Origin of the sequence: Campylobacter canis, assembly GCF_045504005.1 — a bacterium.
Taxonomy (GTDB): domain Bacteria; phylum Campylobacterota; class Campylobacteria; order Campylobacterales; family Campylobacteraceae; genus Campylobacter_A; species Campylobacter_A canis.
Window position 1 is genome coordinate 1 of sequence record NZ_JBJJXH010000005.1, and the last position, 186,829, is coordinate 186,829.

The 186,829-nt window shown below is 35.0% G+C and carries 197 protein-coding genes, 3 tRNA genes and 1 pseudogene; 90 read left to right on the top strand and 111 right to left on the bottom strand.

Annotation, left to right across the window (positions count from 1 at the left end):
* Positions 1-56 precede the first annotated feature (56 nt).
* The 4 genes from ACHJH3_RS05955 (at position 57) to ACHJH3_RS05970 (ending at position 2,961) form a co-directional block, all read left to right on the top strand.
* Positions 57-605, top strand: coding sequence for a hypothetical protein (locus tag ACHJH3_RS05955; protein ID WP_407063997.1), 549 nt, complete (start codon positions 57-59; stop codon positions 603-605).
* Between the two features lie 280 nt (positions 606-885).
* On the top strand, positions 886-1,110 hold the full coding sequence (locus ACHJH3_RS05960; protein ID WP_407063998.1) for a hypothetical protein: 225 nt from the start codon (positions 886-888) through the stop codon (positions 1,108-1,110).
* A gap of 169 nt (positions 1,111-1,279) precedes the next feature.
* Entirely contained in the window at positions 1,280-2,047 is a 768-nt protein-coding gene (locus ACHJH3_RS05965) for a hypothetical protein (protein WP_407063999.1), read from the top strand.
* A 176-nt stretch (positions 2,048-2,223) separates the two neighbouring features.
* Positions 2,224-2,961, top strand: coding sequence for a thioredoxin fold domain-containing protein (locus ACHJH3_RS05970; protein WP_407064000.1), 738 nt, complete (start codon positions 2,224-2,226; stop codon positions 2,959-2,961).
* A 315-nt stretch (positions 2,962-3,276) separates the two neighbouring features.
* Here ACHJH3_RS05970 and ACHJH3_RS05975 read toward each other — a convergent pair whose 3' ends face one another.
* Positions 3,277-3,678 carry a hypothetical protein gene (locus tag ACHJH3_RS05975; RefSeq protein ID WP_407064001.1) on the bottom strand — a complete coding sequence of 134 codons (402 nt, stop codon included), beginning with the start codon at positions 3,676-3,678 and terminating at the stop codon, positions 3,277-3,279.
* Here ACHJH3_RS05975 and ACHJH3_RS05980 point away from each other — a divergent pair.
* From ACHJH3_RS05980 to ACHJH3_RS06230, 51 genes are all read left to right on the top strand, one after another.
* Positions 3,677-4,123, top strand: coding sequence for a hypothetical protein (locus ACHJH3_RS05980; protein ID WP_407064002.1), 447 nt, complete (start codon positions 3,677-3,679; stop codon positions 4,121-4,123). The two genes, ACHJH3_RS05975 and ACHJH3_RS05980, sit on opposite strands and share 2 nt — an antisense overlap.
* A gap of 271 nt (positions 4,124-4,394) precedes the next feature.
* Complete coding sequence (locus ACHJH3_RS05985) at positions 4,395-4,592, top strand: hypothetical protein (protein ID WP_407064003.1); 198 nt, start codon at positions 4,395-4,397, stop codon at positions 4,590-4,592.
* A 151-nt stretch (positions 4,593-4,743) separates the two neighbouring features.
* Positions 4,744-7,566: a TraG/VirB4 family ATPase gene (locus ACHJH3_RS05990; protein ID WP_407064004.1), complete on the top strand. Its 2,823-nt coding sequence runs from the start codon at positions 4,744-4,746 to the stop codon at positions 7,564-7,566.
* A gap of 1 nt (position 7,567) precedes the next feature.
* On the top strand, positions 7,568-10,465 hold the full coding sequence (locus ACHJH3_RS05995) for an FtsK/SpoIIIE domain-containing protein (RefSeq protein ID WP_407064005.1): 2,898 nt from the start codon (positions 7,568-7,570) through the stop codon (positions 10,463-10,465).
* On the top strand, positions 10,449-11,870 hold the full coding sequence (locus tag ACHJH3_RS06000) for a hypothetical protein (protein WP_407064006.1): 1,422 nt from the start codon (positions 10,449-10,451) through the stop codon (positions 11,868-11,870). The genes ACHJH3_RS05995 and ACHJH3_RS06000 overlap by 17 nt, the downstream gene beginning before the upstream one ends.
* On the top strand, positions 11,863-12,135 hold the full coding sequence (locus tag ACHJH3_RS06005) for a hypothetical protein (protein ID WP_407064007.1): 273 nt from the start codon (positions 11,863-11,865) through the stop codon (positions 12,133-12,135). Before ACHJH3_RS06000 ends, ACHJH3_RS06005 begins: the two co-directional genes overlap by 8 nt.
* Before the next feature lie 2 nt (positions 12,136-12,137).
* Positions 12,138-12,509 (top strand): type IV conjugative transfer system protein TraL, encoded by a 372-nt coding sequence (locus tag ACHJH3_RS06010; RefSeq protein WP_407064008.1) that lies wholly within the window; start codon positions 12,138-12,140, stop codon positions 12,507-12,509.
* 10 nt (positions 12,510-12,519) lie between these two features.
* Positions 12,520-13,161, top strand: coding sequence for a TraE/TraK family type IV conjugative transfer system protein (locus tag ACHJH3_RS06015; RefSeq protein ID WP_407064009.1), 642 nt, complete (start codon positions 12,520-12,522; stop codon positions 13,159-13,161).
* 12 nt (positions 13,162-13,173) lie between these two features.
* Complete coding sequence (locus ACHJH3_RS06020) at positions 13,174-13,905, top strand: TraK domain-containing protein (RefSeq protein WP_407064010.1); 732 nt, start codon at positions 13,174-13,176, stop codon at positions 13,903-13,905.
* 11 nt (positions 13,906-13,916) lie between these two features.
* Positions 13,917-15,590 carry a TraB/VirB10 family protein gene (locus tag ACHJH3_RS06025; protein WP_407064011.1) on the top strand — a complete coding sequence of 558 codons (1,674 nt, stop codon included), beginning with the start codon at positions 13,917-13,919 and terminating at the stop codon, positions 15,588-15,590.
* Complete coding sequence (locus ACHJH3_RS06030; protein WP_407064012.1) at positions 15,590-16,486, top strand: TraV family lipoprotein; 897 nt, start codon at positions 15,590-15,592, stop codon at positions 16,484-16,486. Before ACHJH3_RS06025 ends, ACHJH3_RS06030 begins: the two co-directional genes overlap by 1 nt.
* Positions 16,487-17,134 carry a hypothetical protein gene (locus tag ACHJH3_RS06035; protein ID WP_407064013.1) on the top strand — a complete coding sequence of 216 codons (648 nt, stop codon included), beginning with the start codon at positions 16,487-16,489 and terminating at the stop codon, positions 17,132-17,134. It begins immediately after the preceding gene.
* On the top strand, positions 17,134-17,868 hold the full coding sequence (locus ACHJH3_RS06040) for a hypothetical protein (RefSeq protein ID WP_407064014.1): 735 nt from the start codon (positions 17,134-17,136) through the stop codon (positions 17,866-17,868). Before ACHJH3_RS06035 ends, ACHJH3_RS06040 begins: the two co-directional genes overlap by 1 nt.
* A gap of 237 nt (positions 17,869-18,105) precedes the next feature.
* The gene (locus ACHJH3_RS06045) at positions 18,106-19,266 is read left to right on the top strand and encodes a hypothetical protein (protein ID WP_407064015.1); all 1,161 of its coding nucleotides are present in this window, start codon (positions 18,106-18,108) and stop codon (positions 19,264-19,266) included.
* Between the two features lie 176 nt (positions 19,267-19,442).
* Positions 19,443-19,685, top strand: a complete 243-nt coding sequence (locus ACHJH3_RS06050; protein ID WP_407064016.1) for a hypothetical protein — start codon at positions 19,443-19,445, stop codon at positions 19,683-19,685.
* Between the two features lie 12 nt (positions 19,686-19,697).
* The gene (locus ACHJH3_RS06055; RefSeq protein ID WP_407064017.1) at positions 19,698-20,642 is read left to right on the top strand and encodes a hypothetical protein; all 945 of its coding nucleotides are present in this window, start codon (positions 19,698-19,700) and stop codon (positions 20,640-20,642) included.
* An 11-nt stretch (positions 20,643-20,653) separates the two neighbouring features.
* Complete coding sequence (locus tag ACHJH3_RS06060; protein WP_407064018.1) at positions 20,654-21,256, top strand: hypothetical protein; 603 nt, start codon at positions 20,654-20,656, stop codon at positions 21,254-21,256.
* A complete protein-coding gene (locus tag ACHJH3_RS06065) occupies positions 21,253-22,395 on the top strand; it encodes a hypothetical protein (protein ID WP_407064019.1) in 1,143 nt (380 codons plus the stop codon). The genes ACHJH3_RS06060 and ACHJH3_RS06065 overlap by 4 nt, the downstream gene beginning before the upstream one ends.
* The gene (locus tag ACHJH3_RS06070) at positions 22,388-24,541 is read left to right on the top strand and encodes a conjugal transfer protein TraH (RefSeq protein ID WP_407064020.1); all 2,154 of its coding nucleotides are present in this window, start codon (positions 22,388-22,390) and stop codon (positions 24,539-24,541) included. The genes ACHJH3_RS06065 and ACHJH3_RS06070 overlap by 8 nt, the downstream gene beginning before the upstream one ends.
* 20 nt (positions 24,542-24,561) lie before the next feature.
* Positions 24,562-25,248 (top strand): tetratricopeptide repeat protein, encoded by a 687-nt coding sequence (locus ACHJH3_RS06075; RefSeq protein ID WP_407064021.1) that lies wholly within the window; start codon positions 24,562-24,564, stop codon positions 25,246-25,248.
* Between the two features lie 10 nt (positions 25,249-25,258).
* Positions 25,259-28,381, top strand: coding sequence for a conjugal transfer protein TraG N-terminal domain-containing protein (locus ACHJH3_RS06080; RefSeq protein WP_407064022.1), 3,123 nt, complete (start codon positions 25,259-25,261; stop codon positions 28,379-28,381).
* A 15-nt stretch (positions 28,382-28,396) separates the two neighbouring features.
* Positions 28,397-33,295, top strand: a complete 4,899-nt coding sequence (locus tag ACHJH3_RS06085; RefSeq protein WP_407064023.1) for a conjugal transfer protein TraG N-terminal domain-containing protein — start codon at positions 28,397-28,399, stop codon at positions 33,293-33,295.
* Positions 33,296-33,357: 62 nt separating this feature from the next.
* Positions 33,358-33,711: a hypothetical protein gene (locus ACHJH3_RS06090; protein ID WP_407064024.1), complete on the top strand. Its 354-nt coding sequence runs from the start codon at positions 33,358-33,360 to the stop codon at positions 33,709-33,711.
* Positions 33,712-33,720: 9 nt separating this feature from the next.
* Positions 33,721-34,059 (top strand): hypothetical protein, encoded by a 339-nt coding sequence (locus ACHJH3_RS06095; protein WP_407064025.1) that lies wholly within the window; start codon positions 33,721-33,723, stop codon positions 34,057-34,059.
* Between the two features lie 20 nt (positions 34,060-34,079).
* Entirely contained in the window at positions 34,080-34,886 is an 807-nt protein-coding gene (locus ACHJH3_RS06100; protein ID WP_407064026.1) for a hypothetical protein, read from the top strand.
* 974 nt (positions 34,887-35,860) lie between these two features.
* Entirely contained in the window at positions 35,861-38,131 is a 2,271-nt protein-coding gene (locus ACHJH3_RS06105) for a hypothetical protein (RefSeq protein WP_407064027.1), read from the top strand.
* Between the two features lie 31 nt (positions 38,132-38,162).
* Complete coding sequence (locus ACHJH3_RS06110; RefSeq protein ID WP_407064028.1) at positions 38,163-41,999, top strand: C-type lectin-like domain-containing protein; 3,837 nt, start codon at positions 38,163-38,165, stop codon at positions 41,997-41,999.
* A complete protein-coding gene (locus ACHJH3_RS06115; protein ID WP_407064029.1) occupies positions 41,989-44,034 on the top strand; it encodes a hypothetical protein in 2,046 nt (681 codons plus the stop codon). The genes ACHJH3_RS06110 and ACHJH3_RS06115 overlap by 11 nt, the downstream gene beginning before the upstream one ends.
* A 137-nt stretch (positions 44,035-44,171) precedes the next feature.
* On the top strand, positions 44,172-44,606 hold the full coding sequence (locus ACHJH3_RS06120; RefSeq protein WP_407064030.1) for a hypothetical protein: 435 nt from the start codon (positions 44,172-44,174) through the stop codon (positions 44,604-44,606).
* On the top strand, positions 44,603-45,112 hold the full coding sequence (locus tag ACHJH3_RS06125; protein WP_407064031.1) for a J domain-containing protein: 510 nt from the start codon (positions 44,603-44,605) through the stop codon (positions 45,110-45,112). The genes ACHJH3_RS06120 and ACHJH3_RS06125 overlap by 4 nt, the downstream gene beginning before the upstream one ends.
* A complete protein-coding gene (locus ACHJH3_RS06130; RefSeq protein ID WP_407064032.1) occupies positions 45,113-45,811 on the top strand; it encodes a hypothetical protein in 699 nt (232 codons plus the stop codon).
* A gap of 22 nt (positions 45,812-45,833) precedes the next feature.
* The gene (locus ACHJH3_RS06135) at positions 45,834-46,523 is read left to right on the top strand and encodes a hypothetical protein (RefSeq protein ID WP_407064033.1); all 690 of its coding nucleotides are present in this window, start codon (positions 45,834-45,836) and stop codon (positions 46,521-46,523) included.
* 131 nt (positions 46,524-46,654) lie between these two features.
* The gene (locus ACHJH3_RS06140; protein WP_407064034.1) at positions 46,655-47,557 is read left to right on the top strand and encodes a hypothetical protein; all 903 of its coding nucleotides are present in this window, start codon (positions 46,655-46,657) and stop codon (positions 47,555-47,557) included.
* 10 nt (positions 47,558-47,567) lie between these two features.
* Positions 47,568-47,942, top strand: coding sequence for a hypothetical protein (locus ACHJH3_RS06145; protein ID WP_407064035.1), 375 nt, complete (start codon positions 47,568-47,570; stop codon positions 47,940-47,942).
* Positions 47,939-48,427 (top strand): hypothetical protein, encoded by a 489-nt coding sequence (locus ACHJH3_RS06150; RefSeq protein ID WP_407064036.1) that lies wholly within the window; start codon positions 47,939-47,941, stop codon positions 48,425-48,427. Before ACHJH3_RS06145 ends, ACHJH3_RS06150 begins: the two co-directional genes overlap by 4 nt.
* A gap of 153 nt (positions 48,428-48,580) precedes the next feature.
* The gene (locus tag ACHJH3_RS06155) at positions 48,581-49,255 is read left to right on the top strand and encodes a hypothetical protein (RefSeq protein WP_407064037.1); all 675 of its coding nucleotides are present in this window, start codon (positions 48,581-48,583) and stop codon (positions 49,253-49,255) included.
* Entirely contained in the window at positions 49,242-49,925 is a 684-nt protein-coding gene (locus ACHJH3_RS06160; RefSeq protein WP_407064038.1) for a hypothetical protein, read from the top strand. Before ACHJH3_RS06155 ends, ACHJH3_RS06160 begins: the two co-directional genes overlap by 14 nt.
* A complete protein-coding gene (locus ACHJH3_RS06165) occupies positions 49,922-51,265 on the top strand; it encodes a TraU family protein (RefSeq protein WP_407064039.1) in 1,344 nt (447 codons plus the stop codon). The genes ACHJH3_RS06160 and ACHJH3_RS06165 overlap by 4 nt, the downstream gene beginning before the upstream one ends.
* A 9-nt stretch (positions 51,266-51,274) precedes the next feature.
* Positions 51,275-52,036 (top strand): TrbC family F-type conjugative pilus assembly protein, encoded by a 762-nt coding sequence (locus tag ACHJH3_RS06170; protein WP_407064040.1) that lies wholly within the window; start codon positions 51,275-51,277, stop codon positions 52,034-52,036.
* Positions 52,036-55,524, top strand: a complete 3,489-nt coding sequence (locus ACHJH3_RS06175; RefSeq protein ID WP_407064041.1) for a hypothetical protein — start codon at positions 52,036-52,038, stop codon at positions 55,522-55,524. The genes ACHJH3_RS06170 and ACHJH3_RS06175 overlap by 1 nt, the downstream gene beginning before the upstream one ends.
* 17 nt (positions 55,525-55,541) lie before the next feature.
* A complete protein-coding gene (locus ACHJH3_RS06180) occupies positions 55,542-56,015 on the top strand; it encodes a hypothetical protein (RefSeq protein ID WP_407064042.1) in 474 nt (157 codons plus the stop codon).
* Positions 56,012-56,431, top strand: coding sequence for a hypothetical protein (locus ACHJH3_RS06185; protein WP_407064043.1), 420 nt, complete (start codon positions 56,012-56,014; stop codon positions 56,429-56,431). Before ACHJH3_RS06180 ends, ACHJH3_RS06185 begins: the two co-directional genes overlap by 4 nt.
* A 13-nt stretch (positions 56,432-56,444) precedes the next feature.
* Positions 56,445-56,735 carry a hypothetical protein gene (locus tag ACHJH3_RS06190; protein WP_407064044.1) on the top strand — a complete coding sequence of 97 codons (291 nt, stop codon included), beginning with the start codon at positions 56,445-56,447 and terminating at the stop codon, positions 56,733-56,735.
* A gap of 158 nt (positions 56,736-56,893) precedes the next feature.
* Complete coding sequence (locus tag ACHJH3_RS06195) at positions 56,894-57,223, top strand: HU family DNA-binding protein (protein WP_407064045.1); 330 nt, start codon at positions 56,894-56,896, stop codon at positions 57,221-57,223.
* 103 nt (positions 57,224-57,326) lie between these two features.
* Entirely contained in the window at positions 57,327-57,989 is a 663-nt protein-coding gene (gene ssb, locus ACHJH3_RS06200; protein ID WP_407064046.1) for a single-stranded DNA-binding protein, read from the top strand.
* 111 nt (positions 57,990-58,100) lie between these two features.
* A complete protein-coding gene (locus tag ACHJH3_RS06205; protein WP_407064047.1) occupies positions 58,101-58,739 on the top strand; it encodes a hypothetical protein in 639 nt (212 codons plus the stop codon).
* A 103-nt stretch (positions 58,740-58,842) separates the two neighbouring features.
* Positions 58,843-60,687 (top strand): class I SAM-dependent DNA methyltransferase, encoded by a 1,845-nt coding sequence (locus tag ACHJH3_RS06210; protein WP_407064048.1) that lies wholly within the window; start codon positions 58,843-58,845, stop codon positions 60,685-60,687.
* Positions 60,688-60,857: 170 nt separating this feature from the next.
* A complete protein-coding gene (locus ACHJH3_RS06215) occupies positions 60,858-61,136 on the top strand; it encodes a hypothetical protein (RefSeq protein ID WP_407064049.1) in 279 nt (92 codons plus the stop codon).
* A 203-nt stretch (positions 61,137-61,339) separates the two neighbouring features.
* Positions 61,340-61,690: a hypothetical protein gene (locus ACHJH3_RS06220; protein WP_407064050.1), complete on the top strand. Its 351-nt coding sequence runs from the start codon at positions 61,340-61,342 to the stop codon at positions 61,688-61,690.
* Entirely contained in the window at positions 61,687-62,259 is a 573-nt protein-coding gene (locus tag ACHJH3_RS06225) for a lytic transglycosylase domain-containing protein (RefSeq protein WP_407064051.1), read from the top strand. The genes ACHJH3_RS06220 and ACHJH3_RS06225 overlap by 4 nt, the downstream gene beginning before the upstream one ends.
* Position 62,260: 1 nt before the next feature.
* Positions 62,261-62,773: a hypothetical protein gene (locus tag ACHJH3_RS06230; RefSeq protein ID WP_407064052.1), complete on the top strand. Its 513-nt coding sequence runs from the start codon at positions 62,261-62,263 to the stop codon at positions 62,771-62,773.
* Between the two features lie 32 nt (positions 62,774-62,805).
* Here the strand turns inward: ACHJH3_RS06230 and ACHJH3_RS06235 are convergent, their stop codons facing one another.
* Entirely contained in the window at positions 62,806-64,455 is a 1,650-nt protein-coding gene (locus ACHJH3_RS06235) for a helix-turn-helix domain-containing protein (RefSeq protein WP_407064053.1), read from the bottom strand.
* A 191-nt stretch (positions 64,456-64,646) separates the two neighbouring features.
* Between ACHJH3_RS06235 and ACHJH3_RS06240 the strand changes: the two genes are divergently transcribed.
* From ACHJH3_RS06240 to ACHJH3_RS06290, 11 genes are all read left to right on the top strand, one after another.
* The gene (locus ACHJH3_RS06240) at positions 64,647-65,540 is read left to right on the top strand and encodes a hypothetical protein (protein WP_407064054.1); all 894 of its coding nucleotides are present in this window, start codon (positions 64,647-64,649) and stop codon (positions 65,538-65,540) included.
* Positions 65,541-65,543: 3 nt separating this feature from the next.
* The gene (locus tag ACHJH3_RS06245) at positions 65,544-66,083 is read left to right on the top strand and encodes a crossover junction endodeoxyribonuclease RuvC (protein WP_407064055.1); all 540 of its coding nucleotides are present in this window, start codon (positions 65,544-65,546) and stop codon (positions 66,081-66,083) included.
* Positions 66,084-66,605, top strand: coding sequence for a hypothetical protein (locus ACHJH3_RS06250; RefSeq protein WP_407064056.1), 522 nt, complete (start codon positions 66,084-66,086; stop codon positions 66,603-66,605).
* A gap of 1 nt (position 66,606) precedes the next feature.
* Positions 66,607-67,221 carry a hypothetical protein gene (locus tag ACHJH3_RS06255; RefSeq protein WP_407064057.1) on the top strand — a complete coding sequence of 205 codons (615 nt, stop codon included), beginning with the start codon at positions 66,607-66,609 and terminating at the stop codon, positions 67,219-67,221.
* A 109-nt stretch (positions 67,222-67,330) separates the two neighbouring features.
* Positions 67,331-68,524 (top strand): hypothetical protein, encoded by a 1,194-nt coding sequence (locus ACHJH3_RS06260; RefSeq protein ID WP_407064058.1) that lies wholly within the window; start codon positions 67,331-67,333, stop codon positions 68,522-68,524.
* Between the two features lie 14 nt (positions 68,525-68,538).
* A complete protein-coding gene (gene recJ, locus ACHJH3_RS06265; RefSeq protein ID WP_407064059.1) occupies positions 68,539-70,152 on the top strand; it encodes a single-stranded-DNA-specific exonuclease RecJ in 1,614 nt (537 codons plus the stop codon).
* A gap of 68 nt (positions 70,153-70,220) precedes the next feature.
* The gene (locus ACHJH3_RS06270) at positions 70,221-71,666 is read left to right on the top strand and encodes a DnaB-like helicase C-terminal domain-containing protein (protein WP_407064060.1); all 1,446 of its coding nucleotides are present in this window, start codon (positions 70,221-70,223) and stop codon (positions 71,664-71,666) included.
* Between the two features lie 64 nt (positions 71,667-71,730).
* On the top strand, positions 71,731-72,243 hold the full coding sequence (locus tag ACHJH3_RS06275) for a hypothetical protein (RefSeq protein WP_407064061.1): 513 nt from the start codon (positions 71,731-71,733) through the stop codon (positions 72,241-72,243).
* 10 nt (positions 72,244-72,253) lie between these two features.
* Positions 72,254-73,165 carry a hypothetical protein gene (locus ACHJH3_RS06280; RefSeq protein ID WP_407064062.1) on the top strand — a complete coding sequence of 304 codons (912 nt, stop codon included), beginning with the start codon at positions 72,254-72,256 and terminating at the stop codon, positions 73,163-73,165.
* A gap of 1 nt (position 73,166) precedes the next feature.
* Positions 73,167-74,192 carry a ParM/StbA family protein gene (locus tag ACHJH3_RS06285; RefSeq protein WP_407064063.1) on the top strand — a complete coding sequence of 342 codons (1,026 nt, stop codon included), beginning with the start codon at positions 73,167-73,169 and terminating at the stop codon, positions 74,190-74,192.
* Between the two features lie 76 nt (positions 74,193-74,268).
* A complete protein-coding gene (locus tag ACHJH3_RS06290) occupies positions 74,269-76,833 on the top strand; it encodes a type IA DNA topoisomerase (protein WP_407064064.1) in 2,565 nt (854 codons plus the stop codon).
* A 40-nt stretch (positions 76,834-76,873) separates the two neighbouring features.
* Here the strand turns inward: ACHJH3_RS06290 and ACHJH3_RS06295 are convergent, their stop codons facing one another.
* The 4 genes from ACHJH3_RS06295 to ACHJH3_RS06310 form a co-directional block, all read right to left on the bottom strand.
* Entirely contained in the window at positions 76,874-77,206 is a 333-nt protein-coding gene (locus ACHJH3_RS06295) for a hypothetical protein (RefSeq protein ID WP_407064065.1), read from the bottom strand.
* Positions 77,190-78,368, bottom strand: a complete 1,179-nt coding sequence (locus tag ACHJH3_RS06300) for a hypothetical protein (protein ID WP_407064066.1) — start codon at positions 78,366-78,368, stop codon at positions 77,190-77,192. The genes ACHJH3_RS06295 and ACHJH3_RS06300 overlap by 17 nt, the downstream gene beginning before the upstream one ends.
* Positions 78,369-78,449: 81 nt before the next feature.
* Positions 78,450-78,887, bottom strand: coding sequence for a hypothetical protein (locus tag ACHJH3_RS06305; RefSeq protein WP_407064067.1), 438 nt, complete (start codon positions 78,885-78,887; stop codon positions 78,450-78,452).
* 32 nt (positions 78,888-78,919) lie between these two features.
* Positions 78,920-79,396, bottom strand: coding sequence for a hypothetical protein (locus tag ACHJH3_RS06310; protein ID WP_407064068.1), 477 nt, complete (start codon positions 79,394-79,396; stop codon positions 78,920-78,922).
* Between the two features lie 154 nt (positions 79,397-79,550).
* On the opposite strand from ACHJH3_RS06310, the gene ACHJH3_RS06315 reads away from it, so the two are divergent.
* On the top strand, positions 79,551-80,255 hold the full coding sequence (locus ACHJH3_RS06315) for a hypothetical protein (protein WP_407064069.1): 705 nt from the start codon (positions 79,551-79,553) through the stop codon (positions 80,253-80,255).
* 56 nt (positions 80,256-80,311) lie between these two features.
* Here the strand turns inward: ACHJH3_RS06315 and ACHJH3_RS06320 are convergent, their stop codons facing one another.
* From ACHJH3_RS06320 to ACHJH3_RS06330, 3 genes are all read right to left on the bottom strand, one after another.
* Complete coding sequence (locus tag ACHJH3_RS06320; RefSeq protein WP_407064070.1) at positions 80,312-80,827, bottom strand: hypothetical protein; 516 nt, start codon at positions 80,825-80,827, stop codon at positions 80,312-80,314.
* Between the two features lie 321 nt (positions 80,828-81,148).
* Positions 81,149-81,373, bottom strand: a complete 225-nt coding sequence (locus ACHJH3_RS06325) for a hypothetical protein (protein ID WP_407064071.1) — start codon at positions 81,371-81,373, stop codon at positions 81,149-81,151.
* Between the two features lie 36 nt (positions 81,374-81,409).
* The gene (locus ACHJH3_RS06330; protein WP_407064072.1) at positions 81,410-81,667 is read right to left on the bottom strand and encodes a hypothetical protein; all 258 of its coding nucleotides are present in this window, start codon (positions 81,665-81,667) and stop codon (positions 81,410-81,412) included.
* 276 nt (positions 81,668-81,943) lie between these two features.
* Between ACHJH3_RS06330 and ACHJH3_RS06335 the strand changes: the two genes are divergently transcribed.
* Both ACHJH3_RS06335 and ACHJH3_RS06340 read left to right on the top strand, forming a co-directional pair.
* Positions 81,944-82,927, top strand: coding sequence for a tyrosine-type recombinase/integrase (locus ACHJH3_RS06335; protein ID WP_407064073.1), 984 nt, complete (start codon positions 81,944-81,946; stop codon positions 82,925-82,927).
* Positions 82,928-83,268: 341 nt separating this feature from the next.
* Entirely contained in the window at positions 83,269-83,904 is a 636-nt protein-coding gene (locus ACHJH3_RS06340; RefSeq protein ID WP_407064074.1) for a hypothetical protein, read from the top strand.
* Between the two features lie 26 nt (positions 83,905-83,930).
* Here the strand turns inward: ACHJH3_RS06340 and ACHJH3_RS06345 are convergent, their stop codons facing one another.
* Positions 83,931-84,317, bottom strand: coding sequence for a hypothetical protein (locus tag ACHJH3_RS06345; RefSeq protein ID WP_407064075.1), 387 nt, complete (start codon positions 84,315-84,317; stop codon positions 83,931-83,933).
* A 107-nt stretch (positions 84,318-84,424) separates the two neighbouring features.
* On the bottom strand, positions 84,425-84,811 hold the full coding sequence (locus ACHJH3_RS06350) for a hypothetical protein (RefSeq protein WP_407064076.1): 387 nt from the start codon (positions 84,809-84,811) through the stop codon (positions 84,425-84,427).
* A gap of 135 nt (positions 84,812-84,946) precedes the next feature.
* On the opposite strand from ACHJH3_RS06350, the gene ACHJH3_RS06355 reads away from it, so the two are divergent.
* On the top strand, positions 84,947-86,350 hold the full coding sequence (locus ACHJH3_RS06355) for a UvrD-helicase domain-containing protein (protein ID WP_407064077.1): 1,404 nt from the start codon (positions 84,947-84,949) through the stop codon (positions 86,348-86,350).
* 74 nt (positions 86,351-86,424) lie between these two features.
* On the opposite strand, the gene ACHJH3_RS06360 is transcribed toward ACHJH3_RS06355, so the two are convergent.
* From ACHJH3_RS06360 to ACHJH3_RS06375, 4 genes are all read right to left on the bottom strand, one after another.
* Positions 86,425-86,733 (bottom strand): hypothetical protein, encoded by a 309-nt coding sequence (locus ACHJH3_RS06360; RefSeq protein WP_407064078.1) that lies wholly within the window; start codon positions 86,731-86,733, stop codon positions 86,425-86,427.
* Between the two features lie 41 nt (positions 86,734-86,774).
* Entirely contained in the window at positions 86,775-88,103 is a 1,329-nt protein-coding gene (locus ACHJH3_RS06365) for a PcfJ domain-containing protein (protein WP_407064079.1), read from the bottom strand.
* A 160-nt stretch (positions 88,104-88,263) separates the two neighbouring features.
* Positions 88,264-91,539 (bottom strand): DNA polymerase III subunit alpha, encoded by a 3,276-nt coding sequence (gene dnaE, locus ACHJH3_RS06370; RefSeq protein ID WP_407064080.1) that lies wholly within the window; start codon positions 91,537-91,539, stop codon positions 88,264-88,266.
* Between the two features lie 81 nt (positions 91,540-91,620).
* Positions 91,621-92,916 (bottom strand): hypothetical protein, encoded by a 1,296-nt coding sequence (locus ACHJH3_RS06375; RefSeq protein WP_407064081.1) that lies wholly within the window; start codon positions 92,914-92,916, stop codon positions 91,621-91,623.
* A gap of 117 nt (positions 92,917-93,033) precedes the next feature.
* Here ACHJH3_RS06375 and ACHJH3_RS06380 point away from each other — a divergent pair, with 117 nt between their 5' ends.
* Positions 93,034-93,651: a metal-dependent hydrolase gene (locus ACHJH3_RS06380; protein ID WP_407064082.1), complete on the top strand. Its 618-nt coding sequence runs from the start codon at positions 93,034-93,036 to the stop codon at positions 93,649-93,651.
* 3 nt (positions 93,652-93,654) lie between these two features.
* Here ACHJH3_RS06380 and ACHJH3_RS06385 read toward each other — a convergent pair whose 3' ends face one another.
* Complete coding sequence (locus ACHJH3_RS06385) at positions 93,655-95,469, bottom strand: hypothetical protein (protein WP_407064083.1); 1,815 nt, start codon at positions 95,467-95,469, stop codon at positions 93,655-93,657.
* 104 nt (positions 95,470-95,573) lie between these two features.
* On the opposite strand from ACHJH3_RS06385, the gene ACHJH3_RS06390 reads away from it, so the two are divergent.
* Together ACHJH3_RS06390 and ACHJH3_RS06395 are read left to right on the top strand one after the other, a co-directional pair.
* Positions 95,574-95,939: a hypothetical protein gene (locus ACHJH3_RS06390; protein ID WP_407064084.1), complete on the top strand. Its 366-nt coding sequence runs from the start codon at positions 95,574-95,576 to the stop codon at positions 95,937-95,939.
* A gap of 9 nt (positions 95,940-95,948) precedes the next feature.
* A complete protein-coding gene (locus ACHJH3_RS06395; protein WP_407064085.1) occupies positions 95,949-96,767 on the top strand; it encodes a hypothetical protein in 819 nt (272 codons plus the stop codon).
* Between the two features lie 19 nt (positions 96,768-96,786).
* Here the strand turns inward: ACHJH3_RS06395 and ACHJH3_RS06400 are convergent, their stop codons facing one another.
* The 5 genes from ACHJH3_RS06400 to ACHJH3_RS06420 all read right to left on the bottom strand — a co-directional run bounded on the left by ACHJH3_RS06400 (position 96,787) and on the right by ACHJH3_RS06420 (position 102,369).
* Positions 96,787-97,962, bottom strand: coding sequence for a conserved phage C-terminal domain-containing protein (locus tag ACHJH3_RS06400; protein WP_407064086.1), 1,176 nt, complete (start codon positions 97,960-97,962; stop codon positions 96,787-96,789).
* Positions 97,963-97,964: 2 nt separating this feature from the next.
* A complete protein-coding gene (locus ACHJH3_RS06405) occupies positions 97,965-98,561 on the bottom strand; it encodes a hypothetical protein (protein ID WP_407064087.1) in 597 nt (198 codons plus the stop codon).
* An 8-nt stretch (positions 98,562-98,569) separates the two neighbouring features.
* On the bottom strand, positions 98,570-99,322 hold the full coding sequence (locus ACHJH3_RS06410) for a helix-turn-helix domain-containing protein (protein ID WP_407064088.1): 753 nt from the start codon (positions 99,320-99,322) through the stop codon (positions 98,570-98,572).
* Positions 99,323-99,435: 113 nt separating this feature from the next.
* Positions 99,436-101,448, bottom strand: a complete 2,013-nt coding sequence (locus ACHJH3_RS06415) for a DEAD/DEAH box helicase (protein ID WP_407064089.1) — start codon at positions 101,446-101,448, stop codon at positions 99,436-99,438.
* A gap of 75 nt (positions 101,449-101,523) precedes the next feature.
* The gene (locus tag ACHJH3_RS06420; protein ID WP_407064090.1) at positions 101,524-102,369 is read right to left on the bottom strand and encodes a hypothetical protein; all 846 of its coding nucleotides are present in this window, start codon (positions 102,367-102,369) and stop codon (positions 101,524-101,526) included.
* Between the two features lie 165 nt (positions 102,370-102,534).
* On the opposite strand from ACHJH3_RS06420, the gene ACHJH3_RS06425 reads away from it, so the two are divergent.
* A complete protein-coding gene (locus ACHJH3_RS06425; RefSeq protein WP_407064091.1) occupies positions 102,535-103,437 on the top strand; it encodes a hypothetical protein in 903 nt (300 codons plus the stop codon).
* 12 nt (positions 103,438-103,449) lie between these two features.
* Positions 103,450-104,112, top strand: a complete 663-nt coding sequence (gene lepB, locus ACHJH3_RS06430) for a signal peptidase I (protein ID WP_407064092.1) — start codon at positions 103,450-103,452, stop codon at positions 104,110-104,112.
* Positions 104,113-104,320: 208 nt separating this feature from the next.
* Here the strand turns inward: lepB and ACHJH3_RS06435 are convergent, their stop codons facing one another.
* Complete coding sequence (locus tag ACHJH3_RS06435; RefSeq protein WP_407064093.1) at positions 104,321-106,645, bottom strand: helicase-related protein; 2,325 nt, start codon at positions 106,643-106,645, stop codon at positions 104,321-104,323.
* Between the two features lie 184 nt (positions 106,646-106,829).
* On the opposite strand from ACHJH3_RS06435, the gene ACHJH3_RS06440 reads away from it, so the two are divergent.
* Together ACHJH3_RS06440 and ACHJH3_RS06445 are read left to right on the top strand one after the other, a co-directional pair.
* Positions 106,830-108,695: a hypothetical protein gene (locus tag ACHJH3_RS06440; RefSeq protein ID WP_407064094.1), complete on the top strand. Its 1,866-nt coding sequence runs from the start codon at positions 106,830-106,832 to the stop codon at positions 108,693-108,695.
* A 32-nt stretch (positions 108,696-108,727) separates the two neighbouring features.
* Positions 108,728-110,299 (top strand): hypothetical protein, encoded by a 1,572-nt coding sequence (locus tag ACHJH3_RS06445; protein WP_407064095.1) that lies wholly within the window; start codon positions 108,728-108,730, stop codon positions 110,297-110,299.
* Between the two features lie 250 nt (positions 110,300-110,549).
* Here ACHJH3_RS06445 and ACHJH3_RS06450 read toward each other — a convergent pair whose 3' ends face one another.
* From ACHJH3_RS06450 to ACHJH3_RS06470, 5 genes are all read right to left on the bottom strand, one after another.
* Positions 110,550-111,752 (bottom strand): 5'-3' exonuclease, encoded by a 1,203-nt coding sequence (locus tag ACHJH3_RS06450; protein WP_407064096.1) that lies wholly within the window; start codon positions 111,750-111,752, stop codon positions 110,550-110,552.
* 284 nt (positions 111,753-112,036) lie between these two features.
* Positions 112,037-113,326 carry a hypothetical protein gene (locus ACHJH3_RS06455; RefSeq protein WP_407064097.1) on the bottom strand — a complete coding sequence of 430 codons (1,290 nt, stop codon included), beginning with the start codon at positions 113,324-113,326 and terminating at the stop codon, positions 112,037-112,039.
* Positions 113,327-113,329: 3 nt separating this feature from the next.
* Positions 113,330-114,031 (bottom strand): hypothetical protein, encoded by a 702-nt coding sequence (locus ACHJH3_RS06460; protein WP_407064098.1) that lies wholly within the window; start codon positions 114,029-114,031, stop codon positions 113,330-113,332.
* 3 nt (positions 114,032-114,034) lie between these two features.
* Entirely contained in the window at positions 114,035-114,841 is an 807-nt protein-coding gene (locus ACHJH3_RS06465; protein WP_407064099.1) for a hypothetical protein, read from the bottom strand.
* Positions 114,842-114,914: 73 nt separating this feature from the next.
* Positions 114,915-115,151, bottom strand: coding sequence for a hypothetical protein (locus tag ACHJH3_RS06470; protein WP_407064100.1), 237 nt, complete (start codon positions 115,149-115,151; stop codon positions 114,915-114,917).
* 162 nt (positions 115,152-115,313) lie between these two features.
* Between ACHJH3_RS06470 and ACHJH3_RS06475 the strand changes: the two genes are divergently transcribed.
* From ACHJH3_RS06475 to ACHJH3_RS06495, 5 genes are all read left to right on the top strand, one after another.
* Positions 115,314-115,721, top strand: coding sequence for a hypothetical protein (locus ACHJH3_RS06475; protein WP_407064101.1), 408 nt, complete (start codon positions 115,314-115,316; stop codon positions 115,719-115,721).
* Positions 115,718-116,275: an HAD family hydrolase gene (locus tag ACHJH3_RS06480; RefSeq protein WP_407064102.1), complete on the top strand. Its 558-nt coding sequence runs from the start codon at positions 115,718-115,720 to the stop codon at positions 116,273-116,275. Before ACHJH3_RS06475 ends, ACHJH3_RS06480 begins: the two co-directional genes overlap by 4 nt.
* A gap of 51 nt (positions 116,276-116,326) precedes the next feature.
* Positions 116,327-116,458 carry a hypothetical protein gene (locus ACHJH3_RS06485; RefSeq protein ID WP_407064103.1) on the top strand — a complete coding sequence of 44 codons (132 nt, stop codon included), beginning with the start codon at positions 116,327-116,329 and terminating at the stop codon, positions 116,456-116,458.
* Between the two features lie 144 nt (positions 116,459-116,602).
* A complete protein-coding gene (locus tag ACHJH3_RS06490) occupies positions 116,603-118,651 on the top strand; it encodes a hypothetical protein (protein WP_407064104.1) in 2,049 nt (682 codons plus the stop codon).
* Positions 118,581-119,921, top strand: a complete 1,341-nt coding sequence (locus ACHJH3_RS06495; RefSeq protein WP_407064105.1) for a M28 family peptidase — start codon at positions 118,581-118,583, stop codon at positions 119,919-119,921. Before ACHJH3_RS06490 ends, ACHJH3_RS06495 begins: the two co-directional genes overlap by 71 nt.
* A gap of 217 nt (positions 119,922-120,138) precedes the next feature.
* Here ACHJH3_RS06495 and ACHJH3_RS06500 read toward each other — a convergent pair whose 3' ends face one another.
* Genes ACHJH3_RS06500 through ACHJH3_RS06515 form a run of 4 tightly spaced genes read right to left on the bottom strand, consistent with a single transcriptional unit; the run spans position 120,139 to position 121,933 of the window.
* Positions 120,139-120,702 (bottom strand): hypothetical protein, encoded by a 564-nt coding sequence (locus ACHJH3_RS06500; protein ID WP_407064106.1) that lies wholly within the window; start codon positions 120,700-120,702, stop codon positions 120,139-120,141.
* On the bottom strand, positions 120,692-121,252 hold the full coding sequence (locus ACHJH3_RS06505) for a rhomboid family intramembrane serine protease (protein WP_407064107.1): 561 nt from the start codon (positions 121,250-121,252) through the stop codon (positions 120,692-120,694). The genes ACHJH3_RS06500 and ACHJH3_RS06505 overlap by 11 nt, the downstream gene beginning before the upstream one ends.
* Complete coding sequence (locus ACHJH3_RS06510; RefSeq protein ID WP_407064108.1) at positions 121,252-121,635, bottom strand: hypothetical protein; 384 nt, start codon at positions 121,633-121,635, stop codon at positions 121,252-121,254. The genes ACHJH3_RS06505 and ACHJH3_RS06510 overlap by 1 nt, the downstream gene beginning before the upstream one ends.
* Positions 121,604-121,933 carry a hypothetical protein gene (locus ACHJH3_RS06515; RefSeq protein ID WP_407064109.1) on the bottom strand — a complete coding sequence of 110 codons (330 nt, stop codon included), beginning with the start codon at positions 121,931-121,933 and terminating at the stop codon, positions 121,604-121,606. The genes ACHJH3_RS06510 and ACHJH3_RS06515 overlap by 32 nt, the downstream gene beginning before the upstream one ends.
* Positions 121,934-122,098: 165 nt before the next feature.
* Between ACHJH3_RS06515 and ACHJH3_RS06520 the strand changes: the two genes are divergently transcribed.
* Genes ACHJH3_RS06520 through ACHJH3_RS06540 form a run of 5 tightly spaced genes read left to right on the top strand, consistent with a single transcriptional unit; the run spans position 122,099 to position 124,929 of the window.
* Positions 122,099-122,683, top strand: coding sequence for a hypothetical protein (locus tag ACHJH3_RS06520; protein WP_407064110.1), 585 nt, complete (start codon positions 122,099-122,101; stop codon positions 122,681-122,683).
* The gene (locus tag ACHJH3_RS06525) at positions 122,661-123,110 is read left to right on the top strand and encodes a Panacea domain-containing protein (RefSeq protein ID WP_407064111.1); all 450 of its coding nucleotides are present in this window, start codon (positions 122,661-122,663) and stop codon (positions 123,108-123,110) included. The genes ACHJH3_RS06520 and ACHJH3_RS06525 overlap by 23 nt, the downstream gene beginning before the upstream one ends.
* Positions 123,111-123,138: 28 nt before the next feature.
* The gene (locus ACHJH3_RS06530) at positions 123,139-123,483 is read left to right on the top strand and encodes a hypothetical protein (RefSeq protein ID WP_407064112.1); all 345 of its coding nucleotides are present in this window, start codon (positions 123,139-123,141) and stop codon (positions 123,481-123,483) included.
* Positions 123,484-123,495: 12 nt separating this feature from the next.
* Positions 123,496-123,960, top strand: a complete 465-nt coding sequence (locus ACHJH3_RS06535; RefSeq protein WP_407064113.1) for a hypothetical protein — start codon at positions 123,496-123,498, stop codon at positions 123,958-123,960.
* Positions 123,961-124,929 (top strand): acyltransferase family protein, encoded by a 969-nt coding sequence (locus tag ACHJH3_RS06540; RefSeq protein WP_407064114.1) that lies wholly within the window; start codon positions 123,961-123,963, stop codon positions 124,927-124,929.
* 47 nt (positions 124,930-124,976) lie between these two features.
* On the opposite strand, the gene ACHJH3_RS06545 is transcribed toward ACHJH3_RS06540, so the two are convergent.
* The 12 genes from ACHJH3_RS06545 to ACHJH3_RS06600 form a co-directional block, all read right to left on the bottom strand.
* Positions 124,977-127,928, bottom strand: coding sequence for a DEAD/DEAH box helicase (locus ACHJH3_RS06545; RefSeq protein WP_407064115.1), 2,952 nt, complete (start codon positions 127,926-127,928; stop codon positions 124,977-124,979).
* A 734-nt stretch (positions 127,929-128,662) separates the two neighbouring features.
* Positions 128,663-130,792 (bottom strand): ATP-dependent helicase, encoded by a 2,130-nt coding sequence (locus tag ACHJH3_RS06550; protein WP_407064116.1) that lies wholly within the window; start codon positions 130,790-130,792, stop codon positions 128,663-128,665.
* Between the two features lie 375 nt (positions 130,793-131,167).
* Entirely contained in the window at positions 131,168-132,850 is a 1,683-nt protein-coding gene (locus tag ACHJH3_RS06555; protein ID WP_407064117.1) for an ATP-dependent DNA helicase, read from the bottom strand.
* A gap of 2 nt (positions 132,851-132,852) precedes the next feature.
* The gene (locus ACHJH3_RS06560) at positions 132,853-133,359 is read right to left on the bottom strand and encodes a hypothetical protein (protein ID WP_407064118.1); all 507 of its coding nucleotides are present in this window, start codon (positions 133,357-133,359) and stop codon (positions 132,853-132,855) included.
* Positions 133,356-133,829: a hypothetical protein gene (locus ACHJH3_RS06565; RefSeq protein WP_407064119.1), complete on the bottom strand. Its 474-nt coding sequence runs from the start codon at positions 133,827-133,829 to the stop codon at positions 133,356-133,358. The genes ACHJH3_RS06560 and ACHJH3_RS06565 overlap by 4 nt, the downstream gene beginning before the upstream one ends.
* 229 nt (positions 133,830-134,058) lie before the next feature.
* Positions 134,059-134,661, bottom strand: a complete 603-nt coding sequence (locus ACHJH3_RS06570; protein ID WP_407064120.1) for a hypothetical protein — start codon at positions 134,659-134,661, stop codon at positions 134,059-134,061.
* Between the two features lie 101 nt (positions 134,662-134,762).
* The gene (locus tag ACHJH3_RS06575; protein ID WP_407064121.1) at positions 134,763-135,275 is read right to left on the bottom strand and encodes a hypothetical protein; all 513 of its coding nucleotides are present in this window, start codon (positions 135,273-135,275) and stop codon (positions 134,763-134,765) included.
* Between the two features lie 97 nt (positions 135,276-135,372).
* Positions 135,373-135,975, bottom strand: coding sequence for a hypothetical protein (locus ACHJH3_RS06580; protein WP_407064122.1), 603 nt, complete (start codon positions 135,973-135,975; stop codon positions 135,373-135,375).
* A 180-nt stretch (positions 135,976-136,155) separates the two neighbouring features.
* A complete protein-coding gene (locus ACHJH3_RS06585; protein WP_407064123.1) occupies positions 136,156-136,566 on the bottom strand; it encodes a hypothetical protein in 411 nt (136 codons plus the stop codon).
* Positions 136,567-136,605: 39 nt separating this feature from the next.
* A complete protein-coding gene (locus ACHJH3_RS06590) occupies positions 136,606-137,025 on the bottom strand; it encodes a hypothetical protein (RefSeq protein ID WP_407064124.1) in 420 nt (139 codons plus the stop codon).
* 19 nt (positions 137,026-137,044) lie between these two features.
* Entirely contained in the window at positions 137,045-137,563 is a 519-nt protein-coding gene (locus tag ACHJH3_RS06595; RefSeq protein WP_407064125.1) for a hypothetical protein, read from the bottom strand.
* A gap of 64 nt (positions 137,564-137,627) precedes the next feature.
* Positions 137,628-137,954: a DUF6908 domain-containing protein gene (locus ACHJH3_RS06600; protein ID WP_407064126.1), complete on the bottom strand. Its 327-nt coding sequence runs from the start codon at positions 137,952-137,954 to the stop codon at positions 137,628-137,630.
* A gap of 256 nt (positions 137,955-138,210) precedes the next feature.
* Here ACHJH3_RS06600 and ACHJH3_RS06605 point away from each other — a divergent pair, with 256 nt between their 5' ends.
* Complete coding sequence (locus ACHJH3_RS06605; RefSeq protein ID WP_407064127.1) at positions 138,211-138,846, top strand: hypothetical protein; 636 nt, start codon at positions 138,211-138,213, stop codon at positions 138,844-138,846.
* Between the two features lie 32 nt (positions 138,847-138,878).
* On the top strand, positions 138,879-139,322 hold the full coding sequence (locus ACHJH3_RS06610; RefSeq protein WP_407064128.1) for a hypothetical protein: 444 nt from the start codon (positions 138,879-138,881) through the stop codon (positions 139,320-139,322).
* 3 nt (positions 139,323-139,325) lie between these two features.
* Here the strand turns inward: ACHJH3_RS06610 and ACHJH3_RS06615 are convergent, their stop codons facing one another.
* The 67 genes and pseudogenes from ACHJH3_RS06615 to ACHJH3_RS06945 all read right to left on the bottom strand — a co-directional run bounded on the left by ACHJH3_RS06615 (position 139,326) and on the right by ACHJH3_RS06945 (position 182,965).
* Entirely contained in the window at positions 139,326-139,835 is a 510-nt protein-coding gene (locus ACHJH3_RS06615; RefSeq protein WP_407064129.1) for a hypothetical protein, read from the bottom strand.
* Positions 139,836-139,960: 125 nt separating this feature from the next.
* Positions 139,961-140,113 (bottom strand): hypothetical protein, encoded by a 153-nt coding sequence (locus ACHJH3_RS06620; protein ID WP_407064130.1) that lies wholly within the window; start codon positions 140,111-140,113, stop codon positions 139,961-139,963.
* 113 nt (positions 140,114-140,226) lie between these two features.
* Positions 140,227-140,385 (bottom strand): annotated as a pseudogene (locus ACHJH3_RS06625) (RNA-guided endonuclease InsQ/TnpB family protein); the annotation flags it as partial.
* A 137-nt stretch (positions 140,386-140,522) separates the two neighbouring features.
* A complete protein-coding gene (locus ACHJH3_RS06630) occupies positions 140,523-140,993 on the bottom strand; it encodes a hypothetical protein (RefSeq protein ID WP_407064131.1) in 471 nt (156 codons plus the stop codon).
* 29 nt (positions 140,994-141,022) lie between these two features.
* Positions 141,023-141,304, bottom strand: a complete 282-nt coding sequence (locus ACHJH3_RS06635; RefSeq protein ID WP_407064132.1) for a hypothetical protein — start codon at positions 141,302-141,304, stop codon at positions 141,023-141,025.
* Between the two features lie 124 nt (positions 141,305-141,428).
* The gene (locus tag ACHJH3_RS06640) at positions 141,429-141,707 is read right to left on the bottom strand and encodes a hypothetical protein (protein WP_407064133.1); all 279 of its coding nucleotides are present in this window, start codon (positions 141,705-141,707) and stop codon (positions 141,429-141,431) included.
* Between the two features lie 9 nt (positions 141,708-141,716).
* The gene (locus tag ACHJH3_RS06645) at positions 141,717-142,244 is read right to left on the bottom strand and encodes a hypothetical protein (RefSeq protein WP_407064134.1); all 528 of its coding nucleotides are present in this window, start codon (positions 142,242-142,244) and stop codon (positions 141,717-141,719) included.
* Between the two features lie 82 nt (positions 142,245-142,326).
* The gene (locus ACHJH3_RS06650; RefSeq protein ID WP_407064135.1) at positions 142,327-142,599 is read right to left on the bottom strand and encodes a hypothetical protein; all 273 of its coding nucleotides are present in this window, start codon (positions 142,597-142,599) and stop codon (positions 142,327-142,329) included.
* Positions 142,600-142,614: 15 nt separating this feature from the next.
* Positions 142,615-143,196: a DUF262 domain-containing protein gene (locus tag ACHJH3_RS06655; protein WP_407064136.1), complete on the bottom strand. Its 582-nt coding sequence runs from the start codon at positions 143,194-143,196 to the stop codon at positions 142,615-142,617.
* A gap of 9 nt (positions 143,197-143,205) precedes the next feature.
* A complete protein-coding gene (locus tag ACHJH3_RS06660) occupies positions 143,206-143,760 on the bottom strand; it encodes a DUF262 domain-containing protein (protein ID WP_407064137.1) in 555 nt (184 codons plus the stop codon).
* A gap of 9 nt (positions 143,761-143,769) precedes the next feature.
* Positions 143,770-144,309 carry a DUF262 domain-containing protein gene (locus ACHJH3_RS06665; RefSeq protein WP_407064138.1) on the bottom strand — a complete coding sequence of 180 codons (540 nt, stop codon included), beginning with the start codon at positions 144,307-144,309 and terminating at the stop codon, positions 143,770-143,772.
* Positions 144,310-144,383: 74 nt separating this feature from the next.
* Positions 144,384-145,094: a hypothetical protein gene (locus ACHJH3_RS06670; RefSeq protein ID WP_407064139.1), complete on the bottom strand. Its 711-nt coding sequence runs from the start codon at positions 145,092-145,094 to the stop codon at positions 144,384-144,386.
* A gap of 22 nt (positions 145,095-145,116) precedes the next feature.
* Complete coding sequence (locus ACHJH3_RS06675; protein WP_407064140.1) at positions 145,117-145,512, bottom strand: hypothetical protein; 396 nt, start codon at positions 145,510-145,512, stop codon at positions 145,117-145,119.
* A 14-nt stretch (positions 145,513-145,526) separates the two neighbouring features.
* Positions 145,527-145,916, bottom strand: coding sequence for a hypothetical protein (locus ACHJH3_RS06680; protein WP_407064141.1), 390 nt, complete (start codon positions 145,914-145,916; stop codon positions 145,527-145,529).
* An 11-nt stretch (positions 145,917-145,927) separates the two neighbouring features.
* Complete coding sequence (locus ACHJH3_RS06685) at positions 145,928-146,188, bottom strand: hypothetical protein (protein WP_407064142.1); 261 nt, start codon at positions 146,186-146,188, stop codon at positions 145,928-145,930.
* 24 nt (positions 146,189-146,212) lie between these two features.
* Positions 146,213-146,698, bottom strand: coding sequence for a hypothetical protein (locus ACHJH3_RS06690; RefSeq protein ID WP_407064143.1), 486 nt, complete (start codon positions 146,696-146,698; stop codon positions 146,213-146,215).
* 135 nt (positions 146,699-146,833) lie between these two features.
* Entirely contained in the window at positions 146,834-147,427 is a 594-nt protein-coding gene (locus ACHJH3_RS06695) for a DUF1281 family ferredoxin-like fold protein (protein WP_407064144.1), read from the bottom strand.
* Between the two features lie 206 nt (positions 147,428-147,633).
* Positions 147,634-147,990, bottom strand: a complete 357-nt coding sequence (locus ACHJH3_RS06700) for a hypothetical protein (RefSeq protein ID WP_407064145.1) — start codon at positions 147,988-147,990, stop codon at positions 147,634-147,636.
* Positions 147,991-148,028: 38 nt separating this feature from the next.
* Complete coding sequence (locus ACHJH3_RS06705) at positions 148,029-148,487, bottom strand: hypothetical protein (RefSeq protein WP_407064146.1); 459 nt, start codon at positions 148,485-148,487, stop codon at positions 148,029-148,031.
* A 57-nt stretch (positions 148,488-148,544) separates the two neighbouring features.
* A complete protein-coding gene (locus tag ACHJH3_RS06710; RefSeq protein ID WP_407064147.1) occupies positions 148,545-149,195 on the bottom strand; it encodes a hypothetical protein in 651 nt (216 codons plus the stop codon).
* Positions 149,196-149,275: 80 nt separating this feature from the next.
* A complete protein-coding gene (locus ACHJH3_RS06715; protein ID WP_407064148.1) occupies positions 149,276-149,899 on the bottom strand; it encodes a hypothetical protein in 624 nt (207 codons plus the stop codon).
* Positions 149,892-150,299, bottom strand: a complete 408-nt coding sequence (locus ACHJH3_RS06720; protein WP_407064149.1) for a YopX family protein — start codon at positions 150,297-150,299, stop codon at positions 149,892-149,894. Before ACHJH3_RS06720 ends, ACHJH3_RS06715 begins: the two co-directional genes overlap by 8 nt.
* 12 nt (positions 150,300-150,311) lie before the next feature.
* A complete protein-coding gene (locus ACHJH3_RS06725) occupies positions 150,312-150,794 on the bottom strand; it encodes a hypothetical protein (RefSeq protein WP_407064150.1) in 483 nt (160 codons plus the stop codon).
* Entirely contained in the window at positions 150,778-151,227 is a 450-nt protein-coding gene (locus tag ACHJH3_RS06730) for a hypothetical protein (RefSeq protein WP_407064151.1), read from the bottom strand. The genes ACHJH3_RS06725 and ACHJH3_RS06730 overlap by 17 nt, the downstream gene beginning before the upstream one ends.
* Before the next feature lie 9 nt (positions 151,228-151,236).
* A complete protein-coding gene (locus ACHJH3_RS06735) occupies positions 151,237-151,836 on the bottom strand; it encodes a hypothetical protein (RefSeq protein WP_407064152.1) in 600 nt (199 codons plus the stop codon).
* Between the two features lie 12 nt (positions 151,837-151,848).
* Complete coding sequence (locus ACHJH3_RS06740) at positions 151,849-152,232, bottom strand: hypothetical protein (protein WP_407064153.1); 384 nt, start codon at positions 152,230-152,232, stop codon at positions 151,849-151,851.
* Positions 152,233-152,268: 36 nt separating this feature from the next.
* Complete coding sequence (locus tag ACHJH3_RS06745; protein WP_407064154.1) at positions 152,269-152,580, bottom strand: hypothetical protein; 312 nt, start codon at positions 152,578-152,580, stop codon at positions 152,269-152,271.
* Between the two features lie 186 nt (positions 152,581-152,766).
* Positions 152,767-152,837, bottom strand: a tRNA-Trp gene (locus ACHJH3_RS06750).
* Positions 152,838-152,848: 11 nt separating this feature from the next.
* Positions 152,849-153,376: a hypothetical protein gene (locus ACHJH3_RS06755; RefSeq protein WP_407064155.1), complete on the bottom strand. Its 528-nt coding sequence runs from the start codon at positions 153,374-153,376 to the stop codon at positions 152,849-152,851.
* 177 nt (positions 153,377-153,553) lie between these two features.
* The gene (locus ACHJH3_RS06760) at positions 153,554-154,228 is read right to left on the bottom strand and encodes a sce7726 family protein (RefSeq protein ID WP_407064156.1); all 675 of its coding nucleotides are present in this window, start codon (positions 154,226-154,228) and stop codon (positions 153,554-153,556) included.
* 4 nt (positions 154,229-154,232) lie between these two features.
* Entirely contained in the window at positions 154,233-154,838 is a 606-nt protein-coding gene (locus ACHJH3_RS06765; protein ID WP_407064157.1) for a hypothetical protein, read from the bottom strand.
* Between the two features lie 65 nt (positions 154,839-154,903).
* Positions 154,904-155,374, bottom strand: a complete 471-nt coding sequence (locus ACHJH3_RS06770) for a hypothetical protein (RefSeq protein WP_407064158.1) — start codon at positions 155,372-155,374, stop codon at positions 154,904-154,906.
* Positions 155,375-155,499: 125 nt separating this feature from the next.
* Positions 155,500-155,583: transfer RNA gene (locus ACHJH3_RS06775), tRNA-Tyr, on the bottom strand.
* A 5-nt stretch (positions 155,584-155,588) separates the two neighbouring features.
* Positions 155,589-155,662 (bottom strand) — tRNA-Gln (locus ACHJH3_RS06780).
* 13 nt (positions 155,663-155,675) lie between these two features.
* Positions 155,676-156,131: a hypothetical protein gene (locus ACHJH3_RS06785; protein WP_407064159.1), complete on the bottom strand. Its 456-nt coding sequence runs from the start codon at positions 156,129-156,131 to the stop codon at positions 155,676-155,678.
* A 13-nt stretch (positions 156,132-156,144) separates the two neighbouring features.
* Entirely contained in the window at positions 156,145-156,912 is a 768-nt protein-coding gene (locus tag ACHJH3_RS06790) for a hypothetical protein (RefSeq protein WP_407064160.1), read from the bottom strand.
* A 70-nt stretch (positions 156,913-156,982) separates the two neighbouring features.
* Positions 156,983-157,306 carry a hypothetical protein gene (locus ACHJH3_RS06795; protein WP_407064161.1) on the bottom strand — a complete coding sequence of 108 codons (324 nt, stop codon included), beginning with the start codon at positions 157,304-157,306 and terminating at the stop codon, positions 156,983-156,985.
* Between the two features lie 294 nt (positions 157,307-157,600).
* On the bottom strand, positions 157,601-158,110 hold the full coding sequence (locus ACHJH3_RS06800) for a hypothetical protein (RefSeq protein ID WP_407064162.1): 510 nt from the start codon (positions 158,108-158,110) through the stop codon (positions 157,601-157,603).
* A gap of 148 nt (positions 158,111-158,258) precedes the next feature.
* The gene (locus ACHJH3_RS06805) at positions 158,259-158,705 is read right to left on the bottom strand and encodes a hypothetical protein (protein ID WP_407064163.1); all 447 of its coding nucleotides are present in this window, start codon (positions 158,703-158,705) and stop codon (positions 158,259-158,261) included.
* A 360-nt stretch (positions 158,706-159,065) separates the two neighbouring features.
* On the bottom strand, positions 159,066-160,187 hold the full coding sequence (locus ACHJH3_RS06810) for a tRNA nucleotidyltransferase/poly(A) polymerase family protein (RefSeq protein WP_407064164.1): 1,122 nt from the start codon (positions 160,185-160,187) through the stop codon (positions 159,066-159,068).
* On the bottom strand, positions 160,168-160,956 hold the full coding sequence (locus ACHJH3_RS06815) for a hypothetical protein (RefSeq protein WP_407064165.1): 789 nt from the start codon (positions 160,954-160,956) through the stop codon (positions 160,168-160,170). Before ACHJH3_RS06815 ends, ACHJH3_RS06810 begins: the two co-directional genes overlap by 20 nt.
* 24 nt (positions 160,957-160,980) lie before the next feature.
* Positions 160,981-162,501, bottom strand: coding sequence for an RNA ligase (locus ACHJH3_RS06820; RefSeq protein WP_407064166.1), 1,521 nt, complete (start codon positions 162,499-162,501; stop codon positions 160,981-160,983).
* A 119-nt stretch (positions 162,502-162,620) separates the two neighbouring features.
* Positions 162,621-162,926, bottom strand: coding sequence for a hypothetical protein (locus tag ACHJH3_RS06825; protein ID WP_407064167.1), 306 nt, complete (start codon positions 162,924-162,926; stop codon positions 162,621-162,623).
* An 83-nt stretch (positions 162,927-163,009) separates the two neighbouring features.
* Positions 163,010-163,261, bottom strand: a complete 252-nt coding sequence (locus ACHJH3_RS06830; RefSeq protein ID WP_407064168.1) for a hypothetical protein — start codon at positions 163,259-163,261, stop codon at positions 163,010-163,012.
* Positions 163,262-163,292: 31 nt separating this feature from the next.
* Positions 163,293-163,847, bottom strand: coding sequence for a hypothetical protein (locus tag ACHJH3_RS06835; RefSeq protein WP_407064169.1), 555 nt, complete (start codon positions 163,845-163,847; stop codon positions 163,293-163,295).
* Positions 163,848-163,921: 74 nt separating this feature from the next.
* Positions 163,922-164,125: a hypothetical protein gene (locus tag ACHJH3_RS06840; protein ID WP_407064170.1), complete on the bottom strand. Its 204-nt coding sequence runs from the start codon at positions 164,123-164,125 to the stop codon at positions 163,922-163,924.
* A 174-nt stretch (positions 164,126-164,299) separates the two neighbouring features.
* Positions 164,300-166,039, bottom strand: a complete 1,740-nt coding sequence (locus tag ACHJH3_RS06845; RefSeq protein WP_407064171.1) for a flotillin family protein — start codon at positions 166,037-166,039, stop codon at positions 164,300-164,302.
* Between the two features lie 18 nt (positions 166,040-166,057).
* A complete protein-coding gene (locus ACHJH3_RS06850; protein ID WP_407064172.1) occupies positions 166,058-166,678 on the bottom strand; it encodes a hypothetical protein in 621 nt (206 codons plus the stop codon).
* 17 nt (positions 166,679-166,695) lie between these two features.
* Positions 166,696-167,835 carry a toxic anion resistance protein gene (locus ACHJH3_RS06855; protein ID WP_407064173.1) on the bottom strand — a complete coding sequence of 380 codons (1,140 nt, stop codon included), beginning with the start codon at positions 167,833-167,835 and terminating at the stop codon, positions 166,696-166,698.
* A 2-nt stretch (positions 167,836-167,837) separates the two neighbouring features.
* Entirely contained in the window at positions 167,838-168,320 is a 483-nt protein-coding gene (locus tag ACHJH3_RS06860) for a hypothetical protein (protein ID WP_407064174.1), read from the bottom strand.
* A gap of 11 nt (positions 168,321-168,331) precedes the next feature.
* A complete protein-coding gene (locus ACHJH3_RS06865; RefSeq protein ID WP_407064175.1) occupies positions 168,332-168,469 on the bottom strand; it encodes a hypothetical protein in 138 nt (45 codons plus the stop codon).
* A 2-nt stretch (positions 168,470-168,471) separates the two neighbouring features.
* On the bottom strand, positions 168,472-168,975 hold the full coding sequence (locus ACHJH3_RS06870; protein WP_407064176.1) for a hypothetical protein: 504 nt from the start codon (positions 168,973-168,975) through the stop codon (positions 168,472-168,474).
* 9 nt (positions 168,976-168,984) lie between these two features.
* A complete protein-coding gene (locus ACHJH3_RS06875) occupies positions 168,985-170,424 on the bottom strand; it encodes an ATP-dependent DNA ligase (protein ID WP_407064177.1) in 1,440 nt (479 codons plus the stop codon).
* Positions 170,390-171,172 carry a deoxycytidylate deaminase gene (locus ACHJH3_RS06880; protein ID WP_407064178.1) on the bottom strand — a complete coding sequence of 261 codons (783 nt, stop codon included), beginning with the start codon at positions 171,170-171,172 and terminating at the stop codon, positions 170,390-170,392. Before ACHJH3_RS06880 ends, ACHJH3_RS06875 begins: the two co-directional genes overlap by 35 nt.
* A 132-nt stretch (positions 171,173-171,304) precedes the next feature.
* The gene (locus tag ACHJH3_RS06885; protein WP_407064179.1) at positions 171,305-171,925 is read right to left on the bottom strand and encodes a hypothetical protein; all 621 of its coding nucleotides are present in this window, start codon (positions 171,923-171,925) and stop codon (positions 171,305-171,307) included.
* Between the two features lie 133 nt (positions 171,926-172,058).
* Entirely contained in the window at positions 172,059-172,535 is a 477-nt protein-coding gene (locus ACHJH3_RS06890; RefSeq protein ID WP_407064180.1) for a hypothetical protein, read from the bottom strand.
* A gap of 10 nt (positions 172,536-172,545) precedes the next feature.
* On the bottom strand, positions 172,546-172,938 hold the full coding sequence (locus tag ACHJH3_RS06895) for a hypothetical protein (protein ID WP_407064181.1): 393 nt from the start codon (positions 172,936-172,938) through the stop codon (positions 172,546-172,548).
* Between the two features lie 9 nt (positions 172,939-172,947).
* On the bottom strand, positions 172,948-173,370 hold the full coding sequence (locus ACHJH3_RS06900) for a hypothetical protein (protein ID WP_407064182.1): 423 nt from the start codon (positions 173,368-173,370) through the stop codon (positions 172,948-172,950).
* A gap of 21 nt (positions 173,371-173,391) precedes the next feature.
* Complete coding sequence (locus ACHJH3_RS06905) at positions 173,392-174,576, bottom strand: hypothetical protein (protein WP_407064183.1); 1,185 nt, start codon at positions 174,574-174,576, stop codon at positions 173,392-173,394.
* A 93-nt stretch (positions 174,577-174,669) separates the two neighbouring features.
* Entirely contained in the window at positions 174,670-175,065 is a 396-nt protein-coding gene (locus ACHJH3_RS06910) for a hypothetical protein (protein WP_407064184.1), read from the bottom strand.
* A 27-nt stretch (positions 175,066-175,092) separates the two neighbouring features.
* Positions 175,093-175,767 carry a hypothetical protein gene (locus tag ACHJH3_RS06915; RefSeq protein WP_407064185.1) on the bottom strand — a complete coding sequence of 225 codons (675 nt, stop codon included), beginning with the start codon at positions 175,765-175,767 and terminating at the stop codon, positions 175,093-175,095.
* Between the two features lie 157 nt (positions 175,768-175,924).
* On the bottom strand, positions 175,925-176,389 hold the full coding sequence (locus ACHJH3_RS06920) for a hypothetical protein (RefSeq protein WP_407064186.1): 465 nt from the start codon (positions 176,387-176,389) through the stop codon (positions 175,925-175,927).
* 8 nt (positions 176,390-176,397) lie between these two features.
* Positions 176,398-178,014, bottom strand: coding sequence for a class I SAM-dependent methyltransferase (locus tag ACHJH3_RS06925; protein ID WP_407064187.1), 1,617 nt, complete (start codon positions 178,012-178,014; stop codon positions 176,398-176,400).
* Between the two features lie 29 nt (positions 178,015-178,043).
* On the bottom strand, positions 178,044-178,448 hold the full coding sequence (locus tag ACHJH3_RS06930) for a hypothetical protein (RefSeq protein ID WP_407064188.1): 405 nt from the start codon (positions 178,446-178,448) through the stop codon (positions 178,044-178,046).
* A 1,387-nt stretch (positions 178,449-179,835) separates the two neighbouring features.
* Positions 179,836-180,843, bottom strand: coding sequence for an RAMP superfamily CRISPR-associated protein (locus ACHJH3_RS06935; RefSeq protein WP_407064189.1), 1,008 nt, complete (start codon positions 180,841-180,843; stop codon positions 179,836-179,838).
* Complete coding sequence (locus ACHJH3_RS06940; RefSeq protein ID WP_407064190.1) at positions 180,837-181,526, bottom strand: hypothetical protein; 690 nt, start codon at positions 181,524-181,526, stop codon at positions 180,837-180,839. Before ACHJH3_RS06940 ends, ACHJH3_RS06935 begins: the two co-directional genes overlap by 7 nt.
* On the bottom strand, positions 181,526-182,965 hold the full coding sequence (locus ACHJH3_RS06945; protein WP_407064191.1) for a hypothetical protein: 1,440 nt from the start codon (positions 182,963-182,965) through the stop codon (positions 181,526-181,528). The genes ACHJH3_RS06940 and ACHJH3_RS06945 overlap by 1 nt, the downstream gene beginning before the upstream one ends.
* Before the next feature lie 227 nt (positions 182,966-183,192).
* On the opposite strand from ACHJH3_RS06945, the gene ACHJH3_RS06950 reads away from it, so the two are divergent.
* Complete coding sequence (locus tag ACHJH3_RS06950; protein WP_407064192.1) at positions 183,193-185,025, top strand: helicase C-terminal domain-containing protein; 1,833 nt, start codon at positions 183,193-183,195, stop codon at positions 185,023-185,025.
* A 15-nt stretch (positions 185,026-185,040) separates the two neighbouring features.
* Here the strand turns inward: ACHJH3_RS06950 and ACHJH3_RS06955 are convergent, their stop codons facing one another.
* Positions 185,041-186,348: a replication initiation protein gene (locus ACHJH3_RS06955; protein ID WP_407064193.1), complete on the bottom strand. Its 1,308-nt coding sequence runs from the start codon at positions 186,346-186,348 to the stop codon at positions 185,041-185,043.
* Positions 186,349-186,829 lie beyond the last annotated feature (481 nt).

The following is a 186,829-nucleotide window of genomic DNA, read 5'->3' on the forward strand; positions in this document are numbered from 1 at the left end:
CTATACATATTTTTTTGCTATAACATGTTTAATTTAATTTTTCTAAGGAGATAAAAATGAACTTCACAGTTAAAGCAATACACGAGCAAGATGGCTACGAATATTCTTGGAATTTGTCGTTTGACGAATTCCGTGTAATTTCAGAGGCTTTAAACAACTCAAACGAGGACCAAGCGGTTCTTGTTTTGGTCCATACTTGTTATGGACCAAAGTTCGTTAGGGTTGTGGGCGTTACAGCCTCAGACTCTGGCGAATTTGAGAGAGGCTTGCTCTCTCCTCTTTGGTTGACTGTTGTCAACCAAGAAGAGATTGGGGAGTATATCCCTGATTTCTTCCCTTCTGATGACTATCAGGATCAGGAGGAAGAGGATTTACGACACCCTATTGTGGTCGACGAGACCACGTACGAAACCCCTTGTCAATGGGGAATTGGCAACATCTTGTGGTTTATAAAATCACAAGTTGCTCGACAGTACCTATCGAGCACCCTCTATTACGAGGGAGAGATGGGCGAGGGGGTCCACATGATAACCATTCGCGATAGCGAGGGGTATCAAGTGGCTGTATGGGATTCATACATGCACACTTTAAAAGTTACATGCTAATCCCTTTTTGTCGCTTCGCGACACAGCCCTTTTTAGGGCTCTCTTTTTTAATAAACAACTTTTAATCACACAAAAATCCTCAACTATCAATATTTTTTTGCTATAACCCCTTTTAATGAACCATATCTTACATGGTTAAATTTTTTTAAAGGAGATTAAAATGAAAAAACTACTTTTCATTGCCAACCATGCCATACCGGCTGAGTTGGCAAAGGAGTTTAATGTTGTCGTACTTAACGACCAACACAAAAGCCTCTGGGGTAATATCCCGATGAGTGACGTGCGAAAGCACATTGCTCCTATCGTGGAGCTAGCCCAAGGCTTTGAAGTTGTTGTCGTTGTGGGCGAGCCTCGCGCTTGCTACCACTTAGCGACAGCTATAGGTGCCGAAAGGTGCTTTTCTACCTATTCTACAAGGGATAGCGTAGACGAGCCACAACCCGACGGCTCCGTACTAAAGAAAGCGATTTTTCGCTTTCAGGGACTCGTTCCGTACGCGGAATGAGTCACATCAGCCCTTTTTAGGGCTTCTCTTTTATACACTCACTTGAAATTTATCCAAACGCAGCAAAAAAACAACCAACCTCTTCTTACGACTCTTAAATTTTGTTTGCTATAACTCCAACTAAATACCTATAGCTTTTATAGGCATTAATTTTTTAAAGGAGTTACAAATGCAAGAACTAGCGAATCTAAACAAGCTAGAGCTTAAAGTTGGCAATGAAAAAATTGCCTTTATTGATCTACTACCGGAAGGAGTAGACGGCTTTAAGGTATTAGAGCAAGGAGCTAAAGAAGCCATATATGATATATATCTTGTCAAAGATCGTATCTATAAGGTTTATGAAACGGTATCAAACCTGGTATCTTGCCAAGGTTTTGATCTTTTCATGCAAAGTATAAATAAATATTTTGCCGGCTCAAAAAGGGATGATATAGCGTTTGTAAATGCACTTTATCACGCCTTTGAAGTTGCTCTACAAAGAGCTCGCCCAAGCCTTCGTATAAACGTGCAATACTTTGTAAAAGAGCACTATACGAAAAAAGGCTTTTTAAATCTTTCACAAACCTTTGTGAAGGTAGGCGGAGCCAAGCTGGTTAGCGCATACGATCTCGTAAATGAGCGTTTTTTATACGCTATCGAGAGAAAATGCGAAGGCTCAAATGTCGCTTTTTTAAGAGACGTAGAAGAGCAAGCGCTCAACGATCCTAGACTTCAACCAAATCAGGTTAGCTGGGATCATATCACATATCTGTCTGAATATCTGTCCGTAAATTATCCGGACGGCAAATCAGACGAGGTGTTTGATGTTGAGTGCAAGAAGCCTTATGGCGAAAATTCCTTAATCTATAAGAGTAAGGGACCAAGCAAGATCGTAATTCACGCCAACGTAACGTCTGACGGCGCGGCTACAATTACGAACATAGGCAGAGCCAGCTAAAATGATAGGTCTAAGATTTTTCTTAGACCCTTCAACCTTTTAGGTTGCTAACTACAAATTTATATGTTTTACTTACCTTATCTTTTATCATAAAAATATCTATTTAAAGTATATTTAAGCATAAATACTATATAATAAAAATCTACAAACAAATCTTAACATAATAAGGAGAGTTGATGAAAAAAATCGTTGCCATGCTTTTAATGGGTTTTATAGCCGTTTCCGGCATCTACGCCGATGAGGCAAAAAGGGAGCTGACACCTGAGCAGTTAAAAGAGATAAAAATGAGGTTTCCAACAGTGTTTACCGAAGGACAAGTAACTATAGACAAAGGAATTGATCACGGTAAATTCAAGCAATTTTGGGTAATCGTAAGAACCCCGCAAGGCAATCAAAAATTTGAAAGTTTTGTTTTTAACGACATTCCCGACATCTTAGTGGCAGGAGCTGCTTACGATGTTAAGGGAGAGAAAATAGCACTACCTCTTGATGCAAAAACTATAAATGACGCAGTTATGGTAAAGATGGGAACAGGAGAGAAGCAGGTATATTTAGTAACCGACCCTGAATGTCCATATTGCCAACGTCTAGAATCAAATATAACCCCTGATGTACTTAAAAAATACACTATCAATGTAATACCTATGCCACTGTCTTTCCACCCGAAAGCAAAGCCTATGTTGTATTGGGTATTAGATGCACCTAAAGAAGAGCAGGCAAAACGTTTATCAAAAGTATTGACTGGTGACACCGAATTTGAAAAATTCAAGCCATCAGCAGAGCTAAAGGCAAAAGCCGACGCGATTATCGAAAAAGGCTTTAGAGCAGCAGAAGAGCTGAACGCACAAGGAACACCATCACTATTTGATGATAAGTTTCAGCCTTTGGACCCGTCTGTACTATTGTCCAACTAAGTATCAGATACGGGTAGCCCCGGTTAAGGTAGTTTTATTATAACTACCTTTCTTTAGCTTTTTATTCATTTTATAAAACACCAAAATTCAAAACACGGATTTTTTGCTATAACTCCTTATATTTTTTAATTTTTTTAAGGAGATTAAATGGAGAATGAAATCATTAATATCACTCAGGCTAGTGCCTTATGTGGTATTTTGTTTTCAGAGGTCCTGTTTTTGTTAGCTCAGTTTTTAAGAAACAAAAGTTAACGGATATGGGACAGCGGTGCTTTGAATTTGGTTTTGTAAGAGATCAGATAAGAAGCTAATACATCATACTAGAAAGAAAGGAGATAGTATGTATGTAGACTTTTTGGCAGACACGATACACACGTTTGCCAACAATTTGACTGCACTCATTATGGCTACCATTTTGAGTGCAATAGTGGCTGTGACCACCCTTCTTGCTACAGGCAAGAATTTGCTTAGTACTTTTTTTGCTAAGCAAACGGTGGTCTTTGGTTTGCTGGTATCACTGAAGCAACAAAACATTGCAGGCTTAGTGCTTTGCATATTGTTGCTGATTTGGTTATCGGCAAATATGGTAATGGAGTCAAAGGCTTCTAAGCAGCCATCAGATCTATTTTTTACCGCGCAAGTGGTATTAATGGGTTTGGCTGCGGTTTTTGGCAAAATTACCTTAGCCACGGCTTCGTGGGCTGTAAACAAGGACATGATAGCCACTGTTGTAGCAATGTTCTTTGCGATGCATTGCTTCGCACATAGCTCACGTCTGTTTGGCGGGATATTAACCATAGCCACTTTAGTTGGCTATGGTTTTTTAGGGGTCTTATACGGCAATCTTGCTATGATTCCGACTCTCGCCATGTTTATGGTTTTCGTTCTCTATCCTGAAAAGGCTTTCTTGTCTGAAACGGTAAAGAGAGCGGCGAACCATACAAAGTTCACGCTTGCAGTGGACAAAGAGCTTGCAGCTCTAAATTTCGCTAATCTTTCTAGCGAAAATAAAAACAACTCAGGGGCTACCAAAAATAGCTCAAGAGTTAAAAAAGCTGCGCAGCACACAATTGCAAGTGTGGCAACTATAGCAGTCGCTCAAGCACCTCAAGTGCAACCTGAGCAGCTGCTAAGTGAACCGGCTATAGACTACGAGTCATAGTCGGCTCAGTCTCCCTTTTATAGGGAGATCTTTTTTATTCTAATGTCCTACAGCTCAATATATCAAAACAATATATAAATCTATCATATTGATACATAATCAGTTTTATATAAGCATAAATATATTATAATTCTATAAAAGCAGAAGTGGAGGTCTGATTTTTGCATAATACTTATGTGGTTACAAACCGGCAACATATTATTACCCAAATTTTATCCAAAACAATAATTTTAATCAATAACTATTTTAAAACTATGCAGCAGGATAAATAATGAGAACTATCAAAGAATTAAGCAAACTCACCGGCATACCATATCAAACTTTATTAAACTGGAATTCATATCCAATCTCTGATTACAGATATAAATTATTAACCCTTTTAAGAAAACTTGATAGGTCGATATTAATCAGCGAATACGGAGATCCTACTAAGGATACAAAAGGAGTAAAGAATGAACCCGAATGGTAATATTCAAAGCAATGTTTTAGAGCTTTTTTGCAGCTTATCAAACAGTCAAAAATCTAGGAAATACCGATGTTTTCAGGTACTAGAAAAAAAATAAGATATAATCATCACAATCACAAAAAATGTATTTTTTTACATATAAAGGATTCTTGATATGGCAATAAAAAAAGAGGAATTCCAAGCACTTTTAGAGCGTGAGGGGGTTGACGATTTTATATGGGCTAGATCCTATAAAGACATCGAAGGCACTAATATAGGCTTATACGAAATGGCAAATGATCGCTGGGGATGTGTTTTTAAAATATTCCCTCCAATATATGCAGGAGTTGAAATAGAACGCAGGCTCGGAGCTTTTTTTAACTCGGCAGAACTCCCGGATAAAAGCTCAATACAGTTTTTCGCTTTTGCATCACGCAATCTTACCGGATATAGACATGCATATCGTGAAAGCCACAAAGCTTTTTCAGAAATACCTAACTATCAACTAGACAACAAAGACTTACTTTCAGAGCTTAAGATCAATAAAGAGGGCTGGCTTAAAAAACACTCTAATGCAAATATTATCGGAAAAGGAAACGATCTTAGACTTCGTAATTTTGTAAATCTGGTTTGTATAACGGTACCTCGCAAAAAAAGAGAAGGAATTTTTTTTAGTGAGTCGGAACTTGTTTCTATGTTTTCAAAAATAGAGCAGGGACTTAACGATTTTAGACCGCTTAGGTTTACAGGAAGGGAGTGGGTTGCCGTTCTAAGAGAAATACTAATTCCGGATCAGCCTATGTGGTATCCTCCCGAAGATAACTATAATACGCTAAACACTCAAGTTGTCGATTCAAACTCTATCTTACACATTGAAGAAGATGTGGGTACGATAGGCATTGGACACATGTTAAACAAAAATGAAGAAAAGCAAAAGAGATACTCTCAGTTAAAAAGCTCTTTACAAGAAGACGATGACACCGAAGATGAGATAGATAAGCTAAGAGACCAAAGCGTTCTAGCCAAAATGTCAAGATTTTTCTCTGATATTTTTAGCAAAAAAGATGATGCCGGAATTATTACGGAGCGTAAAACAAAGTGGCATGCCAAAGTATTTACTACAAAGATGTTTCCTCAAACTATGAGTATATATGGGGTAAACGACAAATTTTATGATTTTTGGGGCAATGAGATATCCCCTAGAATACCTTGCCCGTTTTTTCTATCTATGTGCGTTTACTATGAAAATAGAGAGAAAATAAAAAAAGAAGTTGATGAAAAAGTAAAATGGAATTTATGGCAAACTCAGTCACTTGGCTCGGCGGCAAGATTTTTTCCTGCCATTGTAGAAAGAGCAAAAGAATCAGAGCTCGTTAATCAACTTTTGCACCAAGGTGAGTCACCTATTTATGCCTCATGGTGCTGCGTTCTTATGGATGATGATCCTATGAAAGTCAATGAGTATGGCGAAATACTTAAAAAGAAATTTTTAGAAGACAACTGGGTTCTTCAAGAAGAAACTTTAATTCAGCACTGGCTTTTACTATACCATTTGCCGCTAAACTTTGAGCCATACGTCTTAAAACACTTAGCTAAACGTATGAATACTATGTTTTCAGCTAATTTAGCTTCCATAACCCCGTTTATTACAGGAGAAAAAGGCTTTGGCGCTCCCGTATTAACCTATGTGGATAGGGGAGGGCAGGTATCCGGCGCAGATATATACGCCACATCCACAAACTATAACTTTATTGTAGTGGGAGCTTCTGGTTCAGGTAAAAGTTTTGCCATGGCTGACTTCTTTACAAACTACCTAATGGCTGGAGCCAAAATTCGCGTAATTGACGTCGGACGATCATACGCATCTTTATGCCAGCTTTTGGGAGGGCAATATATAGAATTTACGGAAGACTCTAATTTGTGCCTCAACTTTTTTACAAACATTCAAACAAAAAAAGAAGATCCCACCAAAATTCATGAGGATGAGCTTCAAACCCTAGTTCCTCTTGTTGCTCTTATGGCAATGCAATCAGTTTCACCAAAAGATGCAGAGGGCAATATGGACGCTTCTGTTTTAGTTGGTTATATTTCAGAAGCAATCACGTCTGCCTTTTCTAAAAAACATCGTAGCGCAGGCATGAGAGAGGTTTGCCAATCTTTGGAAGATCAGCTAAAAAGAAAACAGCTTGAGACAAACGAAACAGATTCTCTGCTATCCCAACTAATTACCGCCCTATATCCTTTTGGCAATGAGGATGGAGAGTATTTTAAATATTTCAACGGCACAAACAACCTGAAATTTAATTCGGAATTTGTTGTGCTTGAGCTAGAAGAATTAGACAAGAAAGAACAGCTCAAATTAGTTGTTTTAGCTGCTATATCACACATAATTCAAACGGAATTTTTTATGAGTGACAGAAGTCAAAAGAAGATACTTGCTGTTGATGAGGCGTGGTCTATTATGGATAATAAAGTTGTAGTTCGTTTCCTTGAAACAGCTGCAAGACGAACAAGAAAATACAATGGAGCAAGCGGCATTATAACCCAAGGCATATCCGACTTTGAAAAAAATCCGGCTACAAGGGCGATATTTGACACCTCCGAGTGGAAATTCTTTTTTCAACAAAACCAAGAGTCAATTGTTGCGGCGGCTAAACGAGGCAGCTTAAACTTTGACCAAGCCAGCATAGACCTTATGAAAACAATTAAGGCTCAGCGCCCTTACTATTCAGAGGTATTTGTTAAAAACTCGGCATCCTCGTTTATAGGGCGGGTTATCGTAGATAGGCTTAATTATTGGATATATACAAATAATCCTAGCGATAGGGGAGATATAGAGGCTGTAATGAAAAAATACGGCGTTTTAGAGGTTGACGCTCGTGTGATTATAGGATATTCATACCTGAAAAACACAAGTATCGAAGAGGAGTATAAAGAGCGCAGAGATGCTGGAATATTAAGAATTCAAGTGAAAAACAGAGAATCGGGGATGATATAATATGAATACCCAAGCCCAAAACACCAAAAAAGAATACATCAAAAAAGAGCTTTATGTTAATGCAACCGACACATTGCGTCAAGATCTTCGTAACGATATGTATTCAATTTCTCAAGAAATTGACGCCGATAACATTGAGACCATTCAAGATTTAAATAACGATGGGCTTGGTATAGCATTTTCAGCAATTAGCCCATTAAATTTCCAAACCTATATGGCAGACAGAAAACTTCTATCAAAAGATAATTATAAATTTCCAGCCATTCTACAAGGCGGAGCTCTAAAAAGCTGGAAGAATGTTCCATCTCAGCTTCTTAGCGAAAATTTCTTTTCAAGAAGACCTTTGCTAATCCCTTTTAGTGAACAACATATAGGTTTTTTTAGTAATATAAAACACAAAGACCTTATATATAATACATTGGAGCTGCTAGGCTTAAAAGCTATAACAGCACTACCCGATGCTTTAGCTCAATGTATAATTATTGATAAGAACGGATCGGGTAACAACTTTCCTCATATCTTAACTTTTGATAAGAAAATTACAAATAAGGTAATGACCGAAGAAGCTGAAATTGAAAGAATACTTTTTGAGCTAAAACAATCCATTACCTCTATTGCTCAATCAATCACTCAAAAACAATATACATCAATAGAGCAATACAACAACAATACCGATGAAATTCCTCAACCGTACAAATTTCTTTTTATAGCCGATTTTCCTCACGGTTTTACAAAAAGAGCTATGGATAACCTAAACGCCATCTTGTCAAATGGAGCTCAATCGGGAATTTACGTCTTTATGACAATATCTTTAAGAAGTAGAGATGGCTTATCTCAAAGTATCGGCGGAAATTTAAGGCTTGAAGACATAGCAAAAAATATGACGATTTTTGAAGTTGAAGAAAACTCTATGCATGATTACACAAAGCAAGGACTTTTAAATAAAAACGTCATGCTTGCACACACTCCGCTAAGAGACTCCAAGGGTATAAAAGCTTTATATAACAATACATATAAAATTGATTTTGAAAAATTCAATGCCGACCTAGTCCAAGACATAATCTCCGATTTAAACAAAAGAATTGAGGGCATTAATATTAAACCAATAATTAATATCCTAAAAACTCTACCTCAAAACAAAGAGGATTATTGGACTCGTAGCGCCTCAAAAGGATTATGCACACCGTTTGCCAAAGCCGGCATTGAAAACATATATTTATCACTTGGCGTAAATAACTATGGAGAAGATGAAGCGACATATCACGGACTAATAGTTGGCGCCACAGGTTCTGGTAAAACGGTTGCTCTACACGATATTATATTGCAAACTGCCATTCATTATAGCCCTGAAGAAGTTGAATTTTGGCTTCTTGACTACAAAGAAGGAACCGAGTTTGCAGCATACAAAGATTTTCCTTACGTAAAAATTTTATCTATGGAAAGCGAGATAGAGTTCGGACATCAAGTCCTTAAAAAAGCGATAGATGAGATAGAGCGTCGTGGCGACCTGTTTAAACAAATGCAAGTTAACAACCTACAGGGGTATAATGAAAAAATAAATATACTCAACAAAGAATCCTCTAGCAAACTTAAAATACTACCTCGTATTGTTATTGTTATAGACGAGTTTCAAAATTTGTTCCCAAATTTACCTCGCATAACAAGCATAACAAACGAAAGAATGGATGACGCTTTAAGGCGAGGACGATCTTTTGGCGTAAATATAATTCTTGCAACCCAAACTTTGCTTGGCATTAACATGGATCAATCTCTTATGTCAAATTTACAGCTAAGAATAGCACTTAAAATGGCTGATAAGGACATTCCAAAAGTTTTTTCTGAAAACAACTTAGCTCCAAGAACATTAAGAGATCCCGGTCAAGGTATTTATAATAGGAGCGGTGGCGTAGAAGGTGAAAATGTTTTCTTTCAGGCGTATTATGCCGATATGAAGGCAATAAGCACTATACAAGAAAATATTTTAAGTTTAATGCAAGAGAGGTACTCTCCGGAAGAATATCAAGATTTTTTCAAAAATAGATTTATATACAATGGAGACACCCCTGCCAACATATCAAACAATTCTACGATAAAACAACCCCTTAACACATTTTCTCCATATATTGGAGAGAGCTCCGGCTTACAACTTGATCATTTAAAGCTTCAATTTAAATCAGAGTATGCGGATAACCTCTTAATGGTTGGAAACAATATACTTCACGCATCATCTATTTTCGGATATATCTTAGATCAGTTAGCTAACTGCAAAAAAGAATCTTCTATATACTTTGGCGCTTATTATAGTACGCTTCAAAACACTTTTGAAGCAAGAATACAGGATAAGATCAAAAATCAAAAAACAGCTCATCCGAACACGCAACTAGCTTTTTTAACAAATGTTAACACCGAAGGTTATATACAAGAATTATCAGACGAACTTGACAGAAGAAAGGAAGCTCTATCTGTAGCAACAGATCAAAAAGATGAAAAAAGAAAACATAAAAGCATATTTTTTATGCTCTTTTTTGCAGATGGTATGAATATATTAAGAGCCGGTTATAGTGCAGATGAAACTCAAAAATTAAAGAAAAAACAACTCTTTAAAATAATTGAACTTGGTCCTGAGCTTGGCATCCATACCTGCCTTTTTATTTCAGATTACAGAAAGGTTGTAGATTTTGATCTAAACTCCAAGCTCGGAGATTTTAAGAAAAAAATAGTTTTAAAAGGTGGAACCGGTAATACAAAAATTTTTGGAGACGACTCGACTTATCAAGAGTCATCATCTAAGAATGTGGCTATGTATTCATCAGGCGGTTCTGATGCTGATACTCAAAAATTTAAACCATACATAGACGCTACTTTAAAAAAGGTGATTGAACATGCTGAAAACAGATGAGCTAAATAATTTTTTTGACACTTTTCTTGCTCGAAGTAATGAGTTTGAAGCCGCAAGAATTTCTAGGTTAAACGACTTCCATAAAACCGAAAGCGAAGACCTTAAAATATACCTTGATTCTTTGGGGGATCTTGAAAAGCAACAAAAAAAGGTTAATTTTTCTGAGTTTGGCGGACTTCAAAACGCAATGATTAACGATTTGTTAAAATTTAACCCTAAAAACGTTTTATACGAAGCCAAGAGAATCTATGAGTACACTGAAAAGCTAGTTTTTAAGGAAAAAGAGTTTTCAAATGTTTCTAATGAGCTGCAAAATTTGGCTAATATGTGGTCTAAATTTTTAGATCGCAATCCGTCATTCAAAAACACAAATTTTGATATGTTCTACAAAGAGCAATATAATATGGTTTCAAATAAAATGATGAAAATTGGAGCAGATGATCTCGCTTCTATTACAGCCGATATTTCAAACACATATTTTCAGCTGGAAAAACTTATCGTCCAAATAGAAAAAATTACTGAATATATTGATCGCTACATCTACATAGGCGAAGAAAACGAAAAGTTACAAAACCAATTAAAAGATTTAATGTATCAATCCGACAACTATGACGTTAAAGAGTTTTTTGAGGTGGCGGCTAACACTCTAAATAAAATTGACAAAATCGTTATGGAATCTTATAAGGCAAGAGTTCCCGTGCCTGTAGTTAAAATATACAACAAACACAATCCAAAAGTATACAAATATACCCTTAGATTTGGAGACAAGGTAGTGTATTATGAAAACTTTTTTGAAGACTCCAAAAAATCTGAAAGCGACTGGCGCACCGCTATATTACCTGACAGTAAAAAAGAAAAACAACACGATGAAGATAAACAGGTTATGAAAAAACAAGAAATGGAAGAATTTGTATATTTAGATAACTTTCCTTTAGACGGTATTTTTAGCGGTAGAGATGTAGTTGAAAATTTGGATATTTCAATGGAGTATCAAATCGAAGTTGATGAGTTTTCATCCAAGGCTATCACCTCGTTTGTAATCATCATGATGATATTTGCCCTATCAACTTTAATCTCTATGTTTATTGGCAAAACAGCGATTTTTATCAACCTATTTTTTATTGGTATAATACTACTTGGATTTAGGTTGTTCTTAAATAACCTAAAAACTTATGGTGAAAATAAAAGAAATATGCCTGCATATTTTCTTTTTTCAAAAGTAGACTTCTGGCTATTTAAAGAGGGCGACGACTTTTATATAGGAGAAGCATTGTGGGGGGCTATACAAGACTTTGACAATACTATTCTCAATAAAAAATTTCATGCCTCGTTAAAGAAAAATGCCAAGTATGTACTTGTAAACAAAAAGAATAACATGATGCAAAGTGGAGGTAGTCATGGCTGATGGTAATATAGCAATATCTCAAGATGCCGTTTTATTGGTTTTAAAAAAATTACGCTTGCTAATTGAAGAAAGCGGAGATTTGCAATCTCAAGTAAAACGCGCAATCTCCGACGCCGAGGCAATGGGCTGGAAAGATTTTTCATATTTAAAATTTCAAGAGCACTCAGAAGACCTGCTGCGTAAATATAATGAAACAATCAGAGAAATGGAAGATACCCTTGTTAGGGATTTAGTAAATTTAAATAATTCAATTGAAGGATTTTAGTTATGTCTGGACAAGGACCGATTAATTTTTTTCCAAGATATTTGGATAGACCGAGGCTTATAGGTATTTTTGAAATTGATGAGTTTTTTTTGGCTTTTATTATTATGACTGCTATTGTTACCATTTCTTTGGCTTTTCCTCAATTCGGATCTCTTTCCGTTATGATTACCGCTGTAGTGTCCGGTTTGGGAGTGGCAACGCTTTATTCAAAAGCAAAGAGAAATCGCCCGGATGGCTATGCAGCTCAAAAGCTATATCGTAAAGGAATTATATCTCCTGCCGATCAACAAAAGACTGGAGCAGTTTTTTTTCCGCATATAAAAAATATGGGTAAGGTAATTCCATACGGTTTTACCTCCACCTTATATTCTTAAGGAGTTTTACATGTCGTATTTTGAAAAAGAGGGGTCACTTAAATTTATCATTAAGTGGCTAATAGGCGTTATCGCCGTCTTGTTTATCGTATTGATTTTAGTTATAAAATCATTAATTGATGTAGCAAGCAATAAGGTGGTTCATATACAAGTGCCACAATTTATGGAGTCTGGGCAATATGTGATAGGTGCAACCTCCGCAAGTCCGGAAGTCTTTAAAATGTGGGCTAAAGTTTGGGTGCAAAGTATAGGCACTTTTTCTTACACCAATGTGGATAAGCAATTCAACGATATTATGCCGTTTTTAGATGCCCAAACAGCATACAAAAACAAAGCCGATATTATGAAATTTTTAGAGTTTGTAAAAACAAACTTTATTACTCAAAGATTTAATGTTGAAAATATTAAAGTCGATCAAGTTGCGGGAGGATATTTTAAAGTTACTGCATTCGGCACAATTAACAGACAAGTAGGCAAAGCGGAAGACCAGTTAAACGGAATGAGATACTCGTATACGTTTTTGTGCTACGTTAGAAACGGACATATTTACATCCAAAGTATTAGCTCCGCCTTCTTTGGATTAAACGACTCTAATGCAAGAAAACAACTAAAAATGAATCAATTTGTCCACTTTGATGAAGTGTTACAATAAGAGGAGGTAAAAGTGAGGTTTTTAAAACAAATAAGCTTAATAGCTTTTTCTGTTATATTTATGGCGCTACCATCAAGCGCCAAAACAATTAGCTTGGACAATGGAAAGCTAGTAGAGGTAAATCTAAAAAACAATACGATGAACCTACTTACATTCCCTTTTGTTATCCAGTCGGCTCAAATGTCAAGCGAAACACCGGAGGCTTTTCAAGTTAGCTCGAAGAACATGTCTCTTATAATCTTAGCGACGGCTGAAAATGAAGAAGAAACTGCGGACATTTTAGTTTTTTCTCTATCAGGCGAGCCTTTCTTACTAAAAGTTAAGGCTACCGGAGACACACAAAGTTTTACTTTTGTTTCAAATAAAGTGCTTAATGAAAGCGCACCCGTTGCAGCTAAGAAATTTGAGACCGGTAAGGTGGAGAGAGATATTACAAATATTATGAAAAAAGCTGTACTCGGAGAGGCTATTCCGGGATATACAAGGGTAAATGTAAATAAGCAATTTACTACGCCCGACCTGTTAATGCAAAAAGAGTTTTACTATGACGGCGGCAAATATAGGGTTGAAACATGGCTTGTAAGAAATACTACGGAGTATATGCTAACGTTGGATTTTGCCAATTTTTATACAGACGGAATTTTAGCTATGGCATTTGAATACAACACTATTAAACCGGGTCAAGTAACTAAGATGTGGCTGATTATTAACAAATCCAGCATCGCAGCCAAATTGGGCAAATAAAGAGGTGCTTCATGGCTAAGAAAATAAACCAAGATTTTGATACTATGGACGTTAAGGCAAAAAAGAAAAAAACTTTTTTGATAGTCGGCATTATAATAATCTTAATTTCAATCATAGTTATATCTTTGGTAAGTACTATTTTAAGTACCGATTCAAGTGCACTATATGAAAAGAAGAGACAGCATCAACAAACAGATAATTTCAAGGTAATACAGAACCCTGAATTTAAGGAGACGTGGGCTATCTCAATTGATAATCGCATAGAGGAGCAGCAAAGGCTTATTCAAAGTTTAATTCAGGAGCAATCAAGTAAGCAAGATCGCTTTATAAGCGGGCTCAAAGAAGTTTTGGAAAGCAACCAAAGACAAAACGAATCTAACATCAAAAACATGGGCGAAGCAACAAATGCTAAAATAGCGGCTTTAAAGCAAGAGCTTTTTAATCAACTAAAAATTCAAGATGAAAAAATTAAACAAATCGAAGTTGTTGCAAGGCAAAGCACTCCTGCCTACAAAGGCTCAAACACGGATTTGGTTATAGGTTCAAATTTTGCCCCTAAAAAACAAGGAGATGGACTTGGCGGCGGGGTAATCATTGTAGTTCCGTTTAAATCCAGCGGAACAGATGAGCAAAAGCAACTTATTATAGATCAAAACGGCACTGTTATTTCCAATACGACAGGCATGGCTCCGGAGGCATTTATCGCTTCGGAGTCCAATATTACAGATGAAAATGTTGAATTGCCTTTACTTGATCCCGAGTTACCCAAAAGAAAAAACATTCAAGTAGTTAGTGTGGACAACTCTTTCAATGAAGCTCTTATTCAAGCTCAGCAAGATATAGATAACGAAGTGGCTGAGGCAAGCACTAAAGAAGATTTGCAGAAAAACAACTATCACCTAAGCACCGGCTTAACTCAAGCATATATGCTTACCGGAGCTTATGCCCCCGCTTTTCAAGAAGGGGAAAGCGATCCGTTACCTGTTTTGTTTGAAGCAGAAGGCAATATTATACAACCAAATGATCATCTTGGTTCGGCAGATAAATGTTTCTTGATAGGTAGTGCAAAAGGCAATATGAATTCTCAGACGGCAGAAATCAAGCTTGTTAAGTTGAGTTGCTTGTTCCAAGAAGGCACCTATCGTATAGAAGCTGATATTAAAGGTTGGGCGATTGGCGAAAACGGAATGCCCGGAGTTCCAGGAGAGCTTTTGCATAAAAACGGGGCTTGGTTGGCTAGAACATTCGTAGCCGGCTTTCTTGAAACATTCTCTCAGGCTCTTGCAAATCAAAACACGACAACCATTAACTTCGGAACCAATACCGGTCAAACTGTATCAGAAAACGCAAAAAGTGCGGCTGCCGGAGGTCTTGCAACAGTATTTGGAAAGCTTGGAGAATATTATTTAAAAATGGCTGAACAAATATTCCCTGTTATAGAGGTTCGTGGTGGACGCACGATAGATCTACTATTGCTCGGAGGTGAAAATTTTGCCGTTGTTGAAAATCAATTAACTGATGTTGATGCCATAGATACATATTTGGGTTCAAAGGCTTATGAGGATAAGACAAAAGCTAATGACACTACAATAGGGAACTCAAAAAATGCATTTACAAGATCGGTTACTCAATCAAGAGATGAATCTCAACAAAAAGGTCTTAAGCTTATGGAGGTAAAAAAATAATGAAAAAAGCTTTAATTTTAGCAGGTGTTAGCGCCCTGCTACTAACCGGTTGCAGCCTAAGCAATCCGTTTGGTATCGGACACGACAAATCGGTTTCTGAAACCGCAAAAACTAAGACTTTCGGTGTTTCAGGCTCGCCAAGAAACATTCATAAATATCGCGACTCTTTACGCAAGGTTCAAGATGACTATATGAGGTCGGATATAGATTATGAGCTTTATTTTGCTATCAATGATGACGGCGAAATTTTAGTAAAGCATGATAGGGAAGACGAATTTGAAAACTATGAGCTTTCAGAGTGGAAGGACCGCATAGATAAAGCTTTAAAGAAAAAAGAGATGCAAACCGAAAAAATAAGGGCAAAGCGCGAAGAGCGAGCACGCAAAGAAGCTGAAGAAGCCGGTAAGACTTTAGGCACAAAATCAGCAAGCTTCCAAAGTAGGTATAACGATCTTGCAGTTACTAAAGAAAACGATCTTTCAATTGTCTATAAAGAGCAAGCTCCTATGGTTAGCTCACGCACAAAGGTGGGCAACATTATTCGGGACAATGGACGCATACAACAAGTCTTTGTTGCAAACTATGTAAACAATGAAGGTGATTTAGTTGCAAGCCACGATCTTTATGTGGTAGTAAAAGAGCCTGAATGGGTTGTGGGAGAAAACACTCCAAAAAACACTTCAAATATAGGCGAAATACCAACCCCTATATCAAAATCTATGATAGAACAGCAAAACTATACATCTAAGAAAGAGGAGGCGATAGTAAACTCTTACATCAATGATGATCCTGCTGCGGTTACTAACGCAATTAATATGGAGAGCGAAGAAGAGCTAAGGGATAAAGCCGTTATCCAAGAATTTTTAAGTAAATCAAAAAAGAATAAAGGAAAATAAGTGAAAAAGATAATCTATTTTATGGCTGTAGCGTTTGCTTTGCTACTGCCATCATCAACACTTGCCGTTGATAATTCGGACTTAACTAAAGCGGTCGTAAAGCTAATTAAACAATACAACGAACTTGAAATGCAAGTTTTTTCGTCTGAAAAAAGCAGGGAAGCCTCCTTTGAAGGAGTACGCAAGAGCTTGCATGATACCAACAAAAAGCTTGAGTATTTGCTTAATAAGCTTGAAGCCTTAGAATCTCAAAACACAAATACAAATAAGTTGATTGAAGATCTTAAACAAAAGGGCTATCAACCATACGAACAAGCAGCCTCTACTAATATGCATAACATAAAAACGGAGGTGATTAAACAGGACAAAAAAGAGCTAGATAAAACCAGAGACAACATCCAAAAGCAAACAAAACCTAAAAAACCTATTAAGAAAGACGGTGGTATAGTACACAAAAAACAAAACCCAACCAAAACAGAGCAGGTTATCAAATCTTGTGAGGAAGAGTTGGCTGAGGCAAAAGGCGAAATTGCAAAACTAAGATCTCAATGCATAGAAAAAGAGATGAAGCAATTAAAAAAATCTACAAACATTAAAGACGCCAGCCATGATCAGATAATACAAAATTTCCTTAAGGACAAAAACTAATGAAACCTATTATTAGGCTTATATTATCCGTTTCGTTTATAGGCTTAATACTATCAGGATGTGGGACGGCAAATACCGCCCCACGCCCCGAGCTCATCTCTCAGCAAAAAGCCATGCTTGAAGACATAGCTTATTACCACAAAGAAGGCTTAAAAAACGCCTCCGCTATAAACCTATTTTCATCGGAATATACGGGAGTTGATTTTGGTATTCCATGGTATTTTGGAGCTAAAATCAACATGGAGAAAAAGGATTATGACTTTTTAGTAAATCAAGAAATCCCTGTTTTAATAAGTGGGTATGGCATTAGAGATCGTATCAACATCGATTTTCAAGGGTATAAAAACAATTCTAAGGTTATGGGGCTTGGTTTTGTTGATATTAGAGAGCTTTATGTATTTATATTCGATAGAGTTACAAATAGCAGCTCTGATGAGATGCACCGCATACTATCTGCCATGCAAGATCACGGACTATTGAATGTAAGTGAAGTCGTTGATTCTGATGCACTTAATAGCTATACAGACGGCTATCTTAATAAAATTTTTGCAAGATATATTGAGCTTGATAGCTCAAATACCCATCATTTGGAAATTTGGTATGCAGGCACGCCTTCATTAAAAACTAATACCACAAGAGCAGAGTACATACCTTACGCTTTTACGTCTATGATTGTTGAAAAGTTACTAAGCAACTCTGAAAGTAAACTCGTTGATTTGCGATATATATTCTAAAAACAGGCGTTCTTATCCATCTCTTTTTAAAATTTACGCACTACATTTGCTAATCACTATTTTTAGCTATAACCCTAACATCAAACTATTTATATTTTATAAGTAGTAAATTTTTTAAAGGAGTTTAAAATGGCAAGGAAAAACGACAGCAACCCGTTGCTAGACGAGTTTTTCTCCGCACTCATACCAGCCAAAACAGTGTATGAGTTTTGGGAAGCTCACCAAGCAGAGTTGCAGGTGTGTTTTCCGGCGGATTGTAGAAATACCCTAAAAATGCAACTGCGTGCAGAAGATCATACGGCTTCGGCTGCGCCTTGCATTGCAACACAAGGATGTTGCAGGGGGTATTTAGTTAAAGACTTTGGTACAGGAGAAAACGTTAACCCATATCAAAGACTTATAAGCCTAGGACATAGTAAGAAAAATGCTATGGAAAAAATCTTAAGCTGGTTGGGTGAGCAAACAGATACCGATAGACAAAAGTATCAGTTTGAAGCCCAAAAAATGCAAAAGGACGTATGGATTCCAAAACCGTATCGTTCTGAAGTTGTTAGACACTTTGTAAGTAATCGCGTCACGTACGAAGACAGATTTAACAAAGTTTTTGACGGCTTTTTAAGGGCTTGCAGTAAAGAGGAAAGATTAAATTTCCTTAACTCAAATGCTCTTTTAATAGGGTTTGCCATCCCGGATCAATACAACGACATGGATCGTGTCGTTTTATTTGAACAAGATGCCAATCAAGTACCATGGGGACACTATAAGTACAACCGTGAAGCTGAGAACATCTTACCGGGCGCATCAAAAGGCAAACTTAGAAGTAAGGCAAAAAGAGTCTTGCTTGGCTCACATCTTATTCGACTTTTCGGTAAAGATGTGATATATGCCGAAGGGCATACGGATTTTGTCAATAATATCGCAAAAAACCTAGCCTGCGTAACATCAGGCTCTGCTAACACGCCTATTCCGGAAGAGGGATTAAAGGCTTTGGCAGGCAAGCGATTGCATGACTTTCCGGATGCTGATGATGCTGGCATAAAAGGCGCGCTTTCACGTCATTTGCAAATTGCTATGTGGAATAAAAATGTTCCTCAGGAGCAAAGAATCGAGCATATTATGTATGCTTGGGGCACATCCATTAAAACCCGCAAAGGTTCTATCATGGATAAGACTGCAATAGAGGCGTTTCAGCGCAAGGAGTTAGGTAAAATTTGTGTCAATCTTTTTGGTAAGACATTTAAGATACCTAACAATAGCCCCTATCTAATTAGAAATTGGAAAGGCGGCGATAAAAACAGCTTAAGAAAATGGGGTTACGATTTTGTCGATTTTCATATTGAAAATCAAGGAAAACCTCGTTACCACGAGTTTTTAAGCCAGTTTAAATTTGAATTATAATTTGTGGGGAGCTTTTCCCCACACGTTCTTTTTAGGAACATTTTTAAATAAAAAATTATACAAAGTTGTTTTATAGCAAATCTCGAGTAGAGCGCTACAAAGTAGATGTGAACTAAAATCTATGATATACTATGTTTTGTTATTTTTTATTTGCTTTTTAAGACATGGAGGTATACATGAACAAGACATCTTTAAAACTATTGCTAAAAAATAAGGGCTTTTGGATTAGTACTATTTTTTATTTTTACCTAATCTTTGGCTTCGTTATTGCAGCAACAATAGGCAACTATTTTCAACTTGATATAACCGCAACAGCCACTATTTTTCTAATTACCTTTATTCCAATTTTAGTTTTAAAGTTATCTTATGAATCCAAACGCTCAAAAATCAAAAATCAGGAATTTTATAATAAAAAATAAGAGGGCATAGATATGGCTGATATTTTTGACGATATAGACAGACAGCAGGATAAAACTCAAAAGATTAAGTCCAACGAAATTACGGGAGATAGGTATTTTTTCCACTCTCTTCCTAAAGAATTTCAGGATATGGGCAACGTTTATTATATTCAAGAAAAAGCCGCTCAAGGCACGATAGATAAAAACGCTATATCAAAGGCAAATTTTAACGCTTATATGTGGCTATCCATAGGAGACGGAACGGCTTATGGCATATATATAACAATAGCAGCTATTTTTGCCGTAATCAAATGGAAGCTTTCAGAGGGATGGCTTGGGTTTTTCCTTAGTGCCATAATTTACATTCCTTTACTGGTCTTTATAGGCTACCATTTAATATATTACGCAATAATAAGATCTCAAGTTATAGGTCCGGTAACAAAAGCAATAGCTAACTTTACATCATACACCTTTTATATTACTTTTCTTGGCGTTTTTTTGTCGCTCATGATAGTTTTCGTCTTTTGCGTATCGTTTATGGAAGATTTTGTCTTGCTTCTTTTTAAGATAATTACGCAGCTTTCAGGCAGTGTTTTGAGCGACGGCTGGCAAGCCACGTTAACAAACGGACTAATCTGGTTTCACAACAAGCTTGTTGAAATTTTTATAAATTCAAACAACGGACTTTGGGGAAATATATATTTTATAACCTTTATTACCGTAGTAGGTACTCTGGGTTTTTTGTATGCATTTGAAAGATCTCATTATAAGCCAAACAAAGAGGACATACAAGAGCAGTATGAGTTTACCGGGCTATCCCAAGGCTATCCTATTGAATTAGCTCAAAAACTAATGAAAAGATGGCGTGAAGATAAAGAGGCTCAAATGCTAACTAGCTACTTCCAAAGCGATAGTATTAATACAGCCAGAGTTCAGGAGCAAAAGCTCAGCCAAAACAATATAGTACAAGTAAAATAGCGGACTTTTATATGCAAGAAGAAAATACTGAACAAACATCGCCAAACCAATCAAAAAAAGAGGGGATAACAACAAACCAAATTATTAAATACGCTATTATTGAAAGTTATCCTTCAATAATAAAAGATCCAATCCCTATTAAAGCCTTTATTTTATTGATCTTATATATTTGTTATATTATTAAATACATGTTTATGTTTTGTAAAAAGCGTGGGGTAAGTACTATAAAAAATCTGTTTCGTAAACAGCCCGATTATGAAATAATTAACGGAAGTACTGATTTAACAACATTCTACCTCCAAATAATGACTCAACTAGATGAGTTAAATAACCACAAGCAAGATGTAAAAACAACTCATATAAAAACACTTTATGGTTTAGAAGCGAAAAAGCAACTTCGAGTATTACTTCATGGCGGTTTAATTGAATTGAAAGATGTTGTAAATTTAGGACATTTTGTTTTGCGAAAAGAGATAATTGAGTTTAAAAGTCCGATTACTCTAACTTCAAATGTTTTTGTAACTAAGGAATTTAATGTGCCCTCAATGCAAGTTTGGAGTCTAAGGCAAAAATACGCTATAATTAAACCTGATATTGAGGAGAGTACTAAATGAGAAAATTTATACTTACTATCCTTATGTCATCATTATTAATCTCTCAAGAAGCTCCATCTAGCGACGTTTCGAGCCTTTTTGAGTATGATGCAGCCAATGGCTGGTGGTGGTATAAAGAGACAGTAAAAACAACAGACAATCAGGATCAAGAAATCAAAGTTAAGCTTGACTCAAAAGAGTATCTAATGCTTAAAAAAGATCTTGCCTTAATTGAGGTTTTAAAGAGAAACAACCGCGAATTAAAGGAGATAAAGACAAGGCTTAACTATGCTTTTCCGGATGTGGCACCGGAATATTCAACAAACTCTAAAGGCGAGAAGTGTTTAACAAACTCTTCTGCTGATTGTTTTGTAATGCCTGTGCAAGCGGAAGCTCAGCAAATTCCTGTTTTAAAAAAATGGTTAAGAGAACCAAGTCCGACAAATTCCAAAGAATATTTAAAGTGGCAAGCTAAGTATTTTAACCAATTGGACAATGTATCACAAGGACTAAGGTTTTCTTTCTTGAATGAGGGGGCAGAAGCTTATCCTACCGACGCAGCCATGGTTTACGGAGATTCACTATCCGATCCTACAGCCGAAGATATGCTTGAATACAGAAAAATAATAGCTCTTGACGGACTTAAGGAAAAAATCGGCATTATTATATTTCTTGGGGGAAATACTCATTTAGAACAAGCCATTAACGCTTATTATAACTTAGGTCAATTAAGTAAAGATGCTTGGAAAAATATCAATGTAACTGTCGTTGTGCCAAACGAAGGAGCAAAAAAGTCAATAGAGTCTTTCGCATCTAATATTGGCGACAGCTGGGTTAAAAATTTTTGGAAAAAAACTCCCATTGAAGTTCGCCCAGAGATGTTTGAGCGTATGAATGTGATGGTAACTCCGTCTATAGTCGGAGTTTATAAAGTAAACAAAAAAGAGAAGATTTACCAAACAATTCTAACCGGCGAAACAAGCGAAGCTAGAATTGCAAATGCAATGATTAGCTTTTTAAAATATAACAATATTGTAGACCCGGCTGATTTTGCAGCTGCATTTAACAGCGCCCAGATACAAAAAAATATGGGTGTTAAGAAAATCGATACAAATAACTCGATGATATATCAAGATACAAAAAGGTTGACTAATGAGTAAGATCAAGAAAATTATTGCTACCATTGTCTCTGTAGCTCTTTTTGGACAATCTACACTATTTGCCGCATCTGTAGGCTCACCAACCTCTTTCTTTACAGATGTTTTTGGGGATACTATGTATAGCAACGTAACAGCCGGCGGTTTTTTTAAATCAACAAATCCGGACGGTTCCGTAAATGAGTATATGACATACATTCCCGGCGGTGTCTTTTTTAGATTTGGAGCTGCCTTTGACGAACCAGAACCGATATTCTCCATCTCTCAGCCTACAAGCCGAATGGGGTGTGGAGGTCTTAGCGTAAAAGGTATGTTTATAAATATTCTCGGGCTAGATCGTCTTGCTATGATGCTTAAAAATGCCGGTGCTTCACTTGCATGGGGTGTCGCAGTTGGACTTTTCTACTCTCTTCCTGGGGTCGGTAAGGCTTTTGAATTTTTAAACACTTGGGCAAAAAACATTCAAAATTTACTAGCTAATGCTTGCCAATCCGGCTATAACATAGGACGAAGCATAGGAAACACAATAGGATTAGACTCTTCTCAAACTTTGACTGGGTATATTCATAATAAATTTGTAGATAATGGATTTTTTCAAAATAATCAAGATACAGAGAATTTTCTTGATAAATACAGCAACAGCATTAAGAATTCTGCATGGGGCAAGTGGCTTGATAACTTTGACTCTAACATGGTATTCCAAGGCTTTGGGGATTATACTAGCGCAAAGTCTCCTGAGCAGATAGCCGAAAACTGGAGTAGATTAGTAAGCCAACTCTACGTTCAAAGATCAATTGGTACCGACTTCTTATTCACTCTTTTTGACTTTCAAAACTCTACAATGTCCGATAAAAGAGCCAAGTTTTTTGCCAACCTGATGGGATCTCCTGATTTGGCTTCCGTCCCATTGTACCAAGTTAAAAAATTTGCTATTACAGCCTCAAGATCTGGAAAACAACCGGAAGGTGATGGTGTTTTAGTGTTTTCCGTAGATGATCTTATTAAAAACCTTGTGAAAACCAAAAATACAACCGCTACATCTATGACTTTAGAAAGTCGTATAGCACAAGTTGCGTTTGCAACCGCTCTTGCAAAATATATAGGTGTAGATGTTGTGGCTTCTGACTTATCATCCATAGATAATATCATGAGACATGCCATAAAAGCTGTCAATGCAAATGGCGGAAATTTACCTGAAGCCCCTGATACTGTGCCCGGCTCAACAGGAAGCACTCCAACCCCTGCAAGTGGTGGAAAATCGCAACAAGCAATCAATTTAACCAAAGACGCAACAGGTAAGAGCATTCATAAAGTTGATGTTCCGGGTAACGAAGAGGCTTCATTTATCCAAAACTTCCTTAGAGTTATGCTTACGGGAGACGGAAGAGGTGGTGCCGGTACCGATCCAACACCTTCTGAAGCTATGTCAAAAGATGCAAAAACAAATCTTCTAAACATTCCGGCTCTTGGATTTGGTGCTATTGCAATTCCAGCTCAAGGAACCTCTGAAAATAACAATGGAGATAAGGTATTTATAGTATTCTCTTTGGATAGAGCGTCAATGTCCGGCATTTCATATATAGATCCTAACAGCCCTATTATCAAAGAAGGGCTTTTAGCAAGATCTAAAAAAGTTTTAGACCGAATTGTAACTGGTTATACAGATCCTGCTGTAGGAGCCGGTGGACAAGTTGATATTGAAAAAACCGAAGATATGATATGGGTTTACAATGAAGTTTATAGACACCTTCTTGTTATACAACAATCAACGGAAACTGATCGTCAAGACATTATGAATAAAATTGCTTCATACAATGCTTATGCCGTACTTGATTCTATTATAAAAAGCGTGTTTAATATTCAATCATTTAGCAAGCCGATTATGCCGGTAGCTCAACTCGTAAAAGGCAAATTTATCGTAAGCGGCAACGATACGGGAATCATTCCTCCTAACGAGACTTTGTATAACGACGCTATACAAAAGAATATGACAAAAAACGTTGCATTACAAAAAGAGTATAACGAGTGGTTAAAAGCTAATAGCAATGGCTTGCACCAAAAAGAAAATATAAATAACGAAATCGAAAGACTGCATAAAATTAATAGCAAGCGAACTATTCAAGCAGCTCCTGAAAACCCAGCGAATTAAAATTATGTGGAGGGCGGGTAATGAAAAAAATATGCACAATCCTATCTATAGTAGGGCTTTTAATAAGCCCCTCTATAGCTAATCATGATATAGCCGGTTTAAAGCAGCTAAATCAAGCTCAAATACAAGAATTTCAAGGCGAAGCCGAGCCTTTAGTTTATAAAAAACTTATCGAAGCCATTAAAATGTCTAATCACCCTCAACAACTTGCAGTCTTAGGCGCTTTATACGCTTTTGGGGCTCAAGAGCCAGATTCCGTTGGCGACACAATCCCGCAAAACATTCCATTGGCTGAAAAATATCTACTTCAATCAAGAGAACTTGGCAATAAAGAGGCAAACATAATACTTGGAAGCTTGTTTTATTTTCATATAGGCGATATGAAAAAAGCCGAGCTTTATCTAAATGAAGCATACAAAAACGGCGACTTAGAAGCCGGAGTTATTCTAGCCGATCTTTTTGACACTATAGGCAAAGACAAAGAGGGCTTAGATCTTCTTTTGAAATTAGCGGAGCGCCGTCTAGCCTCAGCCGAAATGGCTTTAGCTTTTATATTTAAAGACGGACTTATCGACAACAACGGAACTACATTAGTAGAAAAAAATAAAAAAACAGCAGAATTTTTCCTTACGAGGGCTTGCACCAATCCAAAGCAAACTGAAAAAATTATGGATTTTTGCAACAATCCTGAGTTAGTTAGAAAATAAAGGTGGTCTTATGAGATATATATATTTATTGGTTGGATTGCTACCGGCTTTACTATTAGGAGCGGACGATAAGGTATATACCTTTTATGTAGATTCTCCTACAATGGTTGAGGCATACTACAATATATTTAATTCTATGGCTAGTATGTTTCAAGCCGGCACATATATGGAAATACTCAAGCTTACGGTTTTGGTAGGTGGCTTTGTCACTTTTGCACTTGCAGTTTTAAAAACTTATCAAGGTGGAGCCGGAACCGCTCCTCTTGGCGAATTTGCAAAATATCTACTAATTATGACAGCCCTTTTAACGTTATTATTCGCCAACCCTGTAAATATGTATATCAAAACAAAAAAATTGCCGGAATTTTGTGCTCCCGGAAGTTCTGCCACCGCTCACTATAGCATAGCGGATAGTGGAATATATAAAAACGCTTCTGCCGATACCGTGGCAACCATGGTAGGCAACATTCCTGAAGCTTTAGCGTGGGTTTTTGCAACTATAAACGAAGTTGGTAGAGGAACAACCAATATGGCAACGTCTGTATTCGGAAACGTAGATAAAAGCGGAATAGCAACGGGAAGGGACGGAGAGTATGCTTCATACCTTTCGGTTATTACATCCCTTCTTTCAACAAGAATACCTGACCTGCTAGCCGATAATAGATTTATGGGAACTGCCGGAGGTACTTCAACCGGAGTAGCCGGTAAAAATACAAATACTCTGTTGAACGGGCTTGATTCTATACAAAGAGATTGTATTATGTATCAAGCCTCTAAATCTATTGCAGGAAACGTTGTAATAGATGCGTTTTCGACAACGGGTGATATGTATGCAACCTTAGATGATTTTATTACAAAAGGTGAGCTTGCCGTTTACAAAAACCCTATGCCGACAGATTTAAAACCCGGTCCCGGCGGAACATTGCCTGCAAGATCGGACAAAAAGGTTATGATGCCTGCCGGATATATGTTTAACGGAGGCATAGCGCCTAAAGATGCTCTTGTTAGCGTTAATGGAGAGGTCTTAACTTGCGGAAAGCTATGGACCAACGTTAAAGATGGACTGGACACTTTAAAAGCAAGCGGTGCAATTGAATGTCAAGTTAGCTTACGCGGTAAATTGGACATCAACTCAATGATGGTCCTTACCGGTGATAATGACTTAAAAACACACACTACAAATGTTACAGCCTATGCAAGAAATATAGGCATTAATGCGGGACTTATGAATAGATTTTTAGAATCCAAAAATAAAATAGTTCCGGGCGAGATGAGTTATGCTGCCGGCAAAAGTATAGGCGACTTTGTAACATCATCTCTTGGCAATGGTTATTATATGGCAAAAATGCTACCATACATGCAAATGGGCATGAGAGCTATCTTTTATGCGTTCTTCCCTTTTGTGTTTATTGTTGTTTTACTTCCCGGCGGAGTTAAAAATTTAGGACAATATCTAAAAACACTTATTTGGATAGAGCTATGGTCTCCTACGGCAGCTATCTTAAATATGTTTTTGTCTTTACAATCTCAACAAGCAATGAGCAATTTATACAACGTTCAGGGATTAAATCCGGCTAATAGTTTACAAGTCTTTTCAGAGGCTACTCAAATGGCTTCCGTTGCAGGCTACTTATATGCTATGGTTCCGGCTCTTACATGGCTTATTTTAACCGGCTCCGGCTATATGCTTGGCAATATTACAGGCGCAGTTGCGGCTAGAATGGCTCAAAATATGGACTCTCGTGCTATAAATCAAGACATGAGAAGTCTTACCGCATTAGGAGCTGTTAATGCCGAAAGACGCGCTAAAGGGCAAGAGCTAATAAACTTGGCTGAGCTAGATAAAATGCAGGCTGAAAGAATGGCTGCAATGGAAACGGGTCAATTAAGTGCTTATACACACTTAGGGCATGCAGCAACGATAGCCGGAACTAGAGGTAGGGAGATATTCTCTACAGCTGAAGGTGTGGGACAAAATGAAGCTTCACGAAATCAGGCAAATATAGATGCCGCTAAAACCATGGCTTTAACTACAGCGGGAGTAAACAGAGAAAAAGCAATTCAAGCCGGCTTGATGAATCAAGATGGAACATTTAATATGGCTGGTATAGATAAATTTGCACGTACTAAGGGAGTTGAAGAGCTCGTTAAATATCTTGGCGAACAAAACGTACAGAAATTATATTCTCCTCAACAAAGAGCAGAGCTAGAGGGAATGAAGCTAGCTAAAACAATGGGCGAAACGCTGGGTAGTAAAGAAAGGCTAGTGCAAGAGCTTCGCGCAATTGGCGGTCACGAGGGGTTGATCAGCCGTATTCAAGCTGGAGACAACAGAGCTTTTGCCCGAGGACTTATAGCAGCTGCACCACATGGAGCGTACGCCTCAATGTGGAATAAGCTATCAGATGATCAAAAAGTATCTATTTTGGAGGCTGGCGGAATTAGCTACAGCGATTGGGCTAAATATGGAGTTTCAACTAGCTTTGCAGAGATGAAAGGAGCTGAAAGATCAGTTGAAGCATTCAGCTTAAGCGGAACGGGGCGTGGTCTTGTAGGATGGGGCACTATGCAAGCTAGACAAGAAAATTTGATTTCAGACGGAGATATTAGAAGGGCATTAAATATTCAAAACCCAAATATAACTTCACAACAACTAACAGAAAGCTTAAGGGCTAAAGTTGATGAGATTAACAGAATAAACGACAACGATACAGCTTCTAGAAGCATGCAAGCCTTAGTAAGAGATTTGAGTGGGGCAAACAACGTCGGAGTTAAAAATATTAATGATTATGCCTCTAAGAATGTAGAAAACTACCTCAAATCGACTCAGGGAGCATCTACTTTAGATGCATACCAACACATGACAGATCATGGCATTAGCGTTCATGATGCTTTAACGGCACAAGACTTCTTAAGACCTGTTCAAAGTTACGCTGAAATGCAAAACTTTAGAGCGTTAACAGGAGATGATTTGAGGGATGTTGTGTCCGTACTTAGATTGCAACATGGTGGACAACTCGGCAATGCCGCTATTAACATTTCTAGAGGAGCAAAAGACTTCCTAATGGGAATTGCCGGTTATATAAAAGATCCTAAGTTCACAAATGCCATAAGCAAATTCACAACAAAATAGTTGAGGATAAATAGTATGTATGAATTTATAGTAGAAAATCAAACAATGGTGCAATCTTATGAACACATATTCAACACTATTGCATCATTATTTGGCTCTGCTACATACCTTGAAATCATCAAAATAGCTTTTTTATTAGGCGGATTCTATGCCTTTGTTTTGATGATCTTAAGCTATTTAAACATCAACATAGATGCCTCTCCTTTTAAAAGAGGCTCTATTTTTGTGGGCTATATTTTTATTGCATTCGCTCTACTAACCGTCACCTTTTCCGTTGATAAGGTTTCTATAATCACAAAAACAAGCTCTTTACCTACATATTGTGCGAAGACAGCCCCAACCACAACCCATTCTAAAGTAGACAATGTTCCTTGGTTGTGGGCTTATATCTTTACAACAATAAATGAGGGCGGACATAGCCTTACAAAAATGGCTACTGCCGTATTTGGCAGCATAGACGGGAAACAGAGGGGAAATTACGTAGATTATATTCAATCAGCCGCTGGGATTTTAACTTTAGACTTCAAATATCTTGGCGAAAAAACAAGTAGTGTATCTTCTGTAATGAATTCCATAAAAAACGATTGTATTTTAACCCCCGGCTCAAAAACCGCTAGTGATACAAACTCTATTATATATGCAGTTCAAAATACAGGCGATATCAGGCGCACTCTCAATGATTATTTTAGTGATGAAGCAGCTTTAACTATGTATCCAAACCCGACATCAAACAAGGCAGTTGATTTGGGTAGTGCAGTTGTAGATGGAATTAAGCCTAAAAATTTTTTAATGTCTATTAATGGAGAGATTAAAACTTGTGGTGCGGTTTGGGCAGATACTAACTCTGTTTTAAATCAATTAATGACATCAAACTCATTAGAATGTAGCAATGGTTTAAAAGAGATATTAACTCCAAATAATCTAGCTTTTTTTACAGGTGATAAGACAGCTACAATATCAACTCCCCAAATGCATAATATATTGATTAATGCTGCCCTTTTGAACACTGTTTTAGAAAAAAAATACAATATCCCATCAGAAATATCTTTTGCTACCGGTAAATCCATCGCACAACAAACAAATCAGTTTGTTGGCACCGGCTTTTATATGGCAAAAATGATTCCTATACTACAAATGGGATTAAGAGCTATTTTTTATGCTTTCATTCCTTTTACGTTTTTGGTTATTATCATGCCTTACGGCACTCGCGTCTTAGCTCAATATCTAAAAAGTATTATTTGGGTTGAACTTTGGTCTCCAATGGCTGCAATTTTAAATATGTTTATTTTGGAAGGCTCAATAGGTAAATTTTATGAAGCATATCACATGAATGGCATTAACGCATCTAATGCACTTCATGTGTATAATGATGCCTTTGCCGTAGCTGGAGTAGCCGGCTATCTTTACCTATCTATTCCTGCTTTAACATGGCTAGTATTACGTGGCTCCGCTATGATGATCGGCAATATTCTACAAGGATTAGCAAGTAGGGCTCAGTCAAATTTCGATACGCAAACAATTAATCAGGATTTGCAGGCGATGATGGCTTCTCGCATGATTAATAGCGAGAGAAGAGCTAGAGGTCAAGAGTTAATTAATATGGCAGAAGCTGACAAACTCCAAGCTCAACGTATGGCGGCAGTAGAAACCGGTGAATTTTCAGCGTATCAACATATTGGATTTTCTGATATATCGGCTGGTGCCAGAGGTTCAGAAATTATGCAATCTGCAAAAGGAATTGGGCAAAATGAGGCAGCCAAATCTTCACAAAACATTTATGCTGCAACAACACAAAGTTTTGCGCAAGCTAGATTGAATACAGAAGCCGCCTTGGCTTTGGGCTTAATGAATCAAGACGGTTCTTTAAATAAAGAAAACATTGACCGATTCGCACTAACAAAGGGTATAGAAGAGTTAACCAGCTATTTAGGACAACAAAATGTACAAAATTTATACAACCAAGAAGAGAGAGCAAATTTGGTTGAAATGCAATTAGCTCAAACAATGGGTAGTGTATATGGCAACAAAGAAAAGATAATACAGGAACTTCGCGCAATTGGCAGCTCATCAGATTTGATTAATTCAATTAATGCTGGCAATATTCGATCTTATGCAGAAGGTATTGTTAAAACTAGCCCTCATGGCGCTCATGCACAAATGTATGAGAAATTGGCTGGCGATGTTAAAACTCATCTTTTTGAAAGCAACTCAATATCACCTGAAGACAAAGCTAAACTGTCGATAGGCGACACATTTTCTGAGTGGGAGGGATTAAAGATATTCTATGACACTGTTAAGCAAAATAAAGCATTGCACGACGATGTTTTAGCTTACATGGACCAAAATCTCCCTATACAACTTAGGGGAGAAGACCCTATAATTAGAGGTATGTATGCTAAACAGTTTCTAACTCAATATATAGACACACTAGGCAAAGTGTCCCGTGCAGAGGCTTTTGCAATGATGGAAAAATATTTCGGAAGTGCACACGATGTATTATCTCAAAGCCAACTTATGGGTATGTTAAGTAGTCAAGCAAAAATTGATGTTATAGGATATGACAATGCACTAGCTTATTTTCGTATTATGCACGCTTATGACACACTTTTTAATTTAGCTGCACCTATAATCCTTTCTGCTAGCGCGACAAGAGGATTGGCTAGCAGAATTGCAAAAAAAACTTTAACCCCAGATGACTTAAAAACTATACAAAGAATAGAAAAATTAACAGGATTAAAAGGCAACGATTTAACCAAATTTATAGAAAAAACAGAAAATAAAATAGCTTTAATGGAAGCAAAAGGAGATAAATTATTATCAGATATTGATACCTACAAAGACACAACTAAAAACATCACCTCTAAAATAAAATCTCATTTAGGAGATGAAACAAGAATTAGTATCGCTCTTAGTGAAGAAATTACAGATATTTCAAAGAAGCTAGATGATGTAAACAATAAAATATTGACTACTAAAGATGTTTCACGATTAAAGATTTTACAAGCAGAGAAAGATTTACTAACAAATCAGCTTAGTGAAATACGGCTCTATCAACAAGTGACTACTGAGGAACTTAACAGAATTAGACCGACAGGCATTAGGGATATTATCTTAAAACAAAGTGCATTAGGAAGCATGAATTCCGCAGACAATGCCGCAAACCTGCTATTTAAAAAAAGTGAAGTTCAACACCTTCTTAACGAACTACGACAATCTGATGACTTCATAAAAAAAGTAGGAAGGGTTAATTTAAGTGGAAAAACGATGGCTGCTGCCACTACAGCGTTGGTTGTAGGTTATATATATCACGCAGATAAAGTTGAAGAAGTATCAAAAAAGCTGGGTGATGCCTGGGATGGTATGGTAAGTATATCAAAACAATGGCGCGACAACAATGCTTTTGCGATACTGGCAAGAAATTCGACTAAAAATTTAACAACAAACGATAGTTTAGAGAATGCAGCTAATTTTTATGGATTAAAAAATACTCGAATAGAAGAATTGGATGAGTGGGATACTACAGTAAACCTTTCAACAAATCAAAGCAATCTAAGTCCTGAAGAAGAAAAAAGCTTAAAAAGGGCTCAAGAATATCTAGACGTTGCAGGTGAAAATAGCTTTTTTGGGAGCTTTGGCAAAATATTTGGATATTATACTAAACCTGTTGCGGAATTTGGGTTAGATGTATTTACACTTGGAGGGGCAACTATATTATCTTCTGCGCATGATTTTGCTACACAAAGTTATGCTCACGGTAGCGGAGCTTCTAATTTCAAGCGCAATTTTATGGATGTTATGGGAGACAACATCAATAATCAAGATATGGTGCTATTGTCTCACATAGAAGGCGCTGTGTCTATGATGGCGTATCATGATGATGTATATAGTATGGAGAAATCCATGGCTGATTTTAAAAGAGTCTACGAAGAGGGTTATTTAAATTTAACAGCCAAGCAAAGAAAGTACATTGATGAACACGCTCCTATTACAATGCAAGCAGTTCATTCAATGTATAACAATCCAGAAGAATTGCGTATTTTTATATCAAGCGTTCATGAGGAGAACATTGGTATTACAGGAAGGTTTAACAAGGAAAATCTTGAAATATTAAGGAGCCCATCGCCTAGCGCATTAAATGCAAGAATTAATGAACATGGTTTGGGAGATCTTGCTATGTCTTTATTTTTAACTGGAATGGTTGTTGATAAAAAATCTATAGGCGCTTTATCAAGTCAAACACTCTACAGTAAAAGTGCTACACACGATAGATTAGAACAAGAGAATATATTTGAAAAACAAGCCAATATTGCAGGAGATAGCTTAAATCCAGACTTAAGGGACCTTATTAACGCTCCTAGTGAAAGACGAACTCAGATTATAATTGATGCTGCAATACAATCCCCTTGGGAATTTCAATCTATCCAAGACCTAAACACCTTTACTTTTGCAATATCTGCTTTAATGGCTAATAACGAATTAACCATAACACAACAAGCTATGATTGAAGCCAAATTTAGACAACTAATTAATGACATGAATGGCGATCCAAACTTTAAGCTTAGTTATATTTCTCAGTTAAATGTCAACAATTTAAGCGAAGCGATTAAAGAAATTAATACAGTAAACCAAAACGCCCTAAGGGAACAAACTAAAATTTCAGAAGAAAAAATTAAATCCGGATATTTAGATCGTCTATTGTCAGATAAAGAGTCTGATATATCAGCATCATTCTTTGTCAAAGATATAGAAGAGGCGCCTATTATTTTGACCAATGAATTTAATCCAGTTAATAGATATAGGATATTTAATGAGAGAAAGGGGATAGGAGTTGCCCGTAGCCAAGCCGAAATAGAAGCAGAGTTTGACGGAGACAGGGCAATAGCCGATTTGAAGGCAGGAAATAGATTAGATTAAAAAATATTTAAGCTTTAATATTATATAATTATAATGTTAAAAATTTTAGAAAGGAAGTAGGCTTGGGTTTTTATACAGATGTTTTAAACTACTGCATTCAATGGCTAATGTTAAATACTTCATTAGGCTTTGGCAGCTCTATTTTTATAGTGTGGTTTATTCAGCTCTTTTTTATTTTAACACTTTTTTTGCCTGCAATATCCAACTTTTCTAGGATTTGGTCATCAGCCTGTGGAGCCTTTGTTTACACCTTTTCGTGTGGAGCTGATTTAGTTGGTTCTGAGATCTATTATAATAGAGTATGGATACCTCTTTTTTATGCTCTATTTGCAGCTGCCGCAACATTATCATTCCCCAAAGCAAGGCACATTAAAAAAGAGAGGTTTACAACCACCTTCATAGAAGAAATTAAATAGGAGGTAAATATGTATACAGAAATAATATCACAAGTAGCTTTGTTAGCCAATAATTATTTAGGAATTACACAAAATTGGACATTGTTTGTTATAGGTTTTATACAAGCATACATAATTTTAGCTATATTTAACAACTGTGGCACTCCTTATCGTATTTTTATATCTTTTTTGGCTGGTTTTGTTTTTATTTTTTGTATAACAGATCCTATAACAGACAAAATTGGCTTTAGAACACTTACATACCTTTACTTTGTATTTGTTGTGTGGTCTGCTATGTTAAGTAAAGATGACGATGACAGAGAGTATTTAAATTATGTCTCTTGGCAAATGTCAACTAAGCGCTCATAATTTTACAAGGCAGCCATTTTATGTACTTAGCCTTCATCCTCTGCCTCATAGCCATATTAGCATACTCTGCTAAAGAGGAGTATGCTCTTATTTATAAATTTGGATACAACACAAATTACCTTCCTGTTAAAGCAACAAACGCAGATCTTATAGACGCAAGTGTTCACACAATTTTCAACGCAAAATGGGGCGAATTTATAGCATTTTTATATCCTATTAGCTTCCTTGCCGTTATAATCTCTATGTGGCAATATACACATGAATACAACATTTCAACGTTTTGGTCGAGCTTGTTTTTATTAATATGCGGCTTTATTATATTTTGCCACATCATAGTTCCTTATCAATTTTCTTATTTACGCTTCTATGAACAAGCCTTAAAAAGAGATATTAATTTAGCAAAATGGATAGATGTTGCGACAAATAAACTTTTTAGAGAAGATACTGTTAAGCAACCATATAGCCACACTAAACCAGAAATCAAAAAAATATACGAGCTTGAAGAGATTAATCAATATAACAATTTAATTCAGCAGATGCCTTTGCAAGACATATCTCTTAATCCATTAGATCAAGAAACTTTTATAAAAATTCTTCCACATCTCAATGGACATAATCTATTTTTTTTCAATCAAGACAACCAGCTTACCGAAATTTACTACGAAGACAAAGAGGTTGAAATTTCAAGAATTGTATTCGGGGTTTCGTCTTTGGGTATGTCTATGATGAAAAAACAAACAATTAATCAACTTGTTTATTCAAGATACGGCGATATAGCAATGTTTTTCTTGATACATGAGCTGATTAGAGTGTTTACGATAGCATAATCAATTTTATAAAACTACCAATCAAAACAGTACTTAACTATATTTTTTTAAAATTTAACGCCAATAAAAATTTTGGTATAATAATTAAGCTTGTTTTATTTAAGCAGCTTAATGCATTATAGCTTGTATTAAGCCGAAATATATACACATAAGAGGGGTACTACATGCGTATTATATGGGCTATTGTAATGTGTGCTGTCTTGGGGTTTGCGACGCCATCAAGATACCTTGACAATACAATTTTAGACTATGGAACAAACACTCCGGTTGAATCAACCACAAGATTTGCAAAAGACATTGTTTTGATTAATGCACAACTACAAGCTCTTGCCGATCATACTGCTTATGAACAGAGAAACCTTGAACCTCATAAATGCGGAATTGATGATGATGGTGGGGAAGCTTGTCCTGTAAATAAACGCACGTGTTCGGAAACAACATGGAAAACCAAAGGAATTGAAAGTGAAAGAGAGGGAACTCTTGAGGCTTCCGCATACCATCCTGCTTTTGGAGGCAATGGTCAATATTGTAATGACCACTGGATGTCTGCGGCTTTTGGTTATGAGCCGTCGACTAGAACAGTTACGGTTATTATGATAGGAGCCAATCCAAGAAACTGGATTGGTGTTAACTGTTCTCATACGGGACCGTCTGGCATACCTTGTCTTAAATATGACGTTAAACACGGAAATAAACATAGTTACTATACCTGCTTAGAATACCCAAAAAAAATACCAATTCCAATGGCTGGAATCTACTCCACTTCATTTAAAGTACCAGATGAAATTGATGAAAACAAACCAATTCCTCTAACTATTAAATCATGGGGGGGAGGTTGTTCTCCGCGAAACAAAAAAATACAACTCCAATTAAATAAGTTACCACAAGACCTTACTTCAATATCCACCATTGGTCAAGTTATATATTTTAGAGAAGGCGGCAGGCGTACCGTTCCATATCTTCGTGCATCAGAAATGAAGTCTCATAATTATGGCGGTTGGTATTTTTACGACATATCATTTTGTGGAGCAAATGGCTCACAATTTCCTTATGTCAAATTTATCTTCTCTGAAATGGAAGCTCAATGCCCTGATGGCTATAGAAAAGTGCCCGGAGAAAAAAATAGATGTGTTAAAGACTACACCTACACTGAATACTCATGCCCGGCTCAAACCAAAAACCCAATTGATATTATAGAGGAAAAGGTTTATACATGGGGCAAAAATCAGTGGGTCGGTCCTAGAGTAAAAGACAACGATTGCAAGGGCAACAATATAGACCCGGTCACAAAAAAATGCCCTCCCGTTAACGTGCCTCTAGATAACTGCTCTCGCAAATTTTGGGAGTGTCCCGGAGTTGATGATGTAAGTTGCTATAAAAATCCAAACGGATCTCCTATTGCAAAAACAACTCCGGATAAGGGTATATCAGGAAGTTTTGAAACAATACGCGGATCGGCAAAAACATATTACAAAAAAGCTCTCCATAAACCTACTTGTCCTGACGGATATACACTCAATGGAGAAATTTGTGAAAAACCAGCACAAAAAGTCTCTTGCCCTACAGGATACCAAGAAGAAGCTCTACCTGAAGGAAAATTTTGTGTTGAGTATGTCGATGAATCGGCTGCTTGCAGAGATGGAAATCCTGGTATAACAGATGCGGACAATCCTAACAACTACGACATTCCTGAAAACAAAAAAATGTGTATAGCTGCTAGACTAGGGGAATGTGATATGGGTGCGGGGCTAAACAATGAAGGAACAAAATGCCTACAACATCCTAACTGCCCAACGGGGGCTTTCTTAAACGGAGAAGGGAAATGTGAAATCAACTATTCATACTCAGATTATACTTGCCCTGCCGGCTATGGCGAATCAACGGCTAATGCCGTTAACAATGATTGCGAGGGCATGTGCGGTTATGACGAATGTCAATGCAATAGTCCGACCCCTCCGCTTGATAGCTGCCGCAGAAATGTGAGTTTTGGTGGATATGAAACATACGAAAAAGAACCGTTGCAATATCATAAAATAACAGGCTCACCTCTTAATGCAGAAAGCTGGGGCACAAAAGAAGATGTATTTTGTGGTGGCGAAGACGGTAAAGGCATGGCTGGTTGCAAAGGCAACGTCGGCATGATCTCAGGTAAGGATGAATACTTATGTTTCACCACAAATAGAGGCACTGAGCACTGCTTTAAAGTAGCCGGTTGTCGTTTTGATGGCGTACTTGGCAAAATAGGAGACGAAATACAGTCTTTTTATGTAGAAAAAGACCAAAAAACAATCAAGGCAAGATCGGGTTCGGTAAGTAATCCCGAACATAGCCAAGTAAGCGGCTCCGTAACGAGCACTTGCCGCATGAATGCTCACATGGGATGGAAAGACAGAGCCGAAGGCTTTACAGCTATTCGTATAGCGCCCACAGACGATAGGCGTTTAGAGTTTTGGGATCATTATATGGACGGCTTTATAGGTTTTATAGACTTTATAGGAGAGCTTAGCGATAAGCAAAACGCCGATGGTTGGCAATATGAAGATGTAACACCTAATGCTATGGCGAATCAAGGCTTTACGGCTATTGATTACGCCCCAAATATAGGCAAAACAATCTATGTTAATCATAACGGCACATGCGGCAACGCTAGCACAATTTTAGCAGGACTTTCTCCAAGACAGATCTCTTACGACTCTGTAAAAGATAAACCTGAATATAGAAGGCTGGGCGCAGCTCCTAACACTTGTATATTTGAAGTATCAGGCGATCATAGTTATACAAGACTTAAGCATGCTGCCAAGATAACTAAAAACTCAAATTCATTTACGTATATGTGCTCGCCTTATAAATGCAGCAATGGACAATGCACCTTAGCAAAATGCCCTATAGTTGAGTTAGATATAGCAGGCAAGGGTAAAACTAAGGTTGAATTTCAGGGCTCTATAATTCCTGAAAGCTTCAAGTCACAAGCAGATGAATTTAATGAAATTCGTAAAAAACAAAACAAAAAATTAGCTGATTTTTGTAAAGCACAAACTTGCGACGCCAATAGACCATATATTGATGTTTGTGGTTATACATACCAACCTAATTTTAAAGACGGTCCTTTCACTAGAATAGGTGGGCAAAATTATAAATATGTTTGCAATAAGGGCATATTAGCTCCTGATGGAGTACATTGTGAAGTTAAAATGTGTCCTGAAGGAACAAAAGAAGATAATAATGGATTTTGTATAAAAAAATAAAAACCAAGATTGTGGAGATCGGGGGTATTACATGATTTTAAAGCGTATAACGTCTTTGATTGTAGGCGTAGCTCTTATATCACAACAAGTTTTTGCGGCAGCCGGAACTGATGTGATAAAAGAGCATAAAAGAACAAAAGACACCATTACAGATATAACAAAAAGCTCTAAACCATCAGATTTAGCGACTGTTGGCGTAAGTGATTTTTTTCAAAGAGAGGCTGTTAATCTTATATCCAATATGGATATTTCTAAGCATATTGGTAAAAAAATTTTTGTTGGATATGGACTTGCTGATGTAAATGAAAAAAATTGTAAGTTTATCGAACAGCCCGGCGTTACTCGTGCGGATTATGATGCAGTTCTTAGCATTTCTTCTAAACATAACGGACATATATATGCCTTAACAAAGGATAAAATGAGCTATCAGGGATGCAAAACTCTAGCCAAAAAACTAGGAGGAAACCCTGTTATTGTTAGCTCAGACTCCGAAAGCGGATTTGTTGCATCTACTTTTACAAACAAAAAGATTAACGGTAATACTTTAGGTAATGCTTGGACCGGTATATATAGAGAGAGTTGCCAAGATAAAGATTTTTATAAATCTACCGACGACAGAAAACAAGATTACTTTAACTGGGGCAAAAAAAATAAGCCGATGTGTCAAAACGGACAAAAGCATATTATGATTGATAGCTTCGGAAATTTTGTTGCAGCTACGGGCAATGAAACAGCCGCCTGCCTCATTGAATTTGACTCAGATGACTACTATAAGCCTGTTAAAATCTGCGCTTCTTGGTGGAAAATTATTAGAGATTATGACGGCATAAAACAAACCCTTTATGATGTTAATATGCTAAATCGTATAAATCAAGCCGACGTTCCCATATCCCTTGCTATTTGTACACATTACGATCAAGCGGAAGCTCAAAAACACAATGCAAACAAATCTTCAAGAAGAGCTCAATGCACCGAATATTACAGCAGAACAATAGCCGAAGAGTGCTATGAAAACCCTAGACAACCGATATGCTTTGTAAGCGAGTGTAATGGATATATTAAAAATGCATGCCGTCCCGTTAAAAGCGACACCGTTGGCAAGGAGTATGTAAAAGGTGAAATTTTAATTGATGGTAAAATTAGGGAACAAGGCACTAAAGTAGATATTGTAACGAAGGAATTTGATTGCCCTCCATCTCCTATTGCAAATACATTTTGTACCGAAAGTGCACAAGTTATCGTGTATCCAAAAGAATGCCCCGGCTCTCAATGCGATGCTTTAAAACAGTGCGTTTATGAATCAGGCTCTGATAACACAAAATGGGAGCAATGCTTTAAGCAATTTAAATGCATTAAAATTTATGGTGGAAGAGATATTCCTCCGCGTATAAGTCCAACGGGCGAAGTGCAAAAGCTATTTGGTAAATGCCCTGACGGACAAGTACTTGAATTTGATGTTAACATCCAAGAAAAAGTAGATCGCAAATGTCTAAAATATGAAGTTATAACAAAAAAAGAAAAGGGCGTAGAAAAGTGCTCTGAAGAAAGAGGTTATACGGATCATGTTGTAAATTTAGCCATTACCGACAAAGACATATATCAAGACAATCCAAAATGCATTAGGCTTGATGAAGTTGCCGAATCACAAATCAAACAAACTATGGCTGTAAGAATTACTCCTATGGGGTTTTTCCAAAGCAAAGTAACTCAAGAAAATCTTGACGGCACAACTCAGGTTATCGGCTCGGATATAGGATCTTATTCATACGTCGTTAAAGCAGCCTTACAATCAAAGCCCTTGGAAATAGCAGTTAAGCCTAAATATCCCGCAGAAAAAGAGCAAAAGAAGCGTTTTAATGATGGAGTATGCGGACCTATGAATTCTCTTATAGGTTCCCTATCCGGTTTATTTTTAGATTTGCCAAACGATCAAGAGAGCTCTCTGCCCGGCAATGCAAGAATACAAGGACAAAGACTTTTGTTTGATCTTCCTGAGACCGTTCCAGATCCTCCTAAGTGGGTGCTTGATAATGAAGAGGAACTAAAGAAATTTAGAGAAAGATGGGGACGCTTGCCATGCGAAGGAAGCGGAGCCGATATTTTAAGCCAAAATCAACTGGGTAACAGCGTAAGCGGCTCTTCTTGCGACTCAAGATATAGAACGTGGACTTTTTACATTAATCTACCATCTTTTGTAAGAGATGCTAGCGTGTTTGACGGAGGCAGTTTAAGATTTACAAATACACTAGCCACTGATAAAAAATCTTGTGCTGATTACGGTATTTGCCTTGGTGGTGGATATAGTTTTAGCGGTGGAAAATGCATCAACTGGAATGGTGATGCAGACGCTCAAAATGACGCATTGGAAGAATTTTATCCGTCGGAAGATACCATCACTAATACATCTACCGGAATCCCGGACATAACGGCAAGAGATGTTATACCTCGCCCTATGACCCCCGTAAGCATACCTACGCTTCTTCAAAACGGCTTGCAAAGTGCCATTTTTATAGAAGAGTATATACGTGGTGGTTGGGGCTGGTATTCAAACTATAACACATATCCAGCCAAGATAAACCTTACCGAGATCAAACACGGAGCCGGCACGTTAAAGCAAGTTTCCGGTAATGAAAAAAAGATGACGAAGATTACCGACTTACTAAACTATAAGGTTGATATACATCACTGGTGGAAGAGAGCTAAGAAGCCGTCTACGGCAGTAGTTATAGCCAGTGGTGCCGTAGCTACCGCTTCATACTATATAGGCTCTGCGTGGACATTTGCAGCGGTAAATATCTTGGGTTATCTCATTCTGGTTTTATTTACAAAGCCTAGAAAATTTGACTCTCAAGAGACTTGGTATAGGCTCTGGAAGGGCATACCTCATAAATTCTACGATCCGGGCAAGTATGAAACAAGATATGATCATGAAAAACCGGGAGAGCCCGAATTTGTTGATAAATGGTACGGGCACTTACATCTTATGATGCCTGATAGAAAACCGGGTGACGCAAAGAAATTTGTTAAAAACGTTCACACCGCTTTGAAGTATCTAATGCTTGAGAATGTAGGTATACCAAGACAAGAAGTTCCGGATCATCCTTGGGAGCTGGGCAATTGGGGCAGTAACTACCCAAAATGTAAACGCTGGAAGCCGTTTTGCACAAAAACAAACGACGGATGGGCTGGATATCATACTCCAAACTCTCACATCCCTAATGAGTTAACAGGCTTTGAAGAGGGTGATGACAATATTAGAGTTGGACAAAAGGTCATGGTCAGGGTGCCTCTTGAAGACGTAACCGGCTATGGAGCCATAAATAAAATCAGAAAAGAGATGTCAAACCTCTATATCGGCGGAGTTAATACCTTAATGGTTGTGGTCCCTTACAAAGGAAACTATACTGTTGTAGCAAGAGATAGACTGAATAGGGATTTGGCAGTATTTAAAGTTCACAAAGACATGTTTGTTACAAAGAAAAACACGCTATTTCCGTCCGCTCAAGTTCTTTTTGGCAATACAATGGACATTCGATATGGAGTAGACACTCCTTGTCGCTCAGATAGAGCCGTAGAGTGGGGTGGTGGTGTTACCGGAACATTCTGGGAAACCCAAAGAACGGCTGAAAATCTTGATTGCTCTCATGCAAACGATAAAAACGTCTTTAAAAATTCTATGATGTGGATAGAGGTTATTCCTGATAATATGGATAGAGGTTTCTTACATAAATTAGAGCTTCCTATGCCGTTTGCCAATAGAGTTTGGCTGGTTTCTTTGGATATGGACGAAGAAAGAAGATATAGATGCTTTAAAGATTTTACGGGATGTGAAGAGGAACAATACGTAGAGGTGACAGATGGTAGGTAATAGCACAAAGATGAAAAAGCAGCTTTTTAATTCTGTTTTATCGGTAGCGATATTTTTAGGCTTTATGACTCCGTCTTTTTCTTGGGCAGCTGCAAGTGCAAATGACAATAGCCCATTTATGACAAGTGTCACATCTGCGGTAACAGAGCTTGGGCGCTCTGTAGATATTCCATCTGTAGGCAGCACTTTAGGAAATAATAAAAAAGTTTGTAGCAAGCCTGAGGTTAGCGAATTTTTCCCCATAGGAGATAGCTCAGGAAAATCTGTTTTAACTCGCAAGGACTATGTAAGGGAATGTGAGACCACAAAAACAGAACAAGGTAAATGCATTCAATGGGAAGAGCGCAGAACAAAGCATGACCTTACTATAGAAGACTACAATACTTACGAAACGGCTAACTTTGGAGATAGTATAGGCTCTTTGCTGGCTGCTTTGGGTGGTTATGATCAGATAGGTCATATTTGGAGTGGCTGGCATGGATATTGCGAACACGGCACAAAAGCCGATTTTAATTGGGCAAAGGACCCAATGTTTTGGGGTATGTTCGCCCTCAGCTTTTTAATGGATGCTACAGCGCAAGGAACCGTTGAGCAGGTTCAAACAGGAACCACGACAATTACTACGGAAGTTATTACAGAAAGTGGAACGAAAGTTATTACAGAAACAGTCCCTACGTATACGCCTCAAGTAATAGGACGAGGCTTTATGGCTGATACCGCCATGGGTCAAGGCATGAATAACGCCTTTAATTCTATGGGAGGTGCAGCAGGTAGGCTTACTAGCGAGTGGGTTAGTAAAGAGGTCGCAAATGGTTTGGGTAGATGTTTAGTCGGTGCTGCCGCAGGCATGCTAAGTAACACATACGACTATTTGCATGATGATAAAAATTCAGGTGGACTTGGTTGTGATCCTGTTGATGAAGTTTGTCATGATGACGGAACCATAGGAGCATCTCATGCTAATTCCGAAGATGTTATGACAATGGATAGCACCCAATTTTATGAGGTTATAGAGAAATTTAAAAAAGGAAATAAGGATGTTAATCCTTATGATTATATAGAAAAGCTCAAAGAAGAGAACGGAATTGTAACATTTAGATTTAGATCTAGCCACGAAATTCCGGGTATGGCTGAAGCAGCCAAAGAGAGTGCCGAAAAACAAAAAGAGATGATGGAGCAAATGAAAAATATGCAATTTGCTCTTAGTAGTGCAATGACGCTAGCTAAAGGTGCTAGTTGTATAGCAAGTGCAACCGGAACCGTTCCAAGCTACAATACCGGCTCACCGGGATCATCTTCGGGTGGAGGGCAAAAAGGAACTCAATATACTCGTATGGGTTTTGGAGCTATGCTCTCAATTCTTAATACGATGGGATATCTTGGACCTTACGGAGCTATCATAGCGGCAGTTTTAAAGCTTGCGATGCAAATTGCCACTTCTTATCAAAAAATAGATGCCTGCAATAACAAAGAAGATGCTCAGCAGCAAGGAGTAAGACAATTTAAAACATATAAATCATTACAATTTAACCTATGTCATCATATAAAGCAAGAATGTGCGCAAAAAGACTTCTTTTTAAGTATGTTTGGTAAAAAATGCTCTTTGACGGGAGAATATTATTGCTGCTACGATCAAATCCTTACTAAAGTTTTAGTGGTTCAGTTAAAAGCTCAACTGGGCAGAGGATATGGGCACTGCACCGGCATTACATTAAGAGATTTAAATTTTGTATCTCTTAGACAATGCAGTGCTTCTGAAAAAAACAGCGGGTTTGATGGAGCTAGCGAAAGTAACGTACAAAAAGATATGAAGGGTTCTTATCAGTTCAAAAATAAGTGTGTTAATTTAGAGGAATTTATGTATTACTTACAAAGCACTATAGGTCAAGACTTGTCAATGGACGATTTCTCTAATTTCTGGAACGAGCTTTCTAAGCAAGCTTTGGAAAGTGGTGTTAAAGATCCTACTTTGTACAACTCAGAGGCTCCTGTTTCACCACCGGCTCCATCTCCTGCTCCAGGCACAAATCCTTGATATTTTTAATTTAGGGCGATTTTTAATAAATCGCTCTTTAAGTGCTCAATGGGCTGAAAAATCGATTGTTTTAGATTATTTTAAGCATAAATATTATATAATTTTCATAATAAAATTTGTATAAAAGGGGGTATAAAATGCGTATATTTAATTGTATTTGTATAGCCTTGATATCCCTTGTGTTCTTAGCAGGCTGTATATCGCCTCAAATAAATATAAACAACGTAAACAACCAAGAATATGTATTCAGCATACCTACCGTTGTAATTAGAGCAACGCCTGATTTGTGGAATTATCGATACAATCCGGATCTAACTAACTTTATGACAAAAACTTCTAATGATGATATATTAGTCGGCTTTCTTATGTTGACTCCGGGAACAAACAGAGTGGTTGGAAAAATTGTTGCTGTTTTAGACAAAGAAAGCAACCAAACATTTCGTGGCTCATGGGATTTAATGGGTTGTGATCGCACGAGAGAATTTGTAGTCGACATTAGACAACACGCACCCCTTTTTAGACTTGAGTGTGGCGTTTTGCCAAAGCACTGGATACGAGAGGCAAATCAATGAGTTTAGCCAGACAAATCGGTTTATTTTTTCTAATCAACCTAATAATCTTATTTATGTTTCAAGCCTATTTTTTCATAGGGCTTGGAATATTACTTGTATGCACCATATTTTTTACAATTTATGCCCTTGTTAATATACGTAAACCGGAAGAGGGTATTTTAAGCTTTTTCAAAAAGTTCGGGAACACCATAGATAATGCCTATGATAAAATGTATGAATCAGGGTTTGAAAAATATAAACAAAAACACCAAGATATACCAAACAAAGAAGAACTTTTATCAATCAAATTTCCCAATCAAAAATATGTTAAAGCTATGAGAATTTTACAAATTCAAGACAGAACGCTTGATAGCTTGGATTTAGAATTTTTAAAAACATCTTTTAAAAACAGAGCCAAGCAACTTCATCCGGATATGAACCCGCATTTGGACACGACAGATGACATGCAAGAGCTTAATGATTCCTATAAGATATTAAAAGAATATCTAATCCAAAGGAGCTTATAAATGCAGAAATTTTTACTATTTCTTACTTTTATAGTCGTTTCTTTGGTTAGCGTGTTTGGTTGGCTTAACATTAGTTTAGATAGTATGGGCGAATATGCGCAAATCGACGAAAGCAAGACTTTAATGCAAAAAATTTTGGTACCTAAGGGTATGGAAGCTGAATATAACAAAACTATCGAGCTTGTGCATAACAATCCCGACAGCCCAACTAAAATATCATCCGCCAATCCCGCTTCACCCACTAAAACAAATAGGTCTAGTACGACAGATCAAGTTAATGCTTTTTTAAAAAACGAACCTACAAAGCAACAAGCTGAACAGCAAACTCAAAAATTAATTAAACAACAACCTGAGAAAGCCCCGCAAATTCAAAATAATGATAGTGGCATAGGAGAGTCTATACAAGTCACAAAAATCAATAAATCTAAACACTATATAATGCTTCAAGTTGCCGGCTATATGGTTCAAAACAACAATTTAATTGCAGATATTAAGCTTTATAACACCAAAGAACAAAACGTTCATGAAAGGATTGAAATTCAGTGCAATAGTTTAAATGAGGCGAACGAGCCTACGGATACTTTTTTGTGGAGCGGAACGGTTAAGCTTCCTTCTAAAAAAGTAGTTATATTAAAGTCTGCCGACTTTGGATATGTAAATACCCAATCTATGGCTAAATTAGAATGTCAAATACATTAAATTTATTTCAAAAGGAGTTTTTATGAAGAAGCATTTGTTACTACTTACAACATCTTTGGCGCTTGCAACTTCAGTTTTTGCAGGTAATATCGGAAATCTATCCGAGATTAATCCGACAGCTTACGGCAAATATGTACCAACCTTTGGCGTTAAATACATCGGTCAAAACGAGCTTGGCGAAAAAACCTATGCAATGACTTTTACGAATAAGTACTCATTAAACAGATCTGCCGACAACGATTTTTATTTAAAATGGAATATAGATCTTGGCTATCTTAACAAAACTAAAGCGGGCTATGCAGGTATAGGCGTTGGTCTTGGAGACAGTTTTAGAGTAACTGAAAATTCTTTTGTTGCAATCGATGCCGGCTACCAATACAATACAACGGCAACTGGCGACAAAAACAAACCTCTTTATATGAAGCAGTGGCACACCTATGGCGCCGAACTCACTTATGGTTATAATATCGGCGATTTTGCAAGCATAGGTATTCACGGTCATTACAACTTTAATAAATACACTTTAAAACAATCAAATACCAAGCTAGACAGCAAAACTTATGGCGGCGGCATTCCTCTTTCTATAGCAATAGGCACAAGAATGAACATCAATATCTATGGCGGCTATCAAACAGAGGATTTTGACGACTCGGCTACAAAGAGCAAAAAGCAAGCGGTTGGCGCAATTAGCTTCTCTAGAAGATTTAACTAAATCTAGAAAGTTTAATCAAAATTACTATGCGCATAAAAAGTGAATTGCTTTTCGGCTTAGGCGGGACTTTAATTATCTGCTTGTTTTTGTTTATTCTTACATCTGTTTTTATAGAAAAGAGAAACGAAAAAATGCAGAGTTTTTTAACTCCCTTGTATGCCGACTTAACGAAAACACTGCCTAATTATCGTTCTGACACAAATTTAATTTGTAAAACATACAGAGAAGGTTTGTTTCAGGCAAAAAGTGTATGCGATGTAAAAAACGTTAGTCTTAGTGACGGAGTTAGCAATAAACTTGTTAAAAGCCAATATATTGCCTTAGAATTCTCATCAAATGTATTCAATAGGCATGATAAAAATATTGGTAGAGTTGACGCAAAAATCAAAGTTCATGGTTTGAGTTTAGATGGTTTTAAACATCTATTTGAAGCGGCAGATGCCACATCCATAAAGATACTTGAAAAAAGCGTCTTTCCTTATCTTTCCAACAATAATGCGGAATTGCATATTCAAACACTCGGCAATCCGGTAAATCCTGATGTTGTGCTCGGATTGCAAATTCGCAACGAATTATTGGATATTGATTTTAATATGGATACCACCCTTGAAGGTATAGGCAAAATGCCCGATTTAATCGTTAGGCGCGCGTCGTTATGTTCTCGCGTTCACGACAGAGAAAAATTGTATGATACAATACATGCAATTTACAGCACTTATGGCAACAGCATAAGTGTTGCGAATAAGGTTTTCTTTGATATAGATAGCGAACAATATATCACAAGAGACAAATTTGCCCAAACTTTCATAGATGCTATGAAGCGGGTAACAGCCCAAGAAGATGATGACGCTGCTTTGATGTTATCATTCTTGGAGTCAAAAGAGGCGACCGGCTTATGTGTAAATTTTGATTTAAAAAATCCTAATGATCCATATAAAGCCAGTATGTTTACATCAATAGAGAATTCCCCTGAGCAGTGGAATCCTGTTGTTGATCGTTTTTTTAAAATGAGTAGTACTTTAATTTTCAAATAAGGAGAAAAAGATGGCTGGAGATACTCCAAAAAAAACCATTTTTAACGATTATTCGGTATCTATGGACTTTAATTCACATCCTCGCAAGGCAGAATTTGATAAAAAATACAAAGAGCTTTTACAAGTAGCTTCTGAAATAGATCCCGATGGAAGAATGTCTTTATCTTTTGTTTCAAACAAAGAACTTTATATGGGCGTCAATAGAATGATTAGCAATGCTATCTTTATTAAGCACAGATATACTCAAAAAGCAATGATGAGTAACGTAGATCTTACAACAGAGTTTTCCTCTCTTGTAGAGCTAATACAAAACTTCAATAATAAAGTTGATCGTCGTCGCAAACTAGACCGAACGGTTAGAGAAAAAATGAAAGGCAAAAAATGAAAAATATAAATACGCGTGTAGGAACTCTCACAATAGCCAATTTTGAAGATATATGTTCAAATGCGGAGGTTGTTTTATTTAATGAAAATATGATTGAAATACCAGGTATAGTAACCTTTTACAAAGAAAATTCAATAAATTCCCTAACAAAGCTCATGTCTATAACAGATAAGCTAATAGAGATTAATGAAGCTGATTTTCAAACCATGACTAAAGCTATAGAAGCAAGTATGAATGAGCCCAATATGCTTGTTGCTAATATTAGAGTTAAACCAGAGAAAAAAGGAGTCTTTAATCTCGCTAAAATCAAAGAGGATTTTATCTTTGGTGAGCAAACAAACAGCTCTCTTGTTGTCAACAACTACCTTTTTACAAACTCTACGGTTGAATATCACGGCGAATCAATGTTTAGTCCTAAATGGGTCTTTTTCTTATCTTTTGATGAGATGTCAAAAGTTCGCGACGCTATTTTTAACAACCTTTAAAAATTCGCATTAAAGCCCACTGTTTTTAGTGGGCTTTTCTGTAATCTAAATATATATTACTAAATTTCAATTAACTTCGACATACAGCCTTTGTTTGCTTATAATATTTTTTTTATGGTAAAATATATCTACTTGAAATAATGGAGGTATTTCATGATTAAACAAATGGTTTTTTGTGCTATAACAGCCCTTTGTTTATATGCCGAATCCAACTCTTTCGCAAGAATGGAAGAGGTGAAATATACACTTAAGGACTTAGAGGAGCATAAATTTATATCCCTTTATATGAAAGATACGGGGGACTCTCAAGAAAACTTTGTTAAATACAAAAAAGAACTAATTTCTAACGAAAATTATCAAAAATACTTAAACAAGCTATATCGAGAGTTTAATGTTAAGGGAAGTAGGTATACATCAAATTGGCAAGAAGCCTTAACTGAACTAAAAAAAGTTGTAGAACAAACCAAAAACCCTTTAGCGGCTTATGAGGGCTTAGAAATAATGCGCCTTACAGACCCCAGCTTTAATTCAAGATATAAAGGCGACGAAAGTTTTGTTGTAAACTTTGTTAAAGCATATATTCCCGTTTTTTCAAAAGTTCTAAAAGACAAGAAATTTTGCAAAGGATTTTATGACAGCATAGGATATATTTTTTATTACTATCCGGGAGATGAGCGATACACTGCCTTAGCACAAAACAGCGAAGCACTTAAAATTTGCGAAGATCAATTCAACAAAAAAAATATAGATAACTATCGGTGGACTGAATTTAAAGAGCTATATTACAAAGCCGAATATAGTATAGGACTGCACAATGCAAAACGTTAAACTTCTTATTGTTATAGCTATATTCGCTTCTTTTTCTTTCGGAGCTTCAATAGAAGAGCTTACTAGCCCAAAACCTTTTATGGATTTGGGTATTCAAGGAAAAACATACGACATACAAGAAGAGGACTTTATTAAGATCTTAGATAAAGATCTTCAAGAGTATGAAAAATCGATAACAAAGGGCGATATAGCTAAAATCGTAGAAGAACAAGTTGCTTCGGCGGCTAATAAAACAACAAGCCTGCCTTTGTGCCAAGAAGATAAGGCTCTAGAAGCTCAGCCTGATTATGCGGTAGTTCCTACAGACATACGAAATCCTCTTGGAAGACTTGTTTATAAAAAGGGCGACAAGATATTATCTACCATGCCTGATAATATAAAAATGGATATTTGTTATATTAATTTTATAAATTATGTAGCAGGCATAAATCAGCTCGAAAGTATGTCTCAATTTAATCAAAAATGTCTATTTTTAGTAGCTAATACCGATGTTAGACCTTTAAGAGAAAAATACCCTAGCTTCGATATTTATCCTACCTCCGAATTTCAGGAGCAACGCTTTGACATTAAGTGTTATCCTAGCGTTTTGAGATTGCAGGGGTCTACCAAACAAATCAATGAATTTTCCTACGAAACATTTAAAGCCAATACAAGGAGGCTTGAATTATGAATTTACGATTTAAACGTTTTATATCAAGTTTATTGACAATTATACTGCTTGCACCATCATCCATATTAGCTAGCAGTAATGCTGAAAAATCAACTAAAACAATCACAAAAATAGATGGAATAGGTGATTTTAAAACAGGTATTTCTGAATCTGAAAACACTAAACTTAAGCCACCTTTTTTAAATTTATTTAGCACAACTCAGTGGGACTTATTTTTGAAAGAGTTTGAGATAACTCTAAATTTTAATATGTGTTGCAAAAACAATAACCCTCTTACTTGTGCTTTTGGAGTGCAAGCTCACATGATAGAGCCTATAGGATACATGGAAACATCAATGAAACCTCTATATTTTCCTTTTGCGGACCTAGATATGGGAGGCAACCCTATAAAAGGCAATTCACCATTCGCTCATAGCGATGGAAAGTCTCCTCGTGGCGTAGCTTATGACGCCCACTTTGTATATGTGCCTATTATGGGGCTTATATTCAAAAAAAGAATGGAATTCTTTTGTTTTCATGAGGGAAATATGGTATTTCCTTATATGTCTGAATTTGATCCAAGCTGGAAAATAGACGCTTACTACGCAAAACTTATTCCACACATGATATTTTTATTTACTCCTCAAGGACTTATCAGCTCGGCTTTGGATTGTATGTCAACAGAAGTTGTCAATGCCATGACAATGTACACTAACGGCAAATTTGGTAGCGATACCAAAGGCATCACAAATATGCCCCTGTCAATCACATCTATAAGAGATCAAGCGATAAATGAAAAGTCTCACGGAATGAAACTTATTGGCAAATATACAAACGATGTGAGAAGCAGGCTAAATCTTGTTAGAGATACAATGTATCATATAGACGGCTGCTATGGTTTTTCAACCGTTGGCGGTTATGTAGACGGAATTGATCCTATAGTAGATGCCTCCGCTCTATTTCATGGAATTATGGGGCTATTACATGGAGCATCCGCCCTCTCTCCTATTCCATTCTTGTATAAAACAGTTAATTTTCATGTTAATTCAGCTGCATTTCCTAACGAAAATTCTTCAAGAAATGCAGATGCTGCCGTATCAACAAAAAACAAGCTCAGTGGCGCTATGGAGCCGCTTGATACAATGTGTCGATGGAAAGAATATCCCCTTCCAATTCCATCTCAATATCTATTGCAACTAGCCTATCCGACAGTATCTAGCGGCAAAGAGGTGGGGGCTTCCGGCATGACCGTCTCTACGGCTCATAACGTGCCTGGAGCAAAAGGTGTTGTATATACGGTTTGGGTTAGACGTGATTACTATGCATTTGCCTATTTTTGTGGCAAAGATCAGCAATATTAAGGATAGAGTATGAAAAAAACTATTTTGCTCCTTTCAACCTTAACGCTCTTAGTGCACGCAAATTCTTTTAATACTCAAGAATTTATGGATTTGAATAAGCCGGCGGATGTCTCTGAATTTAAATATTTGCAACCCACCAATAAAGATAAAAAAGCCACTCAAGATTTATTAAACGATATGATAAATAGTGCTGGCAATGGCGACAAATTTTTAAATAAAGGCGAAATACAAAATCTTAAAAAAGAGGTTGAAGATTTAAGCCAAATTGCTATCGCTCCAAAAGATTTTTTAATTATGTTTATATCGGCATCTGTTCCAAAAAACTATATTGCAAACGTTATTAGAGATGTAACTATTTTACAGGAGAACGGAGTTCCATTATTGACAAAACAGTATGTCATGGGACCTCCTGCAAATTTCAAGCAATATATGATGGATTGGGAAAAGTTTTTAAAGGGACAGCATGGCAGATTATCAAACTATGTAATCCCAAATTTTGGTCTAAAAATAGACCCAAAGCTATTTCATGCATACTATATAACAAAAGTTCCCGCTCTAGCGTACGCAAAATGTGCCGGAGATCTGCCTGATGTAGCAACATGTCAAATAAGTCATGTCATTCATGGTGATGTATCTCTTACCACTTTTTTTGAGCATATAGTAAGAGAGGACAAGGTTTCTGATACAAAATATTTTCAAGAGTATATAAAAATACTCAATGCCAATCAGATTTATGATTCAAAAATGTTTGAGAAAACAAAGGATAACTGATGTCGCCAAAAAAGTTTATTTTTATCTCTATGGCACTATTAGCTAATATAGCTCTTGCATCGTCCAACAAAGATGCAACCGAGACAAAAGTTATAGAGGCACCGAAAGAAAAAGAGAAAATTGATAATCGTCCCGTGCCGGAAGCCTACGGAACAAAATTTATGGATGATAGACTTCTTTACGAATCTACTAAAGGTACCTTAGATCAAAAAAGGTTTGGAGTTGGCATAGATACTACCGAAAACGACTCCGATTCAGAGCGTCTAAGAAAAGCGCAAGAAGAGCACCTAAAAAAGCAAATTGCCGAAGATGAAGCAAAAAATCCTCCACCAAAAGAGCACAAAGATGGGTTCCAAGTCGATAAAACGCGTATTATTGGCGATGACAGAGTAATGGGTAAAGAAAAGTACGATACAGGTCTTACTATTAAAAGCAAAATAGGCGAAAGCGCCGGAGAGCTTCATATAGACAATTCCGGAAATGCATATATTTTAAAAGACAAAGGTAAGGCTGTTGACGCGAATAATAGCAAACTACATAGAACACAAGAAGAATATGATATTTTTGAGGAAAAACGCAAAAAACTAAACGAGCTTAACGAAAAAGCAAGAAAAACCGAAAACGAAGATGAACGTAAAAGCATAGAGCGAGAGGCTAAAAAACTACGAGATAGCATGATGAATAGCGGCGACACAAGCATTCAAAGTTTAAGTGACTTTGCGTTTAAGGGAACGGACCCTTTTTCTCAAGGGCAGGGTACCGTAGATCATTTTAGAATGCAAAATCAAAAATTGATACATGGAGAACATGAGGGCTGGGTAAGATTTAATGACATGGAAATGGATAAAAACGCCAGCAAGCTTTACAATGAACTATATGGCATAAAACCTTTTACATCCGATGCAGGGCAAATAACAAAGGTTCATAATTACGGAGTTTTAACTCAAGCTTACGATATGTTGCCGACTTTGCAAAAACAGCTTACGGATCGTATGCAAATGCCTATTATTAAATGCCAAATTTCAAGAGAGCTTCTGCCCGCTTTTTTCTGCCCTATTGACGGCAAGGGAGGGGCTAGATTTCCCGGCAAAATGCCTACAGAATTTAAGGATGCTGCAAATTTAACCACTTCATATACTGACGCTCACGGCAACAAAGTAGAAATCCCTGTTAATGAAGAGTTAGCCTCTTTAAATAGTGCAGCCATTGCAAAGAAAACAAACCTTCAAAGAGCCCAAGAAGCTTGCAACTCATATTGCTTTAACGATCCCAAAGACCATAGTTGCGTTTCAGAGAAAAAAATAAGTAAGAAAAAGATTAATATTCCAAACGGCTCAATAATAAAAGTTTTTCCTGATTATTCAGCTGATAATACATCTTTGTTTATGGATTTAGATGATTCAATTCCTATAAAACATCTCAGCTTTGATCTTAAAATAAATCGCACTCTAATCAAAAAGGACGGAATGGATGAAACTGCCTTAACAAATTTGTGGCGAACATTTTTAAAAGAAGCTTTTTTCAAAATGAGATACTCTATCCTAGAGATACCTGAAGATGAGCCAAACGGTAGATTGCATCCAATAACAATTGTGGATAGAGCTGTTTTACATCTAACCGATGATACGATAAAAATTACTATTCCTATTGATAAAAATATCAAAAAACTTCAAATTAAAATGTGGAAACCTTATATCCACAATAGCCCTCTTTTTCAACACGAATATGAGAAATTTTTTACTCAACTTAAAGATGAATGGGGTGGCACAATAACCATTGAAAACATGGAGGCTGAGTATGTATCCGACTCTTGGTATTATTGCTCCTTTAAACAACTGGTCGGCAGTCCGCTAGAGTGCGCCGGAGGTAATTATAAAAAGATTAAATATGGCTCCGGAGGAGGTAACTTTTTATACTTATGCTTGGCTTCAAGGTATAAAATTGGTCCGGAAGTTTCAACCGGAGCTTTTTATGATGAAGATAGCTGCAAAAGATCTTGTGTTTACCATGAAAAGTGTCTTCCTACATACGATCACTATAAAGGAAATTATGGCGATGAGGCATCCATTTTTAAAGCGGAAGTGGACTGCGTAGATGATCCTACAAACACTAAATGCACTAAGAAGAAATGCGAAGAGCTTTTTAAAGACTATGAAAAAACCCCTATTAATGAGATGATAGTGCATAATGACAATACTATGCAATATACAGTTAAATTAAGGCAGGTAACGGGCAAGCCGGTTAGACCTAAGATAGATATACAAGCTGAATTAGGAAATACCGCCACTAATAAAGAGCAACGCGAGGAGATGCTAAATAGGGAACAAAAGGATGCGGCTTATCAATATATGATTCAAAATTTAACTCTAAATAGGGTTAAGCAGGCTATTGGAGAAGAGTCTCCTATGAAATTGGCTTCAAAATTTGAAGATACCAATGATCAAATTCCTATCAGAACGGTTGAAGTTGAGCTTAAACCAAAATCGTTTGACTATAACTCTGGAGTATACAACATATATCTTGTCGCAAGAATGGATCAAAAATACAGCCCAAAATACGGATCGTATTATTATAGAACAGCTAAAGGTATAACGGTCCATACAAACCCCCGCGGTAATACAATGTATTTAGATCATACATATTTGATTAGAAAGCCGGGAGATACACCAAGCTGGCAAGTGTTTAGAAAAGACGAATTTGCACAAGTTCTCACTCTTGTAGAGAGAACTGTAGTTAATCCCAACGGCTCTGTATCACAAAGAACTGATTTTGAGTGGGTTGCATCACATCAAACTACGGATGACAGAAATTATTTTGGTGAATATAGACTTGGTATAGGAGCTCCCGACTTTAAAATAGGTAGTTTTATTAAAATGTCGCCTAGCAACAAAGCAACTCCGTTTGCCGTTCAATCCTTTAATCCGTCTAATCACTATTTTAGCTACATAGCTACAAAAAATGAATATGCAGATATGTTTTCTACTCCGGGCGCAGGGATTTGGGGACAACTACCTCGAGACAATGAAAGCAAATTAGAAAAAGTCCTAGCTCCGGGCAAGGTTCCTGAAAATGCACGAGATAAAGGTATTATATCTAATATTTGGATGTTTTTAATATACAGCAAAAATACCCTTACTTATGATGAAATCATGAAAATGATAGAAGGCGATCACTATGCAAATCCCGGACTCAAAAAAGATCCGGTTGTAGACAATAAGTGGGTTGTTTATTCTAACAATAGAAAGGTGCGTCCAAATCATGTTGATCATGATGGAGAGTTGCTTAACGGTAAAAACCCTTATATTATGGGCAAGCCGGCAAATACATCCGTTAATGTAGAATGGGAGCCTTCAATATCTGAACAGGGCAAGAAAATGTTTAGATTTTTGTTTATCTATGACGATGAGTTTTCTGATCTTGGAAAGCTAGGCGGAGTTTCCAAGGAGTCGGGAGGCGGAACTGTGTATAGTCCACAAAAATTCAATTAAATTTATTTGGAGTGGACGTGTTTAAAGAATTTCTTTTCAATCTTCTAAATTTAGTCAAAGAAATAAGCATAATGTTTGGTATTGGTGCTTTTTTTGGCAGTTGTGTAGCTTTGGGTATAGCATATTACTATCATAAAGATAGTAAGAATAAGAAATGGTGGACAAAGCAACCTGACTTCATCGAAAAGAGCAACCAAATCAAAGAGGTTTATGCTAAAGAGCAATTAAAATTTGACGACAACGGAATTGCTATTTCTGATAATAAGGAAGAAATCTTGTCGAAAGAATTTATAGTTGATACGGAAGCGGAAAATAAACCTGGTTATCACATCCCAAATCAAAGCATTGGTGGATATTGGAAGCGTGGTATAATAGAACTCTTACAAGACATAGAGCCTAAACGTGGAAAATCACTTACAGGCTCACAACAACTAAGTAATGCTATTAGAAGACAACTTAGAACAAAACTAATAACAAGGTGGCAAAGTTGATTTTAAAAAAACATTCATATCTTAATAGACGCAATATGTACAATGGAGAAATTTTTGATGAGCGTTCTACCAAAGTTCTTGATGAAATAGCCAGGGAAAAACAAAAGCTTGAAGGTAAATACAACAGAAAACTACACATTAGTTCCGTATTCCTTATAATAAAAAGAGGGACAGAAGAAATTTTAACAATTAATTCTACATCCGAGGCAAACGTTAAGCGCAAACTGCTCCCATATATCTATTATAGGCTTCCAAAACCAAATAATAATTCTACCGAGATGCTTATTCAAGGAGAGATACATTTTAAAAATTGCGATATTTTTTTAAAGAGAGAACCTGTTGAAGACATAGTGGACAAATCAGGAGTTCAGCTATATAGAGAGAGCTGGGTAAGATACCGCGAAGACGATCAGTAGTAGGGGCAAAGGAATGTTTTTCAAAAATCTTTTAAAAGTAGTATTAACGGCAGCATTAATGTTTTGTTTTTTGTATGCAGACGGTGGCAGCACTACAAGAAAGAAGCTCTCTGTAGTCGATGTAAATGGTAATTGGGGCAACAAAACACAAAATCAAAAAGAGACTCCTCTTCCGAAACCAAAAGAGCCTATTAGTGCAAACACAACGATCAGCGGTAAGAAAATAGATGCCAAGGTAATGGTTAAAGACCCCTATATTACACCTGAGATGTTAAGCCAATTTAGAGGTTCAATAAAACAATAATATACTATATAATTACAATATAAAAGATTTTGTTTTTATCAAAATAATTTCTTTTATAATATCCGTATTTATCCGCTATTTTAAGCTAATCCTAAGCGTATATATTCTATAATTTCTTTATGGTAATTAAGTATCAAATAAAACCATAGGAGGAACACATGAACAAACAAAAATTGGTTAACGAGTTGGTCAAAAAGACTCAAAGCAAGGGCGTAAAACTAACAAAAACGCAAGCTTTAGCGGCATGGGATGGAGCAATAGAAGTTCTTAAAGACTCTTTCATCAATGGCGAATCTGTTAAATTTATAGGATTTGGCACATTTAAAGTTTCTAAAAGACCTGAGCGTGTGGCAAAAATGGTAAATAGCGACAAAATGATTACAATTCCGGCTCATAACGCGGTAAGTTTCGCATCTAGCAAAGTCCTTAAAAAAGAGATGAATGAGACATCTGCGGCAGACAAAAAGAGCTCCAAAGCTAAGAAATAGGTAGAAGTTTTAGAGCCTTTAGTTATGCTCTATTTTTTGCTATAACACATTTTAATTCATTGTTTTATAGCAGTGAAATTCAATTTTTTTAAGGAGGCATTACATGTATAACAAGTTAACAATAGTGGGGCACTTAACAAGAGATATAGAGTTAAGATATACCACATCCGGCGCTGCTATAGGCAGTTCAGCGATAGCGACCACTCGCCACTTCACCGTAAATGGCGAAAAGCGTGAAGAGACATGCTTTATCGATGTTACGTTTTTTGGAAAACAGGCTGAAATAGCAAACCAATACCTTCACAAAGGTAGCAAAGTTTTGCTAGAGGGACGTTTAAAGTTTGACCAATGGACAGACAATAACGGACAAAATAGAAGCAAGCATAGCTTGATCGTAGAGGTCATGCGTATGCTTGACAACAAGTCTGAAAATGGCGGCGGCAATGCTGGTGGCTACCAACAAAATGGTAACTATCAGCAAGGTGGACAGCAACAGCGTGCCCAACAACAAAATGGAGGGCAACAACGCCAAACCGCTCAGCAAAATAATGGCGGTCAAAGAGCCCAACAAAATGGTGCTCAGCAACGCCAAACTGCTCAGCAAAACGGTGGGCAAAGAGCCCAACAAAATGGTGCCCAACAGCAAGCCGCTGCACGCCAACAACAAACGCATCAGCAGCAACAATATCAGCCGGAGGATTTTCAATACGAAGATGACGCGGCTTATGCTGATGGCGATTATGGGGATGAAACAATACCATTTTAATGGTGTTTTGAAGAGCAACTCGGTTGCTCCTCATCCCTATCAAACCTTTTAGGTTTTTATATTTTTATATAAAACAAATCACTACGTTAAAATATCACAAAAGGCTAAAATATGCTAATTGACCCGATATCAAACATTAAACTAAATATATACCGGTATTATGTTGTTGGGATTCAAGTCCTTTGGGTAAAAGCATATCATCTTAAGGTTTTAGAGATAGATCATGCGAATAATTTAATAAAAGCGAAAAGTAGCATTGATGATAATATTATCATCGAAAAAGATGCTTGTCGCTCTTTAGTTCCAAATGAGAGGTTTTATTCATTTAGAAAAGATGTAGATGATACCTATGCTATATTCCCTTATGATGTTATTGATGAAGAGAAACATCCAATTTTATTTGATGATTTCTGTACTAGATTCCCAAGGGCAGGAGCATATTTAAAAAAGCACAAAAAAACAATTCAAGAGAACATCAAAGATAAAAAATACAAAAGGAATGATTCTCAAAGATGGCACCTATATACAAGAATAGCTAACAAGCAACAAAATGGATATTTTAAATTAAATAAACAATATTTAGAACCAGTGCTTTTTCCTGCATATATTTTTGAAAAGGATAAAAAAACGGTAGAAGAGTTAGCTAGCATTGGAATGGAACTAGAAAAGAAGCAAAATGAATATATCTATGCACTACCTCACAAACAGAGGAGAATAAAAAACAGCTTGCTGATTTGTGGGAAATGCTAGATAGTATAACTGCACGAGCATATAAACTTACTAAGATACAAGAACAATATTTTAAAGATATTGGCAGAAATATAGATAGAAATGAAATTTTGGATAGTATCACATGAACAAGCAAATAAAAGAGTATTTAAAAAACTATTCGGATGATTTAAATATAGTCAATAAATTAATCGTATCAGCTTATTTGGAATTTAACAATTTAAAAATAATACATAATAAACATTTATTATCACTTTTAAGTGGAGATGATAAAAAAGAGATCGAAAGTTTTTTAAAGTTAGTTCATAGCCACTCTGGTGTATTTAACTTTGAAGATGTGATAAATCTATTTGAAATAACAATACCATCAAAAGATATAGTAGTAAATGGTGCTATATATACTCCTAATTATATTAGAGAGTACATAAATAAGAGTTCTGTAGCTAAATTAAATATTACCGATAAAACAAAAATTGCAGATATTGCATGTGGATCAGGGGCATTCTTATATACTGTATCAAAACACATAAAAGATACAACAGAATACAGTTTGTTTGATATATATAAAAATAATATTTTTGGTTTAGATATAGCAGAATATGCAATTGAAAGAACAAAAATCTTACTCACACTTTTTGCAATAACGATTGGAGAAGACAAAGATGAGTTTAATTTCAACCTATACAAAGGAAACACTTTAAATTTTGATTGGCATAAAATACAAAAAGATTTTATAGGTTTTGATGCAATCGTAGGAAATCCACCTTATGTTAGAACAAAAAACTTAGATGCAGGTAGTAAAAAACTTCTTTCAAAATGGAGTGTTACTGCATCTGGTAATACAGATTTATATATTCCTTTTTTTGAGATAGGTATAAAACATTTAAAAGATGACGGTTATTTGGGATACATAACTGTTAATACTTTTAAAAGAAGTGTAAATGCAAGGGAGCTGCGAAAGTTTTTTAACATGGAATCTCTTGATTTAAAAATATTAGATTTTGGAAGTCATCAAATTTTTGACAATAAAATGACCTATACTTGTCTAGTTCTAATTCATAAGTCTTACTCAAATCAACTTAGTTATTGCAAGGTGTCTTCTGATGATATTAAACTTGCTAAGGAGATTAATTTTACAAAAATACAATATAGCCTTTTAGATCATAAAAAAGGCTGGATGCTCGCAGACGATGAGCATATTCTTAAAAATATTCATATAATTGAGAATATAGGCATTCCATTGGGCGACAGAACCGTTATTAAAAATGGACTAGCAACACTACAAAACAGCTTATTTATATTTAAACCAAACAGAGAAGATGAAAACTATTTTTATATGAAATATAATAGCAAAAGCTATAAAATTGAAAAACAGATATGTAGAAATGTTATCAAACCAAACAAGCTAAAAACATCTCAAGAAATTAAAGATTTAACTGAGAAAATTATTTTCCCTTATCAAGTTGAGGATAAGATCGCAACAGTGATGGATGAGAATTATTTTAAAAACAATTACCCATTTGCTTATAAATATTTATTAGAGTATAAATCTTTACTTCTACAAAGAGATAAAAATAAATATAAGAAATATAAATGGTTTGAATTTGGAAGAAGTCAATCCATAAACGATTATGGGGAAAAACTACTCTTTCCATATATGTCCAATAAACCATATTTTGTATATACCAATGATAAAGATTTACTGTTCTATGCAGGATATGCAATTTATGGTAAATCTACAAGAGAGTTAGTTTTAATCGAAAAGATTTTAAAATCAAAAGTATTTTGGTATTACATTCAACATACAAGCAAGCCATACTCTTCAAACTATTTTGCACTTGCAAAAAATTATGTAAAAGATTTTGGTATTTGTGATTTGACAGAGGAAGAAAAATACTTTCTATTAAAAACAAGCTCAAAAGCAAAAATAGATGAGTTTTTAATATCCAAATATGGGGTATCAATATAAATGAATAAAGAACCGTCAAAACTCAAACTATCATATAATGAAAAACGGAATAATCTATTCCTATGCACACAAAAAGCCTGTCGATTACTCCACATAATCATATTTTTTTGCTATAACAACTCTATTAATTGATTGTTTTTACAATCAAAAATTTTTTAAAGGAGCATAAAATGGCGAAGTTCAAAAATGACACTTCTTGCAAAAAAGACAGTGTTATCATTTCTGTCGAAGGCATAGACAGATCAGTTAAGGTTGTTGCAAGAGCAGCTAAACATGCATTAATTGGAGTAGGTGACACTCTGTATCTGGTTAATGCCGCTCACTGCAAAATTGCAGAGGGCTTAAGCTCTATTAGCAAAAAAGTTGATGAGCTAATGGCTGCGGGGATCGAAATGGGTAAAATCAAAAAAACCCTCTCCAAGCCTAAAAAGCTAGGAGGTCGATCCTAACAACAAAAATAAGCGTAAAGAAATTGTTAAATACATTAAAATCTTTACGCTTCTTACCTTTTAGGTATTCAAAATTTAGCTTTTAAAACAATGAATAAGCTTGTATTTTTTTGCTATATTCTAAGCATTAAATTTATATAATTATTTTGTAATATTAAATAGCTTTTGGTATAATATCGCAATAGAGTTGTGGAGGTTCTATTTTGAAAAAAATAATTTTATTTTTTATAGCTGCTTTAACTTTATATGCACATGGCGTTACAAACGCTAAAAAGCATGACGGCTACATAAATGCGCCATTTCTACAGATAAAAGAGGATTTTGTAGTAAACGTTCAAGACATCTCTCTTAAGAACAAAGATAAGCTTTCCGATTGTATCTTAGCAGACAAAAATAAGTTATATTTAGTTTGTAGCTCAAAATCCTTAAAAACGTATTATATAGAGCTTGTCGAGGCAGTATATCAAGATAATGCGGTTTTGATACAAAAACCATATATTACGGCAATTGAATTTTCTATAAATTTTAACCCTTATAAAAAGGGGACTAAATGAAATTTGTAAAAATATTTGCTTGTTTAGCACTTTTCTTACAGCTTGGATTTGGGGCTGAATTTAAAATAGACAATCTACCGAAAAATTACTACAAGTATGACAAAGAATTCAAAAAGGCTTCAAAAGAGTACAACATTCCACTTGTCTTATTAAAATCAATAGCTTTAACTGAAAATTCAAAAATGACACCTCAGACTACAGGCTACAACACCAACAAAACAACCGACTATGGCTTAATGCAAATCAACAGCATTTGGTTAAAAGCGTTTAATCTTTCTGAAGATGACATAGTTGATCCTCAAACAAATATCAATATTGCAGCCAAAATTTTGCGGGACATAATAAATAAGCACGGCTACTCATGGGATTCTGTCGGAAGGTACCACTCTGCAACCAAAGATAAGAAGGCAAAGTGGACCAAAAAAGTTAAAAAGTCTATGAGTGCCATCTTAAAAATGGACAAGACGATAGGAGCTCCTCAGTTGGCTAAAGATGCTTTGGCGGTTGCAGCAGATACTGCGCGTCGCAAAGTTGTTATGATAGATATACAAGAATACAAGGCAAACTAAGATGTCAACGCAACCACAACAAAATATCACCGTTTTAACTCATAGAAGTAGAATAAAACGTCTTTTTGACGAAGTTGCTTCAGATAATGAATTTGTTTTTGGCAATGTGAAGTGTCTTTCTAACGAGCAACTATTTTTTAAGCAAATAGACAAGCACGCTATGGATATTTTACTTATGCGAGTAAGCCGCATGCCAAACACTCTCATATTAAACGGCAAGGGCATGCGTAAAATACTTCAAAGCATAGATCGCAAAAAACCTGAAATTTTATGCATTGATTCTTTTAAAAAAGAAGCCTCGGGGATGTTTACAGCACCATTCTTAATAGATGATAATTTGATTGAGTGTCTTCATGGGCAACAAAAATTTTACTTAGACACTTCTATATTTAATTCGTTTTTTCTATATCAGCCAACAGTAAATTCCAGCTGTATGTTAATTATTCAAGAAGATTTGAATGTGTGTTTATTAAAAAGAACACATTTTTGCGCTGTCTGTGGAATTAGAATTTAGTTGTCTTGATCAACAACTAAATTCATTTTAAATTAGCAAGCAGCCAATATTTGCTCTTTTTCGTCCGTACTCCAGTATTTATCATGGTTATTTAAAAAGTCGCAATACTCTTTTTTAGTATATAGCTCACCCTCGTTTTTGCTAGGCAACCATTTGCGCTTAATGGCTATCAATGTAACAAATTTTTTAGGTCTATTAGTTAATATACACATCTCTTTTTGAGTATACTCATCTTTTTTGTTTAAAAGCTTTACTATATTATCAATTGCTTTTTGCCTTTCCTCAAAGAATGCGTCTATATCCTTACGCATAATAACCTTTTTATTCCCACGTTTTGTAAGCTTAATAACTCCATCTTTAATCATGTTTCGCAAATAGTTGGTTGATATGCCAAATGTGTTTGCAAAATCATAGTGGGAATAAAACGGCTTTTTGTCATCTATATATTTTTCTTGGTCCAGTCTGATATAAGGAGTAAATCCTTTATAATCTCCCTCAAGCTCGACCGAGTATGCGTTACAAACCGGATCGTACAAGGCTCCTTTAATCTCTTGGTTCATTACCATTGTTTTAGCCTTGTTATAATTCATGTTATTATTTCTCGCCCATTGCGTTAACTCTATACGCTCAGGTCCGGAATTAAATGTTTTATCTATGCAATCCGGGTTTATCTTTTTGTTGTACAAGATTACAAAAATGTTCCTTGTTACATTATCTTGTCCGGCATTATCCAGCTTTCCTGCATAAAAATCATTTAACAAAGAAAAGTATGTTTTTCTTGAGTGTTTGTCTGCAAAATCCTTAAGGCTAACTCTAGGAAGCTCCACAATCTCTTCCGGAGTCATTATTTTACCGTCTTGACGTGCTTCTCCGCCATATTTTTCTTCTATCTCGTCTATATCTATATTACTTACAAAAATATCATGACTAAACACTCCGGAGTCAAAGAAAACGTCATATAAAGAGGCTGATGTTATATACCTCTCTTTTTTAAAGACCTCTACCTTTAAAACACCTTCGTCAATCATTCTGTTAACGGTAAGCTCTCTCTTGTTAAGCAGCCTACAAGCCTCGTCTATAGATATAAGCTTTTTTCTTGCACAAGCAAGTCGCACATCTCTAACGGAGTTTTTCTTTTTGTTAATGTATCTAATAAGCTCGTCTTTGGTTACATATAAGAAGCTTGATCCGGTTCCGTATTTAATAACGCTAATTTCTTTTTTTGGATTTATTATATATCTTAATTGACTCTCGTTTAACCCTAGAATTTTTGCTACTTCTTTAAGTTGAATATCTTGGGGCTCTGCTATTGTACTTTTTATTTGATACATGTCATCAGATATCAAAACAGTGATTTTTCCGCTTACTTTATCTTTAAATGTATTTTTTATCTTTCCTTTTAAATAATATCCTGCGTACATGGCGGAATAATCCAACCCAAGTTCTGCTGCATATTTGGCTAAAGTTATTCTGTTTGGATTTTTTAACATATCAATTTCTGCCTGCAATTCAGGAGAGATAGTTGTATCCCCATCTTTATCTGGAACTAAAATTGATACCGCTTTAGTAACACTATCAACTATTACTCCCGGAATTTCATTATTATCCAATAAGCGTACCAACACTTCTCTGCTTACAATATTGTGCATTTTCATGTATTGTGCTGTGGATATTCTAACCATTTTCCTATCCTTGTTATATATGATTTGTATTTATGGCATATTTCTTACAATCTAATTATTACATATTTTTGCTTAAAAAACAAATTTTGCTTTTTATAGACATTCGCTCTGTCTTTGTTGAAACATTATACCTAAGAAAAAATACGATATAATTATAAAATTAAAAAAATAAAAATAAAAAGGAAAGTAATATGCTGCATAAAATCATACTATTATCTTTAATAAGCACATTTGCTTTATCTAACCAAGATTTTAACCCATTTGACTCAAATCAATCCGATGTTATTGAAATAGAAGCTACCGAAGCAGTTAAGGATCAGTCTGCAACCATTGAGTCTTACAAAGCCCAACAAAGAAAAAATGAAGATGAAATTTTACAAGTCATCAAAAACAGCAAAACCAAAAGCTTTGAGGAAATATTACCCGAAGGAATCTTAGAGGGTTATAAAAAGGAGCCTGAGACATCTTCTTTAAAAAAACCTCCGATACAAGTTTCTAAGCCGGAACTTGAAGCCCCTCAAAATACACAAATAGACCCTGTCCCTCAAAATCATCAAGATTCATTACACTCCAGCCCTAAATCTCAAGAATTACCAGCTCCTATTTTACATAAGGTAGATGGAATTAAATATTATAAAGACCTTGAACCATACTCTATATTCAATCATGATCAAGCAGAATTCTCTAAAATCGTTGCAGAGCTTAAACTTCCCGACATAACTCTACAAAACCTCAAAAACAGATATGACTCCATAAACGCCGTAGTTTTAAACGCTATAGCTTATGATTATGCGGAAAAAAATGCACCGGTGGCAGAGGGCTTCTATAGGGAATTTAGTAAATTTAAAATGAGTTATGTTCATCAAAAATTAAGATACGCCGATTTTATGATTAGAACGGGTCGTCCTCAAGCAGCTTTGGATCTACTATCTGAAACGCCGTGTTACGCGCATATAAAATATTCAAAAATATGCTATTACTATGTAGGATTGTCTCAATACCTATTAACGGGTAACAATAGAAATTCGGCTTTAAATAGTGCAAGAAGCCACATTAAAAAAGCTCAAGAAATTTGGGGGCAATAATCTATGAAAACAACGGCATATAATCGAAATTATGATGCTAGAATTTTTATGGGAATAGATCAGTCTTTAACTCATACAGGTGTTTGTATTATATCCCACACTCCCACTTCAACGGATATTTTATATGCCAAGGGTATTAAGGTAAGCAGCGACGAGAGTGTGGAAAGACGTATATATGGTATTGTTTCTGTTATTAAAAACACAATCTTAGAATTTGGAGTAGATTTTGTTGGACTTGAGGGGCTAGCCTATAATATGTCCGGCACAAACAACGCCAGAATATTGGGAGGTCTGTTTTTCTGCATTTTAAATGCTCTAATATCGCTTAATGTACCTTATGATATATATGCACCAAAAAGTATCAAAAAATTTGCTACCGGGAACGGAGGAGCTAAAAAGAACGAGGTTGTAGACGCCCTAGATACCGAGGATGCAAAAACACTTTCAGATATAAGCCGAATAAAGATAAGCTCTCAAAAATTTCAAGATATTGCAGATAGTTTTTGGGTATGTAAACAGCTAATTGCCACAAAAGGAGTATAAGTGCATAAAATGATATTAAGTTTGGCTTTTTTGGGCTTTTTTTCAGCATTAAACGCCCAAGAGCAGTACATTGCCGAAACAAATGCAACAAAAGTAAAGATGTATAATGAGCTTGAAGCCGAAGTGGAAAAGATGAAGGATGAAGCTAAACGTTTTAGATCTTCATGCATTGCAGATCCGGCAAACGATTTTAATGTCTGTGAAAGTAGGTATGAGCAGCTTATGCTAGATATCCACGACTACCATTCACACGAATTTGATTATATAAGATATATGGGAGAGGCTGATAATTCGCCAAAATACAAACAAGCAACCCCTCAAGAGAGGGAACTTGAAGATCTTTTAGGGGCTTGTTTAACAAAAAATTCTACTAAAGACAAAGAGTGTATCCAATTTTTTAATAATGCAGATCCTGTCAAATTCAAAGAGTTTATCGAGAGTATTCCTGAATATAAAATTGACTACGACTCAATTCCGGATGAACCTCTTGCGCCAAATCAACATAGAAAACAAGGATTTTGACATGAAAACAAATTTAATCCTTTCTAGTTTGCTAATTGCAGGCAACCTAATGGCTTTTGAGGCTTGTGGCAACCATTTTGATATTGATCAACAAATAGACGTTTCTGTGCTTGAAAACTGGTCTGATAAAAGCAGATATGGAGTCGATACTATTCAATATACAAAAGAGCTAAATGGACATAAATGCACTATTTTTTTAGATAACGACAAGAAAATTAAACGCATATACAAAACCTTAACAACTCCTAATGCGGCGATATTTCCGCAAACAATTGATGGAGGGTTGGATTTTCAAAAGGGCTATATTGAAGGCTTTAGCGCTGATGTTGATAGCAAAAAGAAGAATAAGCCTTATGTGTTTACGTCCTACCTCTCTTTTTTTGATATGTTAAACAAAGGCTCTAACGGGATTTTAAGAAATCAGGCTGAATACGCCACTCCAGATAATAGTCAAATAGCATATCTTTCAACGAAATGTGAGACACATGGAGAATGTTTGTTGAGTGTTAATTTGGTATCCGGCTCTTACTTTAACCAAAATGACTTAAACAGCAAACTGTTTCGTAGTAAGATGTTAAGGGAGCTTGATCTTATAGACCTTTCAAAATACGAATAATCCAAACTTTTTGCTATGTTTTTTAATTTAATAGCAAGCTCTTTTTTAGAAATATTTAAGCATTAATATCATATAATATTTTTGTAGAAATATATTGAAAGGAGCTCCTATGACAAGATACACAAAACTCGGCAATATAAAAATTGCTAAACGCGTTAATGGACAGGTTGTTTTTGACAAATACTTTACTTTAACCCAGACATATAAAGATGGAGAAAATTTCGTTCCGTTTGAAGGTGCCGAGGAAAAATACCTATCTCTTAAGGTTAGACTTCCGTTTGTTACCGATTTATCGCAGTCTTTTATAACTTCTGCGATCAGATTTATAACAATAAACGGCATAAAATATCTTGCTAAAGAGATTGATGGAGAAGTTTATGCCTTCTTGTTGGAAAATAACGAACAGACCTATCCTAGCATCATAAACTTAGGTTCTGTAGAAAAATACGGATTTTTACAACTCACTCAAAGACCTCTTTTAAATCTTTTTGTTATGAATAATGATGAAAGCGATTTTGTAGGCGGTAAAATGGGGATTTTTATGTTTAAAACAAACTCCATTAACAGTTTTATTGAAATATCAAACACCCTGGAGGCTATTAAAGGGGTTAATCCTGAAGTTTTACGCTTTATGTCTTTTACTTTAGAGATGGGAACAAAAAATTCAGCAGTTGCCGAAAACGGTGAAGTATCTTACGCTAGACTTCTTCCTCCATCCTTGCAGGATGTGGCAAGAGCTCAAAGGTATCACGATCAAAACGAGGCTGTACGCGTATATTTGGCAAATATGGAAAAAAATATACTAGAAAGTATGAAAGAGGGGATTAGTAAGGCTATATCCGCTCAACAAGCATCTCAAATGTTTGGTTCAAAACTAGAGATTTTAATTGATGAAGATGACGAATTTTCTATCGATGCCGGTGTTGGTGTTACAGAACGTGCTAAAGAGGCAAAAAGACAGATAAAAGAGATGGCTGAACGCGAACCAAACAAAGTAACGGCAAAAGATGTTATTGCAAAAAACAAATCCGAAGAGCCACAATTTAAGCCTGCTAATCATGCGCCTAAAAATGGTACCAATATTTCAGAAGCGGACGCTTTTGCCAAAGAATTAAACAAGGAATTCCCGGCAATACCTATGAATATGATAGCTAATTTATGGCACAATTTTGGTCCTGCAAAAACAACAGATATGGTAAAAAGATCTAATAACAAACTTCCTGAGTTAGTTAAAATTATCTCCCAAAGCCCTGTTGTAAGAACAAAAGAAGATTTTGAGTTGAGCCATAAAGCGGTTTCGTAAAATAAAGGGATAATATGTCTTCATCTAATAGTTTAATTGATAGATTAAGAGAAAAACTAGAAAAACAAACGGAGAGCAGGGGGCTTTTTGCTTTGAAGGACATTCCACACCCTTTTAGCTTTAAGAACAACCAAAAAGCGGCTAAGCGTATAATAGAAAATATTTGTGCCGGCAAAAAAATGTTAATTATTGGTGATTATGATGCCGACGGTATTATGGCAACAACAATATTGATGGAGTTTTTTGAAGAGCTCGGGTTTGGTCCTATGGTAGACTATCGCATACCATCTAGATTAAAAGACGGCTATGGCTTAAATAAGAATTTAATAGATTATGCACTAGATAATGGCTTTGATTTTTGCCTTACCGTTGACAATGGAATAGCCGCAACTCAGGCAATCGATTATGCAAATGAAAAAGGAATCGAGGTTATCATAACAGACCATCACACCCCTCCGGCTGTTTTACCCAATACAGGCATTATAGTAAATCCAAGATGCGATGAAAACTTAGAATTTCAGCATATCTCCGGAGCAACCGTTGCTTGGTATTTGGCTTATGCTATACAACTAGAACTTGGCACTAACATAAAAATGGCTGAGTATCTGGATTACGTTGCAATAACAATTGTTTCGGATGTAATGCCGCTTGTTAATATTAATGTACCTATGTTAAATTATGGTATTGAGTTAATTAAAAAACAAAAAAGACCCCTTTACAAGTTACTTTGGAATAATTTTACTCTACCTGTTTTGGATAGTATTGCAATAGCGTTTTCTTTAGTCCCTATGATCAACGCCGTAGGTAGAATAGATGATGCAAATAAGGCTGTAGCTCTGTTTTTAGAAAAAGATAACGCAAAGATATACAAACAATTTTTGTGGCTTAAGGCGACAAATGAAACTCGTAAAGAGATGTCCAGGAAGTATCTAAAAGAGGCTTTGGATAGTTTAGGTGAAATAGATTTGTCCAAAAAGGCGATAGTTGTTAAAAGTAACCAGTTTCACGAAGGTTTAGTCGGTATTATAGCCGGCAAGCTAGCAGAAAGATATCATAAACCGGCTTACGTTTTAACATACTCTACTGAAAAGAGGCTATATAAAGGATCTGGAAGAAGTAGCGGAAGCATACACCTGTATGATTTAACCAATCGGGCTAACTCTGTTTTAGCCGGCTTTGGCGGGCACTCCGGAGCGGTTGGCTTGGCTGTGACAAAAGAAAATTTTGACGAATTTGAAAGAATTGTTCAAGAGGCGGCTTCTAAATTTCAAGATCACGAATTTTTGGACAACAATAAAGAGCCTATAGAGATTGAGTTGCATGAAATCAACGAAGACGTAATGAATTTAATAGATAAATTCATGCCTTATGGTGCCTGCAATCCTCAGCCTATTTTTTCAACCAAGGCAAATGTTCAAGTTGCGCAAGAACTTAAGGGCGGCTTACACTATAAATGTGCCGTTAACGACGCTCAAAGAAGTTTTACCGGCTTATTTTTCAATGTAGAGTCCGAAAAGTTTTTAGCTGATATAAATTGCGATAAAGTAGACATTCGCTTTACGCTAAGTAAAAACTATAATTTACAGCTAAACACTTTCAGTACAGAACTTTTATGTGAGATAATATAACTCTCACATTTAAGCTATATTAAGATAAAATATATTATAATATTTTCTTACAAATAAAGTGAGGTATTATGTCATTTATAGAAAAAAATAGTATTGATTATGAAAAGTTAATTTGTTCACTACTTTACAACGACGAATTAAACTTCAATACTTACAACATAACTTCTGATATGTTTAAAAATGAGATATATCGCAATTATATTTTATACCTGGAAGAGCATAGAAACAAAGCAAGGACTCGTGATATTAACGCTCAATATGCCAAAAGAATAAAAAATCCTAATATTTTTACTTCTAGCCTTGATCTTTCTAAAATACTTGATTTGATGACCGTACAAGATGTTGTAGAAAATTTCTTTAAAATAGGTCTGTGCAACGCATTTAGTAAAAAAATTAACGAGCTTGATAGCTCTTTAGCTTCTCAAGACTGCTCTTATGCCCTAAATCAAACTCTAGACTCAATGAAAGAAATGGTCTCTTCTTTACGAACCAATGATGACGTAGGCTTTCCGGACAATCCTTTTGACGATTTTTTGACCTCATACTACGATATCATTGAATCAAGAGAGCGATTTTATGCAGATGACATACCAATAATAGGGATTAAATCGGGTTTTGCCGAGTTAGACTCTATGATACATGGATTTAGACCTGGACAATTTGTTGTAATAGGCGGACGTCCCGGTATGGGTAAAACATCTTTTGCTTTGGATATAGCGGTCGATGCGATTATGAATGATAAAGCAGTCTTGATATTCTCACTTGAGATGCCAAAAAAGGATCTTGTTGCTAGATTGTTACCCAAGATACACTCATCGCTCACATTAAACAACACTCTTTTGGGTGAGAATCACGAAACTCACTCAATGACTGTTAAACACGCAGTTGAAAAATTAAGAGATAAGTCTTGTTACATTGTTGATTTTGCAGACAAAATTCCTTTAACGGCAAGCAACATGCTAAAAACCGCCGAAAAATTTATTCGCACTTACGGGCAACTTGATCTTGTTATTGTAGACTATATTCAAATTATGCCAAGTGAGCTAAGAACATCCGACGAAAACACTAAAATTACGGACAACTCTGCAAAGCTTATGATGGCGTCAAAGCAAACAAACTCAACATGGATAATACTATCTCAACTAAATAGAGAGCTTGAAAAGAGAGTTAATAAAAAACCGACTACCGCCGACCTTAGGGGTTCAGGCTCATTGGAGCAGGACGGAGACATCATTCTTTTTCCATATAGAGAAGCAGAATATATCAAACAAGAGATTGAAGTTCAAATGAAAAAAAATCCAAAGTCGGAAATTTTAGCGGACACATATCACGCTCTCATGACTAACGAGGTAGAAAGAGCTGAAATTATAGTAGCAAAAAATCGCAACGGAGCGGTTGGATCAGCTCCCGTTATGTGGTATAAAAAAATGGCTTCTTATAGACCGTTTGAGCATACTGAAATAAACGATTTTAAACCTGAATACGGCAACGGAAGTGACTATGAATTCGAGTAATTCACGACCGACTAAAAAAATAAGATATAATCATAAAAATAAACACAAATTGGAGGTACTTAATATGAACAAAATTCTTATAGCCTTAAGCGTGGCTGCTTTATTTGCGTTTGGATCTCCCGGAATATCCTTTCAAAGTAACGGAGCCCTTACACAAAATCAACAAAAACAAAGCGCCGTTAAAGATGAAAGCTTTGCACAAATCGGTTGGCATAGTTATCAAGATATGGTAGCTCAAATAAACGCTCAAAAATATACCAAACCGGTTCTTTTAGTGGTAGCTCAAACAACCTGCCAACATTGCGTAAAATCTATAAAAGATATGCAGTCCGATAAGAAATTTATAGATTTTATCAACGCAAACTACCATCCCGTTCTTGTGTATCAAGATAAGGAGCAAATTGACTACGCTTTTGCCACAAATTTCGTCCCGGCTTTCTTTGTGCTGGACCCGGCAACAGGAAGGTCGCTTACTCCTCAGCCTGTAAAAGGGGCTGTTTTGGTATCAGAACTACATGATTACCTAGAAAGGCTTAAAGAAGCTTACGATTTTTATATACAGCAAATAAAAAAGTAGGATGACGGCTATGAAAAAACTAATAACATCTCTTGCACTATCATGCGTTGTGGCAAGCGGTATTTATGCTGTAGATGTGGACGCTAAACAAGATCAAGATATTGCAATGTTAAAGGCTGCCGTTGCAAAGCTTGTTACTAAATTCGGCGAGCTTGATGGCAAAGTAGATATTTTAATTATTAAAAACGGCGAAATTGAATCTGCATTGCAACAATACAAGATGCAAAGACCTACAAAACACAATTATTATGAGAAAAAACAAGAAGACGTAAAACAAAAACTTGAAGTTCAAATTCAGCCGGTTGAGACTAGGCAAGAGCCTCAGGTTGAATATGTTTCAACAGTAACAGATAATCAAGCTTTGCATAAAGACGAGGTTGTGGCTACAACAGGAGAGAGACTTGTGATAAATCCAAAAACCGGTCGCCTTGCTATAGCTCTTACCGAGAGTCAAGTAAAGGCTTTGGTGGACAATGAAATATCTCTTGAACAACTTAAGGAAGATAAAGCCTCCAATGTATCTCATAAAGAAGAAAAGTTCGACATAAAAGCCGCAATTGTTACAGATGGACTTGTTTTAACAACTCCAAACAACAATTATCCTGAGCAAAAATATGACGCAAGGCGCATCTATGAGATTAAAGGCACCAAATACAAGGAAAAAGATGTTTTTGCCTCTTATATCAGCCTGTTAAAGCCAAAGGAATTTAAGATACTATCAAGACCCTATATACAGGTATATGATAGACCTATAGAGCCAATTTACGGCTCTAATTACTTAGGTAAGTTAGTAAGAAATACTGTTGTGATCATAGACAAAGTTACTAAACCTGGCTGGTTGCACGCTCAAGGATATGGCTGGATTAGAGGACACGAGATTACAAATATGAGCGTTAATGATATATTAAAGGAGGCTAAATAATATGGGAAAAATTATTTTTGCACAAGATACTGGCTATGGAACCGATAAATATGCCTATCGTAATGCACAAGGAAAAATTAAGCTGGGAAAGGTAAATTCTGCTATCGCAGAAGCTCCCGATGAGTCGCTTGACACTCCTTTGTTTGAAAAGAAAAGATATTATTTGGGCGATATTGCACTACTATCAGAATCTAAAAATATTTTAAACGTTATCGACTATAAAGATCATGAGAAATTTGCTCCTCTTTCTTTATGGCATGCGCTTCAAGTAAGCAATGTAGACGATAAAGATGTTGGCATGTATAGCCTTGGACTCTCTTTGGCACAAAAACAGCACGCCAAAGAATTCATGAAAAGAATGGCAAGCTTTAATGTTGATAAAGTGAATTATAAACTTCAAAATCGTATGATGCTTTTCCCTCAAGCTGTGGGCGCAAAATACGCAATAGATGAACTTCACTATAAAGACGCTCCAGATGACGATAAAAACTACGCCATTGTAGATATTGGACAATTAACGGTAGATCTTGTTACTGTCTTTAAGGGCAAGACACGCGAAGAAAACGCCAGCGGTATGGCACATCTTGGCATTGTTAAAATTACTCAAGATTTAGAAGAGTACATCGCTTCTAATCAGGATATGGATAATGCTGTAATATCTATGAAAGAAGCACAAGAAATACTGCTAAGCAACAAATTTATAAGATATGGCGAAACCTTTGATTTGACTGGGATTATAGACAAATTTAAAAAAGAGTATACAAAATATCTGCTTACAAATTTAGCTGATCGCCATAAAAATATATTCCAAAAAATCGCAAAAATATATCTTATCGGCGGCGGCGTTTACTATCTTGACAAAGATGAAATGGCTAATTTTAAAGGTTTTCCGGTTAAGTCTCTTAAAATTCCTGAAGAGTGCGAATACTACAATGCAATGGGTAACTTATTGGGTGCAGAAAAGGCTATCATGGAAGGCAAATTCCCCAATATCGACTTTTCAGAGTTTAACCAGCCAAGCAACTAACAACTACAAAAAATCGGATGGCAAGACCTCCGATTTTCCTATCTTTTACAAACTTAATTTTTCTATGGAGTAAAAAATGTCTAAATATGATACGGTTTTTTTGTGTGAGAAAGATTCCCAAGTCCAAGTTCTTTCTACGGTTTTAAAAGCCAAATACACTAAAAAATGGTCCCCAGCCTATAACGATCAAACAAAAACCGCTATAGTGCCATTAAAAGGACATCTACTTAAAAATTTAGATCCTCAAGAGTATGATCCTATGCTCGGCAAATTTGGCGAACACTCTATTTATGTCTTTCCAGATCAACAAAGATTAAAGCCTGCACCAAATACCGTTGAGTTGCTTAATACTGCAATTAGACATCTACAATCGGCAAATAAAATCATTATCGCAACCGACTGTGATAATGAGGGCGCAGCTATTGCAATGAATGTAATCCGAAAAGCTAGATGTGAGAATAAAATAGAGCGCATGATTTCTCTAGCTTCTACTCACGAGACAGAGGTAAAAAAAGCCATTAATGAACCAAATGATATAGATTATATAAAAATGGCTGACGCCGCAAATGCACGATCTTTTATAGATTGGGCTGAAGGCATGAGCTTTTCAAGAGCGCTTACTTATTATCTGGGAGCCGGTGAGACCAAATTTAACTTCGGAGGAGTAAAAACTCCTATTATATATATTGTTGTACAAAGAGACTTGGCTTTTGAAAACCATCAGGCTTCATATTACTATACCGCCTCAGGGCAGATGAGAAGAGGGAATGATCTTATAGATGTTGTCCTTAAAAGAAAATATATAAACGACAAAGACCAGGAAGTTTGGACTGAAGAGTTTGAGACAGAGGAGCAAATTTTAAAAGCTTTGGGCATACTGGCAAACAGCAAACTAAGAATAGAGAAGGTGACTAGAAAACAATCCAAAAACTCACCACCAAAGCTATATAATCTTTCAGAGCTTCAAATAGATATGTTCAACAAACACAATATAGACATCACAAATACTATGGCTATAGCCCAAAAACTTTATGATTATCCGGTATCAATCCAAACATATCCAAGAACCGATACTCCATATCTAAAGGAGGCTGAGTATGCAGATGTTAAGCCTATCTTAATCAAGCTAGCAAAGCATCAGGTTGTTGATCCAAATATAGTAAGAAATATACTTCAGAGCACTATACCTAAGCGAAAAACTACCTTTAAAGATGAAGAAGTTGTTGCTCATGGAGCGATTGTGCCTACTCTAAGCGGAGATTTAAGTGAGTGGCTGGGACAGCTTAGCGACGCAGAAAAGATGTGTTTTACATTAGTTTCCAAGCGATATACAGCAAATTTTATGCAAGACTATGAGTATATTCAGGTTAACGGCAATACAACTGATATTGATGGCTTTGCTCTGTTTTTTTCTGAGCAGGTTCCTGTTAGTGCAGGCTGGAAAGAGATATACAGCCCTGATGCTGTAGAAAGAATTAGAGATTATTCTCCTATGATTCCGGATAACTTAAAAGCCGGAGATGAAGTGTCTTTAGAGACTATGGAACACAAAAGAGTTAAAACAAAACCAAAGCCACGTTTTACAGAGGCAACCCTGCTTGCAGCAACTTCCAAGGTGGCAAATTTATTTCCGGATAGTGAAGAGATTAAAACATATTTGGGAGAGCATGGAATAGGTACCGAATCAACACGTTCGATTATCATACATCAACTTTTTGATGAGGAGTTTAACAAAGGCGAGCCTTGGCTTGTATATAACGGAAAGCAGGTTATATCAACCCCTAAGGCAAGAAATTTTATTGCCATGCTTCCTGAAGATCTTGTCTCTCCTATAAAAAGAGCCTTTTTCTCTAAAGAACTTAAAGATGTCGAAAAAGGAGTTAAGAGTTACGACGGGGTTGTAGATATGTATCGCACCTCTGTTCAAGATACTATTGAGCTAATTAAAAGAACGGGACAACAAAGAGGTATTTCTCCGGGAGGGCGAAAATTTGCTTCGCAAGAGCCATCTGAAGCTCTTGGAGCCTGCCCTCAATGCCAAAGCGGAACGATACACGACAGAGGCAAAATATATATGTGCTCAAATGCAAAAATTATAAACGATGGCGGAGTTTTTACAAACGAAGGCTGTAACTATCGAATATTTAAAGGCATTCTTCAAAGATTTGGCAAAAAAGAAGTTACTCAAAGAGAGGTAAAAGAGCTGCTTAAAAAGGGCTCGGTGGAAGTTACTTTAAAAAACAGCAAAGGCTCTTATAAGGCAAAACTCATTCCAAATATGGAATATGGAGTAGGGGTCGATTTTAGTAATGCCTCCTCTACGCCTAAAAACTACAAAAATATAGGTGTTTGTCCTCTTTGCGGCGGTCAGGTATTGATAAAAGAAAAAGTTTATGAATGCGAAAACAAAAAGGTTACTCAAGAGGACGGGCAATGGGTTAATAAGGGAAGTTGCTCATACTGCATTTTTAAAAGCTCTTTGCAGAAATTTGGCAAACCTAGCCTCTCTGATAGTGAAGTAAGAAATTTGTTAAAAAATGGAAGCGTTAAAGTTGATTTGGTATCAAATAAAACTAGAAAAGCTTTTTCCGCAACTTTATACACCGATGATCAATACGGAGTAAGAATATCGTTTGATTAAAATTTACTTCCTATAAGGAAGTTCTAGGTTGAGTTTTGTCTCAACCTAGAAAAAATTTAATTCCGGTAGGCTGATAAGTATCTATCAAGTTTTTAAGCCAGTTTAGCTTCACCTGATTAATATCTTTATCGTTTAAAATCTCAGCCACTCCAAATTTCTCTTTTATAGCAGCCTCGATTACCTCCCTGTGCTTACTGTAGATATAGCGAAAATGGATAAGTTCATCCAAATTTCCTGTATATCTTATATACAGAGTGCTTTCTACAATAGCGATGGGTGACAGTTTATCTAAAACCTCAATCCCCATCTTTTTAAGATAAGTGTCCAGCTCTTGCCAGACACCTATCAACTCCTCTTTAAGAAGCATCTTCATGGAACTCCTCCTCTTCCTCTTCTTGTGCAGCACTAATGCTAATTGTCTGCCTCAAAGAGTGCTTTAACCTATATCCTAAAGCCTCAACCTGATCGTTTAACTCCTCGGAATCAAACTTTATATCAAGGCTGTTGATGTAAGTATCTAGGAGGTTTCTTTCGGCAAGTGCCTTTATAACGTCGCCTTTTTTATTTTTACGACTTTGCAACTGCCAAAATCCACTCACTTTTAAACCAACGTTTAAGTTAGCTCCCGGGATAAGCATTTTATATCCGGGTTTAAGCTCATCTTCTTCGTTGGCTTCTCTTGAGAGCACCTCATGCCCCGCAGCTTTAAGCAGATTTGTTTTTTCTGCAACCAACTGCTGTGCCCACTCTAAAACCCGCAACTCGTCTTGCAAGTTTTGAGGGTTAAAAGCTCTCGCTTCACACTGATCTATAAAAGGGCAGTGTAAGCAATGAGAACCCGGGGTGAAAGCTGGCTTGTTTTTATCGTTGATTACGTACAAATAGTTTGTAAATTCATTGATAAAACACTCTTCCAATACTTTTAAATACCTCTTTGAGTATCTAGCTTCATAGCACTTACTCATTCTAAGGTTAAATCTTTTGAAGATTACCGGCAACCCCGTCTCTCTGTATGCTAAAAAAGCATACAAAAGAGCCTCCGTGTCGTCTTTGTCGTTAAAGGCGGCAGAGGTTTTTAGTTCAATCACTACTGCGTGTTGAGCTTCGACCAAATCTCCATCCTCATCTTCAAAGGTGATATCCTTATATCCAAAAATATCGAACCTGCCTGTTATGGCAAAGTCTTCCGCTACTTCCGGCAAAGGAATTGTAACAGCCTTTTCTATCTCATAGAAAGGCAACTCCTCATCGGTTTCCTCATCTGTTACAACAAGATCGGAAACCAAATCTCTTACTTTTAACAAGCCTTTCATTGTTTCCATGACGCTTGCTACAAGTGTTGGGCTATATTTTGTTGTAATAGCCCCTATAGGCGCGTTTGTTAAATACGCCTCAGCTAATTCATGGGCAAGTGTGCCCACTTTCGCTTCGTTTCCCAAAACACTGCGTTTTGCAGAACGAAAGTCATTTTGGAGTAAATACCCCCATAGCCTACACTTTTCGTAAGGCATATATTTGCTCTTAGAAAGAACCATTTTAATCTCCTTTAAAAAATTTACTACTCATAAAAATATGAATAGCTTAATATTAGGGTTATAGCAAAAAATCTCCTTTAATTATTTTCTCCTGCACTCTTTTTGTTTTATAAGATATTTATCTCTTTGCTGTCTTGAAAAACATATATCTTCATCCATTAGAGATATTAAGACATCGTAAGCATGGCATATATTAGAGCTAACTCCCGCAAATAAAAAATAAGCAGCCTTTTTACAATCAGGATCAACTCCAAGACCTCTAGCAAAAATATCGCCTAAATAACCGACCCCCTGAAAATCGCCCTTTACAAACATAAGCAAAAAAGAGTCTCCAGCTAGTTCAAATTTTTTGTCGTTATACGCTTTGATTGAGTCTTCAAGGCTTAAAGCTTGTGTTTGCGGATTTATTGTTTTGCCGAATTTTTGAGCGTCTCTTATGAAATCCGATGCGGTAGCAGGTAGCCACAAAGAGGCTGTTACAAGGGCTATAAATAGTATCTTTTTATTTAATTTATTCATCTTTACCTCCACACAAAACAAATTTTATGTTTTTATAGATCTATCTTTTTTTCTTTTTCCTTTTTTAGAACCGAAAAGAGATCTACAAGCTTAACGGTCTTTGCTTTGCTTGTTTTTTCAACAAATTCTCCATCGCTTTGTATCTTTTTTAACTTAGATTCTGTTTTTTCTTTAATCATGTTTATCGTATTATTTACGTCAAATGTAACTAAAAACCAATCTTTTGTTTTTTGGAATGCTTTACTATTAACAATCTTTGGTGATCTTAGGACATACCAGGATATAATATATAAAACAAAAGTAAGAACTAGAACCTTAAATGTGCTAGTTAATATCCACAATCCAAATTTAACAAGCCATAGCTCTCCTGATGTAAGTCCAATCAAAAAACAAAACAGAACCAGAAGCGAAAAAGATGCCGCTATAATCTTAATAAGCAAATTAGTTAATTTGTTTTCCAACAACACATTAAACGTATAAGCCATTGTTTGAAATGGATTAGTAAACATGTAAAAACCTCCTCAAAATTTATATATTAATTATATCATAGCTCCTAAAACACATCCGATAATAAGCCCAATAGTATCGATATTTTTATTTTATTTTAAGAATTAGAATAATATAATGATTATGTTATATAAAAATTACAAATAGGAGGTAAATATGACCATATTTACAAAAAATGGACTTAAGGTTATTCTGGCTGCAATCAGCCTTATGAGTTTAACAAATTCTGCTTTAGCATCGGACAGCTCTAGCGACAAATGGCGCGACTTTTTTATAGGAGCCTCGGTAGAGAAATATAGCACCAGCTCAAAAGTTTTGGACTCTATGAGAGTAGATCAGTTGATGCCAAACGGAACTCCGATTCATTTAGAGTTGGGTTGGTATGTTGTTCCAAGCTATCAAAGAATGGGTGCAAAAGTGTGGTTTGACCTATATTCTGATTCTAAACGCAATAGCGAAAAGGGCGTTGGGTTACATGGAGTGGGTGAGTGGAGGATTATGCAAAGTCTACCAATTAATTTTTACTTTGGTGGTGGAGCGTATTTTGCAAGACAATCAAATAACGGAAAGACATTTGTAGTTGACAATCCAAAAAGTGCATCAGGCTTTATACTTGGTGGTGGCAGTGGTGGCAAAGGAAATGTCACTATGAATAAAAACAGCACCATCATTGGACTTGATGTTATGACCGGTTTTAGTGTTAATTTCACTGAGTCTTTCTTTGGTGATCTTGGCTATGTCGGAAAATATAGAAGAGCGAATTTTGGCTATACCATTAATGGACTACCAAACACTCAAACAAACATCAGTGAAGATACTTTCGATCACTCCGTAAGACTTGGTCTGGGCTTTAGATTTTAAGTAAAATCCTAAAAGGATTAATTTTGAAGACAGTTTTTAGGCTGTCTTCAAAAATTTTAAATATGTAGATAGTTTAGGGCTTTGGCAAGCTCTAGCATAGAGATTTCGTTTATTTCAATTTTGTTGAATAAACTCAAAGCACTATGCGATTTATCCCTCCATTCCACATCAAGCTCGTCTACTATATCACCGCGGTCTTCAAGAATAAGATTTGGGATAAACGATTTTAACCTCTCTTTTTTATCCTCAAAATCCTCCTTATCATCCCATTCGATACTAAAGCCATCACAGAACATCAGAAGAGTTGCTGACTTGCCCGTTGCTGCGTTGAAAAATACCATTGTATCAACATATAGCTCAGCGGTTTCAACCCACTCATCTACATACAATACGTTGGTTATTTTTGTTGGTTTTCCACCGCACCTATCCTCAACCTTTTTTTGCAAATCTGGTGAAGTGATTTTGTAAAAAGCATCCACTCTGATTTGCTCTTCAATTAGTTGCTTTGCTTTTTTTGCAAGCCCTAAAGCGTCGCTTGACAAAACCTCTAATTTCTTAATATTTTCGCACATATTATGCTCCTTTAAAAAATTTTTAACCATGTAAAACATAGTTAATTAAAAGTGGTTATAGCAAAAAATAAAGGGTCTACTGATGACGGATTTCAAATCGCTCAGCTCCATATCCATCTGTAAAGCAATAAGGCACATTAGCTTTTTATCAAATTTGTTTTTGCAACTTTTAGTGAATTTTTATAATTTTTTAGCAAGATATTTTGAATTTTTATCATCTTTTTGCAGGTTTTATTGAATTATTCGCAACTTTTATTGAATTTTAGTATGATAGGACGCACGCTATATGCATATAAAATAGTCTTTACTTATGATAGCCGATCATTCATTTTTAAGCTCTTCTTCCACCTTTTTGTGTTGTTCTATTATTTTCTTATGGCTCAAATAACCCGTAATAAATATATACATCAAACCAATCAAGGCTATTGTTAAAAAAATTACATTTTCCTTGCTATTTATATTCATAACAATAGCCAAAACAAATAAAATCGGAGTTGTAACGATAGATATCTTTAAAAGCTTCATATCTTTTAACATTTGTTCCATATTGTTGCTCCTTTTTAATGTTTTTATATGTAGTAATCAAAATTCCTCCATCAGCTTGGCATTTATCTCCTTTAGGGAGTTTTTGATTATGGTATTTATCTCATCTGACTTATCAACCCTATTTGCTAGATCAAGTATAATATTATATAGAGTTATATTTTCTTTTGAAAACCTAGAGCAATCTAAACCCATGTTGACATATTGTTCTATTGCTTCTCCAAGCTCTTTTGGACTTTTAAACGCTCCAAGCTTATCTAACAAGCTATCAGATATTTCTATTTTCTTTAATGCCATTTTTTATCCTTTTATTGTAGTTTAAAAACAATTTTAATATAAAACCATATTTAATACATCATTATATTTAATTTTTTAAAAATAATCAATCATTTATAGGCATTATTTGATATAAGAATTTATTTTTATGGTATTTTCAATAATTATGATACAATACTTAAAAATATTTACATAATAATTTATTAAAATAGGGCGTTTATTTTTTTCTGCCCTTGTATTTCATTGAAAATAAAGATTTACATAATAGATTGTTATGTAAATAAAAAAGGAAATTTAATGCAAAGCAATAAAAAAATGGATTTTGCAGACGAAATGTCTATGTATAGAGATAACTTTATATCATACAATAATATAGCGGATAAATCTATTAATACAATTAACACATACAAAAACTGTCTTGATAGCTTTGTAGAGTTTTGCTATGAAAATAATGATGAATTAAGTTTTAAAACCTTACAGCAAAAAGATATAACTAACTATTTTATCTACTTAGATAATCTTTATAAGAAAAAACAACATAATACTACGCAAAACAAGAAAAAATCAATATCAACCTCTACTAAGGCTCATTATATAACCATATTAAAGATTTTCTTTAAATATATCACAAATAATAACCATAACTTCATAGATTTAGAGAAAATACTAAGTACTTATAAAATTACAAAGAAAAAGCAACATAAGTTTGAAAATTTTATGACAAGAGAAGAAAGAGATAAAATTTTGCTATTTTTGGCTCAAGCTCTCAATAAAAACAAAAATTTCAAGAACATGAGAAATAGCTTGTTAATAAAGCTTATGTTGCAAAGTGGTCTTAGAATAAGTGAGGCACTTAGCTTAAAATTTAGCGATTTTTCCAAAAGTGATGATGGTGAGTTTTACGATATTACCATACTAGCCAAAGGAGGGGAGTATCAAACAGCCTTTATAGCGTCTGATCTTATCGACCGGGAACTGCACTTTTTATTCTCATCAAAAATAGGGGACTATATATTTACAAATGGAGTTAACGACACTCCTATAACTAGGCAAAATGCTTATGAATTGCTGGCAAGAATTTATAGAAAATGCGGAATAGTCGGTAAGCGAGGTTGCCATATTTTACGACACTCATTTGCTATGAATTTTGTTGAAAAGAACACAAATTTAGGCATAATTCAAAAGGCACTTAGACATAAAAAAATACAAACTACAATGATATATGCAGACCCTACAAGTGAGATGGTGAAGAAAGAGATGAAGAGGATAGCCTCAGTATAGTTAAGCTTTATTAAGAATAAATATTATATAATTGTTTTTATGTTAATTGTTTTGGTAATTATACGTTTTTTGTCCTAGCTTTTTTAAAAGGAAATTTATTAAGCCATAGGGTATAACATAAGAAATTAATTGAAAAGCAAAATTTTCAATACTAAAACATACAAACCCATTTTTTAGGGCTTTAAGATATAGGCAGAAATTTAGCGATATATTTTGTATAATTACATAAAATATTTAAAGGTCAAGCAGGGTCAAGAAGCTATAAATTTGATAAAAATTTAGACAAAAATAAAATATTGCCACCAAAAGAATGTTTGGTGGAAGTAAAAAGGTTAAATAGCATGAATTTTTTTGGAGTCGTTTTAGTTTTAGTTGTTTTTGGAATGTTTGTTGAAATATTCATATTAAAAAAGAATCATAAAGAGATTTGGAGCTACCTAAAAGGAGTTTTTAGCACATCAAAATTATCAAGATGGCTTTCAATAGGAGCTATCCTGCTCTCATTAATCTCTGTTGCCCTATCTTACGACTACTATATGATTGCTAGGGGCTGGATACCGGTGGTTTTGTATCCATTGGTAGGAATATCGCTGTTAGGCTATGGAGCGTTTCTTTTTGTATCACCTATAAAAAAATCCGACTACATAACATACGAAGAAGAGCAAGAAATTCAAGCTAAGAAGCAAAAGATAGCTACATACACGGTTGTGTTAAGTTTACTTACTTTTTCCATGGCTATATTTTATATAAAATATAGCATTAATATTGTTTGGCATACCAATCCTAAAGATGAAAATAATGACTATGCTTACTTATTTTACCGAGGAAAAAGCTATTTTTCCATTAAGCATCCGGTTATTATTGTGACAGATAAAAATTTTAAAATTTTTAGAATTGAGTTTCAAGATGATAAGAGTAGGTATCTTAAATGCGGTTACGGAAAGTGCGAAGAAATAAAAAAGGATCCGGCTAATTAAAAACTAGCCGCCCTATTCTTTTGAATCTATTTGTTTATCTTGCACTTTTGTACTTTAGTTATAATATCGTCGTCTATAAGCTCATATACGCCCGTTCCTTGCCTCATTTTTGAAATAACACTTTTTTCTTCCTCATTTAAATTTATAGCTTCATAATTGATTTTATGCAGCAAATTAAAACCTATATCGCTTTCACCAACCTGAGAGATTGTTGCAATACATTTTATAGGAGTCCACATTTTTCCCCTCGCTTTGTCTGTCAAATTTTTGTCATAAATAAAAGCGACATCTCCCACCTTCATATTATGTTTAGGTATTTGTCTCCAGTTATCAAAGATACTGTTTTTAATAAGACGGTCTATAGCTCTACTATCCCCGGTCTTAACAATAAAGAAATTTTTATGTGAATTCATCTGTTTATAGCTCCTTTGTTTGACTAACATTAGAATATGTGTAAGTTAAATTATATCGCATTAAATAGACAAAAAGTCTTTTTTTAATATAGCCCGACGAGATTAATTTATAAAACAAGACCTGGTTTAAAGGTAAGCTCCCCATTAAAAAGAGCCTCTTTGTCAATGCAGTTAATTAAATTTTGTAGCTTTGGATCCTGAGCCTTAGCGTTTATCAAGGTGTAGCTCTTTGCTACATTTATAAACTCCTCTTTGCTGAGTCCGTAATATTGTATTTTATTTATTTCGGCTTGTATATTAGCCGGAGTTGGACGACAGGTGGCATTACTCCAATTCGCAATCAATGACATCATAGCTTTTTTAAATATTGAGTCATTAGTGTTTTTGAGTATATCATAATACACGCAAGCCTCATTTGTCATAATCATTGCATTTTTAGACAAAATAGAGTTAAGCCTGTTCATATACTCATCAAATACTTCTACAGCAAGCATACAAACCCTTTTTTAGTTGATAAATAATTATAAAATATCATAGCTTAAATAAATATTAATCATATTATTTTATTTAAGTATATTTAAGCTAAAGTATAATATAATTATTTTATGTATAAAAATTAGGAGGTTTGCTTGATACTAACACCGGAACAGTTATGTATAGTATATTCTGATGCTGATACAATTTTCGTAGAAGCGCTAGCCGGAACCGGCAAGACAACTACGCTAAAAGAATATGCAAAAGCTCGCCCATGTGAGAAAATTCTGTATCTGGTTTTTAATAAATCTGTGAGGGCTGAATCAAAGGCTAAATTTCCTAAAAATGTTGAAGTGCATACGATTAACAGCTTTGTTTATGCAAAAATGATGAAGCTTAATACAAATCCTATTATGAATGAACTCAGTACAAGCTTTGTGATGAGATTTTTTAGATTTCAGCAGCATGAGTATGCTAGAGCTGTAAAGATCATAGAGTGTTGCAATGCTTTTGTAAATTCATCTGTTCCGTTTGAGTTATTCTTTGATTCTGACAACACCTTTATATTAGACGCTAAGAAGCTTGTATCTCAAATGTATAATGACACCGAATTTCCGATTACACATGGAATTCTTTTGAAGCGATTTGTAGATGAATTTAACTTCGCATCTTTGGATTATGACTCAGTATTGGTAGATGAAGCTCAAGATCTGAATGGGGCTATGTTTCATATTATAAATAAAATACCGGGCAAGAAAGTTTATGTTGGTGATGACCGTCAAGCAATTTACGGCTTTAGAAACACCATCAACATCTTTAGGCAAGATATAAAAGCTGAACGTTTTAAACTTACAAATAGCTATAGATTTGGACCTGTAATCGCTAATTTTGTAAACACAATGAGTGGAATTATGTACCACAAACCTCTTGGTATCAAAGGCGTTAACGAAGATGAGATTGGTGAAATTGTTTTAGATGAGCAAGAGAACATGGAAGGGCTTTATTCAGCTTATATAACAAGAACTAATGCCCATTTGTTCGATAAAGCTTTTGAGCTAATGAAAGAAGGTAAAAAGGTATCGATACCGTTTGATTGGGATTTAATAAAAGAGCTACTTCTTGATGTCTTTTATCTCTACTTCAATGTGAGAGAAAGGATTGTGACATCAACTATTAGAGCTTATCCTAGTTTTGATTATATGAAAAAGATTTCTAAGGCTGGAGGGGATATTGAACTTGCTTTTTTAATTAAAGTTGTAGAAAAATATGAGCTGGAGTTGCCCGAGAATATTATTTCACTACACAATCATTTAACCTCCCCAAAACTAGCCGATATAATACTTTTAACTGCTCACAAAGCTAAAGGGCTTGAATTTTTTAATGTGGAAATTGCCAACGACTTTGCACTCATTAAGCATGCCGAAGCAGAAGAAAAAAACCTACTTTATGTTGCTATGACAAGAGTGATTGAGAAGCTAAAACCAAATGCAGATTTGAGGAATACTTTTTTAAATTTAAGCTTGATGTCTCCCGCCGGATCTCGAGTTGTAGCCATATAAGAGCATAACATATTCCTGCCATGCCCTTTATTATTTTTTATTCAATTTTTGCATAATTATTTTTGACATTTTATTTATATTATTGGATCTTTGTTTTTATAAAGAGTTATATATAAATCATCATTTATTATCTCTTCCTTAGTTAATCCTTTAAAGGGATAATAATAAATAATTTTTCCATTATCATGCAGAGCACGCAGATATTTCTTATATGTTTTATCAATTTTAGCATTATGTCTCATGATAGATTTTTCAATAAGATATTTTGCTTTCTTTTTAGCTAATTGCTGCTCTGTTAGAGGCGTACAATCAAAAGCAGACTCATATAGCTCATCGTTATCTTTGTTTACTCTATCTATTTCTTCTTGTGGCAACCATAACATCTTTTTGTCCTTTCAAAAATCTATTTGCAATATATTATGAATTATCGAATTTGTTTTACCGTTTTATTGTTAGCCAAAATTGCACTATTCACATATTCTATTACTTCATTTGGTGCCGGACTATTTGATATACCGCTTATTTGAGACAAATAAAATTTATTCCTTTGCAGTTTAACTTCAATTGTATACCTTCTATTATTTTTTCTTAAAGAGCAAATAAAAGACTCTTTAGCATTTACTTGATTAATGTATGTGGCAACGCAGTTGCGATTAGCCACCCCTTCTTCAACTATTTCCTGCTTTGTTGTTAGCATTTTTATATCATCTGGGAACTTTAATCTTAAGAACGGGTTGTCAGCATTTATTTTTACATCAGGTAAATATTTTTCTTCAATATTTAGTACCAATCTATCGTGTTCCGCCTCTATTCTTTTTAAAGATCTTATTTTTAAATTCACCTCCTCTTTTTGCTCTAAAGCCATATCAACATAATCTCTAATTACACTTTTGTAATTTTCTTTATTTGAAGCAATTTTGGAGCATAAATATTTATATAAAACATCTTTTGCTAAGGATATTCCTTTACTGTCCGTTATTTTTTCAAGATCAGCTTTTGAGATAAAATTTATAATATCTTCAAGATATGGCTTTGGAATATATTTTTTAATTTTCAAAATAATGTAGGTAGCAAATAAGCTATGTTTATTAACAGAATTTAAAAATACTTCTTTTGGATATTTTGTGACAAAAAATTCTTTTTTGTTTACAAAATTTTCAAGCAAGCTAAATTTAAATGGTGATTTTATAATTGTCGGATTATTTAATAGATCTAATTGTATATCTTTTAGATGTAAATTTGATCTTACTAAATAGGCAAAGTAAATATTAAAAAATTCATGAATAATAGGAGAGTTTTTGCAAATTCTTGAAACATCGCTTAGGCTTGCCTCATAAAAGTTAAATTTGCCGTTATAATTCCTGCCTATAAATATCTCATATTTACTTTTTATATAAATTTTAAAACTTGGAATATGTTGTCGAAAAAATATAAAATTACTATCTCTGTTTTTAAAAACAACATCAGATGACGATATAATCATCTGACCTTCTTGTGTAAGATCAATGGTTAATGCTTCACAATAAAAAGGATTAATTTCTTTTACAAATTTGCTTAAAGTCATAAAATTTGTATCAAAAAATTTCAAAATTTCATTGTCAATATTTAAAAAATGAACAATCTTGTCGTTTTGGTATAATGCGTAAAATTTTTTCAGCATCTCGCTAAGAATGGATTTTAATTTTGGTAAAGCTTGATTAAAATTTTTATCAAAATTATCTTTAAACTCTAAATGTTGATTAAAAAATGACATTTGTTATTATCTTTTCCTTATTCTTATCTATAAAAATATTTTGATTAATGAATTTGCTTGATAAATTTTAAATCCTATAAGGATCATCTCGCTTATTTTGACAATCTAATTAGCTTTGTCAAAAATATTTCAGCATAAAAGCGAAGTAGGCTATAAAAGCCTACTTCGTTAAAATTGCAACCAAACTACCGTCATTATCATAAACCTCAATACGATCCGCATTAAAATTTATATTAGACTGACCTATAATAACTTTAGTTGCCACTTTTTTGACCTCAAATTTATTAGCATCAAACAAAGACACCTTAAATAAGTTTGTATACCCCTTATCGTTTGTTTTTGTTTCAAAAGCACAAATTTCACCGCTAGATACTCCGTTTGCAGCTCCATTAAAATCACTAAGTTTTTTAATTTCGCCATTTGGAAGCAGCATACTAACTTCAAAAAAAGTTTTGCCTGTTCTTGTCTTCCTTTCTTCTGTTCCAAGTAAAGCTGCTATGATAGTGCCTTCTGGAATTTTGATACGAGAAAGCTCTTTTAAGGTTTCATTTGCGAAAACTTGACTTAATACAAAACCTGTTCTTTGAATCTCCTTGTCGAGTAAAACATCTTTTGAAAACTCTTCGCCGTTCATAACCACGTTGCCGTGCGTAGCAATATTGAGTAAGGATGTTGTATTCTCCAATAGATCCTTCCTTGTGTGCCCTAGCTTGTCAAATACGCCAGTTTCCACAAGAGCCTCAAAAACGGTTTTGTTTAGTTTTTCACCAATTTGTTCCTTTGATTCAAGCTCTTTTAGGGCATATTCAAGTCTCATAGCCTCTTGCGCTTTCTCTTCACGCTTAACTTGCAAATCTATTATTTTTTCTGATAAGCTGTTAAGTGTTTTAGCAACCGCATCGGTGATTCTTTTTTGTTGATTAGTCCTTATTTTTTCCTCTGTTTGACCAATCTGATTATCAAATGAAACGATTTTTTTCTGAGCTGCGCTAAGCTGCCTTTGCAAAGTCGCCTCTTCTTTTTTGCCATCAAATTGAGTAACAGATAGTATTTCAAAAATACTCTTGCTTTCGACAAATGCCGATAAATCAAGGTCTTTGGAGCCTATACCCTTAATAGCTTGTAACCCAAAACTTATCACTCTTGGAGATACTACATCAAACAGGCTCTTTGAAGTAAGGTCCGGCTTATTTATCGTAAGCCCCATTCGTCTTGCTTCACCAATATAACCCGCCAGCGCGTCGTTATTTGATAGCTCCGAATTAAATAGTGCAGCAAAAAAGAAATCAGGATAGTAATACTTTAAATATGCAGTATAGTACGTAATAACCGCATACGCAGCCGAGTGAGACTTATTAAATCCATATCCTGCAAATTTCTCAATTAAAGCAAAAAGGTTTGCGGCATCTTCCGCCCTATACCCCTTTTGAACCGCTCCATCAACAAATTTTTGGGCGTATGCATCCATCTCCTCTTTTTTCTTTTTACCCATAGCTCTACGAACCAAGTCCGCTTCACCAAGGCTAAAGCCTGCGATAACCTGAACGATTTGAATAACCTGCTCTTGATATACTATTACACCATAGGTTGGCTCAAGTATCGGCTTCAGTGCCGGCGATAACTCATCGTTAAAGTATATGATCTCTTCCGTTCCTTTTTTACGCTTGACAAAAGATTCCAGAAGTCCTGCGTCCATCGGTCCCGGGCGATACAGCGCTATCATAGCCGTTAGGTCTTCAAAGCTATTAGGCTGTAAATTTGAAGCGAGGGATTGCATGCCTGGACTTTCTATCTGGAACATTCCCAGTGTTTGTCCGCTAGAAATATACTTGTATATATTTCTATCTTTCAAATCCAAGTTAAACAGGTTTATTGAAACTCCAAGCTTTTCTCTTATCGCTTTTACGGCATTGTCACACACCGTAAGCGTTTTAAGCCCAAGGAAGTCAAATTTAACCAAATCTACATACTCCAAAAACTCTCCATCGTAGCCGACGACGCGAGCGTCTTTAATATCGTACAGCGGTGCCTTTGTTGGAATAGGATCGTTTGATATAACCAAACCGCAAGCATGGACTCCGTTGTGACGCTTAAGCCCTTCTATACTTTTTGCGGTTTCCCACACTAGCTTAGCCTCATGATCCGTTTCAAAAAGAGCGTCAAACTCATTTTTTGACAATTCATAAGCTTCATCTAGTTTTATACCGGGAGTTTCAGGAATCATAGCAGATAGCTTTACTCCTAGAAAATCAGGCAAATTCAAAACCCTAGTACTATCTTTTACCGCCACTTTAGCAGCTAAAGTACCAAAGGTTATCACCTGCCCTACGTTATCTGCGCCGTATTGCTTTGTAACATATTCAATAACTTCATCTCTTCGAGATTGACAGAAGTCTATGTCTATATCTGGAAAGCTAACACGATTTGGATTTAAAAATCTCTCAAAAAGCAGATTATAAGGAATTGGATCAAGGTTTGTTATATGAAGGCAATAAACAGCCAAAGAGCCTGCTGCTGAACCCCTGCCGGGTCCTACTGGTATTTCATTTCTTTTTGCAAAGTTAATAAAATCCCAAACGATTAAAAAGTAACCGGCAAATTTCATATTTTTGATTACTTCAAGCTCAAAATTTAGTCTATCTTCATATACTTGATTTCCTTCAAAACCACGCTCTTTTAAACCTATCCTACAAAGCTGCTCAAGCAACACGTTATCATCCGTATTATAGGCAAAAGCTTCCGGCAAATTATGTTTTTGCGCTAATTTGGCGGACACTTCTTTGGTAAATTTAAAATTTGGCGGAACAGGGTTGCCAAATGTGTAATCATCTACACATTTGTTCAAAATCTCATTCCAGACAGGATGAGACAGCTCTTTTGGCACAACAGCCTTAACTCTACCGCCCCTAACCTCTTCGGCTAAAGTGGTCTTGTCTTCAATAGCCTTAAGACACGCTATAGAGTAGTAGTCTTTAGGGCTACGCGCATTAACAATCGGGGCGTCGATCACCTCGGTTGCTTCCTGGATAATGCTGTTTTTAATCATACCCAGCGGAGTACAATCATCCAGCAAAGATCCATACTTTGATTTAATGGTTACATCGGTATTGAAAACATCCAAACATACAGACGTAATAGATGGGTTACTAAACACATCTTCATTAAATCCCCCACTCTCACAAGCACACAAAAACTGATAGCCGTCATGATTGTGTGCAATAAATAGATATAGCACATTATCTACAACAGCTTGCACGCCAAGAACCGGCTTAATGTTGTTGCTTTTGGCTTGCTTGTAAAAGCTGGCGGCATTAGACATTGTTTTGTTGGCTAAGATAATAGTATCATAGTCCTGTAGATTTGCTAATGCTTTTTTTCCGCTAAATACGGAAGGATCGGCAATGGTATTATCCATCGCTAACAACATTGCTCCCATTTTAATCTCCTTTAAAAAATTTAATTCATTTCTTGTAAGAATGAATATGCATTATTGTTATAGCAAAAAATCGGGCTTATCTTAATTCTTCCACATATATCCCATAGCGTTTTTAACATACTTGATATTTGATTCAAGTAATTTTGCCACGTCATTATATTTACTATAATGCTTTGCATTAAGATACTTGGCTAACTCAAGAGCCTCTAAGGATTCTTTTTCTTTTTCGGCATCTATATAAATACCTGAAAGAGATATATAATGATCAAGGAGCTCTACAGCCTCATTACCTCTTAAAGTTTTGATGATGTCTACAGCTGATAAAGCATCTGCGATTGCTCCATTAAAATCTTTTTTGTATTTTTTTGCTATGGATAACTCTCTTAAGACCTGAGCTACTTTTAAATTTTCGTTTCCAAGAACTCTTTTATAGTGCTCCAATGCACGTGACAAGCTATCTAAAGCTTCCGTGTGCTTAAATAGACCTATGTATGCAATACCTGCCATATAGTCTATATCAGCAAAAATAAGGTTATCCGGATGATTAATTTTTATTACAACATCAAGTTCTTTTTTCGCTTTTTCAAGCAATACGATAACATCCTCCATTCTACCTCTATTCATATAAGCTTGAGCTCTATAATAAGGCAGGCTAGCATATTCAAATGAAGCAAGACCAGGATTTATACGAAAGATGTCTGCCGCAATATCAAAGTACCTTAAAACATCCATTCTAAAATCGGTACGAAGTCCCAATGAGTTATTAAGCCCATAAGCTACGGCTAGCTTACCTTGGATAGCCTGGTATTTAAATATATTTTCCGAAACATTGTAGTTTCTGCGAGCATAATCTGTAGCTAATTTTCTAAATTCTGGTCTCTCTTCCCACATGTCCCACAAAGACTTGATTATAATTGGAGCAGCAAGTAAAAAATCAGCCGGACTTTGTTCTCTTAATGCTCCAGCTACCGTATAAGCTTTTTCTGATATTTCAGCTGCTTTTTTTAAATCTCCGTAAGCTCTTAAAACCTCTGCGTAATAAAGTAAACTCATAAGATATTGGGTTTGGCTTGGTATATCGACTTCAGTTGAAAAATTAACATTTATTTCAGAATAAGAACTTTCTTTTACAAATTCTTCCGCAACTCTTAGAGCGTCTTTCATTTGCCCATTTAAAATAAGCTCATTCATGCCGTCATATCTTTTTAAAACATGATCGGCAACATTAAATTTGGCAATAGGCTTTGGCTTATCTATCTCCCTCTGTTGTAAATTATAAGACTGTCCAAATGTAATAGATGGGGCTTCAGTATCACTAAAACCCCCAAAACCAAAACTAAGGACTACAGACATAAAAAGTAACAGTTGTTTTTTCAAGCAATACCTCCCGACAATATATTTTTAATTATTATAACAAAGATTGTATGAAAGTTTTTTTAAGATTAAATATAATATAATTGTTTTATTATAAAAGACGTATAAAGGAGTGATACGATGTTAAAGAATTCTCATCAGATGATTGGTTTGTGTGCTACACCATTAACCCTCACTGCAATTCCTTATACCGGATTTGAATTAATTGACCACCTTATTTCAAAGCACAACGCCTTTTTTTACTCTATTTTTAGTTCATCCAATCAAGACAACAATTTGTTGGCACTAGCTATATACGTAATCTCGGTTTTTTTCGGAAGCACCCTTCCTGATTGCGATATTGGTTTTAGGAGGTATTATCCGCCTGAACAACAAAACAACATGAAGCTTTATCATAGGCAATGGACGCACAGTGTTTTGCTTTGGACTATATTGTGGATATTGGGAATTTTTGTTTTACCTGGAAGAGGAGAAGCATCATATTTTTATCTAATTTTTATGGGCATAGTTACGGGCGGTATTTCACATATAGTGGCTGATGCCTTTACGGGAACCATTCCTTGGGGCTTCTTTGGATCGTATGAAAAAAAATACAGCAGAATTGGTACTACAAATTTTTTATCAGAATCAACTGATCAATGGTTTAAAAAAGAACTTCCTGTTGTTTCTGATACTTGGCTATTTTTGTACATTCCGGTAATGATAACACTTTCCGTATTAGCTATTATTTCTAGGTAATATCTAAATCATTTTTCTTGCTAAAGCTGCTTGGATTAGCCCCAAATCTTGTTTAATATTACGTTCATCAATAGAGTTTCCAACCTGAGAAAATAGTAAATTAAGTCTTTTTTTAAGTTCGGTTAACTCTTGTAAAGACATTGTGTTAAGGTCAATATCAAGCCTTTTATAAAAAGAAATTTCTACATGGGGGTTTGGTATCTCTAAGGCGGGCGGAATCGGAAGAGTCTCCTCAACTTCTTCCACATGAGAAATAAAATCCGTAAAATACTTGCCTTGCAGCTTTCTTTTATTGTCTATAAAATCTTTGTATTCTACATCCTTACTACTATTTGTTTTAGCGTATTCTTTTGGGCTGCTTATAAAAGCCCCGACAGCAGAAACATTACCCTCTTCTTTTTGCTTCAATCCTACAATCTCCATAGGAATTTTTTCCTCGTTTGTTTCATTGTGCCGACTTGCCTGTTGAGCCTGCTGATTGCCCGACTTTAATATGCTTGCTAACTCTTTTTCCTCCTGCTCTTTTTTACGTTTATTTAGTTCTTTTTGCAGAGCCTGAACAACCTTTCCTTCGTTTTGTGGGGTTACATGAGGGTTCTTAGCAAATCTATTCATGGGGTTTAGGGCAAATTCAACAGCTTTTTTAACTTGCATATCATCATGAGCCTCGGCAACCTTTCTCATTGCGCTTTGCTGATTTGCGCCCAAAGCTTGAGGCATTTGTATTGTTTGGTTTTGTTGAGCTCTTTTTTCCGCTAATTTTTGTTGTATTGTAGCTGCAAGCATCATTCCTCCGGTATCGGCTACAATATTCTGAGTCATATTTCCTGCCGAATTGCTTTTAATTAAAGTGGTGTCCGTATTTTGATTAAAAGCTTCATGATAATTTACATTCAAATCTTGGTTTCCATAAAAACCGATATTTTTACTTTCTTCATAACCGGGTAGCAAGAATTCATTTTTTAACGTTGTTTCAGATTTAATGGACAAATTTTTGTTTTTATTGGTATAAGAGTCACTCTCTTTATTCAAAAAGGTTTCTTGAGAATCAATTGCTCTTCCATGAATTTGCTCCATCATCTTAGCTAGACCGCCCTCAATATTGCCTTCTTTCATAGTTTTTTCAGCATCTGCTTTTTGAAATGCACTAACCGGAGCTCCTCCTAGTGCATTTGGTTGTCCCGGCAAACTTGCTCCTTGCAATCCTGGAGCCCCTAAATTTGCACCAAAATTCGGGTTTCCCATGCCGGTCATCGTATTTGTAGCCTGAAAAGACCTAGCAGTGCTGCCCATAAAGCTTCCTCCAGCCATCAAGCCACCATCTGCTATAAGTTCCTGTAATGCTTGCAGGCTCGCTGGGTCAAGATTTTGTATATTAAATTGATTTACGCCTAATTCTTGTAGTTTTGCAGCTATCTGTGGATCATTAAACATTTGAGACATGTCAAAGCTAAAACTACCGCCGGATCTAATACTCATTAGGTCTGTGCTGGCTCCAAACGAAGTTCTTGATCCTAGTGTATCAAATGTATTTGTGCTACCTGAGTTTACCGTGTTAAAAGTGCTGACACTGCCTCCCCATGTTGAATTTGATTTTACCGAAGATGTGCCAAAGGTGCTATCAACCCCGCCAAAAGGACTATAATTAAAGTTTTTTTTATTTCCACTTACAAGATCAAGCATAGATGTCGTGCTTGCCATGCCACCTCCATAGCTCTCCAGCAATCCACCTCCGCCTACGGAAGATTGATTTGTATACTGATCTACTAAAGAACCGGAGCTTCCGCTTGCACCACTATACTTATCCAATAAACTCATAGCTCAATCCTTTTTCTGATTTTTATATTATACCAAACTTACATTGCGTCCTATAAGTTGTGATATAATTACGTAAATATTAAGAATTAAATATGGAGGGTTTGATGCTTAGAAAAATTCAAAAAAAGAAATCCTTTTTAGCTATTTTTTGGATAGTGGTTGTAATAGCGACTTCAACTACGGCTTATGCTAACGGAGTAGCTGATAGATGGGCTCAAAAATTAGATACGGGCGTTTCTGAAAGCGGGACTTCTTTCTCTGCTTTGAGACAAGATCTAGAAGGTAAAATAGGTGGAAATCTTGGGCTGCTTATGGGCTTATTGGGATTTGTAGGGACCTTTATCGCCTATATATTTACACATAAGGGCTCAGTTCTTTTTACAGGCGGATTATTGTCTCTAATTGCTGGTGGCTTGACAGGGATAATATCTTATTTCTTTAATGTCGGAACCTCTGGATTTTCAGGGTAGCTTACACCCATGCTAAAAAATATTTTTTTCTGTATGGCTTTGACCACATTCTTGCTATCAACGGAATTTACAATCAAGTATTGGAAAATTCCACACCTTAATGTTAGTAATTTTAATCAACTAAAAAGAGACGAGGATATTTTCCGCAAATGGAGCTATGAAAGCTACGCTCCCATTCGATATATTGATGATATTGATGATCAAGCAGGAGTTAATCATTTTTCTTTTGGACATGCTATAAAATGCGATAGCAATAAAGTTTTGGAATTAAAACAAATACAAATGGGATGCTTAGTTTTAGATAGTAATGGAAGGGATTTTTCTTTAAAGCGATTACATTATCATCTAAACGAGCCCTTTGATGTTATTTATGCAAACAATCCTCCGGTAGTCTATGCATTTGAAAACCAATTTGCTTTAGTTTTTGTGGATTTTACCGATACTTATTATATAAATGACGTAAAGGGAGATATGAAAATCCAATATCGAACCTTATCTAAACTTATCACGGCTGTTGCCGCCGACGCCAAAATAGATGCAAATAAAGTTTTTGTGATAGGTAACTTTGGTACAACCTCTCAAAGACTAAAAGAAATTTTAAATAACACTGACATTAGTGTTTACAATGCTTCTGATGTAGATTTTATTGCAGATAAAAAAGGGTTTGTATCTCAAAATGTTGTAGCTAAATCCGAAAATCAATATATAAAAAAAGTAATTTCAAGAACTGATATCGCAACTCCCGACGTAATGAATAAAAATGAACTTCCATACTACCCGATTGAATTGAAATTGGATATTCCAAACATTAAGCTTTTTTATTGGTAAATTAAAATAGGAGCTTACTTTAAGCTCCTATTTTTTGACTCTCATATTCACCGTAAGTATATATTTTTGAAGACTCTTGTGCTTCATAATCATCACCAATATTATCTAACTCAAAAAATACACTATTGATGTCTTTCATGTTTTTTAAAACCCTATCAATAAACACAAAGTCATCAGTTGGGTTGTCGTTTATCTTTAGCCATTCTGAGCTATCAGGCAGATTATCTTGACTTATTTCAATCTCTATAGTCTCGTTTTGCCTTATAAGTGTTTTATTGATATTTTCTTGCTTGTCTTTAAGAACGGAGGCAACAGAAATTTTATTGGCTTCTCTTTCTTGAGGATCTCCCTTCAATCGAAGATTTGCTTGGCGCCTTACTACATCTAGCCTTTTCATAAAATCCTTATCTATAACTTTATCTAGCGTTATATTTGCCAAATAATTTACGTTTTTACTCCACGACTGAACAGCATTTTTAACAACCAAACAAATGTCATCCACCAAAATACCTGCATTTAACCAATGCGCTATAGTCTTTTGCGTCTCAAAATTCGTGTACAATACAGGATTGCTCTTGGACAAATCCACCTTACAACCTAAAACAAATTGATTGTATACATCGGTGTAGCAATGTACAACTTTGGAAATTTCACTTTTAAATTTGTTGACCTTTTGAAATTGCTCTTTTGCCATCTCTACCCTTGATGGAAATTTTCCATTATAAAGAGTTTCGATTCTAAGATACATGGCAAAATCCGGTTTGCAAGACCACATTGTAAAAAAATGTAAATTAACCATAAGACATTCCTCTACCGTAAAACCCGACATTAAATGCTTACTAATCAATCTACTTCTGTCCTTAGTTGCTTCAATCTTAGTATTTTTTAATTGAGCAAGATGGCTTATAACCACTTCAACTTCTTTACTATAATCCACAACAGAGCCAACCTTTACTTTAGCTAGCTTATCGTATAAAGCAAGATCTTTTTTTTGCATTAACTCCTTTTCATTATAGACCTTAAAATAACCATCTATCTCTTCGGGATTAAGGTTTAATAATTCTTGCATTGTCTTTACCAAGGTTGCGTTGCCTGTATTTATCGCAAGTGCAAAAAGAAGTAGATTATTATCTGCTATATGATTTTTTAGTTGATACTCAATAAGAGCCTTAACCGAATTTCCATCAACTTTCATGCTCACTCCTTTTTATTTTTTTCGATAAAAGCATGTACTCGCTTTGCCATTTTGTCATTTTTTATGTTCAAATTGTATAGTTCAAGCGTATATAAATCATCATTTCTAACCCCCAAAGAAGCGACATAGTCACTCAAGCATGCAAGCTCATCTGTAAAAATAACTATCCCTTTGCAATAAGTGCTTGTGGTTATTATATTTGTCTTATCAAACAAGCCCTCTTTTAAAAATATACTTTGAACCATAATTCCCTCAAAGGAATTTTTTAATTTATCGTAAGCTCTATCGTAAGCTCTTAACATCATTTTAATCCCAATTTCTTTATCATCATAATAATAGTTATACAGCCCTTTTAATATCGATTCAAAATACCTAAGATAGTCATCTTCGGTTCCAAGGATCTGAAATACTTTTCGTTTGTCTCCACCGGCTCGATGCGTGGTAAAATATTGAGCATATCTGGTATATAAATTTACATCTACAAGCTTTTCTTTATAAACAATTTCACCGGGAGAGTAATCTTTTTCATCAACATTATTTGCCACCAATGAAGCTTTAAAAAGAAAAAGTACAATTAAAATTTTAAACATCAATTTCATGAAATCTCCTATAATTGTAATTGGTATCCCGATCTTTTTGTATCTTTGTTTTTAACGGAAATTAAGCTTGGCTTGCCTAAAACAGACTTGAATAAAGATTTGATGTACGCAATAGCTTTGCGCAATAAAGCTTCCTCAAAATATTCGGGTTCTTGAGTTATTGAATTTAGTATTTGCTCTAAAGACAGGGTTTCTCCATAATGACGAAGACAATAAGATAAAACTCTAAATTCTATATCTTCAGCAATCTGCAAAGTAAACTCCATTCCTGATGATGTTTGTATTTTTAATATATGTTTTTCAACATCTATAGAAAAATTATGAAACCTAAGATCGTGATTGAAGAAAAATTCCATTTTGCTTCCAAGAAAAGAGCAAACATCACTCTCGTTCATAATATCAATGTTAAAAGATACGTCCAAAAGTCCCGCATACTTTTCATCGCAAATTTCTTTAAATTTTCTAAACTCCCAATCATCGCAATAATCGTTTACAATAAAATAAATCTTTACATAATTTTCGTAAAGAGAGTTGATGGTCTTCAAAATCTCCAAATATTGCTTCCAATATTTGGATTCAAACTGAATTGCCACAAAATCGTAACGCCTTAATTCAAGATGGGTTAAAGTTCCATCAATATCTTTATTTGAAGTCATATCGGTCAATATACAAGAAGCGTATTTCCCACATATATTAAAAAATGTTTTTTCCTTAAAATCTTTCTGTGCATTTTCGTCCACACCAATAATTAACACCCTCACTCTGTCCTCCTTGCCATGCGCACCCCCACAATGCGAATTTTTACAATTTTTTTACAAAATTTCTACATAAATTATAATAAAGATATGATATAATAATAAACTTTAAAAAATCTTTAATAAGCCCTTATTTTACGCCTCAAATACTTTTCAATAATTTTAATTTGGGGCATCCATTCTATAAAATTAGCATCGCTTCCTGATTGTTGAAAACCCATTAAATCCCCAGACCCTCTTAATTCTATATCTTTTAATGAAAGTTCAAAACCATTCTCCGTATTTACAAGGCTCCAAAGCCTTGCTTCAGATATTTCACTTAATCCATTCTGGGCATCTGGAGAGAGATAACAATACCCTTGCAAAGATCCTCTACCAACACGTCCTCTTATTTGATGCATCTGAGCCACGCCAAATCGCTCTGCTCCCTCAATAAAAACATGAGAAAGTGTTTTACTGGAAAAACCTGAATCAACCATTGTTGTAGCTATTAAAATATCTATTTTATTATTCATAAATTGCTCGACAATGCGTTCAACATCGGACGCTTTCATTTTGCCGTTTATGGTAGCAATATTAAATTCCGGAAAATAGTATGCATATTTTTTTAAAGCCTTATCTGCACTCATCATCTCGTCACTTACTATTGAAGGAACTATGACTAAAGTCTGCTCCCCTCTGCTCATTCGAGCTTTTATAGCTTGAATTTCACTTGAGGACATATCTTGAAGTTTTTGTATTTTTGTTACACGAGGTTTTTGCATATCCGGTTTTTGTTGTATTTTTTTTACGGCAAAATCACTAAACATAGTAGAGGCTAAAGTTCTTGGAATTGGAGTTGCCGTCATAAACACAAGATGAGAGCTATATTTATTATATAAAACCTCTTTGTCTTTAACGCCAAATTTTTGCTCTTCATCAATCACGGCAAGTTCAAGATTGGTAAAATTTAGCTTATTAACAGAGGTTGTACCGTAAACAATTGCCGGCTTTCCCGCCTGAAGAATTGCGTTTATTTTAGCTCTTTCTTTTTGGCTTGTTTTTGAATGCACCAAAAAAACGTTTAAATCAGGATACAGCTGCCTTGCTTCTTCGTAATGCTGTTTTGCCAAGATAGATGCGGGAGCAAGAATGGCAACTTGTTTTCCACGCTGAAAAAAAACATAAGCCAAAATAAGCGCAACCATCGTTTTTCCACTGCCGACATCTCCAAAAATAAGGGTTTTTGAGCCATTTTTTCTCTCAAACTCTTTCATTGTATACCATATAGCCTTTTTTTGATCATCGGTTAAAGAAAATGGCAAATGTGCAAGTACAGATTTAATTTGTTCCACATCTTCATTTGTAGAAATAAAATCACCATAATTTTCTTGTAAATTTTTAAACTTAAAACCCTCTTTTATAATCTTATATATTTTTTCAGCAATCAACCGCCTTCTGTATTTTGGATTATTTAAAAAGTCCTCTAGGCTGGTACCCTGCATAGGCTTTAAGCCGTGAACGTAAGATATAGAATCAAGCAAAGATTCGAGTCCCAACTCTTGCTCTAAATCGGTCGGCAACCACTCTGATTTATCTATAAAATCCCACATTTGAGCTACTTTTTTAAAGGCTAGCTGCACTTGAGATGCCCTAAGTCGATCTTTAAGAACATATAGCGGCTCAGGCACAACAAACATTCTTTTTCCGCTAATACTTTTTTCTTCCAAAGAGCTAAGCTTTGGATTGTTAATAAAAAAGAATTTAGCTCCATCTTTAAAATCATAAGACTTAATTTTTCCGGTAACTTGAATGAGTGTATTTTTTTTGGCACTCTGCTGCAACCCGAATATCATTTCTTTGATTTTAAATGGAGAGCAGGTCCACATCAGCCAGAACATCTGATTGTCTTTGTATAGTCTTGCTTTGATGTTAGCTAGTTTATTATTGAAAGACGTTTTAGTCTCAAATTTATCAATATAACCGGCTGTGGTAATTAGTGTGTTTTCAGGATAATTTTGAATTTGAGATATGTCACAAAAAGCCTCAGGGATGCTATAGCCCTTTGGAAGCAACTCATATATCATCTCATGAATATCACTTAACTCATAAGCATTTAAAATATTGTCAATATGAGTATCCAAGGTTTGCAAATAGCACCTCCTTTTAAACTTTTTATATAAAAATATTATATAATATTTAAGCTTAAAAATCGGTTAAATATACGATTATTGTGGCATTACGATGTAATTCGTCATTTCCTCACCAAACTCCTGAGCCATAGCCTTGTTTTCTTCTACATTAAATTTTGTTGTATACAAGAAGCCCTCGCTAATCTCTCCTCTCATAAAAGCTTCTCTTATTCTTATGTTAACGGCTTTATCATAATTTAAGACGTTCCATAGCTTGTTGTACGGAATTTTGGTTTCTTCAGGGATACTATGAAGCTCTATTTTTTGGCGATAAGCCATATACACATACATATCATGATCTAAGAGGTAAAATATGTAAACAGATGGCTCTTTTTGCTCATACCATAGGATATTTTTGCCAAGCTGAGGATCATCTTCCAACTCTACACATACGTGAGCTGTTCCGCAAAAAACAGCATTTGGCAAAACACCGTTTTTTTGAAGTTCCAACATTTCATCCGAGGTTTCCTCCAAATACTTCCCATTAAAGGAGCGGATGTTCTGCTTTTTAAAAAATAGATTATAAATATTGCCCTTGTTAAGTACCAAAACATCTTCATCTTCTTTGTTTACTATGCTATGATAATCCGTGTCATTAGTTGGAATGCAATAAACTTGATATACTTTATTGCACACCAAAACATAATCCCCTATAAGATGGGCATCCCTTGACATGCCGCTTTGTTGAATTATGTAAAGCAAATTATCATGGTTAATATGGATGAGCTGCTCGTACCCCTTAATCTTTAAAGCCACCCTGGTTTTTAATCCTACAACCTCAATGTCGGCACCACTTATTATATCGGGCTTAATATGTATTTTTTTTGATTTAACCTCTCTTAGTCTTATATATGACAACTCTTCTTTTGGTATAAAACCCATGATTGCAGCGCTCCTAGTATAGTATTTTTATAATGCAAAAATTATAACACATTTTTGTATAGCCATCCAAAATAATACAGGTAAGTTTTATTTAAGATTAAATATAATATAATTAAATTGAAATAAAATATTTGTTTTTGTATATTATTTTAAAGGAGTGTTGTAATGGATGTTTATGAAAAAGGCACTATATACAATGCAAAATTTAATTGGAGCAAAACTTTTTATGCAGGAATAAATACTAATAAAAATATTAAAAAAGAGCCTCAAAATACCAAAGTAATATACATAGATAAATTTAACTACTCAATCGATATTGAGGTATTTAAGGGGTCTAACTTATATTCATACAAAGGCGAGAAAATTCAAGCCATTAAGTACAGCATAAATGACAATCCCACTTACTTATTTTTTCACTCCGGAAGTGATGTTTTTGTAAAAGCACATGACATTTCAAGTCTTGGATTGGGATGTATTTATAATAATGTAAAAGTTAGCTTTGATGACATGAATAACCACACCCTACAGAGACTGGTACAAGTTTTAAAAAATCCAGATACAGAAAAAGACGGAGGCTATTTTGGCTTTTATTTTAATAGTGAAGCTCAAGCCCAAGAATTTAATTCTCTACTCATGAGAACTATTGCTCTATACAAAAGAATTCGTGGTCAAGGTGCTTTTGATTTAATTAAGGGCGAATCTATTGAAGATGAGTACTTAGCTGAAAATATTACAAAAAATCTTAAAGGAATTAGATATAAAAATAGTATAATTTTAAAAGACAGGAAAGTTACAATCTCTCCTGCCGATGATTTTTGCATCATAACACCTGATTTGGTAGGAGATTTTCATTTGGGAGGTATTAATGACGGAATTATATTTTATTCTCCTAGTTTAGCATTAAGCGTAACCGTGTCCTTACAAAACGCCTCTTTGTTGTTGCGTAATGGATTTATGGAATCCGGCAAGCTACTTGGTAGGTATGTTATTTTAACTTATGAAGAGAAATTTGCTTTGGTTCCAACAAATTCAATAACTTTTAAAAACATTATATGTGATGATAAATAAAGGAATTTAACAATGTCAAATATATTAAAAAAAATAGATAAAATTATTGCTTTTTGTTTTGGAACATGGACTAGAACCATAATATTTATGGCGGTTTTTCTTTCTTTGTTTAAATTTTATACAATTCCAACAGCTTCAATGGATCCAACTATTAAACCCGGCTCTTTCACCGTAGGATTTGTCACATACGGCATCGCTACGCCTCAAATACCTTTTACAAACAAATCTATCAATAACTGGGATAGACTTATTCCGGGTTTAACACCAAAAAGAGGGGATGTGGTATTTTTTAGAGATCCTGTAAGCAACTCCACAACGTACGTAAAAAGGGTTTTTGCTGTAGAAGGCGATATTGTTCGCGTAGATATGGAGGGGATTAGCCTTAAAAAAGCTGGAGAAGAAAACTTTGTATTGCACCCGTATAAAAACATCTATTCCGGCATTCATTATGATCCAAACAAGCAATGTGATATTCTTAAGAAAATTTATGAGTGGCAACATAGCAACTCTAAATTTCTACATCAAACAAACCAAAATGGATGCAGCCTGAGTTATGAATATATAATCCCCGAACAATCTTTTTTTATGGTAGGAGACAACAGAGATAACTCTTTTGATAGTAGATTTTGGGGGGCTGTGAAAATTAAGGATATTTTGTCTCAAAAAATATTTTAATTTGAGTCTATTTTAAAGAGGCTATAAAGCGAGCAAAAAGATTATAGGTGCTGTATTCATCTCTATCTTGGCGTTGGTTTTATTTGCACCGGTAGCGCGGTATTTCGGACTATTTCATTTATATTTTAGGCTTTAGCAATTAGAGTCGAAGTGTAAATTATTTTTTTCCTATAAGGAAAAGCTTGTGGATATTCCACAAGCTTATTAATTAAGCAAATAAGCTCAATTGGGTTCCATACAGTCCTTGAACTACATTGTTTACCCTTTTGTGCCTATTTTTACAAGGCTTGGTTTTATCGGTTAAAGCGTTTAGCACTTCATCCGGAAACAAAGTTCCATTCGTTGGCGCATCAGCAACAGCCGACAAATCAACCTCAATCTCCTCTATTACACATAAAGGAGTTAAATTTTTGCTCTCGTCATCGTTATCGTCAGGCTCTATTATTGCTCCATCCTCTTGAGGTTTTGCTTGAATAGAGTCTACGAAAGCCGAATAAGTTTCTTCAAAAGGAGTCATTTTATACTTGCGTATTCCTTGATCCCCTTGAATGCGAGCAATAACGCCTTCTGTTTGCTGTATCGCAGCCGTTTGACCTCTTTGATAGTCATATAGATCTGCGATTGAATCGGATAGTATTCGCTGCCCACTACTTACTGTAGTTGAAACAACTTTTAAGCCGGTTCTATTGAGTTGATCAAGCTGCTCTCCTCGATATGCCAAGTAAAATACTCGAACTTCTTTGTCTTGTCCTACCGGTCTCCAAGGACGGCATTTTGCCTGCTGGACAACTCTTATCTGATCGCTAAGCTCATAGAATATTACCGTATGAAACATGGTTAAGTTAAAGCCCGTCTCAACTCTTCTTTGAGAAACGATCATTACATCCCCCTCAAAATCCTTCATTCTATCAAGAATATCGGAGGATTTTATATTTGAGTTAATAATGTCGGCTTTTATCCCGGCATTATTAAGCACACTGGCTAGCCTCTCTTGAACCTCGTTTGTTTCTGTATAGTTTGTATACAGCAAGGTTCTTCTGCCCTCTGCAATCTCGTTATTTACTAACTCAATAAGCTTACGCTCTTTATTGCTAATAAAATCTGGATCATCAGAAAGCCTTGTTTCGCACACCTCAGTAAGCTCTACCGCAAAACCAGCCAAGTCTTTACCTATTCCTGTAACCTTGTGAGAATAGAGCTTAGTTGGATTGTTAAGAGCATAGTTCTTAAACGCCAAATGGCTGAACCTTGAAACATGCTTTTCACCCATTTTTTTCTCAAGACGTCTTATCTGTTCTATATGGAAATTTACTCTTTCCACCAAATCAGACTCAACATCTACGATATATCTTCTCTCTTTTAAAGGAGGCATTTTAAGATCTAAATCTTCTACCGTAATAGTTGCTCCGAGATTTAAACAAAACGGAACAATGCGGTAATTTACTTTTGGCTCCTCGCAAGATCTTACATGGCGTCTAGCACGTCCGTTCCATCCTCCGTTATACACGATTCTTTCGCTGTATCTGGTTGTCCCAAAAAAGCTAACAAAATCCTGCACTCGGTCGTGACTAAAACCCATCTCCTTCATCTCTTTGAAAAAGACCGGGTATAGTATATGAAACATGCTGCTAGCATATCCATTAGACAAAGTTCCCGTCATTAAGATAACCCTTTTGCTACTCCTAACAAAAGCTCTATAGTTGCATGATTGCAGACTATTTGGATCTTGCATGGAGTGTGCCTCATCCATCAAGAAAAGATCAAAAGAGTCCTTTTTTATCTTTTCAAGCTGTTTAATTTTAGCGGCAAAAGAAACCTTACCGCTCACAACCTTATAAAGCTTTGCTTTACAAGATGGACAAAAACCTTCATGAGTGTTATCAGGAGGTAAAATAGCTCCACACTCAGGGCATTTTTTGCCGACCACCTTGTCCCATTTATAACTATTCTTGCCTGTATCTTTAGACATAACAAAAAGAGTTATTTTACCTTGAGTTCTCCTCATCGTATAGGCTTGCTCTAAGGTTATTTCACCTCTTGTAACACGAGGTTTTGTTTTGATTGTATAGATTTCTAAACAATCACCGTTACCGATAAAATCTCTAGCCTCATCTCTCATTTGAGCGATAAGTCCGTCTTTATCAGTCATCATCAAGAGTTTAAAACCCTTGTTGATCATGCCGGTTAAATGAGCATACAAATATGCCAAAACAAATGACATACCGGTTTTTCCGGTTCCCATTTGTCCATTTAACAAAGCGCCCTTGCGGTTTAATCCGCCCAATCTTTCCGGCAAAATTGCCGCAAGCAAAGGCAAGGTTCCTTTGCTTAATTGCTTTGCAAATAGATGCTTTTTTACATCCATTTCACCTAGCAATTTTAAGACCTTATTATTAAGGTCGACGCTAACCGCCTCAGAATCGTCCTGAGCGATTATATTGCCAGATGTTGTCGCATCTGGAACTTGCTCAAGCAGCGTAGCTATAACGCTATCATTGTTGAGCAACTCAGCAAAACTGCCATATTTTGCCATTTTGTTCTCCTTTAAAAAATTTCATAATGCTAAAAAATAGAGCACTATAATTAATAAAGTTATAGCCAAAAAATATAACACTCAGAAAGTCTTAAAAATATCGTGTTTGGATTTTTTGCTATAACAATAAATACTTTTCATTATCTTTTGATAGTGAAACAAGAATTTTTTAAAGGAGAACAAAATGGGAGCAATCAAAAGCTTCAATAGGGGCTTGCTTATCTCAGCAAGCGTAAATGGTATTAGGGCAAACATAATAGCCTCTGATGCTATGTTTTTAAAACAAGCAAATAGTGATAAGCTATTGCTTGTAGGATTTTGCGCAATGCTTCACGAAAACGACGTAAGTCTAGTAAAGTCTTTGTGCAATGGTGGCGGTGCGCTCGTCTGCTTTACAGCAAGAACAGATGATCAAGATGCTGGATTTCAAGGCAAAGAAGGTATCCGAACAGGAGTTAGCTTTAATGCTGAGATTATATCAAACCAGCTCTCGCTAATACCTGCATATACTCAACATAGTGAGAAGTTCTTTAAAGCTTCACACTACTGGTTTGTAGACAAAAATATTTTTGAATCTATGATTAGTGTAACTGATATAGAGGAAGAAAATATGTTTACTATGAACTATGTTGAAAGGAACCAAGGTATTGACCATCTGAGTGATGAGATGAAAACCAAGCTCAGAGAGGACATAAAGAAAATCATCTTACGGGATTCACCATATCCTATGAAAGATGAGTGGATAGGTCACTTTGTTGATCTAGTAGCCATTCCACAATTTCTAAAACCCATCATAAGAGGGGTAGATAGCAATCAGCTATTTTGGTATTTTAATTTACCGATTAGAGATGGCTTACCATATATTGGTATAGCTCATGGAATGGCAGAGTTTCAAAAAATATTTAAACGTATTCCGCAGATAAAAACAATCTGCGCGATGATAAATCCTAAAAAGTTTAACCCAAAAACTTGGACAAATTTTTTAGCGGAAATCTCGCATACAAAGGATAGTTTTTTGGAACTGGATCTAGAGTCTCAACTCAACTTTGTATATACATACGAAGCTTTTGGAGAGAGATATAAAGAGATACAAAAGCTATGCTTGCCGTACTTTAGATTTACTTCGATAAACACAAAGGGTGTGGCTGTAGCACTAGCAAATGGGAACTTTAACCTTGACTTAATTGTAAAGGGAATAAGGGAGCTCATTAAGTATCTTAAAGAAAAAGAAAATGAGGATGACTCTTTCTTAGAGTCTGTAAAAACCGCTGCGGTATTAAGAGCCTTTCTGTCATCGTGCGATCAGTTCGCAGATAGATTGGGTGAGCTAGTAAATAAGCCTTCTGAACTGGCAAATGCTATTGAGGAGATTTTTTACACTTGCAAACCTGGCGCAGAAGAGCTTAGAGCAGCAGCGATAAGAAGGCTGATTACCCAGGCAGAGTTTGATGATTATCAAGAACTTTACTTAGCGGCAGCCCCTAGGTTTATGAAAGCGGGAAGGCAATTACCAGCCTTTCATGAAACATTAAAGTCAAACCCAAAATACGCATTTGAATTTATCGATGCGGGGGTTCCGGACTCTTATTTTGTCGGTTTAGATACCGACTGCTGCCAGCATCTTCATAGTGCAGGCAAGTCTTGCGTCGAGTTCATGGCACATCACCCTGAAATTTCAGGGATATTCCGCGTTATAAAAAACGGTAAAACGGTTGCCCAATCGTTTGTTTGGTTTCATGAGCAAGCCGGAGTGGTATGTTGTGATAACATAGAGATACTTGGTGGTGAGATGCGAGATGAAATTTGGAAGGCATATTGCGAATACGCTCGCATATTATATCGATACGCCCCTATGTTTGGTTATAACAAAGTAACGGTTGGATTGGGGTGTAATGATTTAAGAGGGCTTAGTAATTTGCCACATGAAAAAAAACCGGCGTTATTAGCACAAGTACCAGGAGGTGAGTCCACTTATTCGGACGCTAGATCTCAGGTAATTTTGGCTGATTTTTCAAAAACGCCTGGAAGATTTTTTGGAGAGGATGATTAATTCATCCTCATAATTTTTTCAAGGAGAATAAAATGGCAAAAAAATTATTTATCTCAAGCGAAATAGCGCATGGGATTTTAGAAGAGAGTTGTAGAGATCCAAAGGAAGGCTATAGGGGAAAAAGAGGACATGATAATTTTCTATCAGACTACCTCTTTAATTATGCCATTCCTAAATGGGGCAAGGAAGGCGATATTGAAGGCATGGTGCTACCGTTGTCCGGAAAAGTTGCCTCCAGATACAACTCTTCAATTAAATTGATGGAGGATGGGTATCCTCATTTGGCTAGAATGCAAAAAATGCATGTTATGCCAAATGCAAGGAATATTGCTTTTGGAACTTATGTTAGAGAAGGAGAAAATGGCAGCAGGAATGTAACGCTGTTTACTTCCGGAAATAATGTAAAAAGAGATATTCATCAGTCAAGTATAGTAGACAAAACCTACTATCTACAGCCTGGAGACTATGTAATTATCAATCCCATTAAGGAATTTGATGAATTTATGAAGCTCCCATCAATCTATCGAAGATATTGCGATGACAAAGAGGCGGTGGCGAAACTTGATGATGAGATAATGGTTCTGGAGCAACAAATAATGTCTCCGGATTTAAGTAAGGTAGATAAAGAAATTCTACAACTTACTATCAAAAAGAAAAAAGAGGTGAGAAAAGACATAGGTAATTTTTCCTACTCTTATTTCACAAAGCTCAAATTTAATTATGGAATTTGGCTACTTGAGAATGCAAAACTTATTGGTTGGTTTACAGACAGCAACAAGGTTTATGCCAACCATGGAGAGAGTTTTTTCTTTATAGCTAAAATCCTTAAGCACTCTGAGAAAAGCAGTAGTGCGGACGGTTTTGTAAAAAACTGGATTGAGCCTATGAGCCTCTTTAGATACGATCCTTTTAATAATGGGTTTTTAGATGCTTACATACAAAAGGTTGAAAATCTATTAGATGAAAATCTAAGGGGGACAAACACTGATGATTGTGGGCAATTTTTAGAGATAGCAAAGGAAATGAACTCTTTTGTGAATTCTCTTATTGAAAAAAAGGATATTAGCGTAAACCAAAACGGAACGATTAAATATCCAAAAAGGGTGCATTTACATGAACTCATACATATTGCACTTAAAAAATACACAATTCTTGCGTCAAAATGGGAGTATCAAATAAGAACTCCTCATATAGATGCAGGGTCTAGTTTGCAAAACAGCTCAGTGACCTCTGCTTTTTGCTATTCGCAAGAAGAGTGTACTACCTTTCCAAATTTACTAGATTTGGACGAGGAAAATCGCTTTCATGCCGCTAAGCCGCTTGCTAAGGTTGATGCACATAAGCTATCAGCCATCATTGCTAGTGGAATGGTAAGAGCAAAAGAAGGTGCAGATAAGCAGGATGTATCTGCTAAAGACAACATCTTGCTAGAAGACGGTTCTCTACTCAGAATAAAAATGACTAAAAAGGAGGAGAGAATTGCCGAAAATGTTAGGGATCACCTTGGAAACAGAGTGACCCTATTTGATAGAATCGTAGGATATTCGCCCGTTTGTGCGATATATGATCCTTCGATCAAATTTGCCAACTCATTTGAGGTGTAAGCAAATTCTTAATTTGAGGGCTTTACGCCCTCTCTTTTCCTTATAGGAATAACTTATTTTAAATAAACCTCTACAAGCTTAAAGACAAAAAAACTAGACGCAAACAACTATTTTTTATTTATTTTGCAATAATTATAAGAATTTATTTAATGTATTTAAGAATATTAAAACAATATTGTTTTTAATATGTTTTCCAAAATGGAAAGAATATTGGCTAACTATTTAAAAATAGCTAACCAATATTAAAATTTTAAAAGACAATTCCGTATTCTTTTAGCTTTTCTGTCGCTCTGTGCGCAACTAAACGCTTATTAAACACAAAACTATCCAAGCTAGCCTCAGACATCAGATGTCGCCTTAAATAGACCAAATCCCTTGCCTCAGCTAAATTTTGAGCGTTTTCCTCAAACATAGCCCTAGTTTTTGCGTCTAGCTTTCGGATATTATTCAAAATACCCTCTAGTGAACGATGCTTGTTTAGCAAGACCTGAGCTCTTTTTGGTCCGATACCCTTTACTCCGGGTATATTATCGCTACTATCTCCACACATTGTCTGAAAATCAAGGAATTGAGATGGCTTGATACCATATTTTTCCTTTACGTATTCAGGTGACATAGGGGTTTTATCCATGCGAATTTGTTTATATCCGGGATAAGAATATAACTGCAAAAGATCTTTATCATTACTCATTACCGTAATGGGAACTTGTACATGAAATTTATCTGTTGCAGACGCTATAACATCATCAGCCTCATAACCCAAAATCCTTCTTGGAGGCAACCCGATATATTCCAAAAACTTATTGCACATAATAATTTGTTGCCAAAAAGCCTTGGGTGTTGGTGGGCGCTTTCCTTTATAAAAAGGGTATGTTTCTTTACGCAATGAATGTGCTGATTCACTAGCAAAGATTATATGAGTAAATGGCTGAGTAAGTAGCCACTTTATAAAGCCTCCCGTTCTTTTTAAAAGATCGATTGGCTCTCCATCTTTATTGAAATACGTAGCCTTGTCTGAATAATATTTGTAGAAAAAGCTATGTGTATCCAATAAAAACAGCGAAGATCCCGCTAGTTGTTTTGACTCGGGGATCACCTCCGTTACAAAATCATAAAACTTCTGGTTATTGGTTAAGATTTTGTAACCCCTACTATCTCTGTGCAATTCAAGAATTGTCTCATGCAACGAATTGCGCTTAAAATTAATTGATTTACTAATTGCAATGGGTTTGCCCACCTCTGTGCTGACATGCGCAAGATTAAGTATGCCCGTAGCAGTTAGTAATCGATCAAAGCCTCCTAAGAGACTTGGCACTTTTGCGTTGCCATCTTTTTTGGAATAAAGATTTTTAACTTCTTTTTCCACGCATAAAGCAAAAGGTTGTGGAATTAAAACCCCTCGCTCTTCTCCAGCCTCTTCAGGCTGCTCGTCCATATAATAAATATAGACCATTTTTGCTCCTTTCGTGCCATTAAAAGACACACAAAAAATTGATACACTTAAATAAAAAAGTGTAGTTATAGTGGGTTATAGCAAAAATATAAACATATAAGAGATTTTACCGCCCTACTTCAAAGGAGGAGGTAAGTAAAGCGGTTTTTAGGGAATGTCTTTTCTTGTTTTTGTGGGGGCAAACAAGAGCTGTGTCAATCAAAAGAAATATACCAAAACATATTGATTGACACTTAAAATTATATCATATTTTTAAATAAATCCATGTTATTCAATATTACTATCTATTCTTCCGCATAATTCTTTTGAAAATCCGGAATAGCCATAAAATGTAGATTATGTTGCTTGAGAATATATCTACTATAGCCGCCCATTTTGTTTTTAATATGAGTAACTCCGTAATGAATAAGTTGCAAAAGCTCTCTCTCGGATAATATTTTTGGCTTCCCTGCCGGTTTTATTTTTCTAGAAATCTTAAAATGACATTTAACATTTTCACAAAAGAAATTTAAAGGAGTTGTTTTTAATTCAGAAGTTCCACATAATGGGCAAACAAAAAGTGGAACATCGGCTTGAATTTTTGGAAAAAAAGAGTTAAATTGATACGTTCCTGATGCGTATAAATCTTTCCAAACCGATATATCATAAAAAGGACTATATACATTCATTTCTTCTGGAGTGATGGGGCTAAAAACATCAAAACCCGCTCCGTTACTTTTAATAAATGAATTTGTTTCCATATACCTAAGGGTTTTTAATACATCCACAAGCGGAAAAAATAAGTTTAAATATTTAATTATTATGCTCACTCCAGCTTTATGCTTTTTGAGTTTTTTTCCATCATCAATCCCCTTATATAAATCCGAATCTTTATATTTTTCATACAACTTGTATAAGCTGTTACTTGTATTTAGAAATTTGAAATTCCCGCAAAACGGATCTGTTATATTAAGCTTTCTTGATTGGTAAGTTAAAGAGTCGATTGCTTTATAAAAAAATCCTTTTTCATGCATTAAAACTCTAATTATTCCCAAAATAGAAATTTCATCATCCCCGCACACTTCTTCATAATTATCATCTAAGCCTAGCAAATAAGATGTTTTGTGGTAAGTATTGTAATTAACTATTAAAAGCATAGACACAAATTGCTCTATTCTAATAAAATTATAAAACGCCAAGGAATTAAATTCTTTTTTTGTTAAAACGCCTCTTTGTAGATATTGATCAAAATTTAAAGTTACGTATTCTTTATTGATCTTTAATGACTTTCTTTTTTTGAAGTCATGCCATGCAACAAATTTTACTTTCTTTGAAAATTCCTTTTTAATAAAAAGCAGGTCATATATCAGTTTATAATTTGATGGTGAAACAAAAGCTACAATTTCATCATTCATACGAAAAGACTTAATTATCGCATTATTTTTAATTTTACGCCTTAAAATTCTATCGCTAAGTAGTGGATTTTCCTTGTTTGGAACCTCCTCATACCTCCAGTCATACAGTTGATATGCCAAAAAACTATCAATTTTAAGCTGATTTTTTATTTCAGGATTATCTGTAATATATGCAATCATTTTTTACTCAAGTTTATTTATTTTGTAGTATATTTCCTGTAGATATGGCATAAGCTCATCTTGATGGGTTGTATCCCCATTATCTAAAAAATCAAGCAGTTTTTGTAAAATACATTTAGGAATTTGCTTTTCCAATCCTGACGATCTTATAATATCAATACCTGATAAAACATCGGCATCCTCATCACAATAACAAAAGTCATTCAAATCATAAGTATCTAAAACAACGGTTTGTGTTTTTAAAAAGTCAAAAATTAATGATTTAAATACAACTTCAATGGCATGCTTTAATAGTGTTCTATATTTTGAACTTGATTGCCATAAAAACCTCTTATTGTTTTTGTAGACATCCATTCCTAATGAATAAAAAATCGCTTTTTCTGCCAATTCGACAAGTTGAGGCTGAATTGTATTAATATAGTCATTACCGTGCACAGCTACCAATCTATTATACATAGCTGTAGAAATTTTATCTTGAGAGGTTTTTGTGTCATAGGAGTTATATATCATAAAATTAAAACTACCTAACACATATTCTGCGCAATGATATATTCCCTGCCAAAGTTCCTCGCTTTTTGCCTTATCAAATCTCTCTTTATTTTTTATATACAACTCAAAAAGAGGTTGGTAGCTACTAATTAGCTGTTGATATTTGCTACCTTCTTTAAAAACATAAGATGGTATATAGTTATAACCATTGGACATTTGTTACTTTGTTGCCATGCTTTGGCATAGTAATGACTGCAAATCACCTGAATAGTTGGGTGCAACAATACCGTGCAACTTCAATGTATCAATTTTCTCATCTTCTGTCAAGTGAGAGCTTCTCATAGCCCTTTGAAAAAGCAGAGCCATCCCCTGATCTCTTAACAAAGCCATTGTTTTTACATCCATTCCCACCATATCAGCTATAGAATTATTTTCCTCGCCTACTGCTGTTGCATATAAAACTATCTGTTGCATTCTTGGCAAACCGGCTAAAGCTATTCTAAAAGCTATAAATTGTCTATGTCTAAAGTCTTGGGTTATGACAAGCTTTTCGACATCTTCGTTATCGTCAACAACATCAACTCTTAAAACGCCATCATCGTCTTTGAAAGAATGAACCGATAGCCCTTGCTGCTCTTGCCAGTCTTTATGAGCTCCTTTAGCACTATAAAAACCACCGATTTCGCGATTGTAAACCTTAATAGCATACTTTAGCTTGTTGTATAGATATGTTGTAATACTTGCCTTGTTGTCAAGATCTATATCTCGCAATAATTGAGCTATAGCTTCTCCGCAAATAGAATCCCATTCGCTTCTAGGCGGAACTTGCATATTAATCTCTTGCGCCACTTTTTTAATCAAGCTTTTTGCGTGATTTTTTAATGTGTTATAAGCCTCAATTACTTCGGATTGAGTAATATTGTGCTTATCGGCATGTACAGGCGCCAGCATCTTCAAAAAGAAATCTGCGTCTTCAATTTTTAGCTTGCCATTTTCGGCAAAATAGGGTAGTTTTTTGTCCTCCATCAGAAAATCCTATTTTTGTATTATAATCCTTGCAAGCATTATATCATAAAAATTTTCTTCTATAAAAAAGCAACTAGGGTATAAATTTTGATATTTGTTCTATAAGTTGTTTAGCCTGTAAATTTAATTTTTGTTGCATTTGGATATCAGCTGCAATATAGTAATATAAACATCCAATGATAGCGGCTACAGCGATTAATGCCCGCATAGCCTTAACAAACAAAGAAAGTAGCACGAAGATAATTGTAAATGAAATTAATAACGCCGGAAAATACCCAAAAGCCTCAAGAAATATAGATATATTATTCATGTATAAACCTCCTTTTGTTGAAATATTATATCGTATTATTTTCGTAGCTATTAACTACAAATTTTCAATGTTTAGATACAAACTTATTAACCGCACATTTTTTTGCTATAACTACAAAATAGTCTCATTTTTAATGAGCCAATTTAACCAAGGAGTGGAGATATGGTTACAGAAAATAGCGGTACAACTAAGCGAGGTTGTGCTGGATATGCAACTTATGTTGCAGAAGAGCTAGAGGCGGAAGAAAGCGCTGTTGATGTCGGAGTTATAGCTTCCCATTTTTTAATGGATGAGCTTGGCTATAATGAAGCCGATATGATGAGCGCCAACCCAACCCTGTTCACAACAAACAAAAAGTGGGGTTCAGATGTAAAATCCTTCATTTTGGAGTGTGTGGACAGAATATGGAGCGTTAGGTATTATAAGGACTCTCCATATAAGTTGCTCTTTCAAGAGCTAAAAAATCAGCCAATTTGGGATCTCCTTGAGCCCTATGGCATATTTAGCGTTGAAAGCAACTTAATAGAGCTGCCTCACAACGCCAAAAGAATAAGCAGGAGGGTAGCATGATACATCGAGACGGTGAATTATTTACCTTCCTGTCACCGGCGTTTCTTAAAAAAATTCTAATTCTTTGGGATTTAGATGGCACGCTGGTAGATTCTCGTCATAGAACAAAGTTAGACGAGAACGGGGTTTTTGATTTAGATTATTGGCTAAAACATTGCACAGCCGAATTTATAAATCAAGACCAACTACTTCCGCTAGCAGCTGTATTTTACAGCTTTGCCAATGCAGGTTTTACACAAATCCTGCTTACGGCTAGAGTGCTAGGGGAAGCCGATCATGAGTATCTTAACAAGCACAATATGAAGTTTGACATGATACTTCATCGTGAAAACTCATTAGAGCTTGACGAGATGCTAAAATCTCAGCAGATACAAAACTATCTAGTTGAGAACGACCTCATTCCGTTTCTTGCTTTTGATGATAAGCAAGAAAATCTTGAAGTCTTTGATCGGTTAGGCTTTCGTACGATGCATGCTTCGTACGTAAACGAAAAGCTACGAATAGGATGCTTTTCAGAGCTTAAGGATTTATTGCCAAAGCAATTTGTGAAATAAATTCTAAGCTAGGGTGCTTTTAAAGGCACCCTCTTTTTAAAAGGAGCTTATATGGCGAATATTAGGAGAAACGGTGATGTGCTTATGGCTTTTAAGCGCGAAATAACCATGAAAACCAAAATAGTTAAGTCAAAAAAACTTTACAATCGTAAGGTTTTAAAAAGACTTAAACCCGTCTTTTAAGACACCTACCTTTTAGGTAGCAACCTTATTTTTATCAAAAACAACCTACTCTACAAAACATCTTCTATCATAATTTTTAGCTATAACCTATAAACCAAACTTCATGCTTTCGCATGTTGGAATAATTTTTTAAAGGAGAGCAAAATGGTTGAAGATGTAATTCATCAACAACAAGTTGAGGCGAAAATCGCCCCTCAAACCCAAAAATATTGGGTCAAAAAACTAAAAAAACATCCAAAATTGGATGTTATTTTAGAAAAAACCGGAACAAAAAGTCCGGAAGAAGTTGTACAAGAGCTGTACAGCTTGTTGTTGGACTGCTCATTTATGACGCGCAGTCTCAATAATAGCGTTGGTATGTTTTTAGTGACTAGCGCTAATAACAATGTGCTTGGCGGCAATGTTCACCTTGAGACAGACATAGAGGACAACTCTATGGGTCTTGGAGTAAAATTGATGCGAGAGTATTTGGCAATTAGAGGCTTTAAAAACCTTTATGCCATATTCTGGGCATTAAATGACGCCGCAGCTCAGATAAATGTCATGGACAACGGTATCACAACCTATTTGGATGATGATGGTGCTGTTTTATGGAATGACATTTGGAAGGAGCTTAATTTCAATAAAGAGATGGATGACGACAAGGCACTTTTTTATGCTTTGAAGAAATCTTATAATCACCTGTGGAATCACTCAGACGATTATCGCCCTAAGTGGGATCTTGAGCTATCAGAAGAGATGGCTACTTTATTGAGAGACAATCCTTTTTTATTTAGGCTTGCCTATATGAAAAAGTTTAGCTCCAACAATAATGTTGAAAAGATAACGGTATCCCTCAGAGATGTGTTATCTATTCTTGAAGAACATAAAAATCGATGGAAAAAATATCATGGTTTTATACCTCAGTCAATTCCAATGATTTTATGTAACCCAAAGCAATTTAGCAAAGATATTTTGCAATGGGTACAAGAAGAGTATGGGATCAAGCAAATTCATAGACTAGCTCCTCAAGCTCAACTAAGAATAGCGTCTTTTGTAGATTGGCTGGGTAATTGTATTCTTGAAGTGAATAAAGACTCGTTAAGGTTCGGAAATTTAGTTGGATATATTCCTTCCGTAACATGCGCCGAGGATTTAATCAAAAGAACAAAAACCATAGTAAAACACAAAGTTGGCGTTAACCTTCCTTCAATACACGCTTTATTCAATTTTGCAAAAAATCAATCTCTAAATAAAGAGGCTGTGGATAGAGCTCAAGAGCTTTGCGAAAATATCAAGGATGAAAATATAAGACAAAAAGTCTTTATGGCAGTCTACAATAGCACAATCAGTCAATTTAATCAAACTCATCAATTTATTGAGTTTTTACAAGAATTGGATGTAGAAGCTATGGAAAGGTATTATGCCGGTAATCAGCAAAGCACTATGGCTGCTGCCGAGCTAATGTTTAAAGCTTGGAACGAGCGGGATATTGACGATCAAGAAATCGCTCCTTTTAGCGATACTTTTCAAGCTAAAAAAGGTGAGTATCAATATGAGATAATAGATACTCGTATTGACAAAACGGGCTTATTAGCCGGTATTTATACCGACTGCTGCCAAGCACCGCTTTCAGCCGGATCAAGATGTGTAAATGTGGGTTATAGTAATCCATTTTTTACATTTTTTATTATTAGGCGTAAAGGAAGTGTAATAGCACAATCTATGGTTTGGATGAGTGAGAGCGGTGAAATGATCTGCTTTGATTCAGCTGAAGTTCTTGGAAAATCTGAACGTAAAGATTTAGATATTATTGCAAAAATTTATAAAGCTACTGCTGATAGATTGATGCAAACTAAGGGCGTTAGATGTGTTAGTATGGGAGCGAACGGTGGATCTTCTCAGCTTGTTAATCATTGTGATGACATTATTAAGAAAAAGTCGATTGGAGTCAATTGTAACATTGTAGATAAGGAAACCGGATTTCTTCGTTATAGTAACTCGGCTATAACCGAAGGAAGGGTTTATAGCGACGCTACATCTCGCTTGTACATTTTAGCTAGTGAAGAAGATTTTATTAACAAGCTTAAATCAGACTGCGAAAAAAGCTTAGCAAATTCTTCTGATTGTGAATATGATGAAGATGACGATGATAGTTACGATGATGAAGATGATTACGATGATGAAGATGATAGCCAAGATGGCAACTATTAAAAAGAGGAGTAAAACAATGAAGAAGGAAAAAATTTTGGAGTTGTTTACAACTCTTTGCAAAGGTTATAAGGATGAGGACCCAAATAGCCCCAAGCTTTTGGCAATTCAAGACTGGATGAAAGAAAGAGGAATGACATATAACTACATACCTGATGTAGGACTGTTTTCCAATATCGACATCCACAATCCTCCAAAAATTATTATTATGGCTCATATAGATTTAATCCCTTTGTTTTCAAAAGGGTTTGAAAACAATAGAATGCCGGTTATTACAGATACGCATGTAATCGGCGGACTTGACAACACTATATGCAACGCCGTTGCGCTACTTGTTTTTGAGGAACTCATAAAAAGAAGCGTAACAAATGTTGGGCTATTTTTATCTGAGGGGGAGGAAGTTGGTTGCGACGGAGCTCGCAACTTTTTAAGATATACCAGAAAATTCCTACAAAACACATTCTTTGTAAATTTGGATGTGACAAATGAGGGATATGGTCTTTCTGGGTCGTTTGAGTATGATGAGCCAAATCCTGCAATTTGTAGGCAACTGGTCAATCAATTCAAAGATACTATGTTTTATACCCAAGAAAGGGTTTGTGATGATACGGACATGGTAAATGCAGCCGAACTTAATGGATTTAGCTATTGTTTGCCAACTAAGGATAATATCCATAGTTATAAAAACAAAGCTAAGCTAAAAAGTTTGGAACCTTATGCAGAAGGTTTACTCTGGCTTGCTCAACACTTAGACACTCAATGCATTCAAATGCCAATTGAGTTTTTGGATGCAAAAGAGATTAACTTTGCTCAAAAGAAGAAATTTAGAGATAAAACAACTTTAGATTTGTTTGATGAGCTTATTGAAGAGCAAGCAAGGTGGAGGGAGAGACAAAAACGGCTTGAAGAGTTAAAAAACGAATCAAGTTATTCAAAGTCAAAAACAAAGAAAAAACCTCCTTATATTATAGCTTCGGTTGATCCCGAAGACTACTCCTACATTGATAAGCACGGAAACTGCGTGTATGTAGGAGATCTTTGGAAGCCTGTCTATGACCCTGAGCTGAATATGGTTTTTTATCCTACCGGAAAGGTTGACGAAGTAGATCCAGAGTCGCACCTTAGGGATAAAAACGGATTTTTTGTCTTCAGCTGGGATGATGGCGGATTTTCTGAAGACGACGAGGATGAATACAATGACGACGAGGATGAAGACTATGGCTATTTGGCTGATAAATCAGATAGACTGGTCGATGAAACTTGGCGTTATTAAACAAAAGAAGTTGGTGATTCATTTCACCAATTTCTTTTTACCTTTTAGGTAAAAATCTATTTAAAATCTTACCCTAAATTCAAATACTTATTTTTTTTGCTATAACATATTTATTCAGCAACCTCAGTTGCTCAACTCTTCTAAGGATTTCAAATGTCTAATTTGTATTATAATCCTCTTCTTTACTCTTCTCGCTCCTTTTAGGAGCCTCCTCTTTTTAATTAACTAGCAAATCTTTTAAATTGATTAATCCAACATTCTCTTCTGTCAATAATTTATCAGACGAGTAGTCTTTGTATTCTTTAAAGACAAAAGCCGGCACAAAACGATCCCCAAAATTATCTTCTGTTATAAAATTATCCAAAAGCCCTTGAGTGGTAACTATTAAAGAGATAGCTTCCTGGGTGTTGTACGTGAAGCTACAAAAATTATATAAGATTTTTAAAGTTGAATCGTCTGTTTGGATAGTAAAACCCATAACAGGAAAATCAAAAAAGCCATCCGCATCTATATCTTCTAAAAATCCTCTACAATTCCTGCTGTTAATTAAGCTAGCATTGTTATTTGCTATATCTCTTAGAACCCTTGTGGTTCCTTCAACCCTAGAAATCCCCCTCATTAGCTCTTTATTTCTCTCTTTTTCATTTATATTTGTATTATTTGACGAAAGTGCATGTTCCGTATAAACGTCACTGCCCTGAGGACTATTAAAAAACAAAAAACCTAATCCAAATACAAAGCCAAATGCCACAACAATTAAAGTAAGTATTCTAATATTCATACAAGTGTCTCCCCTTAAATTTAAAAACAACCAGCGCTACAATCCCGCACACAATTCCAACTATTGCGCCTCCTAGATGAGCATACCAAGCAATAGGCATATCAAACACAAATACCATAATATGAAACACTGTTGAGTCCCAAACAAACCTTTTAAAGCTCCTGCTTACAACAGAGCTAAAGGCAAAGACGCCAAAAATAGCACCGGAAGCCCCGACAACGTTAGTAAGTCCGTCTACATTGATAATATATAGAACAGATGCAAAACTGCTTGCTATTAAAGATAAAAAGTATACTGTCGTATACAAAAAAGATCCTATGGTTTTCTCTGCTCTCCATCCAATCAAAAATAAAAATAGCATATTCATTGCTATATGCGAAAGATTAGCATGTATAAAACCCGAAGAGATCCACGTTATAGGCTTATCTGCAAATGTCATATAATTAATGCCCCAGCCAATGAGCCACTGATTAAGCGCATCTCCTGATAGTTGCATATTAAACATAACGAAAATTGTAATATTTATGATTATTAGCAGTATATTAGACATTATTTCTTTCCTGGGGTAAATGAGTTTAGGATATCATCTATTTGATTTGCTTGGTTGGGCTTGTTGTCCGCCCCCTGCCCTAAAACGTCTTTACCGATTTTTTGTATATCTTGCACCGTAATTCCATCAAGTGAAACGGCACTGTCTTTTAGTATACCCTCTTGCAAGTCTTTTATCTTTTCTTGCATACTATAGTTTGTATCAGGCATTGTTAAATTTATATCATTTAGATTTTTAGGAAGCATTTTTAACAAATCCTCCTGTGTTATTCCCGGAGCTGCATAAACACTTACCGCAAATATTATACTAGCTATGCAACCAAGCGCAAGATCTGGAGTAATATTTTGCTCCTTATTCTTTATTTTTGTTTCTAAATTTGACACAAAGCTCCTTTTTCTTGTTAAGTTCCAATCTCACTTTATAAAATGTATTATTTTTGGATAAAAGCTCTACTGTGGTATAGCCGCTACTTAAAATATCTCTCATCTCATCTACACTTATTTTTGGGTGTCCTAGTCCATAAATTTGATTTCTAAAAACTTTAAACGAGCAACCCATATTAACCCATTTGCCATTCTCTTGCTTAAATTTAGCTGCTTCGCATATAAAAATTTTATCTTTTTCCAAGACAGAACAACCACATTTTGGACAAGCGCCAACTATATTAAATGCATTATTCATGTAAAGACTCCACTTTTAAAACAATACTATTAGAATATTGTCTCTATACTGATTTTGCTAGTATATCACAACTTTGTTTAAAGTAACTTTAAGAAATAATACAATATAATTATATTGTTGAAAAAAATATTTTTTCAACCAACTCAGGAATTGAGGAGGAATGCAGTGAAAACAAAGGGGCTTATTTTTATAAGCATAGCTACCGCTGTCATCCTAATAGGCTGTGGAGGTAATGATACCAAATCAAAACCAACGAATGTTGTTGAACAAACAAAAGTACCTATAGATGTCACGGAAGTTAAGCCAATGCCCTCAGAGGCAGAACAAAAACAGATGCAGCTAATGCATGAGATGGCACAATCTCAAGATGAGGCTTTAGAATCTCTGCGAAATGTTAAGGCTAAAGAGATAGATTTTAGTGAGATCTTTGGGGAGTTAAACACAACAACTAGCGACACCAACTCTACAATGCCACAAGATGGCAATACAACTCACATTAAAACTTCTAAGAACTTTGACATTTTTGCCGAGCTCAAAGCTGGAGATGACGTTTACAATACAAAAGGTGTAAAGGTTGATCCGCTTACCGGAGCGCCTTTAGAAGATGTTAATTTAACGGAGACCTCTGTTCAGGTGATGGAGTTTGATCAAGACGGAAAACCAATTATCAGAAGTATAGAGGAATCTAGACAAATTTTAAACACTTTAAAACAAAAGGATGGTGAAAATGAAAGCAACAGATCTCAGTAATTATGTAATTAATTACTACATTTTAAAAGACAAGCCGTTACTCCATACAGATATGCACAAAATCTTGTATGAAATCAATGGAGCTTATCTACAAAAAACTGGACACTTTTTGTTAGATGAGAACTTTGAAGCATGGTCCTTTGGTCCTTGCATACATGAATTGTATAAGGCGCGAGAATCTTCTCCGATTTTAATGGAGCAGCAAAAGGATGAGCCGCTAATGGGACATGTTGATAGATCCGGCAATGTTTTGGGCAACGAGGAGGTTGATTTTATTGCCCAAAAAACAGCTGAATGCTTATCCAAAATAGAAGATCATGCCGGTATACTTTCTAATGAAGAAGGTTGGATTGAGACCCTAGAAAACAAAGGCGTTCGCGGGACAATCGAAGATGATCTTATTAAAAGAGATTATATAGGAGTTTAAATATATGTTGTTACAAGAGGTTTTAAATATGTTGGCAATTGGCTTAGTAGGAATGGCTTTGAATTTAGTTGTACCTATACTAAAGCATTTTGAAATGGGATTTTATATCAACCCAAATATTAATGATGATGAGTTCCTAGCTCGCGAAAAAGAGCTATCAGCTCTAACAAAGATGGTATATGAAAAGCATGGAAGTAAGACAACCTGGATATTAATGCTAATTCCATATTCATCTATTTTAGACTGGCTGCTAAGCATGTACTTTTTAAGAAAGTATTTGGCAAAAAACCCTCAAAAAGATATGATTGATTACATGATGGAGATGCGTCATCAGATGCTCGAAAACCCATGCAATAGATATGTAGTCTCTTAATAAGGGTTTAAAATGTACTTTGACAAAAAACGCCCTATGACGGCTATATCAAAGCTATTGATGTTAATATTGCTTTCCACCTGCTCTTTTGCAGGAAATCAGGCGACTAAAGAGGTTGATAGCGTAGATAAAATTTTGGATGCAATCATTGCAGAAGAAAACACAAGGATTGCTCCTCCACAACTTCCCATAAAGATTAATCATGAAACCAAAGAGATTATTTTTACTTTTGTAGACCATAATCATAAAAATATCTCAAGGGAAGAAGAGTACGCTAAATGGAAAGCAATAGATCTTAGGCAGGCAAATGTAATGTGCCAGGATGGCAAAGCGGTTTTAATGTTTGTTGCAGGCTATTATTTTGTATTTAATTATCAAGAACCAAACAACCAATCCACGCTACACACTCAAACTATAACCCCAAAAACATGTGGAATTGATCCTGATAGCATTAAGCTGCTTAAAAAGGCTAAGTAAATGTTCGGGTACCTGCGTTTTATTTTAGCTGTGTTCGTTCTGTGCTCTCATAGTAAAATCACCTTCTTTTATGTACATCAAGGTTGGGTAGCAGTTTTTGCTTTCTATATTTTAGCTGGTATAGTAAGTACAAAGCTGTTTTATCAAGTACACCAAAACAATATAAAGATTTATTTAAAAGATAGGTTTCTTAGAATATATCCTATGGCTATTTTTTGGCTAGTGATAGCTTTTGTCTCTATTGCTGCCCTAACTCCAAACGAACTATCTCTGTCGCCATTAAAATTTATATATGCGATAACTCTTATTCCCCTTTCATATTTTTCATATATCAACGTTCAAACTCTACCAAATGAAATACCGGGCTTAGATTTTGTACTGCCTCCGTTTTTTTCAGTAGGTCTAGAGGTGCAAATATACATGCTGCTAGCGATATTGTTTACTGTAAACAAATTTTGGCTCATTAGGACAGTAGCTATTATAAGCTTTATACAGTATGCAATAGTGATTTTCTTTCCTATTTTTAAAGAAACCCAAGATGCAGTAAATTTTTCGTATACAATGTTCTTTTCGGTTTTTTGGGTATTTTATATAGGAATTTTGATTTACTATAAAAAAAATAAAGAAGTTTTGTTGTGGTGGGTTATCCTAACTTCTCTCCTAGCTTTGCAATTTGCGACCAAGCATGGGCTTGGATCTTCCCCTCACACTTTAATCGGAGTTGTTATTTTTATCCCTATTATAGCGGCTATGGCAAATGTTGATGTCAAGTTAAAATTTAACAATTTCTTTGGTTCCATGAGCTATATCGTATACTGTAACCATTATCTGGTTGTATTTTTATCTGAAAAGCTATATAAAACAATTCTACCATGGTATTTAACTCTTGCAATATCTATGATTATAGGACTTGTATCATACTGGCTAATTGAGCTTCCGCTGAATAAAAAAAGAGGGTTAAAAAAATAAATAAGTCCTACAAGGACTAAGATGTAAAGAAAGGAAAGATCCTTTCTTTAATACATCTTTTTTTGATTCTGGGCAAAAAACCCGGAATTTTTTATTTCTTGAGCCATCATTCCAACGAAGTTTTTATTTCCTCCCTTAGAAGTTAGCTTGGCATAATCGCCAACAACAATGAAACTCTCTTGAGCTCTTGAAATCGCAACATTGACCAGCGAAGGGTCGCTATTGATAAAATCAAGTGAATCATTCTCTCTTGAGCACACCGTTGAAAAAAGAATAACCTTAAACTCCACTCCTTGGAACTTATGAACTGTTCCAATTTTGGCGCAGTTTGTTTTATGTCCCAGTTTAGAACCAAACCTACTAATTAAAGCAGCTTCCTGTTCTTGATAAGGAGTAATTATCCCCACATCAGTAGCCAAATTGTAGCCTACAGCCTCTAGTCTATTAAGAAGTTTGTCAATCATATTAATTTCATTTTGATTAACCTTCCTATATGACTTCGTGTCTGAATTAACCACATCAAACATCATTAGCCGATGTTTTGTCTTGGCTGCCGCAACCTTAGAGCACACATTAATACCCTTGTATCCAGCTATTTTGATAAACAATTCAGCTATCTCGCGGGCACATCTTCTGTGCTCATCCAAAACAATAGATTTGCCTGTATTTTCATATCCACCCTTTATTGCTCCGGCTGCTCTATTGAAAGCCGAAACAGTTGATGGGGAATATTTATTCCAAACATCACTATCGTATGCCGAGCTTAATGTCTCGACAAAAATTTCATCAACGCCGACAACCGGTGCCAATTGCTTTGGATCACCAACTACAATAGCACGCTTAGCACGTCTAAATGCAGGAAGTATATCCATAGAAGTAATCATCCCCGCCTCATCCGCAATCACCGTTCTAAAAACAGTAATTTTATTTGGGTAAAAGCCCGGAAATAAATTGCTTGCGCTAGCAAGTGTTGATGTAAAAACAGGATATGCCATAGATATGTATCTTAACACCTCTGCATATCCGGAAGGATCACGCCCATACTGCTCTATCAAATAATCATATCCGCCGTTAGAGCCTAGATAACCTAAAGCCTTAATAACCTCATGCTTATTTTGTAAGATGCGTTGCTCCATGTGTCTCAACGCCGCAATATAGAGTTCGTAATTCTCTTTGTTTAATTTGGTTCTAAAAAATACGCTCCAGCTATCGCAAGAAATTATATTGGTAAAATTCTCTGGATTGCTACTAAAATCTGCTATATATTTATTAACAACAGATAATTGCAACTCCTTTTCCATGAATTCCAATGCAGCCTCGTATTCAAAAGACAGCTCTTTAATCCTTATTAAAATCTCAAAGACGCCTTTGAAGGCTACCACATCGGCAATATGAAAATCCAACTCAGCCAAAATTTTTGTAGAACCCTTGAATACTTTAGACATGAAGCCTAATGACTTAAGTCTCATATCTATAACCTCAAGTTGTTCTAACATTCCATTATCAAGCCTATCTTTCATCCCCTCAAACTCAACTTCTACCCCGGTGATGATAGCAAACTTTCTAAGCAGGCTCTGCATTTCATTATGCACTTTTCTTGCATTTGCAAAACCTCCCGCAAAAGAGCTAAGTTCACTCTGTCGCACTAATAGTTCATCATAATTTTTTATGCCTATTAGCTGTTTTGAGTTTGATTTTATCTCCAAAAAAAGAGCTTTTTGAGCGTCAATTAAACCGACTAAATCCCTCATCTCTTTTTTAGCTGTCTCATACCTAACCTGATTAAAAGGCTGATTTTCAAGGTAGTTGATATACTCATCTACACTTTTTGATGAAGCTTCTTTATTGTTGTTGTTTCCTCCAACAAAATAAAAGCCCCTTTGAAAACCATGAGCTAGCTTCTCATAGATATTGCCTATGGCTTTATTTGAAGTAGATGTAACCAACATCATGTTGTTATAATCTCCTTCGCCTCTTAGAACTCTTAATTCTCTCTTCGTAACTTCTTGAGCTATTATCGAAAGAATCAGTTGAGTCTTGCCCGTACCGGGAGCTCCATCAACTGCAATCAGAGCTTTTTCTTTAGCGTTTTCAGCTAAAACAGTAGCCTGTCCTGCACCCAAAGGATAGTACTTTGTCAAAGAACCGTAATAGGTCGTATCATCCAAAGTAGCCCCACTTCCATTTTCCGCATCGTTCAATAAATAGGCGTCCACAAGCGGATTGTCCTCATTGATCATCGCAGAAAACTCTCTTTTTGCTTTATAGTTGTCTTTTTTGGAAAAAAACATAAAAGCAGAAGAGTTTTCCTGATTTATCTGCGGATAAATCAGCTCGTCGTCTCCGGCTCTTTGCTTACTCCTGAATAAAGAGTAAAGGCTTTCAACGAAATCTTTTAAGTTCGATCTTGCATCAGGGGCAACAAGTGCACTCAAATGCTCTGCCACGAACTCATCTTTTACCTCTCCATTTTCCTCATAGGTAAAATCGAAGAAGTGTCTGATTACATCCTGATTGACTACAACATCCGTTGTATTGCAATCAACCTGCACAATGTAATCACCTTCATTTTGATACATGGCTTGCTTATTAACCGGTAGCATTACTAGCGGAAAATATACCCACGCATCCCTCGACTCAAAAAACACTTTAAAATACGCCAAAGCGATATAGAGCTTATTTGAGTCCTCTAATACCCCCTTGTCGTTTTTAGTGTTTACGACTGGGGACACTCTAGATCTGATATAATCTATCATTCTAGCTCCGATCCTAATCGACAAATCTGTGATCTGCCTTTTGATTAGCTCTTCGCCATTCTGAAAAGATTTTATCTGATCTGTTATTGTCACATCAGAGGCTTTAATCTGAAGCATAGCCAATCTATCATTAGCTCTTTCAGAGTTCCCTTGAATGTGACAAACTGAAGCCATCGCTTGCATTCCTGCAAAACGAATAAACATCTCAAGGATGTCTTTTCTTCCCTCAGTCTTTTTTGCCATCTTTTCTCCTTTAAAAAATTTATCTACTTAAAGCAAGTAGAATCATTTATGAGTTATAGCAAAAAATATGGATTGAATTAAAAATCAAAAAAAATGACAAAAACTAAAATTTTTGAATACCTAAAATAGAGCTCAATTTGAGCTCAAATCAGGCTCAATTTAGACCATAAAAAATACATGGATATTTTTTGTATTATATAGACATTCAAAAAATGACACATAACACTATAAAAAATATATACGTAATTTAGCAAAAAATAAAAAAAATCAAAAAATTCCTAAGTTAAATAAAAGTATTTTAAAAATAAAGCCAAAAACTTATCTAACCGCCACACTTAAAAACAAAAAACTGCCGCCTTACCCCCTTTTTGTATTGCACACAATAACCAAACTATTAACGGGATTTATTTAAAGTAATTTATTTTTGAAATAAAGAAACCTAAACTTGGATGTTTTTTTTGATAAAAAAGTTGTAAGGTTCCAACCTTATACGGCTAAACCTTACAGATATTGTGTAACTTGAGAAATATTTTTGAGATGTAGAACGAGAGTGTCTAACCTCAGTGTCGGCTACCGAGTTTAAATCGATAGAAAGGAGCGTCCGTCTTATGACAAAACAAACGTTGGATTTTAGAACTCGATATCTGAGATTAAACACTCAAGATACACGCTGAAATCATAACAAAAAAGAGAAAAAAATTCAACCCATTATTAAAACAAAACTAAAAAGCCAATTACCAGCTCTTATTTTTCCATAGCTCGCCAACTCTACTATTAGTCAAAGAGTCAACGGGTTTTATAACCCTCGCTTCTACTCCTATTTCCTTTAAAAATGGTGACGGACCTCTATTCTCAGATCCATAATATGATTTGGCATTTGTGATATATAGCTTCTCTTTTGCTCTAGTTAAAGCGACATAGGCTAACCTACGCTCCTCCTCTAAATCTTTGCCTGTAATAGCTTTTGAGCTAGGAAATAACCCGTTAGAAAAACCAAAAACATAAACTATATCCCACTCCAACCCTTTGGCTCTATGAGCTGTCATTAAATGTACTTGATTTTTAAGCTCATCCTTATCTTCTTTTTGATTATCCAAGGCAATGGCTTCTAAAAAAGCTCCCAAGGACCTATATTTTTCAAGCATAACGTAAATTGAGCTTGCCACTCTAAGATTGGATTCTATTGCTTTAATTTTTTCAAGGTTATCAGCTTTTTTTGCATCATCCAATGCAATCTCATAGAGTGTGCCGATATAATTTTCTTTAACAAACTTTTCTCGGAATATTTCAAAATCTTCCAAATCCTCTTGTGGCATATCAATCCACCCCTCTACATCTCTTATAAATCTATCAACGGCTTCTTTCTTTGTAAATCGGGTAAGACTATGATGTTTTTTGCTTTTTAAAAAATCATACAAACTGCTTTTTTGATGAAGTCCCGCTTCAACCTCTGCAAGCCTATTTGCAGTAAACAAATTAAGTCCAACTAGCAAAGTTGCAAGCAAAATATCATCACTAGGGTTATAAATATATTTCAAGTAAGATAAAATCAACTTAGCCGCTTCTCTATCTAACAACTCCTTTGCATTATAAAGCTTATATGGAATACCAAGCGGTAGTAATTCTTCCTCCAGCTTACGAGATATAATATTATTGCGATATAAAATAGCAATATTGTTCGGACTCACTCCGCTTTCTATTTGTTTTTTTAGATGTCTAGCAACAAAGGTGGCTTCATCGTTAGAATAATCAAAGCTATATGCCTTTACAACTCCTGCCTGCTGTTTATTTGGCTTTAAAATTTCCTTATCGTGGTGTTTATTCTTTTGGTGTGCCAATAGTAAATTACTACGATCAACTATTTCAGCGTTTGAGCGATAGTTGATGTCCAAATTGATAATTTTAGTTTCCTCAAACTCATTGTGAAAATTTAGTATCAAATTTACCTCTGCACCACGGAAGCTATAAATAGACTGAGCGTCATCACCCACTACGCAAATATTATTATGACTTGGATTTATCAGCTGCCTAACCAAAGCAAATTGAACGTTATCAGTGTCTTGAAATTCATCAACCATGATATACTTGTAGCTCTTATGGCATATATCTCTTAAAATCTTATGTTTACTCAGTGCCATAAACGGCAACATAATCAAATCATCAAAGTCAACTGTATTGTTTTTTCTTAATGTTTGTTTGTAGGTATAATATAAATCGCCAAATGACTCCAGCACTTTTTCATCTACAGCTCTAGGATAAAACTTATCAATATTCTCAGGGTTTTGACTGAAAAGTTTGGCTACGTCCTCACAACTCTGCTCTAAAGTTTCATATCTCACAAAATTAGTGTGGCAAATTGTAAAGAAAGGCATTAAATTTCTTGGTGTCAAATACTTTTTTAAATCAGCGTCCTTTAGTTCCCAAATCAAAGGAATTAACCTCTTAAGGATAGTGTCTTGGTAATTATCGTCTGCAATACCAAACTCATTCGTTAGCCCAAACTCAGCCAATAAATAACCCGGCATTTTTCTCAGAAATGTATTGCCCCAAGAATGAAACGTACTAAAAATAGCAGGCTCACCGACATCTAAAGACTCACGAGCAAGCAATGCTTTACCACGCTCTTTCATCTCGCCCGCCGCCTTATTAGTAAACGTCATAACCAAAATCTCTCTTGGTCTTGCCTGCTTCATAGCCACCAACAAAGCAGTTCTAGCTATGATCGTCTTAGTCTTTCCCGATCCTGCACCCGCCAACAAAAGCAATGGTCCGTCAAAGGTAGTTGCGGCTTGGCGCTGGTTATCATTAAGCTCGCCAATAAAAGCATACCTTAAAGCGCAAGACCTAACATCTACCACGCTCATTTGCAAAACCCCCTTTTTGAAACAATCTCACACAGTCTCGTAATCAAAGACCGCCTTTCAGGTTAGAGAATAAGCCCAACTCTCTCTCCTTTAACAAAATTATTATACAATATTTATGCTTAAAATATGTTTAAAATAATGGATATACCGAAGTTTATTTAAATAAAAAAAGTTAAAAAACAATATATTCTGTATAAACACACTTTAAAGTAAAACCTTGTATGATTAAGCTCGCAAAAGTTAGGAAGATAGTTGATAGCTTTTATCCTACATCTATCAAAACCTATCCGGCGCAAAACTTTTTTGTAACTTCTCACTCTAGGTAAAATCATCTAAAGCGATTGATAGGCAAGACACAAAACCTAGAGTGAGCTTTCACAAATCAATAAGCAATCCCCCATCCTTTGCTTTCTTGCCCTTTTTATCACTTTTCGTATCGTCTTTTTTAACATAACCCCACTCTTCCCCGTCTATATGTTTTGAATTAGCATAAAAAGCGTCTATTTTCTCATTCTTTACAATATGTTTCTCAGGGTTAAAATTTTCAACCTTAACTTTTGCAGGAGAGCTAAAACGAGATAGCGCCACATAAAACTGCTCGGGAGTAAATATACCTGCGCAATCAACCCTGCCCTCACTCAATGTCATACCTTGAGACTTATGAATTGTAATTGCATAACCAAGTTTAAACGGATAGGCTGAAACGGCAAGAACCGGTGACATCTTAAGTTTTCTGCTGTCCTGATCTATAACCGTTTGGTGTTTCTCAAATACAATCCTAGGAACTGTATAAACATCTCCATCGGGCTTAGACAAGGATTTAATAACAACACTTTTACTCTCCATATCAACTCTTAGTATAACTCCAAGCTCTCCGTTATAAAATCCAATGTCGGTATTGTTTGCAATAAATAAAACCTTAGCCCCGATTTTAAATTTAAAAGGCTGTATTTTAGAGTCGTCTATAAAAGCTTGCACTTGTTTATCTGTAACATAAGTCGATCTAGAAACTATTTGAGGCTCGGTAAAATAAGTATTACCCTCTATTCTCTCAAGCATGCTCCTATTAAACTCATCCACCTGCCTATTTAAAGAAAACAGGGTTGTGGTATCGTCGGAAACCTCATTAAACTCCATAGCATAAATGTAATCCAAAATCCTTTGTTCTGACACACCCTTTCTTACATCTTGCTGTATTTTGGCAAATTCAAGGTCGGCTGTCCTTTTAATCTTGGTAAGTTGAATCATTGTAATTCCATACCAATGCCTACTCTCAAAACAAAATTTAGCGCTTCCGTCCTTGCTTACCGGCGGTAGCTGATACATATCCCCGACAAACAAAATAGGAATATCTCTCCTTCCTGCAATCCTAAGTCTATCCTCAATCATGTCAAGCAGTTGATCGCTCATCATGGACACCTCGTCTACAATCAAGCAATCAGCCTTATAAAGCAAATCCGTCATTCGGTAAAAATAAATATATTTTGCTCTTTGCTCATCAACCTTTTTGCTATGCATAAGAGTCTCTATGCCGCTATTCGTATAAGCCTCAAGCTCTTGCATTGTGCTTGATAACCCAAGCTTAAAAAATGAATGCACCGTCTCGCCTCCGACATTACTAGCTGCAATACCTGTTGTGCCAAGCACGATACACTGAAACTCTTTCCTAAGCTGATTAACCAAAAACGACTTACCTGTTCCGCCCGCACCTGTTAAAAATGCTCTTTTTAATTTACGTAACTGTTTATAGGCTAATCTTGGAGAAAACACCCTGCCAGAATCCAAACCATTAGGCTCAGTACCATTAACTACGTTTTGCAATACATTGGCTTGGCTTTCGGCTTCAACTCTTTCATACCTAACCTTTTCATTATCCAAAGTAGTGTCTTTTGTGTTAATCACAATGCCGCTTTTACGACCATAGATCTTGCCGTCATCAGAAGTAGAAGCAAATGAGGTTTGTTTGGGATGTGGCATATCTAAGAGAGCTAAATTGCTCTCATCTATGTTAGAAGCCAAGCTTGCCTTAACTAACATCTCTTGATTTGTATTTTTCATATCTACGCACCTATTCGACAAACACTATCTAAACTTTCAACGCGGTTATAAAATATCTTTGGATTTACAAAATCAACATCCATTGGATCGGCTACTACAAGCTCGCCGTTTTCACTGCGCACTAAGTCCAGATTATCATCATCTACATCATCCTCAAGATTAGCCACAATATCGTTATTTAGATTGTAACTTCTTGAGCTTATGAAATTTAGCTCATTATTTTTGGCGTCTGTAAAAACCACTATTTCAATCGGAACTACATAAAAATCATCCCAATGAAACATAAAATACCAGCTATGCATTGAAACCGGCTTAAAGTTTTGTCGCTCTAGCTCTTTAAAAACATCAGGCGAGAAAACATCTCTTTTCTTGTCATACATCTGCCACGCAAGTTCTCTAGTCCTTGCTGTAAGCTCATCAATTTGATTAACAAGCTCTTGAGCCTGTATATTTAAATTATGCTGTCTCTTATCTGCCAAAAATCTATTCACATCAAAAAATTTTCTCATATATCCCCCTTACACCACAACGTTCTTAAAACAAGTCCTCTAAGCCCAAAAGGAATCTCTATATCGACAAAAGACCTAACCCTTAGAGGTTTACGCACCTCTTTAAACCAAATATCATCCTTGTTAACCCCAAGAAGATCACAAATTCTCTCTATCGCAAAATGAAGCCTCTCGGGATTTCTACAAGCATATAATCCGATAAAAAGCTGATTATCTTTGCCTTTGTGATTACCGCTCCACACATAACCCTCTGCCTTAACCCAATCATCCTCGTCGTCACCGCACAACAAAACCAAAAAAGGAAATACGGCTTTTGGCTCAAAACCGCTGTTATGCATTTCACTATAAAACATCTCAAAGCTCTTTGATTGAGCTAAGAGGTTGCAAATACAAGAGTCCGCTTCGGCTCTTAATCTGTCTGCTAAGTCGTCAAACTTATCTTTGCTAATCTCTGTTTTTACATAGCTCATTTTGCCTCTCCTTTCTATTTTTTTTATATAAAATATTATAGTATATTTATGCTTAAAATATGATTAAATAAAGGAATTTTATAAACAAAAAAATAAAATAAAAAACTCGATTTTATGGTGAGTTTAAAGGAAGAAAAAGCTATTACAATTTTTTATTTCTTACGCCTATTTTTATAGTGGATATCCAAAAAAACAAAGGGTGCTATTTAAAGCACACTTGACGGCAAACCTATTCCTTAAAAAATACTTCAAACTCCTCAAAGTTACTTGGAACGTCGCTCTTATTTTCTACTAACGAAATTAGATCTCCAGCCCAGCAGCCAACCAAACTTGAATTTATACAATCTTTACTGTAGTCCCCTGAACTCAAACCATTTCCGCAAGCGGTCAACAACGGCAAAGGATGAAGTATCCAACCCCCACTATTTGAAAATTTACAATAGTTTTTAATATCCAAAAACTTCTTAGCGTCATAGTTTAATAAATAGCCGCTATTGCATTGATTTTTTGCCGCCGGCAAAATATTGGTATTCTTATTCGCACAAGCCTCTTTTAACTTAGGATATTTGCTTATCAATACACCAAAGGTTTTGCCGCCATTCGAGCAGTGAAACTCAGCAGCTTGCTCTGCATAATAATCTCCAACCCAAAATACACGAGCCTTTTTATTATCCCTTAGAAAAAAATCCACTACCGCTTCACTCCACGCATTTCCAACCCAGCTGTGCTCCATCAACTTTGCAGGTACATAATCCTCTCCCTCAACTCTCCTATTTAAAAAATGCTCTTTTCCATTCTCTTTAATTACATAAGTATGATAATATTGCCCCATGCGCCACTCCTTTCTTTTAAAATTATTTTAAAAAACTATCTAAAACAAAAAACTACCGGTCTAAGTCGCGTAATGCTTTTTACACCTAAATTAATTACCGACTAAGCGGCGCATAGCTCGTTGCGTAAAAAAGTAAAAGTACCATCCTCATCTACCAAACCGCAGCAAAGATTATCACCCTCCTCGGAACGCAAATAAGCCTCTAAAGCTCGAAAATCTTTAAAACCATACTCCTCATGATCAATTTTAGTTTTGGCTGTAATTGAAAATCCTTTAAGGCGATCAGGATTTCTTTCACAAAGCTCTACGGTATACTTTGTAACAAGCTGCATAACTTCGCACATAAGCTCTTTGTTTTCTTTGTGAAAATCAACTTCAACATTTAAAATCTCATCTTTATAAGTATCCGAAATAGTTACCAAAAATAAATCATCGGGAATAGCATACACATCCACATCAAGAGAGTCACGACTTGAAACTGAGTTAAAAGCATTGACATATTTAACACCCTCAACTTTCTTTAAACCCACAAGCTTGTTGTTTACCAAAGCACACACAATCGTTGAATCAAAACCAAAAAACATATAACTATCCATTGCAACTAAATACTTCATATATTCCTCCTATATTCTAGATTTGCACCGCTTTTTATCAAAGCGATGATAAATATATCGCTTAAAACTTCAATATAAAAATTTTAAGCGAAACCCGTCAATGCTTTACTTTGTTAAAAATTCGCTTGTATTTAAACGAGCGACTGAGCCTTCTTAGTACTATTTTTTCCTTATTTTTAAAATGATCCTTCTTAATAGCTTCAACCATACGCGCCAAGAAATCATCAAACTCATCATTGGTATAATAAGCAATGCAAGACGGCAGGGAAAACGATGTCCAACCAAATTCATTCTCATGAGTGTCATTGGTTTCAACCACAATTGCATTCTCATACATTCTCACAACTTCCAAATCATCATGCGACTTATATGTACTATACTTTAAATCGCAGTAGTTACGAAAGGTAAAGTTACCTATAAAATCATTAAGGTGAGGCAATATGGCATCGTATTTATCTCCGTCACCACAGTAATATTGGAAAGCCGCATTTTTTTGTAAAACATCAAAAATTTTATAAACTCTAGTCTTTATGGTACGAGGATATCGCTGCATAATAAAGCAGTTTAACTCATAGGTTTCTTGTGCTGTTAAGACTGTTTGCTTGCGCTCTATTAAACCTTGATCTTTAGTATACGTAGAATCAATAATCTCGCCGATCTTTTCTAGCATAGAGCGAAAATCATCATTGCTTAAGTTCATCCTCTCTCCTTTATCTTTTAATAAAATAATTATAGTATATTTATGCTTAAAAAGAGATAAAAGTTGATTAAATAAAGGAATAAATTAGTAAAATTTTAATCATAAAAGATTAGGACTTTTGCGGAAAAGAAACGTAAAAATCACTCTTTCTACATCTCTGTTTTGTATCTTATACCTGTCTCAATCCAAAACCTCATAGCAAACAGCTTTAAAATACTTTCTTGAATCCTCCAAATAAGCCTTAAACTCCTCATCGGTTCCATAGGCAAATATCGGCGGAAGGCAAAAAGTCGATATTTCCTTATTCTCGTTTGTAGTATAAGCGAGAATTTCATCTTCAAGCAAATACGTAACCCAAGCTCCGACACGCTTTCTATCAGAGATGTTTTGCGCAGCCGTTTGTGCAGCCAAATCATCAAAGTTACTTTTACAAAAATCGCCAAAATACTCACCTATGCAATCCATGTTGATAATTCTTAAAAAAGGTCTGTTTTTATTAAAAAGGTCAAAAACCATCCAAATCCTAGCGCGCACCAAATCGGCTAGTGTTTGATACTCTTTTACAAATTGCGTATATTGTTCTTTATTCATAGTTCGTCCTTTCATTGTATAAAATTATATTACACACAATCAAACAATATCAAATAGGCGCATCGCCTTGGCTGCGTCTTTTTTAGCTAACTTGCTTGGCAATCTAAAACCTTTAGAATATACGGGGTTAAATTTATGCGCTATTGATTTAAAAAACTCAGTCTCTGCTTTTTTTAGCCTTGTGTTATTCATAAACCAAGAGCCATCAGCTATAGAGCGCATCTCCCAAAACCAATAAACCTTTTTAAATTTTATAGCTTCCTTATTTAGAAATTTGATAGGAAGACTCCAATTTCTGTTATCAACCTCGTCGGTAAATGGGTCTGTTGTTCTACAAATATACCTATCTTTTTCTACATCTACAACCTTTACTAAAACTATACCCTCGGTTCTGAGCTCATGTTTTTTTAGCACAAGCAAATCATCTTTTTTAAATTTTGGCTTTTTCTTATTTGCCATGATGTGCTCCTTTCCGCTTTTATAGTTTTACTACGGGAATTTTAGCAATCTCACGCTCTCTATCCCTTATCATCTCTTGTTTTAAAGCGCTCGCCCCCTCAGTCGCAGCTCTATTTAGCTCCTCTTGTCTCTGCACTACAGCCGACATCTGCTTAATTTGCTCTTTTGAAGGCGTATATTTAAACTCATATATTCTCATACCATTCTTTTTTGCAGCCTTAACTTCAACGGCTCTGCATAATTCGCTTTCACTAAATCTAGGGTCTGCGCAATATCTACCTGCATTATGAATATCTTTATATTTATCATAAATCATACCTCTTAAAAGCGGAAATGACAATAGCATAATTATTGAAATACCCAAAACAACTTTTAATACAACATTGTTTTCAATGTCTTTTTCATCTTCGCAAGAATCCGATGCAATTAAACAAGCTACTATTATTATAAACATAGGAACCACAAAGCCGTAATTATATATCATCCACTCAATTGAATATTCTTTCATATAAACATCTACATAATAAGTACTATCCATAACAACCTCTTTCTACCATAATTTTAAAGGGAGGCTTTATAAAATAAACCGCCCTTGGTTTTTACTAAAGCCTTTGCTGATCCTCAATGTTTTTAAGCCATAAGTCACAAAACGCTAAATCACACTTTTTGGTATAAATACCCATGTAGTCGTCCTGAAAACTTAAAGGAGTTATATCATCGCCCTCAACTAAAAATGTCATATCAGGGTTAGCCATAAGATCTCCATTCATTTCACCATAGTGTGAAAGCGAAAAGACGTTTTTAGAAAGCCTTTCAACAACCAAAGGCATGAAAACACCGTCTGAATTATCAATCTTTATATAATCTTTTTCTCCAAGGACGGCTAGTATCTTTTTAAATCTTTCGGTAGATGCTGCATTTAATTTCATGTTACCTCCTGCGTGTTTTATTTTTTAATAAAATAATTATAGTGTATTTATGCTTAAAAATAAATTAAAATACTTATAAAGCGCAAAATAAAATATTTCAATAAAGCCCGTATTTTTAGCACAACCCGCCTGCTTTTCATACTAGCAAACAAATAAATATTTTCATAATATTCAAGTTATTATTAAGCATATATTTGTTATAATTATTTTATAAAATAAAAGGATTCTAAACCTTCTAAGGTAGAAAGGAGAAAGAATGATTACCCCAAAGGACTATATTGAGATTATAACCCTTTTAATACAAAACGATTTTTGTATGAGGCAACACAAAGAAATACCAAGGTTCATCTCTTTTTACATCAAGGCTAACGAAAAAAGAGCTGTAAAAGCATATAAAAAATATATCAAAAAAGATAAGCTGTATTGCTTTGATAATGCGATCAAAAAGGCAACAGCAAAAACAATACAAAAGATATTGCAAAAAGAGTTTTTGATTCCTAAAAGGAAAATATCTGTTTTTTATGAAGATGGAAAAATTTATTGCAACAATGAAATACTATATGGCTATATGGGACTAGAGATTGATATTACAAAAACTCTAATAAGAATGGTGGAAGAAAGTTTTTTAAAAGAACATCAATATAGCGAATATACGATAAAAACGATAAGCGCATGTCTTACAAAAAACTATAAGACAACAAAAAACATACTAAAAGATCTTAATTTTTACGAAAAAGAGTATGGTTCGGCACGCTTTGAAAAAAGCTATCTATATGCAAACGAAGAAGAGAGAAAGGCTTTTAAAAACAAATGTATTAATCTTGTTAAAAAAGATGAACCTGAGCTAATGCAAAAATACATTGACGAAATTAAAGGCTTTTATTTGGAATAAAACTAGAGTATGCGAACATGACCTTCAAGGACTTGAGAAAAGGCGACAATTTTTTAATTAGTATTGATCACATTGATAAAGCCGGTTATATCATTTCAAAAAATAGAACCGGGTTTACAGCTGTTAAATTTTATAATGATGAAAAAATATATACTTTTAGCACCGATACAAACATTAAGAAACTATCAAGACTAGATATAAAAACAAGCCTCGCGGACGTTGCAAGATTTATAGGAACTAGAATTATAGATCTGCACAACCATAGGACTAAATTTCAAAAAAGCATACTGATTAAAGGATTACAAGCTCTAATGGAGAATAAAAACAGTCCGCAAATCAGCAAAGATGAAGCCTTAGCATTACTAAGGCAAGAAAAGGGTAGCCCCAAAATAAGACCGAAAGAAAAAGAGATGGGGCTATATATGTATGGTTTTGCGGCAAAAAAATCAAAACATAAAATAGACAAAAAGCTATAAACTCTAAGATAATTTCTTAATTTTAGAGCGTATATATTCAAGCCTATCTTTAAACTCTTGCTCATCCCTACGTCCTCTTTCAAAATTCTCTTTACTCTTTTTATCTGCAAGCAAAAGCTGCTCTTTAACATCCTCTTTTTTCCATGTAATAAACTGAGCGCAAAAATCACTGCTGGCTAAACAACCTAAATGCCAAAGTCTTAAATTTATGTCCTTGTCTGTTTCGGTAAAGAGTGGATATAACTCAACAGACTTACCTTTGGGCAACTGCTCTACTAAGAGCCAAGAAAAACTATTTGTTTTTTCAATGTATTTTTGATTAAACGATATACCAAACACTGCTGAAGAAAACAAAAAGCACGGTATAAACAAGCCCAAGAATGTTTTGTCTATAGTCTTGGATAGCTTTTTATTTTTCTCAACAAATTCAAAATTGCTAACAATCAGATAAAACACAAAGAGCAGAAAAGTAGCGATCATCAAGCTCCTGCATGAAATATCAAAAAAAGCCATAATAAACCTCCTATAAATTGATTTAAACTAAAACCTGAAAACACTCAGGATTAATGAAAGCCTTACACAACAAGGCACTACCGATCATAATTCATTAACACTCATTGTTGTACTTGTGCTCTCCTTCAAAATCCTTTTTGGAAAACAAAAAGCGTGTCATAAACAAAACCAAGAAGGTTTGGTATCACATAAAAAAGATAAAACAAAAACATTGCAACCACTAAACCTCCAAATAAAATATCACAAAAAGCCATAACAAGTCTCCTATGTCGTCTCATTCTAATCCTTCAAATTCGCATCATCTTTTTTGCACTTAACCTCGCCCATAGGAGCACATCCATCTTTACACAATGCTTCCAATGTACAACCGTTCCCACAAACCTATAAAAATCTATAAACAGAATTTCTGTTGTATTCCTACTTCTGCCTTGCTAGTTGCTATTTGATTTATCACTAAATCATCTAGCAGAGCCGTCAAGTCCATAGGCGTAAATTCGGATTGAACTAATCCTACTGATTTATTTACAAATTTTTCTAAATTTATAGACGACAATGGTTCTAGCATAGAACACACTTCCTCTTTAGTTATTGAACTTGCTTGAGCTCCAATTGCAAACAAACATACAATTAAAAAAACCAAACGCTTTCATTGCAAACTCCCTGCATAAAAAAGCCATAATAAACCTCCTATAGATTAATTTGAACCAAAGTCTGAGGATACTTAGACCTAATAAAAGCCTTTTTCAACAAGTCACTACTAATTATAACTCCATTTTTTAAAAAAGAGTAACTTTTAGGATCCTCACCTAAACCCAAGAACACTTTATTTAACGCCTCTTTTGTTAAATTTGTGAGAGTCACATCTAATTCATCAACACTCATGGTTGCACTTAAGGGGAATTGACATAAATCTCTATCACGTAACGGATACAATAAAAGAGTGTCCTCCTTTTCGCTCTGCAAGCTTGACGCGCTTTCAACACAAATCAAGATGCATAACGAGGCTTCCGGTTGTATATCGCGCAATCTTATAAACAGCCTTGCATAAAAACAATTTGGCATACGCTTGTACACCGGAACAAAAAACTTACCGGAGCTCTTAATTTCTAGCTCCGACATCAAATTTTCAATTTTTTCTAAAACATTGCTGTCATTCATACTATATCCTAAAAGTAAAATTGTATGTCTTAATCATAAAGAGTCTCTTTTTCATAGAAGAACAAATCTGCATCCACAAAATGAGAGAATGCGAAAAACTCAGCCATTATAAACTCATTATCATCATCCATAACCAACTCTAAATCATTGTCCTTGCCTTGATCTTCATACAGATTTCTGAAGTATGTTGCATTTTCCGAAACGTAAGATAAGAATCTTAGCTCTTTTTCATCTTTGTCTTTAAAGACCAGCACCTCAATTAGTCCATAATCTCCATTAGCTATTTCATGAAAATATTGTCTAAAAGACATGGCAACGGGCTCAAAATTACGCTTTTTAACCTCTTTTAATAAAAGAGCCGGCGGATACTCTGAGTAATCCTTTGGATTTGCATAAGTATCTTTCTTGATTTGTCATCACACCCTCCTATAACACCTATATATCCTCTTTGTCTATGGCTCGCTTTAAAGCCCTAGTCTTTATTTCAGAAACGTAATAGTCCTGCTCTTCTTTGCTTAAATTCGTAAAATGTTTTAGTAAAGCCCCTTCTTTGTCGCCATCCTCATCCCAAGAAAACATCTTATCCTTGTAAGCCATAACAACATCATACAAAAGCGGCTTGTGCTTTTTCCAATTGTATAGGGTTGGCTCTGAAATATTGAGCTTAACACAAAAATCTCTATTATTTATTCTATGTCTTTTTGTCTTTGGCATACTTCCTCCTTACTCATCATCCGGTAAAACAAGATATTCCGCCTTGCATATCTCAACATCTAAAAGCATATCCCGCATTTTGTATTGATAGTCGCATAGACTTGCTATAAAATGGTCTAATGCGGTATCTATAACAAAGCTGGAGCAATCTTCATTGGACAATAAATTTAATAAATTGTTGTTGAAATCACACTGCAACAAATCTTTAGCTTGTTCACTATGCCATAACACAACACAGCGGCGGTCTAAGTCACTGTTGACGAAATTTATCATCTGTATTTGCACCATAGCTTCATCTTGCTCTAAGTTGTCTAGTGGCACCAAGCAAAACGACACATGCATTGCAACCGGCGTAAAATTCTCTCTTTTAAGAAGATCGAGTAGATATTTAAATTGAGAGGCTTCTTTGTCATCGCTCAAAACCCTTTCATTGAAAATTTCAAAAAGTCTTTTTCTGGCTTCAAATTTTATTCTATCAAGCTCGGAATATACACCCGAAAAAGCTGGTTTTAAATCATCAAATTTTGTTTTATCCATCCCTACCTCCTAATTATTTTTTATAATATAATTATAATATATTTATGCTTAAAAGTTGATTAAATAAGGGTTTTTATGGGCGTTAGCCGTTGCGCTCTTTTAATAATGCTAAATAGTAGTCATAAGTCCTATCTTCATAAGCTTTGTCATTTTCATGATACACACCCTCCGCCTCTTCCGTCCATCTTGTATAGCATTTTTCGCAATACCAAGACGCACTCAAAACAGGAATAAGGTATCCATTAGACGGCTGTATGTTGCAGCAGTCGCAAATACCCCAACCTCCTATAGATACGATCTCTTGCGCAGAGGCTTCAATAATTTTAAACCCCTTTTCATTTTTAAAAGCTCTCATCTCTTTATCCTATCCCTATTCTTTAATTAAATTTTTGTTTATTCGCTCTAAATCCTCTTTCGTGTGAGCTGTGCCTCCGAAGTTAAGTTTTTTATAAAAATCAAGCTCCATTTCAAACGGAATGTCTACAAATTCTAAAGAAGTAAAAGAGCTAAATTTCAAAAACATCTTGCGATCCATTGGCTTTAAGTCCTTAAAAAACTTGCCATCAACATCAAATTTATTCTCTAAAAACTCAATAATGGCGTTGTAACGCTGTTTTCCGTCTAAGATATTCCAAGTAACCTTATCAAGTTTTTGCCAGCTATCTTTGTCATACGCCCTCATAACAAATACAAATCCGCCTATAGGAATATTATACAAAATCGAACGAATCAAATCCTGTTTTTGCTCTAAAGTCCAAACCAACTCTCTTTGGTAAAAAGGTGTAATCAATTCCGCTTCTTCAGGAATTTTGCCATATTCCATAAGATTAAAAATATCGACTAAAAAATTCTTGTTTACAATAACGCTATTTTTTTCAAAAATATCAAATGTTTCTCTTGTCCCATCTGCTTTTATATCTTTTGAATCAACAATATAATCTCTAATATTCATCAGCGCCTCCTATCTCAATTTGTTTTCTAAAGAGCCTTTAGCTTCAAGCAAACGCTCTAAATCCTCTTTTGTGTGAGCTGTCCCACCAAAATTGAGTGTAAAATAAAAATCAAGCTCAATTTCCCTTGATGGTTCAAGTATAATCATAGTATTAAAGCGGCTATAACTCATAAAAGCCTCTCTATCCAACTTCTCAAGTTCGCTGCATAGCTTACCGCACACTCTAAATTTATCTGACACAAAATCTTTGATGGCGTTGTAGCGTTGCTGTCCATCGACAATCCCGTATGTTCTTTTTTCAAGTTTTTTCCAAGTTTTATGGTCATAGGCTTGTCTTGCAAAGACAAATGTTCCTACCGGCACTCCACACAAAATTGATTTAATAAGGTTCTCTTTTTGGGTGTCGCTCCACACTAAGCCCCTTTGATAATCCGGTATTACAAGCTCTTCGTAATCATATCCGCATCCTAGGCTTAAAAGATCTGATATAAAAGGTATTGAATTTTCATGAATTCTGACATTATGTTTTTGAAAAATATCTACAAATTCTCTTTTTCCACTCATACTAACTCCTTATTCTGGTTTGTTTTCAGCTTCAAGCAAACGCTCTAAATCCTCTTTTGTGTGAGTCGTGCCACTGAAATTTAATGTGCGGTAAAAATTGATCTCAATCTCTCTTGAAGGTTCAAGAAGTATGATAGTATCAAACCTACGAAAATTTAAAAAAGCGGTCTTATCAAGCGGTTTGAGTTCGCTATATAGCTTACCGCACACTCTAAATTTGTCATTCATAAAGCCCAAAATGGCATTAAAGCGTTGCTGCCCGTCAATTATGGCATAAGTGTTTTTAATGACCCGTCTTTCCTCATTAAAAGTTCTATATCTGCCAAAAACGATAGTTCCTATAGGAGCTCCATAAAGTATGGATTTAATTAAATTCTCTTTTTGGATCTCGCTCCACACCAAACCTCTTTGATAATCAGGAGTAACAACTTCACTAGAGCCGTCATTATCGTTTAACTCCACAAGATCATCTATTGTTCCTATTGAATTTTCGTGGACAATAACGTTGTTATATTTGAAAATATCAAAGAAGTCCCTATCGTTCGCCATTTAATCTCCTTTTATCTTTTAATAAAATAATTATAGTATATTTTAGCTTAAAAGTTGATTAAATAACGGAATATTTATAAAAATCTAGGCTTTGAATCTTTGTTGATCTCGCTTCCTAATCCGGCTTGACTATCTACAATAATCATCTCTACCAAAGGAAATTTGTGAGGTTGCTTCTTTAAAAGAATAGGCGGCTGAGGAAAGAAGTCTTTTAACTCACTGTTTACTTCGTACATCTCAGGATGATACACAAGGCTATAATGGCTTTTTAAAACAAAATCAATGTCTTGCTTATAGTGTGACAGGTCTGTTATTTTGCTTTTATCCGAAAAGATAACTTCTACCGGAAATACAAGACACTTTAAATTTTTGTCTTTAAAAATCATTGCCGTTATGATGTCCATTAGGCTAGTGTCGTTTTGGTATGGAAAAAGAAGTCTTAATGTATAAAGCTGCTCAGGCTCAAACCCTATGCCTTTAAAATAGGCTTTGAGATCCTCAAGAATAGTTAGGTGTTCAATATCGGGCTTGGAAAAACTGATGCAATTCTCTAAGCTGAAAAACGCCTCCAGATTATTCTTTCTTAATTCGATAGTGATCTGCTCTTGGATTTGATTCATAATATCTTGCAAACAAATCAAATTCATGCTCTTTTCAAACGGCTTTAATGATGCAAAATTAAAAGGGTCGGCTTTCAGGCTCTCATCTTGCCCTTGCGCCATTAAAGATATACAATTAGAAAGTCTGTTGCAGCAATCTTGGAATTTTTCTTGGGTGTGCCTCATTAATCTCTTTTTTAAAAAATTTTCATTTAGAGCAAGCCTTGTCGCAATATTTTTGATATTGCCCGATTATATGATCGTGCAATACCGGATCCAGCTCACTCTCCAGCAAGCCGTATATGTGAAGACTCGGATCATCCAAATCCAAGTCGTTAAGAGCTATGAAGGTTGCTAAATCCAACCATGTCTGCCTATCAACCGCGCCTTGTTGAAATCCGCTCATATACCAGCAAACTCTTGCATAGTCATCTCCAAAACAAATGATTTGAAAATCACTCCAATCGTCTAACTCGGGTATCGTTTTTCTCACAAAATCCAATTCCTCTTTATACGAAGCTATCCTGCTTTTGGCATCTTCAAGATGATGTGGATGTTCGATATATTTTTTTGGCTTTGGAATTTTTATAATAACACTTGACATTTTCGCTCACTAATTTATATATTCAGCTGTTTAGATAGGTTAATTTCTGCAAGATCGCTATCACTAACATCACTACTTACAACAAAACAAGAAAATTTAAAAGCATTGACAAGGTTTTTAAAAAAGGGTTCCATGTTTTCATAGCCAATGCCATCGATGATCGGCTTTCCACTGTAAAAATCAAATAAAGTTTTAACTTTTTTCTTGTCTTCGTCAAAGATAATATCCCATAAACCTTTACTTTTTCTAATAAAAATAGGATTAAATGGTATACAATAAACCAAAGATTTGATTACTTGCTTCGCGTAATCTTTGCTATACACAACATCAAAATCAGCGGTACTTTTCATCAACTCTTCTATAGACATTTCTTGCTTCTCAAGCAACATAAATAAACTTTTCATAATATATCCTTTTACTCAATTCCAAAAGTCCACCATTTTGCAACCAGCATATCGTGCTGTGTCGGTGTCCAAACACTCTCTTTGCCATCTTCAGTTAATACCATCAAACAAGGAACGCTCTTATCTAAACGAACGCTCTCTTTCACAAAGCCATTCTCGGTAGGCTTATATTTGCTAATAAAAGCGCTCTCACAACCTAAAAGAAGCTCAGATAAGGCTTTGCCAAATGAAATATTTACTGAAAATAATCCTACGCCGTTTGTATTTCTCACATTTTTAGCTCCTTTTATAAAAAGTTATGAATCATGAACTATACGCTCATGGCATAGATATATGCCAAGCGGGTTTTCTTCCGGGAATCTAAAAACATCCACTCCTACTAAAGCAAAATTTGTTAAAAAAGTAGAGTAGCCATCATCCTCATACATAACTAAATTTAAATCAGCATCATATTTAATTTTAAGCTTATCATCCAAAAGCAGATCTATAATGAGATCATCCGCCCATATAATGACAGATTGCTCTTTGTCATTTTTGTCCGTAAACACTGCAATTTCCATCTCTGCTAATCCATACTCAAAATCAAAAGCGTGTCTTTCAAAATGCATAGATGTAGGAACAAAATTTCTCTCTTTAAATATCTTTAATATCAAATCTTTTTTATCAAAATTAGTCTCATTAAAAAACTGAAGCTGCACCTCTCTTGCAATAACTCTTTTTTGACTGATCTCATCTTGAAGTCTAGTGAGTTCGTTTTTAAACTCTTCAATAGAATGTTTCATAATTCACTCCTTTATCTTTTAATAAAATTATTATAGTATATTATACCTTAAAATATGATTAAAAAATGATTAAATAGCGGAATATTTTTGATTTTTGTGGAATTTGGACTGCATCTAATGATACAGCCCACTGAATTAAAGTGTTACATGAAAAATATCGTCGGGGTCCCTATCAACAAAACCTCCATTTTCGTCAAAGCACATATTTTCCTCTTGCCAAGACTCAGCTTTAACAGATTTAAGTCTGTCTCTAAATTTTTCCACTAGGGCTTCATATATTGGTATTGGTGGAGCCCAAGCGGTATCAAAACGCATGATAATTGAGTTCCCTTTCCTATTGATGATAGAAGAATTATGACTGTTCCATTTGGTTCCCCACCTATCCCAACAAAACTCATACCAAGTAGGATGTCCATGCGCCTCTATGTTTTTCTTAATTTGTTCCACATACTCATCAAAACCTTCGTTTTGTATTATAGTACTGCAACGACTCTCGGCAATCAGCCTATCTTTTATCTCTTTATCACTCATTCCCTCTTTTTGAAGCTCTATCGCCTTTAAAGCAATATCTGTTTTGGTTCCGGATTCTATACCTAGTGATTCTGGCATTAAAATTATCTTATTAAAGTCAATAACACGTTCATTGCCCTTAATTTCATCTAGTATGAATTCTAAATCCTCTTTACTTTTTGCTTCAATTCGTAGTTTGTTGTCGGTCCAATTAGGCATGTGTTCCCCTTTCAAAAATTGAATTTTAAAAATAGATGTACCTCCACATTTATTTTTAATATTATAATTATACTATATTTATGCTTAAAAGTTGATTAAATAACGGAATTTTTTAAGTTAAATTAAAGAAGGAAAATAAAAGATAGTTCGATTGTGCCTTATCTTTACATCTAAAATAGAAATGAATGTTTTATAATGCTGGCTTGTTATCGCCAGCAAAACTCAACTTTTGTAATTTCCTCATCAGGATACTCAGGCTCTTTTTTGCCGATTAGTTCAGCAAAGGGATTTATACAAACCTCGTCTTTAACATCTTTAAATTTCTCTCTACAATACTCTTTAAATTCGTCTTCTGTAGCAACTTTAAAGCCTTTGCTTCTGTAACCCAAAACGTCACGTCTTTCCCAAATAATATCAGATCTTACAATCTTGTCGCTTCCGATGAAAAAATTAGGCTCAAAGTAATGTTCCTCGCCCTCTTCCTCAAAAACGTGCTTACAAACCACTATGCTAAACTCACCCTTATCATCAAGCACCCTTAAAAATTTGCGACTATTTTCCATATCCACACCTCCACATTAAATTTTTAAAACATCTGTTTTTATAGCTTATGGTACCTAACAAAGACTCTTTTTAAGAAAATATCTTCAAATTCAGGCATCATGTTTTCCACAAAATCAGAAACCTCAGGCTCTTTCTCAAGCTCCACAATTTGGCAAATATTACTTTCTCCAAGATTTCGTTTTACAACATCGGAGTCAGCCCAAACAGGATCAGCGTTGTAATAAAATACGAACTTTTGATTCTGGGCATTACTTTGTAGATTCGTTCCGCTCCACACATAACCCTCTGCAATAACCTTATCGTTAAGCTCATGTCCCATTTTAATAAGCTTAAAAGCGTAAACAGAAGTTGCCTTAAACCTTTTATCTTGCATTGTCTTACGTAGCACCTCAAAATCACTACAAAGCAACATCTTTTCACAAACTAAACTACCAAATTCGTTTGCTATGCGTAATGAGATCTCTCTTATCTCACGCTCTAACTCTTTTATATTCATCTGCTTTCCTTTAAAATAATTTTCCAAAATCATATCAATAAAGCCCTAATTTTTAGCTCAAATATCAATCTCCGCAGCTAAATCCCTATCTAAAAGCTTAAAATACGGATCATACTCTCCGTGCAAAAGATTACAAAGCTCCATCCTAACTCTATCCTCGCTCTCAGGCGAATATGCTCTTACTAGGAAATTTCTGTCTTTGATATTCATTACTATAAATTTATCATGCTCAACAACTGAAGTGGCGCATAAAAACGTATGTATCTTGTCATCATTAGAGAGATAAAAATTCTCGCTATTTGGGTCTATTTTAGCAATCGGATGAAAAAGCTCAACAATAGCTTCGTTGCAAAAATCTTCACGAGAAACCAATTTGGCAAAAGCGTTAAAACTCTCCGCCACCTCAGAGAGATCCTCTAAGCTCAAGTTGTGAAGATTGTCTACGGCATTTCCAACCATAACAAGCATTTGTGCTAGGTCAAAAAATACATGATCTTTTTGAGCTCTATACAACTCATCTTTAGAGAGATTTTTAAGGTTCAAATCTTTGTATTTTAAATTGAAAGAATTATCCGGATTTCTTGTAACAAACACGCCAAATTTGTCAAAAGCGGACATGTTATAAAAAAACGGCGAACCGGAGTTAAGCTGGTTCATGATCTTTACTAAACAACCAAGGTCTTCAGTGCTTAAAAATTTTGTTTTCATAAGTTACCTCCACTATCTTTTAATAAAATAATTATAGTATATTTTAGCTTAAAAGTTGATTAAATAGCGGAATATTTATATTATGATAATACATTGTAAGCCTTGTTGTATTCAAGCTTTAACATCTTAAATATTCGGTCTTTAATCTGCTTAGAGTGTTCAGTGGTATAAGGTCTGACGACAAATATCTCATCTCTTACGTTTAAAACAATAAAATGGTCGCTCTCTTTGTTGTTTACTAGGCAAGACATAAAATTGAATATTTTTCTATCGCGAGATAGTTTTTTCACACTCTCTTTTGTGTTGTAAAAATCGTTAAAAATTTCCATTATATTCATATCACAAAAGTTCTCTTGCGAGACAACTTTGCATGTGTAACCAAACTCCAATGACATATCATTAAGATCCTCAAAACCGATGAGGTTAAGTCCGTTATTAATGAAATTTAATGCCGCCTCGGCTCTCTTTTTTAAATTCCACAATACAAACTCGGCTTGCAGCTTATACAAAGTTGCCTCATCGATGTTTTGATGATATTGATCTTTGTATCTAAAAGTAAACAAGCCATTCGGCTTTGAAACAACTCTCATTTCAAACTCTTGATATATGCCATCATCAACCTTTAAAGGCTGCTCTTGAATTAAAATTTTGATTGCACAAACAAGTGATTGAAATTTAGAAAACGGCAAAAAATCTTTATGCATTAGCTTCTTCCAAAGAGCTTTGATCTTTATAAGCCACACCAACCACTTCTAAATAATTGTTTGCAGTTACCTCATAAAGAGGAATCTCGCTCTGATCTTCCATAAGACCAAATCCTGCTTGGCTCTTTAAAAATTTAACAGGACTCTTTAAAACAACTCTTTTGTCGGTAGGCTGTCTAAATTTGACAATATGTCCCTCATAAATTTCAACCCCATTTTTATCTTTAAATCCCGTGAACTGCATAATCGGAACCTTGTTTTCAATAAGATTTAGTCTTTGTAGTTCATCATCAAGCCAAAAAGCAATTTCTTCCACCTCTCCAGAGGACTTATTGAATTTTATTTCACTAATAGCAACCATTTTGCCATCAACAAAAGCTCTAAATTTTAACTTTTTCATCTTCACTCCTATTTATAATTTATCATGATTTAAAGAAAACACAAACCTTGGTCTTCTTGCGCCTGCACCACTAACTCTTGGCATATAACAGCCTGCCGTAGAACGCTTAATGATTAAATCCTTATCAATCATCGTATTTAAATCACTAATTAAAAAGCTCTTGCTATAGCCACACTCTTGCCTATACTGCTCGGCAAATTCATCATCAAGACTAACGGGAAAGGTCCTTCTCTTCATATATTCTATAATGAAATTCTCTCTAAAATTATAATCTTTTTTAGGAAAATCTCTTTTAGCCCACTCTTGATAGCATTTTTCACAAACAATCTCCCCGTTTATGCCTTGTGCGGGCATAATATAAAACGAAGCACCAAACTTTGGAATTACGCCACAATTGTCGCATATTCTCAGTCGTCCCATAATACCCATCTCCCTATCGGAAATTTGAGTTATTTTAAAGCCCTTGTGCTTTATTATTCTACTTGTTTTGGTCATCAATATCTCCATTTAAATTTTTTAAACAAACTTCAGAAAATACATCTATACAAGATATTCCGTTTTGACGACTGTAGGTTTGTCCATGAGATATGAAGTCAGGATGCAAGGTAGGTATGTAATTTCCTATTGCGGTATACATTTTATTGTCGCTTCTCATATATGTCACACAATTATCTCCATCGGTGGCTTGAATAAAATAGGGCTGTAAAATAGGCTCTTTTATAAATGCGTCTGAAAGCGCGGCTCTAACAGAAATTTCTTCCTTTTTTTGAATTGATATGATAGCGCAAACAAAGGCACGATCTGTTGTCTGTATATAAATCATATCTCTATTTAAAATAGGATCATGTTCCACATATATATTATTATCGCTAATAGGTTGAGACTTTTTAAGCCTCTTGATGACCGACTCTACAATTTCATTATCCATTTCTCTGCCTTAATAAATATTTACAACGCTGACCGGGGCAAGATATTCTTTAAAATCAAAAACAAGTGAGCCCCTTCTATTCAAAGATACTAAATCAGAATCTAGCATCTCAAATTTTACAAGCTTGCTTATTCTTGAGCCAGAGCCATCAAATCGAAGCACCTGATAGCTCTCTTTGTGAGGTATTACATTATACTCTCTCAATGCTTCGTCTACTAAAACTTTAATATACTCTGGATTTGATTTGTTTAAAGAGACATGATTCGCCCCCTCATCAAAGCAGTCGTAAAGAAAAGCCATGACTTTATCGCCACTTTCTTTATGAAACAGATAAAAAGCAAGTGTTACGCTTATAGGCTCATCAAAATGATTAACTTCTTTATACTTATCCTTAAGTTTCACTTGAAGACCGCTCATATAAAAGGGGGTAAAATTCTTTTCATCAAGAACCTGCATGACGATCTGCTTAAGCTCTTTTGCCGGATTTTCATCACTCAAAAAAAGCTCCAAGTTATACCTTTTTAGCTTCATAGACAAATCTTTAACATCATAATTAATTCTGTTTACTATGTTAGCTATATTTTCCAGTGTAATATTGTTTATTATCATATCACCCCTCCATTATGTAAGAAATAAAAACTCTCCACTCTTAAGCTTTTTTAACCTTGCAAGTGGCTCCCTACGCTCTGAATAAGCTATTGCCAAATCTAATGTGTCTTCATCAAAAATAAAGTCTGTTTTTGAAGCTATTTCATGATAAAACGACTCGGTTACGCCTTTTCGTTGGAGAAAATCTGAAGTAGAAAAAAGAACGCTCACTAACCTACCGTCCTTTTCAAGCGTACAAACAAAATCTTTAAAATTTTCAAATAAGGTGTCTAAATTAGAGAATGGCTCATCTGAACTAAAAATACAAATCTCTTTATCGTAGTTATCATCAAGAAAATCCTGAATTTGCTTTTTTGTTGGCTTTAAAACCTTATTTTTGTAAATCGATAATCCCATTTTGTGCTACTTTAAAAAATTGATTTAATTGTATTATTAGGCTATTGCCTGCAAATCATCTATATTTATATCTTTTATCAATTTATTTGGCAGGTCTTTCCAAATATTAGAATAATAAAGCTTAGAAACGTTGTCCTCTTTTTTCGCAGACAAAACGCCGTTTCCTTGTAAAAATTCCTCTTTTGTGATATTGCCATAATGCAAAATATCTTTAGCAACTACCAAAATTTCATTTTCTTTGCTTGAATTAAGGACAAACTCCGGCAGGCATTTGCCGTCGCTCTCGCCGTATATATGGCTGGAGGCTATCAAGTAGGCTTTTAAAACTTTAAATTCTGCTTGTCTCATTTTTAACCCCTTCAATATTTATTTTTTATAAAATAATTATAGTATATTCTAGCTTAAAAGTTGATTAAATAGCGGAATGTTTTAAAAAATATCGGCTAATGAATTATGGTCCTCAACCATGAACATATCAACCAAATGGCTGTATTTTACATTAAAGCAAAATACATCACGAGATTTGATTAAAAACAAGACGCACCGGATTTGAACCTGTATCACCGGATTTGGAGTCCGGCATTCTACCATTGAACTAGCGCCTTACAAAAGCAAACTATTCTTTTTTGCTAGACTTCGCACCTGCCATACAAATTTCAATTTGATATTGCCCGTCAACCATAAAATAAAATATATTGTTGCACTGATGACACATGAAGCTTTTACTCTTGTTGATAAGCTCTAAAATCCTCATGCTCTTTTTTTGAAAAATAGGTAGAGCATAATCTTTGCAATTTATCATCAAAGCCTCTATATCCCAACATGTATCACCTCCACCCTTTTTATTTTCATTAAAAACTTTGTCATAGTTATATGGGTTATATGAATTTTTTGGTTCTACGATAGGTAGGTAATTGCCTCCACCCTTAATATCAAAATAAACCTCTTTAACATCCACATCCTCAAACTCAATCTCATTTATGCGAACCAAAACTCTTGTATCTGTTGCGATAAGGCATCTCTTTTCAGCATTATAATAAACCAAGTTATATATATCCTTTGGATTTTTAACATCAACTGCCGCCTTTAAAATATCAACTTCAAGCTTAGCATATTTCATAAAATCTTGTGTAGTTGTTTCCATGACAATCCTTTAATATTTAATTTATATAAAATAATTATAGTATATTTATGCTTAAATATTGATTAAATAAGGGAATTTTAAATGGTAAAAATCCTAAAAAGGATTAAAGAGTCTACACGAAGATAGACTCTTTATAACTGTTAAAAACAATCAATTAATCTGGTTATAGCAAAAAAATTAGTAATTTTTTAAAAAAGGTAGCATTGTTCCAAACGGAATATCTTTGATAGGAGTTACTTTTGGATTTTTGTACCATATCCTGCCGGGAATCTTTTTATCATACGCCTTTGATGAAATATACTCTTTTACCCTGTCGCTTTCTTCTTGAAGCCTCTCTTGCAACCTAAAGAGGACAATAGCCTTGATTTGTGGTTTTGTGAAATGCTTTCGCATGCACTCTTCACATGCTTGGGTGTAGGCTTCCGTAGAAAACCCTCTTAAAAGCTTCATTAGTTCGTTAAGCCAGAGATGGTCCAAATAACGCTGAGTTGCAACTTTTCCATATATAGCCTCTCTTATTTGGATGATTTCCTTATTATCAATCGTATAGATGCCGACTCTATTAGGCAAAAAATCAAGCTCTTTTAAAAATTTGGGATCAACACAAACATTTACGTAATTAACATGCTCAAGGTAAACATCTACTTGGCTTTTTAGTCGCTCAAGAGTGTCTTTTGGGCTTTTAATCTCAAATACGTGCATGTCGCCTTTACTAATCATAAATATGTCGGAAATAGCGTCTGTTTGCCGAGCCGGCTTCTCTGAAAAGCCAAACTCGGTAACAACTGTCGCATCTTTGAAGCCTTTGTATAGATGCTTTAAAAGTAGAATTTTAAAATCTTTTTCGTTCACAACTCTATTCCTTTGCAAGTTTCCAAAAATACTCTTTGCTTATCCATAGCTCGGCGGTAGGGTATGTTTTGAGCTTTTCCTCAAAATCATCATACACATCTGCCGGTCCGCATGCCTGCGCTTCTGAAGTATAATCGTGCAATAACTTTAGATTTTTACCATCTCTTGTTGTTGCAAAAATATTGCAAAACCTCACTCCGCACAGTGCAGCCTCAACCTGCTTGATATAAAAATGGTGTAGTTTAACAAAAGAATACCTAAAAGATAGAAATATACTTAAAATACATTGAAAGACAAAGCACTCCTCCATTATAAAGAAGTCTTCATGATTCAAATTTTTAATTTTTATGTCCAAAATGGCTATCTTGGTGCTATTTGGCTCAACGTAAAATTTGACATGCGCATGATCGGTAATTAAGATGGGAGATCCACCTCTTTTTCTAGGAGGAGCAGATATTTTAAAAATAGCTTCGTAATTAGCTCCATCGCCGGTCATCTTTGTCATCTGATATATTATCTTGTCTTGTTTTTGATCATCTCTCGTTAAGCTAAGCAAGCCTTTACTTCCTAAAACAAGCTCACCACACGGACTTAAAATAAATTGTGCCATATACTCTCCTTTGAATTTTGTTTTGCTTTTAGATTAAAAAGAGCTGTAAAAACAGCTCAAACAAATTAATCGTAAAAGCTCTCCACAAAATAGTCATCTCTCTGGAAAAGAATGGGACGGTCCCAAAGCTCTATTCTTAAGAAATGCTCTCCTTCCATAACAAAATCTGCTTGAGCGGGATTTTTATAACCCTCTTCCTCCCTCTCGCATATATATATCTTTAAACATCTTGAGCATTCCTTGAAAAAAGCCATAATACTCCCCTTTTCATTAATAAATTCAATTGAAGAGATATGATTTACTTCGCCATCTAGCTCGCTTAAAGACTCAACTTCCCTCATCTTAACGGGCTTAAATCCCGCTTCGTTGATTTTAGATAAAATTACCTCTTTGTTTGCACACTCGCACAAATCTGACTGAAACCACTCCCAAGCATATATTTGAGTTTTTTCGGCTAAAGCGTTTCTCAGTTTTAGGATAGACTCTTCCTCCATATACAATTTCAACTGCATTTCTGTATGTTCTATTTTTGTCATGCGCACCCCCTAAAATTTAATTTATATAAAATAATTATAGTATATTTATGCTTAAAAAGAGGTTAAAAGTTGATTAAATAGCGGAACATTTAGGGTGTGTGATAGAAATAAATAGTGCTTAAAAATGGTGGAAGTGGCTGGATTTGCACCAGCGTATCTTACGAGGCAGATTTACAGTCTGCTGGCTTTGACTACTTACCTACACTTCCAAAAATGGTTGCCTTATGAGGACTCGAACCTCAATTCTCAGATCCAGAGTCTGATGTCCTGCCATTAGACGATAAGGCAATATAATTAAAAACTACAAAAACCTTCCCAAATCGATATTTGTATGAACAATCTCATAATCTTCTAACTTCACGGATCCAAAACTGTAATCCATATCATCTTCACATTTTTGGCACAAACCGGAACCGTTCGCATTTTTAAAAATTATTTCCCTCCCGCAACACTCGCAACGAGATCTATCATAATTTTCAAATCTTTTAAAAAGAGATATGCTTTTTAAATTTCCTAGAAAGAAATCTTTTTGTCGCTCAAGCCTTCCTATGTAATCCATCAACGATTTTTGCCCTGAAAAAACAAGATTGCTAATAGTTTTAACACTGTTCCATCTCATAACATCACTGTGATGCTCATCAACAATAAATCTATCATCTCTAAGATCACAAATCTGAGGCGTACTTCTAAAAGCAAAACCAAAACTAAATATGCCTGCCGAGGAATCGTCTATAAAATTCATATTTCTTAAATCCATTTTTCAGGCTCCTCTAGCTAAAAACCCTCTTTAAAAATTCAAATGTCGTCCGAATTAATCCGTCTTTTTTTTGCTCTTTTTTGTCCATTTGTTTTTTAATGTCATCGTACAAAAAGTTACCCAACTCACTATCCTTTAGTTTCTCTATCAAATTTAGATCTATGTCGTTATTTGCGTACAAAGAGTGTATTTTTTCAGGAACTTCGCGCAACAGCCTATCAAGAGTAAGATCGCAATATTCGTCAATCCAATCGGCTATGTAATATATGCGTTCGCCCATATAGTGAACTTTGCTATCTTTGTCTGAAGTTGAGAACGCCCCAAAAACAATTGGATCTCTTGTCTTAGTAACTTGCTGTTTAGCTTTCTTTGTATAGTCTGTATACAAAACATAGTACTTATCAAAAATATTCTGCCTTTTTACGACAGTAATCTTTTCTACAACATCGCTAGGAATTACCCTTGGAAATCTATCCAACTCAATAAAGTATATATTTTTACTTTCATCCGACATTTGCAATTGCTCTATAATGTCTTGCAAATCGTCTTTATATATAAATTTATCAAAACCAAGCTCAATAAGTTCATTTTCCTTTTTAAGACACTTATTGAAAAATACACATTGCTCCAATAAAACTTTCTGTTCGGTTTTTAAGGCACTATTTAGTGCGACTAAAAGATTTTTCTCATACTCCGTCAAATCATCTACACTAATTTTATTTAAAGATTTTTTGAGTTCCATAAAAACCTGCTCTGTATTCATATTTTTTACATCACTCATTTTGGCGTCCTTTATATTATAAATTAATCAAATAGCAGAATGCCAAACCCAACATTCCGCCAAAACACAACTAATCCAAAGCCTTTTCTATGCGCTTATGAAGCAAATCAACAGCTTTTTTAGCCAAATCTGTATTTCCAACAACTTCAATGTTTTCATTTGTGCTTAAAGCCGCCCAAAGATACAAAGTTTTTGTCGTAGGCGTAAAAACAAATACGATAAATATTGCGCTCATTATCGAAGCGGCAAACTTTTTATTTTTTGTTAAACACTCAGGATTTCTAAAGTAACAAATAGCAATATAAACTATTGTAAATAGGATTCCAAAAATACCAACAAATCGTAAAAACACGCTCATATCAGCAAGATAGATTAAAAATAATAACTTTAACATTAAAACTCCTTTCTTTTATACTTTAATTTAAAAGCACTTTCGTGCAACCATCACATGTATTTTCAACAAACATATTAAATTTAGGATCATTCCAATCACTGCCAAGCGTAGGTTTGAACACCCTTTTGAATTATCTCTGTTTTAAATACAACCTCTTTTAGAGCTTCAATTAAATTTGCTTTTCTTAGTTCCATTTCCCCCTCCTCTATTTTTTAATAGAGTTATTATAATATATTTATGCTTAAAATTAAATAAAAATTGATTAAATAGAGGAAATTTTAATTTCGGACCACACTAAATATTATAGTCCGAAAAATCGGTTTTAATAAAATAGTATGGACTTTCATCAACCTCGGGAATAGGTTGAACGTAATAATTATCGCTTTTAAATTTCGCTATTACAAGCCCTCCGTTATTCATTCCCCAAAGATGTTCCGGGTGTCTGTGTCCGTTTTTGATATATTCGGAGGCTCTGTCACCCGTAAAGTCTATTAAAAACTTCATCTCGGCTCCGCCTTCGTCATAAAACTCTAAAAAATCTAACTTAGAGTGACAGTCTTCTAGTCTAATTCGTCTTAGCTCGCAAGGATGAAAATCTACACCCTTCATACACCTTAAAATTTCATCCCTGTTTAAAACAGGAGAAGAATCTCCTGTAAACCACTGCATTGCGGCTCTTGGAATCTCTTGTTTTAACAGCTCATCAAGCCTAATTCTCTCATTATGATATGAGATGATCTTTTCACTAATCTTTTTAAATTCGCTCTCGGCTGCTGAACAAAAACTTCTGCTTCTATCTTTCATAATCCACCTCTCAGTCTAAAGCCCTGCTATTCATAACAAAGCCTATACTTACAACCATAGCCGCAACAATACTGACAAACAAAATCAAACTAATCGCTAAATCCATATAGCACCTCCACAAATGTTAATTTTTAATTATTGAAAAAAATTATTTTCCGATCCCCTCGCGCAAAAGACTAATCTCTTGCAGCAAAACAATTGCATCGTAAATCAAATTTACATAGCTTTTATGTGAGTAAAGGTCGCTAAAATCTTCAATCACATCATCAAAAGCTAAAAAGGCTCTGCCAAGTAAAGAAAATGAATCTCTTTCGCTAGCGAACTTTTGTTTAAAATTTTTATGTGCATCCAAGAAAATCTGATCCCTTTCTTTGTTCCAAAGAAATTTAGGATCGCAAAAAGCATAAGCAAAATATGTCATCGTTTCACAAATAGAATCTATGTCGGGCTTATCTCCCCTTAAAGCTAAAGCGGTCATACTACACAAAGATTCATAAGCAGCTTGCTCCATTCCATGACTCCACACTCCGGGGTGAGCTTCATGAAAAGCCTTAACACCATTCAAATATTCTTCAACACTTAACATTTTTGCCATAGAACATTCTCCTTTTGATAATTTAATATAATTATACTATATTTATGCTTAAAAGTTGATTAAATAGCGGAATATTAGAAAATCACCCACATTTTGAAAGATGATGCAACAAACTTAATGCGGGTGAAAAAATAATAAAGAAAGGTCATAGATGGATTTCGCTTTTTTTCGCTTGCCAAGCCAAGTAAAACCCGGCATTGACATTGTTGTTTATAGTCTAACAAAGCCTTATCCAAACCAGCCAAAACGACTTATCGTAAAAACGAAAAATGTGACCCAGAAAGGAATGAGTCACACCGCTTAATTTTTTAAAGGAATAAAATAATTATATATTATCAATCCTTAAAATAAAATAAAATATTATATTTTCTTTGCCAAAAATATGCGAATTTCCTCATCTTTTCTACGAGCTAACTCAATTCCAAGATTTTTTCCTGAAAAACCCTCGTCTAAAAGCTGGACGGGATGTACTTGAGTCTTAAATGTTTTATCAAAAAAGCCTAATTTTTTAGCTCTGGATACAAGCGCAAAGGTATTAAGCCCAATCCATTCTTTAAGCGGTATTGTTAATGCTATGTTAAGCAATTCAAAATCCAAATCCCCACCGTCAATTATGTGTTTCTGTTTCCAACACACCTCAAAATGCTTAGGCAGCCTAAGTTTAGGCAAAATTTCAATACTTACACTAAATAAGTCGTTTAAGAGATATAAGAATGTATATTGATTGTAGCTTTGACATGCAATACTCTCATTAATCCTATCAATCAAACTTTCATACATTTCACTACTTAATCTTAAGTCAAACAAATCATAAAACAAATTTAGCTGATACAGGGCTTTAATGCCAAAGGAGGGGTGCTTGGAATTAAAAAATTTAATCAGCTCTAACCCTATGCGCTCTCCGCTCAAATACTCAAGTGATAGATCCCTCATGAGCTTGGTCGTAGATGGATTGATATCAAATCCAAATCTTGCACTAAACTGAACAGCCCTTAAAACCCTTAAGTTGTCTTCCTTAAATTTGTTATCATCTATATGCCTTATCTGATTTAGCTTAATATCCTCCATGCCACCCCAAAAATCAACCAGCTCCCCGGTAAAGATATTGATCATCATCGCGTTCATAGTAAAATCTCTTCGCATAGAAGCTTCTTTCTCGCTATTGCAATATTCAACCTCAAAGGATCTATGAGTGGTTCCGGTCTTATTCTCCTTTCGAGGGAGAGAAAGATCAATGTCTTTGAGTTTGTATACAAAAAACTGCTTACCGACACCATTTGCGCCGCAAGAAATCATAATTTCATTAAATTTGTCCGGCTCAATATCATAAACCTCTATATCAAAATCATTGTTTTTAATTCCAAGGACTATATCTCTAACACACCCGCCGACCAAATAAGCTCTTTTAGTGTAAGGGGACAGGATGTTTTTTATAAAAACAATCTCCGGGTAGTTAAGTAGCTTAACAAATTGATTTATCATACAAAACACCTCCTACAATAACGGGGATGTCTTTTTCTACACCACCATCTAAATTAATATCTCCCGCAGCAAGCGTGGCAACTCTCAAAACCAAAACTAAAACTAAAAGAAAACAAATCATCCCAAACGCTTGCTTGATTAAAACATCAAATTCCAACCTCTCTTTTGAAAAAAACACAAAAGATGTTATAAATATAAAAAAACATGTAGAAATTATCGGTAAAAATACCTCAGGAATGATCGATTGCATAAAAAAATCATGATAAAAGCTAAAAAGAATAGCAATAACACAATTAACGGCAAACAAAAAAGCAAATAATATTGAACTAATGGCAAAAGCATCTATATCTTTAGATAGTGTTTTATACCCAGCCTTATTTACTTCATTCATCATATCGTTATACACCTCAGAGGGTTTGCGATGCTCCATGTAAGCTCTATCAAATAGTGCCTCAAAAAATTCTATCCCATCATCAAAACAATCGCTATATAAAATCTTTTTTGATAAAAACACAACAATTAAAGAGTTTATAGCCATAACGAAAAATATTACACCCTGACCTTTAATGTTAATCAATAAGGACACAAGAAATACATTAATAAGATTTAACATTATAGTCGCCATTTTCAGCTTATGCTTCAAATAAAACAACCTATATAAAAAATATAGCTTAATTTGATTGATTTGATACCAAATCGTAAGCGGCGCAATCAAGAACATAAAAAAATCTAAAAAACCCTCTAAAATAGTAGGCGAAAAATCAACCATCAAACCCCCTTTTTTATAAAACAACTAAGCTAATAGCAGCACCTTATCATTCAGAAAATCTCTAATTAAAGAAATTCTCTCATGTTCTCTCCTTAATAACATCTGATCTACATTGTCCTTCAAAAAAGTTATTAAAGGGAAGTATTCCTCATCGATATTGTTTTGGGACATAAAACCGCTGTCAAGTGTAGCGTTCTTAAGCTTGTTCAAAAAGCCGACACTACCGTTAAAACGTCCAAAAAATTTAGTAATCAAATAATAAGGAGTCTTTACCTTAAAAAGTATGTCCTTCATATCCTTATCATATATTACAAAACCCTCGTGTCTTAAAAATGGGATTTTCTTCTCTATCTCGCCCCACTTAGCTCTTTCAACTCCAAGTATGAAAAAGTCATCTATTAAATTCAAAAACTCTTGCGCGATCTCCTTTAGTTCATCATGATTTAATAGCAGTCCGTTTTCAACGTTTCTACAAGCCAAAAGATAAACTCCCGGCACCTCTTCAATAATATGAGGATCTGATGGATCTACCACCTCAAACATAAAAGTGTGATTAGGAAGCGCTTTAAATAAAGGTTCTAACCCTGAAAGCCTGCTCTCTGCTAACTGCGCAAAACTGCTATCCAAAAAGCCGGTGGTGCTGTAAAGAACTCTGTTGTTAAAACTTTTTCCATCAAATTTTTCAGAAGAAACATAAGTAGCACAACCCAAAAATCCGTTTATCTTTTTCATGGCGCAAATCTCTGTTTCAGGACTGATCTTATAAGGAAAGGTGGAGTCTTTTTCCATTCTTTCAGAGAGATTAAAAACTTTATTAAAAGGTCTAACAACCATATTAAAATCTCCATCAAGAACCAAGCCCCTAAGTTCTATCATCGCTCTATCAAATCTTTTATTCCAAAACACGTCTTGAGTATATTTGTAAGTTGATAGTTCAGGGTATTTGCGAGATCTGTTTACTATAATATTTTTCTTATTGGCTAGCAAATAAGGAGCCGTCAAATAAGAGTTTTTTTCAGGATCATAAATCGGCGCAGCAGCATTTTCAAATATATCAATATACTCCTTCAGCTTCGCACTAGGCTCTGTAGTACAAGGCAAATATACCTCTCCTTCAATAGGATTGTTTCTTATATTAACGTAAACAGAAGCAACATCAAACTCACCAACGTTGTGTATATTTTCAAAAAAGTTGGTCATAACATATACCTCAATTTCATATTTTTGCTTTTTTACACAATCTATATATGGCTGAATCTTCTTAAGAGTTTGGTTTGTATTAGAGTTAATTATTAAAACATCACAACTCTCATTCATTGTCGACTTAACAAAATTCTTAAATCTTTTAAACATTTCATCCATTGCTTTTCTAAGATTATCGGGAGTCCAATGATAGCCGCCTTGTTGCTCTATTAAAATTTGATCGCTTTCCGCCCAATGAACTTGAAGATTTGGATATTTAGCCTTATGCTCATCTATTAATTTTTGAGCAAAGGTACTCTTGCCCGAACCTTGATGCCCTCTAAGGAAAATTATCTTTTTCATGTATGCCTCCTATATTATTTTTAATAAAATAATTATAGTATATTTTAACTTAAAAGTTGATTAAATAGCGGAATAAAAACAAAAATATTTAGATTTTTGTGCCGCATCGCACCACTTTATTAATTTTTATAAAATGGCAGCTGCGCAACTTCTTTTTCCACCTCTTCTTTTGTGAGACCTTTAAATGGATAATAGTATATGTATCTACCATCATTATACAACCTATGCAGGTATCTTTTGTAGAATTTGTCTGTTTTTGCGTTGTGCCTAGCAATAGATTTGTCAATAGCTGCTTTTGCCTTTCTCCTCTCCTTCTCATCATCTGATACGGATTCAGTGCAAAAAGCCTCTGTTAATATCCTTTCTTCTCTTTCCATTTCTTCAAATAGATTTAAATCTTTCTGAGTGGTTTTCTTGGTTCTCACAAAATTTCCTTTTAAATTTTATTTACAAGCATATTCCAAATTTTATAACCTTTTGCGATTTTTACTGAATTTTACACACTTCTTTATTGTATAGCGCCCGCCTTTTTAAGTATGCGCCTCATTTTGCCAAGTGTCGCCTTTTGCTTTTTTAGCTGCTCCTCAAGATCATTGTGTGATTGCATTAAGCAGTGGTAATCATTTAATGAGAAGTTGTGTTTACAGGCTTCGCAACGTAATTTATCAAGATCAAGTGTTGCTCTAGGATCTTCGCTGTCTAACCCATAATCACAAAAGGGGCAGTCCTGAGCTTTTTTAAAAAAATATATCTTTTCCATATTGCGCTCCTTAATTTAAATTGTGCTGCTATCACCAGCCTCTTGCTCTCTCATAAACTAAACATGGCGGGGCTATATGGTAAGTTTGCCTAACTAAAAGATTGTTGATATTATTACCGAGACATTGAACAAAATGACAATCTGCAAATTTTTTATCAAAACCAAAATTTAGACAAAAATAACTTTTGTCGTGTTTTAGTATGTTGTAGTCTTTTAGTGCCATATCAATACTTGCTTTAGTGTAGCAGGTATTATCATAACACTCATCGAGTACTTGATATAAAAAAGCCATAGTTCTTTTATCTTTATCATGGAATAGGTAAAAAAACAAAGATTCTGTGTTGCTAGAGCCATCTTCATTATCAAACTCTGCATGCAATATATTGAAGTCTACAGGAGTAAACTCCTTTTCATTCATCAAGTTCACTATCGTATCTCGGCACTCTTTTTGTGGGTTTTCAGGATCTAAGAATAACTTTAAGTTAAAGGCACGAATATCTTGAGCTAGCTGCTCAAGGCTCTCTTTAATCGTATTAGCTCTCTGTGCTAGATTCTTAGCTTCTATATGATAGTCACTGTTTGCCATTTAATCTCCTTTATATTTTATATAAAATAATTATAGTATATTTTAACTTAAAAGTTGATTAAATAGCGGAACATTTATTTTGCTTCAACTTCTACAAACTCATTTTCAGACAGAGAAACTCCAAAAACCTCTTGCAATCTATTTTTAGTCGACGATCTTAAGAAAGCGACCAATTTTCGCCTATAGTCACTCTCATCCTTTGTGTTCTGCCACTGCGACAATGTTTTATAAGGGATATTTGTAATTTTATTCACATCCCGAAGTGTTAGTAATTTCATATATTCCTCCTTACTATTTGTTTTTATATCATTACAATCTCATTATATTGTATTCACTCTTAAAAGTTGATTAAATAAAGGAATGTATTATCCGTTATTCAATCAAGAAAACTTATTTAGCATCTAGGTTATAAAACTGAAAACAGGTATTGGCGAGCTTTCTCGCCAATAAAATTATTGCTTATCTTCAGTTGATATATATTCTTTTTTATGAGCCGAGTTATTTTTCTCTGCAACCAAAGATAGATTTGCAGCATTTTTTCTATCTTGTTTTAAAGGTTTTATACTGGTATCAATTGAAGTTAAATCGGAAACTGAGTTCAAATTTAACCCAACCTCACTCATAAGGTCATTTAAAATAGGGGCATTTGTTTTAAATTTTAGTGCGGCATTAACTATCTGATCCGACAAAGATGCTCCATCTGCTCCCCCGGATGAAACCGCACTACCTCCTCCGCTTGCTAAATTTCCGATACCGCCGCCCATATCCACAATTTTAATAGAATCTATTTTTTGCATTGGAGCGACAACCTCTTTGATTATCTCAGGAAGTTTGGCTATCAATGCTTGCTTGATTCTGTTTTCCAGTATTGTTGCTGATAGTATATTCTCTGCGTTGTTTAGCTTTTCCTTACCCTCGGCTTCAACCTTATACCTCTTCTCATCGGCTTCAGCCATAATTTTAATTGCATTGGATTTGCCCTGAGCTTCTATTTTAACTGCCTCAGCTCTATTTGTAGCAGCTTCTTTTTCCGCTTCAGCAGCAACTTTGATCCCGATAGCTTTTTCTTCAGCCTCTTTCTGAGCCTCAATAATAGCAAGAGACCTTATTCTTTCTGCCTGCTCTGTTTCCTGAGCCGTCTTAATTTTTTCAGCAGACTTAGCCTCTTCCGCTTTTTTCTCATTTGCCTTAGAGCGCGCCTCATACTCTTGCTCTGATTTTTTAGAGATCTCGATTTGCTTATCTTGAGTAGCAATAGCTATATCTTTTTCTTTCGATATCTCGGCGGATTCAAGAGCTTTCTTTTTCGCAATTTCAGCCTCTTGTATAGTCTTTTCTTTTTCTATCCTTGCAGATTCGATCTCCTTCTCTCTTAAAATTTTCTCTTTTTCGGCTTCTGCATGTTTTTCAGCCCTAACTTTCTCTATGTTGGCTTTTTGTTCGGCTTCAGCCTCTGCTTCAGTTTGTTGCAACACCAAGAGCTCTTTAGTAGTCTCAAGATTCTTTTGCTCAATTGCAACATTTGTCTGCTTTTCAATGTCATTTCTTTCTTTGCGCTTGTTCTCAACAGTCTGTTTTAGAATTGTTAAACCCTCGGCGTCAAATGCATTGCTCTCATTGAAATACTCAAGTTCCGTTTGGTCAAAAGACGTAAGAGAAACAGACTCTAGCTCAAGTCCATTTTTAAGCAGATCTTCATAGACGTTGCTTTGTACCTGCTGGACGAAATCCGCCCTTTTTTCATGCAAATCAGACATTTTCATAGAGCTTGCAACAGAACGAAGAGCGTCAACAAATTTACCTTCAATTAGCTCTTTAAGCGCTCTTGCGTCGGTTGTTTTAGAGCCAAGTGTTTGAGCTGCTATCGAAATGCTCTCCTTATCCTGCTTAACTCTTACGTAAAAGTCGGTTGTGATGTCAACCCTCATTCTGTCTTGAGTAATCAAAGAGTCTTTTTGTATTCTGACAACCGTAAGTTTTAACGTTTGCATGCTCACACTGATATAATCATGCAAAATCGGAAATATAAAAGCTCCACCATCGGTAACAACCTTTTCACCTCCAAATCCGGTTCGGACAAAAGCAAGCTCTTTGGTTGTCTTTTTATAAAGCTTAGAAAGGATAACCCCCACCACAATCAAGCCGATAATCGATCCGATAACGGCAACTGTTAAAAAAATGTATTGATCCATGTAAACACCTCCTGGTTTTTAAATTTGTTCTTTTTCTATAATGAAAACATTGTCTTTATAGGCTCTAATAATGCCAACATCCCCTTTTACGAAAACAGCACCCTGATCCTTAGGCTTTGCCATAAAATAATGAGTCTTGCCTTTTAAATCAATAACCTTGCACTCGCCTTTAACGCTATTATCAATTTTTTGACTTATAACGCTGCAACTTAATCCTATTAACTCCTTTCTGCCAACTGCGCTAGTTTCTACATCGGGGAGATATTTTGCAACATATATTGCAACAAACCTGGTAGTAATTAGCGATGTAAATAGCGCTAGCAGAGCAACAATTGCGGTTGTTATACCGGAAGCCGCAATACTGTAATCTGATAAAATAAGGCTAAGTATCAAAAATCCGTTAATGCTAAAGCCCATAAAAAATATTGCCCACCAAATTGAAGATGGAATTTTGCTCTTGTTTAGCCAACTAACGTATTCGCTACCAAACTCAAAATCAAAAGCCCCATCAATAGCCGCACCGACACCGGTTCCGACTATAAACAAAAGCATCAGATCTAAAATTACAAATCCAAGCACAATGGAAATGGGAATTAGAAAAATAACGTTATTAAACAAAAGATTTAGTAAATCCTGCATACCTTACCCCCTTATTCTTAAGATGATTGAATTGAGCTTAATTTACTCTCTAGTTCATTATTAAGCACTCTTATTTTCTCTATTCCGCTTCTGATTTTTGGTAAAGCCTCACTCTTATAGCTTTCTATCTGAGTTAGCGCATTAATCATAGTATGCATGGCACTTTCAAGCTTTTCGGCTTCTAGCGAACCCGCAGATATCTTTTTTGTAGCATCGGTAGCGGTCTGATTTAGCTGTTCAGATGTCTTTAATATAGCCTGCGTAGCAAGGTCGTCTATTTTATTAACCAGCTCCAGCTGCTCTTTACCCTGCTTAGCTGCACTTGCTACATAAACATTTGTTTTTAGTGCCGACAAGGAGGTGCTTATGCTGTTTTTAGTTGCCATAATCAAAAGCGAGTTGTTGTGGATGATCATGGTATACCCAGCTAAGGTTTGAGACATTACAAACAAGGTTTGCATTAAATTTTGAAGCCTTACGTCAATATAGAATAAAACAGAGTCTTGAATGTTTTTTGCAAGATCTCTATCCGGAGTATCTTGTATTTTTCTATCAATCATATCTCTAAAAAGCGTAAAAGAAGCTATTTTTTTCTTCATATTTCCAATGCTCGCATTCAATGTATCTCTTCTGTTTTGCACCTCATAGTTTTTAGCTTCCATTCTCACAACCGACTCTTTGAGGCTTTTTTTAACACCTTCAAAGACTTCATTAGCTGATAAGAACTGCTCTTGTAGCTTTTGTGATAAAGACGTTCCCATTAAAAAATTAGAAATTCTTGACATCAAACTATTTTTTTGCATATTTTGGCTTGCAGCAAGCAACTCCCCAGCTTCTTTTTTGATAGTTAAAATCGACTTACCGACATTAAATTCATCATCTCCCATTTTTAAAATATCTTGAATTGAGCTGTCGATGTCTTTGTGGTTCTCTTCAAATGCAGTTACTTCATCGCTTGCAAAATTCATAATCCTATTTGAAATTTCGGATATATTTTGTTTGTGTCCTAACTCTGAAACAACCTTCTTAAAAAGACTGCCTGCAAGCTCAGCATCTTCCGCTGAGATATTGTTTTTAATTTCGGCAAGTTTTCCGCTCATAAACTGAGTTTCGTCCTCTATCACCAAAGACTGAGATTCTAAATTACCCATATTCATGCCTACTCCTTATTCTTGTTGTTTTGATATTCTTGAAAGTCTAAACTCAAATTTTGCTTATAAGTTTTTTCGTTCTTATAAAAAATAATGGTTTTTTCTATAAAAGCCAAACACTCTTGTTTTGTGTCTTCGTTTCCGCATTTTAAAAAACCTCTAAGCGGGCGCAACTCTCCAAACTCAACCATGTTAGAGTCTGATAAAAAAGAATTCTTTTCTTTATCATTTAGGTTTTGCAATATAATACTTTTTATCTGATTAAGCATATCTATATTGGTTCTACGATCAAAAATATTAAAATAACCGGACACAATCAAAGAAAGCGCTGTCAAACCAAAAAGAACTTTTGCAAAATATCCACCGATTGAAAATTTGATCATTTTTAATTCATAAAGTATATCCATCAACATAAAAACCAGAAGCAAAAATATTGCACCAAAAACTACATACATTCCTAAAATAGAATTTTCATAATTATCTAAAAACATAAAATGCTCCTTTAAATTAAATTAAATTTCGTAATAGAAGCTATTTCTTTTGAATTATTAGCCTTGTTTTTATCTTCTCTCACTCTAGAAATAACCTGAGTTTCATCCTCTATCATCAAAGATTGAGATTCTAACCTGTCCATATTCATGCTCACTCCTTATTTTTCTTATCTTGATATTCTTCAAAATCTAATTGCAAGTCTTGCTTATAATATCTTTCATTTTTGTAAAAGTTAATGGTCTTTTCTATAAAAGCCAGACACTCTTGTTTTGTGTCTTTATTTCCACACTTTAAAAAACCCTTCAGCGGTCTTAATTTATCAAACTTAATCATATTAGAATCTGCCAGAAATTGAGCTCTTTCTTCCTCACTAAGATTTTTAAGTATAAGGTATTTTACATCTTCTAGGATGGCTTGATTAGTGGAGCTAACATTATCGCGACTACTATTGTCTGACAATTTAAAAAAAAGTCCGGCACTTACACTAAAAAAAATCAAAATAAATGTCGCGCTATAAATACTTCTATAGAAGGAAGATTTAATTTTTTTACGCCCAAGAAAATCCTCTATTAAAACAAAAATAACAAACACAATGTTTAAGGCTAGAACAAAATATACTACAAACATCACATTTTCATAATGATTCAAAAACATAAAAACCCCTTAAATCAAATTAAATTTCGTAATAGAAGCTATTTCTTTTGAACTATTAGCCTCGTTTTTATCTTCTCTCACTCTAGAAAAAGCCGGCAAAAATAAGCTATATCTATTATTTCTGGTATCTTGACAAATATCAAAATACTCAACTTCAACAATTTTACCTACAATAGAACGATTCAGCCAGGATATGCGGAATTCATCAGAAATTCCACTTCCTACGTTAACTTTAATGATACCATCCGAACTCTCGCAAATCAAAGATTTGATCATTTGAGAGGGTGCTTCAAGTCCCCTGTTATTATGTTGATCAACTATCGAAGCTTTAGTGTCGCTAAGCTCAACATCCACTACAATCAAATCTGCCTCATTTCGTTTTTTTAGCTTCATCCACTCCTTACTTCGATGGGCATTTCCTCGCTCATAAAAACCGTCAAGCGTTTTGATAATAATGCCCTCTCCGTTAATTTCTGCAATTTTAGTAGAGAAAAAATCCATCACTTCATCTATGGAGTGAGCTATCTTACCTTCCGCACGAAAAATTCTGTCTGAGCTAAAATCCAAGCTACCCAAAAACGATATGCGCTCATGTAATGGAATATCTGTAATTTGCAGCCGCTTTTTACCGCCACTATTGTTTGTAAAAGTTCCGATAATAGATCCGGATGGTAAAATATCCCAAATATGATAATTTAGATCCAAGTCATCAAATGCGCTGGCGGTATTGCGAACAAATTTCGTCATAATGGCGCTTGTATTAGTCCGAGTGTCCGCAACTATCTCTCCATCTAAATCAACCATGCCACCTTTTGCATACTTCTCAAGCATACCATGGTTATTTTTTATGAAATGTTTAATTTGCTCTGCCATATTCGGCATGTCAATATAGTTTCCATTGCTGGTTACAAAATTTACCTCATTGCTATTTAGATTAACCTTAGCCGCACACCTGCATCCGTCATATTTATTTTCAACATAGACAGGAAATTTGATCTTTGCCAAATCATCGGGGGTGATGCTTTCTGCTTTCATTATGGCGTGTATAGGTATCAAATTGTTAAAAATCTTATTAAATGTAGAAATGCCGACACCGCAAGCGAGATCGCGATCTAAAATCAGCTGCAAAAGAGCTCCGGCTTCTGGATACTCACTATTTGTAAGAGATAAAATCATATCCCTATTTAAGTGACCCTGTATTTTTTCTGAGCTGATCTTATTTAGAGTTTCAACGATTTTTTTCCAATAAGGCTCAGGAGCATCGTCATTAATCTGATTAACTACCGCCCTTTGATAAAAGTAGTTTTTTGATAGATCGTAAGTCATTAAAACAAGCTCACTGAAAGGCTCATAATCTACTAATGATTTAAGATAAGCCTCTTTCTCTTTACGCGAACTTATATTTCTTAAGGTATTAATGTCTGTGTATAGTTTTGTAATTATATTCATTTCCACCCCCATCATCATTTAAATCTATATCAAAAACATCCTTCTCAGATAGACGCTCGCATTTTACACCAACCTCTTTTAAAAACTCAACTCCCGATAGATCTCTGTATTCATAAAGGCATACGACTCTAGCAATTCCTGCTTGAGCAATTAGCTTTGCACACTCTTTGCAAGGGGTGTGGGTGATATACAAATCACATCCCTCAGTTGCTATGCCCTTTTTGGCGGCATAAGAGATTACGTTTTGCTCTGCATGCAAAACAAAGTCATTTGTTTTTAGTTGTAATATATCAGGATATGCAGAGGTATAGTCGATTTTTACGTCTTGAATGCCGCTTGATAAATAACTTTCAATGTTTTTTGTTGAACAATCATAAATTATAGAGTCTTTAAAGTTATGTGAGCACTTAACGCAACAAGAAGTTACCATTATTTGCAATTGAAGCCTATCGACCGGTAAATTTTCAGGCTTTTTCCTGATGTCCTCTTTAAGCATTGGCAAAAGCTTATGTGAGTCTATACGAATCTTAAAAGATTTATCGAGCTCCTTTTCGGTATTTCCGCAATTTGGACACACATAAACCACACTCTCGCACTCGTTTGGCGTTCCGGCGATTGTGCCGTTATATCCTGTAATCAATATGCGCCCATTCCTAGCCAAAACCGCTCCAACCTTCATCTTTTTAGCATAAGATTGCTTTGAAAAAAGATGGGCTGCTTGCATCATGACAACATCATACTTATTCATCACTCTCCTTTTTATTTTTTATACAAAAATTATAATATATTTATGCTTAAAAGTTGATTAAATAGCGGAATGTTTTGTATTATTTTTATATTTTGCCAAGACTGCACCCTTTGATGCAGCCGGCAATGTGAATTAAGCGCTTTGATACAGTTCGGAATTAACTTCTGCTTGAAATTTCCTAATTGATAAAACAATATCTGTTAAAGTTAAGTAGTCTATGTCAAACATAGGATCTTGGATAACAATCCTTCCCGGCTCAAAACTAAAATCGTAAACAACATGTGTTAATAACAAATTCTCTCTAAACCAATACCAAAAGTGATCTGAGCTGGTATCGATATAAATAAAGATGTCGTTTTCTTTTACAACCACCTTTGTGTTATGAACATCCATCTCCAAATCAAAGCCGGCTATACGATGCAGATGGATGTTAATGTCCGGGCGAGTTCTCAGAAACTTCTTTAAAGAGTATTGACGATTTGCATTTTCAATAATTACTGAACCATTATAAGTTTGTGAGTTCAAAAGAATACTCTGAGCCGCTTGTTTAGAGAGTTTTAGGTTTTCTACCAAAATTCCAAACTCCAAAAGGACTTGTTTAGACGAGTCAAATCTAGTCGCTAATTGATTTAACTTGTCACGGGACGCTTGTGGGCTACAAGTAGCATACTTAAATTTTTTACTATACAGATCAATATCTAATCCAATATAGTTGTTTTTCTTGTCAAAAAGTTGAAAAAAACGCTGTTTCATGATAGTACCTCCACGCGCTTGTTGATAAAAAAATTATAATATATTTATGCTTAATAATTGATTAAATAGCGGAAATTTTAATTAAATAATTTTTAGAATCAGAAGCCATTTTGGGGATTATAAAACCCCAAAATCAAGATATTTTATAAGAGGCGTCTATCTCGTCATAAATGTGGTACTCTTCCTTACCTTCTTTAATAAAAAACAGATCGTTTAGGTGGTTTAAGTACTTATCTCTACTGCCGGTTACATCATTAGGAAAAATCAAATGGCAGGTAGACTTAACGTATGCCGGGATCTCTTCCATGCATTTGCCGGTTTTCATATCCCTACATTCCATAGTAACAGCAAATGGAATATTATCTCCTACTTCTTTGTTATCAGGAGCAAAAATCGCCAATTTTATTCTGTATTGCTCATTATCGTCTTGCGACTTCTTAGTAACAGAAAGGTTGATAATCATAAGCAAAAGAGTTTCAACCTTTAGCTTTAAATCCGCAATGGACTTAAGCAAAAACTGCTTAATTTCATCATTTGGATATTGCTCTTGAAAATAAACCCAATTTTTTCGACCTTGTTCCAAAATGACCTTTTCTTCAATCTCTTCCATTTTTGCTCCTTTATACAACCAGAAGTTGTTTTAGTAGATCTCTTATAATCTCTTTATCAAAAATAGCGTTTTCGGATTTTGTATATCCCAAAAGGCTTTTTAACCTATCCTTATCTAAGTCACTGTCTCGCCTTAAAGTGAAATCTATGCTAAGCCAGACACTCTTATCATAAAGCGAAACAAAAATAACTTTTATATCCTGCTTTGTATGTTGTCTCTTAATTTGGAAGCGAATACAATTTGTTAATTTTACCATCTCATTCAATAAATCAACCGAGTCTATCATATTTGAAATTTCATAAGGCAAAGCTAAAATTAGCTCATGACTTATTCCAAACACATCAAGAACACTTGCTTTGTATTTATGTAAGCTTGAGATATGTGAAATTTGAATTGTTTTCATATTAAACCTCTAAGAAATTAAAGCAGCGGTTAGCAAATTTTCTAAAATTTGTTTATTTTGCTGCTTGTTATCACAAGGATTTGGAACCTCAATAAGGTTCATAATCTGCTCTTTGAGTCTCTCATTTTGCCCATCTTTGTTGTTAAGAATAATATTTATTGCCAAGCCTTTATCATCAGCCCGGTTCTCCTCTTTAGAACTCAGTACACAAATAACATCAACTTTGATTTCGCTACTTTTAACCTGTGCTCCAAATTTGACCGCTTGTGCGCTTTTTGCCATAGAATCAATAAATTCTTGAAAGTCAAAATCCGCTTTTAGACAAAATGGAGAGACTACCTCTACATCGGTAGTTGAATTTCCATCTTGCAAACAAACTTGATAGCGGTAGCTCAACGGCTTTTCTTTTAAAAGTATCTTTTTATTTATCATGTAGTCTCCTTGTTGTTTATTTTAAAGAATCTCAAAATATAGCCCGTTTCTCTCAAAGAAGCGGTTGGCACACGCTACTAAAGCCCTATTTAGGGTTCTTTTGCGAACTTCTGTTATATCAGATAGCCGGTATTCCGCCTTTATTGTTTGCATAAGCTTGCCAAACATCTCATAAGATATATGGTGCCTCTCTGCCTCAATCTTTCTTGGCGGATATGTTCTATCTCCAACAACAACATTAAATTTATAATACAGCAATCCAAAAATTCGCTCAGATCTTATTCTGCGACTTAGACAAAATTCACCTTTAGCCTCCTTTTTTAAAGCCCTAAGAGCAGCTGCAACTTGTGGATAATGAACTCTAAGTCTGCGCTTAAAAGACTCTCTAGTTTTTTCTTTTGAAGTGTTTTTATCAAATTGTTTAAAAAAATCCAAAGCACCGGTATATGTAGGGCGTTTTTTATCTCTCATTCTTTGAACGTGGTTGCGGTTGTCTAAATTAAAATAATCCACATGAAAAAAGCGATTAGAAACAACATATTTGTAAATATCCTCTAAAGTATTAAATCCCTTATTAAACACACTAGGACTAAAACCAAGAAGTTTAAGGGACTTATGAAAAGACAGATTTAGCCTTTTTTCTTTCCTAACGCAAGCGTGCTCATTGCCGCCTAAATTTTTATCATATTCGCTCTTTAAAGAACTATACTCCGACATTTCGCCGTTATTTTTAAAATAAGCTTTTACATAAAGCCCATCAATGCCAAATTTTAACCCAAATGCGCTAGCGATTCTTCCTATAAAATTTCCTAAATCGTTGTATGATAGATAGTTGTAAGCAAAATCGTAAGATTCGGCAGGAATACTTATGTGATCAACTTGAAACGGCTCTGTTAGGCTGCCGTCGCTCTTTATAAAAGCTATTGCATAAGATCTTACTCTGTCGTTATTTTTATACCCCAAAACTTTAAATAAGTCTGGATTTGCCTTTAAAATTTCATCAAATTCGTTGTGGCTAAGGGTCGAAATCAGGTCGCAGTCTCCAAAGTCAGCTTTTGTCCTGTAAGAAGGAATAGCTCTAACTTTCGCCTGATTGAATTTGCCGGCACATCTATCTACGGCAAGATATATGAGACTTACCGCAAAATCATAGCTTTTTTTATCAAATCGAATTGTATTTAAATGTTTTGTTGCATTTCCACCCATAAGCACCTCCAAACTTTATTTATAAAATAATTATAGTATATTTTTTCTTAAAAGTTGATTAAATAGCGGAATTTAAAAATAAGGAGCTTCTTGTTAAATTAAAACAAGAAACTCGTTTTTTGCAAGAGTGTAGCTTTTAAACTTTTCAGAAGCCTCCCAGATATATCCTTTTATGACTTCAAGAATTTCCTGATCCGCAACAATATGTCCTCCATTGTTTAATTCATAAGCAATTTCTTTTGAAAAATCTACGCTATCAATAAGATTGTCTTTTTTGGTTTCCACAAACAAAAATTTAGATTCCTCGCCATTAATTTCAAGTAGTTTAATCATATCCAAGAACCTATCCTCAACCCTACTTCGCACGCTATCTTCAACGGCGTTTAGATTCCATGCATATATTCTATTCGGTAGCCTATTTTGCCTAAATTTAATAACTATTTCCGGGCTTGGACGCAAAACCAACCTTTGACAAACCAATTTTTTCATTATAGCACCTCCACAAAAACAAGGCTTTTAAAGCCTTGCGTTATTAAAATCAGCCTTATATTCGGCTGCCTTAGCTTCAGGCGAAGTGTCTTTTATCCACTTTTTGGCTTCATCGCTCCAAGCTCCGCGCCTGCTTGAGATCTCTTTATAAGTCTCCTCCATAGCCTTGAAAAGATCATATCCCATATTTTTCAAAACAACATCAGAAAGCACCCAAAGCCTAACAGCTTGATCAAAGGCGTTGTATTTAGCCGGCTTTCCTTGAATACCATTAGCCTTCTCCTCTTTAATCCTTGCACTCTCTAAAATAGCTCTATTGAACATATCTCTGTATCTGCTAAGCATTTCAACTTCTCTAAAACCATCAACCTTTAAAGAGCTTGTAATAGCTGATAAATAAAGATTTCCAAGTTTAGAAACCCAATCTTTGCTAGGCATCTCTACCGCGTTAAATGTAAAAACAAGAATATCGCATATAGCATCGACATACTCATGCTCATCAAAATTACAAACCGCCTCTTTAAGCTCGTCTAATTCCTCAGTGCTGTTTTTTAAGTAGCCCGGCACTTGACTGGCTACAGCTATTCTGCGCTCATCTCTCCACGCCTTCATCATCTCGCAAATAGAGTTAATATGCCCGATGTTTAACGCATATCCGTTTGATAAAACTGAAATTTCCCTGTCCGGTTGAATTTTAAACATAAATACCTCCTAAAAAATTGAATATAAATTTATTTATAATAAAATTATTATAGTATATTTTATCTTAAAAGTTGATTAAATAGAGGACAGCGAAGACCTTTCCAATCCTATCATACCTCCGCTCTTTAATCTAGCCATAAGATTAGATAACTATTTTCTAAGCATAATTTACTATCTTATGACACTCAAAGTTCCCCCATTTTAAATAAAGTTCATCCTTATTTTCTCTTAGAATTTTTTTAAATTCTTCATAGTCGGCTTTGAGAATAGCGTCTTTTAATTTAAAATTTTGTGTATAGTAAATACAAAAAAATGAGTTATTTTTCTCAAACTCCAGTTTGTTGTTTCTTCCAATGTGCGATTTATCTAGTTCATCAATAATTCGAGGTAATAAAACAGCCTGCCTCTTTTCTATATTTATAACCCACTCTCTACGACCTCCTATGTCGTCAAATATGCGCCAAAACTCATCCGAGCCTTCGCTCACTCTCATTCTTAACTCTATTTCGTTTTTAAAATCATCGGTTTTATAAGGCGAAATACTAAGAGTTATCGCCTCATCCCCAGCCTGCTCTATTTTAGCCAATTTTTCATCTGTTATATAAACACTTATAAAATTCATAATTTTCCTTAACAAGCTAAAAGCTTCATATTATCATTTATTGACAGCGGAGCGATTAAATTGAAGTATTTGTTTACTTCACTCTCAGAAATTTCAAGCTCCTCGCTAGCCTCTTGAGGGCTTCTTAACCAACCCAGAAGCCTGCCAGCCTCTATATTTATAGCTTTAATTAGATCTTGATGCAGCTTAACATGCATATTGCCGTTTTTAAAGACCTTATATTCAAGCAATGTCTCATCGCCGTTAAAATACAGGTAATTTTTCTCTCCCGGACAAATCGATACATCACGATACCATCCCTTAATAAATTGTCCTGAATTGATGGCAAAACCTAAATTTCTGGCAATTATCAAGAAATCATTAATCATATTTATGCCGTGTTCAGTAAAATATCCTTTTCCTCCCCAATCTACAGAATAAAAAGCACCTCTTTGAAAAACAAGCCTATAATCTAATTTTGATTTTTGATTAACATCTTTTTTAAAGAGTTCCTTTCGCTCATCATTTCTCATATAACGCCAAGTATCGGTAGTAAAATGCCTATTAGACTTATAGGCTTTTAAATTCTCTTTTTCGGCAAGCGTCATATAAAAATCTAACACCTGCTCGCTAAAATCGTTACTAGCATTTTTCAAGAACCATATTGTAAGAGCATAAACATTATCTAGGTTAAAATCTATGTTCTTGCGACAACTAAGCTCTTCTAGGATATTATTTTTATAGCTGTTTGTAAATTTAGACGTGATAGGCTCATATCTTTCAAAAAGCTCATTCCAATAGATGTTTTTTAAGCCCTCGATACGCTTGGATATGCTTTCACTCAAGACTGATTTTTTAAAGCCTATCTCTTCAAGAACATCTGCATCTAGTGTGCAAATAGCCTTAAAATTATCCATAAGCTTATTTAATTCTGCATTGTAAAGCTCGACCAATGCTTCGATTTGATTTTTGGCGTTTACAAGATAATTGTTAATCTTTTCTTTTTGTGCGTCATAATTATTGCCCTTCGCTACGCTGAAAGGGAAATTTTCATCCAAAAACAACTCAAACGCACCTTTACATTCATCTTTGTATCTGCTCCTCATTTTTATATAAACAACATCAACCTTAGCTCTTGCGCTTCTGTCTGCTGTTAAAAAATCAAAACTTCCGATAATATCATGGTTTTTAATATCCCTTGCCTGCAAGGCTCTTTTTATTGCGTCACTATCTTTGTGTCTTTGCGGAATTACAAGATACAAATGCTTGGTATTCGCCTCTTTTATGATCTTTTCGCACCACTCTTCATATTCACTATAAGGCGGATTGCAAAACACCACATCAACCTCTTTATCAATGAGTGTATTCTGCCAAAAATCGCATCCTAGCGGAATGATGTCTTTATCTTGTCTGCTTCTTAAAATTTCGCTCTTTTCTATTGAATACATCTTTTCAAAATAAGAGCCTCTTTCATCCTTAATAAAAGCAAGCTCCTTAAGGACTCTGCCATCTCCGGCGCCTATATCAAGAATTGAATTAAAATTGTCTCCAAGATGGCTTTTAACACAATTTATGATCTCTTTTGTAGTTGGATACCACTCGAAATCCTGCTCATTTTCCTTAAGATTTGCCACAACTTTATTCATTTTATACTCCTTTGAAAAATTAATTTATATCAATACAAAACCAAGAGCTCATCTTCTGCAAGAGAAAGATTTTTTAATTCGTTGTTTGGCGCTATCATATAGGTTTTTATAGCCTCAACATCTTTATTTTTGCAAACAATATGCCCATCAAGCACTAAAAACTCATCATCAAAAATATCGTCTAGCTCAGCTTCTGTAACATACTCTCTTTGTGCTGATTCAAACAAAATAGGTCTTGTTTCACCAAAACCAAAGCGAGGTAAATATGAGATATAAGAATTAAAATGCTCTTTTAAATCTTTTGCTTTAAAAGGGTCTAATAGTTCAATATCAAAGGCTACTACATTTGTAGCAGAATGCGGATTTCTTTTATAGTCCTCGATCATCTTCTCTGTCGGTTTTAAAACTTTAACTTTTTCAATTCTTATAAACATACTATCTCCTTTATTTTTAATATAAAATAATTATAGTATATTTATGCTTAAAAATAGGTTAAAAATTGATTAAATAGCGGAATAAAATGAAAATTCAGACTCTAACATCAAACAAAAAAACATAAATATCTTTTCCGTTTCCGCCGTAATTCTAAAAACTCAAACAATCATAAAGCATCTTATATTGTCTTGTCAAGATTGACTAAAAATTCCAACAAAAACTATATAACATCAATTTTCGCCTGAAGCTTGTTTGTTTTAATTGTAAAAATGCAGTTATAATAAATGAAATTGTCGAACAAAAACAAATGATGAATCAAAAGTATGTAAAATTTTCAAAAAAATTAAATTTTTGCAAACATAAAATTAAAAATTTCATAAACGCATCAAACAATGAAATAATGTATTAAATTTTGAAAAATTAACGATTTTACTTTGAATTTCGTTGCTTTTTAAAACTTTCATATTTAAGAAACATCAAACCGCTTTAATTGCTTTTAAACAGCTTGTTTAAATTATTGCTTAAAATCTTCATGCTTAAGTATCAAACGCCTTTTTGGATTTTCATCATCATTTGCTAGTTCATAGTCTAAAATTTTCATATCCAAGTATCAAACAAAACACAAAAATCTAATGAAAATTTTTTTGCTAGTTTGAAAACTGCAAATCCAAGTATCAAACGTTGCTCCGTTTAAGATGGACATTATTAATTGCAGCAGTTTAAAATTTACAAATCCAAGTATTAAACATCGCGGTATCAGACTAAACCATATCTCGTTTTTTGTTTAAAAAATGCAAACCCAAGTATCAAACTAAAATCATATCTTTTTGCGGTCTCCTGCCTTCCGTGTTTAAAAACTGCAAATCCAAGTATCAAACTAATCACCTACTCACTAAAAACCTAACCAAAACAAGTTTAAAAACTGCAAATCCAAGTATCAAACTAACGAGATCATAGCTTATAGATCGGAGGATATCTTGTTTAAAAACTGCAAATCCAAGTATCAAACAAAAATCAAAAAATATCAATCATATTTTTTTTGCTAGTTTAAAAACTGCAAATCCAAGTATCAAACAGCACTAAAACACCCAGAATAGCAACAACTTAGCACTTTATATAAAATATTTTCTTTCTTAAAAACAGCTTATTAATTCAAAAGAAAACAACAAAATAAAAGCATAGCGTGCAAAAACAAAGCTTAATAAATACTTTAACGCCATACTACACGTTAAAAACCTAAAAGGGCTGCCAAAGAAGCAGCCCACTGAAAAAAGAAAACAAATTAACTAAATTTCAAATCACCAAAACACTATCAAACATCAATATTAACAATGCTAAGTTAAAGAACTATTGTGACGCCGCCGAACTTGGGCGGCAAAAAAAACATTAAAATTTAGAGATTAGCTCTATGTGCTCTCTTTTAGCGTTTTTCAAGAAATCGCTATATTCGTCATAAGCCTTCTTAAAATCACCATCAAGATCAAGCTCAATTTTAGCATCATATATAAAATTGTCATTAGCTATTCTATCAAAACTAACTCCACTACCATCAATGTCTTCAATATGAATGTCTATGACACCAAATCCTATATTTTGGCTAGAGCCTATTCTACCATGTTTTACAAAGCTTTCAAGCGCATGTAAAAACATCCCTAGCTCAAGAGTTGTTACGTTTTCTAAAAAGAAGCCGCCATTAAATTGAGATTTGGATACTATATACTCTTTTTGAGCGAAGTGCTGAATTGAACTCTTTTTTGTTCTCTCATCCTCATTATACACCTCATTCATCTCTTTAGCGAGCTTTTTATTCTCTCTATCCTTTTTGCGCTCAGCACTGTTTTGAGATACAGACTCCTCCCACTCTTCCACCTGCTCTTTTGAAAACAAGCCTGCAAACTTAGTATTCATCAAAATATCATCAACCTTTACAAATGTAAGCCTTCTGACAAAGTTTTTTGCCTCTGTGCTATCATCAGGCATTGCATCTGCAACTTTTAGCTTACCTGCCATAAGGATACCGGTTCCAAACAAAGATAAAATAGGATTTTTTTCTCTTATCTCATCAATCTCTTTTGATTTTAAGGCTGCCTTACTGGCTCCGCTACCGGACAGCATAGCATGAATGTCGCTATCTTTTAAAGTTTGGATATTCTCATTTTTTTTGACAGCTTCAACAAGTTTTTGAGTAGCAAACCTACGCAATACGCCCCTAATGCCATTAGCGGGAAGATACGGAAGGTAATCAATTTTTTTACCATCATCGGTTTGACTTATTGTAGCAGCTCTTTTAACACGAGTAACTATATTTCCTCCAGCCTCAGTGTCATTTCCTTCGATAATGGCAACCGGACTAACTGTTTTTATAGCCAACTTGATTTTATAATTTTCTAACATTGTTCATCCTTTTTATCAAAATCTTTTTTAATTCCTCTAACCAACTGTCCATATCCAAGTCCAGTGGCATATCCAACCATTTCAGGCAACTGATAGTTTGCATAAAAATTAGCAAAAACTCCGATCTTATTAACACCCTCTTTATATTTTTCCGTAAAGACTTTAAGATCATCAAATTCTATTTCAAGGTTTTCAAATTTTTGATCTATACCTGTATAGCATTTTAATTGATGGCTCAAACTTCTTTTTAATCTCAGCAAAACATACTCATCCATCTTTCCATTTTTTTCGGCTCCAAAATTCATATTAACCTCCAACTGATTTGCTGTTGTTAAGATTGGAGTCCTGGTTGTATATAAAATTTTTTCATCTCCGGCGTAAAAAGGCGGGACATACCCATCATTACGAGGTATTATCTTGTGTATTTTCATGCCAAAGAAATTATTTTTATTCTCTTGCAATCTCTCCATAAGATGAGAAAATGCGTAAAAATCGTTATTGTAAAAATCTATTTCAACCGCATAAGAATATGGAAGTTTATACAAAATGGGTGGCGATTCATTTCCATGATACATAATTATCTTATTGAATTTTTGATCTGTTATCGAACCGCAAAAATTTCTTATATCCCTGGGCTTTAGATGGCTAACGTTATCACCCTTAAAAGTTAAGACAATACGCATTATTTCTCTCCTATGCCGAGTAAAAAAGCGCCCGCTCTAACATCTTTGCTGTATTGCTTATAAAAATCACTTACAGCCGCGATAACTTCATTATTTTGAGCCTCTTGTCTTAGCTTAGCAAATGTTCCGCTAACTTGAGGAGATGGAATAAGATGAGTTTTTGTGATAGGATATTTTTCAACCATTTCATCTACCCTTTTTATACACTCCAACGCTTCATCCAAGCCAAAATAATATGTTTCATTGCCATACTGACAAGCAATAAGGTCTTTAGATATGGTGAGCTTTGATTTAAAAACAACGTGCTGGTTGTTAGCGGTAGTTTTTAAAGCAAGATTAAACGGAAGGTCTGCTTCTTTAATGGCAGCTGCTATTGTTTTGGTCTTATTTTTACCCATAACATAGATAATTCCGCTCTTATCAATTAAGTGAAACCCTAAAGAATTCTTACCTACTCGGCTATTAACCCCGCATTGCAAAGTCCAAAAAGCCTGCTTTGAGATGAATCGTGAGGGATTGATAGATGGATAATCCGTAAATGTAGGTCCAAGCGTTTTGTTAATGTCTTTACATAAAATACCGGAGTTCGCCTCCTCTCCCGAGAAAGCACACAAATGCTTTGTTTCTGAGTCTTCTAGTATTTTATCGGCTCTTAGGGCTTTAGTTTGAATATCAATCTCCTGCCAGTGAGCTTTGTCTTTATGCAGCACATCAAAAACAAAATTAATGGCTGAGTGATATTTTTTTATATATTTATCCTCAACTTGTTCTTTGCAACCAGTTTTTATCTCCGGCTGCTCAACCAAAGATGAATTTGGAAGATAGCAACTTTCCATAGTCCAATTTGACCAATATGGAACTCTTGGATTATAGTAAGCTATACGCGAGTTATTAATCTTATGATTCTTTGTGCTAATCGGGCGTGACGGGGAGTTTGGAGCCAAAAAGACGGATTTATCATCCTCTATAACCTCTATTTTATAAGAAGAAATTTTGCCAAATCCGGCAGCGGACTTTTTGCCTAAAAAGTGAAGATTTTTCAGTAGATCCTCAATGATCTCTTTTTTGCCTCTTGCATAAAAATACACTTCCGGCACGTTGATTACCTCAAACCATAAATTATAAGCTTTAAATTCACCGCTACTCATAGAATACTCTATTTTGTTATCACGATGCGCGTTTAAATACTCATATTCGGGCTTTTTGACAATGCTCCTATTCTCAAGCAGAACCGGGTCGCTATCTTTTACATACCAAATCGAGCCTGAATAGCCGTCTGCATATTTTTCGAGAAAATCAAAGTCGTGCAGCTGCTCCATAGGAATATTCTTACCAAAGTGTTTTTGAACATATAAATGTATCAAAATAGAATCTATGGTGCTAAATCGATTGATTAGTAAAGGAGACTCAAGACGAAAAGAAATTTTAAGATTTTTCATATTTTACGCCTCGTAAAAGATGCGAAAATATGATTTAAATTTAAAAAAATCATGCAACATCCATCCTTTCTTTATAATCTCGCCTAAGAGGCGGTACCAATGACTAAAATTTAATATTTAGTTATTGATTTTTATTTTAAAAATGTGGTATTATATCATCTGTTTTTAAGTTTTGTCAATAGTTAAAAATAAAAACAAATTAACTAATAAAAATATATGGAGGCACTATGAAACTTAGACTTGAGCAAAAAAAATTTGTAGACTATGCTTTTAATAAGATGCAAGATAATAAATTTTGTATATGCGAGATGCCAACCGCTTTTGGAAAAAGTCTATCAGCGTTAATGCTAGCCAAAAAAATCATTGAGGAAAAAGAAGCCAAAAGAGTGGTGATAGTTACCAGTAACAACTTACTGGCTAAAAATTTATTTTTGGAAAGCCAAAAAATACCCGACTTACCAAGCTGTATTTTAGGCATAGGCAAAGAAAATTATTTGGATGAAGAAAAACTAAAGCTATTTTTAGAAGAAGGCGAGCTTAAAAAGGACATACTCCCCTATTCGGATCAAGAGATAAAAGAGTCTCTGAAAAAATTGAAAAACGGCTTTCCTTATATTTTGGTTGATGATTTTGCTGATGATCTTAATATAACGGATTCAGAAAGCATAAACTATATTCAAAAAAATTTATCTCCTTCAAAAAGTAACTACCAGGAATTTACAAACTATGATATACATATCACAAATTACGCTTTTATAATTTCGTGCGTTCTTTTTCAACATCATGATATAGAGCATGAAGATGTGGTATACATATTCGATGAAGTTCAAGATTTAATTCGCTCAGCCGAGCTAGTGCTTAGCTCTAAATTTTCCCTTTATAGCTACTATTTGCAACTTAGAACAATAAGAGAGGAATTTTTAAACAAAAAGGATACACCTAAATCTATTTTAAATCTTATATCAGATGAAATAGAGAAAATTAGAGTCGTAAATGATGTGATGAAAGACGAAAAAATGGCTGGTAAGGCTATTTTAGATGGTGCGGTAAGCGTATTAAAATCAATCAATGTTAACAATAGACTTTTTTCTCAAGAAAAACACAAGACATTGGAAGCCAAGTTGAGGAGGATGTATAAAAAACACCCCTCATCAAAGCTTAATACATTTTTAAACCAAATAGCTGATGCCAAGGCAACTCTTGCCGCGCAAGACGTATATTTGACATACTCAAGAGAGAGAGGATACTTATCGTTTCACACATACTCTAAGGATATTAACCTCAAACTAGCCAATAAATTGTGGGACAAAATACCAAGATTTGTAGGAATTACGGCAACTGCCTTAATATCTAAAGATCCTCAGGAATTGGTGGCATACAAACGCATAGGAATTAATTTTAATGATATAAATTTGCCGGAGCATACAATACGTGAAAAAAAGAGTAAGCTAGCAATTATTAAAACATTTAAGGGGATACTAAAACCGGAACAAGCCTCTTATAACCTCACAAACCAACCTTTTATCGAAGATGAAGATAAGCGCTTTGATTTCTTTGCAAAAGAAATATTAAAAAATTATGATAATAAAAACACTATGGTTCTTGTTGGGGGCTTTAGTGAAGTAAAGCTACTCTCTGAAAAACTTTCGTCCGTAAAAGAAAAGCTTGTATTGGCAGAACCAAACAAAAGCGTAACAAACACGATCAAGGAATTTAAAGAGCGCGGAGGTATTTTTATAGCAACCAGGAACTATGGAACCGGGTTAAATTTACAAGGCAAAGAGCTGGAAAGATTGTTTATAACAAAACTTCCTTATCCGGTATATCAAGACAAAAAATGGCTAAATTTGAAGCATAAAAATTCTGATTTTTTCTGGTTTGAATACAACAACGAAATGATAATTAATTTTAGACAAGCAATAGGAAGGCTTATTAGAACACCAAATGATACAGGCAAAATTTTTATTCTAGATGGAAAAATAAATTCAATAGGAAAGGGACTTAAAGAAAAAATAGTATTTTTCTTGGATAAGGTTGCCGCACAAGAAGCTTTATATTAAAATTTCTAAAACAACTTATAATAATCCATCTCCAAACAAAGATGGATCGTTTTTGGTATTGTTTTTTTCATCAGAGCCTAATTCATCGCTAAAAGAAACTATTTTACCTACCTTTCTCTTTTTAATTTCTTTCATAATAGTTTCATAATTATTTTTATAAAGATAAATTAAAAATTTTTTCACTTTTTTATATGAAATTCTTTTAAAGCTGCCTAAATAATATAAATCTCCATCTCGATTCATTGCAATATTGCCAAAAATTTCAACCTCTTCGCTTCTCTCTAAAAGGGGAATGTTTGGATAATACATTCTAATTTCTTCAAGAAAAGCAGCCATAGCATCATCTGGCTTTTCTTTATCTATTTCATAAATTCTATTGTGCCCATCATCATAAACTTTACTAGCATCAATTAAATTTCTAAATTTCTCTAAAGACAAGTCGATCACATCTCGCTTTTGGGTTCTAAATTGCTCTAAATAATTTTTATCGAAAATAAAAGTGATAATTTTATCCTTGCTATAAACTCTATATTCAAAATTTAGTTTTGTTTTTAAGTCTGGAATAACAACATCTTCAAAATGTATTTGGGATGATAAAAATTTCTTTAATCCTTTAGAAATTGTAGACAAATCGGTTTCAAATATAATTTCTAGCTCATTCTGTCTAAAATCATATTCTGTTTTATAGTTGTTTTCATTAACACTATTTTGAATTTTTGAAATTAAATTTTCATAAAATCTAATTGCGTATTTACTTTTAAAGCTGTTTAGTGTTTTAAAGTCCAGATGTGTATAATTACTCTTTTCCCAACATGTGCTAGAAAGTTCTTGAGTGAAACTCACTTCACAAGTTGCATTTTTTTTGTCGCTCCCTTGAACTGAAAATTTAGGAGATACAACAAGTCTAGTAGATTGCCAATATATATATTCATCCTTATCAATGTCTCTATAATTATTTAATTCAAAGGCTATTTTTTCAAGTTTTTTAACTGACTTAATAAAATTAGTGCGCCAATTTCTCCCATCATCTACAACTTTTTTATATAATTCAATTGGAATTACAAGAGTGGTGAATTTTACTGGCTTAGAGTCTTTTTTAATGCACTCCTGAAGAGTTTTTAATAAAAAGTTTAAGACTTTTAAATCATATACATTTATTTTTAATGAATTACTCTCATCAACAACAACCCTGCCTCTAATAACAGAGTTTGCTTTAAGTATTTTATTGTATTTATCATCGTCCAGAAAATTTGCATCGTAAATTTTATTATCAATAGAGGTTGGTATTGGAAGATAAGTATTGGAATTATGATTATTATCCATGTTTTTTGCCTTTTCAAAAAGCCCAACCGAATTAAAGATATTTAATTTGTTGTTTTTTTATTTATAAAATATAACCACAATATGTCGCTGAATGATTAGTTATACTTTCCACAAAATACTTAGCAAACTATATCAAAAAAAAATGATATTGTCAATTATCACTCACTAAAATGCGGAACAAATTTAAAAGTAACTCACTAAAATGCGGAACAAATATCAATCAAACTCCGTAATAGACACACTTTTAGGACAAAAAACATACTCCTCAAAATGCGGAACTATTACTAAAATCACTCCTCAAAATGCGGAATAATCGGGAAAAGATACTCCTCAAAATGCGGAACTTAAACTAAAAAAAGAGCAAATCATAGCCTCTATAGCGTAAAATTTAGCCTGATCGGGCAACTCACTAAAATGCGGAACAAATTTAAAAGTAACTCACTAAAATGCGGAACAAATATCAATCAAACTCCGTAATAGA

Excerpts from the sequence above, each read along its gene's own strand:
- ACHJH3_RS05955 (WP_407063997.1), top strand. The coding sequence starts at position 57 with ATGAACTTCACAGTTAAAGCAATACACGAGCAAGATGGCTACGAATAT.
- ACHJH3_RS05965 (WP_407063999.1), top strand. The coding sequence starts at position 1,280 with ATGCAAGAACTAGCGAATCTAAACAAGCTAGAGCTTAAAGTTGGCAAT.
- ACHJH3_RS05970 (WP_407064000.1), top strand. The coding sequence starts at position 2,224 with ATGAAAAAAATCGTTGCCATGCTTTTAATGGGTTTTATAGCCGTTTCC.
- ACHJH3_RS05980 (WP_407064002.1), top strand. The coding sequence starts at position 3,677 with ATGATAGCCACTGTTGTAGCAATGTTCTTTGCGATGCATTGCTTCGCA.
- ACHJH3_RS05975 (WP_407064001.1), bottom strand. The coding sequence starts at position 3,678 with ATGTCCTTGTTTACAGCCCACGAAGCCGTGGCTAAGGTAATTTTGCCA.
- ACHJH3_RS05985 (WP_407064003.1), top strand. The coding sequence starts at position 4,395 with ATGAGAACTATCAAAGAATTAAGCAAACTCACCGGCATACCATATCAA.
- ACHJH3_RS05990 (WP_407064004.1), top strand. The coding sequence starts at position 4,744 with ATGGCAATAAAAAAAGAGGAATTCCAAGCACTTTTAGAGCGTGAGGGG.
- ACHJH3_RS05995 (WP_407064005.1), top strand. The coding sequence starts at position 7,568 with ATGAATACCCAAGCCCAAAACACCAAAAAAGAATACATCAAAAAAGAG.
- ACHJH3_RS06000 (WP_407064006.1), top strand. The coding sequence starts at position 10,449 with ATGCTGAAAACAGATGAGCTAAATAATTTTTTTGACACTTTTCTTGCT.
- ACHJH3_RS06005 (WP_407064007.1), top strand. The coding sequence starts at position 11,863 with ATGGCTGATGGTAATATAGCAATATCTCAAGATGCCGTTTTATTGGTT.
- ACHJH3_RS06010 (WP_407064008.1), top strand. The coding sequence starts at position 12,138 with ATGTCTGGACAAGGACCGATTAATTTTTTTCCAAGATATTTGGATAGA.
- ACHJH3_RS06015 (WP_407064009.1), top strand. The coding sequence starts at position 12,520 with ATGTCGTATTTTGAAAAAGAGGGGTCACTTAAATTTATCATTAAGTGG.
- ACHJH3_RS06025 (WP_407064011.1), top strand. The coding sequence starts at position 13,917 with ATGGCTAAGAAAATAAACCAAGATTTTGATACTATGGACGTTAAGGCA.
- ACHJH3_RS06030 (WP_407064012.1), top strand. The coding sequence starts at position 15,590 with ATGAAAAAAGCTTTAATTTTAGCAGGTGTTAGCGCCCTGCTACTAACC.
- ACHJH3_RS06040 (WP_407064014.1), top strand. The coding sequence starts at position 17,134 with ATGAAACCTATTATTAGGCTTATATTATCCGTTTCGTTTATAGGCTTA.
- ACHJH3_RS06050 (WP_407064016.1), top strand. The coding sequence starts at position 19,443 with ATGAACAAGACATCTTTAAAACTATTGCTAAAAAATAAGGGCTTTTGG.
- ACHJH3_RS06055 (WP_407064017.1), top strand. The coding sequence starts at position 19,698 with ATGGCTGATATTTTTGACGATATAGACAGACAGCAGGATAAAACTCAA.
- ACHJH3_RS06060 (WP_407064018.1), top strand. The coding sequence starts at position 20,654 with ATGCAAGAAGAAAATACTGAACAAACATCGCCAAACCAATCAAAAAAA.
- ACHJH3_RS06065 (WP_407064019.1), top strand. The coding sequence starts at position 21,253 with ATGAGAAAATTTATACTTACTATCCTTATGTCATCATTATTAATCTCT.
- ACHJH3_RS06070 (WP_407064020.1), top strand. The coding sequence starts at position 22,388 with ATGAGTAAGATCAAGAAAATTATTGCTACCATTGTCTCTGTAGCTCTT.
- ACHJH3_RS06075 (WP_407064021.1), top strand. The coding sequence starts at position 24,562 with ATGAAAAAAATATGCACAATCCTATCTATAGTAGGGCTTTTAATAAGC.
- ACHJH3_RS06080 (WP_407064022.1), top strand. The coding sequence starts at position 25,259 with ATGAGATATATATATTTATTGGTTGGATTGCTACCGGCTTTACTATTA.
- ACHJH3_RS06085 (WP_407064023.1), top strand. The coding sequence starts at position 28,397 with ATGTATGAATTTATAGTAGAAAATCAAACAATGGTGCAATCTTATGAA.
- ACHJH3_RS06095 (WP_407064025.1), top strand. The coding sequence starts at position 33,721 with ATGTATACAGAAATAATATCACAAGTAGCTTTGTTAGCCAATAATTAT.
- ACHJH3_RS06100 (WP_407064026.1), top strand. The coding sequence starts at position 34,080 with ATGTACTTAGCCTTCATCCTCTGCCTCATAGCCATATTAGCATACTCT.
- ACHJH3_RS06105 (WP_407064027.1), top strand. The coding sequence starts at position 35,861 with ATGAAGTCTCATAATTATGGCGGTTGGTATTTTTACGACATATCATTT.
- ACHJH3_RS06110 (WP_407064028.1), top strand. The coding sequence starts at position 38,163 with ATGATTTTAAAGCGTATAACGTCTTTGATTGTAGGCGTAGCTCTTATA.
- ACHJH3_RS06115 (WP_407064029.1), top strand. The coding sequence starts at position 41,989 with ATGGTAGGTAATAGCACAAAGATGAAAAAGCAGCTTTTTAATTCTGTT.
- ACHJH3_RS06120 (WP_407064030.1), top strand. The coding sequence starts at position 44,172 with ATGCGTATATTTAATTGTATTTGTATAGCCTTGATATCCCTTGTGTTC.
- ACHJH3_RS06125 (WP_407064031.1), top strand. The coding sequence starts at position 44,603 with ATGAGTTTAGCCAGACAAATCGGTTTATTTTTTCTAATCAACCTAATA.
- ACHJH3_RS06130 (WP_407064032.1), top strand. The coding sequence starts at position 45,113 with ATGCAGAAATTTTTACTATTTCTTACTTTTATAGTCGTTTCTTTGGTT.
- ACHJH3_RS06135 (WP_407064033.1), top strand. The coding sequence starts at position 45,834 with ATGAAGAAGCATTTGTTACTACTTACAACATCTTTGGCGCTTGCAACT.
- ACHJH3_RS06140 (WP_407064034.1), top strand. The coding sequence starts at position 46,655 with ATGCAGAGTTTTTTAACTCCCTTGTATGCCGACTTAACGAAAACACTG.
- ACHJH3_RS06145 (WP_407064035.1), top strand. The coding sequence starts at position 47,568 with ATGGCTGGAGATACTCCAAAAAAAACCATTTTTAACGATTATTCGGTA.
- ACHJH3_RS06150 (WP_407064036.1), top strand. The coding sequence starts at position 47,939 with ATGAAAAATATAAATACGCGTGTAGGAACTCTCACAATAGCCAATTTT.
- ACHJH3_RS06155 (WP_407064037.1), top strand. The coding sequence starts at position 48,581 with ATGATTAAACAAATGGTTTTTTGTGCTATAACAGCCCTTTGTTTATAT.
- ACHJH3_RS06160 (WP_407064038.1), top strand. The coding sequence starts at position 49,242 with ATGCAAAACGTTAAACTTCTTATTGTTATAGCTATATTCGCTTCTTTT.
- ACHJH3_RS06165 (WP_407064039.1), top strand. The coding sequence starts at position 49,922 with ATGAATTTACGATTTAAACGTTTTATATCAAGTTTATTGACAATTATA.
- ACHJH3_RS06170 (WP_407064040.1), top strand. The coding sequence starts at position 51,275 with ATGAAAAAAACTATTTTGCTCCTTTCAACCTTAACGCTCTTAGTGCAC.
- ACHJH3_RS06175 (WP_407064041.1), top strand. The coding sequence starts at position 52,036 with ATGTCGCCAAAAAAGTTTATTTTTATCTCTATGGCACTATTAGCTAAT.
- ACHJH3_RS06190 (WP_407064044.1), top strand. The coding sequence starts at position 56,445 with ATGTTTTTCAAAAATCTTTTAAAAGTAGTATTAACGGCAGCATTAATG.
- ACHJH3_RS06195 (WP_407064045.1), top strand. The coding sequence starts at position 56,894 with ATGAACAAACAAAAATTGGTTAACGAGTTGGTCAAAAAGACTCAAAGC.
- ssb (WP_407064046.1), top strand. The coding sequence starts at position 57,327 with ATGTATAACAAGTTAACAATAGTGGGGCACTTAACAAGAGATATAGAG.
- ACHJH3_RS06205 (WP_407064047.1), top strand. The coding sequence starts at position 58,101 with ATGCTAATTGACCCGATATCAAACATTAAACTAAATATATACCGGTAT.
- ACHJH3_RS06210 (WP_407064048.1), top strand. The coding sequence starts at position 58,843 with ATGAACAAGCAAATAAAAGAGTATTTAAAAAACTATTCGGATGATTTA.
- ACHJH3_RS06215 (WP_407064049.1), top strand. The coding sequence starts at position 60,858 with ATGGCGAAGTTCAAAAATGACACTTCTTGCAAAAAAGACAGTGTTATC.
- ACHJH3_RS06225 (WP_407064051.1), top strand. The coding sequence starts at position 61,687 with ATGAAATTTGTAAAAATATTTGCTTGTTTAGCACTTTTCTTACAGCTT.
- ACHJH3_RS06230 (WP_407064052.1), top strand. The coding sequence starts at position 62,261 with ATGTCAACGCAACCACAACAAAATATCACCGTTTTAACTCATAGAAGT.
- ACHJH3_RS06235 (WP_407064053.1), bottom strand. The coding sequence starts at position 64,455 with ATGGTTAGAATATCCACAGCACAATACATGAAAATGCACAATATTGTA.
- ACHJH3_RS06240 (WP_407064054.1), top strand. The coding sequence starts at position 64,647 with ATGCTGCATAAAATCATACTATTATCTTTAATAAGCACATTTGCTTTA.
- ACHJH3_RS06245 (WP_407064055.1), top strand. The coding sequence starts at position 65,544 with ATGAAAACAACGGCATATAATCGAAATTATGATGCTAGAATTTTTATG.
- ACHJH3_RS06255 (WP_407064057.1), top strand. The coding sequence starts at position 66,607 with ATGAAAACAAATTTAATCCTTTCTAGTTTGCTAATTGCAGGCAACCTA.
- ACHJH3_RS06260 (WP_407064058.1), top strand. The coding sequence starts at position 67,331 with ATGACAAGATACACAAAACTCGGCAATATAAAAATTGCTAAACGCGTT.
- recJ (WP_407064059.1), top strand. The coding sequence starts at position 68,539 with ATGTCTTCATCTAATAGTTTAATTGATAGATTAAGAGAAAAACTAGAA.
- ACHJH3_RS06270 (WP_407064060.1), top strand. The coding sequence starts at position 70,221 with ATGTCATTTATAGAAAAAAATAGTATTGATTATGAAAAGTTAATTTGT.
- ACHJH3_RS06275 (WP_407064061.1), top strand. The coding sequence starts at position 71,731 with ATGAACAAAATTCTTATAGCCTTAAGCGTGGCTGCTTTATTTGCGTTT.
- ACHJH3_RS06280 (WP_407064062.1), top strand. The coding sequence starts at position 72,254 with ATGAAAAAACTAATAACATCTCTTGCACTATCATGCGTTGTGGCAAGC.
- ACHJH3_RS06285 (WP_407064063.1), top strand. The coding sequence starts at position 73,167 with ATGGGAAAAATTATTTTTGCACAAGATACTGGCTATGGAACCGATAAA.
- ACHJH3_RS06290 (WP_407064064.1), top strand. The coding sequence starts at position 74,269 with ATGTCTAAATATGATACGGTTTTTTTGTGTGAGAAAGATTCCCAAGTC.
- ACHJH3_RS06295 (WP_407064065.1), bottom strand. The coding sequence starts at position 77,206 with ATGAAGATGCTTCTTAAAGAGGAGTTGATAGGTGTCTGGCAAGAGCTG.
- ACHJH3_RS06300 (WP_407064066.1), bottom strand. The coding sequence starts at position 78,368 with ATGGTTCTTTCTAAGAGCAAATATATGCCTTACGAAAAGTGTAGGCTA.
- ACHJH3_RS06305 (WP_407064067.1), bottom strand. The coding sequence starts at position 78,887 with ATGAATAAATTAAATAAAAAGATACTATTTATAGCCCTTGTAACAGCC.
- ACHJH3_RS06310 (WP_407064068.1), bottom strand. The coding sequence starts at position 79,396 with ATGTTTACTAATCCATTTCAAACAATGGCTTATACGTTTAATGTGTTG.
- ACHJH3_RS06315 (WP_407064069.1), top strand. The coding sequence starts at position 79,551 with ATGACCATATTTACAAAAAATGGACTTAAGGTTATTCTGGCTGCAATC.
- ACHJH3_RS06320 (WP_407064070.1), bottom strand. The coding sequence starts at position 80,827 with ATGTGCGAAAATATTAAGAAATTAGAGGTTTTGTCAAGCGACGCTTTA.
- ACHJH3_RS06325 (WP_407064071.1), bottom strand. The coding sequence starts at position 81,373 with ATGGAACAAATGTTAAAAGATATGAAGCTTTTAAAGATATCTATCGTT.
- ACHJH3_RS06330 (WP_407064072.1), bottom strand. The coding sequence starts at position 81,667 with ATGGCATTAAAGAAAATAGAAATATCTGATAGCTTGTTAGATAAGCTT.
- ACHJH3_RS06335 (WP_407064073.1), top strand. The coding sequence starts at position 81,944 with ATGCAAAGCAATAAAAAAATGGATTTTGCAGACGAAATGTCTATGTAT.
- ACHJH3_RS06340 (WP_407064074.1), top strand. The coding sequence starts at position 83,269 with ATGAATTTTTTTGGAGTCGTTTTAGTTTTAGTTGTTTTTGGAATGTTT.
- ACHJH3_RS06345 (WP_407064075.1), bottom strand. The coding sequence starts at position 84,317 with ATGAATTCACATAAAAATTTCTTTATTGTTAAGACCGGGGATAGTAGA.
- ACHJH3_RS06350 (WP_407064076.1), bottom strand. The coding sequence starts at position 84,811 with ATGCTTGCTGTAGAAGTATTTGATGAGTATATGAACAGGCTTAACTCT.
- ACHJH3_RS06360 (WP_407064078.1), bottom strand. The coding sequence starts at position 86,733 with ATGTTATGGTTGCCACAAGAAGAAATAGATAGAGTAAACAAAGATAAC.
- ACHJH3_RS06365 (WP_407064079.1), bottom strand. The coding sequence starts at position 88,103 with ATGTCATTTTTTAATCAACATTTAGAGTTTAAAGATAATTTTGATAAA.
- dnaE (WP_407064080.1), bottom strand. The coding sequence starts at position 91,539 with ATGGGAGCAATGTTGTTAGCGATGGATAATACCATTGCCGATCCTTCC.
- ACHJH3_RS06380 (WP_407064082.1), top strand. The coding sequence starts at position 93,034 with ATGTTAAAGAATTCTCATCAGATGATTGGTTTGTGTGCTACACCATTA.
- ACHJH3_RS06385 (WP_407064083.1), bottom strand. The coding sequence starts at position 95,469 with ATGAGTTTATTGGATAAGTATAGTGGTGCAAGCGGAAGCTCCGGTTCT.
- ACHJH3_RS06390 (WP_407064084.1), top strand. The coding sequence starts at position 95,574 with ATGCTTAGAAAAATTCAAAAAAAGAAATCCTTTTTAGCTATTTTTTGG.
- ACHJH3_RS06395 (WP_407064085.1), top strand. The coding sequence starts at position 95,949 with ATGCTAAAAAATATTTTTTTCTGTATGGCTTTGACCACATTCTTGCTA.
- ACHJH3_RS06400 (WP_407064086.1), bottom strand. The coding sequence starts at position 97,962 with ATGAAAGTTGATGGAAATTCGGTTAAGGCTCTTATTGAGTATCAACTA.
- ACHJH3_RS06405 (WP_407064087.1), bottom strand. The coding sequence starts at position 98,561 with ATGAAATTGATGTTTAAAATTTTAATTGTACTTTTTCTTTTTAAAGCT.
- ACHJH3_RS06420 (WP_407064090.1), bottom strand. The coding sequence starts at position 102,369 with ATGGGTTTTATACCAAAAGAAGAGTTGTCATATATAAGACTAAGAGAG.
- ACHJH3_RS06425 (WP_407064091.1), top strand. The coding sequence starts at position 102,535 with ATGGATGTTTATGAAAAAGGCACTATATACAATGCAAAATTTAATTGG.
- lepB (WP_407064092.1), top strand. The coding sequence starts at position 103,450 with ATGTCAAATATATTAAAAAAAATAGATAAAATTATTGCTTTTTGTTTT.
- ACHJH3_RS06435 (WP_407064093.1), bottom strand. The coding sequence starts at position 106,645 with ATGGCAAAATATGGCAGTTTTGCTGAGTTGCTCAACAATGATAGCGTT.
- ACHJH3_RS06440 (WP_407064094.1), top strand. The coding sequence starts at position 106,830 with ATGGGAGCAATCAAAAGCTTCAATAGGGGCTTGCTTATCTCAGCAAGC.
- ACHJH3_RS06445 (WP_407064095.1), top strand. The coding sequence starts at position 108,728 with ATGGCAAAAAAATTATTTATCTCAAGCGAAATAGCGCATGGGATTTTA.
- ACHJH3_RS06450 (WP_407064096.1), bottom strand. The coding sequence starts at position 111,752 with ATGGTCTATATTTATTATATGGACGAGCAGCCTGAAGAGGCTGGAGAA.
- ACHJH3_RS06455 (WP_407064097.1), bottom strand. The coding sequence starts at position 113,326 with ATGATTGCATATATTACAGATAATCCTGAAATAAAAAATCAGCTTAAA.
- ACHJH3_RS06460 (WP_407064098.1), bottom strand. The coding sequence starts at position 114,031 with ATGTCCAATGGTTATAACTATATACCATCTTATGTTTTTAAAGAAGGT.
- ACHJH3_RS06465 (WP_407064099.1), bottom strand. The coding sequence starts at position 114,841 with ATGGAGGACAAAAAACTACCCTATTTTGCCGAAAATGGCAAGCTAAAA.
- ACHJH3_RS06470 (WP_407064100.1), bottom strand. The coding sequence starts at position 115,151 with ATGAATAATATATCTATATTTCTTGAGGCTTTTGGGTATTTTCCGGCG.
- ACHJH3_RS06475 (WP_407064101.1), top strand. The coding sequence starts at position 115,314 with ATGGTTACAGAAAATAGCGGTACAACTAAGCGAGGTTGTGCTGGATAT.
- ACHJH3_RS06480 (WP_407064102.1), top strand. The coding sequence starts at position 115,718 with ATGATACATCGAGACGGTGAATTATTTACCTTCCTGTCACCGGCGTTT.
- ACHJH3_RS06485 (WP_407064103.1), top strand. The coding sequence starts at position 116,327 with ATGGCGAATATTAGGAGAAACGGTGATGTGCTTATGGCTTTTAAGCGC.
- ACHJH3_RS06490 (WP_407064104.1), top strand. The coding sequence starts at position 116,603 with ATGGTTGAAGATGTAATTCATCAACAACAAGTTGAGGCGAAAATCGCC.
- ACHJH3_RS06495 (WP_407064105.1), top strand. The coding sequence starts at position 118,581 with ATGACGATGATAGTTACGATGATGAAGATGATTACGATGATGAAGATG.
- ACHJH3_RS06500 (WP_407064106.1), bottom strand. The coding sequence starts at position 120,702 with ATGAATATTAGAATACTTACTTTAATTGTTGTGGCATTTGGCTTTGTA.
- ACHJH3_RS06505 (WP_407064107.1), bottom strand. The coding sequence starts at position 121,252 with ATGTCTAATATACTGCTAATAATCATAAATATTACAATTTTCGTTATG.
- ACHJH3_RS06515 (WP_407064109.1), bottom strand. The coding sequence starts at position 121,933 with ATGAATAATGCATTTAATATAGTTGGCGCTTGTCCAAAATGTGGTTGT.
- ACHJH3_RS06525 (WP_407064111.1), top strand. The coding sequence starts at position 122,661 with ATGAAAGCAACAGATCTCAGTAATTATGTAATTAATTACTACATTTTA.
- ACHJH3_RS06530 (WP_407064112.1), top strand. The coding sequence starts at position 123,139 with ATGTTGGCAATTGGCTTAGTAGGAATGGCTTTGAATTTAGTTGTACCT.
- ACHJH3_RS06535 (WP_407064113.1), top strand. The coding sequence starts at position 123,496 with ATGTACTTTGACAAAAAACGCCCTATGACGGCTATATCAAAGCTATTG.
- ACHJH3_RS06540 (WP_407064114.1), top strand. The coding sequence starts at position 123,961 with ATGTTCGGGTACCTGCGTTTTATTTTAGCTGTGTTCGTTCTGTGCTCT.
- ACHJH3_RS06545 (WP_407064115.1), bottom strand. The coding sequence starts at position 127,928 with ATGGCAAAAAAGACTGAGGGAAGAAAAGACATCCTTGAGATGTTTATT.
- ACHJH3_RS06550 (WP_407064116.1), bottom strand. The coding sequence starts at position 130,792 with ATGAGCGTGGTAGATGTTAGGTCTTGCGCTTTAAGGTATGCTTTTATT.
- ACHJH3_RS06555 (WP_407064117.1), bottom strand. The coding sequence starts at position 132,850 with ATGAAAAATACAAATCAAGAGATGTTAGTTAAGGCAAGCTTGGCTTCT.
- ACHJH3_RS06560 (WP_407064118.1), bottom strand. The coding sequence starts at position 133,359 with ATGAGAAAATTTTTTGATGTGAATAGATTTTTGGCAGATAAGAGACAG.
- ACHJH3_RS06565 (WP_407064119.1), bottom strand. The coding sequence starts at position 133,829 with ATGAGCTATGTAAAAACAGAGATTAGCAAAGATAAGTTTGACGACTTA.
- ACHJH3_RS06570 (WP_407064120.1), bottom strand. The coding sequence starts at position 134,661 with ATGGGGCAATATTATCATACTTATGTAATTAAAGAGAATGGAAAAGAG.
- ACHJH3_RS06575 (WP_407064121.1), bottom strand. The coding sequence starts at position 135,275 with ATGAAGTATTTAGTTGCAATGGATAGTTATATGTTTTTTGGTTTTGAT.
- ACHJH3_RS06580 (WP_407064122.1), bottom strand. The coding sequence starts at position 135,975 with ATGAACTTAAGCAATGATGATTTTCGCTCTATGCTAGAAAAGATCGGC.
- ACHJH3_RS06585 (WP_407064123.1), bottom strand. The coding sequence starts at position 136,566 with ATGAATAAAGAACAATATACGCAATTTGTAAAAGAGTATCAAACACTA.
- ACHJH3_RS06590 (WP_407064124.1), bottom strand. The coding sequence starts at position 137,025 with ATGGCAAATAAGAAAAAGCCAAAATTTAAAAAAGATGATTTGCTTGTG.
- ACHJH3_RS06595 (WP_407064125.1), bottom strand. The coding sequence starts at position 137,563 with ATGGATAGTACTTATTATGTAGATGTTTATATGAAAGAATATTCAATT.
- ACHJH3_RS06600 (WP_407064126.1), bottom strand. The coding sequence starts at position 137,954 with ATGAAATTAAATGCAGCATCTACCGAAAGATTTAAAAAGATACTAGCC.
- ACHJH3_RS06605 (WP_407064127.1), top strand. The coding sequence starts at position 138,211 with ATGATTACCCCAAAGGACTATATTGAGATTATAACCCTTTTAATACAA.
- ACHJH3_RS06615 (WP_407064129.1), bottom strand. The coding sequence starts at position 139,835 with ATGGCTTTTTTTGATATTTCATGCAGGAGCTTGATGATCGCTACTTTT.
- ACHJH3_RS06620 (WP_407064130.1), bottom strand. The coding sequence starts at position 140,113 with ATGAGACGACATAGGAGACTTGTTATGGCTTTTTGTGATATTTTATTT.
- ACHJH3_RS06630 (WP_407064131.1), bottom strand. The coding sequence starts at position 140,993 with ATGAATGACAGCAATGTTTTAGAAAAAATTGAAAATTTGATGTCGGAG.
- ACHJH3_RS06635 (WP_407064132.1), bottom strand. The coding sequence starts at position 141,304 with ATGTCTTTTAGACAATATTTTCATGAAATAGCTAATGGAGATTATGGA.
- ACHJH3_RS06640 (WP_407064133.1), bottom strand. The coding sequence starts at position 141,707 with ATGCCAAAGACAAAAAGACATAGAATAAATAATAGAGATTTTTGTGTT.
- ACHJH3_RS06645 (WP_407064134.1), bottom strand. The coding sequence starts at position 142,244 with ATGGATAAAACAAAATTTGATGATTTAAAACCAGCTTTTTCGGGTGTA.
- ACHJH3_RS06650 (WP_407064135.1), bottom strand. The coding sequence starts at position 142,599 with ATGAGAGCTTTTAAAAATGAAAAGGGGTTTAAAATTATTGAAGCCTCT.
- ACHJH3_RS06655 (WP_407064136.1), bottom strand. The coding sequence starts at position 143,196 with ATGAATATTAGAGATTATATTGTTGATTCAAAAGATATAAAAGCAGAT.
- ACHJH3_RS06660 (WP_407064137.1), bottom strand. The coding sequence starts at position 143,760 with ATGAGTGGAAAAAGAGAATTTGTAGATATTTTTCAAAAACATAATGTC.
- ACHJH3_RS06665 (WP_407064138.1), bottom strand. The coding sequence starts at position 144,309 with ATGGCGAACGATAGGGACTTCTTTGATATTTTCAAATATAACAACGTT.
- ACHJH3_RS06670 (WP_407064139.1), bottom strand. The coding sequence starts at position 145,094 with ATGAGGCACACCCAAGAAAAATTCCAAGATTGCTGCAACAGACTTTCT.
- ACHJH3_RS06675 (WP_407064140.1), bottom strand. The coding sequence starts at position 145,512 with ATGTCAAGTGTTATTATAAAAATTCCAAAGCCAAAAAAATATATCGAA.
- ACHJH3_RS06680 (WP_407064141.1), bottom strand. The coding sequence starts at position 145,916 with ATGAAAAGTTTATTTATGTTGCTTGAGAAGCAAGAAATGTCTATAGAA.
- ACHJH3_RS06690 (WP_407064143.1), bottom strand. The coding sequence starts at position 146,698 with ATGAAACATTCTATTGAAGAGTTTAAAAACGAACTCACTAGACTTCAA.
- ACHJH3_RS06695 (WP_407064144.1), bottom strand. The coding sequence starts at position 147,427 with ATGCCTAATTGGACCGACAACAAACTACGAATTGAAGCAAAAAGTAAA.
- ACHJH3_RS06700 (WP_407064145.1), bottom strand. The coding sequence starts at position 147,990 with ATGGAAAATAGTCGCAAATTTTTAAGGGTGCTTGATGATAAGGGTGAG.
- ACHJH3_RS06705 (WP_407064146.1), bottom strand. The coding sequence starts at position 148,487 with ATGAATATAAAAGAGTTAGAGCGTGAGATAAGAGAGATCTCATTACGC.
- ACHJH3_RS06710 (WP_407064147.1), bottom strand. The coding sequence starts at position 149,195 with ATGAAAACAAAATTTTTAAGCACTGAAGACCTTGGTTGTTTAGTAAAG.
- ACHJH3_RS06715 (WP_407064148.1), bottom strand. The coding sequence starts at position 149,899 with ATGCATAAAGATTTTTTGCCGTTTTCTAAATTTCAATCACTTGTTTGT.
- ACHJH3_RS06720 (WP_407064149.1), bottom strand. The coding sequence starts at position 150,299 with ATGAAAAAGTTAAAATTTAGAGCTTTTGTTGATGGCAAAATGGTTGCT.
- ACHJH3_RS06725 (WP_407064150.1), bottom strand. The coding sequence starts at position 150,794 with ATGACCAAAACAAGTAGAATAATAAAGCACAAGGGCTTTAAAATAACT.
- ACHJH3_RS06730 (WP_407064151.1), bottom strand. The coding sequence starts at position 151,227 with ATGGATAATGAAATTGTAGAGTCGGTCATCAAGAGGCTTAAAAAGTCT.
- ACHJH3_RS06735 (WP_407064152.1), bottom strand. The coding sequence starts at position 151,836 with ATGATAATAAACAATATTACACTGGAAAATATAGCTAACATAGTAAAC.
- ACHJH3_RS06740 (WP_407064153.1), bottom strand. The coding sequence starts at position 152,232 with ATGGGATTATCGATTTACAAAAATAAGGTTTTAAAGCCAACAAAAAAG.
- ACHJH3_RS06745 (WP_407064154.1), bottom strand. The coding sequence starts at position 152,580 with ATGAGACAAGCAGAATTTAAAGTTTTAAAAGCCTACTTGATAGCCTCC.
- ACHJH3_RS06755 (WP_407064155.1), bottom strand. The coding sequence starts at position 153,376 with ATGGAAACAACTACACAAGATTTTATGAAATATGCTAAGCTTGAAGTT.
- ACHJH3_RS06765 (WP_407064157.1), bottom strand. The coding sequence starts at position 154,838 with ATGGCACAATTTATTTTAAGTCCGTGTGGTGAGCTTGTTTTAGGAAGT.
- ACHJH3_RS06770 (WP_407064158.1), bottom strand. The coding sequence starts at position 155,374 with ATGACAAAAATAGAACATACAGAAATGCAGTTGAAATTGTATATGGAG.
- ACHJH3_RS06785 (WP_407064159.1), bottom strand. The coding sequence starts at position 156,131 with ATGGATTTAAGAAATATGAATTTTATAGACGATTCCTCGGCAGGCATA.
- ACHJH3_RS06790 (WP_407064160.1), bottom strand. The coding sequence starts at position 156,912 with ATGAGTGATGTAAAAAATATGAATACAGAGCAGGTTTTTATGGAACTC.
- ACHJH3_RS06795 (WP_407064161.1), bottom strand. The coding sequence starts at position 157,306 with ATGTTAAAGTTATTATTTTTAATCTATCTTGCTGATATGAGCGTGTTT.
- ACHJH3_RS06800 (WP_407064162.1), bottom strand. The coding sequence starts at position 158,110 with ATGAAAGATAGAAGCAGAAGTTTTTGTTCAGCAGCCGAGAGCGAATTT.
- ACHJH3_RS06805 (WP_407064163.1), bottom strand. The coding sequence starts at position 158,705 with ATGGCAAAAATGTTAAGTGTTGAAGAATATTTGAATGGTGTTAAGGCT.
- ACHJH3_RS06810 (WP_407064164.1), bottom strand. The coding sequence starts at position 160,187 with ATGATAAATCAATTTGTTAAGCTACTTAACTACCCGGAGATTGTTTTT.
- ACHJH3_RS06815 (WP_407064165.1), bottom strand. The coding sequence starts at position 160,956 with ATGGTTGATTTTTCGCCTACTATTTTAGAGGGTTTTTTAGATTTTTTT.
- ACHJH3_RS06820 (WP_407064166.1), bottom strand. The coding sequence starts at position 162,501 with ATGAAAAAGATAATTTTCCTTAGAGGGCATCAAGGTTCGGGCAAGAGT.
- ACHJH3_RS06830 (WP_407064168.1), bottom strand. The coding sequence starts at position 163,261 with ATGGAAAAGATATATTTTTTTAAAAAAGCTCAGGACTGCCCCTTTTGT.
- ACHJH3_RS06835 (WP_407064169.1), bottom strand. The coding sequence starts at position 163,847 with ATGGCAAACAGTGACTATCATATAGAAGCTAAGAATCTAGCACAGAGA.
- ACHJH3_RS06840 (WP_407064170.1), bottom strand. The coding sequence starts at position 164,125 with ATGAAATTACTAACACTTCGGGATGTGAATAAAATTACAAATATCCCT.
- ACHJH3_RS06845 (WP_407064171.1), bottom strand. The coding sequence starts at position 166,039 with ATGGATCAATACATTTTTTTAACAGTTGCCGTTATCGGATCGATTATC.
- ACHJH3_RS06850 (WP_407064172.1), bottom strand. The coding sequence starts at position 166,678 with ATGCAGGATTTACTAAATCTTTTGTTTAATAACGTTATTTTTCTAATT.
- ACHJH3_RS06855 (WP_407064173.1), bottom strand. The coding sequence starts at position 167,835 with ATGAATATGGGTAATTTAGAATCTCAGTCTTTGGTGATAGAGGACGAA.
- ACHJH3_RS06860 (WP_407064174.1), bottom strand. The coding sequence starts at position 168,320 with ATGTTTTTAGATAATTATGAAAATTCTATTTTAGGAATGTATGTAGTT.
- ACHJH3_RS06865 (WP_407064175.1), bottom strand. The coding sequence starts at position 168,469 with ATGAATATGGACAGGTTAGAATCTCAATCTTTGATGATAGAGGATGAA.
- ACHJH3_RS06870 (WP_407064176.1), bottom strand. The coding sequence starts at position 168,975 with ATGTTTTTGAATCATTATGAAAATGTGATGTTTGTAGTATATTTTGTT.
- ACHJH3_RS06875 (WP_407064177.1), bottom strand. The coding sequence starts at position 170,424 with ATGAATATAATTACAAAACTATACACAGACATTAATACCTTAAGAAAT.
- ACHJH3_RS06880 (WP_407064178.1), bottom strand. The coding sequence starts at position 171,172 with ATGAATAAGTATGATGTTGTCATGATGCAAGCAGCCCATCTTTTTTCA.
- ACHJH3_RS06885 (WP_407064179.1), bottom strand. The coding sequence starts at position 171,925 with ATGAAACAGCGTTTTTTTCAACTTTTTGACAAGAAAAACAACTATATT.
- ACHJH3_RS06890 (WP_407064180.1), bottom strand. The coding sequence starts at position 172,535 with ATGGAAGAGATTGAAGAAAAGGTCATTTTGGAACAAGGTCGAAAAAAT.
- ACHJH3_RS06895 (WP_407064181.1), bottom strand. The coding sequence starts at position 172,938 with ATGAAAACAATTCAAATTTCACATATCTCAAGCTTACATAAATACAAA.
- ACHJH3_RS06900 (WP_407064182.1), bottom strand. The coding sequence starts at position 173,370 with ATGATAAATAAAAAGATACTTTTAAAAGAAAAGCCGTTGAGCTACCGC.
- ACHJH3_RS06905 (WP_407064183.1), bottom strand. The coding sequence starts at position 174,576 with ATGGGTGGAAATGCAACAAAACATTTAAATACAATTCGATTTGATAAA.
- ACHJH3_RS06910 (WP_407064184.1), bottom strand. The coding sequence starts at position 175,065 with ATGAAAAAATTGGTTTGTCAAAGGTTGGTTTTGCGTCCAAGCCCGGAA.
- ACHJH3_RS06915 (WP_407064185.1), bottom strand. The coding sequence starts at position 175,767 with ATGTTTAAAATTCAACCGGACAGGGAAATTTCAGTTTTATCAAACGGA.
- ACHJH3_RS06920 (WP_407064186.1), bottom strand. The coding sequence starts at position 176,389 with ATGAATTTTATAAGTGTTTATATAACAGATGAAAAATTGGCTAAAATA.
- ACHJH3_RS06925 (WP_407064187.1), bottom strand. The coding sequence starts at position 178,014 with ATGAATAAAGTTGTGGCAAATCTTAAGGAAAATGAGCAGGATTTCGAG.
- ACHJH3_RS06930 (WP_407064188.1), bottom strand. The coding sequence starts at position 178,448 with ATGTTTATAAGAATTGAAAAAGTTAAAGTTTTAAAACCGACAGAGAAG.
- ACHJH3_RS06935 (WP_407064189.1), bottom strand. The coding sequence starts at position 180,843 with ATGTTAGAAAATTATAAAATCAAGTTGGCTATAAAAACAGTTAGTCCG.
- ACHJH3_RS06940 (WP_407064190.1), bottom strand. The coding sequence starts at position 181,526 with ATGCGTATTGTCTTAACTTTTAAGGGTGATAACGTTAGCCATCTAAAG.
- ACHJH3_RS06945 (WP_407064191.1), bottom strand. The coding sequence starts at position 182,965 with ATGAAAAATCTTAAAATTTCTTTTCGTCTTGAGTCTCCTTTACTAATC.
- ACHJH3_RS06950 (WP_407064192.1), top strand. The coding sequence starts at position 183,193 with ATGAAACTTAGACTTGAGCAAAAAAAATTTGTAGACTATGCTTTTAAT.
- ACHJH3_RS06955 (WP_407064193.1), bottom strand. The coding sequence starts at position 186,348 with ATGGATAATAATCATAATTCCAATACTTATCTTCCAATACCAACCTCT.